This is a genomic window from Photobacterium obscurum (genome assembly GCF_026191635.1).
Classification (GTDB): domain Bacteria; phylum Pseudomonadota; class Gammaproteobacteria; order Enterobacterales; family Vibrionaceae; genus Photobacterium; species Photobacterium obscurum.
In genome coordinates, this window is the sequence record NZ_JAKRRW010000004.1 from 1 (window position 1) to 230,686 (window position 230,686).

At 45.9% G+C, this 230,686-nt stretch carries 214 protein-coding genes, 2 tRNA genes and 4 pseudogenes (1 of these 220 cut by a window edge); 128 read left to right on the forward strand and 92 right to left on the reverse strand.

Annotation, left to right across the window (positions count from 1 at the left end; translation table 11 throughout):
* The 5 genes from MD588_RS06095 to MD588_RS06115 form a co-directional block, all read left to right on the forward strand.
* Positions 1–6,097 (forward strand): tandem-95 repeat protein (locus MD588_RS06095; RefSeq protein WP_265696117.1); only part of this gene is annotated, 6,097 nt, incomplete at its 5' end.
* Positions 6,098–6,220: 123 nt separating this feature from the next.
* Positions 6,221–6,311: transfer RNA gene (locus MD588_RS06100), tRNA-Ser, on the forward strand.
* A 42-nt stretch (positions 6,312–6,353) separates the two neighbouring features.
* Positions 6,354–6,430: transfer RNA gene (locus tag MD588_RS06105), tRNA-Asp, on the forward strand.
* Positions 6,431–7,225: 795 nt separating this feature from the next.
* Entirely contained in the window at positions 7,226–7,942 is a 717-nt protein-coding gene (locus MD588_RS06110) for a response regulator transcription factor (protein WP_265696118.1), read from the forward strand.
* Positions 7,943–7,968: 26 nt separating this feature from the next.
* Complete coding sequence (locus MD588_RS06115) at positions 7,969–10,800, forward strand: hypothetical protein (RefSeq protein ID WP_265696119.1); 2,832 nt, start codon at positions 7,969–7,971, stop codon at positions 10,798–10,800.
* 266 nt (positions 10,801–11,066) lie between these two features.
* Here MD588_RS06115 and MD588_RS06120 read toward each other — a convergent pair whose 3' ends face one another.
* On the reverse strand, positions 11,067–11,963 hold the full coding sequence (locus tag MD588_RS06120) for a LysR family transcriptional regulator (protein ID WP_265696121.1): 897 nt from the start codon (positions 11,961–11,963) through the stop codon (positions 11,067–11,069).
* A 190-nt stretch (positions 11,964–12,153) separates the two neighbouring features.
* Here MD588_RS06120 and MD588_RS06125 point away from each other — a divergent pair, with 190 nt between their 5' ends.
* From MD588_RS06125 to MD588_RS06165, 9 genes are all read left to right on the forward strand, one after another.
* Complete coding sequence (locus tag MD588_RS06125) at positions 12,154–13,098, forward strand: porin (RefSeq protein WP_265696122.1); 945 nt, start codon at positions 12,154–12,156, stop codon at positions 13,096–13,098.
* A gap of 10 nt (positions 13,099–13,108) precedes the next feature.
* Positions 13,109–13,573, forward strand: coding sequence for a copper chaperone PCu(A)C (locus tag MD588_RS06130; RefSeq protein WP_265696123.1), 465 nt, complete (start codon positions 13,109–13,111; stop codon positions 13,571–13,573).
* 12 nt (positions 13,574–13,585) lie between these two features.
* On the forward strand, positions 13,586–14,206 hold the full coding sequence (locus MD588_RS06135; protein ID WP_265696124.1) for a cytochrome c3 family protein: 621 nt from the start codon (positions 13,586–13,588) through the stop codon (positions 14,204–14,206).
* A complete protein-coding gene (locus MD588_RS06140) occupies positions 14,203–15,861 on the forward strand; it encodes an Lcl domain-containing protein (protein ID WP_265696125.1) in 1,659 nt (552 codons plus the stop codon). The genes MD588_RS06135 and MD588_RS06140 overlap by 4 nt, the downstream gene beginning before the upstream one ends.
* A gap of 41 nt (positions 15,862–15,902) precedes the next feature.
* Complete coding sequence (locus MD588_RS06145) at positions 15,903–16,988, forward strand: YncE family protein (protein ID WP_265696127.1); 1,086 nt, start codon at positions 15,903–15,905, stop codon at positions 16,986–16,988.
* Positions 16,989–16,999: 11 nt separating this feature from the next.
* Positions 17,000–17,560, forward strand: a complete 561-nt coding sequence (locus MD588_RS06150) for an SCO family protein (protein WP_265696128.1) — start codon at positions 17,000–17,002, stop codon at positions 17,558–17,560.
* Positions 17,557–18,084, forward strand: coding sequence for a TlpA family protein disulfide reductase (locus MD588_RS06155; RefSeq protein ID WP_265696129.1), 528 nt, complete (start codon positions 17,557–17,559; stop codon positions 18,082–18,084). Before MD588_RS06150 ends, MD588_RS06155 begins: the two co-directional genes overlap by 4 nt.
* Positions 18,071–18,409, forward strand: coding sequence for a c-type cytochrome (locus MD588_RS06160; protein WP_265696130.1), 339 nt, complete (start codon positions 18,071–18,073; stop codon positions 18,407–18,409). Before MD588_RS06155 ends, MD588_RS06160 begins: the two co-directional genes overlap by 14 nt.
* 205 nt (positions 18,410–18,614) lie before the next feature.
* Positions 18,615–19,898 (forward strand): glycosyltransferase, encoded by a 1,284-nt coding sequence (locus MD588_RS06165; RefSeq protein WP_265696131.1) that lies wholly within the window; start codon positions 18,615–18,617, stop codon positions 19,896–19,898.
* A gap of 39 nt (positions 19,899–19,937) precedes the next feature.
* Here the strand turns inward: MD588_RS06165 and MD588_RS06170 are convergent, their stop codons facing one another.
* The 7 genes from MD588_RS06170 to MD588_RS06200 all read right to left on the reverse strand — a co-directional run bounded on the left by MD588_RS06170 (position 19,938) and on the right by MD588_RS06200 (position 29,053).
* The gene (locus MD588_RS06170; protein WP_265696132.1) at positions 19,938–20,210 is read right to left on the reverse strand and encodes a hypothetical protein; all 273 of its coding nucleotides are present in this window, start codon (positions 20,208–20,210) and stop codon (positions 19,938–19,940) included.
* 299 nt (positions 20,211–20,509) lie between these two features.
* Positions 20,510–21,955 (reverse strand): efflux transporter outer membrane subunit, encoded by a 1,446-nt coding sequence (locus MD588_RS06175; protein ID WP_265696133.1) that lies wholly within the window; start codon positions 21,953–21,955, stop codon positions 20,510–20,512.
* A complete protein-coding gene (locus MD588_RS06180) occupies positions 21,942–25,001 on the reverse strand; it encodes an efflux RND transporter permease subunit (protein ID WP_265696134.1) in 3,060 nt (1,019 codons plus the stop codon). The genes MD588_RS06175 and MD588_RS06180 overlap by 14 nt, the downstream gene beginning before the upstream one ends.
* A gap of 9 nt (positions 25,002–25,010) precedes the next feature.
* The gene (locus MD588_RS06185; protein ID WP_265696135.1) at positions 25,011–26,096 is read right to left on the reverse strand and encodes an efflux RND transporter periplasmic adaptor subunit; all 1,086 of its coding nucleotides are present in this window, start codon (positions 26,094–26,096) and stop codon (positions 25,011–25,013) included.
* A 172-nt stretch (positions 26,097–26,268) separates the two neighbouring features.
* Entirely contained in the window at positions 26,269–27,150 is an 882-nt protein-coding gene (locus tag MD588_RS06190) for a LysR family transcriptional regulator (RefSeq protein ID WP_265696136.1), read from the reverse strand.
* 88 nt (positions 27,151–27,238) lie between these two features.
* Positions 27,239–27,823 carry a GNAT family N-acetyltransferase gene (locus MD588_RS06195; protein WP_265696137.1) on the reverse strand — a complete coding sequence of 195 codons (585 nt, stop codon included), beginning with the start codon at positions 27,821–27,823 and terminating at the stop codon, positions 27,239–27,241.
* Positions 27,824–28,210: 387 nt separating this feature from the next.
* Positions 28,211–29,053 (reverse strand): helix-turn-helix domain-containing protein, encoded by an 843-nt coding sequence (locus tag MD588_RS06200; protein ID WP_265696138.1) that lies wholly within the window; start codon positions 29,051–29,053, stop codon positions 28,211–28,213.
* Positions 29,054–29,329: 276 nt separating this feature from the next.
* On the opposite strand from MD588_RS06200, the gene MD588_RS06205 reads away from it, so the two are divergent.
* Positions 29,330–29,557: a nitrite reductase gene (locus tag MD588_RS06205; RefSeq protein WP_265696139.1), complete on the forward strand. Its 228-nt coding sequence runs from the start codon at positions 29,330–29,332 to the stop codon at positions 29,555–29,557.
* 15 nt (positions 29,558–29,572) lie between these two features.
* Here the strand turns inward: MD588_RS06205 and MD588_RS06210 are convergent, their stop codons facing one another.
* The 6 genes from MD588_RS06210 to MD588_RS06235 form a co-directional block, all read right to left on the reverse strand.
* Positions 29,573–30,511 (reverse strand): sensor domain-containing diguanylate cyclase, encoded by a 939-nt coding sequence (locus tag MD588_RS06210; protein WP_265696140.1) that lies wholly within the window; start codon positions 30,509–30,511, stop codon positions 29,573–29,575.
* A gap of 330 nt (positions 30,512–30,841) precedes the next feature.
* Positions 30,842–31,336: a copper chaperone PCu(A)C gene (locus MD588_RS06215; protein ID WP_265696141.1), complete on the reverse strand. Its 495-nt coding sequence runs from the start codon at positions 31,334–31,336 to the stop codon at positions 30,842–30,844.
* Between the two features lie 138 nt (positions 31,337–31,474).
* On the reverse strand, positions 31,475–31,912 hold the full coding sequence (locus tag MD588_RS06220; RefSeq protein ID WP_265696142.1) for a hypothetical protein: 438 nt from the start codon (positions 31,910–31,912) through the stop codon (positions 31,475–31,477).
* Positions 31,913–32,310: 398 nt separating this feature from the next.
* Complete coding sequence (locus tag MD588_RS06225; protein WP_265696143.1) at positions 32,311–33,093, reverse strand: hypothetical protein; 783 nt, start codon at positions 33,091–33,093, stop codon at positions 32,311–32,313.
* Positions 33,094–33,375: 282 nt separating this feature from the next.
* Positions 33,376–33,597: a hypothetical protein gene (locus tag MD588_RS06230; RefSeq protein WP_265696145.1), complete on the reverse strand. Its 222-nt coding sequence runs from the start codon at positions 33,595–33,597 to the stop codon at positions 33,376–33,378.
* Between the two features lie 129 nt (positions 33,598–33,726).
* On the reverse strand, positions 33,727–34,056 hold the full coding sequence (locus MD588_RS06235) for a DMT family transporter (protein ID WP_265696146.1): 330 nt from the start codon (positions 34,054–34,056) through the stop codon (positions 33,727–33,729).
* Positions 34,057–34,345: 289 nt separating this feature from the next.
* Between MD588_RS06235 and MD588_RS06240 the strand changes: the two genes are divergently transcribed.
* Positions 34,346–34,513, forward strand: coding sequence for a hypothetical protein (locus MD588_RS06240; protein WP_265696148.1), 168 nt, complete (start codon positions 34,346–34,348; stop codon positions 34,511–34,513).
* Between the two features lie 33 nt (positions 34,514–34,546).
* On the opposite strand, the gene MD588_RS06245 is transcribed toward MD588_RS06240, so the two are convergent.
* Positions 34,547–35,755 (reverse strand): OmpP1/FadL family transporter, encoded by a 1,209-nt coding sequence (locus tag MD588_RS06245; protein ID WP_265696150.1) that lies wholly within the window; start codon positions 35,753–35,755, stop codon positions 34,547–34,549.
* Between the two features lie 57 nt (positions 35,756–35,812).
* Positions 35,813–36,973 carry a DUF3179 domain-containing (seleno)protein gene (locus MD588_RS06250; protein ID WP_265696151.1) on the reverse strand — a complete coding sequence of 387 codons (1,161 nt, stop codon included), beginning with the start codon at positions 36,971–36,973 and terminating at the stop codon, positions 35,813–35,815.
* 204 nt (positions 36,974–37,177) lie between these two features.
* On the opposite strand from MD588_RS06250, the gene MD588_RS06255 reads away from it, so the two are divergent.
* Positions 37,178–38,188 carry a DUF2860 domain-containing protein gene (locus MD588_RS06255; protein WP_265696152.1) on the forward strand — a complete coding sequence of 337 codons (1,011 nt, stop codon included), beginning with the start codon at positions 37,178–37,180 and terminating at the stop codon, positions 38,186–38,188.
* Positions 38,189–38,217: 29 nt separating this feature from the next.
* On the opposite strand, the gene MD588_RS06260 is transcribed toward MD588_RS06255, so the two are convergent.
* Positions 38,218–38,895: a DUF3047 domain-containing protein gene (locus MD588_RS06260; RefSeq protein ID WP_265696153.1), complete on the reverse strand. Its 678-nt coding sequence runs from the start codon at positions 38,893–38,895 to the stop codon at positions 38,218–38,220.
* 244 nt (positions 38,896–39,139) lie between these two features.
* On the opposite strand from MD588_RS06260, the gene MD588_RS06265 reads away from it, so the two are divergent.
* The 3 genes from MD588_RS06265 to MD588_RS06275 all read left to right on the forward strand — a co-directional run bounded on the left by MD588_RS06265 (position 39,140) and on the right by MD588_RS06275 (position 42,132).
* Positions 39,140–40,078, forward strand: coding sequence for a LysR family transcriptional regulator (locus MD588_RS06265; RefSeq protein WP_265696155.1), 939 nt, complete (start codon positions 39,140–39,142; stop codon positions 40,076–40,078).
* 392 nt (positions 40,079–40,470) lie between these two features.
* The gene (locus tag MD588_RS06270; protein ID WP_265696157.1) at positions 40,471–40,695 is read left to right on the forward strand and encodes a hypothetical protein; all 225 of its coding nucleotides are present in this window, start codon (positions 40,471–40,473) and stop codon (positions 40,693–40,695) included.
* A gap of 9 nt (positions 40,696–40,704) precedes the next feature.
* Positions 40,705–42,132, forward strand: coding sequence for a discoidin/SUN/FTP domain-containing protein (locus MD588_RS06275; protein WP_265696159.1), 1,428 nt, complete (start codon positions 40,705–40,707; stop codon positions 42,130–42,132).
* 52 nt (positions 42,133–42,184) lie between these two features.
* On the opposite strand, the gene MD588_RS06280 is transcribed toward MD588_RS06275, so the two are convergent.
* A complete protein-coding gene (locus MD588_RS06280) occupies positions 42,185–43,546 on the reverse strand; it encodes an MATE family efflux transporter (RefSeq protein WP_265696161.1) in 1,362 nt (453 codons plus the stop codon).
* A 133-nt stretch (positions 43,547–43,679) separates the two neighbouring features.
* Here MD588_RS06280 and MD588_RS06285 point away from each other — a divergent pair, with 133 nt between their 5' ends.
* Together MD588_RS06285 and MD588_RS06290 are read left to right on the forward strand one after the other, a co-directional pair.
* Positions 43,680–44,564, forward strand: a complete 885-nt coding sequence (locus MD588_RS06285) for a LysR family transcriptional regulator (protein WP_265696163.1) — start codon at positions 43,680–43,682, stop codon at positions 44,562–44,564.
* Positions 44,565–44,704: 140 nt separating this feature from the next.
* The gene (locus tag MD588_RS06290) at positions 44,705–46,636 is read left to right on the forward strand and encodes an alkaline phosphatase D family protein (RefSeq protein ID WP_265696165.1); all 1,932 of its coding nucleotides are present in this window, start codon (positions 44,705–44,707) and stop codon (positions 46,634–46,636) included.
* Positions 46,637–46,754: 118 nt separating this feature from the next.
* On the opposite strand, the gene MD588_RS06295 is transcribed toward MD588_RS06290, so the two are convergent.
* Positions 46,755–48,140 carry an endonuclease/exonuclease/phosphatase family protein gene (locus tag MD588_RS06295; protein ID WP_265696166.1) on the reverse strand — a complete coding sequence of 462 codons (1,386 nt, stop codon included), beginning with the start codon at positions 48,138–48,140 and terminating at the stop codon, positions 46,755–46,757.
* A gap of 479 nt (positions 48,141–48,619) precedes the next feature.
* The gene (locus MD588_RS06300; protein WP_265696167.1) at positions 48,620–49,069 is read right to left on the reverse strand and encodes a CBS domain-containing protein; all 450 of its coding nucleotides are present in this window, start codon (positions 49,067–49,069) and stop codon (positions 48,620–48,622) included.
* Positions 49,070–49,487: 418 nt separating this feature from the next.
* Between MD588_RS06300 and MD588_RS06305 the strand changes: the two genes are divergently transcribed.
* Complete coding sequence (locus tag MD588_RS06305) at positions 49,488–49,898, forward strand: RidA family protein (RefSeq protein WP_265696168.1); 411 nt, start codon at positions 49,488–49,490, stop codon at positions 49,896–49,898.
* A gap of 1 nt (position 49,899) precedes the next feature.
* Here the strand turns inward: MD588_RS06305 and MD588_RS06310 are convergent, their stop codons facing one another.
* On the reverse strand, positions 49,900–50,679 hold the full coding sequence (locus MD588_RS06310) for an AraC family transcriptional regulator (protein WP_265696169.1): 780 nt from the start codon (positions 50,677–50,679) through the stop codon (positions 49,900–49,902).
* 224 nt (positions 50,680–50,903) lie between these two features.
* Between MD588_RS06310 and MD588_RS06315 the strand changes: the two genes are divergently transcribed.
* From MD588_RS06315 to MD588_RS06325, 3 genes are all read left to right on the forward strand, one after another.
* Complete coding sequence (locus MD588_RS06315) at positions 50,904–51,281, forward strand: SpoIIAA family protein (RefSeq protein ID WP_265696171.1); 378 nt, start codon at positions 50,904–50,906, stop codon at positions 51,279–51,281.
* Between the two features lie 157 nt (positions 51,282–51,438).
* A complete protein-coding gene (locus MD588_RS06320) occupies positions 51,439–52,107 on the forward strand; it encodes an outer membrane protein (RefSeq protein ID WP_265696172.1) in 669 nt (222 codons plus the stop codon).
* 128 nt (positions 52,108–52,235) lie between these two features.
* Positions 52,236–53,111, forward strand: a complete 876-nt coding sequence (locus MD588_RS06325) for a 6-carboxytetrahydropterin synthase (protein WP_265696173.1) — start codon at positions 52,236–52,238, stop codon at positions 53,109–53,111.
* Between the two features lie 84 nt (positions 53,112–53,195).
* Here the strand turns inward: MD588_RS06325 and MD588_RS06330 are convergent, their stop codons facing one another.
* A complete protein-coding gene (locus tag MD588_RS06330) occupies positions 53,196–53,699 on the reverse strand; it encodes a DUF3016 domain-containing protein (protein ID WP_265696175.1) in 504 nt (167 codons plus the stop codon).
* A 313-nt stretch (positions 53,700–54,012) separates the two neighbouring features.
* Between MD588_RS06330 and MD588_RS06335 the strand changes: the two genes are divergently transcribed.
* Positions 54,013–55,356, forward strand: a complete 1,344-nt coding sequence (locus MD588_RS06335) for a DUF3943 domain-containing protein (RefSeq protein ID WP_265696176.1) — start codon at positions 54,013–54,015, stop codon at positions 55,354–55,356.
* 278 nt (positions 55,357–55,634) lie between these two features.
* Positions 55,635–56,807: an MFS transporter gene (locus MD588_RS06340; RefSeq protein ID WP_265696177.1), complete on the forward strand. Its 1,173-nt coding sequence runs from the start codon at positions 55,635–55,637 to the stop codon at positions 56,805–56,807.
* Positions 56,808–56,885: 78 nt separating this feature from the next.
* Here the strand turns inward: MD588_RS06340 and MD588_RS06345 are convergent, their stop codons facing one another.
* On the reverse strand, positions 56,886–58,802 hold the full coding sequence (locus MD588_RS06345; protein WP_265696178.1) for an ATP-dependent zinc protease family protein: 1,917 nt from the start codon (positions 58,800–58,802) through the stop codon (positions 56,886–56,888).
* A gap of 268 nt (positions 58,803–59,070) precedes the next feature.
* Entirely contained in the window at positions 59,071–60,330 is a 1,260-nt protein-coding gene (lhgO, locus tag MD588_RS06350) for an L-2-hydroxyglutarate oxidase (protein WP_265696180.1), read from the reverse strand.
* A 442-nt stretch (positions 60,331–60,772) separates the two neighbouring features.
* On the opposite strand from lhgO, the gene MD588_RS06355 reads away from it, so the two are divergent.
* The 11 genes from MD588_RS06355 to moeB all read left to right on the forward strand — a co-directional run bounded on the left by MD588_RS06355 (position 60,773) and on the right by moeB (position 70,881).
* Positions 60,773–61,150 (forward strand): RidA family protein, encoded by a 378-nt coding sequence (locus MD588_RS06355; RefSeq protein WP_265696181.1) that lies wholly within the window; start codon positions 60,773–60,775, stop codon positions 61,148–61,150.
* A gap of 630 nt (positions 61,151–61,780) precedes the next feature.
* Positions 61,781–63,073, forward strand: a complete 1,293-nt coding sequence (locus tag MD588_RS06360) for an SLC5/6 family protein (protein WP_407676556.1) — start codon at positions 61,781–61,783, stop codon at positions 63,071–63,073.
* Between the two features lie 749 nt (positions 63,074–63,822).
* On the forward strand, positions 63,823–65,421 hold the full coding sequence (locus tag MD588_RS06365) for an ABC-F family ATP-binding cassette domain-containing protein (protein ID WP_265696182.1): 1,599 nt from the start codon (positions 63,823–63,825) through the stop codon (positions 65,419–65,421).
* Positions 65,422–65,522: 101 nt separating this feature from the next.
* Positions 65,523–65,723, forward strand: a complete 201-nt coding sequence (locus MD588_RS06370; RefSeq protein WP_265696184.1) for a hypothetical protein — start codon at positions 65,523–65,525, stop codon at positions 65,721–65,723.
* 131 nt (positions 65,724–65,854) lie between these two features.
* On the forward strand, positions 65,855–66,145 hold the full coding sequence (locus tag MD588_RS06375; RefSeq protein WP_265696186.1) for a DUF3303 domain-containing protein: 291 nt from the start codon (positions 65,855–65,857) through the stop codon (positions 66,143–66,145).
* Positions 66,146–66,299: 154 nt separating this feature from the next.
* On the forward strand, positions 66,300–66,719 hold the full coding sequence (locus MD588_RS06380) for a GFA family protein (RefSeq protein WP_265696187.1): 420 nt from the start codon (positions 66,300–66,302) through the stop codon (positions 66,717–66,719).
* Between the two features lie 214 nt (positions 66,720–66,933).
* Complete coding sequence (locus tag MD588_RS06385; protein WP_265696188.1) at positions 66,934–67,098, forward strand: hypothetical protein; 165 nt, start codon at positions 66,934–66,936, stop codon at positions 67,096–67,098.
* A gap of 127 nt (positions 67,099–67,225) precedes the next feature.
* Positions 67,226–67,948, forward strand: a complete 723-nt coding sequence (locus MD588_RS06390; RefSeq protein WP_265696189.1) for a hypothetical protein — start codon at positions 67,226–67,228, stop codon at positions 67,946–67,948.
* Positions 67,949–68,112: 164 nt separating this feature from the next.
* Positions 68,113–69,018, forward strand: a complete 906-nt coding sequence (locus MD588_RS06395) for a PLP-dependent cysteine synthase family protein (protein ID WP_265696190.1) — start codon at positions 68,113–68,115, stop codon at positions 69,016–69,018.
* Positions 69,002–69,451 (forward strand): M67 family metallopeptidase, encoded by a 450-nt coding sequence (locus tag MD588_RS06400; protein ID WP_265696191.1) that lies wholly within the window; start codon positions 69,002–69,004, stop codon positions 69,449–69,451. The genes MD588_RS06395 and MD588_RS06400 overlap by 17 nt, the downstream gene beginning before the upstream one ends.
* Before the next feature lie 8 nt (positions 69,452–69,459).
* Positions 69,460–70,881, forward strand: coding sequence for a molybdopterin-synthase adenylyltransferase MoeB (gene moeB / locus MD588_RS06405; RefSeq protein ID WP_265696193.1), 1,422 nt, complete (start codon positions 69,460–69,462; stop codon positions 70,879–70,881).
* Between the two features lie 175 nt (positions 70,882–71,056).
* On the opposite strand, the gene MD588_RS06410 is transcribed toward moeB, so the two are convergent.
* Complete coding sequence (locus MD588_RS06410; RefSeq protein WP_265696194.1) at positions 71,057–72,370, reverse strand: anaerobic C4-dicarboxylate transporter family protein; 1,314 nt, start codon at positions 72,368–72,370, stop codon at positions 71,057–71,059.
* A gap of 570 nt (positions 72,371–72,940) precedes the next feature.
* Here MD588_RS06410 and MD588_RS06415 point away from each other — a divergent pair.
* A complete protein-coding gene (locus MD588_RS06415; protein ID WP_265696195.1) occupies positions 72,941–73,126 on the forward strand; it encodes a hypothetical protein in 186 nt (61 codons plus the stop codon).
* Between the two features lie 96 nt (positions 73,127–73,222).
* On the opposite strand, the gene MD588_RS06420 is transcribed toward MD588_RS06415, so the two are convergent.
* Positions 73,223–73,750, reverse strand: coding sequence for an RNA methyltransferase (locus MD588_RS06420; RefSeq protein ID WP_265696196.1), 528 nt, complete (start codon positions 73,748–73,750; stop codon positions 73,223–73,225).
* Positions 73,751–73,983: 233 nt separating this feature from the next.
* On the opposite strand from MD588_RS06420, the gene MD588_RS06425 reads away from it, so the two are divergent.
* Positions 73,984–76,353: a Lon protease family protein gene (locus MD588_RS06425; RefSeq protein WP_265696197.1), complete on the forward strand. Its 2,370-nt coding sequence runs from the start codon at positions 73,984–73,986 to the stop codon at positions 76,351–76,353.
* Positions 76,354–76,431: 78 nt separating this feature from the next.
* Here MD588_RS06425 and MD588_RS06430 read toward each other — a convergent pair whose 3' ends face one another.
* Positions 76,432–77,691 carry a hydroxymethylglutaryl-CoA reductase gene (locus tag MD588_RS06430; protein ID WP_265696198.1) on the reverse strand — a complete coding sequence of 420 codons (1,260 nt, stop codon included), beginning with the start codon at positions 77,689–77,691 and terminating at the stop codon, positions 76,432–76,434.
* Positions 77,692–77,789: 98 nt separating this feature from the next.
* The gene (locus MD588_RS06435; RefSeq protein WP_265696199.1) at positions 77,790–78,194 is read right to left on the reverse strand and encodes an XRE family transcriptional regulator; all 405 of its coding nucleotides are present in this window, start codon (positions 78,192–78,194) and stop codon (positions 77,790–77,792) included.
* A 111-nt stretch (positions 78,195–78,305) separates the two neighbouring features.
* Between MD588_RS06435 and MD588_RS06440 the strand changes: the two genes are divergently transcribed.
* Positions 78,306–79,214: an aldo/keto reductase gene (locus MD588_RS06440; protein ID WP_265696200.1), complete on the forward strand. Its 909-nt coding sequence runs from the start codon at positions 78,306–78,308 to the stop codon at positions 79,212–79,214.
* Positions 79,215–79,349: 135 nt separating this feature from the next.
* Here MD588_RS06440 and MD588_RS06445 read toward each other — a convergent pair whose 3' ends face one another.
* Both MD588_RS06445 and MD588_RS06450 read right to left on the reverse strand, forming a co-directional pair.
* Positions 79,350–80,297, reverse strand: coding sequence for a universal stress protein (locus tag MD588_RS06445; RefSeq protein WP_265696201.1), 948 nt, complete (start codon positions 80,295–80,297; stop codon positions 79,350–79,352).
* 217 nt (positions 80,298–80,514) lie between these two features.
* Positions 80,515–80,880 carry a DUF3316 domain-containing protein gene (locus MD588_RS06450; RefSeq protein ID WP_265696202.1) on the reverse strand — a complete coding sequence of 122 codons (366 nt, stop codon included), beginning with the start codon at positions 80,878–80,880 and terminating at the stop codon, positions 80,515–80,517.
* 605 nt (positions 80,881–81,485) lie between these two features.
* On the opposite strand from MD588_RS06450, the gene MD588_RS06455 reads away from it, so the two are divergent.
* Both MD588_RS06455 and MD588_RS06460 read left to right on the forward strand, forming a co-directional pair.
* Complete coding sequence (locus MD588_RS06455) at positions 81,486–82,958, forward strand: multiheme c-type cytochrome (protein ID WP_265696203.1); 1,473 nt, start codon at positions 81,486–81,488, stop codon at positions 82,956–82,958.
* A 48-nt stretch (positions 82,959–83,006) separates the two neighbouring features.
* The gene (locus MD588_RS06460) at positions 83,007–83,567 is read left to right on the forward strand and encodes a NapC/NirT family cytochrome c (RefSeq protein ID WP_265696204.1); all 561 of its coding nucleotides are present in this window, start codon (positions 83,007–83,009) and stop codon (positions 83,565–83,567) included.
* Between the two features lie 106 nt (positions 83,568–83,673).
* On the opposite strand, the gene MD588_RS06465 is transcribed toward MD588_RS06460, so the two are convergent.
* The gene (locus MD588_RS06465) at positions 83,674–85,005 is read right to left on the reverse strand and encodes a D-serine ammonia-lyase (protein ID WP_265696205.1); all 1,332 of its coding nucleotides are present in this window, start codon (positions 85,003–85,005) and stop codon (positions 83,674–83,676) included.
* A 20-nt stretch (positions 85,006–85,025) separates the two neighbouring features.
* Positions 85,026–86,363 carry a D-serine transporter DsdX gene (gene dsdX / locus MD588_RS06470; RefSeq protein WP_265696206.1) on the reverse strand — a complete coding sequence of 446 codons (1,338 nt, stop codon included), beginning with the start codon at positions 86,361–86,363 and terminating at the stop codon, positions 85,026–85,028.
* Between the two features lie 240 nt (positions 86,364–86,603).
* On the opposite strand from dsdX, the gene dsdC reads away from it, so the two are divergent.
* A complete protein-coding gene (dsdC, locus tag MD588_RS06475) occupies positions 86,604–87,533 on the forward strand; it encodes a DNA-binding transcriptional regulator DsdC (RefSeq protein ID WP_265696207.1) in 930 nt (309 codons plus the stop codon).
* Between the two features lie 101 nt (positions 87,534–87,634).
* Here the strand turns inward: dsdC and MD588_RS06480 are convergent, their stop codons facing one another.
* Positions 87,635–88,648 carry a S66 family peptidase gene (locus tag MD588_RS06480; protein ID WP_265696208.1) on the reverse strand — a complete coding sequence of 338 codons (1,014 nt, stop codon included), beginning with the start codon at positions 88,646–88,648 and terminating at the stop codon, positions 87,635–87,637.
* Positions 88,649–88,976: 328 nt separating this feature from the next.
* On the opposite strand from MD588_RS06480, the gene MD588_RS06485 reads away from it, so the two are divergent.
* From MD588_RS06485 to MD588_RS06540, 12 genes are all read left to right on the forward strand, one after another.
* A complete protein-coding gene (locus tag MD588_RS06485; protein WP_265696209.1) occupies positions 88,977–90,239 on the forward strand; it encodes a sarcosine oxidase subunit beta family protein in 1,263 nt (420 codons plus the stop codon).
* Between the two features lie 67 nt (positions 90,240–90,306).
* Complete coding sequence (locus tag MD588_RS06490; RefSeq protein ID WP_265696210.1) at positions 90,307–90,603, forward strand: sarcosine oxidase subunit delta; 297 nt, start codon at positions 90,307–90,309, stop codon at positions 90,601–90,603.
* Positions 90,600–94,253, forward strand: a complete 3,654-nt coding sequence (locus MD588_RS06495; RefSeq protein ID WP_265696211.1) for a sarcosine oxidase subunit alpha family protein — start codon at positions 90,600–90,602, stop codon at positions 94,251–94,253. Before MD588_RS06490 ends, MD588_RS06495 begins: the two co-directional genes overlap by 4 nt.
* Positions 94,254–94,359: 106 nt before the next feature.
* Positions 94,360–95,697 carry a glycine cleavage T C-terminal barrel domain-containing protein gene (locus MD588_RS06500; protein ID WP_265696212.1) on the forward strand — a complete coding sequence of 446 codons (1,338 nt, stop codon included), beginning with the start codon at positions 94,360–94,362 and terminating at the stop codon, positions 95,695–95,697.
* Positions 95,698–95,722: 25 nt separating this feature from the next.
* On the forward strand, positions 95,723–96,610 hold the full coding sequence (locus MD588_RS06505) for a methylenetetrahydrofolate reductase (protein WP_265696213.1): 888 nt from the start codon (positions 95,723–95,725) through the stop codon (positions 96,608–96,610).
* A gap of 2 nt (positions 96,611–96,612) precedes the next feature.
* Entirely contained in the window at positions 96,613–98,334 is a 1,722-nt protein-coding gene (locus tag MD588_RS06510; RefSeq protein ID WP_265696215.1) for a formate--tetrahydrofolate ligase, read from the forward strand.
* 116 nt (positions 98,335–98,450) lie between these two features.
* A complete protein-coding gene (locus MD588_RS06515; RefSeq protein ID WP_265696216.1) occupies positions 98,451–99,431 on the forward strand; it encodes a dipeptidase in 981 nt (326 codons plus the stop codon).
* Positions 99,432–99,986 (forward strand): 4-vinyl reductase, encoded by a 555-nt coding sequence (locus tag MD588_RS06520; RefSeq protein WP_265696217.1) that lies wholly within the window; start codon positions 99,432–99,434, stop codon positions 99,984–99,986.
* A gap of 12 nt (positions 99,987–99,998) precedes the next feature.
* On the forward strand, positions 99,999–102,068 hold the full coding sequence (locus MD588_RS06525; protein WP_265696218.1) for an NADH:flavin oxidoreductase: 2,070 nt from the start codon (positions 99,999–100,001) through the stop codon (positions 102,066–102,068).
* Between the two features lie 44 nt (positions 102,069–102,112).
* Positions 102,113–104,056, forward strand: coding sequence for a (Fe-S)-binding protein (locus MD588_RS06530; RefSeq protein WP_265696219.1), 1,944 nt, complete (start codon positions 102,113–102,115; stop codon positions 104,054–104,056).
* Positions 104,053–105,348, forward strand: a complete 1,296-nt coding sequence (locus tag MD588_RS06535; RefSeq protein ID WP_265696220.1) for an electron transfer flavoprotein subunit alpha/FixB family protein — start codon at positions 104,053–104,055, stop codon at positions 105,346–105,348. The genes MD588_RS06530 and MD588_RS06535 overlap by 4 nt, the downstream gene beginning before the upstream one ends.
* Positions 105,335–106,144 (forward strand): electron transfer flavoprotein subunit beta, encoded by an 810-nt coding sequence (locus MD588_RS06540; RefSeq protein ID WP_265696221.1) that lies wholly within the window; start codon positions 105,335–105,337, stop codon positions 106,142–106,144. The genes MD588_RS06535 and MD588_RS06540 overlap by 14 nt, the downstream gene beginning before the upstream one ends.
* Before the next feature lie 54 nt (positions 106,145–106,198).
* Here MD588_RS06540 and gbdR read toward each other — a convergent pair whose 3' ends face one another.
* Positions 106,199–107,281, reverse strand: a complete 1,083-nt coding sequence (gbdR, locus tag MD588_RS06545) for a choline metabolism transcriptional regulator GbdR (protein ID WP_265696222.1) — start codon at positions 107,279–107,281, stop codon at positions 106,199–106,201.
* A 585-nt stretch (positions 107,282–107,866) separates the two neighbouring features.
* Between gbdR and betI the strand changes: the two genes are divergently transcribed.
* The 6 genes from betI (at position 107,867) to choV (ending at position 114,993) form a co-directional block, all read left to right on the forward strand.
* Positions 107,867–108,460 (forward strand): transcriptional regulator BetI, encoded by a 594-nt coding sequence (gene betI / locus MD588_RS06550; protein ID WP_265696223.1) that lies wholly within the window; start codon positions 107,867–107,869, stop codon positions 108,458–108,460.
* Between the two features lie 37 nt (positions 108,461–108,497).
* A complete protein-coding gene (gene betB, locus MD588_RS06555) occupies positions 108,498–109,958 on the forward strand; it encodes a betaine-aldehyde dehydrogenase (protein ID WP_265696225.1) in 1,461 nt (486 codons plus the stop codon).
* 78 nt (positions 109,959–110,036) lie between these two features.
* A complete protein-coding gene (betA, locus tag MD588_RS06560; protein WP_265696227.1) occupies positions 110,037–111,731 on the forward strand; it encodes a choline dehydrogenase in 1,695 nt (564 codons plus the stop codon).
* 169 nt (positions 111,732–111,900) lie between these two features.
* Positions 111,901–112,818, forward strand: a complete 918-nt coding sequence (locus MD588_RS06565) for a choline ABC transporter substrate-binding protein (protein WP_265696544.1) — start codon at positions 111,901–111,903, stop codon at positions 112,816–112,818.
* A gap of 130 nt (positions 112,819–112,948) precedes the next feature.
* On the forward strand, positions 112,949–113,797 hold the full coding sequence (choW, locus tag MD588_RS06570; protein WP_265696228.1) for a choline ABC transporter permease subunit: 849 nt from the start codon (positions 112,949–112,951) through the stop codon (positions 113,795–113,797).
* 2 nt (positions 113,798–113,799) lie between these two features.
* On the forward strand, positions 113,800–114,993 hold the full coding sequence (gene choV / locus MD588_RS06575) for a choline ABC transporter ATP-binding protein (RefSeq protein WP_265696230.1): 1,194 nt from the start codon (positions 113,800–113,802) through the stop codon (positions 114,991–114,993).
* A gap of 112 nt (positions 114,994–115,105) precedes the next feature.
* Here the strand turns inward: choV and MD588_RS06580 are convergent, their stop codons facing one another.
* The 5 genes from MD588_RS06580 to MD588_RS06600 all read right to left on the reverse strand — a co-directional run bounded on the left by MD588_RS06580 (position 115,106) and on the right by MD588_RS06600 (position 118,946).
* Entirely contained in the window at positions 115,106–115,342 is a 237-nt protein-coding gene (locus MD588_RS06580) for a thioredoxin family protein (protein ID WP_265696231.1), read from the reverse strand.
* A 10-nt stretch (positions 115,343–115,352) separates the two neighbouring features.
* Positions 115,353–116,357 carry a permease gene (locus tag MD588_RS06585; protein WP_265696232.1) on the reverse strand — a complete coding sequence of 335 codons (1,005 nt, stop codon included), beginning with the start codon at positions 116,355–116,357 and terminating at the stop codon, positions 115,353–115,355.
* 187 nt (positions 116,358–116,544) lie between these two features.
* Positions 116,545–117,519, reverse strand: a complete 975-nt coding sequence (locus MD588_RS06590; protein WP_265696233.1) for a nucleoside hydrolase — start codon at positions 117,517–117,519, stop codon at positions 116,545–116,547.
* A gap of 112 nt (positions 117,520–117,631) precedes the next feature.
* Positions 117,632–118,183, reverse strand: a complete 552-nt coding sequence (locus MD588_RS06595) for a sigma-70 family RNA polymerase sigma factor (protein WP_265696234.1) — start codon at positions 118,181–118,183, stop codon at positions 117,632–117,634.
* A gap of 139 nt (positions 118,184–118,322) precedes the next feature.
* Positions 118,323–118,946 carry a DUF502 domain-containing protein gene (locus tag MD588_RS06600; protein ID WP_265696236.1) on the reverse strand — a complete coding sequence of 208 codons (624 nt, stop codon included), beginning with the start codon at positions 118,944–118,946 and terminating at the stop codon, positions 118,323–118,325.
* Positions 118,947–119,366: 420 nt separating this feature from the next.
* On the opposite strand from MD588_RS06600, the gene MD588_RS06605 reads away from it, so the two are divergent.
* Positions 119,367–119,663 (forward strand): DUF503 domain-containing protein, encoded by a 297-nt coding sequence (locus tag MD588_RS06605; protein ID WP_265696237.1) that lies wholly within the window; start codon positions 119,367–119,369, stop codon positions 119,661–119,663.
* A gap of 101 nt (positions 119,664–119,764) precedes the next feature.
* Positions 119,765–119,965 (forward strand): hypothetical protein, encoded by a 201-nt coding sequence (locus tag MD588_RS06610; RefSeq protein ID WP_265696238.1) that lies wholly within the window; start codon positions 119,765–119,767, stop codon positions 119,963–119,965.
* 125 nt (positions 119,966–120,090) lie between these two features.
* Here MD588_RS06610 and MD588_RS06615 read toward each other — a convergent pair whose 3' ends face one another.
* Positions 120,091–121,470, reverse strand: coding sequence for an alanine/glycine:cation symporter family protein (locus tag MD588_RS06615; protein WP_265696239.1), 1,380 nt, complete (start codon positions 121,468–121,470; stop codon positions 120,091–120,093).
* A gap of 733 nt (positions 121,471–122,203) precedes the next feature.
* On the opposite strand from MD588_RS06615, the gene MD588_RS06620 reads away from it, so the two are divergent.
* Positions 122,204–122,752 (forward strand): hypothetical protein, encoded by a 549-nt coding sequence (locus tag MD588_RS06620; protein WP_265696240.1) that lies wholly within the window; start codon positions 122,204–122,206, stop codon positions 122,750–122,752.
* A gap of 96 nt (positions 122,753–122,848) precedes the next feature.
* Here the strand turns inward: MD588_RS06620 and MD588_RS06625 are convergent, their stop codons facing one another.
* Entirely contained in the window at positions 122,849–123,574 is a 726-nt protein-coding gene (locus MD588_RS06625; RefSeq protein ID WP_265696241.1) for a siderophore-interacting protein, read from the reverse strand.
* A gap of 158 nt (positions 123,575–123,732) precedes the next feature.
* On the reverse strand, positions 123,733–124,503 hold the full coding sequence (locus tag MD588_RS06630) for a glutathione S-transferase family protein (protein ID WP_265696242.1): 771 nt from the start codon (positions 124,501–124,503) through the stop codon (positions 123,733–123,735).
* Positions 124,504–124,684: 181 nt separating this feature from the next.
* On the opposite strand from MD588_RS06630, the gene MD588_RS06635 reads away from it, so the two are divergent.
* Positions 124,685–125,104: a MarR family winged helix-turn-helix transcriptional regulator gene (locus tag MD588_RS06635; protein ID WP_265696243.1), complete on the forward strand. Its 420-nt coding sequence runs from the start codon at positions 124,685–124,687 to the stop codon at positions 125,102–125,104.
* Positions 125,105–125,294: 190 nt separating this feature from the next.
* Here the strand turns inward: MD588_RS06635 and MD588_RS06640 are convergent, their stop codons facing one another.
* A complete protein-coding gene (locus MD588_RS06640; protein WP_265696244.1) occupies positions 125,295–125,927 on the reverse strand; it encodes a CatB-related O-acetyltransferase in 633 nt (210 codons plus the stop codon).
* A gap of 802 nt (positions 125,928–126,729) precedes the next feature.
* Positions 126,730–127,740 carry an alpha/beta hydrolase gene (locus tag MD588_RS06645; RefSeq protein ID WP_265696245.1) on the reverse strand — a complete coding sequence of 337 codons (1,011 nt, stop codon included), beginning with the start codon at positions 127,738–127,740 and terminating at the stop codon, positions 126,730–126,732.
* A 342-nt stretch (positions 127,741–128,082) separates the two neighbouring features.
* Here MD588_RS06645 and MD588_RS06650 point away from each other — a divergent pair, with 342 nt between their 5' ends.
* Positions 128,083–128,283, forward strand: a complete 201-nt coding sequence (locus MD588_RS06650; RefSeq protein ID WP_265696246.1) for a hypothetical protein — start codon at positions 128,083–128,085, stop codon at positions 128,281–128,283.
* 19 nt (positions 128,284–128,302) lie between these two features.
* Here the strand turns inward: MD588_RS06650 and MD588_RS06655 are convergent, their stop codons facing one another.
* The 8 genes and pseudogenes from MD588_RS06655 to nadS all read right to left on the reverse strand — a co-directional run bounded on the left by MD588_RS06655 (position 128,303) and on the right by nadS (position 135,826).
* On the reverse strand, positions 128,303–130,108 hold the full coding sequence (locus tag MD588_RS06655) for a sulfatase-like hydrolase/transferase (protein WP_265696247.1): 1,806 nt from the start codon (positions 130,106–130,108) through the stop codon (positions 128,303–128,305).
* A gap of 284 nt (positions 130,109–130,392) precedes the next feature.
* On the reverse strand, positions 130,393–130,830 hold the full coding sequence (locus MD588_RS06660) for a PaaI family thioesterase (protein ID WP_265696248.1): 438 nt from the start codon (positions 130,828–130,830) through the stop codon (positions 130,393–130,395).
* Between the two features lie 141 nt (positions 130,831–130,971).
* A complete protein-coding gene (locus MD588_RS06665) occupies positions 130,972–131,967 on the reverse strand; it encodes an SLAC1 anion channel family protein (RefSeq protein ID WP_265696250.1) in 996 nt (331 codons plus the stop codon).
* A gap of 140 nt (positions 131,968–132,107) precedes the next feature.
* Positions 132,108–132,677: a NifB/NifX family molybdenum-iron cluster-binding protein gene (locus MD588_RS06670; RefSeq protein WP_265696252.1), complete on the reverse strand. Its 570-nt coding sequence runs from the start codon at positions 132,675–132,677 to the stop codon at positions 132,108–132,110.
* Positions 132,652–132,975: a DUF134 domain-containing protein gene (locus MD588_RS06675; RefSeq protein ID WP_265696253.1), complete on the reverse strand. Its 324-nt coding sequence runs from the start codon at positions 132,973–132,975 to the stop codon at positions 132,652–132,654. The genes MD588_RS06670 and MD588_RS06675 overlap by 26 nt, the downstream gene beginning before the upstream one ends.
* Positions 132,976–133,133: 158 nt before the next feature.
* Positions 133,134–133,410, reverse strand: a pseudogene (locus MD588_RS06680) (cryptochrome/photolyase family protein); the annotation flags it as partial.
* 362 nt (positions 133,411–133,772) lie between these two features.
* Positions 133,773–135,263 carry a SulP family inorganic anion transporter gene (locus MD588_RS06685; RefSeq protein WP_265696254.1) on the reverse strand — a complete coding sequence of 497 codons (1,491 nt, stop codon included), beginning with the start codon at positions 135,261–135,263 and terminating at the stop codon, positions 133,773–133,775.
* Positions 135,264–135,610: 347 nt separating this feature from the next.
* The gene (gene nadS / locus MD588_RS06690; RefSeq protein ID WP_265696255.1) at positions 135,611–135,826 is read right to left on the reverse strand and encodes a NadS family protein; all 216 of its coding nucleotides are present in this window, start codon (positions 135,824–135,826) and stop codon (positions 135,611–135,613) included.
* A 193-nt stretch (positions 135,827–136,019) separates the two neighbouring features.
* Between nadS and MD588_RS06695 the strand changes: the two genes are divergently transcribed.
* The 3 genes from MD588_RS06695 to MD588_RS26105 all read left to right on the forward strand — a co-directional run bounded on the left by MD588_RS06695 (position 136,020) and on the right by MD588_RS26105 (position 137,104).
* Entirely contained in the window at positions 136,020–136,373 is a 354-nt protein-coding gene (locus MD588_RS06695; RefSeq protein WP_265696256.1) for a hypothetical protein, read from the forward strand.
* Positions 136,374–136,378: 5 nt separating this feature from the next.
* On the forward strand, positions 136,379–136,648 hold the full coding sequence (locus MD588_RS26100) for a helix-turn-helix domain-containing protein (protein WP_407676549.1): 270 nt from the start codon (positions 136,379–136,381) through the stop codon (positions 136,646–136,648).
* A 171-nt stretch (positions 136,649–136,819) separates the two neighbouring features.
* The gene (locus MD588_RS26105) at positions 136,820–137,104 is read left to right on the forward strand and encodes a helix-turn-helix domain-containing protein (RefSeq protein WP_407676550.1); all 285 of its coding nucleotides are present in this window, start codon (positions 136,820–136,822) and stop codon (positions 137,102–137,104) included.
* Between the two features lie 569 nt (positions 137,105–137,673).
* On the opposite strand, the pseudogene MD588_RS06700 reads toward MD588_RS26105, so the two are convergent.
* Both MD588_RS06700 and MD588_RS06705 read right to left on the reverse strand, forming a co-directional pair.
* Positions 137,674–137,870 (reverse strand): annotated as a pseudogene (locus MD588_RS06700) (transposase family protein); the annotation flags it as partial.
* Between the two features lie 95 nt (positions 137,871–137,965).
* Positions 137,966–141,064, reverse strand: a complete 3,099-nt coding sequence (locus tag MD588_RS06705; protein ID WP_265696257.1) for a cadherin repeat domain-containing protein — start codon at positions 141,062–141,064, stop codon at positions 137,966–137,968.
* A gap of 775 nt (positions 141,065–141,839) precedes the next feature.
* Here MD588_RS06705 and MD588_RS06710 point away from each other — a divergent pair.
* The 3 genes and pseudogenes from MD588_RS06710 (at position 141,840) to groL (ending at position 144,341) form a co-directional block, all read left to right on the forward strand.
* Complete coding sequence (locus tag MD588_RS06710; protein ID WP_265696258.1) at positions 141,840–142,016, forward strand: hypothetical protein; 177 nt, start codon at positions 141,840–141,842, stop codon at positions 142,014–142,016.
* 431 nt (positions 142,017–142,447) lie between these two features.
* A pseudogene (gene groES / locus MD588_RS06715) lies at positions 142,448–142,755 on the forward strand (co-chaperone GroES).
* On the forward strand, positions 142,752–144,341 hold the full coding sequence (gene groL / locus MD588_RS06720; protein ID WP_265696259.1) for a chaperonin GroEL: 1,590 nt from the start codon (positions 142,752–142,754) through the stop codon (positions 144,339–144,341). The pseudogene groES and the gene groL overlap by 4 nt, the downstream one beginning before the upstream one ends.
* A 52-nt stretch (positions 144,342–144,393) precedes the next feature.
* Here groL and MD588_RS06725 read toward each other — a convergent pair.
* Positions 144,394–144,593, reverse strand: a pseudogene (locus MD588_RS06725) (IS630 family transposase); the annotation flags it as partial.
* Positions 144,594–144,728: 135 nt separating this feature from the next.
* Positions 144,729–145,772, reverse strand: coding sequence for a GMP reductase (locus MD588_RS06730; protein WP_265696261.1), 1,044 nt, complete (start codon positions 145,770–145,772; stop codon positions 144,729–144,731).
* A gap of 313 nt (positions 145,773–146,085) precedes the next feature.
* Here MD588_RS06730 and MD588_RS06735 point away from each other — a divergent pair, with 313 nt between their 5' ends.
* Positions 146,086–146,430: a hypothetical protein gene (locus tag MD588_RS06735; RefSeq protein WP_265696263.1), complete on the forward strand. Its 345-nt coding sequence runs from the start codon at positions 146,086–146,088 to the stop codon at positions 146,428–146,430.
* 186 nt (positions 146,431–146,616) lie between these two features.
* Positions 146,617–147,099, forward strand: coding sequence for a hypothetical protein (locus MD588_RS06740; RefSeq protein ID WP_265696264.1), 483 nt, complete (start codon positions 146,617–146,619; stop codon positions 147,097–147,099).
* 7 nt (positions 147,100–147,106) lie between these two features.
* On the opposite strand, the gene MD588_RS06745 is transcribed toward MD588_RS06740, so the two are convergent.
* Positions 147,107–148,126, reverse strand: a complete 1,020-nt coding sequence (locus MD588_RS06745) for an AraC family transcriptional regulator (RefSeq protein ID WP_265696265.1) — start codon at positions 148,124–148,126, stop codon at positions 147,107–147,109.
* A gap of 175 nt (positions 148,127–148,301) precedes the next feature.
* Here MD588_RS06745 and MD588_RS06750 point away from each other — a divergent pair, with 175 nt between their 5' ends.
* The 3 genes from MD588_RS06750 (at position 148,302) to MD588_RS06760 (ending at position 150,752) form a co-directional block, all read left to right on the forward strand.
* A complete protein-coding gene (locus tag MD588_RS06750; protein ID WP_265696266.1) occupies positions 148,302–148,694 on the forward strand; it encodes an MFS transporter in 393 nt (130 codons plus the stop codon).
* A complete protein-coding gene (locus tag MD588_RS06755) occupies positions 148,687–149,910 on the forward strand; it encodes an HlyD family secretion protein (RefSeq protein WP_265696267.1) in 1,224 nt (407 codons plus the stop codon). The genes MD588_RS06750 and MD588_RS06755 overlap by 8 nt, the downstream gene beginning before the upstream one ends.
* 173 nt (positions 149,911–150,083) lie before the next feature.
* Positions 150,084–150,752 carry a hypothetical protein gene (locus tag MD588_RS06760; RefSeq protein WP_265696268.1) on the forward strand — a complete coding sequence of 223 codons (669 nt, stop codon included), beginning with the start codon at positions 150,084–150,086 and terminating at the stop codon, positions 150,750–150,752.
* A 7-nt stretch (positions 150,753–150,759) separates the two neighbouring features.
* Here the strand turns inward: MD588_RS06760 and MD588_RS06765 are convergent, their stop codons facing one another.
* Both MD588_RS06765 and MD588_RS06770 read right to left on the reverse strand, forming a co-directional pair.
* Complete coding sequence (locus MD588_RS06765; RefSeq protein WP_265696269.1) at positions 150,760–151,932, reverse strand: cation:proton antiporter domain-containing protein; 1,173 nt, start codon at positions 151,930–151,932, stop codon at positions 150,760–150,762.
* Positions 151,933–152,077: 145 nt separating this feature from the next.
* Positions 152,078–152,677 (reverse strand): DUF6942 family protein, encoded by a 600-nt coding sequence (locus MD588_RS06770; RefSeq protein WP_265696270.1) that lies wholly within the window; start codon positions 152,675–152,677, stop codon positions 152,078–152,080.
* Positions 152,678–152,814: 137 nt separating this feature from the next.
* On the opposite strand from MD588_RS06770, the gene MD588_RS06775 reads away from it, so the two are divergent.
* From MD588_RS06775 to MD588_RS06810, 8 genes are all read left to right on the forward strand, one after another.
* Positions 152,815–153,126, forward strand: a complete 312-nt coding sequence (locus MD588_RS06775; protein ID WP_265696271.1) for a hypothetical protein — start codon at positions 152,815–152,817, stop codon at positions 153,124–153,126.
* 435 nt (positions 153,127–153,561) lie between these two features.
* Positions 153,562–154,218: a 2OG-Fe dioxygenase family protein gene (locus tag MD588_RS06780; RefSeq protein ID WP_265696272.1), complete on the forward strand. Its 657-nt coding sequence runs from the start codon at positions 153,562–153,564 to the stop codon at positions 154,216–154,218.
* Positions 154,202–155,440 carry a cysteine desulfurase-like protein gene (locus MD588_RS06785; protein ID WP_265696273.1) on the forward strand — a complete coding sequence of 413 codons (1,239 nt, stop codon included), beginning with the start codon at positions 154,202–154,204 and terminating at the stop codon, positions 155,438–155,440. The genes MD588_RS06780 and MD588_RS06785 overlap by 17 nt, the downstream gene beginning before the upstream one ends.
* 447 nt (positions 155,441–155,887) lie before the next feature.
* Positions 155,888–157,366, forward strand: a complete 1,479-nt coding sequence (locus MD588_RS06790) for a TolC family protein (protein ID WP_265696275.1) — start codon at positions 155,888–155,890, stop codon at positions 157,364–157,366.
* Complete coding sequence (locus tag MD588_RS06795; RefSeq protein WP_265696276.1) at positions 157,363–158,337, forward strand: HlyD family secretion protein; 975 nt, start codon at positions 157,363–157,365, stop codon at positions 158,335–158,337. Before MD588_RS06790 ends, MD588_RS06795 begins: the two co-directional genes overlap by 4 nt.
* 5 nt (positions 158,338–158,342) lie before the next feature.
* A complete protein-coding gene (locus MD588_RS06800) occupies positions 158,343–159,503 on the forward strand; it encodes an ABC transporter permease (protein ID WP_265696277.1) in 1,161 nt (386 codons plus the stop codon).
* Complete coding sequence (locus MD588_RS06805; protein ID WP_265696278.1) at positions 159,500–160,681, forward strand: ABC transporter permease; 1,182 nt, start codon at positions 159,500–159,502, stop codon at positions 160,679–160,681. Before MD588_RS06800 ends, MD588_RS06805 begins: the two co-directional genes overlap by 4 nt.
* 206 nt (positions 160,682–160,887) lie before the next feature.
* Entirely contained in the window at positions 160,888–162,924 is a 2,037-nt protein-coding gene (locus MD588_RS06810) for a hypothetical protein (protein ID WP_265696280.1), read from the forward strand.
* A 120-nt stretch (positions 162,925–163,044) separates the two neighbouring features.
* Here MD588_RS06810 and MD588_RS06815 read toward each other — a convergent pair whose 3' ends face one another.
* The 6 genes from MD588_RS06815 to ovoA all read right to left on the reverse strand — a co-directional run bounded on the left by MD588_RS06815 (position 163,045) and on the right by ovoA (position 168,548).
* Positions 163,045–163,539: a CreA family protein gene (locus MD588_RS06815; protein WP_265696281.1), complete on the reverse strand. Its 495-nt coding sequence runs from the start codon at positions 163,537–163,539 to the stop codon at positions 163,045–163,047.
* A 187-nt stretch (positions 163,540–163,726) separates the two neighbouring features.
* The gene (locus tag MD588_RS06820; protein ID WP_265696283.1) at positions 163,727–164,773 is read right to left on the reverse strand and encodes a hypothetical protein; all 1,047 of its coding nucleotides are present in this window, start codon (positions 164,771–164,773) and stop codon (positions 163,727–163,729) included.
* A gap of 105 nt (positions 164,774–164,878) precedes the next feature.
* The gene (locus MD588_RS06825) at positions 164,879–165,328 is read right to left on the reverse strand and encodes an META domain-containing protein (protein WP_265696284.1); all 450 of its coding nucleotides are present in this window, start codon (positions 165,326–165,328) and stop codon (positions 164,879–164,881) included.
* 131 nt (positions 165,329–165,459) lie between these two features.
* Complete coding sequence (locus tag MD588_RS06830) at positions 165,460–165,798, reverse strand: hypothetical protein (protein ID WP_265696285.1); 339 nt, start codon at positions 165,796–165,798, stop codon at positions 165,460–165,462.
* A gap of 139 nt (positions 165,799–165,937) precedes the next feature.
* Positions 165,938–166,246, reverse strand: a complete 309-nt coding sequence (locus tag MD588_RS06835; protein ID WP_265696286.1) for a DUF1289 domain-containing protein — start codon at positions 166,244–166,246, stop codon at positions 165,938–165,940.
* A 190-nt stretch (positions 166,247–166,436) separates the two neighbouring features.
* The gene (ovoA, locus tag MD588_RS06840; protein ID WP_265696287.1) at positions 166,437–168,548 is read right to left on the reverse strand and encodes a 5-histidylcysteine sulfoxide synthase; all 2,112 of its coding nucleotides are present in this window, start codon (positions 168,546–168,548) and stop codon (positions 166,437–166,439) included.
* A 251-nt stretch (positions 168,549–168,799) separates the two neighbouring features.
* On the opposite strand from ovoA, the gene MD588_RS06845 reads away from it, so the two are divergent.
* Complete coding sequence (locus tag MD588_RS06845; protein WP_265696288.1) at positions 168,800–169,348, forward strand: hypothetical protein; 549 nt, start codon at positions 168,800–168,802, stop codon at positions 169,346–169,348.
* Positions 169,349–169,379: 31 nt separating this feature from the next.
* On the opposite strand, the gene MD588_RS06850 is transcribed toward MD588_RS06845, so the two are convergent.
* Positions 169,380–169,688, reverse strand: a complete 309-nt coding sequence (locus tag MD588_RS06850; RefSeq protein WP_265696289.1) for a hypothetical protein — start codon at positions 169,686–169,688, stop codon at positions 169,380–169,382.
* Between the two features lie 809 nt (positions 169,689–170,497).
* Between MD588_RS06850 and MD588_RS06855 the strand changes: the two genes are divergently transcribed.
* Positions 170,498–170,989, forward strand: coding sequence for a GNAT family N-acetyltransferase (locus MD588_RS06855; protein WP_265696290.1), 492 nt, complete (start codon positions 170,498–170,500; stop codon positions 170,987–170,989).
* A gap of 28 nt (positions 170,990–171,017) precedes the next feature.
* On the opposite strand, the gene MD588_RS06860 is transcribed toward MD588_RS06855, so the two are convergent.
* The 3 genes from MD588_RS06860 to MD588_RS06870 form a co-directional block, all read right to left on the reverse strand.
* Entirely contained in the window at positions 171,018–171,557 is a 540-nt protein-coding gene (locus MD588_RS06860) for a GNAT family N-acetyltransferase (RefSeq protein WP_265696291.1), read from the reverse strand.
* A 232-nt stretch (positions 171,558–171,789) separates the two neighbouring features.
* Positions 171,790–172,236, reverse strand: coding sequence for an SRPBCC family protein (locus tag MD588_RS06865; protein WP_265696292.1), 447 nt, complete (start codon positions 172,234–172,236; stop codon positions 171,790–171,792).
* Between the two features lie 1,054 nt (positions 172,237–173,290).
* Positions 173,291–173,884, reverse strand: a complete 594-nt coding sequence (locus tag MD588_RS06870) for a hypothetical protein (RefSeq protein ID WP_265696293.1) — start codon at positions 173,882–173,884, stop codon at positions 173,291–173,293.
* Between the two features lie 383 nt (positions 173,885–174,267).
* On the opposite strand from MD588_RS06870, the gene MD588_RS06875 reads away from it, so the two are divergent.
* The 4 genes from MD588_RS06875 (at position 174,268) to MD588_RS06890 (ending at position 178,585) form a co-directional block, all read left to right on the forward strand.
* Entirely contained in the window at positions 174,268–174,771 is a 504-nt protein-coding gene (locus MD588_RS06875) for an outer membrane beta-barrel protein (protein ID WP_265696294.1), read from the forward strand.
* 557 nt (positions 174,772–175,328) lie between these two features.
* A complete protein-coding gene (locus MD588_RS06880) occupies positions 175,329–176,537 on the forward strand; it encodes a NupC/NupG family nucleoside CNT transporter (protein WP_265696295.1) in 1,209 nt (402 codons plus the stop codon).
* A gap of 123 nt (positions 176,538–176,660) precedes the next feature.
* Positions 176,661–176,972, forward strand: coding sequence for a hypothetical protein (locus MD588_RS06885; protein WP_265696297.1), 312 nt, complete (start codon positions 176,661–176,663; stop codon positions 176,970–176,972).
* Positions 176,973–177,199: 227 nt separating this feature from the next.
* Positions 177,200–178,585 carry a S8 family serine peptidase gene (locus MD588_RS06890; RefSeq protein ID WP_265696298.1) on the forward strand — a complete coding sequence of 462 codons (1,386 nt, stop codon included), beginning with the start codon at positions 177,200–177,202 and terminating at the stop codon, positions 178,583–178,585.
* A gap of 55 nt (positions 178,586–178,640) precedes the next feature.
* On the opposite strand, the gene MD588_RS06895 is transcribed toward MD588_RS06890, so the two are convergent.
* A complete protein-coding gene (locus tag MD588_RS06895) occupies positions 178,641–179,516 on the reverse strand; it encodes an NAD(P)-dependent oxidoreductase (protein WP_265696299.1) in 876 nt (291 codons plus the stop codon).
* A gap of 251 nt (positions 179,517–179,767) precedes the next feature.
* Between MD588_RS06895 and MD588_RS06900 the strand changes: the two genes are divergently transcribed.
* The 5 genes from MD588_RS06900 (at position 179,768) to MD588_RS06920 (ending at position 185,607) form a co-directional block, all read left to right on the forward strand.
* On the forward strand, positions 179,768–180,304 hold the full coding sequence (locus MD588_RS06900; protein ID WP_265696300.1) for a hypothetical protein: 537 nt from the start codon (positions 179,768–179,770) through the stop codon (positions 180,302–180,304).
* A gap of 238 nt (positions 180,305–180,542) precedes the next feature.
* Positions 180,543–182,369 carry a protein translocase subunit SecD gene (secD, locus tag MD588_RS06905; protein ID WP_265696302.1) on the forward strand — a complete coding sequence of 609 codons (1,827 nt, stop codon included), beginning with the start codon at positions 180,543–180,545 and terminating at the stop codon, positions 182,367–182,369.
* A gap of 4 nt (positions 182,370–182,373) precedes the next feature.
* Entirely contained in the window at positions 182,374–183,273 is a 900-nt protein-coding gene (gene secF, locus MD588_RS06910) for a protein translocase subunit SecF (protein WP_265696303.1), read from the forward strand.
* Between the two features lie 309 nt (positions 183,274–183,582).
* Positions 183,583–184,308: a hypothetical protein gene (locus MD588_RS06915; RefSeq protein WP_265696304.1), complete on the forward strand. Its 726-nt coding sequence runs from the start codon at positions 183,583–183,585 to the stop codon at positions 184,306–184,308.
* 111 nt (positions 184,309–184,419) lie between these two features.
* The gene (locus MD588_RS06920) at positions 184,420–185,607 is read left to right on the forward strand and encodes a cystathionine beta-lyase (RefSeq protein WP_265696305.1); all 1,188 of its coding nucleotides are present in this window, start codon (positions 184,420–184,422) and stop codon (positions 185,605–185,607) included.
* A gap of 75 nt (positions 185,608–185,682) precedes the next feature.
* On the opposite strand, the gene MD588_RS06925 is transcribed toward MD588_RS06920, so the two are convergent.
* Complete coding sequence (locus tag MD588_RS06925) at positions 185,683–186,330, reverse strand: HD domain-containing protein (RefSeq protein ID WP_407676551.1); 648 nt, start codon at positions 186,328–186,330, stop codon at positions 185,683–185,685.
* A 212-nt stretch (positions 186,331–186,542) separates the two neighbouring features.
* Here MD588_RS06925 and MD588_RS06930 point away from each other — a divergent pair, with 212 nt between their 5' ends.
* Positions 186,543–186,884, forward strand: a complete 342-nt coding sequence (locus tag MD588_RS06930; protein ID WP_265696306.1) for a hypothetical protein — start codon at positions 186,543–186,545, stop codon at positions 186,882–186,884.
* Between the two features lie 214 nt (positions 186,885–187,098).
* Here the strand turns inward: MD588_RS06930 and MD588_RS06935 are convergent, their stop codons facing one another.
* On the reverse strand, positions 187,099–187,386 hold the full coding sequence (locus MD588_RS06935) for a hypothetical protein (RefSeq protein WP_265696307.1): 288 nt from the start codon (positions 187,384–187,386) through the stop codon (positions 187,099–187,101).
* 457 nt (positions 187,387–187,843) lie between these two features.
* Between MD588_RS06935 and MD588_RS06940 the strand changes: the two genes are divergently transcribed.
* Together MD588_RS06940 and MD588_RS06945 are read left to right on the forward strand one after the other, a co-directional pair.
* On the forward strand, positions 187,844–188,767 hold the full coding sequence (locus MD588_RS06940; protein WP_265696308.1) for a cation diffusion facilitator family transporter: 924 nt from the start codon (positions 187,844–187,846) through the stop codon (positions 188,765–188,767).
* A gap of 209 nt (positions 188,768–188,976) precedes the next feature.
* A complete protein-coding gene (locus MD588_RS06945) occupies positions 188,977–189,363 on the forward strand; it encodes a hypothetical protein (RefSeq protein ID WP_265696309.1) in 387 nt (128 codons plus the stop codon).
* Positions 189,364–189,438: 75 nt separating this feature from the next.
* Here the strand turns inward: MD588_RS06945 and MD588_RS06950 are convergent, their stop codons facing one another.
* Entirely contained in the window at positions 189,439–190,455 is a 1,017-nt protein-coding gene (locus tag MD588_RS06950) for a lipoate--protein ligase (protein ID WP_265696310.1), read from the reverse strand.
* Positions 190,456–190,643: 188 nt separating this feature from the next.
* Between MD588_RS06950 and MD588_RS06955 the strand changes: the two genes are divergently transcribed.
* From MD588_RS06955 to MD588_RS06980, 6 genes are all read left to right on the forward strand, one after another.
* Complete coding sequence (locus tag MD588_RS06955) at positions 190,644–190,988, forward strand: DMT family transporter (RefSeq protein WP_265696546.1); 345 nt, start codon at positions 190,644–190,646, stop codon at positions 190,986–190,988.
* 273 nt (positions 190,989–191,261) lie between these two features.
* Entirely contained in the window at positions 191,262–192,596 is a 1,335-nt protein-coding gene (astB, locus tag MD588_RS06960) for an N-succinylarginine dihydrolase (RefSeq protein ID WP_265696311.1), read from the forward strand.
* A gap of 269 nt (positions 192,597–192,865) precedes the next feature.
* Positions 192,866–193,249, forward strand: coding sequence for a hypothetical protein (locus MD588_RS06965; protein WP_265696312.1), 384 nt, complete (start codon positions 192,866–192,868; stop codon positions 193,247–193,249).
* Entirely contained in the window at positions 193,246–194,736 is a 1,491-nt protein-coding gene (locus MD588_RS06970; protein ID WP_265696313.1) for an LruC domain-containing protein, read from the forward strand. The genes MD588_RS06965 and MD588_RS06970 overlap by 4 nt, the downstream gene beginning before the upstream one ends.
* Before the next feature lie 181 nt (positions 194,737–194,917).
* A complete protein-coding gene (locus MD588_RS06975) occupies positions 194,918–195,439 on the forward strand; it encodes a DUF2058 domain-containing protein (RefSeq protein WP_265696314.1) in 522 nt (173 codons plus the stop codon).
* A gap of 387 nt (positions 195,440–195,826) precedes the next feature.
* Positions 195,827–197,536 carry a phospho-sugar mutase gene (locus tag MD588_RS06980; RefSeq protein WP_265696315.1) on the forward strand — a complete coding sequence of 570 codons (1,710 nt, stop codon included), beginning with the start codon at positions 195,827–195,829 and terminating at the stop codon, positions 197,534–197,536.
* A 233-nt stretch (positions 197,537–197,769) separates the two neighbouring features.
* Here the strand turns inward: MD588_RS06980 and MD588_RS06985 are convergent, their stop codons facing one another.
* Entirely contained in the window at positions 197,770–198,222 is a 453-nt protein-coding gene (locus MD588_RS06985) for an exoribonuclease R (RefSeq protein ID WP_265696316.1), read from the reverse strand.
* A gap of 415 nt (positions 198,223–198,637) precedes the next feature.
* Between MD588_RS06985 and mrcB the strand changes: the two genes are divergently transcribed.
* The 8 genes from mrcB to MD588_RS07025 all read left to right on the forward strand — a co-directional run bounded on the left by mrcB (position 198,638) and on the right by MD588_RS07025 (position 206,513).
* A complete protein-coding gene (gene mrcB / locus MD588_RS06990) occupies positions 198,638–200,821 on the forward strand; it encodes a penicillin-binding protein 1B (protein ID WP_322784237.1) in 2,184 nt (727 codons plus the stop codon).
* Between the two features lie 97 nt (positions 200,822–200,918).
* Entirely contained in the window at positions 200,919–201,467 is a 549-nt protein-coding gene (locus tag MD588_RS06995) for an NUDIX hydrolase (protein WP_265696317.1), read from the forward strand.
* 315 nt (positions 201,468–201,782) lie between these two features.
* Positions 201,783–202,940, forward strand: coding sequence for a hypothetical protein (locus tag MD588_RS07000; RefSeq protein WP_407676552.1), 1,158 nt, complete (start codon positions 201,783–201,785; stop codon positions 202,938–202,940).
* A complete protein-coding gene (locus tag MD588_RS07005) occupies positions 202,930–203,844 on the forward strand; it encodes a metal ABC transporter solute-binding protein, Zn/Mn family (RefSeq protein ID WP_265696318.1) in 915 nt (304 codons plus the stop codon). Before MD588_RS07000 ends, MD588_RS07005 begins: the two co-directional genes overlap by 11 nt.
* A gap of 10 nt (positions 203,845–203,854) precedes the next feature.
* A complete protein-coding gene (locus MD588_RS07010; protein ID WP_265696319.1) occupies positions 203,855–204,631 on the forward strand; it encodes a metal ABC transporter permease in 777 nt (258 codons plus the stop codon).
* Positions 204,632–204,833: 202 nt separating this feature from the next.
* On the forward strand, positions 204,834–205,418 hold the full coding sequence (locus tag MD588_RS07015; RefSeq protein ID WP_265696320.1) for a YceI family protein: 585 nt from the start codon (positions 204,834–204,836) through the stop codon (positions 205,416–205,418).
* 200 nt (positions 205,419–205,618) lie between these two features.
* Positions 205,619–206,233 (forward strand): fumarylacetoacetate hydrolase family protein, encoded by a 615-nt coding sequence (locus MD588_RS07020; protein ID WP_265696321.1) that lies wholly within the window; start codon positions 205,619–205,621, stop codon positions 206,231–206,233.
* Between the two features lie 64 nt (positions 206,234–206,297).
* Positions 206,298–206,513: a DUF3820 family protein gene (locus tag MD588_RS07025; protein ID WP_265696322.1), complete on the forward strand. Its 216-nt coding sequence runs from the start codon at positions 206,298–206,300 to the stop codon at positions 206,511–206,513.
* A 151-nt stretch (positions 206,514–206,664) separates the two neighbouring features.
* Here the strand turns inward: MD588_RS07025 and MD588_RS07030 are convergent, their stop codons facing one another.
* The 6 genes from MD588_RS07030 to MD588_RS07055 all read right to left on the reverse strand — a co-directional run bounded on the left by MD588_RS07030 (position 206,665) and on the right by MD588_RS07055 (position 210,920).
* Positions 206,665–206,976, reverse strand: a complete 312-nt coding sequence (locus MD588_RS07030; protein ID WP_265696323.1) for a hypothetical protein — start codon at positions 206,974–206,976, stop codon at positions 206,665–206,667.
* A 2-nt stretch (positions 206,977–206,978) separates the two neighbouring features.
* Positions 206,979–207,284, reverse strand: a complete 306-nt coding sequence (locus tag MD588_RS07035; RefSeq protein WP_265696324.1) for a hypothetical protein — start codon at positions 207,282–207,284, stop codon at positions 206,979–206,981.
* A gap of 16 nt (positions 207,285–207,300) precedes the next feature.
* Positions 207,301–207,726, reverse strand: a complete 426-nt coding sequence (locus MD588_RS07040; protein ID WP_265696325.1) for a hypothetical protein — start codon at positions 207,724–207,726, stop codon at positions 207,301–207,303.
* A gap of 554 nt (positions 207,727–208,280) precedes the next feature.
* On the reverse strand, positions 208,281–208,703 hold the full coding sequence (locus MD588_RS07045; RefSeq protein ID WP_265696326.1) for a DUF3010 family protein: 423 nt from the start codon (positions 208,701–208,703) through the stop codon (positions 208,281–208,283).
* An 80-nt stretch (positions 208,704–208,783) separates the two neighbouring features.
* On the reverse strand, positions 208,784–210,127 hold the full coding sequence (locus MD588_RS07050) for a putative bifunctional diguanylate cyclase/phosphodiesterase (RefSeq protein ID WP_265696327.1): 1,344 nt from the start codon (positions 210,125–210,127) through the stop codon (positions 208,784–208,786).
* Between the two features lie 283 nt (positions 210,128–210,410).
* Positions 210,411–210,920, reverse strand: coding sequence for a M48 family metallopeptidase (locus MD588_RS07055; protein ID WP_265696328.1), 510 nt, complete (start codon positions 210,918–210,920; stop codon positions 210,411–210,413).
* 235 nt (positions 210,921–211,155) lie between these two features.
* Here MD588_RS07055 and MD588_RS07060 point away from each other — a divergent pair, with 235 nt between their 5' ends.
* On the forward strand, positions 211,156–211,608 hold the full coding sequence (locus MD588_RS07060; RefSeq protein ID WP_265696329.1) for a methyltransferase family protein: 453 nt from the start codon (positions 211,156–211,158) through the stop codon (positions 211,606–211,608).
* Between the two features lie 318 nt (positions 211,609–211,926).
* Positions 211,927–213,216, forward strand: coding sequence for an L-cysteine desulfidase family protein (locus MD588_RS07065; RefSeq protein ID WP_265696331.1), 1,290 nt, complete (start codon positions 211,927–211,929; stop codon positions 213,214–213,216).
* A gap of 64 nt (positions 213,217–213,280) precedes the next feature.
* On the opposite strand, the gene MD588_RS26110 is transcribed toward MD588_RS07065, so the two are convergent.
* The 3 genes from MD588_RS26110 to MD588_RS07075 form a co-directional block, all read right to left on the reverse strand.
* The gene (locus MD588_RS26110; protein ID WP_407676553.1) at positions 213,281–213,541 is read right to left on the reverse strand and encodes a Rho-binding antiterminator; all 261 of its coding nucleotides are present in this window, start codon (positions 213,539–213,541) and stop codon (positions 213,281–213,283) included.
* A gap of 142 nt (positions 213,542–213,683) precedes the next feature.
* Complete coding sequence (locus MD588_RS07070) at positions 213,684–214,463, reverse strand: nucleotidyltransferase family protein (protein WP_265696549.1); 780 nt, start codon at positions 214,461–214,463, stop codon at positions 213,684–213,686.
* Positions 214,464–214,705: 242 nt separating this feature from the next.
* On the reverse strand, positions 214,706–215,488 hold the full coding sequence (locus MD588_RS07075; RefSeq protein ID WP_265696333.1) for a nucleotidyltransferase family protein: 783 nt from the start codon (positions 215,486–215,488) through the stop codon (positions 214,706–214,708).
* A 273-nt stretch (positions 215,489–215,761) separates the two neighbouring features.
* On the opposite strand from MD588_RS07075, the gene MD588_RS07080 reads away from it, so the two are divergent.
* Positions 215,762–216,100: a hypothetical protein gene (locus MD588_RS07080; protein ID WP_265696334.1), complete on the forward strand. Its 339-nt coding sequence runs from the start codon at positions 215,762–215,764 to the stop codon at positions 216,098–216,100.
* A 52-nt stretch (positions 216,101–216,152) separates the two neighbouring features.
* On the opposite strand, the gene MD588_RS07085 is transcribed toward MD588_RS07080, so the two are convergent.
* The 3 genes from MD588_RS07085 to MD588_RS07095 all read right to left on the reverse strand — a co-directional run bounded on the left by MD588_RS07085 (position 216,153) and on the right by MD588_RS07095 (position 218,253).
* On the reverse strand, positions 216,153–216,503 hold the full coding sequence (locus MD588_RS07085) for a HopJ type III effector protein (RefSeq protein WP_265696335.1): 351 nt from the start codon (positions 216,501–216,503) through the stop codon (positions 216,153–216,155).
* Positions 216,504–216,657: 154 nt separating this feature from the next.
* The gene (locus MD588_RS07090) at positions 216,658–217,056 is read right to left on the reverse strand and encodes a DUF2750 domain-containing protein (RefSeq protein ID WP_265696336.1); all 399 of its coding nucleotides are present in this window, start codon (positions 217,054–217,056) and stop codon (positions 216,658–216,660) included.
* 120 nt (positions 217,057–217,176) lie between these two features.
* Positions 217,177–218,253 carry a transporter gene (locus MD588_RS07095; protein ID WP_265696337.1) on the reverse strand — a complete coding sequence of 359 codons (1,077 nt, stop codon included), beginning with the start codon at positions 218,251–218,253 and terminating at the stop codon, positions 217,177–217,179.
* Positions 218,254–218,631: 378 nt separating this feature from the next.
* On the opposite strand from MD588_RS07095, the gene MD588_RS07100 reads away from it, so the two are divergent.
* From MD588_RS07100 to MD588_RS07125, 6 genes are all read left to right on the forward strand, one after another.
* The gene (locus MD588_RS07100) at positions 218,632–219,189 is read left to right on the forward strand and encodes a hypothetical protein (RefSeq protein ID WP_265696338.1); all 558 of its coding nucleotides are present in this window, start codon (positions 218,632–218,634) and stop codon (positions 219,187–219,189) included.
* Positions 219,190–219,230: 41 nt separating this feature from the next.
* Positions 219,231–219,563, forward strand: a complete 333-nt coding sequence (locus tag MD588_RS07105; protein WP_265696339.1) for a carbon storage regulator — start codon at positions 219,231–219,233, stop codon at positions 219,561–219,563.
* Between the two features lie 222 nt (positions 219,564–219,785).
* A complete protein-coding gene (locus tag MD588_RS07110) occupies positions 219,786–220,373 on the forward strand; it encodes a hypothetical protein (RefSeq protein ID WP_265696340.1) in 588 nt (195 codons plus the stop codon).
* 139 nt (positions 220,374–220,512) lie between these two features.
* Complete coding sequence (locus tag MD588_RS07115; RefSeq protein WP_265696341.1) at positions 220,513–221,187, forward strand: C39 family peptidase; 675 nt, start codon at positions 220,513–220,515, stop codon at positions 221,185–221,187.
* Between the two features lie 8 nt (positions 221,188–221,195).
* Positions 221,196–221,705: a hypothetical protein gene (locus tag MD588_RS07120; RefSeq protein ID WP_265696343.1), complete on the forward strand. Its 510-nt coding sequence runs from the start codon at positions 221,196–221,198 to the stop codon at positions 221,703–221,705.
* A gap of 298 nt (positions 221,706–222,003) precedes the next feature.
* Positions 222,004–223,347 carry a sigma-54-dependent transcriptional regulator gene (locus MD588_RS07125; protein ID WP_265696344.1) on the forward strand — a complete coding sequence of 448 codons (1,344 nt, stop codon included), beginning with the start codon at positions 222,004–222,006 and terminating at the stop codon, positions 223,345–223,347.
* A gap of 68 nt (positions 223,348–223,415) precedes the next feature.
* On the opposite strand, the gene MD588_RS07130 is transcribed toward MD588_RS07125, so the two are convergent.
* Complete coding sequence (locus tag MD588_RS07130; RefSeq protein WP_265696346.1) at positions 223,416–223,547, reverse strand: hypothetical protein; 132 nt, start codon at positions 223,545–223,547, stop codon at positions 223,416–223,418.
* A 163-nt stretch (positions 223,548–223,710) separates the two neighbouring features.
* The gene (locus MD588_RS07135; RefSeq protein WP_265696347.1) at positions 223,711–224,622 is read right to left on the reverse strand and encodes an endonuclease/exonuclease/phosphatase family protein; all 912 of its coding nucleotides are present in this window, start codon (positions 224,620–224,622) and stop codon (positions 223,711–223,713) included.
* A gap of 356 nt (positions 224,623–224,978) precedes the next feature.
* Between MD588_RS07135 and MD588_RS07140 the strand changes: the two genes are divergently transcribed.
* The 4 genes from MD588_RS07140 to MD588_RS07155 all read left to right on the forward strand — a co-directional run bounded on the left by MD588_RS07140 (position 224,979) and on the right by MD588_RS07155 (position 228,525).
* Positions 224,979–225,224 carry a hypothetical protein gene (locus tag MD588_RS07140; protein WP_265696349.1) on the forward strand — a complete coding sequence of 82 codons (246 nt, stop codon included), beginning with the start codon at positions 224,979–224,981 and terminating at the stop codon, positions 225,222–225,224.
* 82 nt (positions 225,225–225,306) lie between these two features.
* Positions 225,307–227,433: an anaerobic ribonucleoside-triphosphate reductase gene (gene nrdD, locus MD588_RS07145; RefSeq protein WP_265696350.1), complete on the forward strand. Its 2,127-nt coding sequence runs from the start codon at positions 225,307–225,309 to the stop codon at positions 227,431–227,433.
* A gap of 91 nt (positions 227,434–227,524) precedes the next feature.
* A complete protein-coding gene (nrdG, locus tag MD588_RS07150) occupies positions 227,525–228,007 on the forward strand; it encodes an anaerobic ribonucleoside-triphosphate reductase-activating protein (RefSeq protein ID WP_265696352.1) in 483 nt (160 codons plus the stop codon).
* A gap of 254 nt (positions 228,008–228,261) precedes the next feature.
* A complete protein-coding gene (locus tag MD588_RS07155) occupies positions 228,262–228,525 on the forward strand; it encodes a DUF2960 family protein (RefSeq protein WP_265696354.1) in 264 nt (87 codons plus the stop codon).
* Between the two features lie 48 nt (positions 228,526–228,573).
* Here MD588_RS07155 and MD588_RS07160 read toward each other — a convergent pair whose 3' ends face one another.
* From MD588_RS07160 to rarD, 4 genes are all read right to left on the reverse strand, one after another.
* Complete coding sequence (locus tag MD588_RS07160) at positions 228,574–229,359, reverse strand: hypothetical protein (protein ID WP_265696355.1); 786 nt, start codon at positions 229,357–229,359, stop codon at positions 228,574–228,576.
* A gap of 137 nt (positions 229,360–229,496) precedes the next feature.
* On the reverse strand, positions 229,497–229,778 hold the full coding sequence (locus MD588_RS07165) for a globin (protein ID WP_322784238.1): 282 nt from the start codon (positions 229,776–229,778) through the stop codon (positions 229,497–229,499).
* Between the two features lie 320 nt (positions 229,779–230,098).
* Positions 230,099–230,449 carry a nucleotide pyrophosphohydrolase gene (locus MD588_RS07170; protein ID WP_265696358.1) on the reverse strand — a complete coding sequence of 117 codons (351 nt, stop codon included), beginning with the start codon at positions 230,447–230,449 and terminating at the stop codon, positions 230,099–230,101.
* A gap of 78 nt (positions 230,450–230,527) precedes the next feature.
* Positions 230,528–230,686: the 3' portion of an EamA family transporter RarD gene (gene rarD / locus MD588_RS07175; protein WP_265696360.1), read on the reverse strand. The gene runs 753 nt beyond the window's last position; only the last 159 of its 912 coding nucleotides appear in the window; its start codon lies beyond the right edge, outside the window — the gene reads right to left on this strand; its stop codon occupies positions 230,528–230,530.

A 230,686-nucleotide genomic window follows, 5' to 3' on the forward strand; every position in this document is an offset into this window, starting at 1 on the left:
CTTCACCCTGAGTGAGGTAAGCAATGACTTTGTTGCTGACGATATAACTATTGAAAATGGTGTATTAAGTGATTTTACCGGTTCGGAGGCTAGTTACAGTGCGACATTAACGCCATCCGATGACGGAACGGTAACAGTGGATGTGGCAAGAGGTGCCTTTACCGATATGGTTGGTAATGAAAGCATGGCCGCAAGCCAGGTTACGGTTAGTTATGATGGTAAATCGCCTCAGCCGGTTATTTCAAGTAATGCGAACGCAATAACTAATGCTGACTTTGTTGCCGAGATTAACTTTGGTGAGCCTGTTACGGGCTTTAGCCTAGATAAGATAACCGTCGTTAATGCTAGTTTGAGTGTTCTGGTGGACAAAATTGATGGGCAATATCAGGTTACCGTAACGCCGAATAGTGATGGAATTGTGTCACTTGATGTGGCTGCCGGAAGTGTTACTGATAGCGTTGGAAATAGTAACCTGGCTGCCGAACGTTATAGTTTGGAATTTGATGGTTCCCGTCCTTATATTCAGCAGATGACTCCGGATGATGATGCCGGAAATGTTCAGCATAATGCTTCGCTGGCGTTGGTCTTTAATGAAAGCCTCAGTGCCAGAGCAGGTAGTATCAGTATCTATGATGCTGCTGATGATAGCTTACTTGAAGCGATAGATCTGAGTAGCGAGCAGGTTGTTATTGATGGTGCGAAGTTGTCTATCGTGCCTCTTGCTACATTTACCCCAACTCATAGCTATTACGTCCATATCTCTTCTGATGCCTTGTCTGACAAAGGTGGCAATACCTTCGTCGGTATTGATGATTCAACCAGCTATAACTTTACTATCGGTAATAATGCACCTCAGGTTACAGGGGATACGGCAACGGTAGCAGAAGATAATAGTGTTGCAATTGTTGTGCTGGATAATGACAGCGATAGCGACAGTGAAATAAACCTTGCCAGTGTTACCGTCACGACTCAGCCAGCTTTTGGCAGCACCAGTGTAAATACGGGAACAGGTGTGGTGACCTATTCTCCAAACGAGAACTTTGCAGGCACTGACAGTTTCTACTATCAGGTGGACGATGTGTATGGTGGTCAGTCAGAAGTGGCTAAGGTTACGGTTACTGTAACAGCTGTTGATGACTCTCCTGTTTCTGTTGCTGATGTGGCGTCAACAGACGAAGAGCGGTCTGTGCTTATCGATATTCTCGCCAATGATACGGATCCTGATGAGGGTGATAGTGCAGACAGTAATACCTTGGCTATAGTGGGTCAGCCTAGTCACGGTAGTGTAACCATTGAAGAGGGGCAGATACGCTACAAACCGGATGAGAACTACATGGGTAGCGATGTCTTTACTTATACCGTACGAGATAGCAGCGGGCTGCTATCCAATGTCGCTGAAGTAAGGGTCAATATCGCGGGAGTTAATGATGCACCAATGACAGTTTCTGATGAAGCTGTTACCGATGAAGATACTGCAGTTGAGATTTCAGTGTTAGTTAATGACAGTGATATTGACGGTACTGTGGATGTTGCAACCGTTGCGGTAATCCGTCAGCCGAACAGTGGTGCTGTAGGTGTATCTGAGCTCGGTGTGGTGAACTATACGCCAAGGGCCAATTTCTATGGGCCGGATAGCTTTACTTATGTGGTGAAAGATAACGAGGGAGCGGTTTCAGAAGCAGCTACTGTGAGTTTGACCGTTAATAGCGTCAATGATGCACCTGTGGCGAATGATGACATTGCAACATTACTCGAAGACAGCACCCATTCAATCAATGTCTTGGGTAATGATGACGATGTTGATGGCCAGCTGAATAGCGGTAGTGTCACTGTTACCAGTCAACCGGATCAAGGTGACGTCAATGTTACCGAAAGCGGGGCGATTTTGTTTACGCCGGTTGGAAACTTTTATGGTGAGGATAGCTTTACCTATCAGGTTAGCGATGAGCTGGGTCAGGTATCGAATACGGCGACTGTTACGATCACTGTGCAATCGGTGAATGATGTGCCGCTAGCTAACAATGATAGTGCTAGTACGTCTGAAGATAGCGCGATTACCATTGATGTTATTGTTAACGATAGCGATGTAGATGGCAGCTTGGATACCACGACATTGACTATCGGTAGCGCTCCGGCTAGCGGTACGTTGCGTGACAATGGTGACGGCACACTTACTTATACGCCGGATGAAAATAGCCATGGCACTGACAGTTTCACTTACACTATCAGTGATAATGAAGGAGGCGTATCCAACATCGCGTCAGTGACTATTGAAGTTGAGGCGGTTAATGATGCGCCGATGCTGTCAGGAACTCCGGCAACGGAAGTAGCTCAGGGGGATAGCTACAGCTTTATCCCTCAAGCTAGTGATATCGATGGTGACAATTTTACATTCAGCATTAACAACCTTCCGGATTGGGCTGAGTTCGATTCCTTCGCGGGTACCTTGAGTGGCAGTCCCGGTAACGATGATGTGGGCACTTATTCTAACATTGTGATTAGTGTGAGCGACGGAGACGAGACTGTGTCCCTTCCCGCTTTTGCAATAACCGTCACCAATGTGAATGATGCTCCGACGATCGATGGTACGCCGTCGACACAAGTCGATGAAGATAGCCGCTATTCATTTACGCCAATAGCGGCAGATGTTGATGATGACACTTTGACCTTTAATATTGCCAATAAGCCTGATTGGGCAAGTTTTGATACTAAGACCGGTATGCTTACTGGTACTCCGACTAACAGTGATGTTGGTTTGTCGAGTGGCATTGTTATCACTGTTACTGATGGTGAAGAAAGTGTCTCTCTGTCAGCATTTAGCATTACAGTTACTAACGTAAATGATACTCCTGTTGGTGAATCATTGACCGTCAGTGTTGCTGAAGATAATAGTGTCATGCTTGCACCAAATCTGCTGGATATTGATGGTGATACGCTTGGACTTCTTGTGACGGCTTCTCCGATGCACGGTTCTCTGGAAAGTAATGGGTTGGGCTGGCGTTATACACCGCAAACGAACTATTTTGGGGATGATGAATTTAGCTATCAGGTAACGGATGATCAGTCAGTATCGACCACCTACTCGGTGGCGATTACCGTTACTTCGGTCAATGATATTCCGGTCGCTGTGGACGACAGTTTTGTGGTGACGGCAAATAGCAGCGGCAGTTACTTGCTGGATGTACTGAGCAATGATACTGATGTCGACAATGATGGTTTGCAGCTTGAGTGGGTCAGCGCCGAGTGGGGAGCTGCCGCTATTCAAAACGGTACAGTGCTGTTTACCGCCCAGGAAAGCGGAACGTTAACACTGGGTTATAGCATCACAGATGGCAACGGTGGGAGTGATACCGGTCAGGTTCGGTTGACGATAGAAAGTGATGCTTTGCAGCCACCTAAGATCACGCCTCCGGAAGATGTGGAGCTTAATGCTACGGCGCTGTTTACCAAGGTTGATCTTGGTGTTGCAACAGCTCGTGACAGCAACGGCAATGCTTTACCGGTTTCATTGGTTGATAACCAGACTTTCTTTAAACCGGGTAATAACATCGCGTACTGGCGCGCCGAAGACTCTCAGGGGAATATAGCAGAAGCAAGCCAGAAAGTGACAGTTCACCCACTGGTGACAATTGCTAAAGACAGCGAAACGACGGAGGGGACTTCGCATAATGTGAAGGTATTCCTCAATGGTAAGCCGCCTAATTACCCTGTCGTTATTCCCTATACCGTATCTGGTACCAGTGACCAAAGCGACCATGACTTACTGAGTGGTAATGTGGTGATCAATAGCGGTATGGCCGGCAAGATCCAGTTCAGCATATTTGAAGACCTGGATGTGGAGGGGAAGGAAACTCTGATTATTACCTTAGGCCAGGACGTCAATCTGGGAAGTAAAACAGAGTATACACTGACAATCAATGAACAAAATGTCGCACCGAAGGTGGCGATATCTGTCGTCCAGCAATCAGAGCAGCGACAGCTTATTGAGAGTAGTGACGAGCTTGTTACTGTCATAGCTCAGGTGACCGATGCTAATACAGGCGATAGCCATGATTACCAATGGACGAATGAGGGCTCTCTGCTGGTGGACACGAGTTCGGATCCTGAGCAGTTTGTATTCTCGCCAGCTCAGCTTAGTCCTGGTATCTACCTTCTCAAGTTGGTGGTAACAGATAATGCAAGTGAGCCGCTGTCGGTATCGACGGATATCTACATTGAGGTGATTGAGCAGCTCGCTGTATTGGGCAGTGAAGATACCGATGGTGACTTGATCCCTGATAATCAGGAAGGATTCTCGGACGCCGACAATGATGGTATTCCAGATTATCAGGATGCCATCAGTGAGTGTAATGTCATACAGGAGCAAGCCATTGAATCAGGACGTTACCTTGTTGAAGGAGACCCTGGGGTTTGCTTGCGCAAAGGGGTAACCCTGGCGGGCAATGCAACTGGCGGCGCCCAGCTGCTTGAAAGTGAGATTTCGGCCAAGCTTGGGGATGATTCTGAGGCGAATAATATCGGCGGCATCTTTGATTTTGTTGCTTATGGTTTGCCTCAGATAGGGCAGAGTTATCAGGTTGTTTTCCCTCAACGCCTCCCTATCCCAGCGAATGCTGTATATCGAAAATTCAGACAAGAAATGGGTTGGGTTGATTTTGTGGTTGATGCACATAACTCACTCTCTTCAACTCAAGGTGAGGCGGGGTATTGTCCTCCCCCTGGCGATAGTAGCTGGAACATTGGTCTGACAGAAGGCCATTGGTGTGTGCAAGTGACGATACAGGATGGTGGCCCGAACGATGATGACGGAATTGCTAACGGTAGCGTTATTGATCCTAGCGGTGTTGCTGCGAGAGCCAGTGAGAACACCTTGCCAGTTGCCCAGAATGATACTGTCACATTAAGCCGAAATAGCAGTGCAATGATCGATGTTCTTGCCAATGACAGCGATGCTGATGGTGATGTAATCGACATCGCTAACGCAACTGCGGATTTCGGTGCCGTTGTCATAGAAAACAATCAGCTGAATTATACTGCGGAGGATACATTTTATGGTGTTGCAACTGTCAGTTACAGCATTACGGATAATAGTGGTGGTACCGGTTTTGCGAAGGTCACTATAAATGTAGTGAATAGCTTGTCACCGGTAGCCGTGGATGATCAGGCTGCCACAGATGATCAAACCGTCCTGGTTATTAATGTGCTGGGCAACGACAGTGATCCGGACGGTGACAGCCTGACAGTTGTTGCTGCAGAGGCTCAGAGCGGCCAGGTGAGCATCAATACAGATCAAACGCTAACCTATGTGCCTAAAGAGGGCTTTGAAGGCATTGATACAATAAGCTATCGCATTCGTGACCTGAACGGGTTGGAAGCAACGGCCGTGATCAAAGTACAGATCAGCTTGAAGCGCTCTGTTGTGATTGAAAACGAGGCCGGTGGAGGCTTAGGAGGAGGTATCGTCATGTTACTGGCACTGTTGGGCTTTGTCCGTCGTTACAACCGAAAACGCTGGCTGGGGGTGTTGTTTTTTCTGAGTTTTCATAGCCAGGCCGACTGGTTTATTGAGTCAGATTTAGGTATTAGTAATGCCCATGAAAGTTCAGAAGTGAAGGCTGATGCTGTAACGGATTTTGATGATTCCGACTTCTACTGGACGCTAGGTCTCGGTTATGAGTTTAGTCCGGATTGGAAGCTGACGGTACGCTATATTGATCAGGGGAAAGGTAGTGCTACGCTTCGTAATAGTACGGCTTCTGCGGAGGAGTATCATCAGAGTGTTACCCGAGTTACTCCTGTTCTGGTCAGTGGTGTGGGGCTTGATATTGGCTATTCGATCTGGCAGATAGATGCCTTCAATGTGGCCGTAAATATAGGTGGGATGAACTGGGAGGCGGATTTTGAGAGTACCTATCAAGGAAATACAATCAAATCCGATGATGATGGCATTGACCCTTACCTAGGGGTTGAGCTCGGCTATGACATTAATAGAAATTGGGTGATAGGACTGGGGGCGACTCGGTATTTTATCGATGCTAATAATGTCGATAGTTTTGCCCTGAAGTTGAAATACCGCTTTTACGAAGGGGAAAACTAGTCTTATAGAGGCTAACTTCAGCGCAGAGAAGTTGTTTTTGTTCAACCTTTAACCGGTTGTTTGAAAGAGCGAAAAAACAGCTTTACAAGTTTCGGATAGCCCCGTATTATTCGCCGCACTTACGGAGAGATGGCTGAGTGGTTGAAAGCACCGGTCTTGAAAACCGGCATACGTTTGTAGCGTATCTAGGGTTCAAATCCCTATCTCTCCGCCATATTCTAGAAGTTTGATTTAGTATTGAGCTTCACAAAGAATTGGAGCGGTAGTTCAGTTGGTTAGAATACCGGCCTGTCACGCCGGGGGTCGCGGGTTCGAGTCCCGTCCGCTCCGCCAATGATTTAAGCCTGATGCGAAAGCATCAGGCTTTTTCATTTTTAACGCTCCCGAAAGTGCTGCGCACTTTTTCGCGGAACTAGGCGTCCCCGCCGGAATGCCGGACCATCAAGTCCGTCCGCTCCGCCACTACAACGAAGGCTCAGTCGAAAGACTGGGCCTTTTTTGTCTTTGAATCGCGACCAGAGCCCTTCGCTCTCTAGGTCTCGGCACTGGCCGTGCGCGTTGAGTCCCAGCCGCTCCGCCACTACAAACTAAGCCTTAGCAGAAATGCTGGCTGGGGCTTTTTTATTCGTTGAATTCAGGGGAGGGGCCTTGCGATCGAATAAGTTATCATCGATAAGCCGACCTCAACAGCGTGCAAATGCAGTTATGGTTCTGAAGCTAAACTGACAGATCAATAGCCTCAGGTTGTGGGTGTTATAAGATGTGGTAGTAGGTTGGCTGAGCTAAAAAGGAGCTATGTCACTCATCGTGTTTTTTTCGTTATGCCTTTAAGTTTGATTCGGCTGTTTTTTATACAAATCAGAAGGGCTTAGTTAAACTTTTTTATATGTAAATTACGGAACACATCACACAGTAGGCGTCATAATTTTGACGATCTTGAGGGCTATTTCCTGCTTTTTCCCGAAATAACGACGCATTATTCTATTTTTCATCCATTTCTTTCAATAATTTCTGCAAGAACCATATCGTTTTTTTAATCAATCTTGATTTACAAGCAAAAAAAATCAAGTAACATACGCGCGGTAATGTACGTTGTTCGATTGATATTCTATGTAAGATCAGTGAATTATGAAAATAGTATTAGTGGAAGATGACCTAAGCCTTCGAGCTCAGCATGAAAGTTACCTGACACAGCATGGATACGAGGTACTGATTACGGAACAATCATCGGCTGCAGAATTGATAACTGCAACCGACCCTGAGTTAGTTATTATTGGGCTGAACAAGCTTGGAAGTGATGGATTGGGCTTATGTCGACAGATTAGGCCATTTGTTTCTAGTAAAATCTTGTTTTTAACCGCGTGTGACGATGATATCGAGCATGTTGCGGCTTTAGAGCTCGGTGCCGACGATTTTATTCAAAAGCCGATTTCGCTTAGGGTTTTGTTGGCGCGGATCAGAATGCTCACCCGCCGCCAACCCGTTGAGAGTGATGACAATCAGTCGAGCAACCAAAAGAACATGCAACTCCATTGCGAACAATTAACTTGTGGCAATTTGAAGCTCGATAAGAAACGTAAAAGTTGTGTGTTGGCTGAACAGTCCGTTTTGTTGACTGCCAGCGAGTTCGATTTACTGTGGCTACTGGCGTCTAAAGCGGACGAAGTGCTGTCTCGTGAGTTTTTGGTCAAAGCGATTCGAGGCATTGAGTATGATGGCATCGATCGCACCATCGACAATAAGATTGTCACATTGCGTAAGAAACTTGGTGATACTCCGTCTTTGCCAAGGAAAATTATTACTGTCAGAAGTAAGGGATACTTGTTTTCGGCAGATAGATGGTAGTGATCGCGTTAATTTAGGACAAAAGCATGGCAGGGAAGACATTTAAACAGACGTTAACAGGTATGCTTGTTGGCATTGGCCTGTTATCGGCAACGACGGTGAGCGCAACGCCTGTTGCCTGGGACGCCGAAGGCAAAGTGTGGTTAAGCCAGCAATCAGAACATTTTTCTGTTCATTTTGTCGATGGGCACCAACAAAGTGCTGCTAAAGCTCTGGATATTGCGGAGCGAGTACATCGTGAGATGAAGCCTTATTTTCAGTCGGCACCAGAAGAGCGGACTGAAATGGTGCTGGTTGATGATTTCGACTTTTCAAATGGTTGGGCGACACCACTGCCATTTGCCCAGATACGTTTGTTTATGAGCCCACCTGAAGATGGCGGTGACCTTGCTACCAGCGATGACTGGCTGCACATGCTGATCCGCCATGAATATGCTCATATCATGCATATGGAGCTTTCAACGGGAGTTCCAAAGGCTCTTCAACATATCTTTGGCCGCCAAGGTTTTTTTTTCCCGCATGCTTTAACTCCTTCTTTATTGCTTGAGGGGTTGGCAGTATATCTCGAGACCAACAAAGAATTGGGATATGGCCGGCTTCAAAGCAGTCAATATGCAATGAAAATGCGCATGGAGGTCGCAACTGGCGAGTTAAAAGATCTTGATCAGGTTGCGGTGGCCGATCGTGAGTGGCCTCTGGGCTATAAGTACCTTTACGGTGCGTATTTTATTGAGTACCTGACATTAACTTATGGCGAAGAAAAGGTTCAGCAGTTTTTGCAGAGCTATAGTCGCCGGATCATTCCTTACTTCTTGATTCACCGTACTGCCCGCCAAACCTTTGGTAAAGATTTCGATACCTTGTGGCAGGACTTCCAATCTTATCTCGAGACGGAGTTTTCACCACAACTTGCTCAGTTGCAACAACAGTCGGTGACAGGCAAGGACTTACAACTCACTCCATTTTTGCAGGTGGTGAGTGCTAGTGAGCAAGGCTTGCTGGTTAATCGCAACAATGGCGACGACCGTCCTGAAATATTAATACTAAGCCCAGAACAAGCTGAATGGCAGAGCGTAACAGCGAGCAAGAACATAACTGCGATGGCCTCTCATCCGCAGTCTGGCCTGGCCGTATCACGCATAGTTCACTATGCCGATGGCAGAAGCTATAACGATCTGTTTGTGTTCCGCGATGGGGGCTGGCAGCAGCTGACCGAGCGCCAGCGTTTTCGTACCGTCCGTTGGATGCCTGATGGCAACCAGTTGATTGCGAGCCGAAAGGTGGCAGGTGTGAGCGAGTTGTGGCTGCTTGATGCAGAGCCTTCGGGAGAATCTGTAAGGATTTGGCGTGGTGATCTCGAGACGGTACTTGGGAATTTTGATATTTCGCCTACCGGAAAAGATCTAGTCGCGGCAGTGAAGCGCCCTCGGCAGGGGTGGAATCTGGAAAAGCTGGATCTGATCACTCACTCGTGGACTGCACTAACCGATACCAAAGCCTCAGAAAGCAGCCCTACATATTTGCCTGATGGTCGAATTACCTATAGTGCCGACTATGACGGGGTGTTTAATATCTACGTGTTTGATGAGCACCGTAATCAGGTAGAGCAATGGACGCGGGAAACGGGCGGGGCATTTCAACCTGTTTGGCAACCCGATGCGGGGCTGGTCTATCAGGCATATGAAAGTCAAGGTTACCAACTACGCTATCTGGCGGAGCCTGAAGTTTTATCAACTCAGTCTATTGAAGATCTGCAAGGTCGTTATAATTACCCGCCTGCTGTTGATTTGACGGCCGAAAAAAATGAACCTGAGCCGTATAGCCCTTGGTCAACGTTGCGGCCTCATAACTGGCTGCCGTTAATTTTTGCTGATGATGTGAGAACCCAGCTCGGTGCATTGACCTTCGGTTCAGATGCATTGGGGCGCCATAGTTATCAATTGACGGCTACATGGGACGTCGACAACGAGTTGGCCGACTTTAACGCCGTATATAGCTATGATAATCGCTGGCTTTTTACTCTGAACAGTAGCCATAGCTTCGACAAGCTGACGTTCGACAATGACAGCGGTTACCGCATCACCCGTGATGACTATATGCTGGTACAGCGCAGTCATATTTTAACGGCGTTCGAGGATCAGCTTAGTCTTCATGCCGGCGGTATTCTGGATAAGGAAAGCCTGGTTTCACAGCCTGATTTTGCTCGCATGATCGCCTATAAGGAAAGTAACGAAACCCTAGCTGGTTTGGCATTAACGTACGATAACCGTGAAGCCTACCTGAACGTGCCTGGCATTGGCTGGGGCCACTATCTTGATGTTGTGGCTGAGACTAACGAGTTGTTCAATAGTGACTTTGAAGGGCAGAAGTATCAGGCTCAGTGGAAGGGGACTTGGGATTTACCGGGCAGAATGACGCTGACAGCAAGACTTGGCGGCGGTTATGCGGATGATGAAGCGAAAAGTTTCCGTCTGGGGGGCAATGACTTAATTGAAGAGTCCCGTTTATTTGGCCGCGACATCCAAGCACTGCGTGGTTACGACGAGTCGGCGCAGCGTGGTCATCGTTATGCGACACAGCGACTGGAGCTTAAAACCTGGCTGACTCGTTTTGAGCGTAACTGGTCACTCTATCCTGTTGGTCTGGGCGATCTGTCTGGTTCTGTGTTTGTCGACTCGGGAGCCGCTTGGGATTCTGGTGATGACATCAAGCAGCTGACAGGTGCCGGTGTGCAAATGACGCTTGAAGCGAAGCTCGGTTATAATCTTACCCTGCCGGTTACCCTTGGTTATGCCTATGGTTTCGACGACGAAGAGGGTAAGGATCAGGTCTACCTTTCGGTCTCTGGGAGTTTTTAATTAGCATAGATACCAGATATTGTTGTTAGCTTTTTCAATATCTGGTACCTCTTTTCATTGCAATATCTCGTTAACGTCCGCGACTTATTGACACAAAGCCCTGTTATTACCCAATCTATCTAACTCTTTAAGAGAATTATAGCCAGTCAGTTAATACGAGTTTAAATTACTTTGGTTAAACAATTCGTCAAGTTTCTGGGTTTATTATTACCAAGACTTATTCTTAGAATAGCGCTGTGGTTTACCTTCGGTTACCGATGATGTAGTTAACCTTCATTTGTGGTTACAAAGCTCTTATATTCATCAATGAAAGTTCTGAATCGTTTTGTCATATGCTCCCGTGAACGATAAACAATATACATATCCAGCTGTTTATAAATATCATCGCCGAAGACATTAATAAGCTTTCCCATTGCCATTAAATGCGTGACCTGGCTTTGTGGCAGCAGAGCAATGCCAATACCTTGTTCTGCCAGGTTAATGGCAACATCCACCGAGTCGGTGGTGACGGAGCCTGAAACCTGAATGTTTGTTATTTCTCCCGAGCTGTTCTGTAGCTCCCACTTTTTTTCCTTGCCTGGGCAATTTACGTTAACAATGCAATTATGGAAGGAAAGATCTTGTATCGATGTTGGGCTGCCGTGCTTTTCAATATAAGCTGGTGATGCATAACAGCGCATAATAAATGGATACACTTTGACTGCGATTAGTGACTGATCTTCTGGCAGAAAAGGCGATATCATCAGATCGCAATCTGCCATTTCTGTCAGCATTTTGGGTGTTAATGTCATCAGCTCCAGTTGGATATTGGGGTAGTCATTAATAAAGTCTGCGATGAATGACTGGCTTAGCCACCTGGCCATTGGGTGAAGGAGACCGAGCTTAATGCTGCCTTGGATTTTATTGACACTGCCATCAAGGCTTTCTAGTGTCTCATTCAGTTCTAATATTATGTTTTTACTTGTTTTTAATATCTTTTTTCCATGAGGGGTCAGGCTCAGCGAACGTCCTCCCCGGTGGAAAAGTTTGACTTTGAGTTCATCTTCTAGCGCCCTGATCTTCCGGCTTAGTGTCGGTTGTGCAACTCCTAGGCTCTGTGATGCAGAAATAAAGCTTAGGTGCTCTGCGACGACAGTAAACATTCGTAATGATTCAATATCCATAATCCCACCTGAAACACCATAAAAACAATTCGCACACACTGCGCTAACAAAACTATTGATGTAGATCTCATTATGCAAGTAATGAATCGCTGCTATTCAAAACCGTACATTCCTGACCTCATAGCTAATTGAATAAAATATTACCAATAACTCGAAGAAGACAATAGCGTTATACAATAGAAGAGCAGAAATGAAAAAAAATAATTCAAAATATTTATTGGCAGCATTATTAGTACCTGCAGTTAGTTGGGCGGGAGATATTTCCCCGACCCTGTATGGAACTGTACAGGGACAAATTCGTTTAGAAGAAAGCAAAGATTATGCGAATGAAATTGATTATGCATCAGTTGGGGTATTCGGTTTTCATCAAATTGGATTTGTAAATACCCGGTATAAAGTTGAGGCAGAATATTCTCAAACCAACCCTGATCCAGAAGAGTCTGATGAAATTATTTTAAGTGAAGCTAACCTGCTATTACTGACCAAGGATTACGGCATTATCTATTTTGGAAATGGTGTGGTTGGCACTTGGAATGATTTGTACAAAAAGGTCGATATATTCGCATCTAATAATATGAAGCGGGCTGGTGGCAACTCGACATTGTTCCGTCAAAAATATTACGGGACGAACCAACTTGCTTATACCACACCGACATTCGGCAACCTTTCTTTCAAAATTGCGGCGATCACCCCTGATGAAGAAAATGGTGCTGACGTTGATGTATTTGGTCTTCGAGCCCTCTATAACACCGAAAATTTCAGCCTGGTGCTGAACCGTGCCGAGATGGACGAGAAATTCATTCCGACAGGTTATACCCGCTGGGCTCTGGCTTCCAGCTATCGCTTGGACAATGTCTATCTTGGGGGGATGGTCGAATATAACGATGATGATCCTGCCGGTGATAGCTCGGTGTATGCAGTATCGGGCAGCTATGCACTGAATAAGCTGGCCTTCAGGCTGGGCTACCAGACCAAAATCTGGGATAGCAGTGTTGATAACGAAGACGAAAGCCTGATTCTGGCTAGCGTCACCTACCAATATGATCCCAACCTTTCTGTTTATCTCGAAGCGGCGGACTACGCCGAAAACACCCAAAACGACAACCTAAACCTTGGTTTAACAGTGAGCTTTTAAGGATTTTTATATGCGTAAGACAATGCTACTTTTTGCCTCCTTGTGCGCGTTCAGTGCCCAGGCAGAAATTACCGTATCTGACTGTGTTATTCGTGAGCCGGCCCCGGGTATGAATATGACAGCGGCCTATCTGACCATTGATTACTCCGATAGTGAGTCGATAAAGAAACTTCGTCTGCCGTCACCGGAATCCGTTGTCGGCGCTTCGATCGATAATATTTCCGCAAATGTCGAGATCCATAAAACCCAGATGGTTGATGGCACGATGAAAATGGTTCGGATCCCCGCTCTGAAATTGAAAGAGGGCAAGACCCAGCTAAAACCCGGAGGCCTGCACCTGATGCTGAAGGGCCTCAAAGTCCGTCCTAAGGCAGGTGAAACGTATCCCGTAAAACTCTGGATGACCTATACCGAAGATCTGACCTGTCAGGCCGTTGTAAAAACCAGTGCTGAAATCAATGCCGGCCAAGGATAGAGAGGGCTCACTATGAAATCGTTTTTAGCGCAGTTAGGCTCGGTTCGCCGGCGCGTTGCTCTCTTCTTGCTGGCTGTGGGGCTTGGGGTGGGGTTACTCAGTGCCCTGCCGGCGACTGAGGTGATGCATGCTTTGAGCAGTAATGAATTTTGTGCCTCCTGTCATACCATGAAACCCATGGCTGAAACCTTCAAGCTCAGTGTCCACGGCGGTAATAATTCGCAGGGGTTCGTCGCTGAATGTGTCGATTGTCATCTTCCCGAATCGAACATTGTCGAGGAACTCTATGTAAAAGGCACCTCGGGCATGCGTCATATGTGGGGGGAATATGTACTTGGGATGGAGGAGCTTGACTATCAGGCCCTGCATGACACCCGTACTGACTATGTTTTTGATTCCGGCTGTGAAAGTTGCCACAAGGCGCTTGAACAGCGCGCCATGGTCGCGACCGAGCTTTCGCCTGTTTCCGATCAGACTCATAGCTTTGTTTTTGCCAGAAAGGACACCGATCCTGACTTTCAGTGTTCTTCCTGTCACTACGATATTGCCCATCCAGATCTTAAGCGCAATATGCGTTTGAAGCGGGAAACTAAGCTGCAGGACATCGCCCAGCTTTCCGGAGGTACAAAATGATAATTAAACGCCTAGATATCCTCGTCGCGACGCTGGTTTCTGCCGCTTTTTCGCAACACCTGATGGCTGCCGAAGATATCAACAATGGTTATGAAGATTATACGATTAATCGCAAGATCGAAGATCTGACTGCCAAGGACAAAGCCTCTGCCAACCGGATTATCTACGGTTGTTACTTGGGCTGCCACCGTCCTGCTAAGGAAGAGGTTCCCGAAACATTAAGCCCGAAACTGGAAGGCTTTGATGCGCAATATTTCCTCAATCAGTGGGTTGATATGGACAATGAGCGCCATGCTGGTATTTCCTCGCAAATGAAGGAAATTGTCTATGCCAACCCAGTTCGGGATATGGCGTCAACTGCTATTGTACTGGGTGAACGTACGATGAGCTGGAACCCTGATCCTGAGGTGATGAAAAGTGAAGCGTATGCCCGTGGCAAGACCAAATATGACGGTGCCTGCAAATTCTGTCATGGCGAACAGGGGGCCAGTACCAATCCCAAATATCCGCCGCTGAAAGGCCAGATGCCGGCCTACCTTTTTGAGCAGCTGACCTCGTACCGGGATGGCAAGCGGGCTAATCGCAATGCTCCGATCATGATGCCTTTTGCCAAGATGCTCAGTGAGGAAGATTACAAAGATATTATCGCCTATGTCTCTGGTAAGGCATATACACCAGTAGAGCGCCGGGAGTTTATCACTGGAATCGGGATGCCGCCCGTTGAAGGCTTTGTTTTGCCGGACACCGGCCAGAACCAGAACTTTACCGACACCTTCGGTGAAGATAGCGATTACCCCCGTAACCCGCCAAGCTACACCATCAGTGAATCCGGCAAGGTGGTTGTTGATAACAATACCAAGCTGATGTGGGAGCGTGAAAGTTCACGGATTTGGATGACTGCCGTCGAGGGCCAGCAATATTGTGACAGCCTGGAGCTGGATGGCTATAAGGACTGGCGTTTCCCCTTGATGAAGGAGCTACAGAGTATTGCCGATATGGGAGAATTCCGTCCGGCCCTGAATACAGATATCTTCTCGAACATGCCTCGTCTAGCCTCGGGGATCTGGACTTTCCCGATCAGCGATCACCCTGATCATGTTTGGCATATCGGTTTTCCGGACGCCCACATTATGGGCCAGCATACAGCCTCGACCAAGCTAGTGCGCTGTGTGCGTGCTGATAACGGCGCGGCGTACCACAACATGCGATATGTCGATAATGGCAATGGCACTGTCACCGAAAAAATCACCAACCGGATGTGGCAGCAGAATATCGATTACCAGCGTCGTAACTGGGAGGAGTCGATTAAGTATTGCGAAAACCTTGATTATGCCGGTTACGATGACTGGCGCCTGCCGAACATCAAGGAGATGGTTTCTATTGTGAATTACAACAAGACCTCTCCAGCAATTGATGAGGAGTTCTTCCCCAATACACCGGTGAAATATTTCTTCTGGACTAGTACCTCTGATGTCGCAGGACCAACGTTGTTTATTCGCCCGCTATCGAAGCGAAAGAAAGATCAGACACCGGAAATGCTGGATCTGCGCCATACCGGCGATAACGAAGGCTGGGCAATGGGCTATCAGATTGGCTCGGGCTACGGGATGCAAAAAGACAACCAGTTCTATAACCGCTGCATTCGTACCCCATAATAGAGGTGGCCTCCGAGCTAACAACTCGGAGGCAGTTGACTATGAGAAAATACTTATTCTTGTTCTGCCTGCTAGTTTCAGTCCAATGCATGGCTTCCGACAGGTATGTGGATGGCGCCCGTTGGGCTTTTGTGTCTGACACGGCTTCCACCACGGTTGCAGTGATTGATACCTTCAATAATCAGAAGGTGGATATGCTTAAGCTGCAAGCGATACCTACTGAAATGGCGGTATCCGATATTCAGGATCTGCTGGTATATATCGATGGCAAAACAGCCAAGCTATTTATCTATGATTTGGCAGAAAAGACCCACGGCGAAATGGCACTGGAGTTTGTGCCAGATCAGATCGTCTTTCACTCCGATGGGGCGCAGCTGGCCATTGGCGGAAAAGACAAGCTTGTGTTCGTTAAGCCGCTGCAGAAGCAACTTTTCGATGAGATCACGGATATCCAAAGCCCGTTCAGCCTTAACTATGATAACGGTGGCTATAACCTCTATATCACCGAGCAGCAAAGTGGCAAGACGCTGATATATCGCCTTCATGACAAACAGCGTACGCTGGTTCAGCTTGGCCGTGGTAAGGTTTCCGAGATCACGCTCTCACCTGATTCTCGTTTAGGAATGGTGGCCCAGTATGATAGCAATTCCGTCTATATACGTGATCTGTTCATCAATCAGGATTTTGCCGTTATCGATTTGCCATCAACGCCGTATCGCCCTTATGTCAGCTCAGACAGTGAGCACATCATTCTGGCTTCGGAAAACGGTCAGGGGGCGGTAGTCAATGCCTGGAGCGGTGAGGTTGAACGATCGATAACGGTCGGTAAAAAGCCGCAGTCGCTGCGTTCGGGATGGCTTGAAACCATAGGTATCGTTGCATCCAATCAGGCTCTGACTGTATTTGATATCAAGGAAAACACTCCGGAGGCCACCATTTCGTTGTCTACGCCACTCAATGAAGTCGTCGTGGTTTCCGATTCCAAGACCCTGTTTGCCACTCAGGACAAATCAACGTCTCTGTTTGTTTACGATATCCGTAAGGCCGAGCGCCTGACGCGGATAGAAACCGGTTTGTCCCAGCCTAACCATATGGTTATGGGGATCACCAATACTATTTGCCATTAAAAGGAGAAGAGATGCGTATCGTAAAATTTGTGTTCGGCGTGCTCTTACTGTTATTGATAAATCTCCCCGTGATGGCAGCGCCGCTGACTTTTTCTCTAAACGAGGCCAATTTAGGTACAGTAACCGAGAAAAACTGGCCTGGTCACCACCTGCTGATTGGGATTGGTTATACGTCGTGCCCGGATGTCTGCCCAACGACCGTGATGGATATGGCATCAACGATAAGAAAGTTAGGGAACAAGGCCGACCAAATTACGCCAATTTTTATCTCGGTAGACCCCAATCGCGATACCCCAGAAAGTCTTGATAGCTATGTAAAATACTTTGGCCCGAAAATGATCGGTCTGGTCGGCAGTGACGAGCAGACTTCCCAGGTCGTCAGGGCTCTGAAGGGAACATATGGTTATTCGCTTGACGGGAAGCCGGTTTATCCGCCGCTTCCCAAGCAGTATGAGGTATACCATTCGGCTTATGTTTATTTTTACGGACCGGATCGCGAGTTGGTGGATGTATTTGGCTACGGCACGGGCAGCGAGCAGATGGCTAAAATCATTGCGGAGCAATTGCAATGAGAAAAATACAGTCGTTCTGGTGGCTTAAATTCGGCTTGGTGGTCGCGGTGTTACTGCCGCAGTTGGCTTTCGGCCGTCAAGATGGCTGCCCGGTACCGGCTGAATTTCTGCCTGTCGCCCCGTTTGAACTCCCTGTCGAAGTAAAGGATCGGATCGGGACCTCAGCTCCGGTTGAGCTAGTGAATTTCTGGGCGATCTGGTGCCGCCCTTGTCTCAAGGAATTGCCGCTGCTGGACCAGCTTTCTGGTCATCCTCGTTTTGATATTTCCGCAATCCATGTCGGAGATAACAAGCGGGAAATCAAAGCGATATTTAAGCGCCTGAAGATCAGCAATTTATCCACCACGCATATCAGTGATTTCGAGCCAGTCAGGGCTCTGGGCTTTGCCGGTATACCTTCTACTCTGGTGGCTGTTAACCAGCAAGTTCGATATCAGGCGATGGGGTATATCGCGACACCGAAAACAGATTTGGAGCAATGGCTGATTTGCTTAAGTGAGGAGTTTGGCAATGAAGTTTACTAGTTTAATACTGTCTGTGGTCATAGTGGCTGCCAGCCCGCTGGTCACTGCAGGCACTGAGCTTAATGGCAAGGTGTTATATGACAATCCCGGTAGAGGGGGATGTATTCAATGCCACGGCGAGGGGGGGAATGCTCCGGTGATGCCGATGTATCCAAAATTGGGCGGCCAAAATGAGATTTATTTATATAATCAGATGCTGGACTATAAAAACGGCAGGCGCAAGAATGGCCTGTATATCCCCATGGAAGTGGCCATGCAGCCGTTTACCGATCCGGAGATCAAATCAATGGCCTCCTATCTGGCCGATGTAGGGAGGGAGAGGTGAAATTATCTGATAGTTTCTGATGTTATCTAACGCGGACCTAAGATATGAGAATGTAGCGTCATAAGGGAAGTGCATTAATTTAGCATTACTATACTGATAGAAGTTTCCATGCACTGAGTGGTTGAATGAAAACGGGCTATCGGTTGCGAGATACGATTGCCTTTGGTGGCAGTCTAATTCGATATTCGGGGATAGGGGGAGGACAATGATGCACGTCCTCTATCTGAGTTATTTTTCCCCATTTCATCTTCATGCGGCGAGTAATCGTAGCCAGCGTTTTGCCCAGTACTTATCGCAAGCCGGGTGCCATGTTGACTTGCTCTGCGAGCCGCGGAATTCACAATGGCCCCAGCAACCCTATTTCTCTTCTTGGCAGCCTGACACGGCAATCACCCATCAGATGGTAGCATCTTGGGATATCGATTGGCTCTGGCGCTGGCCGGCTCTGTGCCAAACGACTCTGCGTCATATGAATCTGGGGCAAAATATGGGAGCGCGCCTGTTTCCCAGCCAGATATCGAGCGAAGAGAGTGATATCGCCAAGATGTTTTTGCTGGTGGATAAGCATTGGGGGTGGGTGATCCCGAGCTTATGGCAATGTTGTCAACATATTATGGCGAACCGGCCTGATGTTATTCTGGTGAGCTGCCCGCCGTTCAGTAGTTCGCTGATCGGATATTTTCTGTCGCGCTGGTTTGGTCTGCCGTTGGTACTGGATTTCCGGGATGCATGGTCTAGGGCAAGCTACTTTTCCGAGGGGAGAATATCACCTTGGGAAAAGCGAGTGTTGAGGCAGGCCGCAAAGTTAATTGTGACGTCCCAGTCTGATTGGCTTGCCTACCAGCGTCTGATTGGACAAGGAAAGGTTGCCTGGATACCGAATAGTTATGACTATATTCCCGAACCGGTTTTCAGGCATAGCGAGGTGTTCACTCTAGGCTATAGCGGATCGTGGAGTGGTTTTCGATGTTCAGCCGAAGGCATTTTCAGCCAACTGACCAATGTGCCGTTTACATTCCGTTTTATTAATATTGGTGAGCACGTACCTGTCTTTGATGGCTGGGTTAAGCAGTACGGCCTTAAGCATGTAGTCAAGACGATCGGCCAACTGGAAAAAAAGCAGGCGCAGTCGCTACTTTGTCAGTGTGATGCGTTGTTTATCCAGAAAGGCTCACCTGATCGGGGTAAAACCGATACCCACCTTGCCACCAAAGCGATTGATTATGTTGCTTGTGGTAGGCCAATCTTGGCGGAGTTGCCCGAAGGCGAAACGTTGGAATTTCTCCGCCAGTACGCCGGGCGGCTCTATGAGGTTGGTACTGATAGCCCTGGAGAATATTATCAGCAGCTCACTACCATGCACTGGGACTGGCAACAACAGCCAGAGCGTCAATACCGACCTTCAACTGAATTCTTCGAAGCGTTTGATGCTACAGCGTTGGGAGAACGGCTATATCAGGAACTGACTGAGATAGCCGGTTTTAAGTAATTTATTGGTTATCCGCTGCATACCGCAGTTATTGAAAAGTTATGACGACTTTGATTCGTCTTTCATATCCATACCAGAGACTAATGCTTTGGATTTGGTTCGGTTAGCATCGAGGACCGCGTCGTAGATATCGCCTTTTTCACCTTGGCCAGACAGGTATAGCCATCCATGAATCAATGTCATGAAGAACGAAAGCACCATGAATAAGGCAGGGAGCATACCTAATACATCCAACTTGAATAAGGCTAGGGATATCACAAAGCCGATGATATAGCCGATGGTAGCTTTTTTGTGGTTACTTCTAGATTTCATGTCTATCTCTTTGATACTGAGCTTTATTGTATTGACTTCATATCAGGGACACTACACCAGTCTAATTGCACATAGTTTGATATGGTTATCAACTCTGTCATTTATGGCTGTTATATGCTGCCGGTGATGAGTGGCCATGAGAAAGGTAGTAAGCGTTATCTTTTCGCTCGGATATATTGCTCAGTTGTTTTACGGATAGGCGTTAGTGATAAAAGTGACCTTCCTGCCATCAGAGAGAGTGGGAGTCTGTCTGTTAGCTATGGCGGGAAGGTCGTATTGCGTATTGAAGTTGGTCGTGTCTACAGAGCCCAGTCGCCGCCAAGAGCCTTGTTTAGGCCGACGGCAACATTGGCGGTCTGCAGCCGTGCCGCCAGAACCCGATCTGCCATAATATGTTGCTGGCGTTGGGCATCGAGTACCGCAAGGTAGTCAGCTAGGCCTGCCGCATACAGGGATTTCGCCTTTCGTACTGCGATATCAGTTTCGTCTTTTGATTCCACCACCAAAGCCAGATACTGCTGGCTGTTGCCATAGCCATGGAGCAGGGTTTCAACCTCGCCTATCGCACTGTTGACCGCATGCTGGTAGGACAGGGCGCTGCTTTTGAACCGTGCTTCCTGAATATCAACAAGGGCGTCATTTCGGCCGCCATCAAAGACGTTCCAACTTACGCCGATATTGGCAATCCAGGCGGTGGAGTCAGCGCTGAACAGATCATCAAAGTCTTTAGCCAATACACCAGGCGCACCGGTAAGGTAGAATTTGGGGTATTTATTGGCGACCGCAGCCCCTAACTCGGCGTTGATTGCCGCCATTTCACGTTCGGCAATCCGAATATCCGGCCTGCGTTGCAGGAGATCAGACGGCAAGCCGGTAGGAATGATCCCATTGAAGACTGGCAATGGTCTGGTATGACTTAACCGCGCCTGCATTTGGCTCGGGCTTTCCCCTAGCAAGATCGCTAGGCGTTGACGGTGGGCTGTTTCAGCGGTTTCTAGTTGCGGCACTATTGATTTAGTGGCTGCCAGCATGGCTTTGGCCCGAGCGAGGTCAAGCTCAGAGCCATAGCCACTTTTCAGCATCCTCTTGACCAGATCCAAGGTTGCGGTCTGATCGGCGACCATTGACTGCGCGATAGCCTTGCGTTCTTGGGCTCCTCGCATCTGCAGGTAGTTGTGAATCACCTCGGAAGTGATCATGGTAGTCAGGCCTTCACGGAAGATATCTGCCTGTTCTTTGCGTATTGCGGCGGCTTGCACCTGATTGTCTATTCGGTTGAATAAATCCAGCTCCCAGGCGATTGTCGCCCCGGCATGGAAAGCACTCTGATTCGAGTCGATCAATGCCATTCCTAACGGGTTGGTCGATGAGACAACCGGCCCAAGTAATGGATCATTCTCGCTCAGCCCCAGTGATGAGTAGCCAGCCCCCAAGCTGACTGTTGGTAACTTGAATGACTCAATGACATTTTGGTACGCCTGCGCGGCCTTGATTCGTTCAGCTGCAATTTTTAATGGTATGTTTTGCTGCTGAGCATCGACAACCAGCTGGTTCAGGGTTTGATCGTTAAACTGATACCACCATGTATCGGTATTGACAGTGCCTGTACTTGGACTTGTACCTGGTACTGCCTGATTTAAATACTCAGTTTCCATTATCGGATTCGGTATCTCGTAATCTGGCCCTACTGCACATCCTGACAGGACGAGGGCAGCAACAAGCGGTGACAGTTTAAGCAGTTTCATTGTTAAGCTCCTCGATGTGTGCAGTTGACTCGGTACGATAGAACAAGCGGTAGAGCGCCGGCATGACAAACAGCGACAGAACGGTGGCAGCCGCGAGACCGCCGATGATGGTTGCGGCCATCTGGTCAAACAGACGGTCTGACAACAATGGGACCATCCCGAGAGCCGTGGTTAACGCACCCATTGAAATCGCCATGGTACGGTTTAGGGTTGCTTCTTTGATGGCCTCTTCGAGTGGGCGGCCATTGGCTCGCTCAAGCTCGATTTGATCCATCAGTACAATACCGTTCTTGATGATCATCCCTGACAGGGCGATGGCACCGATTAAGGCCATGAAGCCGAATGGTTTGTCCATCAGGAGTAGGAACCAACTGGCTCCGGTTGCGGCCAGTGGTACCGTGATCAGAATGATCACCGGTTGCTTGAAGCCGTTGAATAGAGCGACCAGGATTATCACCATGATCAGAATCGCTTTAGGCAGCTGCTTGATGGTATCCGTTACCGCACGATCCTCATCGTAGTATTCGCCGCCCCACTCAAATTGGTAGCCTGCTGGCAGGGCAATAGCCTCGATGTTCTTGGCGACTTGTTTACGTACTTCAGAGGCCGTCTGGCCATGAACATCAGCCTGTACGGTGATGGCTGGCAGGCGGTTGCGGCGCCAGATCATGCTTTCTTCGGTTTTTAGCTCGAATTTGTCGACAACTTGGCCAAGCGGCACACTGTGAAGACCTGCGAGGGATTTCACTGGCAGCGTTTCGAGTGAATCAAGATCGGCATCGGCACTTCTCAGTTTAATTGGGATTAGTTCATCCCCTTGGCGAAGTTGGCTCAGTATGATCCCCTCACTGGCTCGCTTCATGGCAATAGCGACATCAGCACGGTTGATCCCGGCTCGGCGTGCCTGCTCTTGGTTAAGAGCAGGAACGATAACCTTGCTCTTCTGGCGCCAGTCGTCACGAACATATTTGGTGTGCGGATTCGCTGACAGGATCTGCTGTGCCTGTTCGGAAAGCTGATGCAATACGGCAGGATCCTGGCCGATAAAGCGCGCCTCGATACTGTATTTGTCCTTGGTGGCGAGCTTCAGTGGTCGGAACCGCGGTTCCGCATGCGGAAACGCAACTTTCAGCCAGGTATCACCACGTTCGACAAGGTTGGTAATCGAGTCATAGTCGTGGGTGTTGATTAATATTTGGCCGTAGCTTGCGTCATAAGGCTCAGGCTCGACGGTAACGGAGAAGCGTGGTGCACTTGCGCCAACAAATGTCGAAATATTTTTTACTTCGGGTTGCTCAAGCAGCCATTGCTCAATCTTTTTCATGTCTTTTGAAGTTTGCTCAACCTGTGCTCCGTTTGGAAGCCAGTAGTCAAGAAAGACCATTGGGCGGTCGGAGCTTGGCATGAAGTTAACCGAAATCTTCGGTACTACCAAGGCTGTGATAGCAATGAGTGGGACGAGCAGTGTTAGGCTTTTCAGCGGGTTATACACTGTCCAGTTAACTGCTTTGTTAAATAGCGATGGCTGGGTGGCTTTGCCGTTCTCGCTGGCTTTGTTTGGTCTGACCCATAGCCAGCATGACAGCGGGGTGACCGTCATGGCGACTAACCATGAGAACAGCAGCGACGAGCACATTACCCAAAATACCGAGATAGCAAACTCGGCGGAATCCGTCTGCGAGAACAGGACTGGTGTCGCACCCATAATCGCAATCACGGTTGCTCCCAGAAGCGGAAGAGCCGTTTCCTGAATGGTATCGATGGCCGCCTTGGTTCGTTCAATCCCCTTGTTCATTTTGGCTATGATCATATCGGTGATCACGATGGCGTTATCGACTAGCATACCCAGGGCGAGGATGAACGTCCCGAGGGATACTCGCTGTAGGTCAATGGCGGCGATTTTCATATAGATGAGGGTCAGTAGAATCGTTAACAGCAAACTACCGCCTACGATTACCGCGCTCTTGAATCCCATGAACAGCCATAGGATCACGACTACAATCGCCACACTTTCGATAAGGTTCGAGACGAAGTTACTGATTGACTTGTTGACCTCTTCAGGCTGAAACGCAATGGTATTTATCTCGACACCGACAGGAAGAGTCTGCTGGTACTCTGCAATAATCTGGTTGAGGGAATCACCCAGAGAGACCACGTTGATCCCGTTGACAGGGCTGACTGCAAGCGTAATGGCATCGTACCCGTTGAACCGGCTCTCAGAGAGAGCGGGTGTCTGATAGCCCATTGAAATATCGGCAATATCACCAAGGCGGATAAGCCCGGAACCTATGTTGCCAATGCCGCCTTTGATGGTTAGGTTGCGAATATCATCGATTGATTTGAAAGCGCTGCTTTGATCAATACGGATGCGTTCGACACCAGCTTTGAAGCTGCCCGCGTCAAAGATCATGTTCTGGCTAGTCAGCTGATTCAGTACCTGAATGGAGGAAAGCCCGTAATCCGCGAGGCGCTCATCTGGGAGGTCGACATTGACCACCTGATTGCGGATACCGTGCAGCTCAATTTTCTTGATACCATCAACGGTTTTAAGGCGACGCTGAAGTTCTTTGGCATACAGGCGGAGCTCGCTAGGCTCGACGCCATCACCTGAGACAGCAAAGAGCATACCGTACACTTCGGAGAATTCATCCTGAACAATGCTGATCTGGGCTGTAGCCGGCAGTGACAGCTTGGCGTCGTCAACTTTGCGGCGCAGGAGATCCCATTGTTGCGGCAGTTCTTTTGAGCTGGTGTACTCATGCAAGTCGATAAAAATCATCGAACTACCGGGGCGTGACAGCGAGCGGAGCTTCCACATCGCCCCCATTTCCTGCAATTTGGTTTCGAGTTTATCGGTAACCTGCGCTTCCACCTCGGCAGCAGACGCGCCGGGGTAGAGGGTAACGACGACTGCACTTTTTACTGTGAATGAAGGATCTTCGAGTTTGCCGAGCTTAAAATAGGACATCACACCGGCAATCACACACAGGACACAGAAAAAAGAGACGAAGGTGCGTTGCTTAATCGCAAATTCTGCTAAGTTCATGTTCTTTCCTTACTGTACGGCTACGCTGGTTTGGGTGGTACCCACGAGCTGCCCCGGTTTGAGGTAATGAGTACCGGCAGTGATGATTTGAGTACCCTGCCGCAGTTCGCCTGTGATGCATGCCTTGTTGGCGTGCACGGAGGTGACTTCGACGCTGGTAGGCATGGCTTTACCGCTTTTGACAACAAATACCGCAGGCCCTGAACTGTTCTCGACAAGTGCGGAGTAAGGGATACAGTAACCTTTTTGTTTCGGTACAAAAGGAAGCTCAAGTTGGATTGCTTTACCGGGAAGTAAATCAGTACTGGTGCCATTCAATAGGTAGGTCAGGGTGTAGGTCTGCTTGATCGGATCTGGAAGGGTGCTGACTTCTTTCAGCTGGGCAGAAACTGGCTGCTGGGCACCGTACCAGCTGATAGTGGCATAGGGATTGTCATTAAATCCCGCCACTAAGTTTTCAGGAACGTCAATGACAGCCTGCAACTTGTCGGGCTGATGCAGAGTGAACACCGGTAGGCCAGGGGCAGCCTGCTCAAACTGTTCACTAAATCGCTGGCCAATAACGCCGCCAAACGGTGCTTTTAGTTCGGTATAGGACAGGGCGTCCTTGGCTTTCTGTAAATTCTGTTCAACCACTTTAACCATCGCGTTGCTGCGCTTATAGCCGCTCATAGCACGGTCCAGGTTAACCGCTGCAATTGCGTTGTCTCCTGTTGCTTGCTTGACTCGTGAGAGCTCGATAGTCGCCAGTGCCTGCGCAGCTTTGGCTTCTTCCAGGCGTGCTTCTAGCTCGATGACGGTGACTTGGTAATCATGGGGATCTAGCCGGGCAATAATTTCCCCTTTGGTGACGCGATCCCCGGTTTTGACCAGTACTTGTTCTATGGTCCCCGGCACTTTAAAGGCTAGGTTTGCGGTATCTGCAGCCTCAAGGGTGCCAGAGAAGCGCTTCATATAATGTTGTGTTGGCGGGCCGAGTTTTATTATCTGGACCGGGCGAGGTGATTTATCTGCCTGTGGAGCAGGTACTTCGGAGCAGCCGGATAAAGCCAGTGCTGCTAATGGCGCAAGGATGAATAAAGGTGAATGGTTCATGATTGACTCCCACTGTCATTTGGGAGTCATTGTAGAGAGAATAGCTTTATCGATATGCTCGTTAGGATGTGAAATACTGTCATGAAAATCATGACAATATGCCGGTATACTTGAAGGCTGTCGTTATTTGAACGTTTGTTGCTCAATTATTAGGCCGAAATTTGAGACAAAGTTAGATGGCTTTCGGAATTTCTTCCAGCAGGTGATCAATCAGCAGTCTTGTTGCGTGGCTGATACCATGGCGGTTTGGATACAGTAGCCAAAAGTCCTCTGTTTTCGACTGGTATTCTGGTAATACGCGAACCAGTTCGCCGTTTTCCATGGCGCTGGCTGCCAATAGCAACGGCAGAAAGCTGATCCCCTGGCCTGCAATCATTGAACGGCGAACAAAATTGGTGCTGTTGCTGCTTAACTTAGGAAAAACTCTGATTTCGCTATCTGTAAAATGCCAGACATCCTCTAGGTTGCCGTCAGGCCAGCGGTAGCAAATACAGCGATGATCGGCAATATCTTCCACTGTTTCCGGTTGACCATACTGGGCAATATATGTCGGGCTGGCGAGCAGGATACGACTAATTTTCGTAATGTGGCGGGCAATAAAGCTGGAGTCCTGTAATTGACCGACATGGAAGGCTAAATCCAGACCCTGCTCATAGATATCCTGATAGCTGTTGCTGCTAAAGCGAACATCCAGCTCTATTTCTGGGTACATTTGCTGAAATGTGGCAAGAATGGGTTGAATTGCTTCATCCGTGTCTGGCAATACTCCTATCTTCACCTTGCCGACGGGCTTGTCGTCCAGTTGGTACATCGCTTCTTGCGCTCGTTCAATCCCGGCGACGATTTTCTGAAGTTCCCGATAATAAATTTCGCCGTGCTGGGTCAGGCGTAACTTTCGGGTTGTGCGGAAAAAAAGCTGGGCATTGAGGTGCTTTTCAAGCTCACCAATCCTGCGGCTTACATTGGCACGAGGAAGATCTAATGCATTGGCGGCAGCAGTAAAGCTGCCGAGTTGAACTACGGTGGTAAACAGTTTTAGATCGTCAAGACGCATACAGGTGTAGCCAGCAAAGAGGATAAGTTTGCTTAGTGTCGCTTAGTTGCTGGCTGCAATCAATCTGCAGCACGATGAGATCTTGCTTTTATCGGTGGGCTTTATATTGGCTGGCAGTTAGACCAAACAGTAGCCGATCATCGAAATGGTCGTCGATTTTGTAGTAATCCTGTTGGCGACCCTCAAGCTCATAGCCTGATTTTTCAAGTACGCGGGCAGATCCGATATTACCGGCATAGCAATCGGCACAGATCTTGTGTGCCTTGAGCTGTTCAAATGCCAGTTGGGTGGCAAATTGGCAACCTAAAGTACCGATTCCTTGTCCCCATGCGTGTTCGGCAAGCTGGTGGCCGACCTCGAAGTTGCCCTTCAGCATCATCACCTGGCTGATACCAATCATGCCCATATAGCGTTCGTCATTGTTCCTGATAATGAAAGTCGGGTTTTCCGGCCACTCTTCGGCTTCAATGGCTTGTTGGGTATTTTTGATGATGGGGTTGAAGAAAGCCTCATAAACTTCAACTGGTGCTGGGGCAAAGAAGAGATACTTGCTGACGTTGGGGGTGCCTAACATCTCGACGATGTCGTCAAAGTCATTCTGCCGGATAAGCCGAATAGTCAGTGAGTCATTAAGCTGGCAGGGTAAGCCTTTTTTGAGTTGTTGATATTCCATTCTTTTTCATCGTTGTAAGTTAATTCACCGCTATTGTAGTTATTGCTTGGTTGGCTGAATTGAACAAATACGACAAATTTCAGTATTGATACGATATACCCAAACTACCTCAAGATGCTCGTTTCAGCGAGAATAACTGGGATGGTATGCAAGGCGCTGATTTGAAGACATAGTGGCTCTACGTTAAAAAGCAGCAACACAGCATACCAACCCAGTCAGCTCGCCCTTCGGGAGTGATTCAGCAAGCCCATTTCTGTGTCAAATGACGTTGAAAGGGGGCCCATTCCTGCAGTCATTTTCCGTGAACTGGACAGGCTGATATCACTCTGAATCCGGCATATTGAAGTAGCTTGGGTATATAGCCAAGTAACTGTAGCCTGACTCTGCTTATGATTCAAAATCACCATAAATATCAATAATTAAATTTCTAGCGCTGAGATAGCTTCCCGGTGTTGCACCAATGGATTTTTTGAGTTGACGGATCAGATGTGGCTGATCGCTAAAGCCAAATTGAGAGGCAATGTCAGCCCATTCAAGTTGATCATTGGGTTGCTGATAGATATAGAGAAGAAGCTTATCTAACCGAGTCAACATTTCATATTGCTTGAGGGTTAGGCCGGTTACCTTCACAAAGGATCTTTCTAGCGTTCTGCGAGAGCAGTCCAGAGTTTTTTCAAGGGCCATTGACGGTTTTTGTTCAAGTTCATTGAGTGCTTTGTTTACCAAGACGGAATGGCGATCTTTCATAGTTTGACGGGCAATTTTAGCAATACACTTATCAAGCTCTTTAATCACCAGCTCGGAGTCAGCTCTGATGAGAAGCATCGATTCAAGTTCACTAATTAGTAGCAATGGGTGTATCGATGGTAAATTCGTGAAAGTTTGGTTGAGTGTTAGCTTTCCATCAAGTCCAAAAAGCCGGTATGGTGCGCCGGGTTGAAATTTCACTCCCAGCCGTAATACCTGCTTATCATCAAGCAGAGTGAGTGCCCGTGTTGAAGGCATGATAAGGTGAGTACCGCAAACCGAAATGATTTTATTGTCGCCGTTATCACTATATTGATAGTGATGCTCGGAATCAGGTGGCGTGATAACCAGGTGACAGTTTGGGTTGGGGATCAGTACTGGCTCGGGTCTTTCGCTATCACCATAATTGATTTCAAGTAACCAGTAGCAATCAATAAACTGGGCAACAAAAGGATCTACTGGGGCGTGTTTCCAAGTTTTCATATAAAGACTAACAACAGATGTAATTACTGACTCTATCAATTATAAAGAAATGACCATTATATGTACTTACTAAGTCGAAATTATAAAGTAGCATTTTTCAAATGATAAGCTTCAGTTAACGATGGTAAGATTTACTAATTGATTTGGTCTTTTTCGCCAATTTATCAGGACGATAATTTGGGTTCTTATCTAACTCTTTGATTTTAAAACCATGCATCTTGGTGTAAAGTTTGCTAGTCATTGAAGTAATAAGAAAAACGGCCAGAGGATAAGAAAATGGAACTTACCGGTGTAGCGATTGTGGCGATTGTTTTTACCTTTATAGGGCTGCAGCGTTATCTTAGTTACAGGGCTGAGATGAAAAAACTCGATTGTGCAGGTAATAGTGGCGAGGTTCAAGAATTACGAGAAGAGTTGAAAAAACTACAACAACGTGTGGTCGTGCTAGAAAAAATCGTCACGGATACGGGTTATCAACTCAAAGAAGAAATTAAACAGCTTTAACAATATAGCCATTGATTAAGTCGTTTGTATGGTATTCGAAGTGTAGCAAGCGACTTTATTCCTGCCTGTTTCCTTTGCTAGGTATAGGGCTTCATCTGCATTTCGATATAGAGACTGATAATTAGTGTCGTGCGCACTTAATTCTGCGATACCGAGGCTGATCGTCACTGTAATTTTTTCATTGGAATGTGATTTTACGAAACTCCCTGCGATGGATTTCCGGATACGTTCAGCTAGGCTTAAGGCTGAGGTCATATTTGTGTTCGGCAATAGCAAGGCAAACTCTTCTCCGCCAATACGGCCAACGATATCTTCTTTCCTCACCTCCTTTACAAAATTGTCGCTGATTGCCACTAATAGCTCGTCTCCGATATCATGACCAAAGTTATCGTTGATTGCCTTAAAGTGGTCGATATCTGCAATAATCAATGCTAACGGTAACTGATGGCGCTTAGCGCGGGATATTTCTTTTTCAGCTTCTTTCATGAAATACCTTCGGTTGGCTAAGTGTGTCAGATAATCAGTATTGGCTTGTGCTTGTAGATGCTTTTGCAGGTTGTAGAGTTTAGTTATATCGGTTGACACACCACATAGACCAATGACTTCATTATTGTCATTAATAATCGGTAATTTTACCGATTTATAGATAAGTGCTTCACCCGAATGAATTAGCAGGTTTTCTTCTATAAATTCAATGCGTTGTTTAGATTGAAGCACAAGTTTGTCATTGGCTTTTATATCACCAAGTAGCGGTGGGCTAAAAAAATGACTATCGTCTGCTCCTTGTATTTCTGTTGGTGTGCAGTTGAAAAGCTCACAGGTTAAATTATTTGCGTAGATGTATTCTCCCTGAGCATTCTTAATATAAATGTAAGCACCCACTTCGTCCACAATCCTTTTCAAGATGTGCTCAATGTTGTCTGGGTTTATTTCCTTGGCATCGCTTACGATCATCCTGAACGCTCATGTTCTATCAATATACATTCACAAGAGTAATAAAGTTGATGCTATAAAGCTAGTTTAATATTGACAATGAAATAACAAATTATTCAAGGGTAAACCAAGGCTGTAGATTGTTGCTTTACACCTGTAATAATAAAAAGTTGGAATAATTAAAGAGGCATAAGTGTAGCTTATATTTACTATAAGTTTTTTGGTTAATAAGTGTTTTCGTGATGATGGCAACGTGCTTAATATTGTAAATGACTTATCTATAAGAAAGCCGCTTGATATATCAAGCGGCTCATTATCATTGGCGGGTTAAAGTACTATTGGCTGAATAGGTTAGTGGCCAGCATGCTCTTCTTTTTCTATTTTTTCTTGATCTTCTGGTTTATACGTTGCCTTTTCGACGGCGACTTCAATTTCAACTCGACCCGCTTTTTCAAAATGAAGGGTTAGCGGGAAACGATCGCCAAGGGCTGGCACTTGCTTCAAATCAAAAAACATAATGTGGTAACTGCCAGGTTTCAGCGTACGCGTGCTGTTGGCTGGAATATCAATCTTTTCAACCTCGCGCATTTTCATCATGCCATCTTCATGAATATGTGCATGAAGCTCTGTTTTACCGGCGATTGGTGACTTGGCACTAAGTAGCGTATCTACTTCATCCCCATGGTTCATTATATTAAAGAAGGCGGCAGCTACGGCCGACGTCGGCGGCACCTGCTTCGACCAAGGGTGATCAATGTGCAGATTGCCATTTTTGTAGTCGTGGGCATTTACCAAGCCGCTAAATAGTAAAACGCTGCCCATAATGATATTAATGATCTTTTTCATGACTTTCTCCTAATCCTTGGCATTGTTCTGAGTAAGTTGTTGCCATAGGTATTTAATTAATATGCCTACATTGACCAGATTCGTTAAAAAGCGCTCTGGTTTTACTGTTTATCGATTGTGATTTAGTAATGACGCTTATTAAATCGGCGGTGAGTGTTTGGGCGCATAGGAGAAATAGATGCGCTCAGATACAGCCTCTCGACTGTTCAGGCGTATATTTTGGATCAGGCTGAGTACAACCAACAAAAAGAAGATAGCCGTACTAGGAAAACTGCTGAGGGGTTGGTGGTGTTTTAGGATCGGGCAATGGAATTTCATCTCATGATGAGTACTTGCCGTTTCATGCTTACCTGAGTGGTTACGGTGTAGCTGGTTTAATGTACTGATATCAATCCATTTTAATCCTTGGTTGGTGCAAATTAGCACCTTTTCTCCGGTTAGCCAGTTCTTACCACCGTGATAGGCTGACGGATTGAGGATTACAACGGAGTTGAGAAAATTTGTTAGCAGGATAGCTAAGATGGTTAAAACTACCACCCATTGCTTGATGTGATTTTCCCTGCTATTGGAGTCCATTTAATACTTATCTACTGCCTAAGAGAGGAGCGCATAGTATCAAAGTTAGTACAATCCTGTAACCATTTATGTGAGCAATATGTTTGTGATTTGAGGGGTTGATATGAAAATGGTGCGTTTGCACACTCTTTTCTAATTTGTTGAGTCTTCAAGCTATTATTGTCTGACGGTTAGTTTGCTTATCGTTTTGGGGATTGATGGTATGACTTTGAGATGTTGGTTTATTGTTCTGTCGTCTGTGGGTTTTGGCTGTTTTTGTTACAAGAGATGATTTTCCCATTCGCTTGCTTATGATGCCTGCAACAATAAAAGCGTTATACCGCCTTGAGCGTATACCCATGCCTTTTAGGCAATTTGGATATAAACAGTATAACGCTTGTTAAACAGTGGCGAATTAGTTATGACTTAGTGAAACGGTAAGTCTGGATTTTTTCTTCTTTTCCATTTACAAGGGCATAGGTATCAATCATCCACACGTTCTGTCCTGCAAATGCTAGCTCAAGACGAATACTGGAAGAGTCGATACCTTTGAGTACATTGGCTTCGGAAGACGTCGGGTAGAAGTTGTAGCGATTCAAGCCCGACTGGTACTCGCCGGCAAAAGTAACCGGCACATTATTGAGCGTGTCGTTTACTGTCAGTGTATAGCCAGTCTGGGGTGTATAGGAAAAATCAGCGGATAGCTCTAGGGGCTGTTTGTCTTGGTTGATGGCCAGATCTGAAACTGTAACCCTGGCTTCGGTGGTCTTCAGTAACGATCCTGTCGCTTTCGCGGTTGCGGTAACTGGTTGTTCTGTTGCGCTGCTCCAGATACTGACCGTCCAATTTCCGGTAAAGTTATCTAGTTGCTCCCAGTTCTGAGGTTGGGTAGCGGACGCGTTGCTTCCATTGCCAATTTGCGCGAGTGAGTCATTGCGGCTATCGTGGCGGATATTCTCTCGGTTATTCTGAATATCATTGGTTGCTCCGGCTACGCCTCCTGCGACACCACCGGCTACGGCACCTTTCATCGCAAGCTCAGCATCGCCCGTTAGGGCGCCAAGAGTCAGGCCAAGTAGGGCACCGCCAGCGGCACCTTGCTTAGTGGATGCATTAGGATCATCCTCGCCCGGGTTAACGCACCCAGTTAATAGAGTCATGCCCAAGACGGAAACGATAGAGGTTTTAACGAAAGTGTTCATTGCCATGCCCTTTTATCAAACTGAATATGAATTGTTCTTTTATGGGGTTAAGGTTAGCAATCGTTTTCTGAATCTACCCTGTACAAATTGAACGGTGTTTTATTTGTAAGGAAGTGTTTCAAGTTGGACGTATTTTGCCGCGAAGTCAGGCTGGTTTTTTGTAATGCTTATTAAATAGGTTGGATGAGTTGGGGGCCTTATTGGCCTCTGGCGTAATTTTAAGCTTTTAACAGGTGTTTGTACTTAGTCTTTTAAATGCTCTTGCACAGCTTACTTCATCGCTTATTGCGCGAGTTGCCGCGTTTGGTTTAGGGTACGTGAACCACCGGCACCATAGCTGTTGATATCAAACCGATTGGGGAAACGCTTTCTACGTTTGTCCAAATACGATATATCGATATGATGTTGTTGCTGCAGAAGTTTCAGTACCGCGTTGATGTCTTTCTGAGGTGCTTGATTTTGGGTCAGATAATAATAGAGGTTGATCGCTCTTTCTTTATTCATTGCGTAATTAGCTCCGAGTAAAAATGATGGTTAGATTGATCATGTCAGCCTGCAATAGCATCACTACTTCTACAAGCTGATCGACGGTGAGACTCTTGCTGGTCTGGCTGTAGGCTTCTGCCATTAGTTTTAATGACTGTGTGATGCACCGGATAAATTAATGATGGCAATACCGAGAGCAACAACGGCCATACCAAGCCAGACTTTAGTGTCTAGGTGTTGTTTGTAGATCAAGCTGGACATAGCCGTGACAACGACAATGGCAAGCCCGGCCCAAGAGGCATGAACAACGCCAACAGGAAGATCTTTCATTGCCTGGCCAAGAAACAGGAAGGCTATTAAATGACCAAGGATAACAATGACGCTCGGGAGTAGGTTGGTAAAGCCATTGGTAGCTTTTAGTGCAACATGTGAAGTGGCTTCGGCCATTACGCCAAGCAATAAGAATATCCAGCCCACGTTTTAATCCTCAATGAGTAGTATTTATCGGTTTTATTTGTCGTCGGTAAATTTTACCGGTGTTCGTTGGAATGAGGATATTCTATTTGTTTATTGATTAATGATAATCCACCACTTTAGCAAATTACTTTTACCACCAGGTAATAATAAAGTTCGCCGACTGGCCTTAGGGAATGGCATAACGCCAACTCAGTATTGGGCTAGGTCTTTTGCTTCAATAACATTACGCTCGAAACCATGCATGGCTATCTGAATCATGGCATTATCTTGATGGCCGAGGTGTATTACGGTGCGATCTTCGGCGGCTCAACGTCTTCGACGGCTATCCGCTGACGCTGAGCATCATGATTTTCGCAGTGCAGGTACTTCTGATGTCTCTGGCTCGATGCTTAATGAAAAGCCTCAGCAGGCAAAAAAGCATATGCAGCAGGTGATAGTCAAGATGAGTTCGAAGTGAGTAAGTGATTTCGTTCACCTTGAGTTCTGCACTTTATTTCCAGTGATAAGTGAACTCTAACCCTAACGCATAGTGATCTTTATATTCACCGGCGATGCGACCGCGAACGGGGTTGTCGCCGGTATCGATAGGCGCGTTGCCGCTATCAAACAGGTTGAGATTCACATCAACTCTATCGCCATTGCTGCGTTGGTGCTGAACACCGGCCCCGATACCGTAAATGCGGTCAAGGGCAAAAGAAAAGCTTCGGTTTTCGTCCGATATTGCTTGTTGGACGTACAACGCGCCGACCCTGCCGGTCAGTGTTGGTGAGATAGGAAAAGCCAGGCCGGCAGAGAAGGCCCAGAAGTCTTCGTAAAGATCATCAGGCGCATCAATGTCATTGCCAACAATGCTGATTTCTGTCACGCCAAACTCGGAGAAGTCGATCCACACGGCATCAAAGGTAAGCTCCCACTGGTTGTCCAGTTGGTGATAAATGCCGAACTGGAACTGTTGCGGGACCTTGCTGGCGATTTCAAGGCTACTGATGGCTGCTTTTAGTTTTTCTAGCTCTTCCGGTGCGATACCTGTGCCGTTAATGTCGATATCGGGATCGGTACTGGCTTCAGACTCACTGCGATAGTTAATACCTATTCGGGTGCTTGGTGAGAGTTCTATGAGGCTACTGACAACGACAGCGATGCCAAGGCCATCGGATTCGACGTCTAACGTACCGTCAGGTAAGCTGGGATCGCTATTCGCAACAGCCGTTGAGATTTCTGAAGTCGTGTAATTGAAGCCTAATCCGGCACCAAGTGACAACCTGTCATTTACCCTATAGGCCAGGCTGGGGGTTGCGCTAACGAGTATGAGGCTGGATTCTGTACTGTAGTAGCGACCGGCCCAGTCACCTCCGCTGCTGGAGCCAAAGCCGGTAGGGATCGTCAGGGAAAAGCCTGCCCGCCAGTCATTGTTAATAACATGGACATAATACATCGCCGGAATAAGGATAGGATCGCCGCTGTCAGGTGTACCGCCGCTGACGGTCGTGACACTCTGATCAATCTCGAACTCCCCTAAATATTTGATCAAGTGACCCGAAAGCGATAATTCGTTGTTATGTAGCCGGGTCATCCCTGCCGGATTATTATAGGCGGTTTCGGCACTGTCAGCCGCTGCAAACAAGCGGCTGAAAACCGGTGCTGTGGCGCGACAATTAACAGATGCGGCCAATAATAAGAACAAGAGAGCTTTTTGCATATTACGCCTGTTGTTCAATGCTTGGTGTATATAGTTTAGTGTTCACTGTTTGGTGTTTTAATTGAAAACCTGAGTACTTGGATACCAGTGCGACCATACCATCCAGAACACCCCGTTATGCAGAGGTAGCTGGTTTAGTTTCCCGTTTTCAGTCTCTCCTCTGAAATCAATTGATTCGAATTCAGCCGGAGCATCGTTGAGAACACCATCAAAAAGATTGACGATGTCGTGTTTTTCATCGTAAACCAGTACCAGTGGATGCCCGTTAAGCTCAAATTGGTAGATTGGATTGTTTTGGGCGAAGGTGCGGGTAAAGGCAGCTTGCACATCACCAAAATCAAACCCCCATACCAGCTCTTTGGTTGGTAAGCGGTCGTCATTCATGTCTAGTGTCGGAAAGATTGCCCCATGTTCATTGCTAAATTGTTTTTCCATTGGGCCTTCAAACAAGGCAAGCAATAGGGTATCGAGGGCTCGGTTAAACTCGTAAATAAACACTGTGGCTTGTGGGTATATCTCTTTAAAGCTTTTCCACGTGGTCATTGTATTGGGGTGAGATATAACCTCGGCCTCGGAAAATTCCGGTGCTCGTGTTATTTGCTGAATTAGCTCTCCGGAGTTGCGATCAACCATAACCAGATTGTTGTGAGTCTGGATCAGGATCCCTAAGTCGGATTGACCAAAGCCAATGTCTTGCTCAATAACAACAGGTAGATTACTAAGGGCGCAGAATGTCATGACGACATCTTTTCCACCAATGTTATCGCCAGCAATATGTGGCACTTCAAGGTGTGCTCGCGGGTAGCCCCGTACATCTCCATTGATTTCAACAGCGTAGATAACATCGTTGTCATTAAGGATCTGATCTGCCTCCGTAATTGAGACGTAGTTGGCGTCGTACTGATATGAAGGAAAGAATGCGGTGAGCAGAAAGTTGGCGGCAATAATACAGATAATCACGCCTACACTGGCCAAGTTCATCCAGAACCGAGACCACACCTTAAGGCTGATGTGTAAATACCAAAGGTAGGCGAGTAAGAAAACATTTAGCCCGATGAAAAACCATCGATATTGAAAGTAGGTCACTACCCAGCTGCGTGGCAGGTTCAGGCTTTGCCCAGGCTCAGTCATCAAGACGGCCGAAAAGATAGAAAATGCGGCGGTGATTACGGCAACCACCAAGAATAACAGCTTCTGTGTTGATGTTGCTTGGCTCATATTACTCTACTCGTTAATCAGGTTAGCATAATGGGTCGCAAAGCCGCTTAAGCTTAGCTGCTATCTCTTGATTGATGATTCGCAGTTTTGAGCGTCATTAACAGGAGGCGGTTAATTATTTTCGCAAAAGTAATATTCGAATGGTTTTACAGAAGGGGAACGCTCGCCTAAATTTTGAACAAATGTTCGTTTAGGAATTTGTCAATGCGATACGTTAGCCTGCTTGCTCTCGGCACTGTGGTAATCCCTTCTGCCTTTGCCATAGAGCCTATTCCCAAAGAAAGCGGAGTCAGTGGCTTTTTTAATCTTGGCGCAGGTATAACCAGTGTTGAGTCTAATTTGTTGGCAAAGTTTGGTAGTGTCGATATTGGTAATAAAGCCATAGATTCTCTTACTCAGACTCCAGATACGCGAACTGTTGGTATACCGGTAATAGGCTTGGAGCTTGCCTATACCTTTGCTAGCACCCGTACCCAAGTTTTCCTTGGTAACCAGTTGGAAGACTATGTCCGTTTTGATTTCTCCACCCGTGCCGGTATCCGCCAGGAAATAGGCAATGCCGGGATTATCGGCGCTAGCTTCTTGCAAACCCCGTTGCCAACTGAAGTGTGGGAGGACCCGTTTCTTACCGGCGCTGAGCGTTCAAAAACCGATCGTACCAGTGATGGCTACCGACTCATCTGGGATAACATCTATGGTACCGATCTAGAGCTACGTTATTCTGCTCGGGAAATAGATATCGACAGGGAACGCAGTGGTGAAGCCCTGGGGCTTTCAGATTCCGATCGTGCCTTGTTGAATCGTAACGGCGATAGTACTCGTTTTGCTGCTCTATACACCTTTAAACGAGATGGAATGAAGCATCTCATTACTCCCGCCATCGCCTATTTCGAACAAGATAGTGATGGTAATGCAATGGCCTATGACGGCCTGGCCTTTAGTGTGAACTATATCTATTCGATGGATAATCGCTGGCGGTTTGTTACTAATGCCTCCTATGCCAATATCGAGTTTAACGAGGACAACCCCGTCTTTGGCACCAAGGCTGATGGTGAACGGTATGGGTTGAGCTTTACTACATTCTACGCCCAGCCTTTTGGGTGGAAGGGTTGGTTGGCCAATGCCGGGGTGGTATGGTTTGAAGAAAATAGCGATATTAACTTTTATGATTCTTCGGTTGGTCTGATTAATGCCGGGATGCTCTATCGATTTTAACTCGGTAGGCTGCAAGTATCATGAATCTTCTATTTTTCTGAAAAGTAGATATTTCCGTAATAGGCTGTGGCTTCGAGCTGGCTGTTATCGGTGTCTGTCATAATTGCGACTGCATCAATGTAGCGATAGGCTGCCTCATTGGCGCTGCGACTGCCTTTATCTCCAAACGCATTGATGAAGTCCTGATAGACATTGCGTTTTTCTTGTTGCCATTGCTTTGGTAAGTCTTTCTTGCCTCTGACTGCCAGCATTTTGGCATTGCTGCCGGCAAAAGCGTTATTCCAACGACTATAAATAGCCTGATTACTCGACCAGACATAGTTGAGTGCTTTGGTTTTCCACCTCTGCCACCCGCCACTTTTTACAATGTAAATTCTGGCTACGTAATCATCGCCATTCTTAGTTTTTTCGTTTAGGTGAGGTAAGGTATTCTCAACTCGCCATGACCAGTTTAGGTAAGGGGTTTTCTTCAAATCGACTCTGAAAGTTTTAACGAGGCCTGATGCGGTACCAAGGCTATGGGCTCTCAGTACTCGCCTGTCCTGAAAATCAACAATGTCATATTGGGTCATACCGATAAACGACTTAGCTTGCCAGCGGCTTAGCGATTCTGTTGCGAAATTGGCGATGTGGATATCATACTGCGTATGGGTATTAGCGCTGTAAAAGTATAGTAACCCCAGAGCAAGGCAAAGATATGGTTTCATAAATTGTCTATACCTTTAGATGGCGTAGTAACTGTTAAGTTGATGGTCTTTTCATGTTTCGCTCCCTATTGTTTATAAAGCACATAATTAACAGGTTTGCCATTAGCGCTTGTTATGTCAGTAGCAGGAATAGGTGACTTTCTGTTTGTATCCATTACACTTAGCGCCCTTTTTCCGGAAGTCATGGTGAAACGACCATACTGAAAGAAGTGATAACCACCGTTCAATTTGGGGCGTAAATACAGTGATTCAGGAACGAGCTGGCCAGATGGTCATATTTCACACCTTGGTTAAGGCGGGTAGTTTTACCACGGCCGCCCGACAACTTGGGGTGTCGACTTCCCACGTCAGTAAGCAGCTCGGGGCTTTGGAAGCAAAGCTGAATTTGAAATTGGTACAACGAACCACGCGTAGCTTTACGCTTACCGAAGCGGGTCAGCGTTTTGCGGGGTATTGTGAGCAGGTGGTGAGTGCGGTACAGGACGCCGATGCTATTATGGACGATGTACGTGATGAGGTGACGGGCGTGCTGCGGCTTGGTTTGTCCCAGTCATTCGGGATGATGCATATTATCCCTTCTATCGAGCAGTTGCGACGCCAGTATCCCGAGTTGCAGGTCGAGGTGAGTCTCTTTGATCACAAGGCCGATATGCTGGAGGACGGGTTTGACCTGTGGATCACCAACTATGAAAATATCCCCGAAGGCTATGTTGCCCAGAGGCTGGCTGATACCCGGTTTTTGGTTGTTGCTTCTCCGGATTATTTGATTAACCATCCCGTACCGCATCATCCGAGTGATTTGGTTAATCATAACTGTCTGACTTATCAAAGCCGGCAGCGTAACTACAGTACCTGGTCGTTTAAAAAGCAGCAAGAAGGGTTGTGCGTGACGGTGACGGGTAACTACCGGGTTGATTTGGCCGAAGCTGTGCGGGATGCGGCGATCTCTGGCTGGGGAGTCGCCTATCTGGCAAGTTACCTGTTAACTGATGAGTTCAGAGAAGGAAAACTAATCCAGCTACTCCCTGACTGGCAAGCCAACCAGAGTATGCCATTTTATGCTGTGTACCCAAGCCGCAAGCACTTACCCAGAAAAATATCGGCTGTTATTGAATATTTCAAAGATTATATTGGTGAGCCGCCTTATTGGGACAAAGCCTTAGCACCACTGGTGAAATTTTAGAGTGTTTTAAAAAACGGTATTCTAAATACAATATTAGATAGTTGCTATTTATTGGTGTTAAATATGACAGCTCACCTATAAATTCAGTTTTTTCTAACGTTATTATTCTTGCTTTCAAATTTGAAATTTATGATCTACGCTTTTTTCTTGATAGAAAGTGAAAGAATATGAATGGATGTCTTTTTTTTAAGCTTTTGTTTTTAAAGTGGTTTGCTTTTCGGTTGTATGCGGGTTGTGCAAGTTGTTCAAAATAAATATATAACTTATGTATGGGACAGATTGAAGTTGAATATAAGCTGAACATATAATCGACTTTATAATAATAGATTGCTCATTCAATTCATATTACCACCTAAGTAGTAGGTGGTCTTATTTGCCTAGGCTGCACAACTATGAAAAACACACTCTCTCTATTGCTGGTTTTATCCAGTATGGTTATTTCCGGCTGTGGTGGGGAAGACTCTTCATCCGGTTCATCTGTAAGTAATAATAGCCAACGCCAGCCCTACAAAACACAACTCAGTATCGATGCTTCAGATCTGCAAGAACTCAAGAGCGTTAAATATGCATCAAATGATGGCGCTGGGTTTAGCACGCCAGAAAACTTTCAGAAGTAGGGAATAACAATGAAAAAAACGCTTCTATGTACCGCGTTGGTGGTTGCTGCTCAGGCTTCTGCAACCCCTAATCTTCAAGGCTATTATCAGTCGAAAGAGCTGGTCAACTATACCGTCAATAAAATTCAGCAGAATAAAGCTGAGTATTTTATGCTCGACTATGCTCTTCAATTACCTGCGCAAGCTCAGGCTCAGCTAGCTTCCTATAACTCTGCCTTAGGTCATTTTCAGGCTAATAATAGCGGGGTGAATGAGGATGAGTTCAAGCGTATCGTGCAAAAAGTCAATCCTGAAGGACTAAGTGACCAGTATGTTTGCCGGGTTGATGTATCTGGAGTGAAACTGGCTTATGTTGCTCGAAAGGGCGAAGATTGTAGTAGCAATTACGACAATAAACCGATGGCAATGAGCAAGAAGGGGACTAAAGTCACTTTCTTCCGTCGTTGGGACTTTGATCCTACCCAGCCTCACTTTGACATTCAAAGCTACGACAACAACGTCACAGCGAATACAGAGACTTTAACTCTGGATTATGTATTGAAATTTGAGGGGCGATGGATTGGTAGTTCGGTTCGTGTGATTAAAGGCCAGACAACATTGAACTCAGGTTCTACTCAAGCGACCTATGATGTAGCTAGCTACAATTACTCTGGTCCGCGGTCGGGGATCATTACCGGCGGTGAGAGCTTACTGTATAGCGATATTCCTTACTTTATTACTGATAATACAGAGGATACCGCGACAGATCATTCAGCTAACCATGTCGCAAAAACAGTATTCAATACTTTTGGTTTGATGGACGGCAATTACCGTGGCCGTAACGTAAATACGAATAGCCCGGTGTATTGGGTTAACCGCGATTATGTCAGCCAATATACGTTGGAAAATGGCGATAAAGCGTATTTTGTGTCTGATCCACAAAATTTTGTGATTGAGACCTCTATGACTGGCCCATCCGATAGCTGGGTATGGGTTGACGAAACAGTTTGGGATCCTGAAAAAGATACCGATCAGGCTAGTAGCGGTGATTGGGTTAGCCATGCCTTCAATAATACTCATAATCTTACCGGCGAGAGTCCAACTTTCTGCATGATTGAAGATATTGCCAAGGACCGCCCTGTTACAGGCTACTTCACTGAGGACGGTAAGGGGGAGTGGTTACCTTCGATGCATAATTGCAAGGCGGTTGATCCTGGATACATACCAAAGATCTACACCCACTTTACCAATGGTAATGGTGAGAAAGTTGCGGTGAGCTCCTTACGTCAAAGTGCAAAGGACATCATGTATGTTCGTACGCAACACCCTCAAGGTGAAAAAGAGCTACTTACCCTGGATGATGTGAAAGCCATGAAGTCATCATCACGCTACAAGCAAATTAAAGCCGATCTTAGCCAGCGCTTGGGTTGGGCGAAGCCATACGATATTTTGAAGTAATCAAAATACAAGCTAATGATAAACAGCCACTTTATGTGGCTGTTTTTTTTATTTATCCATGAACAAGAAGTATTTTTCCATTGGTTTGACTCTTCTTATTTATATCACTCCATACCAGTGGAACCACGATGACTGCCAGTACAATATTCGACAGCGGAACTGATAGCCAAATACCGTTGACGCCTAGCCATTGCGGTAAAAAATAAAGGAAAGGTAGCTGAACTAACATATTCCCCGCCGAAATTGCCAGAGCTTTGCCCCCTTGGTTGACTGCCATAAAGTACACCGACGCCAAGGCGATAAACCCATCCAGGAACATAGCAAAAAGATGTAAACGCAAGCCGTTCACCGTTTCACCTGCCAGCACCGGATCATTATTACTAAAGAGTTCAATCAGGGTGTTGGGATACAGGTTGAGAAAGATCACCGCTCCGATACCGGTTAGCAATACGACTTTGATCGCCAGCATGAGAGTAGCTTTAATTTTCTCGACTTGGTCGGCACCAAAATAATAACTGACTGGCGGCTGCATACCACTAGCCACGCCTTCTGCGAGTAGGTAGTACATTGTCATTAGATAGCCGACAATGGCAAAAGCACCGACATGAACCGCTGTACCATATTCCATAAACAACCTGTTATGCAGGGCGATCACAAAGCTGAAGTAGGCATACATAAACAGGCTCGAAGTGCCTAGACCTATTAATTTCACTGCTAGGGTTGGGCTGAATGTTAGTGTTCGCCAACAGAGCCTGAGCTGTGAGTTCGACGAAAAAAAGTAACCAATTGCCAATACGAAAATTGTTATTTGGGAAATAACGGTGGCGAGTGCAGCCCCTTTTAGTCCCCAGCCAAATTTGGCTATGAACAAGTAATCGAGGACAATATTCATCAGTGCACCGATGGCCATCAACAATGTAGAAAGGTTCGGGCTGTCATCGTTGCGAATCAGCATTGGCATTGCGCCTGCCGCGATGGTGAATACTGCGCCCCAGGCGAAAACATCTATATACTCGATACCTAAACTGAGAGCTGTTCCTACTGCACCTTGGGCAATTAGCATGGTGGGGCCCAGGGTGGAAACCAGCATCATTGTTAAAAGTCCACAGAGGAAAATGATCCCCAGCCCGGTAGAAAGCGTTTGTTGAGCCTTCGTGTTATTGCCTTCTCCGCGGTAAATCGAGATGAGGCTGCCGGTTCCCATTCCGACCAATAAGCCGAGCCCCGCAATGATCCCAATGACTGGCCAGGCCATATTGATACCGGCCAAGCCTTCATAACCAATGTAATGACCAACAAAAATACCGTCGATAACCTGATAGAGGCCGTTTACTAGCATAGCGGCAACCGATGGGATGGCGTAGCGCCAGAACGTACGACGAACTGATTCTTTCGGGATGATTGTTTCTTGCATTGAGGCTATCACTTTTACGGATTGTTATGGGGTAATTATCCGTGTTAGGCGGATTGATAAAAGTTAGTATCCATCCGTTTTTCGGATGGATAGAATGGTCTGATTATGTAAAAGATGAGCTTAAGGAGCAGAGATGAACTGGACATTGGATCAGCTTGAAGCTTTCGTGATGGCGGTACACCAAGGCTCATTTTCAGCGGCGGCCCGAAAACTAGGCAAAGCTCAGTCTAGGGTAAGCACGGCGATAACAAATCTAGAAGCTGATCTGGGGTTTGAGTTATTTGATCGTAGTGCGCGTTTACCGATCCTGACCCCGAAGGGCAAGGACATGTTTGTAGAGGCCAAGTCGGTATTGGCTCAGTGCCAGCGATTGCAGTCGAGAGCGATGACGGTATCGATGGGTGAAGAAATATCATTGACAGTGGCGATGGATGAGGCCGTACCAATTCCGTCATTTGAACGTTTTTTCCAGACAATCGCAGATCGTTTTCCGCTATTGAAGTTAACCATAATCAATGGTTCGCAGGACGATATTGCTCAGTGGGTCAGTGAAAAGAAAGCCGATATAGGTATTTTGTTTCACCTCAGGGAGTTACCCGACGCCCTTGATTTCATGCCGATAGGGCAGTTTCATCAGTCTTTGGTAGTCTCTGCTAATCATCCACTAGCCGCTATTCCGGCGCCAACCATTGGTGAGTTAAACCGCTATCGACAGTTAGTGATCCGGGATCGGATGGGGAAAGCCCAGGCTAAGCCACTCTCATCCAATCATTGGCACATAGACAGTTATTATTACATTACGGCCTTGGTGATCCGTGGCGTTGGCTGGGCCTTGGTGCCTGAACATGTGGCTAAAGAAGAGTGGTATGCCGGGCAATTAAAGGAGCTATCAACCGAGCATATCCATGATTCATTATTGGTTGAAATGGGCGTAGTAAAACGCAGAGATAAAGGTAATGGCGCGGTGATGGCCTGGATGTACTCCGAGCTCAGTAGCATGTTCAGAGAGACCGTTTAGATAAAGGGTATCCCCAAGTATCTTAAGGTAGCTTGGGTATATATCTATGCATAACTTTACGTTTTGCTGGCAATGTTAAGTTCAAAATCAGGGTATGATAAGCACTATGATTTCAAAGCGATGGGTGTTCAGTGCAAACGATGTCTTCCAGTGTTTCTTTTTCCGATAGCCTGCCTTTGTTGTTGGCAGGGCCAATTTTGCGAAAATGCACCGCGTCAGAGCTTACTCTCTGGCTGGTGACCTCAGAGCCTCTAGATGCTTGTTTTTCGCTCTATCATCCCGGTGAAGAGCTGGCGTTCTATTCGCAGGAGATTAAGGCTAAGGCGCAAATCCAGATTGGTCATTCAGCTTGGGTTACCTTGGCTTGCTTGAAAGGGGATTTTCCGGTCGATACGATACTGGAATACCAACTCGTCACGCAGGGTGGTGATATTACGGCGTTAGTGCCTGATTTACTGTATCCCGGAGAGGAACGTCTTACTTTCAGTATTAAGACCCAAGCCGATTATGTGCTTCATGGCTCATGCCGCAACCCCCATCACCCGAGCAAAGACAGCTTGGTTGCCGCTGACAGCAAAGTGGCAGATCAGCTCATTTCTGAGCGACCATCACTGTTGATGATGAGCGGTGATCAAATCTATGCTGATCATGTTGCAGGTCCGATGCTCGATGCTATACAGCAGGTAATTGCGTTATTGGGGCTGCCAGAAGAGACGTTTGCCCAAGGGCCTGTTGCCAATACCCAATCCTTATATCAGCATGGTTATAATTTCTATGGTCGCGATAAACTCCTGCCTCACTATGTGGATAATGGCAATTGGCTGTCAGACAGCGGATTGCGAAAGTGGCTGCCTCATCGCGGCCGGCCAATCTTCAGTTCTCGGGAATGTGAAAATCACCTGATGAGCTTCAGCGAGTTTTTTGCGATGTATCTGCTGGTGTGGTCGCCGCAGTTATGGCAGCTTATCGACAGTGAAAAGCTGAAGAAGCAAGGCTTTCAGTGCGGGGATCGGACACTGGAACTAAGATGGCAGTTGCTCTGGCATGAAGAAAAACTGCACATTGATGAGTTTGTCGCAGGTTTGTCGCAAGTTCAGCGCCTGATGGCGCATATCCCTACCTATATGATTTTCGATGACCATGATGTTACCGATGACTGGAACCTCACAGTCGGTTGGGAAAAGGCGGCATACGAGAATCTTTTGTCTCGTCGCATTATTGGCAATGGGTTGATCAGCTATTGGCTCTGTCAGGGCTGGGGCAATGCGCCCGAGCACTTTGACGAGAGTTTTCTGGCACAGGCAAAAGAGTATTTTTCACAGCCAAGTTGTGAGAGTCAGGATCAGTTTATCAACTATCTATATCGTTTCGAACAGTGGCATTACACCATAGAAACGACGCCGAAGATGCTGGTATTGGATACTCGCACGCGCCGCTGGCGCTCTGAATCTAAAATGAACAAGCCATCAGGGTTGATGGACTGGGAAGCATTGACCGAGTTGCAGCAGTCGTTGCTCAACGAGCCAGCGGTGATTATTGTCTCTGCGGCCCCGATGTTTGGTGTGAAGTTTATCGAAACCTTGCAGCGCGGCATGACCTGGCTCGGGCAACCATTGCTAATTGATGCCGAAAACTGGATGGCGCAACCGGGCGCAGCTAATACCTTGTTGAGTATTTTTACTCATACCAAAACTCCGACCAATTTCGTGATCCTCTCTGGCGATGTTCATTACTCGTTTGCCTATGACGTGAAGCTACGATTTCGGCGCAGCACCCCGAATATTTACCAGATCACTTCCAGTGGGATCAAAAATGAGTTCCCCAATGCCCTACTGCGTTTTTGCGATGTGATGGACAGAGCGCTTTATAGCCCACACTCGCCGCTGAACTGGTTTACTAAGCGTAAGCGTTTAAAAATTAGCAAGCGTGACCCGGATACCACGGGCAATCACAGGTTGGTGAACCGTAGTGCGATTGGTGAGTTACGGCTGGATAAAAACGGGAAACCAAATGATATTGCCATATTGACCGCAGAAGGAGAGCGTGTGAGTTTTCCGCCGATTGAGCGGTAATACTGTCAGTCAATAACAGGGAGCTGTTGCTCGTTCCCACGCTTAGTTTCAAAATGCCCCGGAATCCGAGGCATTTTTGTTTTGATTGTTTCTATACCCAAGTATCTGAGTTTGGGTATTAGAACTTAGCTTTGATCCAAACCATGCGATGGTCTGAAGAAACTGATTTACCGTCACCGTACTGACCGATACGCGCATCGTTGAACAGCTTGCGACCTTCCTCGTAAGACGCGGCCCAGTATACGCCAGCATCAACAATATTCAGGTTTGCAGATGGCATTGCGTAGTCGACGCCAAGGCCAAATGTTGACGTAATGCGGTTTGGTTGTGGGTGATCCAGTGCTTTGTCTACCGCATGTTCCGCAGCGCCGTAGCTGGTTGGATACAACTCACCGTTCATTACTTTTTGGTTTACCAGTGGGTTATCATGAAGTGCTTTCATCACATCACTCTCTCCATCACCAGCCAGTGGCTCTAGGTTTTGGTCGCCCATGATCACGAACTTAGCACCATCGGCTAAGCCACCATTTTGACCTGCGTCGTCGTAGAAGAATTCTTTACCTTGAATATATTGATTCCAGAATTCAACTTCTGCTGCGTTTTGAGCTTTGTTTTTACCCGTATCGAACACTGGCGGTGTAGGGTGAGACATCAGAAGGTGAATGATCTCTTTGCCATTTTTCGTTGGAATAATGATTGGTGCATCTACGTGGTTCTTTGAAGAAAGACGAACTTTTTCCCACTCTTCAGTAGAATACCACTCATCACCACAGTTCATGCCGTCAGGAATCTTCTGCGGATCGTCGCAGAGAGTGATGGTAGGGATTTGTTCACCTTCGAGATCTTTCCACTTGAACGTTTGGAAAGTACGCGTGTTTTCTGTATCAATCTCATATTGTGACATCAACGCAAACGCGTATTGACCGTGATACCAACCAAAGCCCCAAGAGTCACCTGGACCTTCTTCAATCTTGCCGTTGTTATCTAGATCGAGCCCACTAAATAGACCCGTGTTCGTTGAGTAAGACTCAAAGTGAGGGTATTCAATTGGTTCAAGGTTTGCTTCACCGCCAGCACCATCAATGCTTTGAGCGACAGACAAGTAGTTTGCCTGGAAACCAGTTAGTGCAGCTTTGTCTTTACCAGTACCATCGTTGTTGTACTCAGCCATCATAAGAACGTTTGGACGGTTTTTCTGAATAATGGCAGCGACGTTACGGATCTGGATAACTTTTTCTGCTGTGGTTTTGTCGGTTTCAGCAATCGTACCGTCTAGGTAAGCTGTTACGAGTTCTTTTTGTTTCGCTGGCGCGATTTGCATTTCAGCAACAAGATCTTCGAATGTATTGCGATCAAATGAAAGGTTGTACGTCGCTACTTTCACTTCTGTTGTTTGTACAGGAACATACTTTGTATCTGTTTCATATTTTGTTTCTGTATCGTCACAACCAGTCAGAAGTGCAGCACTGATAACTAAAGCTACGGGAGAGATAAGAGTTTTCATAAGCATTGCTTACCTTTTATTAATTTGCGCAAATAATATAGGTGTCAATACAAAATCGCAGTGATTACAATCACATGGGTGGTGACTGATTTTCATTGCTTCTCTATGTTTATGTGATTTTCATAGCAGTAACAGCATTTTCAACAGCAATCGTGCACATACGAAATGATTTTTAATTTGATTTGAAATGTTGGGATTTAGATGATATTTATTTTGGCAATATTATGATGCTAGACGCTAAGCGTTAATAAACTTTGCCCCTCATCGAATTAGCTTTTTCCAGATAAATTGTCACTGCTTCATCGCTTGTGACATATAGACCAATGTCCTGAGATGGGCTCTGATTGTTGACCTAAAGACATCTCGTTTACTTGAGCCCATCTCGTGGATATATTTGCGGTATTCTTGCGTGGTTTAGGGGAAATAAATTATGGCGGCAATTTTTCAGCCCGTTGCCAACTTCGGTGTTGTTCCCTAATTCAGGAATGAACCTCCTGCTCGTGTTTTATCTCTTTCTCGGTGAGCTTCATCAGATCATTCGTCGCTTCAGCGAGTAAACTAACCACATCATCGGCAGTGATAATACCTGCAAGACCTCCCCGCTCGTTAACAACAGGCAACCGGCGCATACCATGTTTGTGCATGACATCCAGCGTGTCAAATAAGCTTGTCTCTTCTATAACCGTTACAAGGGGACTACTCATGACATCTTTAACGCTAATAGAGTCAATCGGGATTTCTGGCGCAATTACCAGAATGACCAAATCCCGATCGGTGACGATACCAAGGGGGACATTTTCATCCCCCTGCTTCTCTGTAACAATCAAATTACCGACATGGTATTCACGCATAAGTTTGGCAACCTCGGTAATTGTTGTATCGGGCTCTGTTATAACCACCTGACGATTACAATATACGCCTGCCGTCATGATATTTCTCCAAAAAGGGGAACGCTAGAAAATGTACCAATAACACTAGTCTATCCCTTTGAAAGTGCCACTCTTGGAGATGATTTTGGTTGTTATATTCATAAAGTATGGAGATTTGTTATCAACGACCAATGAGCAGTAATTGCTGGGATGTTGAAGAAGGATATTAAGGTTGAAATAAGGGAGGTTTGTTGGAGGAAGAAGCTATTCTATTTTTTCTCATTATTGAGCCACTCATTTATTGATTAAAGTAATAGTATGGATAAGGTTATATTTTAGCTGTTTTCAGCGGAGTTTATAAAATTGGCTTAATATTGATTTATAAGGATTTAGTAGATGCCTTTTCTTAGTTCATGCTTGTCTGGCTAGTAACTGGAAGTCGAATATAAGGTATCAGTCAAATCAAGGAGGAGAGTTTATGGGGTTCAAAAGTCCATTTAACACAGATGTTCTTCCAATGCTGAGGTTTCCCTGGGCATGTATGTTTTCTGAAAAAGATGAGGTGGTATTTGTCGATAGCCACCTTGATTGGGAACGTCGAGAATGTGCCTCCCACCTTATTGGTGATTTATATGGTCAGACGAAGTTGGCGATTGAGAGGTTGAATCAGGAAGTTGCCGCAGTGGGTTTGACTCTTCATGATGTTGCTCGTACCGAAGTCACCTTGTCAGCCGACGTCAAAGATGATCAGCTGCCAGAACTCTTTGAGATGCTGAGAGTTTTCCCTGGCGAGGTCGAGGTTAATTACGCAGAAAGCTCTTTCTTTTGGGGGCGCCAGCAAAAAACGCCCGAGAAGCTTATTACCATTGAAGTGATGCTAGTTCGTTAGGTCACTTGGGTATAGATCGCAAATACTGATGAGGCGTTTCTCCTGTATGTTGGCGGAAAAAGCTGATAAATGCACTGTCGCTGGAAAACTCAAGTTGGAAGGCGACATCGGTTATGCTTGTGTTCTCAGCCAACAGTTCAATAGCCTTCATTAATCGCCATTGCTGGCGCCAAGATTGATAGGGCATCCCTGTTTCACGAGAAAAAATACGGCTGATAGTTTTGTCGCTAGCACCAACCATGCTTGCGGTTTGGTTTAGTGACGGTGGGATACCATTATGCTGTTCAATAGCTTTTAGCCATTCTTGCAGGCGATGATCTTGTGGTTTAGGCAAGGTGAGAGTTTCTTCCGGTGCGACCTTTAGTTCTTGCCAAAACAAAGCCAATAACGCCTGCTGCTCTTGGCTTGGCATATCCCATGGCCAGAAAGCCATCCTTTCGATTAGCTCCCGAAGCAATCCATTGACGCTGAGTACTTTCAGTTCATTAGGAAGGTGCTGAAAACAATCAGTGTCGAAATAGATTGAGCGGTAGGCCACCACATTTCGCATTACCGCGCAGTGTTCGATCCCGGCAGGGATCCAGGCTGCCCGAGTGGGGGGAAGGACGCACTGCATATTGCTGAGAGTAATGCTCATACATCCTGCTGGCGCGTACAGAAGCTGAGCTTTTTGATGGTGGTGCATACCGGAGTCGTGTCGGCCGATATCTGCAGCAATTCCGACTACGGTATTGTCTATTTGATCCGGATTGAACCTGTCTTGCTCTGTGATTTGCGCCATTTGTCTTTATTCTGTTGTTTACCTGAAAAGTATTATATTTAGACTTTCCAAATTTGGCTATGTACGAAAAGCGGCATGCAGCAGTCGCTAGTTGTTAAAACCATCGGTATTGAGTGACCTTATCAGGTTATAACCAACTAAACTTTAATCATAAATAGAGAGTTTGTCTGGATTCTGGTTGAACTCGGAAGTCGTTGAATGGCGACCAGATCTGAGGAGGTATTATGAGCTACGTACATGGAATCTCGGTGGATGTGGATCGTGTCGATGGCAATATTTTCATGGAGTGTACTGCGATGGGGACACTTACCCATGCTGATTACGAAAAAATAATGCCACTGCTTGACGAGGCATTGGAAGGAGTAGAAGAGCCTGTTGTTAATGTGTATGTCGATGGGGCTGAGTTTAAGGGGTGGGAATTGCAGGCGGCTTGGGATGAGATAAATTTAGGATGGAAACACGGAAAGAAATTGAACAAAGTCGCTTTCTATGGAAATAGCCATTGGCAGGAAGTGATGTCTCGGGTGGGTAATTGGTTTGTCTCTGGAGAGTTCAGGTATTTTGACGAGCCGCTGGATGCACTTACCTGGTTGAGAGATTAGAGCAGAGCTTTTGTCCGAATTTGTATTATGGTATTGAAATGGCTAATGAATTAGAATCAAATAACTGCTTTTGTTTAATCTGACGCATATGTCACTTCGTCATATTATATTTAATCAAATGCCAACACACCTTAATAACAATTCGAACAGGTTGAAAATGGACAAAACTAACAAGGTAGTTGCTTTACTGGCCGCACTATTGCCTTTAACCAGTATGGCCGAGGCTAAAAGTATCAGTGAGAATACGAAGCCAACTGAAGCCCCAATGAGGTATTTTGTGGGGATCAAGGGAGGCTTCAGTCAGGTTAGTAACTCGGATCGTGTTCAGTTGAGCAATGGCGATAAGCTTGAGGCTTCGACAACGGATCACGAAGGTTTCGCAGGGCTGGATATTGGTATCTATACACCAGGTGGGCACAGTCGTGTGTACTACAGTTACGAACGACATACGTCGGAAAGTATGTTTAGTGGGACACCTGCGTATGAGACAACAGCAAATATGAATTTGCTAAGTGCTGACTACCTTTTCCGCCATCAGGATTCCGTCACGCCATTTGTTGGCTTGCACATTGGTTACGCCAGTGTTGAACCTGAATCCAGTTTTCCTGATGGATTTGAAGTCAGCGGTGTTGTGTTTGGGTTACAAGCCGGAATTGGTTGGACGGTGACGGAGCAGTTTGGATTCGATCTTGGTATGCGTCATTCGATATTGCCTTCTGATATCAAAACCTGGGACGGTGTCGATAATGATGGCAATAGCGTGACGTTTGAGTCTCAGCAAAACGGTGTAACCTCTTTTTATGCCAGTGTTAACTATCGCTTCTAAACTCCTCTGAATGGTTGTGATGACGGTGTCGGTGTACGGGAGGGTCACTGCATCGGTTTACTCAGCGTTTCAGCTGCGTATAATGCCCTGCTAGTTTAACGACAACCATTATCAGTAAGGACTTCAGTTTGAAGCTATTTGTCAGAGATCTTACCGTCATCGATGCCTCTTTCCTTTGCGAAAAGCGAGGTATGGTGGGAGAAAGTTGGATTCTCGATGTGGTGATGTCGGGTGAGCTGAATGAAATGAGCATGGTGCTAGATTTCAGCCGAGTCAAAAAGCAAATCAAACAGCTGGTGGATGAGTACGTCGATCATCGCCTGATTGTGCCGACTCAGAGCTCCCGTATTCATGTTGCCGAAAGCAAGCCGGGTTACGCGACTGTCGACTTAATGCGTAACGATAAAAGTATCCACTTAAATTGCCCGGATCAGGCTTATTGTTTTATTGAAGATGATACGGTAACAATCGAATCTGTTACTCAGCATCTGTATCAGGTTCTCGATGGTAAGCTACCGGAAAACGTGCAGGGGTTGGAGCTAAAATTGCGCCACGAGACAATTGACGGTGCTTTTTATCATTACACTCATGGCCTTAAAAAGCATGATGGCAACTGTCAGCGGATTGCCCATGGCCACCGTTCGCCGGTTGAGCTGTTTGTTGATGGCGAGCGAGATGCTGAGCTAGAGCAACAGTGGGCAGAGCGCTGGCAAGATATCTATTTGGGCAGCCGTGAAGATGAAGTGGCATTGTCTGAACTGAATCTGAGTGAGCATGCTGCGAGCATCTCTGATTTAAGCCACTATGGTTTCCGTTACACGGCTCCTCAGGGGGAGTTTGAATTGGCTATCGCGCGCTCTGAAACTGAAGTGCTGAATACTGACACAACGGTTGAATTGTTGGCACATTATATTGCTGATCAAGTCAGTCCGCAGGTGACAGGTAAATCGCTCGAAGTGGTGGCGTATGAAGGTGTCGGCAAAGGTGCCATGGCCTCTAAATAACCTTTCAGTAATTAAGATAAAGCCCTTTATTTTCAAGGGCTTTATAATACCAATTTACCTAAGTTTCTGACCATTCTCTTTTCTTCACTGTTTAAGTGTTTTTTGTGCCCAGTCACGAATAAGTTGTTTTTCGTAAATAAGCACTTTGTCTTTGTGCATGCCAAAGACACTTGCCTGATAATTCAAGTCGGTCAACCTTACCAAATCTGATTTGATAACTTCCTCATTTAGCATGATCTGATATTTGAAAGTGATGGCCGGAGGGGTTACGGATGTCAGGATCCTAAATGGCTGCCCTGTTGTTGAGCTGAAGCGGGTATCTCCGGCCAAATCAAGGTCAATAACCTTAACTGTCAGTTTCTGCTTCGGTTTGAGGTATACGCTGGCCATGTCACTAAATTGCTCGCTAAGAATTTCGAATACCCGCTTCTGATACCGTGCTTGACTACCACTTGTTGTTCTGACATCCCGGTAGGTTTCTGGGCTAACCCAAGTTACCGACACCAGCGATATATCAATGGTTTCATCAGCTACCGAGGCAACACTGCACGAGAGAAGGATAGCTGTGAGCCAGATAGGAAGTTTCATGGGTGAGAGTCTCCGTAGGTACAGATATCTAAACTGGCTTGATATATGCCAAGAAATTGGCTTAACCCGCGCTTATCTTGGCAAATAATAGTCTTTATTCTTATCACTAAGTTTATCAAACGCTACAGTATCCGTGTGTTGCAATGCATTGGTTGCCTGAGGACTGTTTTATTTATGCTGTAAGTAAAAATATAAATATTTTCATGAACTATACTTATTCGGATGAATTTAAGAAATAACCATTTTAATAATAATGACTTATCGACATTGGTAATTCTCAGGCTTTGCCCAAAAGAAGGGAGACGAACCATTAATGCGCTGCCACTATGACAAATCTTTGTTGTTTGCTGCCATGCTGGCTGTAGGCCCGGGTTTAGCTGAAGAAAGTGAGCAAGGCTTCTCATCGGAACACTACAGTAACTCAAGTTGGGAAGATCTGGTTAAGCCAGACGATGTCTACGACTCCCCTTTTACAGTGTCGCTTTTTTCGGCTCCAAACGGAGAAGACAAGGATCGCCTGTGGTCTCAAACTAAATCGGTCGCATGGTATGGCGTCGGGGTTGCCGGATTTATTGCCTTGCTTCCCGAGGATATATCGAACTGGGATAAAAGTGACGATCGCCTGTTGGAGAAGTGGTGGGACAATGTCAGCGATGGGCCGGTTTGGGACAGAGATGCTTGGTATATTAACTATATCGGACATCCCTATTTCGGCGGTGTCTACTATCAGGTTGCTCGAAAGTCTGGCTATCGCCAGTGGGATGCTTTTGTTTATTCCTTTCTGATGTCTACCTTTTATTGGGAGTATGGCCTTGAGGCATTTGCCGAAGTTCCTGCTATTCAGGATTTAGTGGTTACGCCTGCATTGGGTTGGGTGTATGGTGAGTGGGCATTCAACAAGGAGCGGGAAATAATCCAGCGGGGCGGGAAAGTATGGGGGTCTTCGGCAGTAGGAGATGTTGCCTTATTTGCTCTGGATCCGGTAGACAGCATTGGTCGTGGTATCAACAACCTTATGGGGCGTGATGTTATCAAGGCAGGGACAGGGTATGTTGGTCTCCAGGATGTAAAGTTACCCAACGGAGAGGTGGACACCCAGTTCAAGGTTAATCTGAACTATACCATTGGTGAAGGTGAAACCAGCCCGGCAGTAAAGCGTCGCAGGGACTATTCGGCAACCTCAGTATCTAATGATCCTGTCGATTTTGGTATTGTCGGTATCTCGATAGGAGGCCGCTATTTAGATCTTGATGATGCATGGAATCTTGAAAATAGCTGGGCACCAACGATGAGCCTCGGTGTTTATTTTACGCCTCAGTTTTCGTCACGTCTGAATTATACCCGTGTAGATACCGAAGAGGTCGATTCCGACAATGACGTGAAGTATGAAAACTATAGTTTTGATATTCAATACTATTTTAACAGTGAGGATGTGTTGAGGCCTTACGTTAATCTTGGGATTGGAGAAACCCAGCTAGATCAAAAGCGTTCAAGCAAGGTTTTCCAGGTCAATGGTGGTCTGGGGCTACATTACCAATTTGATGAGAATTGGGCTGTTCTCGTCGATTGGTACCATTATTACAGTACGAGCCGCTCAACAAATGACGATCAATTTTCCGGTCAGTTGGTGTATCGCTTTGGTTTGGGTGAGCGGTAACAGACGTTACTGTAATCCAATACCGCCACTCTATTTGCGCCATATGAGGAGTGGCCTACTATTGATTTTAAATCCCGGTTCATACTCGCCACAGAAGTCTCTCCGTTTATTACAGCACATTGATAAATAATCTTATTTTTGAATCGACAATTCGGTTCTGGCTGTGTAGTGTCAATTTTCAAATTAGCTATATGATGATCTGATATATACCTTGTCTGCTAGCTAGGCCTTGATTTGAAGGGCTTAAGCTCTTCGCATTACATTATTATCGGAGTTTTATGAAACCTTTGCCATGGAACGCTTGGTTGCTGGCTTTTGTACAGCCTTTTGTTTTATCCGTCGGGGCACTGAACGTATTTCTCGGCGGGATTGTTGGAGCTCAGTTACATCCGAACCCTGAACTGGCGACACTACCGGTGACGGCCCTGATCATTGGCGTTTCGTTAAACATTTTCCCTGCCGCTAAGATCCAGGATAAGTTCGGCCGGAAGAATGCCTTTATAACGGCTGCTATTATCAGTAGCGGAGTCGCTTTTGCTGCCGGTTTGGCGATTGAACAAGAGTCATTCTGGGGCTTCTCGTTGTGCTGCTTCCTGTTGGGAACCCAGCTAGCCTACGTCGGGCAGTATCGATTTGCTGCGATCGAAAGCTGTACTAATGCCAGCCAGCATCCGAGTGTGATTAGCATGGTACTTGTCGGGGGAATTGCCGCTGCGGTGGTCGGCCCGGAGCTGCTCAATGTCGGTCAGTTTATTCCGTTTTTTACTTCTGAATACGCCAACGCATATAGTGCATTGGGATTAATTGAACTAGTGGGTGCGTCGATATTGCTGGTAGGAATGAAACCTATCCACATCAGGGAAGACAGTACAGCAGACGAGAGCAATCGTCCTTTCTCTGAGGTGCTAAAACAGCCTCTGCTTTGGCTGGCTATTGGCTCCGGCCTTACGGCTTATGCCGTGATGGCTTTTCTGATGACGGCCACGCCGCTGGCGATGCAGCATCATGGCCATGATATCCAAAGTGCGAAGTGGGTGATCCAGAGCCACGTTATGGCGATGTACCTGCCTTCACTTATTACCCCGCTGCTTATCCGATGGTTTGGGACGTACCGTCTGATTTATGTGGGTTGTATGGTGATGATTAGCTGCATCGTTATCGGTCTCCTCGGACAGAGTGTATACAGCTATTGGTGGGCACTCGTTATGTTAGGGATCGGTTGGAATTTCTTGTTTATCAGTGGCACAACCTTGTTACCGAGTACTTACCGGGCCAATGAACGCTTCAAAGTTCAGGCGATCAATGACTTTTCGATTACCGGTTTTCAGGCGACGGGCTCTCTTGGGGCCGGTATGGTGTTGTTTACGCAGGGGTGGAGTTGGATGTTAGTCGCATCAATTTTCCCGGTGGTAACCTTGCTGCTGCTCAGTTTGGTGGTGACAAAACGCTAAGTGCTTTTGGTCTTGAGGGGTATCAGGTCTTAGATTATCAGGTATAGAAAAGGAGTGCTTTTGCACTCCTTCATTTTTCTAGTTACCCGTCAGAATAAACGTTTGGTCACTGCTAACGACAATATCGTTTTTAAGGAAGTTTTGACCCAGGATCATGCTGTAATGAAAGCGACTTCGGTCGCGCAGGTTTACCGCTACCAGTTTGTCGATATCGCCTAGCTTAACCTCCATCTCCACGACGGGACGAACGTTAGAAGGCTCTCCCGGTCTCGCTTTGATCTTCATTTCATCAATAACCTGGCGGCTGAAAGCCTGTTCAACACCGTCAGAGTTGGTATATACGAAGTTCACCCATTTCTGTCCGTTCTTGCTGAAGTACTCGATGTCATGGGCATTGATCGAGCTTACGTCGGCACCGGTATCAAGCTTTACCGGGAAAGACATCCCCTCGACGTTAGCCTGTTCGATATAGCCGGCTTTTACTGGGAGGCTTTTATTACTCAAGTTGCTTGTCCGGGTGTTTACCAGCAGCGAACCGTAAACGAAGTTGGGACCGACGACAAAAATAGCCTGCTCGCCGTCTTTCTCTTTAAGTTCTTCTAATGCTACCTCTTTGATTAATTTCGAAGAGGGCAGAGTAATGTTTGACTCCACAATTGGTCGAACGACATCTCCCACTCTGATCTTGCGCTTTATACGTTTATTGAATACATGGGCATTACCCTCAATATCGTTCACGGTATATTGTACAAACCGACCATCATCCGTTTTTGTTTCGCTGATGCTGGTTACTTTTAACAGTGGAGTTTTGATATTCGTCGAAGGTGTAGTTGCTATAGCTGCACCATCAAGAATGAACTGCTCGTCGCTACTCATCATAATGGATGTCTCATCGTTTGGTCGGTCGCTGAGCACTTGCAGTGGTTTGTTGCTTAGCTCGCTTTGGCTAAGATCGACAGTAAAATGCTGGTTTAATGCCTCTGTGCCTAAGCGCAGTTGGGTACTATTTTTCGAGCGGTCACGTAAGTAGACCAAAACATGTTCATCGAACATTTGCTTGTCATGTTCGTTGTCGGTTTTCTCTTCATCAGACTGGTTGGTTACACCAAGCTGGATAGGAATGTAAACTAAAGGGCGTTGGCTATCCTTAAATTTCAGCATTCGAACAAGTGGTAATGTCATCTTTTGACGCTGGCCATTACTACCTTCGAGGGTGAAATTAACTTGTTTCCCCTGCTCGTCGACCAAAATGTCGAGGGCATGCAAGCTACTGTAGCGATTGGTAAAAGAAAGGCTAACATCGACTGGAACCTGAGCAACCAGTGCTTGTTCCCTGCGGCCAATAATTTGGGCATCAGACTGTTGCTGGAGGAAATCATAGCCAGCATCTACCCACGCTGTATTCCGTAGGAAGGTTTTGCCAACCAAAATCGGATAGGAGAACCGACTGCGATCTGTCAGGTTGACCTCGGTGCGAACAGTTTGATTGGCAATTTGGAGATCCAGTTCTACGACAGGGCGGTGCAAGTGGCCTTCACCACGGCTTTTGATCAGTGCCAAGCGAAACAAGGGGAGCGTCATAGCCACTGTTTCACCGCTATATGGATGGATGAGATCAAAGCTCACCATAATATCGGTTTTGTCTTCACGATCCCTAAGCTTCGTTGAGGTAAGGGCATCAAACTCATCGGCAATAGCCTTTAGTAACTCATCACCAGAAAGATCGGCAAAGATAGGATCTGTTGCCGTGATCTTGATATTTTCTGCATGAATAGAGGTCGAATCTGCCCCCGTATCAATCTTGGCTGGAATGCCAATTCCCGCTATCTCTTCTATTCCTGGAAAGTACACATTTTCTGTCCGACCTAGTACTACCTTGTCATCAATTATGGTTCGCTCTGTAAGCGCCCCTCCTTGAGAGAGGGGGGAGGCAAGGCAAGAAAATGATGTCGTGATACATAAACACAGAACTGTGAATATTCGGGAAAAAAACATGAGTCTCCTTTAAGGCGAAATGCTGAAAGTGAATGGGTGATATAGCGACTTGGGTATAGTACTTGTTGTCACATTTCAGCGCGGGAGTTTGTTACAAAAATTCAGTTCAGGTTCAGCCTTTTTTACAGCAAAAGCTGGCTTGGGCTGGTGGTATTAACACCAGTAATAATGCCTATTACGGGATTTTTAGCGCGTATAAGCCCAGAGTAAAAACGCGCGATATATCGCGCGTGTCCATTTCGAGTTTAGGGGGAGTGTAAACGGCCAGCTATGCTGGTTCGGAGGCTGGTTTTGAGTGATTGATGATTTTGACCAAAGCATGCTTTTGAGCCACTTTATTACAGATATATTCACCGATTGGAATAGCTGATGTTGCAGCTGGTGAAGGCGCATTACAGACATGCAGGCTACGCGGGCTTTCTGCAAACAAGAAGTCATGAACCAGGCTACCGTCTTTCATAACGGCTTGTGCCCGGATCCCGGCAGGGTAAGGCTCAAGGTCACGGGCTTTGATTTGCGGACAGTATTTATTGACCAGCTTGAGATATCCGGGCTTCCACCAAGAGTTTTTGGTCTCGATCAGACCGGTTTTAAGGTGCTTGGCGGTCACTTTCCAGAACCCGCTGAACTGCACCATATCTTTGATGTCTTTCAGGCTGATATTGATCCACCCGTAACCTTCTCGCTTCCAGCCCTGCACCGCGTTGGGGCCGACAGTGACAGAGCCGTCGATCATCCGTGTCAGGTGAACACCAAGGAAAGGAAGATCAGGATCCGGTATCGGGTAGATCAGGTGGTTAACGATTTGGTTGTATTTTGGGGCAAGGCGATAGTATTCACCGCGGTAGGGAATGATCTGAAAATCGGTCTGAATATCAAGCATTTTAGTCAGTCGATCGGCCATCAAGCCGGCACAAGAGATCAAGAAGCGACAGTTTAGCTGAAAAGCTTGGTTATCGCTCTTGCAGCTAACTGAGATTTGATCGTCGGTTTCAGAAAGTGCGACGACTTCGGATCTGCGTGCGATTTCGCCGCCCATCCGGATAAGCTCTTCGGCCATTTTTTCGGTAACCTGACGGTAGTCAACAATACTGGTCGATTTAACGAGGATCGCTCCGAGTCCGGTAATATTAGGTTCTTTTTCGGCTAATGCGGTTTGATCAAGCAGCTCCACGTCGATTTCGTTTTGTTGGCAGCGGTCATACAATGCCTGCATACGCTCAAGCTCTTGCTCGTCGGTTGCAACCAGCAGTTTGCCACAGTTCTCGACTGGAATATGGTGTTTTTGGCAGAATTCGAGGGTGCGCTTAACCCCGGCCTTGCAGAAGTTAGCCTTTAGGCTGCCAGGGGTATAATAGACACCAGCGTGTATTACACCGCTATTATGGCCGGTTTGATGACGGGAAAGGCTATCTTCTTTTTCTATCACCAAAATGGATTTGTCAGGATAGCGTTGTTGCAGTTGCCAAGCGGTTGAAATACCGACAATACCGCCGCCGACAACAATGTAATCGTAGATTTTACTCACTGACTGAATACTCCCTATTGGCTCTATACCCAAGTAACCTTGTCCCAAGCCCGTTGATGCTGCTCAGAATTCTGTATCTTGAGGCCACTTGGGTATAGAGTGTAGTGACTCCATATATAACCAAGATTAAACCTAATGTGGCAACTAAGCCATGAAGGAACAAATTAATTTTTCATTTGGAATAACCATCAATGGGCTCAATCAGTGCAAGCATATAATGGTGGCCTGCACCTGATTCGTTAATTGAACAGAATTACCCTTCAAAAACGTGATATCGATAACAAACTTACAGCTGATGGTTAATAAAGAGAATTATTTTCTAATAATGAGTAATTTGCTGGTAATTATAGTGAAGGATTTCCCCTGCTTAAGTCGTATATTGTGCTCACAATATTAATAGCGGGAAAACTGCTGTTATCTCAATTCGTAAAAGTAGGACATCATGGTAGAAACAGTTAACACAGATAAAGCACCGGCTGCGGTTGGCCCGTATGTACAAGCTAAGAAATTTGGCAATATGCTATACACTTCTGGCCAGTTACCTATAAACCCAGAAACAGGGAAAATGCCGGAAGAGGTTGCGGAACAGGCGAAGCAATCACTAGCAAATGTCGAAGCAATTGTTAATGCCGCAGGTTTGGCAAAATCAGATATCGTTAAAGCGACAGTCTTTGTTAAAGATCTAAATGATTTTGGCACTGTTAATGAGGTTTATGCGACCTTCTTTGGTGATAACTGTCCGGCAAGAAGCTGTGTTGAAGTTGCGCGCCTTCCTCTGGATGCCAAAGTAGAAATTGAAGTTATTGCTGTTACCCAATAAGATTATCAATCTAATCATTTGTAAGCCCGCATTTTGCGGGATTTTTTTTGCCTTTATTTCATAAAAACAAAAATTAAGTTTTTAAATGTGTCTATTATTTAACCTTGTATTTAATGCGTTTTTAATCATTCCCTTCAAAAGATGCTTATAGCTGATTAATAAAAATTAATATCTTTATTAACTGTTGTTAATGCTAACTAATGTATTAATAAATTTGTGACAGTTATCTTATTTTTAAGATGGTTTGGTGATGTTCATTATTATGTGGTTTTTTTGTTTTTTTGAATTAGATCATAGGTTTTTCATGATAAAGTAAACACAAAACTAATCCAAATCAAACGGGAGAAAATTATTTTGTGCGTGAATGTTTTGAGAGGGAAAATATTCTATTTGATGTGCTTTGCAGTAGAATTTTGCAATTTTTTTCTCTTCTTCAGAGCGTATGCTTCCAATCAATGTCAAGCCAAGATGTAGAAAAGATAAAAACGCCTTTGGTGAAATGCTGTGGCGGTGTTAATTGTTTTGGTTTGATGTAAATAATAATGAAAAATCTTACCAATTAATTCCTACAAAATATTGGAGCACAATAATATGAGTGAGCAACTCAATGCAGGTACGACTGTTATAGATATGGGGAGACCCGAGTTACATAAAAAAGCCAATATGACAGAGGTCGAATGGAAGGAAGCGATTAAGTTTGACAGTGTTGATATTGGCTGGGTTGTTATGAGTATCGGCATGGCAATTGGAGCCGGAATCGTATTTCTTCCAGTTCAAGTGGGTGTCATGGGACTGTGGGTATTCCTGCTTTCTTCTGTTATTGGCTATCCGGCGATGTACCTTTTTCAAAAACTGTTTATTAATACGCTAGCGGAGTCTAAAGAGTGTACGGATTATCCTGGGGTGATTACGGGGTATTTAGGAAAAAACTGGGGTATGGCTTTAGGCGCTTTATACTTTGTAATGCTGGTAATATGGGTATTAGTCTATTCCCTCGCCGTAACTAATGATAGTGCTTCTTATCTTCACTCTTTTGGCGTAACTGAAGGCCATTTGAATGACAACGTATTTTATGGCCTTGCTCTTATTTGTGTATTGTCATTTATTGGCTCTAAAGGTGAAAAGCTGTTATTCAAACTCTCAGGATTTATGGCTGTTACTGTTTTATCCCTGGTTGCTGTTATGGGGGTATTGTTGATTGCTCGTTGGGATATGACGAATATTCCTCAGATGGGTGAATGGGGCTCAATGCTCAAAGATGCAATTATCACTCTGCCGTTTACTTTGACTTCTATTCTTTTTATCCAGTCACTAAGCCCAATGGTTATCTCATACCGTTCTCATGAAAAATCCATTGAGGTAGCTCGCTATAAAGCATCGCGAGCGATGAGAATAGCTTTTGCAATTTTGTTTGTCATTGTATTCTTCTTCGCAGTGTCTTTTACCTTTGCCATTAGCCAGGAGCAGGCAACGGAAGCGATGAACAAGAACATCTCTGCTCTGGCTATTATTGCACATTACTTCCCTGGCAGTTGGGCGACAATTGCGGGTATCGTGATTAATATTTTTGCTGTTGTGACTTCGTTCTTTGGTGTATTCCTAGCCTTTAAAGAAGCCTGTACGGGTCTGTGTATGAATATGCTTCTTCGCAAATACAAAGAGTCGCAGATTGACAAAGCGCTTGTAAACAAGCTGGTGACCGTATTTATCATCTTACTGGCATGGGGCGCGATAGCGATTAATGCGCCAATTCTATCTTTCACTTCTATCTGTAGTCCTGTCTTTGGCTTAGTTGGTTGTTTGATCCCTGCATATTTAGTGTACAAGGTTCCTCATTTGGCTAAGTATAAAGGTATGGCAACTAACATGATCATTGTTACTGGTATCCTGCTTTGTATTTCACCAGTACTAGCATTTATCTAATTGCCCCAAAAATATAAAGCAGCTTTTAGAAAGCGACCGGAAGGTCGCTTTTTTACTTTTTATCGACTTAGCTGGCTCAGGGCTACTCTCCACCTGTGTCGCTGCTTCTGTACAGGCCATATGGATACCTCTTTGGTTGTTGTGGCTATGATTAGGGACACACCCTAATCTCCCGATTCCCACTTGCTAGAATTTGATACTTGAATAATGCACCACACTCGAAATACCCAATGTGTGGAGGCTGTATTATGAATAAATGGCTGCGCTATTTCATTATGGCGATGATGGGCTTGTTGGTGTCGAGAGTGGTTATTACTATGGTGCTTAATCTTGGTGGCTAAGCAACGGAGAACTTTGTCTTAATTGCAAGTGAGCGATATACCTGGAGAAGTACGAACAAGTATGGGTGCATCTCATATTTACTTCGCTGCTAAACGTGATTTGGCTATTGTTTTTAGTCTATCAGCAGTTGAAGTCGGGATCTTTTAGCGTATAAAATATCCCCACCATTTCATGAGGAGTTTACGCCACGATGAACAACTAACACCTGACATCCATTCAATTATCTTTTTTTGGACTCTCAGGGTTAGTGGGCGTAACTTCGTCTTCTTTATTTTCTGTATTGCTCTTGGCCTACTTTTGGGCAAGCGGCGTACACGAATAAACGTCATTTCAATATCATTCAGGCTACGAGCCTGATGTACCGAAGATATTTGCCTGTTGCCCCTGATATTATTTCAGGAGGTTTAATGACCTTACATTATTCGCCAATATTGGCGCAGTCACTTTCAGTATTTCATGATAATGGCGAAACGCTGTTTACTGATGTTAGTTTCTCATTGGAGCACCAGATTACGGGGCTAGTAGGGCGAAATGGATCCGGTAAGTCAGTACTTGCTAATGTACTGCTCCGGCAGAAAACACCCGATGCCGGTAACGTAGTCTGTCAGGCTCGTGTCGGTTTTTTGCCACAGCTGACTCGTAACCGAGCACTGCAGGAGCAAGGTTCGATTGCGTCATTTCTTTCTGTTGAAGAAAAGCTCCGAGCACTCCGACGGATTGAAAATGGCAGCATCGATCAACAGGATTTTGATCTAGTTGCCGACGACTGGGGCGCTTGGGATGCGCTGTGCCTTCAGTTAGACGAAATGAACATTCCTGCAGATCCCCTCATGCCATGTTATCGCTTAAGTGGCGGGGAGCTAACGAGACTGATGCTTTGGCAACTGTTTAATGGTGACTATGATTTCTTGATCCTTGATGAACCCTCTAATCACCTGGATAGAGCTGGCCGGAAATGGCTACTAGAACAGATGCGACGCTTTGATGGCGGGATCTTGCTGATCAGCCACGATCGGTTATTGCTTGAGTGTGTCGCTTGCATTATGGAGCTGACGGCCAAGGGCATTCGGCATTATGGTGGTAATTACTCTCTCTACAGCCAACAGAAAGAGCTGCAACAAGTGGCGCTTGATAGGTCTGTGGCCGATGCAGAGAGGCAGGTACGCCAGATAAAAAAACAGCAGCAGCGAAGCATCGAGAAAGCCCAGAAACGTGCAACCCACGGGAACAAAGCCCGTCGAGATGGCAGTCAGCCTAAAATACTGCTTGATGCGATGAAGGATTCTGCGCAGCGAACAGCTTCAGCTCGAAAGGTACAGTTTGAGCAGCAGTTGTCTAAGGCTGAGAAAAAAGCTGCTGATCTGAAAGATCAACAATATCGTTTTAAATCACAGCAACTCATGATTAATGAGTCGGACAAGCGGCACTCTAGTGTGCTTGCTTTGCTCGCCGTTCAATTACGCTATGGCTTCAGCAAAGAGATTAACTTTAGCATGCAATACGGAGACCGAGTGCATTTAACCGGTAATAACGGTTGCGGCAAATCAACCTTATTGAAAGCAATAATGGGAAACCAGCAGCCTAATTCTGGACAAGTTCTTTGTAAAGTGGAGCTATGTTATCTGGATCAGCATTTTAGTCTGCTGGATGATCAACAAACGGTACTGGAAAATTTGCAACAGTTATGCCCGGATTATTCTCAGTCTGAGTTGCGTACCATGGCGGCTGGAGTGGGATTTCGACGTGAACGGGTGAATTTGTCTGTAGCTTTGCTGAGTGGTGGTGAAAAAATGAAAATAGCTCTGCTGGTGGTGAGCCACCAATATGGAGAGACGTTATTGTTGCTTGATGAGCCTGATAACCATCTTGATATTGAGTCAAAGCAGATGTTGGCACAGGCGCTAAGTGGTCATATGGGGGGAATGGTGCTGATCAGTCATGATGATGCTTTTGTTGCCGAGGTAGGTATTAACCGTACCTTGATGTTAGGAGTTGAGCCAGGGTAAGCAGTCAACGCATACAGTTTCGTGAGACAGCAATATTTTGTGAGATGTATGCGCTTATACTGAACAGATGAAAGCATAGCGCGATGATAGCGAGGTCTTGGATGTTAAAGAAAATACGTGAGTTAGACTTCTTTAAGCTCTTTGGTTTGATTGCGGTATATTTCACCCTTTCCTTATTAACCTATCGTTTGCTGAAGCGGTTTGGGCACAGTGACGATGTGTTACTGTTGCTGGGTATCGCTTCGGTGATAATCACTGCGCTATTGTTTGTGGCGGTATTTGCCATGAGGAAAAAGAAATAGGAACAATAAAGGGCCAATATTGGCCCTTTGTCATTGAGTACTACTTTAGCTTGGATACGTTGATCTAGTTGCCTGTCGTTACATGCTTATTTATCTATACTTAACCTCAGTGTTTAAACGAGGTAATGACAATGACTTTTTTAATCACGTGGCAGTTACACCAAGGTAAGCTGCATCCGACGTTGGCACACTTTTCCCAACTCTCCGAAGAGCAGGATAAAGCCATGATGGGAGAAAACGTCAAAATGATCGGGCGCTGGCATGATTTGGTCAGTGGTACCGGTGTGGCGATTTGCGAGTCAGACAGTATCGAGGCCGTTTCAGCCTATGCACTTAAATGGAATAATGATATGGACATTTCCTTACAGGTTGTGGTCGATGATGCTGAAGCCCGCAAGCTAGGAAGCCGACTATTAGTTTGATTTAGGTACACACCTCAGGCAGTGTCGAGATATGTCGGCATTGCTTATATCTGCTTCCTGTCACGGTTTTCCACTCTAAGTGTTGGAATAATATGGCTGTGTATTTATACAGTTATTGGTTAAAGAACATTCATAACATCACAAGGAGAGAACGATGGCAGAACAACACCCGGTGAGCGGTAGTTGCCTTTGCAGCAAAGTAACAATTCAGGCTAAAGCGGCTGATCTTCATGTCGGTGCATGCCACTGCGGGATGTGTCGAAAATGGGGAAGCGGACCTTTTTTGGCTGTCGATGGTGGTACAGAAGTGGCTATCGAAGGTGAAGAGTATGTGAGCCGCTATGCTTCCTCAGAGTGGGCTGAGCGCGCGTTTTGTAAAGCGTGCGGTAGCCATTTGTTTTATCTGCTTAAGGACAGCGGCCAGCACATTATTTCGGCAGGCCTTCTGGATCAGCAGGAAAAGATGGTAATGGATCACCAAATCTTTATCGACAAGAAGCCTGAGTATTATGACTTTAGCAACAAGACTGAGAATTTGACGGAAGCAGAAGTGTTCGCAAAATATGCGCCTTAGCTGTCTGGGTTCTGTTATGAGCGCTGGGATCCAGCGCTATTTTTGACTGACTATCAGTTTGTTACTCTGTCATCTTGTTGGTTCAATACGTTGGCGAACTTGTTTCAACCCAATATTATTTTCCTCTTCACTCCTTATGTTTCTTTACAGTAAAAAACACTGTTTTTCATGGTGCCGTGTAATCTTTCTGCATTTGATAGGCCGTGAGAACGTAATGAGCCAATCTGAAAGTATCACAAAATCGAGTAAAGGCATGTTTACCAAGAGCTTGGTAGCCACTTTTGCCGTGATAGCCGGAGCTAGTTATGCCATTGTTGATAATTACTACTACAAGAAAAAAGGTGATAAGTACACGTATGTCGAATCGCCTCGCTGGTAATGGTGAAAAAAGCTAACTCATTAAAATGTAACAATTAAGCGTCTATACTATATGTATTCCACATCCCAATTTAGTTTTACTCTCCGAATGGTTTAGGCATCGTTGTATTGATAAGAGGGATTGAATCATGCTCGATTTTGCAAATAGCCAAGCATTGAAAAGTAAACAGGCCAAGGCTACTGCGGCATCCAATATCATCAAGAATGTGATTCTGGCTGATCTTAATGAGCTGTACTCACCGGCCGAAATTGAAATATTGCAACAGGCTCAGCAGCTGATCGAAGATGGGAAAGGCCGGATACAGCACTTGAAGGAAAAGCGACGGGGAGAAGAAAAGCTTCGTGAAGCTGCCGAAGCCAAGGTGCATGACAAAGCCTTTCAAATTGCTTTGTCAGCTCTCGACGGAATGAGCCTGGCTGAGCTCTATCAGCTCAACGTGTGTTTCTCATTCCAGCACTCCGCCATTAATGAGCTAATTGCAGATTACGATCACCAGCATTATCTGGCGACGGTGCAGAGCTGGCTTGATGCAGACGTGGCAACCGATGTGTATGTCGATCAGTCTCCAGAAGAAGCCAGAGAGGAGTGGATGTCTGGCATTGCGGAAGCAGCGGTTGAGATAATTAGCTGGCCTTGTTTGAAGTATCACCGGGACTATCAAGAATCGCCTGGGCAATATATAGCCCCGGTCGGCATCCCCGATGACTTCCCTCAGGCCATTTATAGTGAGACCAGAGAAAATAACCTGCATCGTTTGACAGCGCCTTGCTTAGAGGTGATTCGCGCAATTAAGGTCTATGAGGAAAACGAAGAAAAGGTTCGGTTGATTTTAAGCAAGCTGGGGCAATAACTTCCATAAACTCGCGTAAATTCGCTCTGAATCCTGCATTTTGAGGTCGCTTGGGTATAGATTACTAATCGTTACACTATCGGCTGTAGTTTGGGGTATGGCTATGTATCAACTATCTTAAATGAGTACCAGTATCATTTAGTCACCCGTCAAGGAGTGAGGCCATGAACCTGTTGGATCTGGTCGGCAATACCCCACTGATCGATCTGAGTTTTTTGTATCCTAATCACCCTGGTCTTCAACTTTTTGCTAAAGCGGAGTGGATGAATCCCGGTGGCTCTTTGAAAGATCGGCCAGTTAAACAGATGTTGTGCTCGGCTGTTGAGCAAGAGCGCCTAATACCTGGCAAGATTATTTTGGATTCGAGCAGCGGCAATGCGGGGATTTCCTATTCAATGATAGGTGCTGCGATGGGGTATGACGTTACCATCGTTATTCCGGGCAATGCGAGTCAGGAACGGAAGTTACGCTTGATTGCACACGGAGCTACACTGGTTGAAACAGATGCGCTGGAAGGATACGACGAAGCGTTACGTCATGTTCATTTCATGTATGAAGCAGCGCCTGAGAAGTATTTCTTTTGTGATCAGTATACAAACACTGAAAACATCAATGCGCATTACTTTGGTACTGCCGCAGAGCTTATTGAACAGGTTCCTTGCCCAATTACACATTTTGTTGGCGGTGTAGGAACGGGGGGCTCGCTGACTGGCATCGCTCGCCGTTTAAAAGAAAACTATCCAGATGTGAAAATTATTGCGGTCCGGCCAGAGCGTTGGCCGGGAATCGAGGGCTTGAAGCCACTGGGTGAGCCTGAAGACATTGTGCCAAAAATTTTTGAGGCCGAATATGTTGATCAATGGGTTGATGTGTCGGCCGATGAAGCCAAAGGCTGTTGCCTGAAGTTAGCTCATTACGGCTACTTTGTCGGTCAATCTTCAGGCGCCTATCTTGCTGCTTGTAACAAAGTGGCGACACGACTGACAGAGGGAACGATCACCACACTGCTTTGTGATCTTGGTGAACGTTATTTTAGTGCGGGGCTTTGGGCACATGGCAATTCATGTTAGCGATAAAATTATCGCACAAATTATTGAGCAGGCCGAACACAGCTACCCGCATGAATGTTGTGGCTTCATTATTGGCACTGTTTTAAATGAATTGGAAGTAAAAGCTCAGAGCAAAGCAAGTTACTACCAGCCATGTTTGAATCAAAAATCAGATAACCGCGAGCGACGTTTTCTGATTGATCCTGTTTCGTATCAGGATGCTGAAGACAAAGCTGATAACGAAGGCTTATCTATTGTCAGCATTGTGCATTCGCATCCCGATCACCCAGATATTCCTTCAGAATTTGACCGTATTCATGCCTGGCCAGGACTCAGTTATATCATTGTATCCGTGCAAAATCGCAAAGCCACAGGTTATCGCTCATGGCGACTAACAGATGATCGTCAGTGTTTTGAACAGGAGCGGCTTTGTATCGAAAGGACGGAGACTTAGGCATTGTTATGAAAACCTTAATCAAGATCCCGTCACCTTTACGGCGTTTTACTCATCAGGCTAGCCAAGTTGAAGTTGAGGCTGAAACCGTCTCTGAAGCCATGACTCGACTTTGTGAACTACACCCTGATCTCCAGCTTCAGCTGTTTGATGAGCAAGGACAGTTAAGAAATTTTGTCAATATCTTTCACGACCGGGTAGATATCAAACAGCAACAAGGCTTGGCAACAGCACTGAACGATGGCTGTGAGCTTCGCATCGTTCCTGCCATTGCCGGAGGTATCGACCTGTTACCCCAACTCTCTCCCCAAGAAATCAGTCGCTATAGCCGTCATATCATGCTGCCGGAGCTGGGAATGGAAGGGCAACAAAAACTAAAAGCGGCCAAAGTCCTTATTGTCGGGGCGGGGGGGCTCGGATCACCGCTCTGCTTTTACCTTGTGGCTGCTGGGGTCGGCACGATTGGCTTGATAGACCACGACACCGTTGATGAAACCAATCTACAAAGGCAAATCCTGTTTACTCTCGATGATGTTGGCAAATCTAAAGTGAAGTGTGCCAAGGAACGTTTGCTGGCACTGAATACAGATTTGAATATTACATGTTATCCGGAGTTGCTATCCTCGGCGAATGCATTGGACATTATCAAAGACTATGACTTGGTGATTGACGGGACGGATAATTTCCCAACCCGTTATCTCGTGAATGATGCATGTGTGCTGCTTAACAAGCCCAACATTTATGGCAGCATTTTCCGCTTTGACGGACAGGCGACGGTATTTAATTATCAAGGCGGGCCTTGTTATCGCTGCCTTTATCCTGAGCCCCCGCCCCCGGGACTGGTGCCATCCTGTGCCGAGGGTGGGGTGCTGGGGGTACTGCCGGCTCTTGTTGCCAGTATCCAGGCCACTGAAGCGATAAAAATGATCACCGGCGCGGGGACAACGTTAAGCGGACGATTATTGACATATGATGCATTAGGACTCAGTTTTGAAGAGCTTAGCATCCAAAGAGACCCCCAATGTTGCCTGTGCGGAAGCTCACCAACTATTACTCAGTTGATTGATTATCAACAGTTTTGTGGTATTCCCGCCACCCCAGCCGAGGTTCCCTTCAAAGAGATTACAGCCAGGGAGTTACAGCAACAGCTGACAAGTAAAGAGCCGCTTATTCTGATTGATGTCAGAGAGCCTTATGAGCGTGAAATTTGCAGTATTGCCGGAAGTCGCCATATGCCAATGAACTCAATCGCTGAGCATCTCGACGAATTTAGCCAGGAACAAACCTTGGTTTTTCACTGTAAGGTTGGCGGACGATCAGCGAAAGTATGCCAGTTATTTATTGATAACGGATTTACCAATGTTATTAATTTAAGAGGTGGGATACTAGCGTGGATAGAGGATGTTGATGCTACGCTGATGAAATACTAGCAAAGTGGAAATAATCATTTGTGCAATTTACAAACAAGGCGCGGTATATGCTGTTATGTTGAATAAGCCACGAACGATTGGCATTTATGGTTCTGATTAAAAAGCCCTACGGGTGTAGGGCTTTGACAATACACTTATTATCTACTTCGATGCTAAATCGATTTGATAATATGATTTACAGCACGATACCGGCAAATAGGAAACCAAACATAATACTGAAGACCATGCTCAGTAGGCCCGGGATCATGAAGCTGTGGTTAAAGATGAACTTACCAATATTCGTGGTACCTGTGCGGTCAAAGTCGATTGACGCGATAATTGGGCCATAGTTAGGAATAAAGAAGTAACCGTTAACCGCAACAAAGGTGGCAATAATTACTGTTGGCGGTAGGCCAAGCGCAATCGCAACAGGGATAAGAACCGCTGTAGTCGCGCCTTGGCTGTTTACCATGACTGATAGGGCAAATAGTGCAAAGGCAAATGTCCATGGTGCCACTTCTACCAAGCCGGCAACCGCTTCTTTAACCATTGGGCCATGACCACCGATGAAGGTGTCGCCAAGCCATGCAATACCGAAGATAGCAACGATAGCACGCATACCAGCATGGAATACTGAACCTTGAGTAATAGCGTAGCCATCTGGCTTACAGATTAGGATAATCAGAGCGGCAACAGAAAGCATCACGATTTCAATAGTGTGTGCCATACCCATGGCTACACCGTCAAAGCTAGGACGCAGTGATGGGAATGCACCCATAACCACAACCATCAAAGAACCAAACAAGAACAGTGAAACTGCTTTTTTGGCTTCTGGTTTGACAATCAGTTCTTCTACCTTCACTTCCTCTTCCATTTCCTTACGGAAAGCAGGATCTTTCATGCGGCGCTGGTATTCAGGATCGTCTTTTAGCTCTTTACCCAGCTTGTTCACGATGACACAAGCAGCGGTTAAGCCCAGGCTGGTACCAGGAATGGTAACCAGCAGCACATCGGCAAGAGTGATGCCTTGAGGTTCAAGGAAAGCAACCAAAGCAACAACGGCAGCGGCAATCGGGCTTGCCACAATAGCGAACTGAGAGGCAATAACAGCCATACTCATTGGACGTTCAGGACGGATACCGCTGCGGCGGCTTACTTCTGCAATAACAGGCAGAACGGAATAAGCAACGTGTCCTGTACCTGCCATCATGGTAAATACATAGGTCACTACCGGCGCGATAAAGGTAATATACTTAGGATTTTTGCGCAGGATATTTGTTGCAATCTTGATAAGAAAATCAAGACCACCAGCCGCTTGCATTGATGCTGCCGCTGCCACAACTGCCATGATCATTAACATAACGTTAATCGGTGGGCTAGTTGGCTGCATACCGAAGATAAAGCTTAAGACAGCTAGACCAACCCCCCCCATGACACCAAGACCAATACCCCCGATTCGGGCACCGATCAAAATACACACAAGCACAATCATAAATTCAATAAAAAACACATCAATCTCCCTGATGACAACGTTTAAAAGCATTATTTCTACTGGTTGCACATGGTAGTGATTTCACAATTTAAAAACCAAACATTCATCACACAAAAGGCAAATAACCACTTAATTACAGAGGTTATTTTGAGTGTAAAAAGAAAGTTGTTAATGCTGGGTGGGTGGTTGTTTTGTTTTAATTAAATCATTGTTTGTTATTGTTTTTAATTCATTTTTGCTGATTAACATATGTGAGATAAATAATGGCGTGTTTTTACGAATTGTTGACGACAAGTATTAGTTAGTTCCTCGGCCATTATGAGCCGGAATTAACCGCTGTATTTATTTCTGAGCATCCTGAAAACCGACATGGTTGTGCAAAGATTTCCCCCTGTTTATTTTGCTGAAGCTTAGCAACACAAAAGGTGAACTTTTTTTACACTTGGTTACATTTGATCTTGATCAATGTCTCGATAAATCTGCTGAGGTTATAAAGATGTAAACAAAAGGAACGATAAAAGTGCTGATCAAAGGGATCAGTAGAGGTGAAGCGCTGCATGAGTGGCGCAATAAAAGAGAGGTAAGTATATGGAATTATTACCGAACTGCTATACGGATCTTTGCGTGAATGGGAAGTGGTTTCACTATGACCATGGCGATACTTCTGTGTATATGCTCAACGGCGGTAGCCCTGTCACCTTTGAATTAGGTGGACAACCTACAACGGAATCTGAACTAGAAGAGTATCTGCGTACAATTTCCTCTTCGCTTTAATGAAACAGGCCAGGTTTAAATGGATGAATATCCCTCAAAAGCTTGGCCCGCATATTTTTATATCTTGATTAACCTTAACTAAATAAGAGAGCAAAGTTATTCTGCAGGTGTAACCTGAGTCTTTACGACCAGTTTATTGCGATTATCTCGGCTTTGGCGGATTAGCTCGTCGCCGAGGACGACATCACTCGACTTGGCCAGGCGGTCATACAGCAGTACATTGACTGTCGCGGCTAGGTTCATACAACCGACGGTTGGCACATAAACCACAGCATGGGCTCGATCGACAACATCTTGAGAAATCGTACCGTCTTCAGGACCAAACACATACATTGCAACATCCGGGTGCTCGAAGGCCGGCAGCGGTATTGCGCCCTCAGCCAGTTCAACGCAGACAATTTTGGTTTCTGCAGGCAGATCATCGAGCAATGACTCTACCCCTGTCAGCGGGATCTTGCGCGACATGCTTTTGGTATCTGTGTGAAATTTGGCTGCACGGTCATAACGCTCACCAGTATAGGAGACCGAGTCGACGCGATAACACCCTGCGGCACGCATAACGGCACCGACATTCGTAGGGCTTTTCGGGTTACTTAATCCAATACTGACTCGGCTGTTTTTCATCGATGTTATCCATTGACCTGATAATTGAGCGCGGCATTTTATCAGAGTGTCATACCAAGCGACAGCAAAGAGGAGCGGTTTAACTGGCCCTGCCGTTACAAAGTTATTGCTCATAAAACCAGCAAAAAACTGCCAACTTGCGTCGTTCCCCCCTAAACTGAAGCTAAGTCACTAAAATATAATAATTTACTGTCTACACTGATGGTATTACGTGTCATATAAGAGGGAACTATATGCCAATTAAACCTCTAAGCAGTGACAAGCTGTATCGAGCATCAGAATTAAATGGGCTGGCGGCTGACTGTAAGTCGACCAAGCACCTGACTCCGCTGGACGAGATCGTTGGGCAGGAAAGGGCACAGCAAGCTGTTGAGTTTGCAATGTCGATCAAAGAGAAGGGTTATAACATCTATGCTATCGGTCGTAACGGACTTGGTAAGCGTACGATGGTACTGCGTTATTTAAACCGTCATGATCCTAATGGAAACGGTGAGCCGTTGTACGACTGGTGCTATGTTGCGAATTTTGAAGAAACGCGAAGCCCGAAAGTTCTGAAGCTGCCAGCGGGAACGGGGCATCAGTTCAAGAAAGAGATCGAAAAGCTGATGCTACGGCTGGTGAAGGCGTTGCCGTTGGCCTTTGATAACGAAATGTATTTCAGTCGCTCTGAAACGTTAAAAAACCAGCTGTCGCAAAAACAGGAAAGCGCGTTGCTGACGTTGACCAATGAAGCAAAAGAGAAGAGCGTAAGCCTGTCGCTGACCACGCAGGGTGACTACCAGTTGGTCGCCCTAAATGGTGAGGAGCCTCATACTGAAGAGACATTTGCCAAGCTGACTGAGGAAGAGCAGCAGCAGTTTGAAGATACGATCAACGAGCTGGAGAAAAAGCTTCGTGGCATCGTTCGTCAGCTAACCGAGCTGGAAGAAGAGTTTTCCGACAAAATTCAGAAGCTGAACGAAGAAGTGGCGCTGGATGTCGTGGTGCACTTTATTAAGCCGATTAAAGAGGCTTACCGTAGTCAGTCCGAGGTGAAGGCCTATCTGACTGCAATGCAGAAAGATATTCTCGATAACCTGGATATTTTCCTCGAAGAGAGCGAAGAGCAGGTCGCACTGGCTTATGCCGCGCTGGACAAGAAAATGCCCCGTCGCTACCAGGTGAATGTCTTGGTTAATCAGCCCGATCAGAAGTTTCCGATCGTGGTTGAGGACAGCCCGAATTACCATTCCATTTTCGGCTATGTCGAGAACGCGACCTACAAGGGAACGGTGTTTACTGACTTCTCCCTGATCCGTCCGGGTAGCCTGCACCGTGCCAATGGCGGTGTCTTGCTGATGGATGCGGTGAAAGTGTTGGAGCGTCCTTTTGTCTGGGATGGACTGAAGCGCGCGCTTCGAGCCCGCAAGTTGAATGTCAGCTCGCTGGAACGGGAAGTGACGCTTTCCGGGACGATTTCATTGGAACCGGAAGATATCCCGCTGAATGTGAAGATCATTTTGTTTGGTGATTATCAGACCTACCAGCTGCTGCAGCATTATGATCCGGATTTCAGCGAGTTGTTCCGGGTAACTGCTGATTTTGAAGATGAGATGCCGCGTACCGACGAATCAGAAGTCCAGTATGCCCGTTTCATATCCAGCATCGTCAACGATAGTGGTATGCTGCACTGCGATCGGAAGGCGATTGCCAGGATCATTGAGTACAGCTCGAGACAAGCGGACGATCAGAACAAATTGTCACTGCACTCCGCAGATATTGCCAATCTGCTCCGCGAATCCAATTATGTGGCAAAGGCATCGAAAGCGACGATGATCCGTGCCAATCATGTAGAACAGGCGTTGCTGAGCCAGGAAAAAAGGGTCAGCCGATTAAGAGATCATGTGATGCATACTTTCACCAATGGCACGACACTGATTGATACCCAGGGTGAAGCGGTTGGTCAGATCAATGGACTGTCGGTGATTTCTACCTCCGATTACCAGTTTGGCTCACCGAACCGTATCACCGCGACAACGGCCTTTGGTGACGGGGAGGTGTTTGATATCGAACGCAAGGTCAAGCTGGGTGGCAGCATCCACTCGAAAGGGGTAATGATCCTGTCGGCCTATCTGGCTTCGATATTTGGTAAGACCAAGACCATCCCGTTGACCACGCATCTGACATTCGAACAGTCATACGGTGGGGTTGATGGCGACAGTGCATCAATGGCAGAGCTATGTGCGATTGTCTCGGCGTTCTCAAACAATCCGCTACGTCAGGATGTCGCGATCACCGGTTCAATGAACCAATTCGGTGAAGCGCAGCCTATCGGTGGGGTAAACGAGAAGATTGAAGGCTTCTTTGATGTCTGTGCCATTAAGGGGCGCCAGCCGACACAGGGGGTGATTATTCCTAAGTCCAATGCGCATAACCTGATGTTACGCAAAGATGTGGTAGAAGCCATTGAAAAGGGCGAGTTCCATATTTGGGTGATTGATCACGTGACGGAAGCGATTGAAATTTTAACCGGTAAGCCCGCCGGTTTATGGTCAGATGAAAGCGGATACCCGCTTGACTCTATCTTTGGCCAGGCCCAGGCGAAGCTGAACGGACTTCGTTAATCGTTCGTCATAGGGATGGGTGATGAGAAAGGAAAGCCAGCGGTTACGCTGGCTTTTTGTTTACTAGAGAGCCGATTATCAACGCGCCAGTTTGTGGTGGGCCCGTGAGAAATGGCCTGCGCAGAAAGCGCCGACTATCGATAGTTCTCCGGCAAGGCAAAGGGCGGCACAGACTTCGGCCAACGCCTGTGACTTGCCACTACCTGCCAATCCCATGATATCCAGGCTGGCCCTTTGGCTTGGTAGCGAAGTACCACCACCGACCGTACCGACCATTAGGTTGGGCAGGGTAACCGAGGCATACAGCCCTCCCGCCTTATTGACCTCGATACGGGTAATGCCGACGGATGATTCCGCGACGCAGGCAGCATCTTGACCGCAGGCAATATAGAACGCCGCCAGTGCATTGGCATAATGCGCGTTGATACCGATACTGCCGCTTAACGTACCACCAACCGTGGTCATACGGGTAAAATCAGCCATGCGTTGCGGGGTGGTATGCAGGTATTTCTCGACTAATTCTTTGGTGATATGAACCTCAGCCGTGACTTTTTTGCCCCGTACACTACGCAGGGTTTGCGCCGTGGCTTTTTTATCGCCTGATAGGTTGCCGTCGAGAAATGCGGATTCCGGTTCAATCGGGGTGTGGTGAAGAATATATTCAAATACCGCATTGGTTGAAATTGTTACCATGTTCTGGCCTGAGGCATCACCGGTCAGGTACTCAAACACCAAGTACACATGGTTGCCTTCGATATTGACACTGATGTCGGTTAACTTGCCATAGCGGGTTGTGGATTCGGCGATACGCCTGAATTCATCGTATTGCGTCACGACCCAGGCAACAAATTGTCCGGCTTGGGCTAAATCGAAAAAGGCAAAGCAGGGGGTACGGGTCACCCCTTCGTTGAGTAGCATGACACTGGTACCACCCGCTTGGGTGATCAGTTGTGAGCCGCGGTTATAAGAAGCCACCAGTGCCGCTTCAGTTGTAGCCAGCGGGACATGATAATCACCTTTGGCAAACAGTCCGTTGACCCGTAATGGTCCGGCAACTCCCACCGGAAGCTTGACGGTACCGATGAAGTTTTCGATGTTTTTTTGATAGTGCTCCATCTGCTCGTAGGTGACGGAGTCGAGAAGCTGGGCCTGAGCATCTGCGTTATTGAGTACCTGCCAGCGTTTTTCTACTGCTTTGGGTGTCAGGTATGGAGTTCTGGGCTGTTTGTGTTGTGGTGCGGAATGATCCGAACCGAGGCGCTGTTTAAGTTCTTCGGTAGACAGGTTTCCAACCAGCGACGTCATATAGTCACGGCGGTGCAGATTAAGCTTAGGCATAGCGGTACTTATTAGCTGATGTTAGGTGTGATTCTAACCTCAGTTAGTGAAATAACTACTCCTGCCAGATGCTTCGTCGTCTCAGTAGTCAGAAACTGTTAAGGTTCCTCTTTTTGAGCCACCGCGAGAAATGTTGCCATCCCACTGATATCTAAGTAACCATCATCCTTTTTATGGGTTCTGAGATACTGGTAGCCCGTCACAATTTTTAACAGATTTTCTGCCGCCGTTTCGTCGATTTTTTTGTTACTGACGTGTTCATAGGCGGCATTGAGTGCAGGTTTGTCGACAATCTCTGCCTGCCGGTACAGGTATCCGCATCCGGTTGCCAGCCATTCCAGCGAGCAGTTGGCCTTCATCGCGATTTGGTTGGCCTTGTTCAGGCTCGGCTCGCTGCCCTTGAGGTATTTGCGGAGCAGGGCTTCATTGATATCGACCCGACGGGCAAATCCGCTCACACTTTCTTCGCCGATTAATGATTTTAGCCGTAGTGCAAAAGACATTGTTCGTACTCCAGTTCGAGGCTTATTGGTTTTAGCATTGTACCTGCAGTGAAACAAGCCTAGGATGATTGCCAGTTTAAATTTGTAATTGATAAATGGAGTTTGACCCGAATGGTGGCAAAAGTTGAATTAATCCCACAAGGGCCGCAGTTCTCAGAGTTAGTCCAAGGATATTGGCGTCTGGCCGACTGGCAGATGAGCGCGGTGGAGCGCCTGAATTTTCTCAAGCAGCACATTGAGTTGGGTATCACTACCGTAGATCATGCCGATATTTATGGTGGTTATAGTTGCGAAGCATTGTTTGGTGAAGCGCTGGCGCTGGAGCCAAGCATTCGCGAACAAATTGAGATTGTCACCAAGTGCGATATCAAGCTGTGTTCTGAGCAGTTTCCAGAGCGTAAGATTAACCATTACGATACCAGTAAGTCGCACATCATCGAGTCGGTGAACAACTCATTGTTGCGTTTGCAAGTCGAAAATATTGATGTGTTGCTGATCCACCGCCCTGATGTACTAATGGATGCGGACGAAGTGGCCGAAGCCTTTGCCGAGCTAAAACAGCAGGGCAAGGTGAAACATTTTGGAGTATCGAATTTCTCGCCGACACAGTTTGATTTACTGCAGTCACGTTTGGATGCGCCGTTGGTCACTAATCAGGTCGAAATAAACCCGCTGAATTTTGAAGTGGCAGATGATGGCACGTTGGATCAGATGCAGATGAAGCGTACGAAGCCAATGGCGTGGTCATGCCTTGCGGGAGGGGAGATCTTCTCGGGTCAGATGGAACAGCAAGTACGAGTGCGCAACGAACTTGAACTGATCCGCGATGAAGTGGGAGCGAAAAGTATCGATCAGGTGATTTATGCTTGGGTTCGTCGTTTGCCATCAAATCCATTACCGATTATTGGCTCGGGTAAAATCGAGCGTGTTCAGACTGCGATTGATGCGTTGGATATCGAGCTAAGTCGCGAGCAGTGGTTCCGCGTGTGGGCCGCTTCTAAAGGCCATGGCGTGCCATAAACTTATTCTCCCTATGGTGTTATTTTCCGAGCGTGTGAAATACGTTTGGCTTAGGAAACCGAAACGCAAAGGCCTCATAAAGAGGCCTTTGCATTTTAGGAGAAAAAACGGTAGTTCCTGAGCTGGTGGTATTGTTTATTCCTCCAGTACAGGTGATTTGAATTCATCAGGTTTAAGTGTGATCACTGAGCATTGGATTCGGTCAAGCATAGATTCGGCGGTATTACCCATCAGAAAGCCGGCAATTCCCGTTCTGGATACCGTCCCCATTATCACCAGATCGATGTCATGGCTATTGACGTAGTCAGGTAATATTTTTTTGGGGATGCCCTCTAGCATCGTGATATGAATGGGGGTATCAGAGGACTCATAGGGTTTGGCGATAGCTTCTAGCCGAGCAGATCGATCATCTCGCATTTGCTTTGCTACTACGGCAATCTCTAAATCGGTACTTCGGTTCCATTCACGGAGATAGCCTTCGCTTTCTAATCGCCAGACATGGCTAGGGTAGAGGCTGGCCTGGTTTATTGACGCGAATTCATAGCTGTGCTGAAGAAGCTTTTCATTAAGCAGTGTCGAATCCTGATCTGTAACATCAATTGCCACTACAATTTTATTGATCTTCGGTTTCTTGTCCTCCGGTAAACGTATCGCCCATATCGGTGTGCTTGATTTTCGCATCAGGTGTCGTGTTGTTGTCCCAAATTGACAAGCCGTATCTTTATCGTCTCGGTGGGCATCAATGACTATTAGATCGGTAGAACTTGCGGCCGCCTCCTTGATGATTTCAATAAAAGGAATGCCGACACCGACTTTAAGCTCAAACGTAATATTGGGGTATTGATTTTTTAGTTCGGATAGATAGCCGCCCAGCTGAAGTTCACTTTGTTTCGTTGCTTCGTCCAGCAGGGTCAGGGTAGAGACTGAATACTTACTCAGCTCCTTCATTTCCGCCAGCTCGGCGATCACCGTGAAAAGGGTTACATGTGCCTTCACTTTATCGGCGAATTGAAATGCTTGATGGAAGGCGGCTCCCAGTTCTTGATTGGGAGCGATCGGTAATAGTAAACGTTGAAAAGTCATAGCGGCCCCTATTTGTCTGATGGTATTCCTTTTATTAAGTGTCGCTGAAAATGGCGCACTCTCAACATAGAATGGCGGTATTATCGAAAAAAATCTGTTTTTGCGGTAAATTGTGTGAAAGGAGTTGTTGTTATTTGGATGGAGAAGGGACAAAAAATCGCCTCAGCGATAGAATAAAGGAAAATATTCCCAAGCCCCCTGAAGTCACTTAGGTATATCAATTATCCGATTTATGTATTCGGTAATGGTAACTAACAACAACTAACCCTTGATATTCAATTTCCCCTGGGACTCTAGATAATTCCCGAACAGTAACGTAACTGGTGTCAATTTTAACGGATCTGACATCAAGCCGTGATGGTGGTACGCGCAATGTTCGGCTTAAATCATATGCCTCCTGGTTAGTGATTGTGGACATAATGCTATGTCCTTTTTGATAAGCGCTCTCCTTACTGTCTACAAACTCAGTTCTCAAGGTTGAAGTACCATTTTGAAATCTATAGTTTCCTACTGTTACAAAATGCTCGGCGACAGATAGAGAGCTAAAAAGCATTAAGGTAGAGATGGCTAGTATTTTCTTCATTACATTGTTCCTCTACGCTAAGTGTTTGGACAATATAACTTTAATATTTATGACAACTAAATATTGCCGTAAACATGATAAGAATGATGTTTTGTCAACGATAAATTATGTTTATTGTTAATTTTAATCCTGAAGTTAGGCTGGTGCAAATATCTGAGAAAGGCCGGATTTATAGTAGTAGATATTAATAATAGCTGTCTCTTAAGTTTTTGAAGTGGATGATGACTTTTTAATAATATATTAATTGTTGAATAGTAAATGATAGTTTAGTTTTAATTGCTTTTTTAGACATAACTGCCCTTTTTTAAGTGTTGTTGTCTAAAAAAATCCTTGTCAGTTGTATTCGTACATGTAGTTTTGGTAATTCATATCGTTCTAATTCTATAAAGTGCTAATGCTGTTTGGATATATACAACTTGGAGTCCTACCTCTTAAGTGTTTACCTCTATGATTCTTGATGAGAGAGCGCTCAAATTTCTCACACTCAAGCCCATAAAAATCATGTGGAAACTCAGCCTTAATCTAAGCTTTGATATGAAAATATCAAGTTACATACCGATACACTATGTAACATAACAAAGCAGTGTAAGCAGAAGAGGTTGGTTATGGACAATGAAAAATTGGCTGTACGATACTTGTATTGGATCTTTTCGGCGATGATTTTTTCAGTATTATTATCATGGTCGGTTACGGTAAAAGCTGAACCCAAGGCATTGATAATGAAGCCTTTTGCTCAGTTAAGTGACCAAAGCAAGGAATGTGCTGCCTGTCATAAAGAGAAAAACCCGTCTATTTATGCCCAATGGGGCCGATCAAAGCATTATGGTGCCAATGTAGGGTGCTATGAATGTCACCAGGCAGATCCTTCGGATAAAGATGCAATTAAACATGAGGGGTTTAATATTGCGGTGATTGTTTCGCCGAAAGACTGTGGCCAGTGCCACAATCAGGAGGTCGACCAGTTTGCAAAAAGCCATCACGCCAAAGCCGGGCAGATTATCGGCTCATTGGATAATTTCCTCGCAGAAGTGGTGGAAGGCGCATTAACTCTTAATGGTCAGTCTCCGGCGGCAGTCAACGGTTGCTGGCAGTGTCATGGTTCCGAGGTTAAGGTGCTGGAAAATGGCGATCTGGATCCGACGACCTGGCCGAATACCGGGATTGGACGGATCAATCCGGATGGTTCAATTGGTGCGTGTAGCGCCTGTCATCAACGTCATGAGTTCGATATGGTTCAGGCCCGTCGTCCTGAAGCCTGTGGTAAATGTCATTTAGGCCCGGATCATCCTCAAAAAGAGGTTTATGAAGAGTCGAAGCATGGGATTAATTTTTATGCTCATGTTGATCGGATGAATCTGGATTCGGCCAAATGGATTGTTGGTGAGGATTATGACGCAGCCCCTACCTGTGCCACCTGCCATATGTCCGCTACCCGTGAACTACCTGTTACCCATGATGTTGGCGACCGAATTTCCTGGACGTTGCGCCCTGCAATTTCTGAGAAAATCGATGCCAAAGATATTGCGCTGGGTAAAGATACCAAAACTTGGCAAGCGCGCCGTGCTGACATGCAAAATGTCTGTCAGGCCTGCCATACCAAATCGATGATCGATAATTTCTATATCCAGTTTGATTCTCTGGTCGAACTTTATAATGAGAAATTTGCCCGTCCGGGTAAAGCCCTGATGACGACACTCAGCAAAGAGGGCATGTTGACCGATATAGGTTTTGATGAAGAGATTGAATGGACATGGTTCTATCTCTGGCATCACGAAGGTCGACGAGCCCGTCACGGTGCAGCAATGCAGGCACCTGATTACGTTCAGTGGCATGGTATGTATGAAGTTGCTGAGCGTTTCTACATTGAAATGGTGCCTCAATATCTTGAGGTGGTTGAAAAAGCCGAGCATGACGGTAACAAGGAGGGGGCAGTACGAGCTCGCAAGGTACTGCAGGAAATTCTGGATAGGCCTGAACATGCCTGGTTTAGCGGTAAAGAGCCGGATTCGGTGAAAGAAGCCCGTAAGAAAGCACAGGCAGAATTCAAGGCCCGCTATTTAAGCGAAAGCAAGGAATAACTATCCGGGGAGGCCGGTTACGCCGGCCTGACTCCTAAGTGAGGAACGATGGGAGAAGAACTATCTCGGACGCAACGCTTGTGGCGCTGGCTGAAAAAACCGCTGCTATGGGGTATACCAATTGGTATTTTTTTAGCTGTCTTGGCAGTTGGAGCATTTCAAGGTGTTATGGTTGCGTCCAATCAAAATTCATTTTGTTTTAGCTGCCATCTCAGCATGGATACTATCGTCCAGGAATATAAAGCATCGTCACACTACAGAAGTGAGGATGAGGTGCTGGCGACGTGTGCCGATTGTCATGTGCCGCATGGTTTTATTGACAAGATGAAAGTGAAAATTGCGGCTACGGCCGATATTTATCATATGTTCAAGGGCACGATAACCAAAGAGAACTTTGAAGAGCACAGACCCAGGCTCGCGAAGATGGTATGGGAAGATATGCTGGCCAATGACTCGGAAGCCTGCCGTACCTGCCATGTTGGTGATAACTTTGACCTGAGCAAGCAACCGCAGCGAGCCAGACTGAACCATGAGATGATGGAAAGTCGTGGCGAGACCTGCATTAACTGCCATACCGGGATTGCCCACAAGCGGATAACGCTAGAATAGGAAGGGGATAATTGCTGGTGGTTATAAAGACTAAAGGCTGCGCATCATGCGCAGCCTTTTTACTTGGTAGGCCAAGAGTGTAGGGGGCTTACTTCAGGCGATGATTTTATATCTGAGCAGTCGCTAGGTACTTTTCCATTTCTGCCGCCGGTACCATCCCTCCGCCAGTCGCCCAGATCAGGTGGGTCGCATTCGCCCGTTTCTCCGGTGTTAATGCCATCCTATTTAGATAGTCGACATTTTGCTCGACATGGATCGGGCCGACCATTCCTGCTAGCGCTGACGGCTCCAGCTGAATGTCTTCGGCTTTGCTGAGCAGGCCAAGCAGGTTATACATTTCCTGATCTTCGATAGTGTAGTAGCCATCGAGCAGGCGCTCCATTGCCCGTCCGACGAAACCGGACGCGCGGCCAACGGCAAGGCCGTCAGCAGCAGTAATATTGTCGATGCCTAGATCCTGGACCGCAATGTTGTCGTGCAGGCCGGTATGTACACCTAGCAGCATGCAAGGGGAGTGGGTCGGTTCGGCAAACAGGCAGTGAACATTATCGCCAAACGCCAGTTTCAGCCCGAAAGCGACGCCACCAGGACCGCCACCGACACCGCACGGCAGATACACAAACAATGGGTGGTCGCTGTCTACGGTGATGTTCATATCGGCAAACTGCTGCTTGACCCGCTCGCCAGCAACCGAGTAGCCAAGAAATAGGTTCTTGGAGTTCTCGTCATCAATGAAAAAGCATTTAGGGTCATCGGCAGCCTCTTCGCGGCCCTTTTCGACAGCAACTCCGTAGTCCGACTGATACTCGACAACATTGACACCGTGAGAGCGAAGCTTGTTCTTTTTCCATTCACGCGCATCGGCTGACATATGAACGCTGACATTGAAGCCAAGCTTGGCACTCATGATACCAATCGACATCCCCAGATTTCCGGTTGAACCTACGGCAATGCTGTACTGGCTAAAGAACTGGGTAAACTCATCTGAGTAGAGCTTTTCGTAATTATCATCAACAGAGAGCAGACCAGCTTCAATTGCGAGTCCTTCGGCGTGTTTCAGCACCTCATAGATCCCGCCTCGAGCCTTGATCGAACCAGAAATCGGCAGGTGACTGTCTTTTTTCAGTAGCATCTTCCCTGTGATGTCGGTGTGATAGCGTGCGCTGAGTGCTTTTTGCATCGTAGGCACTGCCAGAACCTCTGATTCAATGATCCCGTTGGTTATCGCCGTCTCCGGAAAAGCTTTGCACAGGTAAGGGGCAAAACGCTTTAGGCGGTCACTGGCATCTTTGACATCATCCTGGTTCAGGCTGACATACGGCAGCCCCTCTTCTAATGAAGTGATATTAGGGTTAAACCATGCCAGTTCTTTAAGGTCGATGAGCTGTTGAACCAGCGGGAAATCAGAAACTAATTGGTTGACTTGTTGTTTATTCACGGTATTTCTCTTTCTTGTAATTAGATGATGTACGACAGCAGGAAGGTGCCGCCAAGCGCAACGACAGAGGCGATAGCGGTTGCTGTTGTATAGTATTTGAAGGTGTCATTAAGGCTTGCTCCCGAGTACTGCTTTACTAGCCAGAACAGTGAGTCAGTGACGATGGTACAGCCGATGGCGCCGGATCCGATGGCAAGGGTGATGATCTCCGGTGATACATCAGGGTATAGCGCCAACATCGGTGAAACAATCGCTGTAGAGCCCATCATGGCGACGGTGGCCGAGCCGACAGCTGCGTGCATGACCAGGGCAACTAACCATGCCAATAGAATAGGATGCATGTGCCAGCCTGCAAGAATGGTTGCCAGACCATCGCCCAGACCGCTGGCATTCAATACTCCGTTGAATGCGCCGCCCGCCCCGATGATCAGCAGGATATTGGCAATAGATGAAAAGCAGTTTTCTGTTTTATCCAGTAGCTGTGACATTCCCATATTTTGCTTTAGGCCAAGTAAATAGTAGGCATTTAAAGCGGCAATAAACATGGCGGTGATAGGGTTACCGATAAACTCAATAACAGTATAAAGTGTGGTCCCTTCTTCGAGGTTTAGCTCGGCTCCCGTTTTTAGCAGCATCAAAGCGATAGGTAGCAAAATGGTGAACAGGGTTGCACCTAGTGAGGGAAGATCTTTTTCATCTTTCTCTTCACTTGAAGCCAGTTCGCTGGGTACTTCTGTGAACGGCAGGCGATTGCCTACAACTTTAAGAAATAGCGGGCCACCAATTAACGCTGTCGGCAAGCCTAGAATAAAGCCATAAAGAATAACTGTACCGACATCGGCACCAAGTGCGTTGGTGACATATAACGCCGCAGGGTGAGGAGGCATGATACAGTGAACCGTCATGAGCGCGGTGCCCAGCGGAATAGCTAATTTAAGCAGTGAGGTGTTGGTTTTCTTGGCGATGGAGAAAGCCAGCGGGATCAATAGTACCACCCCGACTTCAACGAACAGGGTAATACCGCAAACCAGGCCAATCAGAACCATAACAACGTCGGCAGAAACATACGGCAAGCGTTGTAGTGCTAGCCCGATACGCTCTGCGGCACCGGAAATCTCCATCATTTTACCCAAGATGGTGCCAAGGCCGATAACGATGGCCAGAAATCCGAGTGTGCCGCCAACCCCGTTTTCGATCGCGCTGATCATCTCAACGGGATTCATCCCCATTACGCTTCCGACGAAGAAACTCGAAAAGAGTAATGCCAGAAACGGGTGAATCTTTAGTTTTATTATTGTGAACACAATTAATGCGATTGAGCATATTAATGTGCTGAATATCCACATGTCAGAATACATATCCTTGTCCTTGTCTTTATAAGATCTCTTGTTTCGGCGCACATTAAAGCTTTCACCGATTAGGCTGACAAACGATCAATATTCAGCATTAGGATGAGCTAGATTAAACCAAAATGGTGATTTCAATCAAAATGTGTGGTTTTGGGCTGGCTGTGTTCACATAAAGCAATATGAAACAACGACTAAATTTCCAGATCGTCGTATTGTAATCCTCCACGAGTCTTGAGTATTGTTAACACTATGTACGCGAAAAACCTGCCGTTAACAGGAAATATGCTGTTAAATGGCTACCAGTTATCTAAATTACATACCTTTGAGGTGGCAGCTCGGCATCTGTCTTTCTCGATGGCGGCGGAAGAACTTTCGCTCAGCCCCAGTGCGATCAGTCACCGGATGAACGGCCTGGAAGATGAACTCGGGTTTAAGCTGTTTGAGCGGTTTCATCGTAAGATAAAACTGACTAGCGAAGGTGAGCGGATATATACGGCACTTCAGTCGTCACTGGCGTTGATCAACCAAGAGGTTGCCGAGATCAGAAATAACGAGATTTCGGGCTCGCTGACGGTCTACTCCCGACCTTCTATTGCGCAGTGCTGGCTGGTGCCCAAGCTGGCTGATTTCCATCAACGATACCCTTCGATTAGCCTGGATATTCTTACCGGCAACGAATATATCAACTTCAATAACTACAATATCGACTTGGCTATCTATTACGATAATAAGCCGCCGGAAGGCTTGAACTGTGAGCACCTGATGAGTGAGTCGATAGTACCGGTCTGTACCCGAGAGTATGCGGAAAAGCATGACCTGTTTGATAATCCGTCTGGGCTGGAGCAGTGTACCCTGCTGCATGACAAGCAGGCATGGGATTATAAATCCGGTTCAGGAGAGTGGCACTTTTGGGCCAAGTCGTTTGGTCTGAAGGGCTTGGATTCCTGTCAGGCTATTGGGTTTGATCGCTCTGATCTGTCTATCGTCGCGGCAATGAACCATGCCGGTGTGGCGATGGGAAGGAATACGCTAGTCAACAAGCGTGTCCAAAGCGGCGAATTGGTAAAACCGTTTCCCGAGTTAGAGGTTGACTGCCTACACAATTACTACGTGGTGACACCAAACAGCGAGCATAATCCAAGGGTTAAGGTGTTTGTTGACTGGTTGATGTCGGAATAGCGGGCAAGACCATAACGGAGCCTTCGTGAATCCGTTATGGTTGGCTCTATTGCCTCAATACAAGGTCTCGCCAGAGACTGCTATTTTTTTAGTTATCCTGCCTATTTCGCCGCCAGCCAAGGCTCTGTCAGGCATACGGTTTCTTGGTCAAAATCAATGGTGATCTTGGTGCCGATCGGCATCGTCAGCATCGGATGGGTATGGCAGCTGTCAAAGCCATTGACGATTGGTACCTTGGTCTCGTTGAGTACCTCCTGCAACACATCAATCGGTTTGCGAAGCGTACCGCTATCTTTGAACAACTCATGTTTGCCGAGGATTATTGCGGCGACACGGTCGAATACTCCGGCTAACTTCAGTTGGGCTGTCGTGCGTTCGACGGTGGCGATATCGTGAAGGCTGTCTTCCAGTAGCAGAATATCTCCCTGCTTTATCTCTGGCTGGTATGGCGTTCCCCAGATTGCCATCATGGTATTTTGGTTTCCACCGATCAGCCGCCCTGAAACGGTGCCCGAACCGAGGAACTCGCAATTATTAGGATAGACCGGCTTGGCACTGTTCTGTTGGTTCCAGTCGATGAAAAAATCGGTCCAAAATTCGGGTTGGGTGTATTGATAGCGACTTTGTCCGGAGGCTCCGGTTATCGCAAGAAATGACTCGAATGTTTGGTCAACCAGCGGAGGAAACTCGCCAAACGAGGCCACCAGTGCCGGGCCATAAAAAGTCACTAGTCCAGTTTGTTGGTAGATGCCTAGCAGAAGTGCGGTTACATCAGAGTAGCCAATAATGAGCTTGGGATCTCTTTTCAATGCCTCGTAATCAATATATGGCAATAGGGAGTTGCTGTTCATCCCGCCAATCGTCGACATAATGCAGCGTACTTTCGGATCGCGAATTAGCGTATTGAGCTCTTCGACTCGTTCAGCAATGGAACCGGAACGATAGTGGTCACTTTTTCCGGTTAATGAGCCAGTGGCTAGCTTGAAACCTTTAGCTTGCAGGTAGGCTTTGGCTCTTTCGAAGCGCTGCGGGGCAAATACAGTTGCTGGGGCTGAAGGGGAGAAGAAACCTATTGTGTCTCCGGGCTTGAGTGCCGGAGGGAGAAGTGTTTGCATGGGATCCCTTTAAACTAGCGATATAGATATATGTTGAAGTTTAGCCTTGCATTCCGTGGCTATAGGTGAATTTTTTAACTTATTCTAATAGTCAAACATATCAGTTATTTAAATGATTTTATGTGAGTTTTATATCTATTCAATAGCTTTTTTTGTGTGACTTGCATGTTTGCTGCTTTCAAAAGTGCAAACCCGATAGGCTGTCGCAAATCAGCCTCTGTTCGCCGCAACCGGGCATTCTTTTCCCGTATTGGGCATTAGGCTTCATTAAAAGGGAGCGAGTCTGCGCTCTGGCATCCTAATGTTTTTGTCTGGGAAGGCGCTATCAATGAGTGAAAAGAAGAATCACTATTCGGGCTTTGGTCTGTTCAAGCATGCATTGAGTTTTCATGAGCATTGGCAGCGGGTGTGGCGAAATCCACAACCTAAGCCATTTTATGACGTTGTGATTATCGGCGGGGGCGGACATGGATTGGCCACGGCGTATTATCTGGCCAAAGTTCACGGTATCACCAATGTTGCTGTCGTGGAAAAGGGATATCTGGGCGGGGGTAATACCGCTCGTAATACCACGATTGTTCGATCCAACTATTTGTGGGATGAAGCTGCCCATCTCTACGAGCATTCACTGAAGCTGTGGGAGGGACTGTCACAGGATCTCAACTACAACCTGATGTTCAGTCAGCGGGGCGTTTTGAATCTTGGCCATACCTTGCAGGATATGCGGGATATTGCACGCCGGGTAAATGCCAACCGGCTAAATGGCATCGACGGGGAAGTGCTAGATACTGCTTCTGTTCAGGCTTTGGTGCCCATGCTGGATTGCTCTCCCAGTGCCCGTTATCCGGTGTTGGGCGCGAGTTGGCAGCCACGGGCAGGTACTGCACGGCATGATGCTGTTGCATGGGGATTTGCCCGCGCGGCTGACAAGCTGGGTGTGGATCTTATTCAGCAAAATGAAGTCACTGGGATTCGGGTGCGTGATGGCCGAGTGCAGGGTGTCGAGACCAAGAACGGCTTTATCGGTGCAGCCAAGGTGGGGTGCGTAGCCGCAGGCAATTCCGGCGAGATTGCCAAGATGGTCAACATGACCTTGCCAATCGAGTCACACCCGCTGCAGGCTATGGTATCTGAGTCTCTCAAGCCTTGTTTGGATACGGTGGTGATGTCCAACCATGTTCACGGCTATATCAGCCAGTCGGACAAAGGCGATATGGTGATTGGAGCCGGTATTGACAGCTATCTTGGATATGGTCAGCGAGGCTCCTTTCCGGTTATCGAGCATACCATTGCCGCCATTATTGAAATGTTTCCCTTCCTCAGCCGGGTTCGGCTCAATCGCCACTGGGGCGGTATTGTCGATATTTGCCCGGATGCCTGCCCGATCATCAGCCCGACAGCCATTGACGGATTGTATTTTAATTGCGGTTGGGGAACGGGCGGTTTCAAGGCAACCCCGGGCTCCGGCCATGTTTTTGCCGATACCATCGCCAACGACAGGCCGCATCCGTTGGCGCAGCCTTTTAGTCTCGACCGTTTTGTCAGCGGCTACCTGATCGATGAACACGGCGCAGCAGGTGTAGCGCATTAAGAGATATATCCAGCACCTTGATCCTTGAACCAGGGAGTCGTTTGGGTATATGCCCGAGGAGAGCCTTATGTTGAATATCTACTGTCCTTATTGCGAAGAGTACCGTGAGGAAGAAGAGTTTACCTATGCCGGAGAAGCTCATATTGTGCGTCCCCCTGATCCGGATAGTGTCAGTGACGAAGAGTGGGGGCGATACCTGTTTCATCGCAACAACATCAAGGGTAATCACAGAGAGATGTGGTTTCATGCCACTGGCTGCCGGCTATTTTTCAACGTGATCCGCAATACGGTGAGCTATGACATTGAGCAGGTATACAAACTGACAGATACGCCACCCGAGATCAGGGAGGACGAGCGCAAATGACCCAGCCCAATCGCTTGTTTGCCGGAGGGCGGATTGATCGTAGCAAATCGCTGACGCTCTCGTTTAATGGCAAAACTTATTCAGGCTATCAGGGAGACACCTTGGCCTCAGCGCTGATAGCCAACGGCATTGATGTGATAGGACGAAGCTATAAGTACAGTCGTCCGCGCGGCATACTTGGTGCAGGTGCCGAAGAGCCTAATGCAATCCTTCAGGTCGGTAATTCGCCTGCCACGACGATTCCTAATTTGCGCGCGACACAAGTTGAGTTATATGACGGACTGGTCGCCACCAGTGTCAATGGCTGGCCGGATATCGAGCGGGATATGAAATCAGCCTTAGGTAAAGTCGGCGGTGGCTTGATGCCGGTCGGGTTTTATTACAAAACCTTTATGTATCCCGAGTCGATGTGGATGACGTATGAAAAATATATCCGCAAGGCTGCCGGGCTGGGCAAGGTACCGCAGGCGCGGGATCCGGATCGTTACGACAAGATGCATCATCACTGCGATGTCATGATTGTCGGGGGCGGACCCGCTGGGCTGATGGCGGCAAGAAAGCTTGTCGGCAGTGGGCTCAGGGTATTGGTCGCCGATGAGCAACAGGAAATGGGCGGATGCCTGTTAGGCAGCAAGCAGTATATTGATGGGGCACCTGCTGAGATCTGGCTGTCGGAAACTCTGGGGCTGCTTGAGGGAGAGCCGGATATCACCTTGCTGCCACGCAGTACGGTATTTGGCTACTACGATCAGAACTTTCTTGGCATTGTCGAACGCCGAACTGACCATCTTGGCGAGTATCAGCCGGGGGCTCGTCAGCGTCTGCACCGGGTGCGAGCACGTGAAGTGCTGCTGGCAACCGGGGCTATCGAACGCCCGCTGGTGTTTGGCAACAATGATGTGCCAGGCTGTATGCTAGCATCTGCAGTATCGACGTATATCAATCGTTATGGAGTGATCCCGGGGCAAAAACTGGTTGTGATGACAGCCAATGACTCAGGCTATCAGGCCGCGCTGGACTGGCACGCCGCCGGTCGTGAGGTGGTTGCGATTGTTGATACGCGCTCAAATAGCTCAGGAAAATACTCTGAACGGGCTAAAGCCGCCGGGATAGATATATTCCACGGGCATGCCGTTATCAATGTGCGTGGTCATAAGCGGGTAAGTGCGGTTGAAATTGCGAAGCTTAAACACAATCGCAACCAAGTCAGTCGAATTGATACCTGTCTGCTGAGTTGCGATACGGTAGCCAGTTCGGGCGGATGGAGCCCGAGTCTGCACCTGTCCTGCCATACTGGCAGTCGTCCGGTGTGGCGAGATGACATTGCCGGTTTTGTTCCGGGCAATCCCGATTTGCTCTATGCAGGCGGGATCCAGGGACGTTATCAGTTATCGGAAGTGCTCGACGATGGATGCAAAGCCGCGCAAGCCGTCGCCGACCGTCTGCAGGTTTCGCTCATGTCGACGCCAGACCAGCCAGAGCTGCCGGAAGTCTCAGATCCCGACGAAACCGCGCCTATGGCTATTTACCATATTCCTCACCATTTTCCGACAAGTCGGGCACCCAAGCAGTTCGTCGATTTTCAAAATGATGTCACAGCCGCCGGTATTGAGTTGGCTGTTCGGGAAGGCTTCGAGTCTATCGAACATGTTAAGCGCTATACCGCGCTGGGCTTTGGTACCGATCAGGGTAAAACGGGGAATATCAACGGAATGGCAATTGCCGCCAAGGCTTTGGGCCAGTCGATACCCGAAACTGGCACGACGATATTTCGCCCTATGTATACGCCGGTAACCTTCGGGACGCTGGCCGGACGGGATGCCGGGCACTTGTTCGATCCGGTGCGTTTTACTGCTATGCATCGCTGGCACCTGGAACATGGTGCCGAGTTTGAGAATGTCGGGCAGTGGAAACGCCCTTGGTTCTACCGTCAGGGTAACGAGACACAGCAGGAGGCGCTGAACCGGGAGTGTCTGGCGACCCGTAACAGTGTCGGGATCCTCGATGCGTCGACGTTGGGCAAAATTGATATTCAGGGGCCGGATGCCCGCGAATTTCTTAATCGGATCTATACCAATAGCTGGAGTCAACTAGCACCGGGTTGCTGCCGCTATGGGGTGATGTGCAAAGAAGATGGGATGATTTTTGATGATGGTGTGACGTCCTGTATCGATGATAACCATTTTCTGATGACCACCACGACAGGCGGGGCTGCTGGTGTATTGCGCTGGCTGGAACTCTGGCACCAGACTGAATGGCCGGAGCTGGACCTGTATATGACCAGCGTGACAGATCACTGGGCCACCATAACGATAGGTGGGCCGAACAGTCGCTCTGTATTGCAGAAGCTGATGCCCGAAGCCGATCTCTCGGATGCTGCCTTTCCTTATATGACCTGGCAGTCGCATCAGATTGTTGGTATCGACGCGCGTATTTTCCGGATCAGTTTTACCGGTGAGCTGTCGTTTGAAGTCAATGTAAATGCCAATTATGGCCTGTATCTGTGGGAGCAGGTCATGGCTGCGGGGGAAGAGTTTGATATTACCCCCTATGGTACGGAAACCATGCATATCCTCCGTGCAGAAAAGGGCTTCATTATTGCCGGTCAGGATACTGATGGCTCGGCCACGCCACAGGATATGAATATGGCGTGGATCTGCGGCAAGAAAAAAACATTCAGCTTTATTGGTCGTCGTTCATGGCAACGTGAAGATACCCGCCGCTCTGATCGTAAACAGTTGGTCGGGCTGAAATGCACGGATCCTGATGTTGTGATCCCCGAAGGTGCACAGGCAGTGAATGATCCCAGTGAGCCTTTGCCGATGACAATGGTTGGTCATGTTAGCTCAAGCTATTACAGCGCCGCGTTGGGGCATTCTATTGCGCTGGGCTTGATCAAGGGCGGATTGAGCCGAATGGGCGAATCGGTTTTCTTTCCTCTGGCTGACGGCCGGGTACTGCAAGCCGAAATTACCGATGGGGTGTTTTACGACCCTGGCGGTAAGCGTCAGTCGGTTATCTCTACGTCAGCAACACAACCTTATCACCTGCCCGAAAAGCCACGTTATGAGTCTGCTCTGCATCATGTAGAGAGGTATTACACAAACACTGTTTCGCAGCCAAACGTAGTGTTGCATGAACGAAAAGGTCTGGCGCAGCATATTTTGCGGGGGGGAGGTTGCGAATTCGAAGAAGAGAGCAAGGCGTTCTATGACAACGTCGAAGCTGCTATCGGACTGCCTCTGCCGCGAAAGCCCTGCAGATCGATGGTTGGTGAAAACATGCAGATCTGGTGGTTATCGCCAAACGAGTGGCTGATAGTATCCCCGGAAGGTTTGCCTGTGGAGGCAAAACTAAGGCGTCAGTTATCTGGCCATTTCTCCGTTGTCGATGTCAGTGGCGGGCAGTGTGTCATTGAGCTTTCAGGGCAGCAGGCACAATCGGTACTGAGAAAGTCGACCTCTTATGATGTCGATGTTCGCTCACTGCCAGTTGGCAAATGTGTCGGTACCTTGCTTGCCAAAGCGCAGGTGGTGCTAAGACGCAGTGGTGACAATGAATTTGACGTAATTGTTCGGCGCAGCTTTGCCGATTATCTCTGGCTGTGGTTGCAGGATGCCAGCGAAGAGTATGGCCTGATTATCGAATAGCCCGCGACGTTTTTGGTTTCATCCATGTCGTAGATTGGAAATTCAAATTTTCAATAACAGTCACATTTAAGGGGTATACCACCGCTAAGGGGACGAGGGCAAAGCCATGACCAAGTATGATAATCGATTACTGCAAGCACGCGCCGGAGTAGCGCGTCATGAAACCAGCGTTGAACAGTCACATCGTCGCGTGCCGATCAATCTGCGTCAGTCGGGGCCGACGCCCGTAGAAATGCTGATATCGACCCGGGTAAGGAAGTCACCGTACTGGCACCTCTCGGTAGAAGCCGGATGCTGGCGGGCAACGGTTTATAACCGTATCTATCACCCTCGTGGTTATGTCCGCCCGGAAGACGGCGGTGCGATGGTGGAGTACGACTCACTGGTCAACGATGTCACGATGTGGAATGTCGCAGTAGAGCGCCAGATCCAAGTGAAGGGGCCGGATGCCGAAGCCTTTGTCAATTATGTGATCACCCGTGACGCCTCCAAGATCAAACCAATGCATGGCAAATACGTGATCTTGTGTAATGACGAGGGAGGAATTCTTAATGATCCAGTGTTGCTCCGCCTCGCCGAGGACGAGTTCTGGTTTTCCATTTCCGATAGCGATCTCGAGTTGTGGTTGCGGGGGATCAATATCGCCAAGCAATATGATGTTTCCATTGCCGAGATCGACGTGGCGCCGGTTCAGATCCAGGGACCGAAGTCAGAAGCGTTGATGGTGGATTTGTTTGGCGACGATATTAAAAATATTCCCTACTACGGTCTGATGGAAGCCGAAATTGCAGGGTGTGATGTGGTCATTTCGCAAACCGGTTTTACCGGCGAGAGGGGCTATGAGATCTACTGCCGCAATGTGACCGAGGATGCAGAGAAGCTGTGGTATACCGTACTGGAAGCCGGAAAAACTCATAAACTGCGGGTGATTGCGCCTGCCCACCATCGCCGTATTGCGGCCGGGATCCTCTCCTGGGGGCAGGATATAGATCAGGAAACCCTGCCGTTCCAGTGCAACCTTGCCTATCAGGTGCCACGAAACAAAGGCGCTGACTATGTCGGCAAAGTAGCCTTGGAAAGGGCGCGAGAGTTAATCGATGCCGGTAATCCGCCGTTTGATCTCGTTATGGTTGGGATCGTACTGGGCGGGGAGCCGATTACGGATTATGCCAATGACTTCTGGCTGGTACACGGGCCGGATGGTGGCGATGCTGTCGGGTACGTCTCTTCTCCCTGGTACTCGCCCGAGCTGCAGACCAATATTGCTTTGGCTCATGTTCCCTGGGCGCTGCGGGATATCGGCACCAAGCTGAGTGTGTCGCTGCCTTCCGAATATGGTGGCAATGTGGTTGATGCCGAGGTGGTAGAAGTGCCATTTCGTCCGTCGGTCAATCCCAACTCACGAGAAGTTGCTAAATCTCGCGGTAGCGATTTTGTTGATTAGCGGCTGGAATATGTTGGAGCACGGTATGAAGTGTAATGCCTACAATAGCTTGGGAGAGGAAGGGTTCCGCGAACCTGATATTGAACCACGGTTACATCAGTTGCTGATGGAGGCGTCGTTGGAGGCGACGCCCAAGCAGGTGTTGAAGCTTCATACAGTGCCTGATTGGCTGCCAGCGGGTAGTTGGGTTTATGTCCCGTTTTTGCCAAAAGGCCGATTTGAAGAAACATTTGAAGCATGTGAGCGATTGCTGGTCTGGGGAATGTTGCCGGTTCCCCATATTCCGGCTCGCTCGGTACCGAGCGAGGCTTGCCTGCATCAGTGGCTTTCGTCCCTGACCCATATTGGCGTCTACAACATCTTGCTGATTGCTGGAGAGAAAACTCCACCGGCGGGGCCTTTTGCCAATACCCTGGCATTGTTGGCGTCAGGAGTGTTGTCAAAGCATCCATTACACGGTATTGGTGTCGCAGGTCACCCCGAGGGACACCCGTTCGCAGCAAACCATGAACTTACTCGTGCGCTTGCCTTTAAGCGTGAATATGCCGAAAGGAATCAAATTAGAATGTGGGTGGTGACCCAGTTCTCTTTTGATGCTGAGATCTTTATTCAGTGGCTGGAGTGCTATCAGGAGTTGCTTGGCTCCTTGCCAGTATATCTTGGTATGCCGGGCCCCACCCAGCTTAAGAACTTACTCTTCTATGCCGCGCAATGCGGTGTGGTGGAGTCGGTTGCGGCGTTACGGCGTAACCTGAAAACCACCCAGTTGCTAAAACCTTGGACACCTGATTTGTTGGTACAGGAAGTGGCCCGTTATCAGACAATCAATCCCGACACACCTTTTCAAGGTATCCATTTGTATCCCTTCGGTGGATTGAAGCAGTCTGCCAAATGGTTGAGGGGGGCTCACTGACGATGAAAAATGAACTCAATGTTGCCTTAATTCCACCGGACAGCTTGCCGCCTCCGGGCTCCCCCGATATTGATATAGCCCGTGCAGTGACGCCGAGGCCGGTGATTGAAATCGCTGCCGAGCGATTGGGGCTGCTACCCCATGCCCTGATCCCCTATGGCCACTACAAGGCCAAAATAGATATGGCGCAACTCGATGTCAGCCATCAGCGTGGTCAGCTGGTACTGGTAACAGCAATGACACCGACAACGGCCGGTGAAGGCAAAACTACCACCAGCATTGGCTTGTCAGACGGGCTGAATGCCCTCGGTGTGCAGAGCACTGTTTGTCTGCGTGAGCCATCACTGGGTCCGTGTTTTGGTATGAAGGGGGGAGCGGCAGGGGGGGGACGATCGCAGGCGATCCCTATGGAGGATCTCAACCTGCATTTTAATGGTGATTTTCATGCGATCACGGTTGCCCATAACCTGCTTGTCTCTCTGATCGATAACCATATTCATTGGGGAAACGAACTGGGGCTGGATCCTCGCCGGATCTGTTGGCGGCGGGTAATGGATCTCAATGAGCGGGCTCTGCGCAATATTGTCTGCGGGCTGGGTGGTGTTGCCCATGGTGTTCCGCGTGAGTCAGGGTTTGATATTACTGTTGCCTCGGAGATCATGGCGGTACTGTGCCTGGCCGAAGGCCCGAAAGATCTGCAGTATCGCCTTGGCAAGATGATCATTGGACGGCGTCGTGATGGCAGTGTAGTGACGGTACGCAATTTAGGTGCAGACGGTGCGATGACGGTGCTGCTAAAAGAAGCCATGATGCCGAATCTTATCCAAAGTCTTGAGCATAATCCGGTACTGGTCCACGGTGGTCCCTTCGCCAATATCGCCCATGGCTGTAGTTCCCTGATGGCAACGCGAGCGGCATTGGCTCTTAGCGATGTTGTGGTGACAGAAGCGGGCTTTGGAGCTGATTTGGGCGCCGAAAAGTTTATCAACATTAAGTGTCGTTTGGCTGATTTGTCTCCGGATGCGGTGGTGCTCGTTTGTACCGTCAGGGCGTTAAAAATGCAGGGGGGAGTCGAAAAGTACGCTCTGGAACAGCCTGATGTAGCAGCAGTCGAAGCCGGTTCTGCTAATTTGCTTCGACACATTCAGAACATCCGGCAGTTCGGTCTGATACCGCTGGTGGCAATTAATCGCTTTCCCACTGATAGCGACGAAGAGCTGGCCGTGATCCAGCGCTGCTGCCTGGCATCGGGGGCCCGGGTAGTGTCTGCCGAACATTGGGCACGTGGCAGCGAAGGCGCTCTGGATATGGCTGCGGCTGTGATCGATCTGCTCCAGCAACCGCCGCCAAGTGTTACGTCGCTGTATTCGGATGATATGCCGTTGGATGAGAAAATTAATACGGTGGCAACCCGGATCTATGGTGCCAGTGAAGTACATTTTACGGCCACTGCCTTGTCGCAACTTAATGATATACACCAGCTTGGATTTGGTCATTTGCCTGTCTGTATTGCCAAAACACCTTACAGCTTTTCATCGGAGCCCGATGTATTGGGGGCGCCGGTCAATCATGCTCTGCCGGTCAGAGAGGTTCGCCTGATGGCCGGAGCGGGATTTGTCGTTGTGGTGTGCGGCGACATCATGACCATGCCCGGTCTGCCGCGCCATCCGGCGGCGCTGGATATCCGACTGGATGAGCACGGAGAAATTACCGGGTTGTTTTGACGGAAATACTTCATCGGATGTCGCTATTACACAGTCAGTCAGATGGTAATGACATATCGTTAATTGAAGTTACCACAATAAACGATTTGCCGAAGCTGCATGCAGGAGGGAAGACTATGTCGGATGCCGCGCAACTACACCAACAGTCAATCATTATTGATGGCCTGATCATCGCCAGATGGGATCGTGCCCTGTTCGAGGATATGGCAAAAGGGGGGCTCACGACCGCCAACTGCACGGTATCGGTGTGGGAGGGCTTTCAGGCAACCATGGACAATATTGTCGAGTTCAATGGGTTCTTCCATGATCACAGCGATCTGATCCGCCCGGTGCGATGTACCGAAGATATTTATCATGCCAAGGAAGAAGGCAAAACCGGGATCATACTGGGTTTTCAAAATGTACATGCGTTCGAAGATCAGATTGGTTATGTCGAGATCTTCAAAAAACTTGGGGTTGGTATAGCCCAGATGGCCTATAACACTCAGAACCTGGTTGGAACAGGGTGTTATGAACGGGACGGCGGGTTATCCGGTTTCGGCCATGAGGTAGTTGCCGAGATGAACCGGGTCGGCATGATGTGCGATCTTTCCCATGTCGGTGCGACAACCTCTCAGGAGGTGATCTTGGCATCAAAAAAACCAGTCTGTTACTCCCACTGCCTCCCGTTGGGGCTTAAGGAACATCCCCGCAATAAATCAGATGATGAGCTGAGGTTTATCGCCGATCATGGCGGCTTTATTGGGGTCACCATGTTCGCCCCTTTCCTGAAAAACGGTATCAATTCCACCATCGAAGACTATGTCGAAGCGATTGACTATATCGTCAATATTGTGGGTGAGGACTGTGTCGGGATCGGCACCGATTTTACCCAGGGCCATGATCAGGCTTTTTTTGAGTGGCTGACTCATGACAAGGGCTATGCCCGACGGCTGACCCGGTTTGGTGAGATCATCAATCCCAAGGGGATCCGGACTATTGGCGAGTTTCCAAATCTGACTCAGGCCCTGCTGGATCATGGCTGGCCGGAGAGCCGGGTGAAGAAAATCATGGGAGAGAACTGGGTAAGGACTCTCAAAGCAGTGTGGGACGAGTAAATGCCACTATCACCAGATTCAAAAATACACGCCCCGGAAGTGCCTATCGAGGTGGATAGCAATACTGGTGTCTGGAGTACCAATGGGCTCCCGATGCTGTATGTCCCAAGACATTTTTTTATCAATAACCACACGGCAGTGGAATCAGCGCTCGGGGCCGAAAAGTATGCTGAGATCCTCTATGACGCCGGTTACCAGTCGGCTTATTACTGGTGCGAAAAAGAATCAGAAACCCACGGCCTGCAAGGTTCGCAGGTGTTCGAGCATTATATGAAGCGCCTGTCGCAAAGGGGCTGGGGCCAATTTGTCATTGAGAATCTGGATATTTCTAAGGGACGGGCCAAAGTGCGGTTATACCATTCGGCTTTTGTTTATCACTACGGCAAGGTTGATCGCAAAGTGGATTACATGTTCACGGGCTGGTTTGCCGGTGCGATGGATCAGATCACCCGGGGGATAGGCCAGCCGATAGAGACGGTTGCCATCCAGCAACAGAGCGAGGCACAGACAGGTTGTGATTACGGCCTGTTTGAAGTGATGCCCAGGGACAATTGATAAGGAGTGGGGATGTCGCAGTTTGATGCTATTTTCCAGCCGCTGGCGATTAATCAGCTGATGATCCGTAACCGGATAGTCAGTACCGCCCATGCCGAAGTCTATGCCACCTTAAATGGAATGCCGACCGAGCGCTATATTCGTTATTACGAGGAAAAAGCCAAAGGCGGGATCGGGTTGTGTATTTGCGGCGGGTCGAGTCCAGTCTCTATAGACAGTCCGCAAGGATGGTGGAAGTCGGTGAACCTCTGTACCGATGACGTTATTCCTCACCTGCAGCAATTGGCTGAGGCGGTTCACCAGCATGGTGCCCATATCATGATTCAGATCACCCATATGGGACGCCGGTCGCGCTGGGACGGTGGGGACTGGCCGCATCTTCTCAGCCCAAGTGGTATTCGTGAACCGGTTCACCGGGCAACCTGCAAAATTATCGAGCCTGAAGAGATTGAGCGGATCATTGATGATTATGCTGCCGCCGCTCGGCGGGTAAAGGCGGGAGGGTTGGATGGTGTTGAGCTGTCGGCGGTTCACCAGCATCTGATTGACCAGTTTTGGAGCCCGAGAGTCAACAAGCGGGATGATGAGTGGGGAGGCAGCTTCGAAAACAGGATGCGCTTTGGCCTTAAGGTGCTGGAAGCGGTTCGCCGTGAAGTCGGTCCTGATTTTGCCGTCGGCATGCGAATTTGCGGTGATGAGTTCCATCCCGATGGTTTGACCCATGATGACATGAAGCAGATTGCGGCGTATTACGATGCGACTGGTCTGGTGGACTATTTTGGCGTCGTCGGCTCTGGGTGCGACACCCACAATACCCTTGCCAATGTGATCCCTAACATGAGCTATCCGCCCGAGCCGTTTTTGCATCTGGCGGCCGGTATCAAGCAGGTGGTTAATGTGCCGGTGATCCATGCCCAGAATATTAAGGATCCCACTCAGGCCGAACGCGTGCTGGAAGGGGGCTACGTAGATTTTGTCGGCATGACCCGGGCCCATATTGCCGATCCGCACCTGATTGCCAAGATCCGGTTGGGTAAGGTTGATCAGATCCGCCAGTGCGTCGGGGCCAACTATTGTATCGATCGTCAGTATCAGGGGCTGGATGTACTCTGCCTGCAAAATGCGGCGACCTCCCGGGAAGAGACGATGCCGCATGTTATCAAAAAAACTGACGGTCCTATTCGTAAGGTGGTGGTGGTGGGAGGTGGGCCTGCTGGTATGGAGGCGGCACGGGTGTGTGCCGAACGAGGCCATGATGTCACTTTGATCGAGAAATCCTCCCGGCTTGGCGGACAGATCACGCTGGCAGCCAAAGCCCCGCAGCGGGAGCAAATTACAGGGATCACCCGTTGGTTCGAGCTTGAGCTGGCGCGACTGGGCGTTAGTCTGGAAATGGACACCGAAGCGGACGCCGAGCGTGTGATGGCGTTGGCCCCTGATGTGGTGATTCTGGCAGTCGGTGGCCAGCCGTTTATTGATCAGTTTCCGGGCTGGGGAGCGCAGGACGGTCTGGTTGTCAGTAGCTGGGATATTCTGAGTGGCAGGGTAGCGCCGGGCAGCAATGTGCTGGTTTACGACACTATCTGTGAGTTTTCGGGGATGTCGGTTGCCGATTATTTGGCGGCGAAAGGTGCGTTGGTTGAATTGGTGACGGATGACTTGAAACCCGGAGTAGCTGTCGGTGGCACCACCTTCCCGACCTATTACCGCAGCCTTTACCAGCGAGAGGTGATCATGACGCCGGACTTTCGTCTGGAACAGGTATACCGGGAAGGCGAAAAAGTCATCGCCGTGCTGGAGAACGAGTATACCCAGCAACGAGAGGAGCGGGTGGTGGATCAGGTGGTTATAGAAAATGGTATCCGGCCTTGTGAAGCCCTTTATTACCAACTGAAGCTGGGATCGCTCAATAAAGGCCAGGTTGATCTGGCCGCATTGTACACGGCCAAACCGCAGCCTGAACTGGCTCATCATGCGGGCAATGGCCAGGATTACCTGTTATACCGGATTGGTGACTGTGCTTCACAGCGAAATATTCATGCTGCAATCTATGACGCCTTGCGTCTTTGCAAAGACTTTTGACGTAACACTTATCGCCTCACAACTCGCGCAGAAAGGGGATAACGATGTTGACACCTTTAGTTTCCGTGCTGTTATTGCTGGGATTGCTAATCACGTTGTTCGGTGCCGTTCGCCGAGTGAGGCTCTGGCGTCGGGGCAGACCTTTTGCGGTTAATGTCTGGGCCGGGTTATCGAGCATCCGGAGACGGTATCTGGTTGACCTTCACCATGTTGTCGCACGTGACAAAGCGACTGCTCATATGCATGTGGCAACCGCCGGGGGCTTTGCTGCCGCTATGGTGATGCTGTGCATTATTTACCTTCTTGGCATCAACAGCAAGGCAATGCATTTGCTGGCGCTTATTGCCTGTGCGGTGATGTTACTGGGGGCGCAGCTGGTGGCAAGACGACGTTGGCAGGCACTACCCCATTTATCGACAGGTCCCTGGATGAGATTGCCGAAAAGTCTCAATGTGTTTGCGGGCACATTTTTGCTGGTCAGTGCATTAGGCCTGTTCGGGATAGACTCCTTACCTTCGATACTACTTGTATTGCTGGGGATCGCAATGGCAGCGGGTATGGCGGAAATGCTGCTCGGGCTTACCTGGGGCGGCCCGATGAAACATGCCTTTGCCGGTGCGCTGCATTTGGCCTTTCACTCTCGCTCTGAGCGTTTTGGCGGCGGGCAATCAACAGGACTCAAACCGCTTGACTTAACCGAGCCGCATTTGGGGGTAGCAAAGCCGACAGACTTTCACTGGAATCAGCTGCTGGGCTTTGATGCCTGTGTGCAATGTGGCCGCTGTGAAAAGGTGTGTCCGGCTTTTGCTGCCGGTCAGCCGCTAAATCCCAAAAAGCTGATCCAAGATATGGTGGTTGGAATGACCGGCGGATCGACGGCAACTTATCATGGCAGCGCGCATCCGGGTCAGGAGCAACAACCTGGACAGCAAGCTAGAGAAAAAGGCGGTTGCGTCGGTCCTGAGCAGTCTTTGTTCGAGAGCCTGCTGAATCCGGAAACAATCTGGTCATGCACGACATGCAGGGCCTGCGTCGAGGAATGTCCGATGATGATCGAGCATGTGGATGCGATCGTCGATCTACGCCGTTATCTGACGCTAGAGCAGGGTGCAACACCGGGCAAAGGACCGGACATTCTCGAAAACCTTATAGCTACAGATAACCCCAATGGTAACCCTCCTCTGCAACGTCATAATTGGGCCGTAGATCTACACATTCCCTTGCTGTCCGAAGTGAAGCAGACAGATGTGCTGCTTTGGGCTGGTGACGGGGCGTTTGACATGCGTAATCAGCGTACGCTTCGGGCTCTGGTCGCCCTGCTTCGGCGGGCAAATGTTGATTTTGCCATGCTGGGCAATGAAGAGCTCGATTGCGGTGATCTGGCACGCCGTCTCGGTGACGAGGCAACCTTTCAGGGTCTTGCCAAAGCCAATGTGAAAACATTGAACCAGTATACGTTCAGGCGGATCGTGACGGCGGATCCGCATGCGTTCCACCTCCTGAAAAATGAGTACCCCGACTTTGCCGGCAATTATGATGTTTGGCACCATACTCAGTTGTTGGCAGAGCTGGTAGATCAAGGAAGCTTAAAGCTTGAACCCGTTCACGGGCAGTCGGTGACCTATCATGACCCTTGTTATCTGGGGCGCTATAACGGCGGTTATGAAGCATCTCGGTCTCTGTTACGAGCGATTGGGATTGAGATTAAGGAAATGGAGCGTTCGGGCTATCGTTCCCGTTGCTGCGGCGGCGGAGGCGGTGCCCCTGTTACCGATGTTGCAGGCCAGCGTCGTATACCGGATATGCGAATGGATGATGTGAGAGAAACGGGGGCTGAAATTGTTGTCGTTGCCTGTCCGCAGTGCAGCTTAATGCTAGAAGGGGTTATTGCGCCTCGCCCCGAAGTACAGGATATTGCCGAGTTGTTGCTGGAAGCACTTCCAAAGCAGGTTAAGCATTTTCAAGTCGGTGAAGTGGAGGCATCATGAGTAAAGTATCCCGCCGCGATCCTCGTCATGAGCGTATTCAGCGCAATCGCCTTCATCCTCAGCATCATATCCTGGCAGCTCAAGACCTTGTGAATCAGTCTCAGGCTAGTGTTGTCAGTTCTGGAGCTAATTCTGAAACTTCTCTTGAAACAAGCTCTGGCACAATGCCTGCAATCGAGCCTCAAGGTTGGAATGCTTCCCGGTTGCCCTTGCATCGAGTCGAACATCCCGAATTCTATATTGCTGTTGTACCTGAGATGAGTGGTGGCAGGCTAACCAGTGCCGACAGAGATATGTTGGGGCTGGCACAGCAGTTGGCGAACGGCGGTTTTACTCATGATTGTATGAACGGTCAGAAGATTAATGGATGCGGAGCCGTGCTGGCGGTGGTTTTTTGCTCTATCAAAGATGATCGTTTCGCCGATGCGGGGGTAGATCGGCTACTGGATCTCTCTTTGTTAGGTGAAGAAGGTTACCAACCTGAGTTCCAGCTCGCTTTGTTATTACAGGCTGACAAGCAGTTTTCTCCCCGTTATTGGTTGATTGGCGATCAGGCCATGAACAGTGCCGATCTCGGTCGCCGCTTGGCCGCCAGGCTGGACGAGCGAGCAGCTACCGGGGTGGTAGAAATTGATGACAGCTGGATATGGTGCCGTGCCGGGCAAAGTGCGAAAGAGTATCGCCGTCCACATGAGCGTATCTTGCTGGTGGCAGAGCAGATTGCCGAACCGGTTAGCAAATACCGCTATCAGGCGATTCCGGTTGAGCTGGATCCGGTTGCACTGGAAATGACGTCATTGGTAGCGTCTAAAATTGATGATTTGGGTTTGGTCGCTGTTGATCCCGGCTCTGTCTCTCTAGTGGAAGCTGAGTTTGTCTTTGCGGGTGGAAATGGTGTGACTGATTGGCCGTTGTTTCATCAAGCGGCTGCAGCGCTTGGGGCAACTGAGGGTGCAAGTCGTGTGGCAGTGGATGACGGTAATATGCCGCGTTCAACCCAGGTTGGCGCATCCGGCACCTTGGTTTCCGCCCGGGTTTACTTGGCGGTGGGGATCTCCGGGGCGATCCAGCACCTGCAGGGAATGGCCCATTGCAATACGGTGATCGCCATCAATCTTGATCCGGGATGCGCCATGGTTAGCCGGGCAGATCTTAGCGTGATCGGTGACAGCAGCGAGATCTTGCAGGCTCTGGTTAACAGTATTAAACGGGGTGAGAGTGAAAGTAGGGTTGGGGAACTGACGGGATTTGATCGTGAGCAGGCAAAGGAGAAGTGGGATGATGCTGTGTGAGCCGCTGCAAATCATGGTGCTGGTATCGACCGGTATGCATTCATTAACTGGGCGGCCATGCCGTGCTTCATTGGACGCTCAGGCAATTGAGCTGGCATTGCAACAGTCTGGCGCGGTGAATGAGGTTGTCCATGCCGGCCATGCAGATGAGTCGGAACAGTCGGCATTACGAGATTATCTGGGAATGGGTATCGGGCAGATAACTGTTCTTAAGCTGCCAGAGCTCTTCGATCCGGTATCGGCTCTGGCTCAGTATGTGAATGAAGCGGAGCCCGATTTGGTACTGTGCGGCGAACAGGCTGAATGGGGGGAGGCGTCAGGCTTGCTACCTTACCTGTTGGCAGATCAACTAGGCTGGGCGATTGTGCCGCATATTGCTGGTTTGGCGGGTGTTGCAGATGGACATATTGAATTGTTGCAGGCGCTACCTCGCGGTCAGCGCCGTAAAATACAGGTCAAGCAACCTGCGGTGGTGACAATTAATGGCGCGGCACCGCAGGCAAGACAAAGTGCATTCTCAAAAGCGCGTGATGGTATCATTAAGGTACTTGAATCAGAGCTTAAATCTGAGTTTGAACCTGCGGCAGATAGCGAACTGTCTCAGTGGCAGTTACAACCAGCAAAACCGCGACCCAAGCGTCTGAAGAGCATCACTGCGAACACTGCCGCTGAACGAATGAAAGCAGCAATAACAGTGACGCAGAGCCAAGCGGGAAAGGTGTTGCAAGATAGTTCCCCCCAACAGGCTGCCGAGGCTATTCTAGCCCTGCTTCGAGAAGAAGGAATTCTGAAGTAATGATATTTCAACTCCCTGAGCTCAAAGCTCTTAAGCTCCAGTACGGTGAAGAGACTAGCATGCCTCATTGGGCACAGTATTCGGATCGTCAAAACCTGCATCGAATAGGCTGTCATCATGCAGTCCAGTCACCTCGGTAAGTTCCGGTAATTCAGTCGCTGCAGGTTGTGATGGTGAAATCCCCAACCGCTCATGACGAGGTGGCATGCCAAAACAGTCGCGGTAGCATTTACTGAAGTGGGGGGTTGAAACAAACCCACAGGCCACGGAAACTTCGATAATCGACAGGTTAGTCTGTTTTAGTAGTTGCCTAGCCCGGCTTAGCCGTAATTGAAGGTAATAGCGCGAAGGCGAGCACTGGAGGTGTTTCTGGAACAGCCTTTCTAGCTGGCGCCGTGACAGGTCGACAAACCCTGCCAGTTCATCCATCCCAATAGGCTCTTCTAGGTTGGCTTCCATCAAAGAGACAATTTCGAGTAGTTTCGGCTGAGAGGTACCTACCAAGCTGCGTAGCGGCACTTTTTGTACATCTGTGCCATTGCGAATCCGTTCGCACATGAACATTTCCGATATAGCAGCACTAAGTTTGTTGCCATGTTGCTTTGCCACTAAAGTGAGCATCATGTCCATCGGCGCTGTACCGCCAGAACTGGTCATTCGCTTGTCGCTGAGCGTGAATAGCTTGTTGGTGATTTTAATTGAGGGGAACAATTCCTGAAGTCCTGCCAGATGCTCCCAGTGGATGGCGCAGTATTGGTTTACCATTACCCCCGCTTTTGCCAAAGCATAGCTGCCGGTGCAGATCCCGCCGAGTATTTTTTGTTGGCGATCGAGCTGGCAAAGCCAACTTGTCAGTTGTGATGTGCAGCTACGTTCAACCTGAACCCCCCCGCAGACAATAAGTAAATCAAGCGGTAGCTGAGACGGAATTCGATCATCGACCCTTACTTCAAGCGCATCACTGGCGGTAACAGGTTCGCCATTTTCACTGAGGGTAAACCATTGGTACAGCACTTCTCCCGAGAGCTGATTGGCCATGCGCAATACTTCGACGGCAGATGCCATCGCGATCATAGTGAAATTGTGAGTGAGATAAAAACCGATGCGCATGGGTTGTTGTGTTGTTATTGAGGTCATCGCCAGCTCCCCTAATTTGCCACATGATCGTGATGGTTCGATAGGTGTCAATTCACGCGAAATCCTTACAGTACACAGCGTTTTAAATACTAAGAAAAATCACCTTCTCTTTCTGTGTAATTCAGGGTTCATAAAAAGTAAATTTTTTTATCGAGAGTTAGCTCAATAAGGGAGATTAAAGGGGAGGAATTACCGTTCCAAGCATCACTAAATGGCCAAACAGGGGGAATCGCCTGAGTTTGCAATTTCTGTAAAGATTAGAACTCTAAACAAATCACAGACCCTATCTGGCATTACAAGTTGAGATCATGCATAGCTTCACGAGTAATGGCTTAAGTAATGGACTAGTTGTTGATGATATGAAGTCAGATGGCAGAGACTTGTTTTCGACACAAAACAATTAAATCAATCTGTATTTTTTGAATTTAATTTAGTTTATTTAAAATCAATCTCTTACGTTTGCTTTGCGCGGTGGGTAAGCCTTGGTATTCATTACGGCACGAAACATTTTTTTGACTTGTTGCTAATATTATGTAAATTTATTTTTAATTAAACGTTCAATTAAGAAACATTTGAGTAGCAACTATGCCGAAAGTAGGAATGCCTGAAATTCGCAGACCACAGCTTGTCGAGGCGACAATGGCCGTTATTGACGAGGTTGGACTCTCGGGAGCTAGTGTGGTCTTGATAAGCCGCAAGGCTGGCGTATCTCCAGGGATCATTAACCATTATTTCGGCGGTAAGCATGGATTGCTAGAGGAGACGATGCGTTCGGTACTCCGTCAATTGTCGGCGACATCCATTGAGTATCTCTGTGCTGTAGATAGAGATGATGTGACAGCTAGGATCAAGGCGATCGTTGCTGCGAATTTTGATGGTTACCAGGTTGAAAGCAAAGTGGTGAAAACATGGTTGGCATTCTGGGCGCAGTCGATGCACGATACCACCTTGCATCGACTCCAGCGTGTCAATGAACGCCGTTTGTTGTCTCACCTTCGCTATGAACTCAAGAAAGTCTTACCTTCTGAACAAGCCCTTTTCGTCGCACAGGGCGTTGCTGCGCTTATCGATGGGATCTGGCTGAGAGGAGCCCTGAACCCTGATGGGATTTGTCCGGAAAAAGCGCAACAGATCATCTCCGATTATTTGCAAAAACAACTCGCCCCGCATTTGAACTGACGAACTCATAATAAACATTAATTACCAAGGCATTTTGATGAAAATGAAGTCCCTTTATATCCATGGTCAGGCCATAGAAGCCTCATCAGGAGAAACGTTTGTAACTTACAATCCGGCAACGGGTGAGAAGCTGGCCGAGATCGGGCAGGCGTCAACCCTGGATGTTGACCGTGCCATTGCTTCGGCACAGGAAGGTTTCAAAGTGTGGTCAGCGATGAGTGGTATGGAAAGAGGTCGTATTTTGATGCGGGCGGTGGCGATTCTCCGTGAGCGCAACGATGAACTGGCGGAGCTGGAAGTCAAAGATACCGGAAAGCCGATCCAGGAGGCTATCGAGGTAGATATTGCCACTGGTGCGGATGTTATCGAGTACTACGCGGGGCTTGCTGCGGCCATTCAGGGTCAGCAACAAGATTTAGGTCATGGCCAGTTTTTCTATACCCGCCGTGAGCCACTCGGTGTTTGTGCTGGGATCGGAGCATGGAACTATCCAATACAGATCGCAATGTGGAAATCGGCACCGGCATTGGCTGCCGGTAATGCCATGGTATTCAAGCCGTCTGAAGAAACGCCACTTTCGGTATTGAAGCTGGCGGAGATCTTCACCGAGGCAGGTGTGCCAGACGGCGTGTTTAATGTTGTTCAGGGTGACTACCGTGTTGGCCAGATGCTTTCCCGCCACCCGGATATTGCCAAGGTTTCTTTTACCGGCGAATCCGGTACCGGTAAGAAAGTGATGGCTGATGCTGCCGGTACGCTTAAAGACATCACGATGGAGCTTGGTGGTAAATCCCCGCTGATCGTTTTTGATGATGCCAAATTAGACAATGCGGTTTCAGCTGCCATGCTGGCCAATTTTTACACCCAGGGCGAAGTCTGCACCAACGGCACCCGGGTTTTTGTCCATGATGCGATTTACGATGAGTTTATTGAGCAGCTTGCTTATCGTACCAACAAGCTAGTTGTCGGTGATCCTGCTGATATGTCGACCCAGATTGGTGCGCTGATTTCAGGCGAACATCTTGAAAAAGTGCTCGGGTTTATCCAGGCCGGAAAAGAGTCTGGTGCTCGCCTTATCTGCGGCGGCGAGCGTGTAACATGCAACGGTCTCGACAAGGGATATTTTGTCCAGCCTACCATCTTTGCCGACTGCACCGATGATATGCCCCAGGTTCAGGATGAAATTTTTGGTCCGGTGATGTCTATTTTGCGGTTTACCGATGAGGATGAGGTGATTCAGCGGGCGAACGCCACCCAGTATGGTCTTGCTGCTGGTTTATTTACCCAAAACCTTTCTCGTGCCCACCGGGTAATCGCCCAGATTGAAGCCGGTATTTGCTGGGTGAATACATGGGGCGGTTCGCCGGCAGAAATGCCGGTAGGGGGTTATAAACAATCAGGGATCGGACGGGAAAATGGAATCGAAACACTTAACCATTACACCCAGAACAAGAGTGTGATGATTGAGCTTGGTGATCTTGAGTGCCCTTATGATTAAGCCATCGATATCAGCGCTGGCGAGAGCTGCTGATAACAGCAGACTTTAATCTTCACAACAGAATGAAAGGGAAATCAAATGAGCAAAACCTACGATTACATTATTGTCGGAGCGGGATCTGCCGGCTGTGTACTGGCTGATCGTCTAACAGCATCGGGTGAGCATAGTGTGTTGCTGCTAGAGGCTGGTGGGAGTGACAGAAGTATCTTTATTCAAATGCCGACAGCCCTGTCTTACCCAATGAACAGCGATAAGTACGCATGGCAGTTTGAATCACAGTCTGAGGCCGGTATTGATAACCGCCGTCTGCATTGTCCGCGAGGGCGTGTACTGGGTGGTAGCTCGTCAATCAATGGCATGGTGTATGTGCGAGGCCATGCCTGCGACTTTGATGAGTGGGTTGAGCATGGCGCAGCAGGATGGAGCTATCAGGAGTGCCTGCCGTATTTCCGCCGTGCTGAATCATGGATTTGCGGTGAAGATGCCTACCGCGGTAGCGACGGTCCGTTGGCAACCTGTAATGGCAACAATATGACGCTGAATCCTTTGTATCAGGCGTTTATCGATGCCGGGCAGCAAGCCGGTTATCCGAAAACCGATGATTATAATGGCTATCAGCAGGAAGGCTTTGGCCCTATGCATATGACGGTTGATAAAGGTGTACGTGCCTCGACCTCGAATGCCTACTTGCGTCGAGCGATGAAGCGCAACAATCTGACTGTCAAAACGGGTGTCGTAAGCCGCAAGGTACTGCTTGAGAGTAAACAGGCCATCGGGGTTGAAATTGAAGTTGGCGGCCAGGTCGAATCTGTCTTTGCCACCAAGGAAGTGCTGTTGTCGGCGGGCTCTGTCGGCTCTGTACAGCTTCTTCAGCTGTCGGGGGTTGGTCCAAAAGCGGTACTGGAGCAAGCCGGAATTGCTGTAGAGCATGATTTACCGGGTGTCGGGGAGAACCTGCAAGACCATCTGGAAGTCTATTTCCAATATGAATGCCATCAGCCAATAACGCTAAACAGTAAGCTGGGGCTGATCAGCAAAGGGCTGATCGGAACGCGTTGGATATTACGCAGAGATGGCCTGGGGGCTACCAATCACTTTGAGTCGTGTGCTTTTATCCGTTCTCGAGCCGGTCTGAAATGGCCCAATATTCAGTATCATTTCTTGCCTGCGGCCATGCGCTATGACGGTCAGGCAGCCTTTGAAGGCCATGGATTTCAGGTGCACGTCGGTCCGAACAAACCGCAAAGCCGTGGCCGTATTTGGGTGGAATCTAGCGATCCGTACCAAAAGCCTAACATTGAATTTAACTACATCAGTACAGAGCAAGATAGACAGGATTGGCGTGACTGTATCCGCCTGACCCGTGAAATTTTGGCTCAGCCGGCCATGGATGAATATCGCGGCAAGGAAATCCAACCGGGCGCTGACGTTACCAGCGATGAAGCGATTGATGCCTGGGTTCGCCAAAATGTCGAGAGTGCCTATCATCCGTCATGTTCCTGCAAGATGGGAGCAGATAACGATCCCATGGCCGTGTTGAATGAGAATTGTCAGGTTAGGGGAATCGATTCTCTGCGAGTGGTCGACTCTTCGGTGTTCCCGACCATTCCAAACGGCAACCTCAATGCCCCGACAATCATGGTGGCAGAGAAAGTTGCTGATGCCATTTTGGGGCGAGCTCCCCTTGCGCCTTCAGATGCACAGACCTGGATCGCCCCAAACTGGGAAACCGAACAGCGCGTTGGCTCTGCCAAGCGTCCGGTGAGCGCCTGATAGACCCACACATTATTACTGAAAACGTAAGCAGCTTAATTACCAAAACAAGCAAACTGACTATTGAGAACAAGTCAGCCTTCTCGCCAGCTACGAGAAGAACCATTGCTTAACAAACATGGACAAAGGAAGAGTCATGAAGACAAAGAAAACAATTAAAAATGCAATCATGGGTAGCTCAGCACTATTACTCAGTTTTTCAGCGATCACTGCATTAGCTGCACAGTGCGATACCGTGCGTTTCTCTGACGTGGGCTGGACAGATATTACCGCAACAACGGCCATTACTAGCGAAGTGCTCAAAGGATTGGGCTATAAGACCTCAACCCAGCTGCTTTCGGTCCCCGTAACATATTCTTCTATGGCTAATCAGGACATTGATGTGTTCCTGGGTAACTGGATGCCAACCATGGAAGCGGATATTGCCAAATATCACCAGGACGGTTCGGTCGAGACCGTGCGAGCCAACCTGGAGGGGGCTAAGTATACCCTTGCTGTACCGAAATACGTGTATGACGCCGGTGTCCGCAGCTTTGCCGACTTAGCAAAATACAAAGATGAGTTTCGTGGCCGCATCTATGGCATCGAGCCGGGTAACGACGGCAATCGTTTAATCCAGGACATGATTGATAAAAACGCCTTCGACCTGAAAAGCTTCCGCCTGGTGGAGTCCAGTGAAGCTGGCATGATGTCGCAGGTCAAACGTGCGGTGAACCGCGAGCAGTGGATTGCTTTCCTTGGCTGGGCGCCGCATCCGATGAACAGCAATTTTGACATGGCCTACCTTGACGGTGGTGATGATTTCTTTGGCCCCAACTACGGCGGTGCAAGTGTTTATACCAATGTTCGCCAGGGCTACTTGAAAACGTGTCCGAATGTCGGCCAGCTATTGCAGAACTTGAGTTTCAGCCTCGAGATGGAAAATCAGTTGATGGGCGAGATCCTAAACAACAATGCCAAGCCTGATGCGGCGGCAAAAGCCTGGCTAAAAGCCAATCCGCAGGTATTGGATCAGTGGCTGAAAAAGGTAACGGCACAAGACGGTAGCAATGCAACCAACGCCGTGAAGTCATATCTGAAAATCTAATTGTCTATTGCGCGCCAAGTGCTGGCTGATTGTCGGTGCTGCTGCCACGGTAACAAGTGGCAGCAGGCCGGCGCAATAGACAAACACGGAACGACCCAATTTAAAAAATATGGACCATTAAGGAGTAACAGTGGACTTTATTACAGAGCATAAAATCCCGTTAGGTGATTGGATGGCAACCTTCGTGGATTGGCTGACCTACAATGCTGCAGGGTTTTTTGACTCGCTTTCCTATACCCTGGAATCACTGATCATGCTGTTGGTTGATCTGTTTAAGTGGTTTCCGCCTGCTGTACCGATTGTAATGACAGCTTTGCTGGCCTGGTTTCTTCACCGGAGCTTCTCGCTGGTCATTTTCGTTGTTGCGGCACTTCTGCTGATCATGAACCTGGGTTACTGGGAAGAAATGCTGGAAACCTTTGTTCTGGTATTAACAGCTACGATGATCTCGGTATTGGTCGGGGTGCCTGTTGGAATAGTGGCAGCACATAAGCCTTGGTTGTATACCATCATGCGCCCGATCCTTGATTTGATGCAGACTATACCGACATTTGTCTACCTGATCCCAACCTTGGTACTGTTCGGCCTGGGGGTGGTTCCCGGTCTTATTTCTACCATTATTTTTGCCATTGCCGCTCCAATCCGCCTGACCTATCTGGGTATTAGCCGAGTCCCTGAAGAGCTGGTCGAGGCGGGTAGAGCCTTCGGGGCCAATCGAATGAAGCTGTTGTTCAAAGTTGAACTTCCGGCGGCAATGCCAAACATTATGGCAGGGATAACACAGTGCATTATGTTGTCATTATCGATGGTGGTGATTTCCGCACTTGTGGGGGCTGACGGTTTGGGGAAACCGGTGATCCGTGCCCTCAATACGGTGAATATTTCTCAGGGGTTTGAAGCAGGTTTGGCCATTGTATTGGTCGCCATTATCTTGGATCGTCTATGTAAGACTCCGGCAAGCCAGAGCAAGGAGGGATAAGCATGAGTGCAATCAGTATTAAAAGCCTAGATGTGATTTTTGGTGAGCAGACAGCCAAATCCCTTGCATTGCTCGATGAGGGCAAAAACCGTCAGGAAATTATTGATGCCACCGGTGATGTAGTGGGTGTTCATGACGTCAGCCTCGACATTGAAGAGGGTGAAATTTGTGTCTTGATGGGGCTATCCGGCTCCGGTAAATCGAGTTTGCTACGTGCGATTAATGGTTTGAATACCATCAGTCGTGGTTCGCTTGAGGTGCAGGATGGCGAGCAGTCTATTGACCTTGCCAGCTGCGATAAAACGGCTCTGCGTCATTTGCGGACCAACCGAATATCCATGGTGTTCCAGAAGTTTGCTTTGATGCCTTGGCTGACCGTACTCGACAATGCCGCTTTTGGTCTGGAGATGCAGGGTATCGGCAAGGCAGAGCGTCGCCGTCGTGCAGAAGAAAAGCTCGAGATGGTAGGGCTTTCCGAGTGGAAGCACAAATTTCCTCATGAGCTATCGGGCGGCATGCAGCAGCGCGTCGGCTTGGCGCGGGCATTTACCATGGATAGCGATATCTTGCTGATGGATGAGCCATTCTCGGCTCTGGATCCGCTTATTCGCAGTCAGCTTCAAGATGAGCTGCTGGAGCTTCAGCGCCAGCTGAACAAGACGATTGTGTTTGTGAGCCATGATTTGGATGAGGCCCTCAAGATTGGTAATAACATTGCAATTATGGAGTCTGGTAGGCTGATCCAGCACGGTAAGCCAGAAGAGATTGTACTGAAGCCGAATTCACAATATGTGAAAGACTTTGTCGCGCATACGAATCCGCTTAATGTGCTGCGTGGACGTTCCCTGATGACAGAGGCCAGTGAGCTAGAGTCGTTGGGAGAAATGTTGATACTTAACCAACATGACAAGACTTGCGTCAGTACCACCGCGGAAGGTGAGATTATGACCGTGACCCGGCAGGATGAGTCTCTGGCATTGCAACAGTGGCAGGAAGGGGACAACCTTGAGACCCTTGAGCAGGATAAGGTCGTTTTGGCAACACCAGATATCTCGATGCGCGAAGCACTGGAAATCCGCTATCGCACCGGTCAGCCTGTTTTACTGGGAACAGAAAGGCGCCTGGAAGGGGTATTGTCAGATAATGACTTTTATCACGCCTTGTTAGGTAAGCATTTTTCTGCCAAGCTGGCTTAGGAAAGCGCTTAACTTTGAATGTGTATTCGCCACCCCTCACTGATGGCGAATACTACCAGTGAGATACATCAAAAGTAGCCCTTGTATGTTGTAGAAGGGCTACCTCTCACTCTTATTTTTCGAACCACCCCTCGATAGAGTCGCGTTTAGGCACACTGCCTTTGTGTACAACCTGTTCGTCAATGACCACGGCGGGGGTTGCCATGACACCGTATGCCATAATTTGAGCAAAATCTTCAACTTTCTCTATATCTATTTTGACCTTCAGTGCATCGGCGACTTCTTTGATTAATGCCGCGGTGGTTTTGCAATTCTTACAACCAGAGCCTAGAACTTTTACTTTTTTCATCGATATATCCTCATAACAAAGGAGAAGTGAGATTGAAGGTCCAACCTACAAGGGTAAAGGCCGTCAACAGAACAACAAATAAGGTGGCGAGCAGCCGCCATTGCATGACTTGCTTGAGTAAAATGAATTCGGGCAGACTGGCTGCTACCGTACTCATACAAAATGCCAGCGTAGTACCGATAGGAAGGCCATTGGTAATGAGGCTTTCCATGATGGGAATAACCCCTGTCGCATTGGAATAAAGAGGAATGCCAAGCAGCACCGCAGCAGGTACAGACCACCATTGCCGGTCACCCAGATAGGTCTCTATCCAACCGTCAGGGACGAAGCCATGGAGGGCAGCCCCTAGCCCTACACCAATAACGACCCATTTCCATACCCGGCCGAATATCTCGGTGGTTTCTCGCTTGGCAAACTGGTGGCGTTCAGCCAACGTTATTTTTTCGGTGGCTGTTTGATTAGCAGGCTGTTTGTTTACTTGCAGGTTTTGTTGGCCATGTTTCAAGGCATCGGCGGCAAAAGATTGTAGCCAGCGCTCAGCCCGGATGGTATCAAGAAATAGCCCGCCAACCATGCCGATCAACATGCCTACCGCAATATAGAGCAGGGTGAACTTCCAGCCGAGTAGGCTCATTAGCAATAATACTGCGACTTCGTTGATCAGTGGCGAGGTGATTAAAAAAGCCATCGTTATCCCCAGCGGGATCCCTGCTGAGGTAAATCCGAGAAACACCGGAATGCTGGAACAGGAGCAGAAAGGGGTAATCGCACCGAAAGTTGAACCCAAAAAATAACCGACGAATCGATTTTTGCCTGCCAGGTAATCACGGACACGTTCGACGTTCAAAGATGCTCGAATAATGGCAATGACATAAATCATGACCAGCAGCAGGGCAAAAATTTTAGTGGTGTCTTCAATGAAGAAGTGCAGGGCATCAGCCTGTTTGGTCGCTGGCGTTAAGCCCAATACCTCAAATACCAACCAGCTGGCAAAGTCGGTGAACACTTGAAACATTTCTCATCCTTATTAAGTTACTTGGGGATATACCTATAAAGACGGAGCTGCGGCTAAATGGATGCAGAAAAAATTACATTATTTTTATGTGCGGTATGTGTGGTGCGTGAGGGAGGTGGGGGAAAGTAGCTCAGACACTTTTATGCCATGCCTGAGCTATGAACTAGGGAGTTAGAGTCAGCAAGTCCTAATCGAACTGTTTACCGTAATTGATGATGCTTTCACGATACAGGGCTAGCAAGGCCTGATCATCGACAGCAATACCAACTTGTTGGGCTGGCATGTTTTTCCACTCATCAGTTTGATAGCCACGATCATCAAATTTCTGAAGTGTCAGGCCTTCTGCCGGACCGTCGGTAACAACACGGACTGGGCCTTCACGGAGTGTAAACAGCTCGGGGTTGATGACATAGGCGATAGCCGAAGGGTCATGGACATGACAGCCATGAAGCCCAAGCTTGTTGGCATAGAAGCGTAGGTAATAGCGGCTCACATCCCAAATGAATTCGCCAACTTTTCCTCCGGCTGATTTCAGTTCATCAATATAGTCTGACGAGAAGAAGCTTTCTTCCGTGACGTCTAACCCGATGATGACGACTGGCCAGTTTGCCGTAAAGACCTTATCGGCTGCATGCGGGTCATCGTGGATATTGGCCTCGGCAAAAGGAGTAACATTGCCACGGTGGTTATTCATACCAAAAGCACCGCCCATGATCACAACTTCTTTTACCAACGAGGTAATGGCCGGATCTGCCTCAAGTGCCAAGGCGAGGTTTGTGAGTGGGCCGACGGCAACCAGAGTGATTTCTCCGGGATTTGCTTTGATTGTATCAATAATGTATTGATACGCCGGACGGGGATCTGCACTGGCATGTGTTGGCTCACTGGAGTGTAAATCGCCAAATCCGGTTTCGCCATGAACGACAACTGTTGCTCCTACCGGTGGGCGTTGGAGAGGTTTTTCTGTTCCTTTGGCAATGTCACAGCGAAAGTTGAATTCCTCCTTCAGATAAAGCGCATTACGTGTGCCATTCTCGATAGTGGCATTACCATATACTGTTGTGATCCCGACGAGTTCGATATCTGGGTGGGCTTCAGCAAACAAAATGGCCATTGCATCATCGATGCCCGGATCGGTATCAAGAATAATTTTCTTACGCATAGAGAACTTGTCCAGATAAATTGAGAGACAACATCTTAGCGTCAATCTGCCCCATTCCCCGTGATAGCTCTCACACTGATTTGAAAGACCGATGTAAATTTGATTTCTACGATTAGTCTCTGGGGGTAAAACAGCAAACCTTTTGATTTTCATCGAGTATCACTTTGCAGGAGCTGGTTAGCTGTTGCCGTAGTTTGGTGCGGGCACGTTGCAAGCGAGATTTTACGGCCGGTAGTGAAAGCTCATGCTGGTTCGCATACTGTTGTTGGGTCATGCCATGAATATCGCATGCTTTCAGTATGTCACTGTCTTTCGGTTCAAGTTCATTAAGTACACGGGGCAGGCAGTTGGTGAGGTTGTCTACAGTTGTATCGCCAAGCTGTTTCTGTTCGATATCATCCATAGCGGGTAAAGCGAGCGTGGTGCGTTTACGTGCCTGATCGATGACCAGGTTTCCTGCCACCCGGAATAACCACGCTTTGGTATTGGTAATGTTACAGAAGCGTTCATCTTGATGCATTGCCCGGATAAAGACTTCGTGCAGTAGATCTTGGGCTAGGGGCTCGTCGTGAGTTTGGGCGCGGAGCCAATGCGCGAGTTGGTTCTCATGATGCTCCCACGCCTGCATCAGGCAAGGTCTGGCGTTATGTTCTCGCATTGTCATTTTTGTACCGTTGGAACTAGGATAATAGAGTTGATGAGTCATTTTCTCATGAGAGCCTGAGGCGCAATGTGACTTCAGCCAATATTTCGATACGCAGGCGAATGATAGTGTCTGCCTCCCCCGAAAGAGGTGAAAATAGTCAGTGGTCTTTATGGCTCGCTGAGGAGACACCCGAACCGGCCCCGGTCATTCCGGCAGTCAGTGTAAAGCGCATTGCTTCTTCAATTGTCATATCAAGAGGACGTATCGCGCTGCGGGGGATCAGGACAGCATAACCTCCGATCATATAGCTAAGGGGAAAGTAGACCAGAACACTGTCTTCATCTCGAAATGACTCGGGTAACCGCTCAGAGATTGGCTGTGTAACAAAGCCAATTACCTGCATGTCGGTCTCCCCCAGTGTTACTGCGACAACTTGTTCAAACTCTTTGCGAGTGGCAGGAGAGAAGTAGTCAAAAAAGTCGCGAATAGTCGGGTATACCGTTCTGAATAACGGCATGTGATAGAAAACTTGTTCACTCTTGGCAAACATCCGTTGTACGACATAGGCGTTCATCATAAGTCCGGCGATAAAAAAGACTAGCAGCCCGGCAGCTAGACCCATTCCCGGCCAATACCATTCATTGGGAAGAATCGTCTGAATGAGTTCACCGAGTATGGACTCTAATGAAACGGCAAACCAGTAGAGGAGGTAAAGTGTCAATACTATTGGCAATATAGTTACCAGCCCGGTAATGATATTTTTGCTGATAAAACCAAACATTGTGACGTTCTCCAAACTGGGTGCTGATATAAAGCATAGGCATCCTTCGACAGGTATACCCAAGTTACTTCAAGATGCAGGATTCAGAGTAACACCAGCCAGTTCAATTCAAGGAAAATGTGCGAAGGAATGACATGTCCTTTTGAGTACATTGGACACAGAAGTGGATTGGTTGGAGCACTCCCGAAAGGCGAGTTTTCCAGGCGCAAATGCTGCGTTGCTGATTCTTGATGTAGAGCGACTGTATCTTCAAATCAGCGCCTTGTTTTCGCTCCTGGAAATTCTCGCTGAAGCGAGCATCTTGAAGTAACTTGGGTATATACACTTTTTATATTGCTTATGATTGATATGAGTGCTGGATGGACACTCACTGAAGTAACGATCACTCAATAGGGAGGCTTTGCATTATGAGGGGGGAGTATGAGTGAACAAAGCTTTTATATTGCCCTTCTTACTGTGGAGCTGGTGATCCCTCATGCGCAATCGCTGAAGGAAAAACGCCGCGAGATCCACGGGTTGAAAGATCGAATTAGGCAGCGCTTCAACGTTTCAGTAGCCGAAGTTGGCTATCAGGATAAATGGCAGCGTAGTGTATTGGCCACTTGTCTTGTGGGCAGTGATAAACGCCTGTTGGAGTTAGAGCAGACCTGGATCCGCACTGTTTTTGAAGAGGCTGCCAATATTGAAATTACCGCAATAGCTCAGGAGTGGCTGTAGTTGTTAGATTGCGACGATAATTAACTGGGCCTGCGACATTTTCTACTCGAATATTTGTAAAGTCGGTATAATCCGCCCCAACAACAAATGTAGGTAATATCATGAAAGTAATGAAGATCGGTTGGGCAGATGTGTGTGGTTATGGCGACTGGCTTACTCCGGAGGCTGCGCTTAAATTTGCACAAGGTGGCTATACGCACGTTGAGTTTTCAGGCGAGTTGATGAAAAGTGAACTGAGCTATGCGGACGATGGCACGCCTTTGGTGGGGCTTGGTAAAGCGGATGAATTGGGCAATGAATAGGGAGAGTGAGTCAAACTTTAACCGTGTAAAGTTTGTCCCGCAAAAGTAAGACATGCCGTTTGGTTGGGGGGATATGCCCCAGCGATTGCTATTTCGTGAGTCGCTGAGGCGGTTATTGCTGTTGGTTACATTTTTCCCGTCCCGGTTTTGGCTTGTTTTTGAAGCTTGAAATATTCCTGAGTCAGTTTGAATACTACGGGACTTAGCAGAACCAAGGCGATCAGGTTAGGAACGGCCATCATTGCGTTTAGCGTATCGGCCAGCAGCCAAATAAACTCCAGTGAACTGGTTGCCCCAATAGGTACGGCAATTACCCACAGAACCCGAAACGGGACAATTGCCTTTACTCCAAATAGATACTGGATACATTTTTCGCTGTAAAAGCTCCATCCCAAGACAGTGGTAAATGCAAATATAGATAGGGCAATTGCCACAATATAGTTACCCAGGCCGGGAAGGGCCGTGGCAAAAGCGACAGATGTTAATGCTGCTCCAGTTTCTCCGCTTTGCCAAGCTCCGGATACCACAATCGCGAGGCCGGTGATGCTACAAACTACAATCGTATCGATAAAGGTACCTAACATCGCGACTAAGCCTTGTGCTACCGGATTTTTAGTCTGGGCTGCTGCGTGGGCGATGGGGGCACTGCCTAACCCCGCTTCATTAGAAAAGATCCCCCGTGCGACACCAAACCGAATTGCTGCCCAGACGGCGGCACCGGCAAAGCCTCCTTGCGCTGCGACTGGCGTAAAGGCACTGCTGATAATCAGACTGAAAGCGGTGGGAATTTCGGTGGCATTCATCCCCAGTACCAACAGACCCGAAGCAATATAGAACGCGGCCATAAGCGGAACCAATTTACCTGCCACATCGGCGATACGCTTAATCCCACCCATCAATACGAGACCAACCAGAATCATCATCACCAGACCGGATGCTATTGGTGGTATACCGAAATTGGCATCTACTGCTGCTGCAACAGAATTTGACTGCACGGTATTACCAATGCCAAAGCCTGCAACGGACCCAAAAATAGCAAAGGCCGTGCCCAGCCATGCCCATTTATGACTCAGGCCATTTTTGATGTAGTACATCGGTCCGCCGACATGGTTACCATTTTCATCGGTCTCACGATACTGAACCGCACACACTGCTTCGGCAAATTTTGTTGCCATGCCCACGAGAGCCGTACACCACATCCAAAACAGGGCTCCCGGTCCCCCTAGAAAGATTGCGGTTGCGACCCCTGCAATGTTACCGGTGCCAATAGTGGCTGAAAGGGAAGTCATTAGCGCGTTAAATGGACTGATTTCCCCCTGTATTTTTTTGTCTTTCTCCGGAATTCGGCCGGACCACAGTAATTTGAAGCCGGCACCGAGTTTGACAATAGGCATGAGCTTTAAGCCGACAGTGAGGAATATCCCAACCCCAAGGATCATTACCAGCATTGGGACGCCCCAAACCAAGCTGTTTATTGCCGCTATAAAGCTTGCTATTGACTCCATAAGGAACCCTCACTGTGTTTTTTCTAATATATGCAAAAACATAGGTCGCCTTGGGGATAAATACAAACGGCATAGAGGAAATGTGCGGAGAATGTTGTTATTGAGCGACATCAAATTGCCATGTAAAAGTATGGTGAGATGCAGTACAGGGAGTACACTTAAAGTGGCGTCAAGCTTTGCCTTTCGATTGCGCTCCGGGGAATTGAGTATTAGTGATCGTAGTCGAAGAAAGCTAACACTTTTGATATTGGATGGAGTAGTACCAGAAAACTGAAGAGTAAGGATCAAGTCATGCGTCACTGGAGCAGGAGAAATAAGCAACGGCTTTCTCAACAATTCAGAGTTGAGCATATGGCAGAAAAGGTTATCAATGACTTTTTGGCGAGAAGAGGCATAGGTAAAGAGGATACCTTGCATTAGGTAATTCTTGTGTCGCTTTTGGGTCAACCTGTTTAAATATTATCTTTGACGATCGCATCTTAGCGGTCGTTTTTATTTCCCCCACCCGCAGGACGTATGAGGTGGGGCGATTACGCCTTTCTTTCCTTTATTAATTATTGAGTTAAGAAATGCTGTGTGACTAGCCTTTGCACATGGTTCGCATTGTGCGATATTCTATGCTGCGAAATGTATCAACAGCTGATACATGGAACTAACTTTTCAAATATGCATGGAATTTGGTATTGAATTTTAAGCATGCCCGTTTACGACGTAACAAAGAAGAGATATTGATTTGCTAGAGCTACTTAAAGAAGTATTAGGATGGACCTCTGTCGCGTTCTACATCTCCATCACTGTATTTAACAGTATGAAGTTCACACGTTTTGCGGCCTTTGGCTCTGCGGCGAACGATATTGTCTGGTCTATCTTGATGGGCTGGTGGCCGAAACTGATCCTTAATCTGTCTGTTGCTGCGATAAACACCTATCGATATGTTAAGGATTTCACCAAATCAGCTAAGGCCATCGTCAATTTGTTGGCAGCAATAATGGCTGCAGGTATTCTTTATATTGTATACGTAGCCGTGAGTGCCTTTATCGCCGAACCGACACTTCCGGTTGCTCTGCAGTTTATGGATTTGGGGGTTATTGTTACCGCGCTATATATGACCTCACTGAAGAAGTATCGAGTCTTAATGCTAGTTTCAGGCTTTGTCGGTATGGCTGCCTACTATGGCAACCCCCAGATGATGGTTATCAAAGCAATCGTGATCGGGATTATGACCTATAAACTGGTCTCGCCAAGCCAGCAGGAAAAAGAAGTGTTGGCAACAGAGAGTTAAGTATTACTCTGAGTTCCTTTGTTCTGATATAAAGCCGCACATTGTTGCGGCTTTATTGTATTACAGCACGTACGGTTGTTTAGCTGTACTTTCAATTTATGTGATTCTTTGACGGGCACTGAGCCCTTTTGCCCAGTAGTTACTTGCGTAGATATTTTCCCGTTCAAAACTTAGTTCATTTTGTAGATGCTGCTGGATCTGTTTAACCTGAGTTGCTTCAACGCCGATAAATACCTGGGTATCTTTCGGTAAGTTATGGCTAACTTGGTTAACATATTGGGCAAGTTCGCCTTGCTGTTCATCCTCAATAAACCAATCGACATGTGGGATATCTAACTTGACGATATCAGCTCGAGTTGGCACAGCAATAACGGCTGTAAGCGTTGACTCTTTGGGAACCTTGTTAGCAAATGCATTCACGGCGTTCAGCGAGGTAATATCACCCACCATTAAGTAGTGTTGCCATGAGAAGTCGCTCAACTTGGGCTTACCAGGACCAGCTACACCAACAAAGCTGCCAACTTTAGCTTGTTTAGCCCAGTCAGTCGCCGGTCCGCGGTGGCGGTTAACAACAAAATCGAGCGTTAGCTGGTTGCTGTCGGGATCGAAGCTTTTTATCGTGTATGAACGCATTGCGAGCTTGTTCGACAGACTAAGCATCGATTTATGTTGCTCCGGTTTGGGCACCACTACTTTTACGTGCGCGCCTTCCATGCCTGTCGGGAAATCAGCTAATGAGTCCCCGTGCAGGGTTAAGCGACGAAGATGAGGGGTTAGATCTTGTACCTTATGTACATGAACGAGGTGAAACTTTTTACTCATGGGGTTTCTCCGCACAGAGGTCTTGAGATTAACAGCCCGTGCGTCTTCTATAATGACAACACTGCTGTCTGCGCATGTTAGTTATCCCGCTTGATTTCGAGGCAATGTATCGAAAGCTCTTGACGGTTGAGAGTTACATAAGTGACGGGATTGAAGTATTAGTTTGCCATCTCAGGCAACCAGGCTAGGACACCTTGCTTAAAGCTAGGTCGTTGGATAATGGCATTTTTCCACTTTTCCAGATTTGGATAGTTCTCAAATGGATACTTGGCTACTTTCAGTATCACCAGTTGCGGTATCCAGGCGATATCAGCGAGGGAAAAGCCGTCTCCGGCAAGCCAGTCATTGTCTTTGAGGCGCTCATCCATGTGTTTGAAGCAGTTGTCGATCACTGCCGTAGCCTTATCCAACTCAGTTTTTGTAAAACCCTCGTTGGAATTAAAGCGCTCATGGAATTCGAGAAGGGCAGAATCAAAGGATTGATTCTTGCGATACTCATCCATCTCCTCAGATGTCTTCTTCATGTTTTGCAGAAAATCTACGTTGCCATACATGTAGGTTTTGATCGAAAGGTGGTTATTTCTGGCCAGATACATCCAGTCGTACATCACTTGCTCGTCTTCAGCGGAGACTGGGCGAAGCGAGCCGGGTGAAAACTGTTTATCCAAGTAATCGATGATGTCGGCAGAGTCGATAACAACCACACCGTCATTTACCAAGGTGGGTACGACAGCATTGGGGTTTATTCCCATATACACTTTGGTTAAGTTCTCACCTTTCAGAATATCAACAAGATGGCTGCTCCACTCCAGCTCCTTCTCTTCCAGCGCGATTCTTACCCGCATTGCGCAATTGGAAAAGCCTGTATGATACAGGTGAAGGCCCTTGAAGCTTTCCACTGATTTATTGGTTGGTTTGATAATCCCCATCTTCTTACCTCATAATATGAACATATGGTAGTAACTGAAATCGTTGAAGACATTCAGGTATTTATGCTTTCTTTGCGGCCTGCTGAATACCCGGCTTCATGTCATAACATTTGGTTGATAATATAAACTATATCGATATCGTTGATATTGTCAACTAATTGAGGTTTGAAAAAGATCGTCAATGGATAAATTAGCCAGTAAGTATTTGTTTACCCTGATACAGAAATATCGCTCGGAAATGCGTAGTGCGATTGATGCAAAGTCATTAAATATCAATGCAATGCATGTTCAGTGCTTGAGGTATGTTGCGGAGACACCTAGCTGCACAGCCAATAGTATCGTGCAGGGATTAGCTCGTGATAAATCACAAATATCAATCCTTATCAAAGATATGGTTAGCAAGGGATGGATTGAAAGAAAACCGAACCAGGTCGACAAACGCAGTAAACTACTGGTTTTGACAGACACTGGCCGTGAGTTGATTGACAAGGTGCGCCAGGAAGAAGCGGTGATCAGTGCTCGTATGCAGCAGGGATTGTCTGAGGAGGAGCTGGCTGCTTTTCAAACAATCATCCAGGCTATGATCAAAAACCTTAATTAAAGGTATTTTGAATCCTTAATAACGGCACTGCTCATCCTTGATTAGTGCCGCCAATCAAAAAAGATACTTGCCCCACAAGGGAGGCAATAACCTTATTATTTCGTTTCTTTTTTTTTGCGCGAGATTAACTACGAGTTACGCGAAATGGGTAAACAGTCATTTCGGATAGTGTTCCGGAAAAGTAAAATCATTAATTCTCATATTCTAAATGTGCTTTTTCCAAACCATCTATGTCACCACTACAGATCAAATCTTTAAGCGCTGTAAATTTTTCTTCGGCCCAGTTATAAATGTCCAGTGCCAACAGGCGATTTATCGTCTCCTGCGGAAAACGTAAGCGAATTGGTTTCGCTGGTGTTCCCCCTACAATGGTGTAAGGCGGCACATCTTTTGACACCACGCTATTTGCAGCAACAATTGCACCTTCCCCGACTGTTACCCCCGGCATGATCATCGAGCGCATCCCGAGCCAGCAACCGTCTTCTAGGCGAGTATCGCCTTTCGACTGATAGCTTTCTTCAAGCTTGTCCATGAACGGGTACAAGGAGAACCAGTCATATCGGTGGGTATGGTTGCCACCCATCAGGATAACGACCTCGGCTCCGATGCAGACATAATCACCAATATATAGCTTATCTACTTCCCAGGGTGGTTCCCTATGACAAGTCGCTTCATCACCGTGCAGATAACGGACAACTGATTTTTCAAAACCGTCATCATAGGCATCGCTGTAATAGCTATGTGTCCCCTTGATGGTGATATTTTTGTTTTTTACCGTTTCGTGGAGCATTTCCATTCGAGTCCAGTGTTTCACTCTTTCCATGTTATACCTCTATTTATCGAATAATATTGTTGAATTAAAAAATGCTTTATATCTTTTGAATAACAATAAATTGACAACAATCAGCGCCGGACTAAATCCCAGTATGATTATTTTTCAACATACCAGTTGAAACCCATGAAATGGCAATCCGATCTTTGCTATTTCTCACTGAAATAACAGTGTTCAATATTCATGAGACTCGCCAGGAAGCAGAAAAATAGAGATATACCCAATAACAAAACAAGGGATACCCTGTGGCGATTGCACACAGCACTATCAGCTTGATGATATTATTATGTTTAAATCTCTTAAACATAGGCAGCATAAAACCTCTTATATAAGAGTTATTGTTTGCCGCATATTGTGATTTCTTAGCGGCAGTGAATAAATTTATTGCTATTCACTGCCTTCGCTAAGCGATTTGGGGTTGCTTGACGTAAGCTACTTTGACAACAGAAGTGCACTCTGTTGTGCAGATTTTACAAACTGACATGTACACTCCTGAAAAAGAATTGAATTAGATTGATGTGGATTCTACTCTGTAAATTTGCTAGGTCAATAATAGATTTAATTTATTTTTGTAATGATGTCTTTCGACTAAAGTGAAGCTTTACCTACCCCTTTATATACAAAACCGATAGCGGTTTCTTATTGGTAATCTTAATTTACTGTGATGAGCATCCATAACCCTATAATTCCCCCAAACACTTAACTGCCTCAGTATGTGAAGGAACTATAGGGTATAATGATGCTTTGCTATTTTGGGGACATAATCAACTTGAAAAGTTATGGCTCTTTTCAATTATCGATTCCCGCCGCGCAGGGTGTGCAGGCGGCTGCCGCTACCACTATGGCCTTCGTACTTACCTTCATCAAAGTCTCTTAGATAGTGGTAGTTTAACAGGTGCCCTGCGCCTCCCTTAACGTAGACTTTTCCGGCAGTTTTACCGACGCTGTTGAGCACTCCAACCTCCGCAATGTAGTCATTGTCGTTTGCAAAGTGCTCAGTAAAAGGGACCTTTTGTTCATCTTTTACTGCCCAAGGAGAGGGGTATTCATCATGCGCAGACGCAAAGGTATAAACCTCCAGATGATCAAGCAAAGAGTTGCAGCTAGGATCTTGAATAAGCATTCTGACAACGTTTGAAATGATGACTCCTCCTTGGGAATGAGCGATCACTACGACCTTGTAAGTGCTTTTCACATCCTCGTCAGCGGATTCCAATTTTACCGCCATCTTTTTCAGCTCTCTTCGGATGTGATCTCGGGTCGTCTTGGCAATAGAAGTATTCTGATCGAAAGTTCTTCCTTTCATTACCTCAATTAAGTCATGCTTAAACCCATTAGTTGGATTGTGAAGAGGAGTGATAGGGCGCTTGAATATCTTACTGAGCATTTGTGCATTAACTTTTGCCATATCCTCATTGGTACCGATCCCGTTCAGGAAAAACCATGTTTCATTTGGGGTGGGGTTGTTGTTATGAAAACTTTCTGCAGGTAAAAGAGGGGTGATTTTAGTCTCTTTTATGAAAGGAGTAGGATCGATGAAAAAACTTCTAATTGCTTGTGAATAGTTTTTCTTGCTTGTGTAGTATCGTTCACTAAGCTCGCTGTTATCTGCACCAAATGGTTCAAGAGGTTTCTCGCCAAGCACCTTTTTTAGGGAGCCGATTTTTGCTAAGTCTGTAAGGAACTCATGGACAAACTGCTCAGGTTTCAGGAGCTTGGCATGAAATGTTGATGCCACTTTTTTTAATCCAGTCCACCACACAAGTCTTACAATTTTGTCCCCAGTGATTAATCCTAATGCCATAATAAAATTCCATTTAGGTTATGAAAATAAACGATGCCGTTTCGAATGTGCAATCGACATTTGCTTATGATGTGTTATAGGCAGCCAACAAAAACATATTGTTTCCTGTTTTTTCATTGTTCTTATCTTCCTAGCATACCGCATAGAAAATAGCTGAGATAAAAAGTAAGTTTAGTTTCATTATTAAGATTTGACTAAAATAACTGACAACTACGTCCATAAAGCTAAGGGGGGCTAATTCAATAAATTGGGACCACAACTCACAGGTTAAGTTGCAACTGGTCAGACCTGGTTTATAGTGCTATATGAATGTTACACATACATATTAAGTGGGGGATAGCAATGAGTCGCTTTTGCACTGATGAAGTAGAAATATTTTGTCAAGATGGCCATAAACTTGCTGCCACTGTTTATAAGCCAAATAATAAAGTAAAAGGCGCAGTTTTGGTCTGCCCGGCAACAGGGGTTAAAAGACAATGGCACCTGAAGGTTTGGCCATCACTTGAAATTGCATTAACCGCTATCTCCCTTAATGATAAATAAACGTCAATTATGCTCTGTACTATGGGTCGAAGCGCTCAATGGCCCAATTGACTCCTTTGATATCAGGTAGATGAAAGCCATCGTCTGTACCGACTTCACTATCGATCAAGCGATTGAGTTTATCGTTCATGGCGAGTAGAAGCGCCTGGTTTTGCTTGTTCAAAGCGAGATTGTTGAGTTCATACGGATCATTTTTAAGATCGAACAGCTCAACATCGTTGGCGTTAAAAATTTGCTCAATGCTGGTCGGGCGATTGTGCTCCCGTGAGCTAAAGTAACGGCTGTATTTATACCTTCCATCAAATACCGTTCTGATATTGGAGCGTTTTTTCATGTTCGGCTTGGGGATATTATCCAACGTTATCTGCTCACCGGCGCCTTTGGCTTTGGCAATGCTACCCAGCCAATTGACATCCATAAAGGCCCACATACTGAAGCAATACAAGGCGCCCTCACGGACGGCATCATAAGAGGCTTTTTCCGGGCTTGCCAGCAGCGGGGAGATGTCATGCCCTTTTAGCCTTGCATAGACTTCTTTCTCCTGTTTCTTGTCGGCACCCGTCATCGATAAAATGGTCGGCAGGATATCGTTGTGCGCCGTGACCGCTTTACATTTTTTGCCGCCCGACATGTCCGGATGATAAATAACGAAAGGTACATTGTTCTGTTCCCGGTAGGCCGTAGCTCCTTTACCAGACATCCCATGAGCCCCGGCAAGCTCACCATGATCGGAAGTCATTATGATGATGGTGTTGTCTAGCATGTCCAGGTTTTCAAGCTCAGTGAGAATGGTATCCACAGAGCGGTCATTATCGCTGATGCAGTTCAGGTAATAATCCTGCATTTTTTTCCAACGTTCGTCCTCGTTGGGAATTTTACCGCAGAGCATGCCCATAGACTCTTGGTAGTCATAATGGGCCATAGGGCGCCCCGGTTCGGTCAGAGATTGCTTGCGGCTTGGTGAGAGCGGTATGCCCCACTTTTTCTTATAGACTTCGTTGTCCGGATCGCCGGCGATTTCGAACATGGTATGCGTTGCGCCTTGAACCTTCTCGCCTGGTTTGTCGGTGTCATAGAACATAATGTCATGAGGATTAACCAAGCCAATTGTTTTGAACCATGGTTGGCCGGCATCATTCAATGCTTTGCCTTTCTGCCTTAACCAAGCCTGAGAGGTCGCGGTGACGTACTGGTCGGTGAGGTACCCGAATTGTGCTGCACCAACGATATAATTAATGCCGGTGAAGTCGGAGAATCCGTACTTGTCCATGATGTCATGGTCAACTGTCGGGTTGGGATTACCCGCATTGGCATGCTCGTGAATGAGTTGATGAAGGTGCCATTTCCCCTGATAGGCAGTGTAATAGCCAGCATCGCGCATCATGTGGCCGATAGTCGGGATGTTGAATGACATGTTGTCGACCCAGGGAAAATCCGTATTGTCGAACATTCTTGTATGCTGAACATGTTGCCCGGTGAAAATAACAGAACGCGAGGAGGTGCAGACCATTGAGCAAGCCTGATGGTTCTCAAAGGTTGTCCCCATTTGAGCAAGGCGATCTCTGCCTGGCCAATGCCCCTTTCTCGTCAACTCAGGAAAATAACGTTCCTGGTCGGTAACGATGAATAAGACATTGTAGCGTTTGGGTTTGAGCGGCGTACCAGGCTTTGATTTACCAACGTAAGGCTGCGCAGCTTGTGCCGTTGGCGGCATTGCTATGCCCCCCATCCCTATTGCCAGCGTCGTCAGACCTGCTGTCTCTAGAAAATCTCGACGGGTTAGGCCCGTTTTACCTTTATTATTGGATTCATCAAACTGACTCATAGCGCTCTTCCCAATTTTTGAACCAATTGAAATCAACCTGCCAATCAAGAATAGGCACACAAAAAGCAAGGTTACAGGCTGCTATACTGTAATGTATGATAAATTGAACGAAGATCATACTTTTAGGCTTGCAGTTAACTTATATAAGCTAATTGCAAGCCAAAGAAGAGGCTGTCTCTAATTGTGGTTGTTTTTACAATTTATGATATTAACGGCCTGCTCCATATCTGGCTGGCCACTGTTTTTATACCCCACATATCTCAAATTACAGGAATAACCCAAACTTAAACGGGATTATTCATGTCCTTACTTTTCGGCTCAATGAATTTTGCTGTGCCGCGAGCTAATAGTTGCTGTCCTTGGCTGATCAAGGCTTCTAATTGATAGATCCCTCTTCTCTGTCCGATCAAACGTGCGGTCACCATGATTAGCTGGCCGGTTTGAATCGGGGCAATAAATCGAACTGTCAGCTCGGCAGTCAGGGCCTGAATACCTTGAGTAAACAGGCAGTGAGTCATGGCGGCATCAAGAAGAGTACTGGTTAAACCGCCGTGCAACAGACCAGTGTACCCCTGGTGGCGGGAAGTAACCTGAAACGGAGCCGTTACTTTTCCGTCGGTGTCTTGGGTAAACGCTAACTGCAAGGTATCTGGATTGTTTTCATTGTTGCCACAAACTATACAGTGGGCGTGTGCTTGCTTGGTATCGTGATAAAGTTTCATTTTATGCTCATTAAGCGTGAGAATATTGTCGTTATCCTCACATAGATAGAATAGTCAGTTAGTCTTGTTAGCTAGTTTTTGACCGCGGTAATTATATAATTTCTATTGGTAATACCGAGATCGGTTCTTAAAATGAGAACGTTACTCAGGAGTACAAATCTTTCCTTTTCGTGCGGCTTGTATGGTGCGAAGTATTAACCAGAGCACGATCATTGATAATATTATGACTAATAGCCGTGCCAGCCAGGTTAACCAAGGCTGTTGGCTCAGTTCTGCCATCTTGATAGTGGCGAGGGACAGAGCGGCAAGCGGAAATGAGAAAGCCCAGGATGAAATGAAAAACGGTACTCGCCAAAAGCGCACTATATTGCTGGCCAGCAACATCATCAGAAAAAGTGCACAGTAATAGAACAATCTGGCTCCGTTATCTAAGCCACCAATCAATCCGGTATATGAGATAAAACCGACTGATGGGGGAGCAAGTAAAATGAAATATGTTGGCGTCAGGCGAAGTGGTAGTTGCTCATTAAATAAAAGGCGGTACATGACTATGGTCAGGAGTACCAGCCAGAATAGCAGTCCAATGCTGAAGAAGAACCAGCTGAGTTCCTCATAGCCGAAATACACTCCGTTGATTGGGACCACTATGTTGCCGACCACGGGAATGAACCAACCGGGATTGGCATGTTCAATAGTGAAGTGGCTGTGATTGAGCCAGCTACTCATTACGTAAAGTGTCAATATCAACTGCAACAACGTGCCGGCACTCCAAAGGGGCATAGCCAGCGCAGGGATTGATTGCCAGAAGACAGAGAGTAGCAGCATACCAATCGGAAGCGTCGGGAAGAAATTGAGACGCACCGGGTGATGTAATTCAGCACGGACTTCGTGTGGATAACGAATGATTTTCCAACCATACGCACCCAACAAGGAGATTAAGAGTGTCGAGGCCAAAATACCTATGGCGAGAGAGATCCCATGTGCGACTTGTGATGTCTGAAAACTTTTTTCCCAGACAATAGCCAATCCGGCTAACCCCATCACAATTGAAAAGAGCGTGATAGGCAAATAGGCCACTCTTTTGAGACCGTTACGGGATTGAGCCTCTGAGGGCGCCGTAATTACAGGTGAAGACATGATGGTTCCATTTGGGGGAAATACTAATGTTGAAGAGGCTCCCGGATTTTCTCAGGAGCCAAGCTATTATTGACGCAGTTAAGCCTCAGTCGTGTGATATTGATGCATTGCAACTAAAGAACTGCGTAGACAGCAATCAATTAAGCAGGAGTATTGCGACAACAGCGGTGACCCCTTGGCTTGGCATCACCACATCTACCATGGCCTCGACCATGACTATGACCATTCTGGCGATGACATTCATGGTAATCATGTTCTTGTACAGCATGACCATTAGTACGCTGCTGGCAACGACGTCCTTGTTTTGAAGTCGCCTCTTTATTGTGTCGACAGCCGCCTTCTTTTTCCTTTGCCTCATGATTAAGAGATGGTCGGCCCTGCTCGGCGCCAGTCAGAGAAACCAACCCTATAGCTTCCGGATTGGTTAGCTCCGCGGTGTTGCGGCGACCACAATGGGTTTGAAAAACAGCAAGCTGATGAGAGAGCAGTTTGCCTAACATCTGCCTACCAATATTACGTACGACGATGCGCTCAGCACGTTGCTGGATTAGCAGATTGAGCAAATCCTTTTTACTGGCACAATTGGCGCGCAATACCGGATTGGCATGGCGGCTAACTTCTTCACCTTGTTCATTGATAAACAAAATATTCTCAGCTTTGGTGAAATGATTGGCGATACGATCTTCATTCATCGGAATTGCAGTGATCATAATTTGTAGCTCCTTTTTCTTCCTCACAGTGCATGATGAGAGCCTTGCCCTGAGTAAGACAGTCCATCACTTTGAAACGGGCTGATTTCAGAATATTGGCCAGGGTTTGCCGGGAGACACCCATCTCTATAGCCGCTTCTTGTTGCTGCATTTTCAATAGATCAACCAGTCGTAACGCTTCAAACTCATCATTGGCAAGTTGCACTCGCTCAAGCTGACTCATTGGGATCCGGTTGGGTTTAAAGCAACTATCAGCGGGGTGACCACAAACGTTTCTTGGGATTTTGGGTCTTGGCATGAGGCCTCCTGTAATTGGCATATGCTATTTATACACCTAGTTTTTGGCATATGCCAGAAACTTTTGTGTGACAAGTACTGTCAATCATGCTTTAAGAGACGGTTTCACATGTTGGATGGCTGTTGTGAATGATGTAATAAAGGAGTAACTGGCTCTCCCAGTAGACAAAAGTTACCTGTCACATCAGACGCTGGATATGATGGGCATAAGCAAAGTCAAGAGACTGGTCAATAACGGCCTTCATGCATGCCATTTACGTTTTCCTGTCCAGAAAAAGTCTGGTAAATGACGGTGGACATCAAGAGCATTGAACTCACTGTAGCTTGGCATGTTGCCCCAGTAGATACCGCGGATATACTTTCTCCAGGCAAGAACCTGCATGGAGTGAAGTATCTTGCTGTTAAGTGCAAACGAAAGGTGAGAGTGATACAGTGTGGTGAGAAAAATTTAACGCCTGCACCATTGTAGGGCCTCTGCGAAACCGATTCGCTTACGTTTCCCGACCGGCAAGAGACGATGCATAGCCTGTTGGCACTGGACATTTATATTTGGGTTTTGATAAATTTTCAGCGCTTAAAGGCTTGATTTATAGTTGAGAGATAGGTGCGTTGGAGAAGGCTAATTGGGGATATGATTATCAATAGAAACTTTTCCAGAGCTGCAATTTGAAATAATAGCTTCTCTAGTTAATGTACCTCGTTTTATGTACCGATGGTAAAAGGTCTGCCACTGACAGACCTTTTTCTATATCCCGCTCAGAAAGTGAGATTATCAATCAGTTTATGTTTTCTATTTAATTAGTGACCAAATGATTGATTTGCTAGTTTATCTGGCTTATCAAATATTGCAAATTTACTAATCATCTGTTCTGAATCTTCATTCATTCCGATAATATCCACGATAGACCCATTGTTTATGAATTTGATAATAACTTTGTCGAGCGCACCAACAGCAGTTATATCCCAAAAGTGAGCATCAGATAAATCAATCGTGATGTATTTAGTTGGATTATTGAAGTTAAACATATCAATGAAGTTGTAAGCGGACGCAAAGAAAATCTGGCCATGAACTTTATGGATCGTGTGTTCATTGTGAATAACAACATCATCAGTTACTTTCATAATTTTACGACTATGGTTTGCATAGAAAAATGTTGAAATAACAACACCGACAACAACACCAATGGCAAGGTTATGAGTGAATACAACGGATAGAACCGTAGCGATCATAATGACATTAGAGTTAAAAGGATGATGTTTAATATCAATGATTGATTTCCAAGAGAATGTACTAATAGAAACCATAATCATTACAGCCACTAGAGCAGCCATAGGGATTTGTTTCAGGTAATCCCCAAGAAACACAACCATTATCATAAGGAACACGCCTGATGCTAATGTTGATAGTCGTGTTCGCCCCCCTGAACTCATATTAATCATTGATTGTCCAATCATTGCGCAACCAGCCATGCCACCGAATAGCGCAGATACCATGTTCGCGATACCCTGACCTTTACACTCATCATTGTTGTCACTCGGTGTATCGGTAATATCATCAATGATTTTTGCAGTCATCATTGATTCAAGAACCCCAACAACAGCCAATGCCAATGAATAAGGGAAGATAATCTGTATCGTTTCTATAGAAAACGGCACATTTGGAATCAGGAATACGGGTAATGAATCAGGTAATGACCCCATATCACCTACGGTACGTACATCAATTTTAAAGAGAACGCTAAATAAAGTTATTGCGATGATACATACGAGTGGGGAAGGTAATAACTTTCCGACTTTAGGTATGTAAGGGAACAGATAAATGATGCCAAGGCCACAAGCTGTTAAAGCATAAACATGCCATGTAACGTCCGTTAGTTCAGGAAGTTGAGCCATAAATATTAATATAGCTAAGGCATTAACAAAGCCTGTAACGATTGAACGCGATACAAATCGCATAAAATCACCAAGCTTAAGTAATCCAATAATGTATTGAAGTATGCCAGCGAAAAACGAAGCCGCTAAAAGGTATTCAAGACCATGATCTTTAACTAATGTTGTCATTAGTAATGCCATAGCACCTGTTGAGGCTGAAATCATGCCTGAGCGAGAGCCTGTGAAAGCAATAACGACACAGATTGAGAAAGAAGCGTAAAGACCAACTTTAGGGTCTAAGCCAGCGATGATTGAAAATGCAATAGCCTCTGGTATTAAGGCTAGGGCAACAACAATCCCAGATAATAAATCTCCCTTAATGTTGTTGAACCAGTTTTCTTTATAAAAATTAAGCATAATATCTCTTTCTAATAATTTTGTTTGATTTAGATGTAAAGAGATTCTGGGTTTAAGGCGGCGTAATAATTATTATATCCTCCGTACTAGAGTGTAATAAATAACAGGACTATAAAAGCGATGATAAGTAACACTAAATTGAAGTGACCAAAGTTAAGAAAATCATCGCTGATAACAAAATCAATATTGTCAATTGATTTATTTATTTGTTCATTATTATCGAAGTAATAATCGAGTTCATATTCATCATTTTTCAATTATTGATCCTTTTGTTAGATTACAAAATTATCTCAGGAAATGACCAATAGCACCTACAAGTAGATGGCTAGTTACTATCGGTGATTTCGTCAGTTAAATTTGAACCTGTAATATAGCTCTAGATCCTTATCAATTAATTTGAGCACTTTTTGAGCTAAGCCGGTAGGGTTTCGTCTACCTTGTTCCCAGCTTTTTATAGTTTCCAAGCTTAAACCAAGAGCTTCAGCAAATTCATGTTGATTAACTTTTAGTCTTAATCGGATAGCTTTGATATCTGGGCTTTCAGTATGATGTTCAATGTTCATAACTAACCTTTCTGATTGCGTGAGAGGGTACATTGTACTTCGTTGTAATTTTATTACAAGAAATAGTTTTAGAAAAAAATCAGTATGTGAGATTCCAAAAATTAACTGTTGAAATAAATTAATTTTGAATGGATTATATATTTAACCAGTTAAGGCGCTTAATAAAACAATATATTTAAAAGGTTTAAATAATATGGATTTTACGCATGTTACTGAAATTAAAGAACTAAGTGAAGAAGCTAAAGCATTTCTTGTGTATTTCGTGTCTCAAGATTTAACTAATATTGCTGACAATCTTTGCTTTTTACCGTGTAATATACCGTTTGGTAGCAAAACTATCAAATACAAAACGGCATTTAATAATGACCTGGATGGGCGATTAGAATACTGGATTGTGTTCGATAAAGATAAAGTTACTGGTGTCGCACAGAGGTTAACATACGAGGATAAGTTTGAAACATCTTTTATACATTTCAAGCTTAATCATGAAAGCGATACTTACTTGAAAGCGACAATATCTAAAATGCCAATGGTTATAATGGGTTAGTGTACATGATTAATGAAGTATTGATTGATTTGCGTACTTTCTTTCGTCTCAACCAAAGTGAATTGGCGAAGAATTTAGGTTGCAGCAAATCACATATTAGTGAAATAGAAACAGGTAAGAAGAAGGTCACAATAGACTTACTAAATAATTATTGTGAGTTTTTCAACCTTCCTTTGTCATCAATTGTTTCACTCTGTGAGAGACAACCGTTATCAATTAAACAAACTGATTTACTTAGAGCGTTTAAGTGTTGGCGGAGAATCAATGAAAAGTGAATTGCTTTGCTAATAACATTGCAACTAAAAAAAGTTAAACCATTTAGTCCGAAAGTTATTAGGCAACGACAAAGTAATTATTGTTGATAAAACAGGCTTTGATATTGGTTTGATTTATTATAGTTGTTGTGAATGTGTGGTGGTAAAAATACATGCTGGTGAATAGTTTAGATGAATATTAGCGGATACAAGATCAGGGCATTACGCCTACAACGAAAGATGCGAAGTGGTGAGTGCGCTATGCACCTGGACATTACAACCACGTACCTATCACTAATCGAAAATGGCAAAAACAAACCATCGAAGAAGGTTATTGATAAAGCTGTAAGCTTATTTGATGTTCCGCCTTCCTACTTCCTGGAAATTTCAAAAGAATTCGATGAAGTCATGGAAATGTCATTCAAGCTGAACGAAATAGAGAAGATAGTATTAAGTTCGATAATTAGTAAGCACTGAAAATGAAGTTAGTCCAATTTGAAAAGTTATATTTAAATCTGAGTTACAAGCCCAGAGTGAGATAGCAAACGATGTACGTTTTTTGACTAAATTCGGTGATTTTGACTTGTAATCGATTTATAATTTTATACTTCTATATTTGATAATTATAAGGTGATTTTCGAGCTTTTTCTTAGCATCTTGATGTTCTACCCGCGTCAGTCTGCGAAAATAAGTTCCCCTTTATTTGAAATTCTGTTTCCTGCTGTCTGTACGATGAACATTGGAGCTGTGAAGAGATTGAAAAAATCGGCTCTGTTGTAAATAATTTGATGAGAAATGTCTAGCCAGTGGTAGGGTTACTGGTAAACAACCTCAACAATGAAGTAGGGCGGGAGCATACTTTGTTAATTAATTCCTCAAAGAATACTTCCGCTCGATAATTATCATTCAAACTCATTTTTTCAATTTGTTCCGCTGACTCGCTGCCCCACAGTAATCTTCATTAAGCATTTTCATTACGAACCGCCGGAATAGACCATATTTTTAATTGTGCCTTCCATTTTGATGCGCGATGTATCTTGCTTTACTTCAGCAACAACACTATGCAGGATACGAGCGATGATGTGACGATGAGGAACTCCACTGTTAAAAGGCCGATGTTGCTTCAACCAATCAGTTTTGAATTACCGTAATTCTCAATATCTCGCCAGCCTTCAGCACCCGCCATGATTGCGCTGAATTTTGTAAGGACATAAAAAAAGGAAACCAATAAATGATTTCCGATTTTCTCTCATTAGAAGGGGCAGTCAACCGATCTTTAACTGATCAGCATTGCGGTTAAATACCGGGACTATGATTGATTTACGCAATAAACATAAATTACTTACTTAGCTTCAGGTTAATTCGGTTCCACTCAATCATTTTAACGGATCCATCTCCGTTAGAATGTTCAGATTCAGAGGTATAGTAACCCCCCTCATCATTTGGCAAGAATGGACGATCACTACTAAGGTAAGCAACAAACGGCACAGCCGCTTCCCAGTCGCCTTTGCCAAGTCGAGTATCATCAATGATGGTGTATTTCATAAACCTGTTGTTAGTTGTAACTACACAAAAGTTCAGAGAATCCATTGCAACAGGTGCAACTTTGTCAAGGGTTAAATCGTTAACGTCATCTTGACAGCCTACGTATCGCTGCGCATAGACTCTAATAATATTATGATTAAATACTTGCTCCGTGCCTACCTGCTTCATAAGCAAGAACAAATTCATACCTTCACCATACTTAGCCCGCTCTTCATCAGTGGGTGCTTTTACACCAGCAACCCCTGCAAAGTTCATTCGGGTACTATAGAGCCCCGTATAACGGGCATTACCATTCAAGCTACTATCGACAATCGTAAAGGTCGGATCCAACTCAATATCCTTGGTCGATTTACCAGCCTTAGGCGGGACTATCTTAATTTGTTTGGTTGGGGTGAATGAAGAATCCAGTGCCAGATGATTACGGCTTTCTTCTTCGGTAATGAAGATATTCAGCAAAGCCTCATCGCCATAACGGTCATAATTAAGCAGCGTTGTTTCACCATTGTTCGGATTCATCGATACATATTTGCGCTTGTCAACTCCAGCATGAGTATTCCTAACCGTAAAACTACGTTTTCCCAATGCTGAAGGAAGATCTAAAGTCACCTGCTTCATCGGAACGTACTCAAACGCCTCCAACTCAGTCACAATCCCAGGATGCTTGGCCTTATTAACTTTGCCTTCAGCAATTAACACTTTCGACTTGTAATTACGGCTGCTTTTAGCAACAACTTTGACCTTATACTCACCCGCAGAATGAATTTCTAACTGACCCGTATTCGCCGAAACCATTCCTACAACATCGTACGGTGAATACCCCAGGTAATAGTTAATCTCACCTTCACCATTTTCTACTGACGGCATAATAGCTTGGTCTCGCTGATACGAAGCTTCTGGGTATGTAACAGAAAGCGGGTTGTCTGCTTGGGTGATCCTTACTGAGAATGTAGTTATAGCTGGTTTATAACCATCACCACCGGAGTCACTTACTTCCACCGTTGTTGTACCTACATTAAGTATGGTCATCTCACCAGTATGACTATCCACCTCAACAACATCCGGATGGCGGGTTTCCGGAGAAAGACGATAGCTTAACTCACCTTTCTTTCCGTGCACGGTTGGTGGACTAATGGTTGGTTGTCCGCCAGAAAAAACAGCATTAACCCCTTTGTCCACAAAAAGCGTTGAATCCGCAGCTGCAATCACAAGAGACATCTCATGAGGTGCAGATTTCAAGAAATCATGACTTTCAAGGCTTATCACATCAAATTTTGCCGTGCCGTGTTTGTGTACCTTAAAACATTCTCGGTCAGTGTTGTATGTAGCAATAGCCTTATCACTATCGGCTTGAGGAGAGAGTGATAACGTTCCTTTGTTACCACTAATATTAGCATCAGCGACCGGAATACACAGATTCGGTGAGTATTCCGCTGCAATATCCTTCACTTCAAATTCTGGATGCTCACCTTTTGCAACATTGATTTTTAATGTTGCAGAGCTTGGCAGGTAATACAGCCCCCCATCATCGGTTGCTGTCAGTGTCGCCAGCCCTGCGTGCTCAATCGTCAACTGCTCTCCATGTACAGAAACAACATCAGAAGAACCTCTAAATGTCAGCTGACCTTTCTGTCCTTTCATAACAGGAGTCACAGTCTGTAGTTGTTCTTTTCCTGAAAAGGTACGGTTAATGGTTAGCTCAACGAGCTTAGGGCGACTAGCTTTCTGTACATCATATGTAAACCTTGCTGAAGACGGCTTATAGTTACCATTGCCATCATCGTTGGCAATCAAGGTCGCTGCACCTACGCCAATTATTTTTGGCAGGTGGGTATTTGAATCAATGGCAATAACATTATCACCTGACTCAACTCGATAGGTCACCTGACCCTTCATGTTATTGATCGCGGGTTGGATAATATGATTCGGTTGATAGACAAAGTTACTAGAGCTAACGGTCAGGTTAGGGCGATCAGCCTTTAGGATTTCCACCTTAAAATATGCCTTGCGCTCATCATCGGTATAACCTGAACCGAGCTCATTGGTCACTTCAATCACGACGCAGCCTGTTTTATGAATCGTCATATAACCAGTATGAGCATCCACGGCGAGCACATCACTATCTTTAGAACTTTCAGCAAGCTTGAAAGAAAATGTTCCCATGTCGTCGCCACTGATTTGCTTAGGTGACAAAGTCATATGCTCAGAATAGTCGCGTGAAAGATCATCGTATCCCAAAATATCAGGATTAACGGCTTTAATTACCACTTCAAACTCAACGGACTTCGGTTGATAGCGACGGTTACCGTTGTCGGTCACGATAACTCGAGCGGTACCAGGGATCCCATAATGAATGAACTCACCAGTCTGGCTGTTAATAGCTAGGAGGTTACTGCTTTCTGGCGCAAGCTCGAAAGTCAGGGAGCCTTGATTCCCCCGAACATAATAAGAAAGATTTTTTGCATCGGTATCAAGCGCTGAGATTGTCGTTCTCGATGCAGACAAATTATAGTTTGTGCCTTTCCCGACATGAACCGTAAAAGTTGCAGAAGAAGATTGATAAGTCGGGCTCGTATCTTCGACAATGATACGTACATCTCCCGGATTTAAAATAGTAAGCAACCCAGTATATTGTTCGACAGAAACAATATCCTTCGCTTCACCATCAGCTAGGCGATACGATAATGTTCCATAAACATTTAACACTGATGAATGGGATTTTGCTAAATTTGAGTATTCAATATCAATATCATTGGCCTTTAAAGGTTCACGATATACTTTTTCATTCTTAAACGGTTGAAGAGTTGTATCTGAAGGCGATGAATCGCCTCCTCCCCCACAACCAGATATACTTAGCATAATGCCAATTAACAATGTTGCGAATAAATATTTCATAGTTAGGCAGCCTTATAGCAAAAATTATCACATCATTTGAATAATGGATGTATAAAAGTTGCACCGTTATTGAGCGTTGTTTTATTTGGGGGTGATTATAAGACTCCAATAGGTTTTATATCAATTATATTTCTAACAAATCAAAATAGACTTATTTGAAAATATGGGAAAGCACTATCGTAACAAAATACAGTTGAAAACTAATTGTATGATATTTAAGGGGAATAAAATGCAACATAAGCTAATCCTCCCCTTTGGTAATCGTTTCGTAAATGATAGTTTCCATTATTGAGATTAAACATTGGTAATGGTAACTGCGAACAGATACTGAGATTATTTAAAACAATTAAAATTAAAATTAAAACTTAAACTGTTAATGTATATTTGCAATGCACATTAAATTCACCACTAAAATACTACGCTGTTCCAATTGTATTATATATGCGTGCACTTAATGGTATCTCGCGAGACATTTCTGGCGGTTATAGCTCGAAGTATAAATTTGACAGTGGAGCCAATGTAGTAACTGCGGATTCTTTCGGGTATCGCTCGATGAGCAGGACACTTCCAGAACAAAAAATGAACTAATTGTGTTTGCGAACGGAGTGGGATTCCAGATCGCCTGCTGATTCGAAGAAAATAAATCTAGTGTCCAGCTTCATTGGCCAGAATTTTTTGCAATACTCCCTAAAAGCGAATTTTATGAATTGGTTCACACTTCTTTGCATGTATGTGTGCAAGCATTGGCGCACGCATGTAATTGCAAGGTGGTAACATGGATCAAGCTAACGAATTACGAGAATATTTTATTGAAGAGAAGAGAGTGCAGGTTTTAGATATCCTGAAAAAACTTCGCAATTCAATTCTCAGAGGAGAAAGACATGAAGTTTCTGTACTTCTAATAGAGTTAAATCAAGCATATATGGCGTTTGAGGCGATTTACTTACCATAACACTCGAGTTTTGAATTATATTTTCATACGCACATCGTGTCTTCTTGTTATCAGCGAATTTTTATTTAGACTGAAAAGTTTAAAAGTTTAAAAGTTTAAAAGTTTAAAAGTTTAAAGGTTTAAAGGTTTAAAGGTTTAAAGGTTGGAAACCAATAGGGCTGATTTTTTTGGGGGGGGAGGCCGTGAAATATAGGTGGGTTATTCATCTCGCATGAGTTAAGGGTACGAAAATATGAGTGAATAATGAATGAATTAGCAATCGCTCCCAGCGATGGTTGTTTGTTCAGTTTCGGATAATTTTGAGCCTCTCTTTGAACTTGTTTTTATTGACCCTATTTTTTCATCGAAAGCGTCAGACGTTGCTTTCAGTATCATTTATATGTCTTTTATTTATTGTAACGATAGGAGGCTAAACCTATGAATATTAGCCTTTGAATGACGGGCTTGTTGTCGATAGAACAGAAGTAGAAAATAAATCTGAAGGAAGAATTGTACTCACACCCAATTAGTCAAGAAATCCAATCGCAGGAAAGCTATTGCCGTAGGCTTAGAGCTGCACAAGAGGGCACGAACGAGTCTCTATGGATGTAATAGTGGATGATATCGTAATTTTTAATGATGGCTATGGTGTTAAAACCAAAAAAGAGATGGTTTGGAGTATTTAATCCTTTCTGAATCCGATGTGTTAGCAATCGTTGAGTCATTGACTTTTAGTTGTTTTTTGAGGAGACAATCATGACAGAAAAAGAAGTTTTATTTGCTGATGAATCACGTCTAAGGATGCTTAAAGGTGTGAATTTACTGGCAGATGCGGTTAAAGTCACTTTGGGCCCTAAAGGGCGTAATGTGGTATTAGATAAGTCTTTTGGAGCCCCCACAATTACCAAAGATGGTGTATCCGTTGCGAAAGAAATCGAGCTGGAAGATGAATTCGAAAACATGGGGGCGCAAATGGTAAAACAGGTTGCATCAAAAGCTAACGCTGAAGCTGGTGACGGTACAACGACTGCAACCGTATTGGCGCAATCATTAATAAGTGAAGGGTTGAAAGCGGTCGCCATGGGGATGGACCCAATGAACCTTAAACATGGTATTGATAAAGCCACAGAAGCGGCTGTAGAAAAACTTCGAAAGATATCTCAGCCGTGTAGCGATAAAGAGTCCATCACTCAAGTCGGTAGTATTTCTGCTAACAGTGACAGAGGCATTGGGGAAATTATTGCGGAAGCAATGGAAAAAGTCGGTCGAAATGGTGTTATCACTGTAGAGGAAGGTCAAGGCCTTAATAACGAACTTGTTGTTGTCGAGGGTATGCAATTCGATAGAGGCTTCCTCTCTCCCTATTTTATCACTAACCAGGAAGCGGGAACTGTAGAGTTAGATAACCCATATATTCTACTGGCAGATAAGAAAATATCTAATATCAGAGAGTTGCTTCCTGTACTTGAAAGTGTTGTACAGCAATCTCGTTCGCTACTTATTGTTGCTGAAGATATCGAAGATGAAGCGCTTGCTACTTTGGTGGTGAATAATATACGTGGTATTGTCCGCGCATCGGCGGTAAAAGCGCCTGGCTTTGGTGACAACCGAAAAGCGCTGATGGAAGACATTGCAGTACTCACCGGTGGGTCACTCATTTCCGAAGAACTTGGTCATGAACTTGAAAAAGTAACATTGGAACAACTTGGTAGTGCGAAGAAAGTCACAATTACTAAGGGAGTGACCACCATCGTGGGCGGTATTGCAGAAGAAGATGTTATTAGGGAGCGTGCTACATCAATAGAGAAAAAGATCGAAGCTACGACCTCTCAATACGACAAAGATAAGCTGCAACAGCGCATCATCAAGCTTGCTGGTGGCGTTGCCGTGATAAAAATCGGTGCGGCGACGGAAGTTGAGATGAAAGAGAAAAAAGGTCGTGTTGATGATGCGTTACATGCTACACGTGCAGCGGTAGAAGAAGGTATCGTCGCAGGCGGTGGCGTCGCATTGGCAAAGATAGGCTATGAATTAGCAGATCTTAAAGATGACAATGACGATCGAAATGTGGGAATCCGTGTTGCGTTGCGTGCCATGGAAGAGCCACTTCGTCAAATTGTAACGAATGCCGGTTATGAGGCTTCTGTTGTGGCAAATGCCGTGAGATCCGGTGACGCCTACTTTGGCTTCAACGCGGCAACAGGCCAATATGGCAACATGATTGAGATGGGTATTCTTGATCCGACGAAGGTCACCAGCTCTGCACTTCAGCTTGCAGCCTCCTTCGCAGGCTTAATGATTACGACTGAAGCAATGATAGCAGATCTCGTGATAGAGGTGAGTTGAACGGCTAAGTCGTAGATATAATATAAGTGGGTAATCAATAACCCGCTTATATCTCACTGTTAATGCTTTCATAATCACTAGCAACAGTGGCTCCGATGTTCGACAGGTTCAGTGTACCGATAATATTAAGTCGGCTACGACTACCTATTGTTTCATGCATTTTATCTTGCCCTGTGCGTATCCAATCATGTGTTATTTTTGTCGCCTGCGTTGTGGATGAACAGTATTAATGAATAAAATCGACACATCCTCGCATTACTATTCAACTTGAGTTTATTGCTAGGAAAAAGGGCGCAGACATAATATTGCCTCTTTCACCATATGTCGTAAGCTTACAAAAGTATGGTATAGAAAAAGGCAATATCAAGTTATGGTTGTAGCCAGTGCTTACTCTTTACCGAACACGTTGTTTTCTTGTTCTTGAACGCGGATGAAAGTAGTGCGTTTAGTCAGCTCTTTAAGCTGCGCCGCACCAACGTAAGTGCAGGTTGAGCGTACGCCGCCCATGATATCCTGAATAGTGTTATCAACCGGGCCTCGGTAAGGCAATAGTACGGTTTTTCCTTCGGCTGCACGGTACTTGGCAACCCCACCAGAGTGCTTGTCCATCGCGCTCTGTGAAGACATTCCATAGAACTTCATGAACATTTTACCATCTTGCTCGATGATTTCGCCGTTGCTTTCTTCATGGCCTGCCAGCATACCGCCAAGCATGACAAAGTCTGCGCCGCCGCCGAATGCTTTAGAAACGTCTCCGGCACATGCACAGCCGCCGTCACCGATGATGCGACCACCCAGGCCGTGTGCAGCGTCAGCACATTCAATAATTGCAGAAAGCTGAGGGTAGCCAACACCGGTCTTAACACGGGTCGTACATACAGAACCCGGACCAATGCCTACTTTGACAATGTCAGCACCGGCAAGGATAAGCTCTTCAACCATATCGCCAGTAACCACGTTACCTGCACTGATCACTTTATCCGGGAATTCAGCACGTACTTTTTGTACATAATCAACAAGGTGCTCAGAGTAACCGTTTGCGATATCGATACAAATAAAGATCAGGTTATCGGTCAGGGCCATGATGTCTTTGGTCTTCTGGAAGTCAGCTTCAGATGTGCCGGTCGATACCATCGCATTTTTCAGAACGCTGGCGTCGTTATTCTTAATGAACTCAGCCCAGTCGGCAACGGTGTAGTGCTTGTGTACCGCAGTCATCACACCATGCTTGGCAAGTGACGCAGTCATCTCAAAGCTACCTACTGAATCCATATTAGCAGCAATAATAGGTACACCAGACCATTGACGACCGCTATGCTTGAATGTAAACTCGCGGGTTAATTCAACTTGAGAACGGCTTTTTAGGGTTGAACGTTTTGGACGAAACAGTACATCTTTAAAACCTAACTTCAAGTCTTGTTCGATACGCATGGGTATTTCCTTAATCTTATCGAATTTTGCTCACCGACTTTCGTGCTATTGGCAGATAGCCGATAGATCACCGGAGAGCAGGCACAAAAAAACCGGAGCGTTGGCAGACGCTCCGGTTTTCAGCATTATAGGCTCAGAAACTTAATTAACAAGTCTAATAATGCAAATTTTTTTATGGTATCCTCACAAAGATAGTAAGCTGAAAACCCCGCCTTTTTTGTCAAAATTTCCCTATTTCTTCGCTTATCTCTTCCATTCTTTCGTAATCATTGCATAATCCCTTTGTCTTGCTGGCTAAGTGGATAGGTTAACCTTGTTAAGCAAAAGAAAAATAAGAAATATATTCCCGCTCGACTTTTATGGCGAGGCGGGAAGTTGGCGTTTTATCATCAGGGCGGAACACCCCGGTGAAGTGCTAGATGCGATGTATTGGCGTGCATATATTTCATGCCATCGAAAAGAGTTCGATTTGCTTCATATGGCGACAGGTAAGTTTAACTACAAGTATAACTATTCGACAGCCGAAGCATCTGACATCCATTATGGTACCGGCGGCTCACCGCTAAGGATCAGTATGATGGGGCCTATTGTGCCAATTTCAGTAATATTGGCGAAAATGTCAGTTAATGGTTCTGATAAAGATACCAAGCCAGCGTAAAGCCTACTTTATGTTCGGAGAAAGGAGCTGAAGACAGCTCCTTTTTTTCGTCTTTTTTTGGGGGGAGCTTATACCAAACGGAACAATTATCTGATAGGCCCGATAATTATTTAGTTTGGAATTATTGGCAGCTGGAACTTGTTAAGTTATTGTTGTTTTAACTATGGTGATTAACCGGAGAGGCAGATGAATCGCTTGGTGAACGGATTTCTATTGGTGGCAGGTGCATTGCTGCCATGTGTCGCAGTATCATCGTCGTTGCCGGCAGTCAGTGGTAAGTGGCAATGTGTGCCGGAAAGCAGGCCTGCTCAGGAACAAACGTGGGTGACTTATGATTTTAAACCCGACGGGACGATGAGTTCACAAGAATGGGTTCGATACCAGGGAGAACAGCAGACTCAGTTGGAATTTAACCTGTTTATTGATTATCGCTATATTGCCAACGACGAAGATTACATGCTCAAACCTGTCAAGTTAAGCCGGGAGATCATCGTTGATCCCAACAATAGCAACCCCTTTGATTATGCCGCCCGCCGTGACCTGACAGGGTATCGTATTTTCTTTAAGCCCACATTGCAGGGGGATGATAAAGCCCAGTTTGATATGTGGTATCACATCACCCCGAACCAACATTTTACGATGCAGTGTAAGCGCCAGACTGTTGCCTAGAAATAGCCTAGCTTTGTCCCCGCTCTAACAGCTTGTCTTTATACTGCGACGGGGTGAGCCCACGCTGACGTTGAAAAGCCTTATTGAAGCTTTGAATATTGTTATAGCCAAGTACTTTGGCTATTTCGCTAATCGGTTTGTCTGCAAGCATGTAGGTAATGGCTTGATTACATAGTACATAGCTGGTGATGTTAGTGAAGGTCCAGCCAAAAGCATGGAGTCGGCGCTGCAGTTGTTGCCGAGAGAGAGCGAAACGTTCGGCAACAAAATCGAGGTTTGGATAGCCGTAATAGCGTGCGTAGTTGACCATCTCGTACATGATCTTGGCGGTGTCATGAGGCTGCGGCATGTTAACAAACTCATCGAGCTGTAAATTGGACACCAGCATAGGGCGTGATGAAGCAAAAGGCTTGTCGCTCCCGTGCTCTAGGATTGAAATGTCGAGCCAGACTTTGGTGCGTGGTGCGTTCCATTGCACTTCGCAGCCAAAAAAATTCTCCACTCGCCCGTCACCGCACCGTGGGCCGCTGATTTCGACATGCTTTGGCCGGTAATCATCTCCCATAAAATGCTTCAGTGTATTAGTAAACATCACGGCCATACGTAGGCTGTCATGTAACCGTCCCCGGCCCTTTGCAAAGTGATTGTCATAACACCATTTGATCAGCTTACCTGATTGCTCCCCATGAAATGATGCCCCCGATTGCAGGCAGGAAGTCCCATAGTTAATCCGCCGAAAGGCAAGTGCCAAATCCGGGCTTGATAAGAACCAGTCACCTAAATATCCCATATTATTGAATCTCAGATACGGTGCTATTTCTACTATGAAAGCGGGGTCGTTAACTCGAGCTTCAATGGATTCCAGCCAGAGATGGGCATCGATATAGGGAAGTAGCGACATGGGCTCTGCCAGAATGCGCTCAGGGATTTCGAATTCCGCAGGCGTAAGTTGATAGCGTTTTTCCAATCCCAATATCACGGGTTGCAAAAATATGGTTCGGATAAAAGAGATGTCTAGTAGGGCCATTGGGTGACTCATCGAATCTTGAAGCCATTGGTTGTAAGTGGGTGGCAGAATAAATCAAATATTGACCTATTTTAAGATCATCTATCCACAATGATTACCAAGATCACATTTTTCAGCACAATGCTTACAACAAAAAATCATATAACAAATTTTCGTTAGAGCGGAGTTGATTACGATGAGTCTCATCAGCATGCCTTTTGTCGATAGCGGTGTCGACACAGCCTTACATATAGTGGCTGCCGTCGTTTTGATAGGAACTGTGGCGGCAGCTATTTACGGTTTTTGGAGAATTCATGAGCTACCCATTCAAAAAGCCCATACCAAAGAACATCATCAGATAGGGCTGATCACTGCCCTCACCTGGATTGGATTTGTCTGGCACTGGGTATGGGTTGTTGCCGTCGCTATTGCATTTGTTGATGGCGAGCAGGCATTACGACGTATTCGTGATATTTGGAAAGGGGCTGACGAGGAGGCTCCTGTTTTATCAGCAGGACAGCAAAGTACTTCGGAGAACAAACTGTCAGGTACTGCAGTAAACCTAAATAAGGAGACTGAGCATGCTTGAGGGTCTAGCCGTATGGTCACTGTTCATCTACTTATTGCGCATGGTTGGTATGCCATGGAATAAGTTTACTAAGGGGTTTGCTTATTTAGGTGGTGCCGGATGGCTGTTGTTTGTCTGGGTTGGTTTGATTACCTTTGCACCGATGGATATGTCCGGAGGCTCATTGGTACAGTCACCGCATATCCAGTTGCGACCGGCTTCGAGCAGAATCAAAGGCCATGTTGAAGACATTTATGTGAAGCCCAATGAGCGTGTTACAGAAGGTCAACTGGTTTATACCCTAGACGACGAGCAGTACCAGATCGCACTCAACAAAGCAGAGACGAAATTAAACTCGGCCAAGGTCTCACTCTCGATAGCAGAAGAGGATGTCCATATTGCCGAACAATCCTATAACGCAGCACTGCAAGATATTGAGATCTCGAAAAACCAATTGGTTGCCGGTAAAGAAGATCTGAAGTGGAAACAGACAACGCTTAAGCGCTATACCGAGCAGAATAAAGTTGTTAAGCACACTATTACAGAAACGCAAATGGATGAGCAGAGTACTGCGGTTGAAGTCGCGAAAGCGAAGACTGTGACTCTTCAATCAGAGCTGGATAAGGCAAAACTGTCAGCCAGCAAAGCGAAACTGGCTTTTGAAAAATCTAAGTTGACTGTGAGCAGCCGCCAGGTTGATGTTGATAGCGAACAAGAAAATGTGGCCCAAGCACAATGGAATGTAGATCAGACCAAGGTATATGCACCAGCAGATGGCTACCTGACCAACTTCATTATGCGTGAAGGGCAGTATGTCGGGATAATGCCACGTATCCAGATGTACACCGATGAAAAGTATGTGCTGATGCGCGTCAATCACCAGGCGATCCGCAATGTAAAAGTTGGTCAGCGTGCAGAATTCACGTCGGCAGTGTACCCGGGCAAGATTTTCAATGCCGAGGTTGAAGGCATTATTGAAGCGACAGGTGAAGCGCAGGGTAGTCTGTTGGCACGTGACGATAACATTCGCCAGACCACAGGCCAGAATGCGATGAACAAGCACCACTTTGTCCGACTGAAGCTTGATGAGCACACAGGTTACGATATTCCTGTCGGCTCGGTTGGCCTGGCTTGGATCAGCGCCGAGAAACCAATTGCCTTCTTGGGCTTCCTCGATGTGATCCGCGGCATTATCATCCGAATGAAGTCTCAGATCTTCTTTATCTGGTCAATGTAACGATACCGCTCTCGGGTGGTCGCAATATCACCCGAACTTTTACTACGTAAATGCTGACCGTAGTTTGGCTGTAATCCCTTGAGGCTTGGGGTTACAGCTTTTTTTTGCCCGATTATTGATGTATTCGCCAACAAAAGGTACAACTGTGCAGAATTTGTGGTGTGGAGCTAGATGTGGCTTTTTCTCTCTTCGGTTCTAAGAATTGGTTGGCGGCAACAGCATTGCTGTTGACGGCCTGTATGTCATCTTCGTCAGCGAACGCCTCTGAACTGAGGTTGTTTGGTGATATCAGCCTGAACGATACGGCTGAATATGTAAGCTCGCTACCTGGCAGTTTTGAATGCTCAGCCCTGTATGACGATAAGCCCGCATTTTGCTTTGACCAGCTGCAGGTGCTTAATGTTGATGAAGGTATGCTATCGGTTTTTCTTGTTGATCAGAAAGTGCGTTATGTTGAATACAGCACCTCGCTGACCGCGGCCAATTACAGTGCGGTATTGGCGGGATTAAGGCGAAAGGGCTTAGTCTTTGCGCATCTTAGCGTCCATGGCGAGACCTTAGATGTGTTGGCGGGTATTCAGAATTTGGACCGAAAAACATTGGACGACCAGATGTTCGCGCTGGCCAACCGTTATGATTTCACGGCGCCGAGGCAATATCTGTTTCTCGATAAAGGGGCTTTTAATCATGCCTACCGCCGGGGTTATAAAAATGTCGATCACTGGCTGACGAGTGGTGCAACTGACGATATGGCAAAAGAGCAACATATGATGGTGAAGATGTCGGTCTCAGGCGAACAGATCATTTTATCTGTTGCTTATCCTTTTGCTAAAAACGATTAATGAAAAGTTAGTCTTGTCGCAGATTGTTGGCCATCGAGATTGGGGTCGGGTAGCGCCTGACGACCCAGTAGGTTGAAATAATAAACGTTGTCATGGTTGCCGTCTGAATAAATATGCTTGCTTCTTGGGAGAGCAGGTTGGCATTCATGGCGGCATAGCCGACTAAAAACGAAAATTCGCTGGCCTGGCTGAGCCTGGCACTTAACTCCCCGTCCATGGCCGTTTTTTCACTGGCCCAATGTAAAGCCTTAGAAAAACCCCAGGCTTTGATTACTACAAGCAGTGCGCCAAACAAGATACCAAGTAGGCTATAGAGATTACTGGCCGCCAGATCCATTCTTGCGCCAATAGCGAAGAAGAACAAGATCAAGAAGAACTCTCGTAGCGGTTTCAGGTGAACGGAAATGGCTTGGGAAACGCGGCTCACGGCGATAGAAATCCCAGCTATGAAGGCACCGCTTTCATAAGAGAGCCCCACCTGATGGCTAAGTTCGGCCCAAAAAAAGCACCAAGCCAGAGTTGTGACAAAGCTATACTCCTGAATCACATCAAAGCGCTGGAAAAGCGATAAAATCAGGTAGCGCACACCGAGGAATGCGAGGGTGCCAAACGCCGCGAATTTAAACAGCATCATCATAAATGCCACCAACATGGCATTACCACCGCCGATGTTGAGGAAAATAATTACACTGATTGCCAAGATATCCTGAACCAACAGGATACTGGTCATGATCTCCCCCATATGCTTATGGTGTAGGGTTGTGGTCGGAATTAGCTTCAAACCAATTACGGTGCTCGAAAACATCAGAGCTGCGCCGATGATCAGGGCATCTTGCAAAGAAAACTGAATAGCCAGGGCGAAGAGCAGAGCACTGAAAAAGAAGAAGCAGCAGGTGCCGATCGTGATTATTGAGCTTTCCTTAAATAACTGGATCAGCTTTTTGGGTTGAAGGTTTAGTCCGATGAGAAAGAGCAAAAGGATAACGCCGAGGTTGCCTATCTGGGTGATATGCTCTGAATTCGGTATCCATTGTAGACCGTTGGGGCCAATGAGCATACCGGCAGCTATATAGGCGAGGATAATTGGTTGGCGGGCATACAGGAAAAATGTGCCGAGGACGGCAGCACTGATCACTATGGCACATAGCTCAAAAATCAGGGGAGCTAAGTTGATCTGCATACACTTACTTCCTGTATATCAGATATATATCCAATGGAAAACTTTCTGGTGTAGCAGATAATTGTTCCGTCGGCTGATTTAAGGATAATACATCTCGATTGCCATACATTAGCAACCAGTAGCTATGCACCTTAGGTTATTAAGTTTATTTCTTGGTTGGAAGCGCATCTGGTGTGGCTAGGCTGTGCATTATGTCAGCCAGACGACAGATTTTCACATTGGAAAGCTGACGGTAGTCGAAGTATGGACACACTATTACTCGGTGCGTTTCGTCAACCGCAAATTCATTATCTAGCCAGTGCATTGGTGATGGGAGATAACCTTCTGCAATCAGCCGCTTAGCATAGGTTCGCCCCATAACGATATGAATGGTCGGGTGAGGGGGATGTAGCGATAGTGATTCTGTTTCGACCTCTGAGTCAACCTCTGCACCAAGGACTGGTGGAGTAAATATCAATGAGGTGTTACTCCCAGCTTGTAGCAGGAAGTGATCGCGGTAGTTTTGCCAGCTAGGTGCGCATTTCGAGTAGGGGAAAATGTCGGAATCCAGCTCGTAAAGGAGCTTTGCAAAAACATTGAATACTTTTCTCCAGCCATTGCCGCAGGCCTGCCCAATTTCATGGATCTCACCTTGTACGAGTGGTGTTATGTAGTTCAGTGATGCGTAGCTCATCATACCTGGACGGTTTTCAATATAGGCAGCAATAGAAAATTGTGGGCAGCCAAGGCCAACTGAGTCTGGCATTGTGAATGTTATCTCTTGTAGCAGAAGGCGTTTAGGCAATGTCAGGGAGTTTTGACACAAGCTTTACTCAGTACTGACATGCCAGTCAATGACAAATTTATCATAGCGGGAAATTAAATATATTAATAAAAGATAATATGAAACCTCTAATTTCTTGTTTTGTAGCACTTTCGTTAGCAGTCTTTCCACCTGCGGTATTGGCAAAAAAAGGTCATCACCACAAGCACCACCATAAGCATCATCATAAACACCACCACCATGATCACCACAGCCATCATCGTGATGTTGTCATCGTGAAAGAAGAGCACCACTCATACCATAAGTCTAGGCTGCCTGAGATCGCGACCTTTGCGGTGATCGCTGGCGTATCGTATGCAATTATTAACAATACATTCTACAAGAAGTCTGGCGATGAATATCGCTCTGTCGAAACACCTTCCTATCGATAAATCTATAGCCAGCAGTAAAAAATAATGCTGCTGGCTCTAGTCCTTATAACCGAGAAATACCCACCTGGTAATTTCAAAATTTGCGAATTTAATCACAAACAGAGTTTTATTCTGTGAATGTGGCTATTGCATCTCATCTTAAATGCTATAAAAAACACTTCAATATCAATGAATTATTCATGCCTTTGGCATGGCTGACTGCTTTGGGGTGATTAGGGGACAATAAATTGGTGTTTATGCCTGCTGTACGTCAACCATCTAGATTTATTGGTTGTTTTTCTTCTGCTTTGTGAAATTTTAATTGCCAGCGGTTGGCTTCTACAGTTTTTTGTTTAATTCTAAATGTAAATCAAATGTTGCGACTGTTGGTTGTGGTTGTAGCGGTAACCAGCAGAGTGAAATAGGAATTCAAAGCAAGGAACTAGGAGCAAATTGATGAATACTTTGTTAGAGCGCACACTGCAGCTGATTCAGCTGAGCGGACAAGCCATTAGTGATCTTTCGCCTTCTTTTGACCATTTGCCAACCACAGCTCATGCCGATGGCCAGTATCGCCTACGTCGCTACTCGGTCGTAAAGCTAAACCAGGGTAAGGTTGAGCACTTGCCTTCGCGTCAGTTTGTGCAGTCTGATGATATCAATACGTTCCAGGGGAATGTGAGCCGGAGCTTTGAAACGTTGGAAGCGTCTATCTTGCAAAGTGAAGGCTTACGTGAGATGTGCGAAGTATTTCAAAAAGCGAATGGCTTGGATGACGGGCATGAAATAGAAATTCATCAAATTCGTATCTCAGCTATTGAAGAGGAAACATTGGTTGCTCCTGAAGGCGTTCACCAAGACGGTTTTGATCACCTTGCAGTGATCGGTATCGGTCGCCATAACATTGAAGGTGGCGAGTTTCTGGTTTACCGGGAAAAGAAAGATCTTCCTTTTTTGAGTATGGCGCTGCAGCAGGGTGAAGTTGCTATTTTGGCTGACCGTCAGCTCTGGCATAATGCTCGTCCGATCCGAGCGGTGAAAAAAGATGAGCAAGGCTATTTGGATCTGTTTGTTCTGACTGCGAAGGAGCCTAGCTATGCCGTTCACGCCTGAAGCTGTACGCCAGAGTTTTCCTGCTCTTAACCAAACTGTTAATAATGAGCCCGTGTACTTTTTCGATGGACCGGGCGGCTCTCAGGTACCTTCAGCAGTACTTGAGAAGATGACGGCTTACTTAGGTCATTTTAACTCAAACTTAGGTGGTGCCTTTTTCTCGAGTGCCGAAACGGTCTCTGTTGTTGAGCAGGCAAGGGCATCCGCACAGGCATTACTTGGGGCACCGTCAGCCGATAACATTGTATTTGGCGCCAACATGACCTCGCTAACATTTCAGCTTAGCCGTGCAATTAGCAGAGACTGGCAAGCCGGCGATGAAATTATTGTTACGGCACTGGATCATTACTCGAATGTTTCAAGCTGGCAGCAAGCCGCTGAAGATAAAGGGGTGATTGTTCATCAAGTACGGGTTAACGAAGCAGACTGTACCTTGGACTATGAGCATTTATTCTCTCTACTGAGCAACAAAACTCGACTGGTAGCGGTGACATATGCGTCGAATACGACGGGGTCACTGGTTGGTGTTAAACGTATCATTGATGCGGCTCACCTGATGGGGGCCCAGGTGTATGTCGATGCAGTCCACTATGCTCCGCATGCATTGGTCGATGTTCAAGCGTTAGGTTGCGATTTTCTGGCGTGTTCTGCCTATAAGTTTTTTGGTCCCCATGTCGGCATCGCCTACGTTGCACCACAATGGCTACAGACGCTTCGGCCATACAAAGTTGAACCCGCCACCGAGCAGGGACCCGGACGCTTCGAAACCGGTACCCAGAGTTTTGAGGCCTTGGCAGGTTTGGTGGCAGCTGTTGAGTATTTGGCGCAATGGGGTGATAAGGGCGCTAGTTTGCGCCAGCGTTTGATACAAAGCTATGCACAATATCAGCAGCATGAAGCGGTACTTAGCCAGCACTTTTTGTATTGCCTGTCCCAGTACAGCAATATCAAATTATACGGTATTGATGAGCCATCCCGCATAAGTGAGCGCACGCCGACATTCGCAATTCGTATCGACGGCGTAACGCCCGGTGATGTGGCTAGCCATCTGGGACGGCTTAATATGTGTGTTTGGAATGGCCACTTTTATGCGCTGGGTTTATGCAAGCAACTTGGGGTGCTTGAAGAAGGTGGCGTGATTCGCATTGGACTGATGCATTACAACACGGTCGAAGAGATTGATCAGCTATTTGAAGCGTTAGGCCCTTTTTTGCAACGTTAGTGTATGCTGCCGGTTCAATCGCTCCTAACTGTCACAGGCTTGAACGGATGCACTATAAAAACGTGATGTGATCAATGTCACAGATGTCTTTACGGGGTGTTGTTCTGTATTTAAACGGAATGATATTCTCTATCTGGTAATGGTTCTCAGCAATATGGATGTTGCTTGATTAGGCTTTATTTTTGCAGCGGGCTGATGCTCGCTTTTTTTTTGCAATATTATTCTTCCTTAATATCTTCTGTTCGTCTTTTAATTTCTATCCATTATTTTCATTGAAAACAGATATATAAACCAATTTTGCTAGTAACGTTCCTTCTTTCTATTTTTGCTACTGCATCTGGTTAATCTGATGTGGGAAAGATACGTGATACAGACTGGTTGAAATTTAGAGCTATTACTCTAAAATCAGCACTTCCGGCCAACGACAATGGCTCAAAGGAAAGAATAATGAGAATAAAGCCTATTGCGGTAATGACGTGTTGCGCCGCTATGCTGACGATGCCTTTTGATGGTGTCATTTCTGGTGCTTATGCATCAGCCCCCCTTGATAACAGTGCCCTTTCTGCAACTGCAGAACGGCAACAAGCCGTTAGTTTTGCCGATGCCTGGCAGGCGGTAGTATTAGGTAATGATGACTTAGCGGCAGAGCGTGCCAATGTTGATCGTGCCAAGCACCTGCAGGATGCGGCTAGTGATCTGTATTTTCCGCAAATTTCAGCAACGGCGAACTACACCCGTTTGGATAAGCCGGTTGAAATTAAGCCTTCAGATCTGGTTGCCAGTATGCCAGCAGGAGACTCTATTGCCGGCTTGGCGCAAATGCTGGGTATAAACCCTGCCAGTCTAGACAAGATGTTTACCTCCCAACTGACTGAGCGCGATATTTTCACCAGTTCTATTCGTGCCGTATGGCCGATTTTTACCGGTGGCCGGATTATGGCGGCACAAGATATTGCTAAGGGCCAGAGTGAAGAGGCTCGCTATTTGTTGGCGATGAAACAGCAGGCAAAATTCGAAGATTTGGCCAAGTTCTATTTCGGCGTTGCAATGACCCAGCATGTACTGCAAACCCGTATCGATGTTGAGCAGGGGTTGAAGAAACACTTCGAGCATGCACAAAAGCTTGAAAAACAGGGACAAATCGCCAAGGTGGAGCGCCTGCAGGCTGAAGCCTCCTATGACAAGGCACGGGTAGAGCGACGGAAAGCCGAGCGAGATATGGAAATTGCCCAGGTGGCATTGACCAAGCTGCTCAAACTTGATCTGCCGGCGGTTCCATCTACGCCTTTGTTTACCAATACTTCTCTGCCTCCGATGAGTGCCTTCATCGAGAAAACGCTTGTTGATTACCCAGGGCTGAAGATCTTGGATGCTAAGAGGAAACAGGCGAGCGGCTTGATTGATGCCGAGAAGGGCAAGTATTACCCAGAGGTGTACCTGTACGGTAATTACAGCCTGCATGAAGACGATACGTTAGCGGCCAAAACGGCGCCGGATTGGGCTGTAGGCGTTGGGGTGAACATTCCGCTTCTGGATAATTCCGGCCGCTCTGGCAAGGTCAAGGCTGCGCACAGTGCTGTTACACAAGTGAATTACCTGCGCGCTCAGGCCGAGCAGGATCTGTCGGTATTGGTTGAGAAAACCTATCGTGAAGCAATGCAGGCCCTGGAGGAATATAACGGCCTGGCTTCTAGCTTGCAGTTGGCGCAAGAAAATGTGCGCTTGCGAGAGAAAGCTTTCAGCCAAGGGCTATCGACGTCATTGGATGTGGTTGATGCTGAGCTGTATCAGGCCAGTGTCAAAACCCAGCGCTCAGCCGCTGCATTTCAGTATGTGATCTCTTTGTCTCGCCTGTTGGCTGTTAGTGGTGAGATGAACAGTTTTAATCAATATCAGCAATATCAAGGTTTAGAGGTTAAGTCATGAGTAAGGTTAAGTCTTTAGTAGCAATCGTACCGGCTGCGGCGCTGGTTGGCTGGCTTGGCTACACTTTCTGGCAGGCTTATCAGCCTCAGCCTGAACGTATGCAGGGCCAGATCGAGGCGCAGCAATACAACGTTTCATCAAAAGTACCGGGTCGGATTGAGCAGGTCTTGGTCCGGAAAGGTGACAGGGTCGAACGCGGTGACTTGATTTTCACGCTGCTGAGCCCAGAGCTAGATGCCAAGCTTGAACAAGCTAAAGCGGGTCAGGAAGCCGCGGGGGCGATGGCTGAGCAGGCAAAAAAAGGTGCCCGTAGCCAGGAAATCGCAGCGGCAAAAGATCAGTGGCAGAAAGCCAAGGCGGCTGCAGAACTGATGGGCAAGACTTACCAACGTGTTGATAACCTTTATAAAGACGGTGTTGTGGCTGAGCAGAAACGCGATGAGGCCTATACCCAGTGGCAGGCAGCACGGTATACAGAGCGCGCGGCTTACCAGATGTTTGAAATGGCTAAAGAAGGTGCTCGTGACGAAACCAAGCGTGCGGCGGCAGAAAAGGCTCGAATGGCCGCGGGTGCCGTAGCCGAAGTGGAAGCCTATGCGGCAGATACGCAGGTTGAAAGCTGGCATGATGGTGAAGTTACCCAAATTTTGCTGCATGAAGGCGAGCTGGCACCACAGGGCTTTCCGGTCGTGAGTGTGGTTGATATTCGTGATGCATGGGCTGTTTTCCATGTGCGCGAAGACAAGCTGAAAGACTATAACCAAGGGGCTGAAATCGAAGCTTCGATCCCGGCACTTGGCAACGAGAAGTACAGCTTCAAAGTCAGCCATGTTGCTGTTATGGGGGATTTTGCAACCTGGCGTACCACGGATCCTGCTCAGGGCTTCGATATGCGCACTTTTGAGGTAGAGGCTCGTCCTACCCAGCCGATCGAAGGGCTGCGAGTAGGTATGAGTGTGATTGTTGAGTGATCAGCATGAGTTTTATTTCGCAGTTACGTCGTGAGTGGCAGTTACTGAGAGCCGATGGTTGGCTCAGGGCCTTGGTCTCGTGGCTTCCCCTCACGCTCTTTGTAACGATGTGGGCGATTTTTTCCTCGGGCATTGCACGTGATCTGCCCATTGGTGTGGTCGATTTCGATCACAGCCGGTTATCGCGGCAGGTCGTGCGCCAGTATGATGCCAGCCCTGCAATTGCAGTGACCGGGGCGTTCCAGTCGGTTGAGCAGGGTAGCAGGGCGTTGAGGGCCGGTGAGGTGTATGCCTTGGTGGTGATCCCGCATGATCTGGAGAAGAAGACGTTGCTGGGTCAGGCTCCTGATATCAAAGCGTTCTATAATAGCCAGTTTATTCTTATTGCCAAGCTGGTTAACTCGGCCATTGTTCAGGCCCAGGGGACGCTGAATGCCTCGGTAGATACCTTGCAAAATATGGCTGGGGGAACGGCCGTGCCTGCTCAGGCACTTGGTCAAGCTGTACCGCTTCGTTCGCAAATCACACCGCTCTATAACAGCAACAGCCATTATGGCCAGTTTCTTGTATCTGCGACTATTCCGGCAACGTGGCAGATCCTGATTGTGATCACCACCATTTTGGCGCTGGCAGCCGAGATACGGCAACAGGGGGTTAGGGCTTGGCTGCATGCTGCGCCGGCTCGTAACCTGCTGGCTAAACTCGTTCCTTACACTTTGCTGTTTTGGTTGCAGGGCATACTGTTTCTCTGGGGGCTATATGTACTCCTTGGCTGGCCAATGCACGGTAACTGGCTGATATTGATGCTGGCGCAGTTGCTTACCGTCATTGCCTGTCAGGGCATTGCGGCACTCTTCTTCTTGTTGCCGCTTGAACCGACCAAAGCCATGAGTTTTGCCGCCGGGTTTACGGCGCCTGCGTTTGCCTTCGTCGGCGTGACATTTCCGGCAACTGACATGCCAGCCTTCGCCCAGTTTTGGCGGGCAATGTTGCCGGTAACACATTACCTCGAGGTGCAAGTTCACCAGGTTAACCATGGTCAATCGTTCATTGATGCCTTACCGCAGCTGGCCATCTTGACGGCATTCATGCTGCCTTTACTGGTAGCCGTACTAAGAGCAAAGGGCTTGGTCGCAGGGAATCAAACCGCAGAGGTGAAGCTATGAGTTGGCGTTCGTTGTTTAAGTTTGAATTGAATGCAATTTTTACCAATCAATCCATACTTTTCACTGTTTTTGGTGGTGTGCTGATCTATTCATTTTTATATCCGCAGCCATACTCTCAGCAGCTGCCACGTAATCAGCAGGTTGTGGTGGTTAACCTTGATAACAGTCAGGTGAGCCGAGAGCTTGAACGCATGGTAGAGGCCACCCCCCAGGTTAAGTTAGCTGCGCGGGCATCAAGTGTCGATGAAGCCAAATCGATGATGAATAAGGGAAAGGTACAGGGGTTATTGGTTATCCCTGAACATTTCTCTCGTGACCTCCTACTGGGGAAAAGTCCGACTTTGGTTTATGCCGGCGATGCAGCTTACTTTTTGGTTTATGGTTCTGTGGTTGAAGGTTTAGCGACGGCTGGGGGAACCTTGGGAGCCAAGGCGAAAGTGTCGAGGATGGTGATGTCGGGAGACAACATTGCGTTGGCTGCCAAGCAATACTCGGCCATGAACCTGCAGATGCAGCCAGTGTTCAACCCAACAATGGGCTATATCAGCTACGTTGTTCCTGCTGTGTTTGTATTGATTCTGCACCAGACACTTTTGATTGCCGTTGCATTACTGGGAGGCGGTCAGAATGAGTATCATAAACAGGGAAAAGCGGGCTACTGGCTTCAGTACCCAGCCTGGAAAGTCATGCTGGTGCGGGGCTGCCTGTTTATGTTGCTCTATTTGCCTCTGGTGATGTATTACTTTGGTTTTAGTTTTGCCTATTATCAGATCAGTCGGCTGGCTTCTATTTCGGACTTGATGGCGGTTACATTGCCGTTTCTTCTTGCTGTGATCTTTATGGGCATGATTATCGGCCAATTGATCCCAAGACGTGAGCTGGCAACCGTTATGGTATTACTGAGTTCGATTCCGCTGATTTTCTCAGCCGGTTTTATATGGCCGACTTCAGCTATTCCTGCTCCAATTACGGCGCTGGTTCAGTTGGTTCCAGCTGTGCCTGCAATTCATGCCTTCTTAAGGCTGAATCAGATGGGGGCGGACTTTAGCCAGGTTGTGCTCCTGTGGGGGCAGTTATGGCTACAGGTATTTGCCTATGGCGGAATTGCGATGCTCTTAATCCTAAGAACGAAAAGACGGCAAAAGCCCTCAGTGACAAGCAGGAATGAGCAAGCATAAGGGACTGCCTATAAGAAAAAGCGCCAGGAATTGGCGCTTTTTTGTGGCTGGTATCTGCTCTGCCTTGATAGAAAAACAACGTAAAAAACCAACCCATATCTCATTCGGTAATTGGTTGTCGCTTTATACTCTGCAAAGAATGAATACAGTAATAGCCATTTATCAATGCACTCGCACGTATCTGGCAAATGAATTGGCTCCATATCATGATCAATAAGCAAAAAATCAAGTTCCGACACCCGGTTCCTTTTTCGGATCTGAGTGAGCGTTATCAATGTGAGCGTGATTCCTGGCGACCTAGAATCATAGACACCAATTATTTTTACGATGGCGAGATTGGTGAGAATGAATTGGGGAGCACTTCTGACTGGATCGAAATAATATTTCATACTCTGACAAGCAGTGTGCTGGGCTTACATAAAAATCACAGGCGAAAGCATACTTTGCAGGAGTGGTTTGAGCGGATACGAATAGGTTCGCTCGATCCGACATATGGCAATGTACTGAAGGCGGCAAGTGGAACGCGGGAAAATGCCGACGATGCGCCACACGTGGGCTATGATTTCCCACCAGTACCAGTCGGCCCTGCTTTACCGGTGATGCATGCCGAAGGTTTGAGGGTTGAAGCTTGGCCGGAATATGACGGTTATGGGAATTTACGATCAAAACGTTTAGACCGTATGCTTGAAATTAGCGGGCAGCAGAGAGTATCAGGATACAGATATCAATTAAGTCCGTATCGAAATTTTCATGGCACAACGACCCGTATTTATCATTTACGTTACCAAGGTAAGCTGCCGTTAGATAACGTGGAGCAAGTTTACCAGCATATCAACAAGCTGGCTGATAGCTGCCTGGATGAGGTTTTGAATACCTATGTTGAGCCTGTGCGTGAGCAGAATATAAGAGGAGGCTATCAAATCAATCGTTCATCCTTGTTACCACTCTGCCAATGTATGCCGTCTATGCGGATCTGCAATCTGTATGTATTGGCTGAGGAGCGAGGACAGAAGGCGACGAGTCATTTTAACCAGGTGCTCGACCACAGGTTAAAAATCAACAACTGGGAATACTCTATAGAACAAGATTACAAGATGGATCATCAGGTTGTAGATAGTGACGGTAATCCTGAACAGCGTATAACCTGGCTCTACCGGATTAAATCCATTCAAAAAAAAGCTGACGATCCTGTCAATGAGGTGTATCTGTTTGTTCATTACCTGAAATTGCGCCAGTCACTCGACATTCTGGAGGCCGTGTTAGCCGAACACTTTCGAGACTTTCTGCCTGAAGCTCCAGACCAAGATGTCAAACTCCATAGAGACTACCGATATTTAAGACCTAAATTAGCTGGCGCTATTCAGGAAGTCAGAAAGCACCGCAGGGAGGCTGAGACCAGTGGGCTGACAGATTGGGGGAATGTGCTTTATCTCTTGGATAAAACTGAGCAAGAACTGCTCGCAGAAACAGAGAAGAACAACATTGCCCGACGAGGTGGCAAAGACTTCATATTAACCACGTGGAAACGCTTGCGTATACTTATCGAGAACGTGATACGGGCTGAGCAGTGCACGCCTCCACCTAGTGACTACGCCAGAGCCGATGCTGCGTTGACGGAGTTAGGTCGCGCGCTGGGCCGTGGGTATAGCTACTCCCTATTTAGGCCAGATGATAATGAGCCCCGGTTGGTGGCATCGACAGCGGCTTTGCTGCCTTTGGCTCTTGATGAGGCGGCAGTGTCAACCAAGATAGATCAAATTCTGGAGTGTTCTGAAGGGCGTGGATTTATCGATCTGGAAATAAGGCTTCGTCAGGGTGATAGTGAGATCAACTTGGTGGTCGAAGCTAAACGGGTACAAGGATCTCCGGATGATCCGGTATCCAAATGGTGTGACGTACTGAGTGCCAGTGCCCAGGCGGCCGAAGCTCAAAATCACTGCTACCTGTATCAGAGAGACGGAGTGCCTGTTGTACTCCTTTATGCCCAGGGATTGCCGATCAGTCAGGTTAAAACGGTGCTGCATGGTGTGGCCGAAAACGTATGCAGTCAGAGAGACGAGTTTGAGACTTCACGGATACGGCTACTTTATGAGATAGGCGAACGTTGGCACTGTGATGTGGCAGAAATTGATACGCCAAAAGGGATTCTCTATCTGATTGTGGTTCCGATTCCTTTACTTTCCCCCAGTCAGGAAGGGCAGAAGGTGAAGAAGGGAGGTAGACAGACACTAGTCTATCGATAAGGTAAGAAGTTGGATGTGATGACTCTTTTTTGATCAAGCTAAAGCATCGCCGAACTTTCAACGACGCTTTTTTGTGGTTGTTGGTTTGGATGAGGAGAGTGCACGATAGAGGAGCGGGCCTTACTGTTGTTTTGCTGCCTGCTCTTCTGCTATCAGTGCTGTCCAAGCCTCAGAACCATAAAGCGGTACTGTGGTGAGTGAGTGCTTGTAGCTGCCCTGGGTTTCTTTGGTTGAGTAAGACAGATACATCAGGGTTTTACTCTTGTCGTCGTAGATACGACGAATCTTTAGCGTTTTGAATAAGATACTTTTCGACGCTTTAAAGACCACCTCACCATTTTTCGAACGGTCAACATTGGCCATCATTTCTTTTGTTATTGGTCCAGTCTGGCGACAAGAAATTCCCATATCTGAAGGATCGGCAAAATCGAAATCGGCTTTGACATGGCTGATATGACAGGTTACCCCCGAAATCTCAGGATCGCTGAATGTCTGGATTTTAATGTCTTTGGTGGTGAATAACCCCAAGCTGACATCGCCTACTTCATCATCGGAACAGCCAACCAACAAGGCGGTGGCTGCGAGTAAGCCTGCAATTAACGGCATTTTTTTCATTGTTCTTCTCCATGTTGAAGGGCCTAGGCGGGGTAAATTGATTCTAGGTAGCCAAATACCCACACCATGATACCAACTTCGTTCAAGATACCAATGAAAAACAGTTATACAAAATCTACTAATTATCTGAATGCTTGGATAATTAATGGAATTGGTATTAATTGTCTGGACGCTATTGGTTTTATCTCTATTCCGCCGTTTGGCTTTTCCCCCCGATCTGCCAGAGTTTCTCTGCCTGTGAGCCAATTAACCAGAAACTCACCGCTAAGATGGCAAAGAATATTGTTTTATGGAATGACTCCCAGAAGTACTCAAAGAACCGGGTATAGAGGTTTATGAGTAGGAATGTGATACCAAAACTGCGGGTTAAGGCATCATCGGTTTTAATGCCTATGTAGATCGCAGCGATGCAAGCAATTCCTGCGGCAACTGACCAAGGGAGCAATTCCACCTGGCGGATTACAGACCATGCAGCCAAGTCTTCGTAGTTGCCAAAAATAGAGAGTAGCCACAAGGCTAGAAACAGATACAGCAAGCCAATAAATCGGGTTGGCTCCTTGAATCGTCCCAATTGCGGCTTTTTATCTACCACGATGCTTAGGCCAAGAATCGCTAAGCCGACAAATACAAAGCGAAGCGGGATATTCAAACCAAGGAAGTAACCACTCGAACCCGCTAGGTAAGTGGTTTGCGACAGTATCCAGGCCCCAAAACTGAATAAGGCAAACAGCCAAATCAACACGGATGAAAGATGTAAACCTAACACCGCATAGATTAAGGTGAGCAACAGTAGCAAAACTGCATCATGCGTGGCGCTGAACAGGGTGGTTTCACTGACAAAACCAAGTGAGACAGCCGTCATTAGTACCCCAAAAAAGAAGGTCGCTTCATTGCTGACATTTTTGGCTGGGTATTTGTTTCGTCGACGTACACCTGCGACCAAAAAGAGTGACGCAATGATGGCACTCGCTGTAGCGAGAAGGCTTGCCGGCGCGTCGATAATTTGTGCAAGAAGGTCGAGCAAATAGTCATCTGCCAGTAGAACCCCGACAGAAATAATGAAGCAAGTAATAGCTATCCAGAACGAATAAACTGCCAACAACTTCCAGTCAAAACCAACAATTTGATAGCTGCAACGGAGCTTATTGGCTTGCTCGTCAGAGATGAGCTGTTCATTTTCCCAATTATTGATGGCTGCATTCAGTACTTTTGCTTTTTGTTTGCTTAGTTTCATATTACCCATTGAGTTGGCGCTCAGGTGAATTCAAAAGGCGCCGATATACCCAAGTATGTTGAAATAAGCTGGGGATAAGCACCTTAAAATGTTAACCAATTCGACTTACTGAGGCGATTCTGGCTCTACAGTCCCTTGTGGCATAAACGTGAGAATATGCTGCTCGGATGTCAGTGTCAGTATATTGTTTTCGAGAGCTACATTGTTCCATTTCTGTAAAGATTTACTCATTAGGGATTCGAGCTCGGCCAAATCATCCTGAATACATGCCATTTTGGTTGAACCCATGGCTGTTACTCGAAACCTGTTGCCTTCGGAGACTTCAACCTGGCCGAAAAACTGATTGCAGCCGCTGAAACCAGACACCTTAAGATCGGCATCGATCGCCATGCCAGGAATGGTTATCGGCTCTTCAATATTGATATCTTTGCCATCAATTTTTGTCAGAACCCAGCTTTGCTGAAGTTGTTGGGCAGAAAAACCGGCCTTCACTTCAGGCTCACAACCAATCAGAAAGATAGGAGTAAGTAGACCGAACAGTAGCCATTTCTTCATCGTCATTATCTCCTGCTACTTTTGGTTTAATAGTAGCAGGTTAATATACCCAAGTGATTTCAAGCGGCTTGGGCATCTGTATTTAGTCAAAGAGGCTCTGTGGGGAGGGAATAGGAGCTTGGTCGGGGCCGTTAGCCAGTACCGCGACCAAAAAAGTTCACTTCGCCTTTGCGATAGCGAAAGCTTTTATCTTTTTCTGGTTTATAGGCCTGAAGAGCCTCCTGTGCCTCGCAGTAGCTTCCGTGTGCGCGGAAGGCTTCACGGCTAGTATCAATCGCTCGTTCTGCTGCTCGGCGTACATCAGGGGCAGCCTGATTATCACTAAAAATGACTTGCTGTTGCGCCAGCAGCTTTCCCATTGCCTGTTTGCACAGTATTTCATTGTCAGGGAGAACATTATAGGCAGGTTGGGAATAGGCAATGCCTGATGCAGTAACGAGAATAGAAATTAGGGGGAGACTTTTTAGCATCGGGCTCTTCGTGGCAATCTAGATAAACGACGATTATAAGTATTAGGTATTTGAATTCAACCAGATATGCAAAATTATTATATTTCTGGAAGCAAGCTATGATGGAAGGTCAACGGGCGCGGTTGATCCTCGCTTTTTCTCAGTTCAATAGCGGGAGTTTTGCCAAGCACTCTCGACATAGGCATTCTGGTGATTTTACCCCTGAAGTATCTCGCTTGGTTAGCTCAAAACACCAGCAGGTAGACTTTCCTGCACTGATATCACAATAAGCGGGCTTACCGCATTGGCTGCAAATATGTGTTGAACGCTCACCTTGGATTTCATCGATGGTATCGCTTTGTTTTACATCATTCATATGGCGCCACTCAGTGATCTCACTCATTGTTCGAAAACAACCGCCGCAGATCCCTTCGTTGTTTTTACATTTTGCTACGCAAGGTGTTTTCATTAGGGGATGTCTCTCAATGATGTTGTGCCCATCGCCATTTCGATTGCTCCCACGAATTTTGGACCAATAACGATGGTGCAAATAATTAAGGGATACACCCTAGGTTATGCTCAGTACTGCTCATTCGGGAGCAGTACAGTAGCATTAACTTAGCGGATAACCAAGTGAGTGACAAACCCCCCGTTGACTCTCAGCGCTTTCGCCAAATGGTCATCTCCGACAGGCTGTGCTGGAATTTGCGCTTGGTTTCCCGAATTACGAAGGGGAGCTCTTTAACTGCAATCAACTCAAAATGCGGGAATAACGTTTCGGTAAGGCCATCGAGGGTGGTGAAATTCTCTCCGTGTACTTTGATCCCCCCAAGCCAGTTGGCTTTGTCGGTATATTCTTCAAGCCAGGTATAGGGGGAAGTGATAACGAGGTACCCACCTTCATTGATCCGCTGGTGGATAGTGGAAAGGAATAATTTTGGATCGCCCAGCCTATCAATAAGGTTTGATGCATAAACCAGATCATAATCGCTATATTGAGTTTTAAGGTTACAGGCATCACCCTGTACAAAATTGACCTTGGCGATGACATCATCATAGTTTAACTGCGTTAGTGTAACGCTCTTAAATTCGACCAGATCACCTTCGGTACGAATCGTGTACCGCTTTTCTCCCTGCTCGATCAGGGAGTAGGCCTGCTGGATAAAACGCGCGGAAAAATCAATAGCATCCACATGATCAAACGTTTTTGCGAGTTCAAATGATGCCCGTCCGACCGAGCAACCAATATCCAATGCTTTGCATGAATGACTGAGTTGGATTTCGCGAAGACATAGATTAACACCGCTCACGCAGAAGTTGGGAACAGAGAAGTACTCTCCACCATAGTGAAACTCAAGATACTGGGAAATAAGCTCATCGGTTTCATAGATGTTCAATGAGGTCATACTATCTGGAGCCTGGTTTGATTCAACATAGCGAAATCCGGCATGCTGGTAAAAGTGACGACGAAAGGCATATCGCGATGCCAGTATCGACTCATTGCCGGTCGAAATCCAGGAGCCGCCTTTGATGAGGTTATGCTTGCCGTCAAAAGTCGGGGTAGAGAAGTCGTCGTATAAGGGGTGGACCTTGAAACCCTGAAAGCCATCAATACAAGTTTCTGTCCATTGCCAGACATTACCTACGATATCGCAAAACTCTTCATGCTCGAAACGGTCTACCGGACAGGGAGAGGCATAGTATTCCAGTTCGATATTGCCCGGAGCCTCATGCCAACCAGGGGAGTCTTCGGCAATGTAGCCACGCAATATGTACCATTCAGCTTCTGTTAGTAGGCGGATATTGGCTTGCTGTTGCTCGGATTTCCAGTTACAAAACGCTTTGGCTTCAAGTTGATTGACCTCGACAGGCCAGTTAAGTGGTAAAGGGATCTCATTAGTAAGGTTACGTTGTAACCAGTTACCATCCCTATATCGCCAAAAGCGGGGCATGGTAGCTTGGGTAAAGCTGAGCCATGCTTTGCCTTCATCATTCCAAAAGCGCGGCTTCTGGTAGCCGTCTTCTTGGACAAACGCCAAAAACTCTTGATTGGAAACTAGGTATTTGGAGGCTTTGAAGTCTTCAGCTGTAAAGGATTGTTGGCCGAACTCATTGTCCCAACCATAGGTGTCATCTTCAGGTTGTCTTCCTAGCGTTATGGTATCGCCGCATACCGACAGCAAACGGTTACATAACGGGGTACCTGTATCGGTGCAGGGCTGCCAGTTGGGGTGTGGACTGACATCCGTTAGTGGCAGTTGACGAATGATGACCGAAGAGGTTTCAAGATGAATTCGCTCATGTTCGATCCCCATTAAGATGACCCAGCCAGGATCTGAAGATGAAATTGGCAGTGATACAGACATGGAATCAATAACAGTGTTGACCAGCTGGCGGACTTTGTTTCGGTATATTTTGACATCTTCTACAGTAGGCCAGTCATAGTGTTGGTCGTCCATATCATCCCAGGACATTTCATCAACCCCGATGGCAAACATAGACTCAAATTTTTCATTAATTCGCTGGGAAATGTATTTGCCAAGTTTGAGTTTATTGATATAGAAGGTGGCAGTATGACCAAAGTAGAAAATCAGTGGGTGGCGTAGCGGCTCGGCTTTAGAATAAAAAGCGGAATCTTTATTGATAACCTCAAAGAGAGACTCGTACAGTTCCCATGTATCGTTGAAGGCATTCTTTAACTCTCGACGCTTGGCTTCTTCACAAGACCCAGAGAGTAAGATCGTACGTGTTGCTGTCTGTTTGCATGCCATACTGAGATATCCTTCTTAAAACCGTATGTCTATACCCAAGCATCTGAGGTAGTTTGGGTATAAATGTAGTCAGTAAAAAAAGGGATCACAAAGGGATCTTTTTCTATTCTCAGTAATAAGTCTTTTTTAGTCATGTAGTTGAAAATGGATGGCTAAATGATCGGTTGCGACCAATTTTTGCCATACTGATGAAGAGGTTGTTTTGGTAAACCGTGTATGGATGCAGTGTCTAAACCAGGATATATGTGCTTATGAGGACTTGGACAGTACCAACTTGGACATTAGTAGCAACAGGGCTGCTTCTCAATATTATCTCAGCCCTGATGACGAATTTTTTTATTGATGATGCGACACGCCAAGCCAATGATTTGATTAAGATGCAGCAAGATAATGACAAACTGATTAATCTTATTTGGCAGCAGGTTGAAACCGTGGAAAGGAAACGAGAACAGGTTTTAGACTTAGTTTCGGCGAGTGAAATGGCTAAAAGGCCAATTGCTAAAGAAGTGAGTGAACAGGTAATTGCCGACATTAATTATTGGCTGGATAATAAAATAGATAACCTAGCACTTAATAGCATCCCATTATTGATGAGTAATTTGAATAAAGTTCAGGTTGAACAGAGAGATAAAATAAACCAGCTTTATCTCGATAACTTGGATTTAATTGAAATACATTTGGCGAAGATGAAGTCAATTTCACAGCTGAGAAATTTAGCGCTATTTTTACAAATCATAGGGCTTGCTTTGGTATTAGCAAGAGACTTAAAGAAATATGAGTATCGAGATGAGAAAAATTAAAGGCCCTGCTAGAGGGCCTTTAAGGTATTCGTTACTTGTTAGTAGAGTGGAAAGCAAAGCGAGAGGATTCTCGACCTGACTCTGTTTTTGCTTTGTATTTAATAGAGCGTGAATTTTCCAGTGTTAGAGGAATGAACACACGTCCTTTCTCATCAGTTTTGTAAGATTGTTTTTGTTGCGGAACGTTAGCAACAGAAACAGATGCGTTTGCCGCAGGCTGACCGTTTTCTGTAACAGTAATCCATGCGCCGTTGTGTGTATCAGCAACACGGATATCAGCCAGTGCTGAAGATGACATTAGGATCACAGCAGTAGCAGTTATTACTTTCAAGCTAGACATAATCTTCACCTCATTAGTCTGTGGCATCAGCCATTTTGTTATATGTTCATAGTGTCCACATTCAAAATATAAGACCTGCCATCAATATGTTTCTTTCAATTAATTTCAGTGTTTTTTTATTTTTATTGATATAACAACAGGTTAGAATCTAACTATTGGTTGTGATTATGAACATTGTGTAAAATAAGTCACAATCATTAGGCCAATATAAGAGACATCCCTCTTTGTTACTCATCAATTTCAGTATAGTCCCAACAAAAAAAGATAGATTGGGTTTTTACAGAGGGCTTGTTTTAACATTTTGTTTATTCAGCTATTACCTTGTAAAATAACATTTTAAGAACCTTCTGTTAGAAGCCATCTGCTTTTAATGATAAAAAAGTCAGGTGATTCTTAGCCGTTATTAAGTGTTATAAAACAATTTGTAGCAGCTGTTTTTTTATAAAATAAATTTAGTCTGGAATGGAAAATAAGGCTTCTATGTATAACTTTACATTCAATAATAATATTCTGTTAATATACCAGTCATATTTATTTGCCTAAGTTATTCAGAATGCTTGTTTAAGCGAAGCAGACCACCCATGCTGATACATTTTTTTGCAGTCATGTTGATATCCTTCAGTGCTATGTATTTTGGTGCAATTTGAATATCGAATCGATAAGTATGCCCTCACGATTAGGATTGTAATTAGACGAATAAAAAACATAGATGTTATAACAAAAACCTATATATTAACTATTTGTTTTATCTTGAGTTTGTTGCTTTTACATGTGATGTTTATTGCTTGGAGTGTTAGCGGAGAGTGATAATGGAAGTTATTGTTAGGCATGTAGAAGACAAAGATATTGAAGCGATAAAAAATTTGTATGCAGGGAAAAATGCCTACAGTGGAACACTCCAACTTCCTTTCCCTTCCCTAAGGATGTGGGAAAAGCGGTTGTCTGATCTTCCAGATAATGTGTATAGCTTACTTGCTGAAAAGGGTGGCGAGGTTGTCGGGCAAGTAGGTATGGAAGTCTTAACAAGGCCACGGCGCAAGCATGTTGCCCAGTTTGGAATGGCGGTGAATGATAATTACCTCGGGCTGGGGGTTGGAAGTAAGCTGCTATCTACTATTATTGATCTCGCAGAAAATTGGCTAAATGTCAGTCGGATTGAATTGACGGTCTATACCGATAACGCGCCGGCAATTGCTTTGTATGAAAAGCACGGCTTTGTTATTGAGGGAGAAGCCAGAGACTATGCTTTTCGTAATGGTGAACATGTGAATGTATACCATATGGCGCGGGTGAAGAGCTAGAATCAGCTTTGCCATGTACTGACAGGGATCAGACCTCTGTCAGTGCCTTGAGCTCGTAATATTCAAGATCCTCTGTGATCATGTTTACCCGGGTTGCATCATTTTTGGTCATTACATGCTCCATACCGATCTTTTTCAGGATTTTACCCGGTGAAGGATCACGGCTGAGGTGTTGGCCATAGATCATGTCAAGCTCTAACCGTTTGAAGCCAAATTCCGTCAAACGCTTTGCCGCTTCTGTACAATACCCTTGGCCCCAAAATGGCACCCCGATCCAGTAACCCAACTGGGCTGTGCTATTGGTAATATTGTGTAGACCCACACAACCAACAAGCCGAAAATTAGACTTAAGAGTAATGGCGTAGATAGCTGACTGTTGACTCTGCCACCCTGCGAGATGCTTACCGATCCACTGTCCGGCAACACCATCCGTGTAAGGGTGGGGAATATTAATTGTTCCGTTGGCAATCAATTCATCGCCAGCAAGCCTCTGTACTTTCGTTGCATCTGATAGTTGGAAAGGTCTCAAAATCAGCCGCTCGGTTGTTAATAATGGTTGGTGTCCCATAGCCCTCTCCTTCTTTTATGAATAAGTTATCAAACATAATTTATTAAATAGTTTTCATAAAACATGTGCTATCGACTGGATCAAAAATGCGGCCAAATTTTGTACATCAGTATATAGGGAGGATTTGACACTAAACAGCACAGCTAACTAGTAGAGGAAGCTGACACCATTTATGCCGAATGTATGCTGTAGGTGCAGTTTATGAAGGGCTGGAAGCGTGCGCGATAGCAGCTTAATCGCGCTTCCATTCAGTTTCACCATATTGGGCAATACTGGACAGGGCTTTTTTTATGTCCTTTTCAAGAAGCAATTTAATCAGCCACCCTGTACCTCGTATCCGTGGTGAAAATTTAATTCGGTAATGGATCAGGCTTTGGTTGGCATTCAAACTCTTAAAGCGGATCCAGCCCCCGTGCTCGTCCACCGGACCACCTTGGATGACTTTATAATGGAGATGCTCATTTTCTTTGTAGTCAATTATTTGTTCCTGAAAGGTGAAGGGGCCAGCGATGACTTTTCTGACCGCGCCAATCCCATTGACATCGGGCTTTCCTTGCTTAACTAATGAATACTTGGCATCAAAGAACCGTCCAAGATTTTCATGGTCAGAAAGTAACTCAAATAGTACTTTCTTGGGTACAGCAGCGGTCTGTTCAAGAGTGATGGTGTGTATGCCCATATTCCTGACCCTTTGTCAAGTTGTAATTCGGATGTTAACAACATGTGTGTCAATGTCAATGGGTTGATGGGTATTATTCGCTTTGCTTATAGTAGGCGTTGGTTAGATTGCGGCAGGGGAGCGAAACTTTGTTTTCTGCATCCCACCTTGCTCTGTTGGTTTGTGTTGATGAGAAAGGGTCGTTGTGGGGTATAGGTTCTTTCTGTTGTTAGAAATCTTTCTTTATTAATTAGTTAGCAGCTAAGTGATGATAAGGCGAAGATAAGAAATCGCACAATAATGACTTTTGTCACAAAAATAATGCAAGATAGTGGTTGCAAAAGGAATCATTGGCTCTTATATTGAGTTTGTTGAGATAAATCGGACGGTGAAAAGTATTAAAGAAAGTGGATAGCCTTAATCCGTTAAATAAGGTCGCTTCTAGTATCACTTCTACGAAATATCACACAGTTCTTTAATCCCTGAGCCTTATGTTGTACTAAGCACTATTGAGTTGTTTTGTTTCAAGGCTAATTTTCAGGGCAAGGTGAAGCTTTATTTTTATCTAACTGTCATAAGGACGTAACGAACGGTTAGTTATAGTAAAGCGGATTAGATGAGTAAGAACGGTATTAATAATAGAGATATCAACCTTACTCGTTTTTGGAAAAAATGAGAGGTGTATTATGGCTAATAGAAACCGCAGACAATGGTTCTATCATCAGTCACAAACAACAAACGTAAAAGAAAAATCAAAGTAACAGCATAGGCGTTAAGAAACGCAATGTATTGATTTTAATGAAGTTGTTGTAAACAAAATGCCAGGAACACATTAATAATGAAAGTGTTTCTGGCTAATATTTTTTATTCATTATCCCCCCTTATAACGCAATCCCCGATTAATTTGAAATCTCACTCTAATCTATTTAAATATCAAGCAAACGATTGGTGTCTCTTTTTTGAGAGCTTAACTAGTACGACAATTCTAATTTCCTTTGTTAAGGAATTGCCCTCTGATAGTTGAGAGGTAATGAAAGGTTTTATGAAAAATGGTCTGCTTAAGGCTGAAGAGTTGTTATTGAAAAATTGAACCTCCAATTGTAACTTGTTCGGGTATTACGGTAATCGGAGTACCACCTAGGTAAATATTTCCCTGTACCACTAAAAATTTTGGTAGCTCTGTTATGCCTGTGTTTGCAAGGTATAGGTTTCCGCCGACATAGAGGTAAGGGGGAAGCTGCATGATTTTCGTACCCATAAGGCTCAGGTCGCCTTTTACTTGCAGCCCATTATTCAGATATGTGATCTGAGAATGCGCGAGGTTGATATAACCATGAACCACCAACTGTAGCGGTAAACGCGTAACAGAGCTGTAGGCGAGGTTAAGGTTACCTTCGACAGTGAGCTTACGAGGCAGCCGCTCAATTTTACTATGTTCTAGATTAAGGTTGCCTTTTACGGTCATAGGATCGGGTAATTCGAGGTTTTGAGCATTGCGCAACGATACATTACCGTATGAGTCGGTGTAGTTTAGCAGTTTCAGTTCAGATAGGTACTGGTTGGCAAAGCTGAGCGGTGAAGCAAGCGCAAAGGAAATCATTATGGCGAGGCGAACTCTCCGCTGCCGGGAATGGGAAAACATAAACCTCTGCTCTCGAGTATCTGCCATTATAACCAGCCTTAATCTGACTTTTTGGGGCATTATGCCTTGCTGCTGCCATTAGTCAATTTGACTTGCCGGTTAATGTGCACAGTTGCCGGCTCTATAACGAAAAACTGATTTTTCTTGTATTGGTAGAGGGTTATGGCATCGGCATTATGGTTGTTTGTACCTTCATTGTACTCAGCCAACCTTTCTGAATGAAGTTTTAACCAGCATCAATTCATTATGAAGTCTTATGAGTATTCAGCTTAAGTTCAGGAATAAAACATTGTTTTATATTTTAAGGTGAGGTTCAGTTAAACCCTGTAAATTAGTCAGCAACAGAACGAAGAACAGTAATTAACAATAAGAACTGGTTCTTCCTATAAAGACAATTAGGAGCTTTACTGATGAAAAAACTAACAATTATCTCAACTCTTGCTTTGGCCTCTGCTGCTGCTTCTCCAGTTTTTGCTGCTGATACTGAATGGTTTGTAGGTGCTGGTGCTGGTTATCAGGAAGACAGCATTAAGGGTGCTTCCGGCGGTGAAGATATGACTTATCAATTACGCGGTGGTGCAATTTTGAATGACCACCATCGTGTTATGGGTACTTATAGCTACATGGACAAGTCATCACAAAACATGTTCCTGGCTTCGTATGATTACCTACTACCTGTCGCACAAAACGTTAATCTATTTGCTGGTGTATCTGCTGGTGCTGCAGACAGTAAGATTGATGGCAAGAGCTCGACAGATTTTGTTTGGGGTGGCCAAGTCGGTGCGATGTATGAAATCAACGACAACTGGTCAACTGATCTGACATATCGCTACCTAGATCAAGACTATAGCGAAAATAACACCAAGATTGACTATTCTCAGCAAGTCGTACTATCTGTCGACTACAAGTTCTAGTCAGGTTTGCTGTACAAGACATAGAAAGAGGGCATTTAATGCCCTCTTTTTTTCGTATGAGGTTTCCGTTCAACCCCATCTGTTTTGATGTAAAGCATTGAGTAATGCCATGCTCGACAGCTCTTAAGTGATCTTATGCAACAATATGTCATCAAGCATCTGTTGGTATATTTAAATACACAATTGATTGCAATTGTTCGCTTTATGCTCGATTGAAGCTGGATCACAAAAAAAATCGGTCTAGGGGTTGTTAATGTGATCTATATCTCTATATACTCCGCATCCGGCCAGAACCATCGAGTTCAGCCACCTTAGTTACAAGCTGTCACCAGGGAAATGTGAACGACCCACGGAGTTGGACCGGCGTTACTTTAGCTTGTTATCAAGGTGACTTGTATGTTGTACATTTGGGCGGACAAAAACACATTTACTGAACTTACCGGTTCAGGACCCTCCTATTTCGCTTTCTCCCCGAAAGCAATTGTTCCCCTATTGCAGCAGGCAGTAACACCTTCATATTTCGACAATCCATTTATTAAAAGCAGCAGGACGAAATAATGCAGTTGTTAATTAGTTTGGCCGGTATTTTGGTGCTGGTAGTATGCGCTTGGGCGTTATCTGAAAACCGTAAAAAGATTAACTGGCGCACAGTCGGTGGCGCATTATTCTTACAGGCAAGTTTTGCCGCTTTGGTACTGTATGTACCGGTTGGGCAAATGATGCTGGGGGCCATGAGTAGTGGTGTTGCCAGCGTGTTGGGTTTTGCTGATGAAGGCATTAAGTTCCTATTCGGTGACCTAGCAACTTCCGGTTTTATTTTTGCCATCCGCGTTCTTCCCCTCGTTATTTTCATTAGTGCTCTGATTTCTCTTCTATATTACCTTGGCGTTATGCAGTGGGTTATTAAAGTGATCGGTGGCGGTATCCAGAAAGCATTGGGTACAAGTCGTGCGGAATCACTGGTAGCAACTGGTAATATCTTCCTTTCTCAGGGTGAGTCGCCACTGTTGGTCAAACCATTCTTGCCACAAATGACGCGTTCAGAGCTGTTCGCAGTCATGACCGGTGGTATGGCTTCGGTAGCCGGTAGTGTACTTGGCGGTTATGCTGGCCTGGGTGTTGATCTTAAATACCTTATCGCGGCAAGTTTTATGGCGGCACCTGGTAGTCTTATGATGGCTAAAATTCTGGTACCAGAACAAAGCATCGCGGTTGAGCAAACTGATATCGAGATGGCCAAGAGCGATCACAGCAATGCGATTGATGCCTTGGCTGCGGGTGCAATGAACGGTATGAAAGTCGCTGTTGCTATCGGTACTATGCTGATTGCGTTTGTAAGTGTTATCGCAATGGCAAATGCTGGTCTAGAAATGGTCGGTGAGTGGTTTGGTATGCAGAGCCTGACAATGCAGGGCATTCTAGGTTACATCTTTTCGCCACTTGCATTCATTATTGGTGTTCCTGCAAGCGAAATGCTTCAGGCGGGTGCATTCATTGGCCAGAAGCTGATTCTTAATGAGTTTGTTGCCTTCCTAGATTTTGTTGATGTAAAAGAAACGCTTTCTTCACAAAGCCAGGTGATCATTACCTTTGCACTGTGTGGCTTTGCTAACATTGGCTCTATCGCAATTCAGATTGGCTCGATTGGGGTGATGGCTCCGGAGCGCCGCGGTGACGTTGCAAGCCTAGGTATTAAAGCGGTACTGGCTGCAACGCTTGCTAACCTGATGAGTGCTGCGCTAGCGGGTATCTTTGTAAGCCTGTAAGCTAAGTCCTTGAAAACGAAAAGCCGCCATTGGAATGGCGGCTTTTTTTCATCTTTAGAAGGTATAAAACAATGTTTTATTGTGTTAAAGTCTTCCAAGTCGATGAATATGGGTAAATCAGGCATGCAAAACTTACTTAAAACCTTGGCCCTATGTCTGTTTGTGCTTCCAGTATCGCTACATGCCGAGACATTTTTGAATGATTCGGTTTTGATGGAACCGGTTCTATCGGATAGCTTGGCTGAATTAGGAGGAACAAAGGCTGTAGAAGTGATGCCTAATGAAGAGTACAAGATCAAAATTGAAGTGAATCCATTACCCAAACCACAGTATACTGATCCGGGCTTTACCCCTAGCCATGAAGTGATGCGCGAGACCGAGTCAAAGCGTGAAGCGGAGGAACGGTTATGGGAGGCAATTTTTTCTCAGTTCTAAATGCGCTAAGGTCAAAAAAGTTCATATATTCTTAATATTGAGACGAGCTAATAAGAATGTAGGCTAAGTGATTTAATTTAAAACTAAAGTTATTAGTATAAACTTTGCGATGCTCTCTATTTTCACCCTGCAAAGTGCTGATTTTTTAAGCTGTTAACCCCTTCGGCATTTCACCGATTTAACCTCGACTACACTTAGGAAAAATATAACTGTAGCAGAGGTAAAACGTGTCTAGATTTTTATTACAACAGCCGATAAATTTGCGATCTGTATTGTGCTTTTTTGCTCTCATTACTCCTTTTACTCTTAATGCTGAACCTAACTTTCATGCCGGGCAGGTAGTGGTACAAGCGACTCCGGACGAACTTGGCGACGCAAAAGTTCTGCGTTTCTACCCCAACTCGGGGATATCAGTTATACAAGTTGAGCTTGGTAAGGAAGCCAGCAAGTTAAATGCCTACCGGGCTAAAGGGAAGCGTGCCAGTAAAAATTTCATCGCCAGCCATTTTGCCAATGACCCATACTACAGTACCTATCAATGGCATTTTTCAAAGATTGAAGTCGAGAATGCCTGGGAAGTTAGTGATGGTTACGGGGTTACTGTTGCTGTACTAGATACCGGTCTTCGAATGGGAGGAAATGATGGCATTGGTTGCGTAGAAGGTGGGACGGATATTGCCTATGATGACAACGACCCAACTGATGGCGATGGTCACGGTACCCATGTATCAGGCACGATAGCTCAGGCTACAAATAACAGTACCGGTGTTGCAGGGTTAGCTTACAGTAGCTGTGTCATGCCGGTAAAAGTCTTGGATGATGGCGGGTCAGGCAGTTTTGCTGATATTGCCGATGGCATTTATTATGCCGTTAGCAATGGTGCGGGCGTGATAAACATGAGCTTGGGTGTGAGTGCCCGCTCTGGCTTAACCAATGACCCGATAATGGATGCGGCCCTTGATCATGCGGCAGCAAATGGCGTGGTCGTGGTTGCAGCCGCTGGCAATGATAGTTTTCGCAAGAATGTCAGTTACCCTGCTATCTATCCAAGTGTGATTGCTGTCGGGGCAACAGACTATAACAATGCGCTAGCCCCATATTCAAACCGGGGGAAAGGGCTAGATATTGTCGCGCCGGGAGGAAATACTGCTGCTGATGAAAATGGCGATGGCTTTGCTGATGGAGTACTCCAAGAAACGTTTGCTAGTGATGGTACGTGGGGATATTACTTCTTTCAGGGCACATCAATGGCTACACCTCATGTCAGCGCATTGGCGGCGATGTTACTTGCTAATGGAATTGAACCTGAGGACGTGAAGGAAGCTATGACGTCCACTGCGCAGGATTTGGGTAATCCAGGGTATGATAATAGTTTTGGTCATGGTCTGATCCAGCCTTCTCAAGCGCTAAACTGGTCTGCCGGTGGCTCATTACCTGAAGAGGGGGGTGGTGAAAATGAAGTGGTTTGCACCGATAACGATGGGGATGGTTATTGTGCAGAGGTTGATGACTGTGATGATACCAATGCCAATGTGAATCCGGGCAAGAATGAGAAAGGGCAGCGCAGAAAAGATGGTTTAGACAATAACTGTAATGGAGTTATTGATGCCTAGCTAACGAGGCTCACTGCGCGGTAAAGGCCAGCCTTACCGCATAGTGAGCCTTCACTTACTCTTTATCAAACTGCTTAATCAATACCGAGGTATCGGCACGGTTATAGCCGCGTTGTTGTAGCTCGGCGTATTTGTCATCCACCTGTTTTGCAAGCGGTAGCTCAACGCCCAGTTTATCAGCCGCGTCAAAACAGATCCCCAAGTCCTTGCGCATCCAATCGATGGCAAAGCCGAAATCAAACTTGTCCGCTGCCATCGTCATGGCGCGATTTTCCAGCTGCCATGATCCTGCGGCACCGTGTTTTAATACTTCGGTCATTTTTTCAATGTCGAGGCCGGCAGACTGTGCAAGGGTAATGGCTTCAGACAAACCTTGCAGGATCCCCGCGATGCAAATTTGATTGGCCATTTTGGTAACCTGGCCATAGCCAACATCGCCCATCAAGGTTGCGGCTTTGGCAAAGCTATCAATAACCGGCTTGGCTTTTTCGAATACATCGCTTTGCCCGCCAACCATGACCGTCAGGCAGCCATTCACGGCACCGGCTTCACCGCCAGATACTGGCGCATCGAGGAAATCAGCACTTTTTTCAGCGGCCGCTTTGGCTATTTCACGCGCAATTTCTGCCGATGCGGTAGTGTTATCGATAAGAATTGTTCCCGGCTTTACGCTGGACAGGATGCCAGCTTCACCGGTATACACCTGGCGGACATCTTCATCGTTTCCCACGCAGGTAAATACGAAGTCTGCGCCTTTAGCTGCAGCAGCTGGTGTCAGCGCGATTTCTCCCTGATATTCTTTGGCCCACTTTTCAGCTGTGGCAGTAGTACGGTTATACACAGTGACATGGTGGCCTGCATTTGCTAGGTGGCCAGCCATTGGGAAGCCCATAGTGCCGAGCCCGATAAACGCGATATTTTTAGTAGACATTGATTAGCTTCCCTGTAGAGCGATATGTGAATGAAATATAACGATCAAAATATTTACATTCAATGAAAATTCATCATATTTTCTATCAGGTTTTTGCGAAAAGGGGAGGAGTGAATAGTTAAGCTTTCAGTGATGATTGCTGTGGTGAAGGACGTTCAAACATAAAAGTGTGATCTAGTACAAATAATCACTTGTTAATTTACCCTTGTCGCCCTATGATGCCTTTGATTCGTATTGGTGATTTTGATTATATGCTGACAACTTTAGTTCGAGCTTTGATGTTTATTATCTGTTTAGGGGCAGCCTCGTTTGCTCACGCAGATACATATCAGCTTGATTCTGGTTTGACGCTGCCAGCCAACGTTACACAGCATATTGGTGAATCCGCTAAGTTTGACTCTCTTTTTGCTCAGACTCATACCGAATTAGCGAAAGTCCCCTCTGAAACTGCAGATGGATCACTGATCTGGGATTTTTCCAAATCACCCGATCCTCAACCTCTAGAAAAGCACTCTACACAGAGCCGTAGCTATGATCCGGCTTTGACAAGCTCTTCCCGTATGGCCAACCTGCTGCGTCATGATCCGGAAGAGGTGCAGCCGCTTTACCAACTGGCGATTGAATTGCCTATAGAGCCTGTTCCTTGTTTGACCAAAGGCTATAGTGTCGATTTATGTGAAAGCCTAAATTGGATGCTCAACACCAATCCGCCATCTAGCCGAGTCTCCGGCTGGAAAGAGAGCAACCTCACCTTTACTACTTACCAGCACCGCCTAATCCGCGCCTGAGAGAGCTATGGGCTTAACTGCTTGTAAGAGCAGCCAGAGCGCAGATGCTTTTGATTTCACTATCCAGATACGATAGCTGCCGTGATGGCCTGCAGACGTTATCTGGTTTCGACTGAGTTATGACAACAGCCAATCTACGGCATTGTAACGCTTGTATAAGCGCGATGTTGCGTGCTCAGAGAATGATTCCATCAACATCAGATATCCATGATCTGATGAGGAAAATGGCGCATTAACAATGAGAAAACCCAATAAGCAACGATTAATCAACCACTACCCGACTTGGAAATATGTGGTTTTGGTGATGTCTGTACTTATCATGCTGATGAGTGCAATACCAACTTGGTACGGAGAGGATGCAGCCGTCCAGATTGCTGCCAAAGGCGAGCCTGTTCCGACAGCGATAGCTCTCCAGCAGCACCTCACCGATAAAGGCATTGACGTAAAACGAATTGACCAGCAAGGCGATAAAACCGTTGTTGTGCTTCAGGATGACAGTCAGCAAACGGCGGCCAAAGCCGTGTTGGCCGATTTAATTAATGATAAAGCCAATAGCAAATCACAGCTGACATTGGCATTGGAACCGGCGGCGCCGCAGTGGCTGCAGACGATGGGATTTGCTCCAATCAAACTGGGATTGGATTTACGTGGTGGTGTGCAGTTCCTGCTTGATGTCGATGTTGATCAGGTGTTTAAGGCTCAGGGCGAACAGCTAGGCGATGAGCTAAGACAGCAATTTCGTGAGGATGGGATTCGAGGGGCACGGGTAGAAGCTTCTGGCGTCGATATGCTGAGCGTTCGTTTACCTGACTCTGAGGCCAACAGTGCAGTTCGTAAGTTTATTCGTAAAGAGTACCCACAGTGGCAGGTGACAAACGGTGCCGGATCCGGTGTGAAACTAACACTGAAAGAAGACGAAAAAAACGCATTGCGTAACCTGACTGTCCAGCAGAACCTGCAGACAATGCGTAGTCGAATCGAAGAGCTGGGCATTACTGAAGCGCTGGTTCAGCGTCAGGGAGAAAACCGTATTCGCATTGAACTGCCGGGGGTTCAGGATCCTGCCGCGGCGAAGAACGTAATTGGTGCAACTGCCAGCCTGGCTTTCTATGCAGTGAAAGAACCGGGAACGGGCAGCACAATGGAAATGAAAGACCAGAATGGTCGTTCGGTTCGGGTCTCTCATAAGCCTATCCTTGGTGGTGATCATATTGTCGATGCCCGTGCCAGTTTTGGTGAGATGGGGACGGCTGAAGTAAATATTACGCTGGATAATGCCGGCGGAAAGATTATGTCTGACTTCTCTCGTCAGAATATCGGCAAAGCGATGGCAACGTCATTCAGTGAATACAGCCGAGATAGTGAAGGCAATGCGAAGCAGAGTAGCGAGATCATCAGTGTCGCAACGATTCAGAGCCAGTTAGGTAATCGTTTTAGGATCACAGGGGCGGGTTCGATTCAGGATGCTCAGGAACTCGCTCTGCTACTACGTGCCGGTTCATTGACCGCGCCAGTAACCATTGTCGAAGAACGTACCATTGGCCCGACACTGGGGGCAGAGAATATCGAGAATGGTTTTGCCGCGCTGGGTTTGGGACTGGGTATGACCCTGCTATTTATGGCACTTTGGTATCGCCGTCTGGGTTGGGTCGCTAATGTTGCGCTGATCGCGAACATGATCATGCTATTTGGTTTGATGGCGCTGATCCCGGGGGCGGTACTGACCTTGCCGGGTATTGCCGGATTGGTTCTGACGGTCGGTATGGCGGTAGATACCAATGTGCTTATTTTCGAGCGGATCAAAGATAAACTGAAAGAAGGCCGTAGCTTTGCCCAGGCGATTGACCGAGGTTTCAGCAGTGCCTTTAGCACCATTTTCGATGCTAACTTCACCACAATGATCACCGCCGTGATTTTGTATGCCATCGGTAATGGCCCGATCCAGGGCTTTGCAATGACACTTGGGCTGGGGCTGTTAACCAGTATGTTTACCGGTATTTTTGCTTCTCGCGCCATCATTAACTTGGTGTGGGGACGTGATGCAAGTCGTGACGTGAGGATTTAAGGCCATGTTAATCAATATGAAAAATGCAACTAAATGGCGTCACTTTACCAGTGCTGTCTCTGTTCTGCTGATGGTTTTCTCCATCTTTATGATTGCCTCACGAGGCTTGAACTGGGGGTTAGATTTTACCGGTGGTGTGGTCAGCGAAGTACAGCTTGACCCGAAGATCACCAGTAGTGAAGTTGAGCCACTCTTAAATGCCGGACTTCATCAGGAAGTGAGCGTAGTCTCTGCCGGAGAGCCGGGACGTTGGGTATTACGTTACGCTGTGCCGGAAAGCACGGAGCAAGTTCAGTCGATTGATCAGCTACTAGCCCCGTTGGCAACCGAAGTTAATGTGCTTAATACCAGTATTGTCGGCCCGCAAGTCGGTCAGGAACTGGCGGAACAGGGCGGATTGGCATTGTTGGTCGCGGTGCTATGTATTATGGGCTATCTCAGCTATCGCTTTGAGTGGCGACTGGCCTCGGGCTCTTTGTTTGCGCTGGCTCATGACATTATTTTTGCCTTGGGCTTTTTTGCGGCCACTCAAATGGAGTTTAATTTGACAGTTCTGGCTGCTGTAATGGCGATTCTGGGCTATTCGCTCAATGACTCGATAATTATCGCAGATCGTATTCGCGAGATACTGATCGCCAAGCCCAATAAGCCGATTCACGAAATTAATAACGAAGCTATCGCAGCAACGATTTCTCGCACCCTGGTGACATCGGGTACCACGCTGTTGACTGTCAGTGCCCTGTGGTTATTGGGCGGAGGCCCTTTGGAAGGTTTCGCTATTGCCTTATTTATAGGCATTATTACCGGTACTTGGTCATCGATCTCTGTCGGTACTTCATTGCCGGAGCTGTTTGGATTGCGTGCCGAACACTACATGCCAAAACCTGTGACCGACGAGCCTTAATTAAACGCGCGTTGTCGTTATCAATCGAGGCCGCTTCATGCGGCCTTTTTCTTGGGACAGAGTTTTTTTTTGCAGTCTTAGTAAACTAATATGGTAGATATTTATGTTTGTCTCACTTTTTCAACAAGCAAAATGCGAATACTTTGTCGATAATTATTTGCATATTTATTCCCAAATTGAGAATTATGTCGCAAATATGCCTAGTATTACAGTAATGAGAGTGAGTATTGATAGGCATTAATGTTGCATTTATCAATAACTATAAACGAAGAGTGAACGTAACACACTGATAAACAAAAGGGCGACATTATGTATGATGCAGAAATGAAGCTAAACCATCAGATTGTTCAATTTGTAGAAACTCAATTACAAGCGCTATCACCGTTTCAAACCACGCAAAAAAATACGCAAGCATTACCCCCTCCACCCAATAATACTCAGCAAAATATGCCTGCCGCCATGCTGTCAATACTGGTGCAGTACCTTTCCGGTCTGAAAGCCATTAACTGCTTGCTGAATAAAGGCTTTGTTGCCCAAACTCGGGGGATTTTCCAGACCCTAGGCGACGATTACGAAGATATTATTTTTCTCAGCCTGCCAAGCCAGGATGGGCAGTTAACACCGCTTCACCAAGAGTATCTAAAGAGTGTTGCTGGCGATCAGTGCCATGGCTGCTATAGCCCGGTGTCTCGCTGTGAAATACGCAATATGATCAAGCGTGCCAAGAACATTAACCATAATGTGTTTCAGTTGTATCCAAAGAAGCAGGCGCTTCAGGTACTGCGGCCCCAAGGTGGGAAACCATGTTCGGTTGATGTGGCGATTGACCTCCATCGCCATTTTGCCTACAAGGCTATCTTACTTACGGTGCTGACTGCAAAAGTAGCGAAGAATGTCGATATTATGCGTGCATGCCTAAACTATCGAGCCCACTTAGAAATGATCGATCCTCGAACCGTTGAGTTTACCGTTCCGGTTTACCGTGAACATCATGACAAGGTGAGCGCCATTTCACGTTACGCTGCCGTGAGGTGATAAAATTGTGCGGCTACCCAAGACTGAATTAATTGTGTTAACTTCATAGACTCAAGCATTTTAAGGTCGTTTGGGTATAGCACGCAGTTGAAAAGGAAACTTGGGTAGATCATGGGAAAGAAAGAATTAGATACAAAGATTGTCACTGCCGGACGATCGAAAAAATGGACTCAACATCTGGTTAACCCGCCGGTAAGCCGGGCATCAACAATTGTTTTTGACTCTGTTGCAGAGATGAAGCATGCAACTGCCAATAGAGCCAACAAGGAATTGTTCTACGGGCGCCGAGGAACCAATACTCACTTTGCGTTTCAGGATGCAATGGTTGAACTGGAGGGTGGGGTAGGTTGTGCGCTCTATCCATGTGGCACTGCCGCGATTTCCAATGCGATTTTATCGTTTGTGAAAACCGGTGATCATATTTTGATGGTCGATGGTGCGTATGAGCCGACCCGAGATTTCTGCGACAAAATGCTGGATAAAATGGGGATTGAGACAACGTATTACGATCCGATGATTGGTGAAGGGATCCGGGATTTAATTCGTCCGAATACAACGGTACTTTTCCTTGAGTCGCCATGTTCTATCACCATGGAAGTCCAAGATGTTCCTACTCTGGCACGTATCGCCCATGAGCATGATTTAGTTGTCATGCTGGATAATACCTGGGCTTCGCCAATTAACTTTCAGCCGTTTGAGCATGGTGTAGATATCTCGATTCAGGCAGCGACGAAATATATTGTTGGCCACTCCGATGTGATGCTCGGTACTGCAACGGCGAACGAACGTTGCTGGGATCGGCTGCGTGAAAGTAGTTACTTGATGGGACAGTGCACATCCCCTGATGATGTTTATCTTGCGATGCGAGGTTTGCGAACTTTGGGGGTGCGGCTGAAACAGCATGAGCAAAATAGCCTGAAAGTGGCCAAATGGCTGGCTGAACGAGAAGAGGTAGACCATGTTCGTCACCCTGCACTCGAGAGCTGCGAAGGGCATGAGTTTTATAAGCGTGATTTCAATGGTTGTAATGGCCTGTTCTCATTAGTACTTAATCGAGGTAATACCGAAGCCTTAACAGCATTGCTTGATGGGATGGAACACTTCAGTATGGGTTACTCCTGGGGCGGCTTTGAAAGCTTGATTTTGGCCAATGAAAATATCAACTCACTGCGTACGGCCAAGAAGAAAGACTTTGCTGGGCCAATGCTGCGCTTACATATTGGCCTTGAAGACAGTGATGACCTTATTCGCGATTTGGAAAAGGGCTTTGAGCGTTTCAATGCGGTATTGAATAAGTAGAGCCGTTTTTAGTATTGTACTTAAAATGAAAAGGCCGTCATAACGGCCTTTTTCTGTTATATGCCCAGGCAGGCTTTAACTTTTTCCGATTTCATGACGCAGCTGTTCTAGAAAACCTTTCATGTAAGCTGTCCGTTGACGGGCCTCCCGCTTTGCGGCTGCCGTGTTCATTGTCTGTTCTAACTTGAAGAGCTTGCTATAGAAATGGTCAATACAGAACGCCTTGTCGTCATATTCACGAGCTTCGCCAAAAGGGTCAGTATCTGAATAGAGGCGGGCATTGAAGGAGCTGCTCACCTGAATACAACGGGCGATACCAATTGCCCCAAGGGCATCGATACGATCAGCATCTTGTACAATGGCGGCCTCAAGTGTTCTGACGGGGATCCCTGCGCTGTAGCTGTGGGCTTCAATCGCATGGCTTATATCGTCTAAATACTCCTCTGGGTAGCCAATTTCACGTAGAAAGCGAAGCGCTTCAGTTGCTGCCAGTCTAGAGCCTTCATGGCGTTTAGGATGGTTTTTGGCTAGTGATATACAATCGTGAAGCCAAGCGGCAGGAATAACGACTGCCAGTTTCCCATTTTCTTGGTGGGCAAATTGCTTTGCCGCCGCTACAACACGTTCAATATGACTGAGGTCATGGGCTGGATCGGTGATCTCCAGGCGAGTGACATAGGTTCGAAGCTGGTGTTCTAGCTGTTCTATCTGTAGTTCGGTCACGGTAATTATCTTAAATTAGTTAATGCGGATCCAAGTCTTTGTCTAGACTAATATTACATTTATTCCAAGTGCCCTGGTAATACATATACCCAAGCTATCTCAAATCAGCGTCTTGCCTACCACCTCAGTCATTCTCGCTGAAACGAGTATCTTGAAGTAGCTTGGGTAAAAGCATGAAGTTATTTCTATCTAGGCAGAGTGAAGGAGTCAGAATGAGCATGTTATTTCGACTGACAGCAGTTGCACTACTAACATCCGGCGCGATAGGTTGCAGTAGCTCTGATTATGAAAATTATCAGCTGTTTCCAGATGAATATGTTTACGAGGTAAAGTATGACAGTATTTATTATTATGGTTATAACCAAGGGTGTGAAAGTGCTTTGAATGCAAAAGGCCAGCCTGATATGGACTATCTGAAGGATGAAACGTTAGATAATAGCGACACGCGTTTTAATGAAGGATGGGACGCTGGTAATACGGCTTGTAAAGAAGGAGTACGAAAAATTATGCCTTCATTAATAATTACAGTGAACTCTTCTGCAACAACCTATTAAATATGCTTGTGGATAGTAACAACAATAGATCGTTCATATCACTGTATAGTCTTATATATCTAATTGAATTTAAGCAATAAAAAAACAGACCCACAGGGTCTGTTTTTAATTTTGCATTGCTCTATATTGTTATCGGCAATGGAAGAAATAAACCTAGCCGGATTCTTTTCTTAATCATTGTTTGTACCGATACCTATATTAAGCAATCTGATGCTTACGCAGCATTTGGTCTTGTCAGTGAGTGAACTTGACCTTCATGGAAGGCTACTGGTACAACCGCATGCACTTCAGGAAGCAGTAAAAACGCATCTTCATTTGCATCGTTATTCATTTCAACGACGATTTGAAGGTGCTGTTCTAGTGCCTTATAAAGGTTGGGAGCACGTAGCTTATTACCTTGATTGCCAAACTGACTGTAATGACCTTTACTGGAATATACCCAGATATTGAAAGGGTCTTTTCCCCTTTCAAGTTGCTCGATAAAATCGGCGATATGTCTCATAAAAGTCCTTTTTGTTATTATCAATATCTAAGTATTGATGTCCCTATTATGGAATGAAGACAGGGATTTTCAATTTAAATTCAGTAGCTTTCTTTAATTAATGTGATCTTTGTAGTGTTTTTTTGAGAATTTTATAAAACTCAATTATCGTATTTCATTTTTACAGTGATGAAGAGCAAATCAGATTTTCAGTTAATGTTACAAATAATAATAAAATAAAAGTTTAATTTAATATAAATATAAGATATTGAATGAATTGCATATTAATATTGGTGAATATTAGTTATGGCATTTACAGCTGCTTTATTTGATTGGGTATGCATTTATAACGATTTTTATATATGTGTGATTAATGTTTGACTAGATGAATGGCGCGCTAATGAATAGACATGATGCTTGCTGTTTGTTTGATATTATTCAGGTATCATAATTGCAAGTTTCGTAATGAGTTAGATAGATGTCACATTCACCGGTAAAAGTTATTCAGAAAGCGACATGGGTTGGCTCTATAGCAAACGTCGGCTTAGCCATATTAAAAATCACGGTAGGCAAACTAACAGGAAGCCAGGCTCTGGTGGCTGATGGGGTACACAGTTTTTCTGATTTGGTAACTGATACTGCGATTCTGATTGGCTCTCGGTATTGGACCGCACCTGCCGACAAAGGGCACCCGTACGGTCACGGCCGTTTTGAAACCCTAACCAACATCTTCATTGGGGTGCTCCTCGCCTTTGTCGGTATTGGTATTGGCTGGGATTCTGTTAACTCGATAGGCCACGACTCGACAGCCACACCGGGTATGCTGGCGTTTGTTGCAGCAATTGCTTCAATTTTGGTGAAGGAGTTTTTGTATCGCTGGACGGTAGTGAAAGCGAAAGAGATCAACAGCAGGGCATTGTATGCCAATGCGTGGCACCATCGTTCCGATGCTTTGAGTTCTCTGCCCGTTGCGGTGGCAGTTGTTGCCAATTACTTCCTGCCAGAGCTTCACTATTTGGATCAGGTCGCGGCACTAATTGTTACCGCGATGATTTTGAAAGCAGCGTTTGAAATTTTGTGGCCAGCTTTGCATGAACTGACCGAAGCAGAAGCTGATAGTGAGATAGAAGAGAAGATCCAAAGGTATGCGCATGATGATCCTGATATTCAAGAAGTACATGCCATACGCAGTCGCCGTACAGGCAGTACAATTTTATTGGACTTCCATTTGCTGGTTGAGCCGACAATGAGTGTTGAGCGGGCGCATACGATCAGTGAAAATTTTAAGTCTCATGTTCTTGAGCAAATTGATGAGGTTGTCGATGTGATCATTCACATCGAGCCTTATACGTGCGCTGAGAGAGTGGTTAATCCCTGCTGTGAAGACAAAAGCTGCGATTAATATCTGTATCTACCTGAACACAAAACACCTGCCGAAATGCAGGTGTTTTTTTATTTAAATAAGCTGGTACTTTTTTGCCTTTTTCTCAAAAGTGAGATAATTGTGCAGTGGCTATTTTCACTAGGCTAATAATTTAGCGACCTATCAATTACTCACCGAGTTAATTGTATAATTGTTTGCGTGAGTGGTGGTTTCGATGAGGAGGAGTTATGCCGTTAGTTCGAATCAAATCATTACCGTTTGAGCAAGAAGTTCAGATACCACAGGTTCTCAGTGTCTTGTCACAGGCTGTGTCTGATGCTGGCAACATTGAACAACACCACATTATGGTGACCTGGGAGTACCTATCTAAATCACATTATGCGCATAACGGCCAAGTGGCTGATAGTCAGCCAATTAATACGCATCCTTTGTTAGTTGATCTCATTGCCCCCAACTTCAATACCGAAAAGCAGATAGCGGCAATGCTGGAGTTGATTGCGAATACGATTGCCGAACAGGTACCGATTGCCAAAAATAATATCTTTATCAACTTCACTCCGGCTTACAGCGACGGTGTCTACGATGAGGGGCATGTGGTTGAGTGGGATATGTAATTGGTGCTCAGAGACCGGGATATAGCCTGGTGCCGGGGATTGTGATACCGCTTCCCTATAAGGACGTCTTACTTATTAGGAGATGGCGTTAGCTAGCCAGTTTTGCATGTCGTCGAGTTCATTGCTGTTGGTTGGGTATTGCAGGGCTAATTCCGCCAGCGTTTCGGTAAGCGCATTTGCTTTGTATACCCTTCCGACCAGTCTTTCAGCTAAAGCTTCCAGTGCTGTAGGATCTAAACTGTCGGTGAAAACCTTAGCATTTTTAATATAGGCTTTTTTAACGTCCAAGTGGATCTCGACGCCTCCCCAGGAAAATCGCTCAACCAGTGTATGCATAAACTCAGGAGAGTGGCCAAAGTTCCATTCCCAACTGCTTTGTTTTTTAAAGCTCTCGGAAAATCCGGGCAAATCAGGCATTGCTTCAGGGGAGATCAATTCAGGAGCAACGGTTTCACCGAAATGGGCGAAGAAGGCTTGTTGGATTTCCTGACAAATCGAGTCATGGTCTATTGCTGCATCAATGGCACTTAGGTTGGTTACACGAGAACGAACCGATGCAATGCCTTTTGCCTGCAGCTTTTTCTTATCGGGGTTGAGGTAGTTTGCTAGACGGCTTAAATCTGCATTGAGCAGTAAAGTGCCGTGGTGAAAACCTCTGTCGAGTGTCTCGCGGTAGGCTGAGCCAGAGAATTTGCGCTCCTCTCCATTATATTCGACGACGAGATCATTGCGGCCTGTCGCCTTACCCTGAATACCTAAGTTTCTGAGTGCATCAAGAATGATTTGGGTCGAGACAGATTTATCGTACCCAGGTTTACCGGCCATAAAGGTGAAATTAGTATTACCCAAGTCGTGGTAAACTGCACCACCACCGCTCTGTCGGCGAGCGAGCGTAATGCCGTCTTGTTCCATTTTCCGGGTATTACACTCCTTCCATGGGTTCTGAGCCCGTCCTACAACAACAGTATCCGCGTTACGCCATAGGAACAGAACTTTCTGATCAGTCGGCATGGCTCTAAAAATGGTGTCTTCAACTGCGAGGTTAAACCACGGGTTCGTTGATGTTGATAGCAAAACGCGGATAGATGCCATGGAGGGTAAGTGACCAAGTTTGTATGATAATTTAATGCTAGCCTACTGAAGATTCGCCATAGGGTAAAGAGCCATAGTCAAATGATAGAAACCCTTGCTTTTTAGTGGCAAATTGTTGTGAAATTATTATTTAAAATCAGTATGCTAGCGCGTCATGATGTCGATGAAGAGGGCGATATATGTTCCAGATGATTGCTGCACCACCTCCCATGATTGCACTGGCAATTGCTATTGTATGTGAGGTGATTGCAACATCAACCCTGCCAAAAACAGAGCAGTTTAGCCAACCTTTGCCAACCATTATTACCTTGGTGGGGTATGGGATCGCTTTCTTTTTTCTATCGGTCGCTGTTAAGACGGTGTCAATAGGCGTGGCTTACGCTATCTGGTGCGGCGCCGGTATCATACTTGTCGCTTTAATTAGCTGGCTTTGGCATGGCCAGCAACTGGATACAGCTGCCGTTCTAGGAATTACTTTGATTATGGCTGGTACGATCGTCATCAATGTATTTTCAAAATCTGTAAGCCATTAGGCCTGATCAGTAACACAGAATTTAAAAAAGTCAGCCTACAAAAGGCTGGCTTTTTTCGTTTGTGGAATGAGTAAATATGTATTTGGTTATCGCTTTCGACAGGGGGGTAAGAGTGCCGAGTCTATCTTTGCTGGTGGTGATATGTGAATAGTCATGCTCTAAATTAGTGTTTATATCTATTTCCTAATATTGGGCTGGCGTTTTGTGCCACTCTTGTTGTGTTTGTAAAAGTTTTGTTATCTTTGATGGGAGGTACACAAACATGGAATGTCTATGAAAGCAGTTGAAGCAAATTTTGATGGATTGGTAGGGCCAACCCATAACTACAGTGGATTGTCATTTGGTAATGTCGCTTCGGCGAAAAACCAGTCAGTGCCATCAAACCCTAAGCAGGCTGCCAAACAAGGGCTGGCGAAAATGAAAGCCCTTTCTGATATGGGCATGGTTCAGGGGGTACTGGCACCGCAGGAGCGGCCTGATGTAAAGACGTTACGTCAGCTCGGTTTTACCGGCAGTGATAAAGCGGTAATTGAACAAGCCGCTAAACAGGCTCCGAAGGTTTTGGCAGCTTGTTGTTCCGCATCGAGTATGTGGACGGCAAATGCGGCCACTGTATCCCCTTCGGCAGATACTGCTGATGGAAAAATCCATTTTACTCCGGCAAATCTAACTAATAAGTTCCATCGTTCTATTGAACACGAAGTGACGGGGCGGATCCTTAAAGCAACGTTTGCTGATTCAAGGTACTTTGTTCATCATCCCGCGTTACCGGCAGTGGAACACTTTGGTGATGAAGGGGCAGCAAACCATACACGCTTTTGTCATCAGTATGGGGAGCAAGGGATCGAGTTCTTTGTGTATGGCCGCCATGCCTTTGATAGCCGTTACCCGGCTCCGAAAAAGTTTCCGGCTCGCCATACCTTTGAAGCTTGTGAAGCAGTGGCCCGTTTGCATCAACTCGAAAATGACAGCCTGGTGATAGCGCAACAAAATCCTGATGTCATTGATCAGGGTGTATTCCACAATGATGTTATTGCCGTTGGTAACAAAGATATTCTATTTTGCCATGAACAGGCGTTTTTGAATCAGCGCGGCGTCTATGACGAACTGAATCTGAAAATGTCTGGTGAATTTAAGGTGATTGAAGTACCTACTAGTGCCGTGTCCGTCGAGGATGCAGTAACCAGTTACTTATTCAACTCACAACTACTTGCATTGCCTTCAGGTGAGACTTTGTTAGTGTTGCCGGAAGAGTGTCGCAATAACCCGAATGTCTGGGCTTATGTTCAGCAGATGCTGGCCGAAAAGCGGGGGATCGACAAGGTTCAGATTTTTGACCTGACACAGAGTATGGCCAACGGTGGCGGGCCGGCTTGCCTGCGCTTACGGGTGGTACTGAATGAACAGGAGCAGCAAGCGGTAAATCCTGCGACCCTGATGAGTGATAGGTTGTTTACGCGGCTTAATGATTGGGTCGATAGTCATTATCGAGATAGTTTGGTGGAATCAGATCTTGCGGATCCTCTTTTATTGGAAGAATCGAGATCTGCCCTGGACGAGCTGACGAAAATTCTTGATTTAGGCAACGCTTATCCTTTCCAGCGCTGAACCAACGGTTAAGCGGTACACCTGTGCCGCTTATCTTGCTTCCCCCCTTTCTACTGATATGTAAAGTGCCTGAAATTTATTCTTATCTGTCTGAAAAAGCAGATAAATTTTCATTTCTGAATCATTCAAAATGCTATTTTCCTTGCAAAATCAATACGGAATTGCAATCGACTATATTCTTATTGACTTAAGTTGTTGATTTTATACGTATGAGTTTGCTGGCATAAGATGTGATTCTCAATCTCCAGTTCTTATATAGGGGGTTGGGAATGAAATATACGTTTTTGATTGTTTTGTGCTGCATTTTGACAGGGTGTGGAGGTGATAGCGGTTCATCATCATCTGACTTACCCCAAGGTAATTCTCCACAAAGCTCTTTACTCAGTGATAATAAAGCGCCGTCTGATGCGCAATTTCAGCAATTTCGGGTTAGCCGGTTCGACCTTCAGCCAAGTGACTTCGATCTTGTTGGGGAAAGCCTGTTCCTAAAAGTGTACCTCTCGACCGGCAGTGTGCTGTACCTAGGGAAAATCGATAAGCATTCATCTTTTTCGCTTCCAGTGTCATTGCCGAATAATGAAAAAACGGTGAGGTTTGATCTGTTCAGCGATTTTGAAGGGGATCAAAGCATTTCAAGGGAGGTAGCGCTATGAACCGGATAATAGTAAGTGCACTGCTGTTTGCAGTGTCACTATCGCCGTTGGCTAATGCTGAGGTTGTGTCAGTGCAATTGAAAGACACCATCAAGCAGGGAGTTGGCAGTATTGATTTGTTCAGTGCCAAACAGAAGAAGAATGATTTATCTGCCGCTGATCTTGAAGCAATGCGTCTTGAAAATAGTGGTGCGCTGGTTTTCGCCGTTGATGTTAATGAGGCCGCAAATGGTACGGAGAAAGCCTCAAGCCAGGGGGTGGCCATTGAGGCTGCGGTATTGACCATTGTTATTGGAGGGACCACCTCGACCTTTAGTTCCTATTCTACCCCGACAGAGTCAATGCTGGCCAAGATAGGGACGACGGAGCGAAGTCGTTATTATACGTTAATTGGTCAAACAGGCTCTTCGCTTATCACGCCAAGTAGCAGTAGCGATTTAAATGGTACATCCTATGATGCTTTGATAACGATACCGGTGAATATCGCGCTAGATAGTGCTACCTCCGCTATGCTGGATATCACTTTGCTAGAGACTAACACTTCGTTGGGCGACCCGGAGGCCTTTTATGACTTTACCGCGGGCTTTGAGGATGTTGCGTTGGTAAGTGTGGAAGATTCCACCTATCTGGCAGCGTTGGTACCGGGGCAGGATGAAGCGCCATTGGTGATCACTCAGGGGCAGGTGCAAAATGGTACCGACTCTTGGGTTTATTACCCTTCGTCGGTAGAGTATTACATTGCCGCCTACGAGGATAACTATCCGGTCAAGAGTGACTATGATTTTAATGATTTGGTTGTAGCATATCGGGTTGGATATGGGATGGAAGGTGGCCTGGTCAGTTCTTTGATTGTCTATGGCTATATAATTGCACGGGGATCGGGCTATACCCATGACTGGTACTTGCATATTGGTTTACCGGATGATGCCTCTGGTACCGGGACTTTGAATTTGTTTAAGCCTGACTCAGTTGAGCAGGTGAGTGGATACCCGAAAAGTTTCAGTCAGTCAGGCAGCTTTGATCAGCGCTTTTTGAAGGGAACAAAGTCTTTGATGCAGATTCCAGGCCTTGAGTTTGCCAATACCGAGGCAAGTGAATCTTTGATCAAAGGGCACAAGTTTAGTGCCGCGTTCGATTTTGATAGCCCGCTGGATCTGACGGATATTGCTCAGCCCCCTTACGATCCTTATCTGCACGTCACCAATACCGGGTATGAGATCCACCTTCCCGAGCATGCATCAAGGCTGGGTGTATCCGTCAACAGTTCAGAAGGTGTTGGGGGATTTAAAAATGAACAAGGTTATCCGTTTGTTGTGATCATCCCTGAGGACTGGGAGCCACCGCTAGAACGTGTTGATCTGGGTGAAGCCTACAGTACTTTCCTTGGGTATGTTTCTAGCTCTGGTGAGCAAGATACGTCATGGTATCTGGCGCCTGCGACCAACAAAATTAAAGGGATTGGCAAGGCATTTTGGAAATGGGATTAATACGGTTAATAAGCGGCCCTTGTGGCCGCTTTTCGTTCGCGTTCCAGCAACACTGGGTTGACCTGTTTCTTTTTGCATAGCGATAATATTAAAATGTAATAAATCAGTCGGCATCATGCGGTAGCGCTTATTGCCGGTTGTTAACATTGTTCAATGAAACTGTGCCCGTGACGGAGTCAAAATGGCAAAGCTAACTTTACAAGAGCAGATGCTAAAAGCTGGTCTTATCGACAAAAAGAAAATGAAAAAGGCAGGGAAATCATCCAAAAAGTCTCGTACCCAGGCTAAAGAAGCGAAAGCGGCGGTTGAAGCAAACCGTGCTGCTCAAATTGCTCAGGATCAAGAACTAAATCGCCAGAAGCAGGCTGAAGCAGACAAAAAAGCCATTGCCTCACAAGTGAAGCAGCTTATTGAAATGAATAAAATTGACTGCAAGGACGGTGAGATTGGCTATAACTTCACCGACGGTACGCTAGTTAAGAAACTGTATGTCGATAAAGCTATTCAAGATCAACTGGTAAGCGGTCGTTTGGCGATTGCTCGCTATCTTGATAGTTACGCGATTGTTCCTGGTGTAGTTGCTGACAAAATAAGCCAGCGTGATGAAGAGAGCATCATCGTCAATAATACGGCTGATGAGCAGGAAATGGATGAAGATGATCCGTATGCAGACTTCAAGATCCCTGATGATCTGATGTGGTAATACTGCTTAAATTTTCTTGGAGTACGGCTGCCAACAGTAGCCGGACTCCAAATTTAACCATCTTTCTTGCACTACTCTCTTTCCAAAGCCGTAACTATCCTTTTTCTAACTTCTATCCTTCTCACGACGCTTTTACCGCATCCAAATCAGCTGTAAACCCCTTCAAAGTTGTTTGTTGCTGTTAATGCTTTCCCATATTGATACGACCTCAAAATTGTGGAGATCGGTATTCGCTCTATACTTCATTCATTAGGCCTGTTTTGTAGCAAATCGATTGTTGTTTAAGCAATTGGTGCTAGTTAAGGTAGGATGCACAAGAAAGTTAATGCGAATGAATATCATTTGCGGTAGGTTGTAAGTGTAATCAACGCCGAAGGAACATAAATAATGAAGACAGAAATCACTCGTTGGTTGGCGCGAGACCCTGATCCGAAAACACGTGAAGAGCTACAACACCTTATAAACTCGAACTCCGAACAGGAATTGCAAGAACGTTTTTCCGGTCGGTTGGCCTTTGGTACTGCTGGTCTGCGAGGTATCGTTGGAGCCGGGCCTAACCGGATGAATCGTTTGGTGATTCAGGAAACGGCTATGGGGCTAGGCAAGTACTTGCTTGCCACAGAGCAAGATGCTGCTGAGCGCGGTGTTATTATTGGCTTCGACGGCCGCCCCGATTCAAAGCGTTTTGCGCATGAAACAGCCTCTGCTTTGGCTGCGCAGGGGATTAAAGTCTATATGACGACGCACGAAGCACCGACTCCCATGGTGGCATTTGGCGTGAAGCATTTTGAAGCGGCTGCCGGAGTTGTTGTGACGGCAAGCCATAATCCGCCCGCTTACAACGGATTTAAAGTGTACTGGGGTAACGGTGCTCAAATTATCCCACCTCATGATTCTGGTATTGCTGCCCAGATAGATATCGCAACCAAGCAGGACATTGAACTGCTTGATTTGGAAGAAGCTAAACAGCAAGGCTTGCTGTTCTGGTTAAGTGAGTCGTTTTACAACACCTATCGACAGACGATGAAAAATAATAAGCTACTGTCGAATCACACCCAGCCTGATGGTATAAGCCTTGCCTATACGGCGATGCATGGTGTCGGGGCCAATATGGCCGAAGGGATGCTGGCCGATGCCGGATTTACCAAGGTTTACAGTGTGGCCGAGCAGCGTGATCCCGATGGAAGCTTTCCAACGGTAAACTTCCCCAACCCGGAGGAGCCTGGGGCAATGGACATGGTGATTGCCGAGGCTAAAAAACACAATGCAACGCTGGCGTGTGCCAACGACCCTGATGCCGATCGCTTTGCGGTAGCCGTAAGAACTGAGCAAGGTGAATATCAGATGCTAACGGGGGATCAGGTCGGTACTCTGTTTGGACATTATCTGCTAACGCATGCTGAGCCGGGGCAGAACTTGGTAGGGGCAACGATTGTGTCTTCCAGTCTGTTAGAAAAGGTGGCGAAATCTGTCGATGCAAATTACTACCAAACACTAACTGGCTTTAAGTGGCTAACAAATGTCGCGATGCAGCAGCAGACTGATGAAAGCCGCTTCTTATTCGCTTATGAGGAAGCGTTGGGTTATACCGTTGGTAGCGAGGTCTGGGACAAGGATGGTTTATCGGCACTTGTTGCGTTTGCCCAGCTGACAGCAGAGCTGGCGGCCAACGGAAAAACGATATGGGATCAGCTCGAAGCCATTTACCGCGAGCATGGCCTTTATTTGAATGCCCAGAAAAGTATTGCTCTACAGCCGGGCTCACCGCCTATTGGCGATCTGCTAAGACAGAATCCGCCTGAAACAATCGCTGGACGTCAGGTTGTTGTGACGGATGACTTGAAAATATCACAGAAAATATATGCCGATGGTAAGGCAGAGGCGATTGATCTACCTGCTAGTGACGTACTTATCTATCATCTTGATGATGATGCAAGAGTGGTTGTTCGTCCGTCGGGTACTGAGCCTAAGCTTAAGTGCTACTATGAAGTGGTTGAGGCCATGAGCCATGAAGACACCCTTGAGCATGCGCAGCAGCGAGCGGAAACCGCGATGGAAGATCTAATTAATCGCCATCAGAGCTCGCTGGCGGGCTAATACCAATCGGGATAAGTAAGTGTTCAGATAATTGCGCAGGGAAAATCACTTAAGACAAGGAAGGGTTTGCAGTAACTAGTGGTTCTAATTACAAAAAACCTAACGCAGTAATAGGTGATTTTAACCAGCAATAATGATCAAATACTTATGCTGATTGGTATAATTCGACTTTCAGATATAAAGATGCCGGATAGCTGACTATCCGGCATTTTTGTTATTAGGGCTGACTATTTCTATTGTGCTTTCTGCTCGCTAAGCTCTGCATATTTGTGCAGCAGCTCGGTAAGGACTTTGACCCAGCCAAATGCATCATCAGGTGACTTTTGAAGGATTTGCTCTACCTGTTCGCAGTGCTGCTCCAGTGAAATCGCTTCTTCAAGGGTGAAGGACATAGCATAAAAGTGCCATAGGATCAGGCGGATCATCCGCTCAGCATTCTGTTGTGCATTGTCGGATTCAGAGAAAGCGACTTTGACCTCACCCAGTGCGATTGCCGTCATACGAAGCATGGCATCGAATTGCGCCGACTTCATGCGCTCTTCGCTATCAACTTCTTCCTGTTCGAAGGTAAAAAGCTCCTGCATGACATCCTCAGGAACCATGCGGCCAATTACTCTGACGCTGAACTCTTCTAGTTCATGGCGGGGCATTGTGAGCAGGCAGTCAAGTTTGTAATCACGTTCCATTTTCTTTCTCAGCAGTAAGCATAAACAGGGCGCGTATTCTGCGTGATTTTGAAGGTAAATTCCAGATTAAATCTGTTGTACTCATCAGGCTTTGATTATAGTGCTTTGACAGTAGCATGACATCCAGACTGAACTTTTTGGGTATGGTCTGCGCCGAACTCATATCCGGGGGACATACAATTACCCAGTAATTGGCTGTACGAAATTAATGACAACGTCAGATAAGAAACCGCGACCAGACTCAGAGCAATATAAGTCGCCAACCAAACCTCACCCAGAAAGACAATCAACCACAGACTCTTCTGCATCACCTTCATCAATAACCATGTCCGAAAATACATCGGCTTCAAAGCGGAAGTGGTTGAGAAATAGCTGCATTGCGGGCGTACTGCTTGTCAGTGTGGGCTTAGCATGGATGGGGAATTCGCTTAATCAAACTGTGACTGAGAAATTCGAAGGGCAATTATGGCAGTTGCCTTCGGTGGTCTATGCGCGTGAGTTGACGCTTCAGCCGGGTGCTCTAATCCGGTATGAGGATCTGGTTAACGAACTGGAAGTACTGAAGTACCGTAAAGTTAATACGCCCCAAAAAATTGGGGAATACGCGACCAGTCGATTAAAAGTTGAGTTTATTCGTCGCCCGTTTGAGTTCAAAGACGGAGCCCAGGAAGAACGGCATGTAGTGGTTGAGTTTGACTACTCGAAGGTAAAGCGGATCTATGAATCCGGTACCAAGCGTGAATTTGGCATTTTAAGTGTCGAGCCCAAACTGCTTGGGATGTTGGAGGCCAGGGCTGAAGAACAGCGGATATACCTGCCGAAAGACGAGATGCCCCAACCTCTCATTGCTGCACTTATAGCAACCGAAGATAAAGACTTCTATCACCATGACGGCGTTTCTCCGGTGGCCATTGCCCGTGCCTTTGTTGCCAACCTAAAAGCGGGGCGTACGGTTCAGGGCGGGAGTACCCTAACTCAGCAGTTGGCTAAAAACCTGTTTTTGACCAGTGAACGTAGCTTGTGGCGTAAGTTCAAAGAAGCCTATATGGCATTAATCATTGACTATCGTTACAGCAAAGATCAGATCCTGGATGCTTACCTAAACCAGGTTTACCTTGCGCAAAGCGGGGCCGATGCTGTTCATGGTTTTGCCTTGGGTTCGCGTTTCTATTTTGGTTTGCCGTTGTCAGAGCTTCGGGTTGATCAGCAAGCATTGCTGGTGGGACTGGTAAAAGGTCCGTCATATTATAACCCGTGGCGTTACCCGGAACGTGCCAAGCGGCGCCGTGATTTAGTACTACGTCTGATGATGGATAATGGCGAACTTGAAGAGGTAGATTACCAGTTGGCAATTAAGCGACCATTGGACTTGCAGGAAAAAGGACAAATTGCTAATCGCCAGCCGGCTTACTTCGGTCAACTGCAGCGCGAACTTAAGGCCAATGTTGACAACTATCAACCAGGTCAGGGGTTACGTCTGTTTACAACCTTGGATCCGGACTCGCAAGCTAAGGCTGAGCAGGCCGTTCGACAGGTAATTCCGACACTGGAGAAAAAAGCCGGTAATGAGCTCGAAACCGCGGTGGTGATCGCTGATCGCATGAGCGGTGAAATCCGGGCGATGGTAGGGGGAAGTCGCCCAGGCTACGATGGCTTTAACCGTGCCATTGATGCCAAACGGCAAATTGGCTCGGTAGTGAAGCCAGCAATTTACTTGGCTGCCTTAGAACAACCGGGACGTTTTTCGTTGGCGACCAACCTCCAGGACCGCCCATTGACCCTGAAGGGGCAAAAGGGTGAAAACTGGACACCTCGTAACTATGACCGCCAGTACCGTGGTGAAGTACCGTTGTATCTGGCATTGGCGAAGTCATACAATATTCCGACTGTGAACCTCGGTATGGCGGTAGGACTCGATCAGGTTATCGATACCATGGAGAAGCTGGGGGTGGACCGTAACGAGATCCCCAAGTTGCCGTCGATGTTATTGGGGGCGTTTACCTTGACGCCGGTGGAAGTGACCCAGATGTACCAGACGATAGCAAGCGGTGGCCGAAAGAGTGAGCTGACAGCGCTCAGTGCGGTAGTTGATAATGACGGTAATGTGCTTTATCAAAATTGGCCGAAATCAGCCCCTGCAGTGTCTGAGCAAGCATCTTGGCTAACCCTATACGGTATGCAGAAGGTGGTAACACTGGGAACCGGGCGCTATTTGAATTCGCTTCTGCCGTCTTCACGCTTAGCGGGTAAAACCGGAACCTCAGATAAAGGACGTGACAGTTGGTATGTCGGCGTTGATGGCCGGGAAGTCGTTACAGTCTGGATGGGGCGTGATGATAATAAAAGCGTTAAGCTGACAGGATCATCGGGGCCTTTGCGACTGTATGCTGACTATATTCAGCGACGCGATCCTGAGCCTCTGCTTTTGCGTACACCGCCACAGGTTGTTGACTTCAACTATAATCAAGACCCACGCGGTCGGTTGGCACAAAGCTGCCTGGGCCAAACGCAGCTGCCTGTCTGGGACCCGAACGGTACGCTTAAAAAGGGGTGCGTGAAGAACGTGGAAACCTTCTTTAAGCGACTTTTTAAGTGGTAGTTAATACCATAGCGGTGGAAAGGTTAAAACTGGCATTCAGTCAGATTTCAGATAGAATGCACGGCTTGTTATTGTCCCCAAGTAGATGAACTGAGTCATGCGATTACTGAAGTCAACTGTGCACCCTGATATTGAAACGCTGGAAGGCCGTGTTTTTCACCGTAAAGCGGCTCGGGGGATTATTCTTGATGGTGAGAATATCCTAATGTTATACACCGTGCGTTATCATGACTATACCTTGCCTGGAGGCGGTATTGACGAAGGGGAGGATGCTATTCAGGGGCTGATCCGTGAGCTGGAGGAAGAAACCGGTGCACGTAATATCCGTGATATCTCTGCTTTTGGTATGTATGAAGAGTATCGCCCTTGGTATAAGCCAGAGCACGACATCATGCATATGGAATCGTATTGCTATGTTTGTACCATTGATGCCGAGCTGGGTGATACGCAGTTTGAAGACTACGAAATTAACAACGGCATGAAGCCTGTCTGGATGAACATTTATGATGCCATTGCTCATAATGAAGAAACTATTGCAAACAGTGATAAGAAAGGGATGTCGATTGAGCGCGAGACCTTCTTGTTAAAGCGTATTGCTGAAGAACTATTGCCCGCATTGTCTGCCCCAAAACGTTTCGTCGCCTGAACCAACGTTTTCAACTCTCCATTGAGCTAGCTTATGACGTCTCTTGATTACAACTCGTGATCAAGAGACAGAGCATAGATAGCACCTATTGATTCTCTGTTTTGTAAGTATATTGCTGCAAAATCAGTGTGTCTGATAGATCAATTTTGGCCGCTATCAACATTCACTTCTGTCCCCCCCCACATTAAATCGACCCAAATGGTATTTGTATCTATTTGTAAATACATGCAATTTTTTGATTGCACCATTCGGATGTTATGTTATGTTATAACGTAACCTTAAGCTATGTTATAACATAACAGTTAGGGTGGTAAAGTGAAAAGCAACATATCTCTATTAATGATCGGTGGCCTGTTATCTGTACCTGCATTAGCAAGTGATTCTGGGGTGATTTCTAATCCACAGATAGGCGTGGTATTGGATGCTTATTATCAAAATTCTGAGCGTGAACTTTCAGAAAGAGCTGAAGGCTTTGGCCTCGGTCATACCGAGCTCAATATGTCCGCTAACATTGATGATAAATTCTACGGTGCACTGACAACAGTATTGGAAAGCCATGGTGGTGAAACCGAGCTGGTGATTGAGGAAGCCTACATTGAAACCTTATCGTTACCAGCGGGCTTTAATGTACGTGCGGGAAGATTCTTGTCTGATTTTGGTTATCTCAACAACCAGCATATGCATACTGATCAGTTTGTAGAGCGTCCGGCGGCATATCGTTCCCTTCTAGGCTCGCATTACTTTGACGATGGCATACGTGCCAATGTGGTTCTACCAACGGATTTATATGTTCGTTTGGGTATTGAGGCGTTGGATGGCAGTAAGCTGAATGCCAATGAGACAGAAGATTCGACGGTTGGAGTTTATGGTTCAAACTTAAAACTGGGTGGTGATGTCAATGAGTCAAACAGTTGGCAATTTGGTCTGAGCTATCTTCACAATAGAAATGGCATTGTGAATAGTTTTGGTCATCATAGCCACGACCACGACCACGACCACGACCACAATCATGGACCGCATGTGACGGGTGAACATTTATACGGTACTGATTTTGTTTGGAAATGGGCGCCTGAAGGGAATTATAAATACCAAAACTTCACGTTGGCAGCCGAGTATTTATATCTATATAAGTTAATGGCAGACAAGTACGCCGTACTGGAAGGCGCACCTGATAGCCTGAAAGCTTACTATGTTTCTGGTGTCTATCAGTTCAGTCCGAGTTGGGCCGCAGGGATGCGTTATGGCGAAGCGGAAGGCTACCATGGTCATGTCCATGATTGTCATGACCATGCGCACGGTCATTTCCACGATGAAAAACTAAAAGAGTTCGAGGTGATGCTTGCCTGGAACTCATCGCATTTTGGTACGATTCGAGGCCAGTATACCCGTCAGGATGATGGCAAGCAGAAAGACGACATTTTCACATTACAATATGTCATGACTTTTGGAGCGCACGGTGCCCATGCGTTCTAAGTGCCTTATAAGATTAGTGGCTGCTTCGGCAGCCCTACTTTCATCCCCGGCGATGGCACTCAGTGTATTCGTGTGTGAACCTGAATGGAAAGCACTGATTGCAGCGCATGCGCCAGATGCCATGATTTATTCCGCGACAACAGCAAACCAAGATCCACACTATGTGCAAGCAAGGCCTTCTTTGATCGCTAAGTTTAGGCAGGCTGATATGGCGATGTGTTCTGGCGCGGAACTTGAAGTCGGCTGGTTGCCAATGTTGCAAGCTCGAAGTGGCAACCCGCTTGTTCAGGAAAGTGGCCCAAATATGATTTATGCGAGTAACCATGTACGAATGTTAGATACGCATAATCATGTGGATCGTGCAATGGGCGACATTCATGCCCATGGCAACCCGCACGTTCAGTTTGCCGTTCAGTCTATTCCTAAACTATCAAAAGTGATTACCACGAAGTTGCAGCAAATTGATCCGGATAATGCGTTGCAGTATCAGGTTAATGGGATGCGTTTTCGGAGGCATTGGAACACAAAAGTGTCTGAATGGAAGCAAAAGTCAGCCTCTTTGAGAGGAAAGCGTGTTGTCGGCTATCATGCAACGTATCGTTATTTGTTTGAGTGGCTGGGAGTATCACAAGTTGCGGATTTAGAACCGAAACCAGGTATATCACCGACAGCCTCGCATCTGCAGAGCCTAGTGCGGCTGGATTATGACGAGATTGACGCCATCGTGTATTCCACTTATCAAGACTCACGCCCGGCAAACTGGTTGCAAAAGCAGATAAATGTACCGGTTGTGGCTTTACCACTGACAGTTCGAAACGATGAAACGCTTGATAGCCTCATTGATAATATAATCGATTCGTTGCTCGTCAATACGGTGCTAGCGGAACACAGCGTTATCAAATAGCGGAGATTGTATGAGTCATTATACTTGGCTACTGCCTCCAGTGATTTGTGGCTTACTGGCGCTACTTGGTAATGTGGTATTAGGTCAACAAGTGCTTCGGCGAAATATTATTTTCATCGATCTTGCTGTGGCTCAAGTTGCTGCATTAGGCGCGGTGATCAGCGAATACTGGATAGGCAGCAGCCACTTATTTCGAGACTCTTGGTTCGGGCAAATGCTTGGGCCATGGGTATTATCCCTGATCTTCTGTGGCTGCATCGCATTGATGGAGAAACGCTATCATAAGCATCTAGAGCCCTTAATTGGGAGCTTTTTTGTTGTGTCTGCATCGTTAGCAATAATTGCAGTGAGCCAAGACCCACATGGGGCTGACTTTATACAAACAATCCTCAACGGTCAGTTGTTATGGGTTGGATGGAATGACGTCTGGCCTTTAGCGGCGGTCACGTTCATGATGCTGGGGCTTATTGTTAAGTTTCCAGCCATGATGGCAGGTAAAGGCTTTTATTTTGTTTTTGCGATATTAATGCCGATAACCGTCAAATTGACAGGGATTTACCTGGAGTTTGCACTGCTGGTCATTCCTGCTTTGTGTGTCGCCAACTTAAATGGAAAAGCATTTTTTCTTACCAGCCTCACTCTTGGCATATTTGGCATTGTTACGGGGCTGGCCGTCTCTGCCGGTTTTGATCTGCCGAGTGGCGCCAGCATCGTGCTGACATTATTTGTAACCGGAATGTGCTTTTATCCATTCTTCTCCGCTCAGGCCAAACCGCTAAGGGCATGAAAGCCGTGCTGGTAGTTGCTTAATTCTGAACCATTAAGAATTTTTTGATTCGTTGACGATCCTGTGATGGTACACAATACCCTCTTGCCCTTATGGTAAGAGGGTATGATTGCTCCCGTTCATCAGGCTCAATATAAAAAATAGCGCAAGTAAATTCTGTCCTATAGTGTTGTATTAAGAACATTAACAATAGGATGGATAAATGCGTTTGTGTTTTAGATTATTACTTGCCGGCCTACTGTTGCTGGGTGTCAATGCGAATGTGTTAGCCGACTGGAAACTGGACAGCAATCACTCTAATGTCAATTTCCTATCGGTCAAGAATGATTCAGTTATAGAGCAGCACTATTTTAGAAACATTAGTGGCTCAATCTCTGACAAAGGGGAAGTGAAGTTGGCTATCGACCTGACCAGTATTGATACCCAAATTTCTATTCGTGATGAGCGGATGAAAAAGGAGTTATTTGAAACCGAAGGCTTCCCTGTGACCACCCTAACGGCCGAGATTGATCCGGTAATGCTTAGTGATATGACTCCGGGGAAAACTCAGTCTCTTGAAGTCGAGTTTATGCTTGATCTCCATGGCGTTAAGCAGACATTAGCTGCAAAGTTGCAGGTGACAGGGTTAGAGAAGGGCGGGCTGTTGGTATCTACAATTTGGCCCGTAGAGATTAAATCCGAAGCATTTGGGCTGGATAAAGGGATCGCGGCACTGAAGGAAATCGCCAAGTTAAATTCAATCCTATTGAGTGTCCCTGTCAACGCACAGCTGGCTTTTATCAAATAATCTAGCTTGAGACTAACCAAGCTGGCTCTTGCCAGCTTTGCTTTATGTACTTGAAGTTATACCCTACATTCATTATCGATGCTCAATACTTAAAGGATAGCGATTTCAAAAGAGAACCTCTCTTCTATCAATCGCTATGCTTGAACTTGACTCCCTGTGGTGTTCTGAATGGTTAGATAATTGATGGAATTGGTATAAGTATGAATCACGTTAGTTTGAACAAAACCGCCGTTACTCCAAGTAAGATTGTCTGCATTGGCCGCAACTATGTGGCGCATGTACACGAGTTGGGTAATGAAATACCCGATGAGATGGTGATATTCGTTAAACCGAATTCGGCGATAGGCAATACGCTTTCGTCTTTACATCATGGTGATGAATTACACTACGAGAGTGAAATCGCCTATTTGTACCAAGGCGGTCGCTTTGTTGCGGCGGCATTGGGACTGGATTTAACCAAGCGTAGTGTTCAGAGCAAGCTAAAAGCGAAGTCATTGCCTTGGGAGAGAAGCAAGGCTTTTGATGGATCGGCAGTTTTTAGTGAGTTTGTACCCTTACCTGAAAGTGACTTCCCGTTAGGTTTGACCTTGCATATTGATGGTGAGTTAATCCAGCAGGGAGATACAAGGTTGATGATGTATAAACCGGAGCAAATCCTCAAGGAAATCCAAACCTTCATACGGCTCGACGACGGAGATATTGTTATGACAGGGACTCCCGCCGGAGTGGGGAAGGTGAATGAAGGCGCCGTGTTTGTCGGTGCCCTCGTCTGCAACGATCAGCAGTTGGTCAGCCATTGCTGGATAGCAAGCTAGGGGTCATGAGTATCGCTTGAATATGGCAGGATAATCGGCGATCCTCACGGCAGAGGAGAATGTCATGTTTCAAAAAGAACACTTAATCAAGCTTGCTAATGTCAAGATGCCGTTTGGTAAATACAGCGGCAGGGTATTAATCGACTTGCCGGAAGAGTATTTGCTGTGGTTTCAGAAAAAAGGCTTCCCGGAAGGGGAGCTAGGCACGCTGATGGCACTGGCGCTAGAGTTTAAGATTGAAGGGCTGGAGAGTGTTATCAGGCCTTTAAAGCGTGAGTGACTAATAACTTAAGCATTGAACAGTCCCCAAGTTTACCCTTAAGCCCACAGAGTAGTTGCTGTGGGCTTTTATGTTTGTCCGTTCGAAGAGAAAGCCTGCACCGTTTAAGGGCAGGCTTTATATTTTGAGCTTGTCTGAATGTAATTATGAATTATGCTTTACAAGCTGCTTTGATACGGATTTTGTTCGTCCAGTTGAGAAAGCTGTGATTTGTTAAGTATTCAATATTCACCAGTGATGTGCCGCTTGGACATTGGGTTAAAAGCTCTTGATAGGCTGCATCTACGTAGTCTGTATCATATGCAAACCCCATAATCACGTGCTGAGACTTCTCAATCTGCACTAAGTTTTGGCTACTTTCTGCAATGCTTTTATTTGTAGTGCCGCTTACTTGTGACATGTGAATGCTGCTCGTACATGCTCCAAGTAATAAAACGAGAGGTAAAACGAGGAGTTTTTTCATGATTAAGCCTCGTTACAGTACGCGGTTGCAACGATTTCACGTTTAAAAATTAGTGCGTAGGCTGTAGTTTGGTGTTTAGTGTATACGCCTTCAATCTTGCCGGTTGGGCACTGAGATTTTAAGTTCTCAACGGCCTCGTCAACAAAGGCATTATCAAAGTTGATGCCAATGAAATTCCAGCTTGATGATGTTGCTGTGATTTGGTGGTCTCTTTGTGCAGGAACCGGTGTTAGTGATACGGTATTTAGACCTACGCAGCCGGATAGTAATAGTGCGAAAAAAGGTACAATGATTTTTAATTTAAACATGCTGATTTCCTAAAAACTAATTTATGCAATAGCCATCGATACGGACCACTTCACCACTCACAGGGCCGACTGTTGTTGCTTCCCGTACGGACGTTAAGCCGGTAATTTTTTTACTCGGGCAGGCTCTTGTGACGTCATCAAGAATTTTGTCTGCATATGCGTCGTTATACACTGAATTACCTGTTACTGGCCCGGTGTTGCTGATAGCGATGATGAGACTGACAAGCTCTAGGTCTTCACTGTGAGATTCATTTTTTATTACATCCGAAGCAATTCCCGCGGTTTGCGCTGCGTCAAAACCGAGTTCGTTAACTTGAATTGAGAAAGGGCTTAGTGAACCTTGAGACTGGTCTATCTCTCCGATTTGAACATGATGGAGTTGGCTGCATCCGGCTAAAAATAGACAGCCTATTCCCACTAAGTTTTTCAATTTTATCGACATACAACTTGTACCTTGTAATTTTTGTGCAGCTTCAGTAAGTCTCTAACATGTATCGGTGAGGGTCTGGGCTTACACTCAATACCTATGTGCTTAACGATTAAATGTTGTTATTCAATTAGTCCTTTTCCGAAATGACTATTTGAGCGTTTTTGACTTAGAAAGCTGTATAGGCGGGGGAAGATAACTCACAATTGAATGCTGTTCAATTGTTTTGTGTGCTACAGGTGTTTTTTGGTTGTTTTTTGGCTAATAATACCAATCAGCATAAGTATTTGGTCATTCTTGCTGGTTAAAATCGCCTACTACTGCGTCAGGATTTTTGAAATTAGAACCACGAGTTACAGCAAATTCATTCTTGTATCAGGCGATTTTTCCTGCGCAATTATCTGAACACTGACTTATCCCGATTGGTATAAGAGGTGACGGTGAAACCGGAATTAATTGTTTTGCCAAATTTTCAGGAAGAGGGGGAAGCGGATGGTACTGGTGTTGGGAGTACTACGGTTCGCTGGCGAGCGGAAAAAGGGGAGGTCATCCCCCCCTTTCCTTGGTTGTTACTTGCTTAGGTAAGCATAGCCAGTGGTGAATGCTGCTTCCTGGAACTGACGAAGGCCAGTTGCACGGAAATCAATCGCCAGTGGGCTGCGCTTAAGCTTTTGCTTGATATCGCTGTTTGACATGAAATCAACGTGGATGTCATCGATTAACTGAATCGCTGCTTCCAGCTTGAAGCCAACTGAGCTACCAGCAAACTTACCACGCGTTTCGCGGGTACGGATAACCACACGGTCAACCTTGTAGTCATCAAGAAGTTTTTTAAATGCGAACTGGAAATCTTTCATCTCAACGCTATCGAGAGAATCTTTCATGATGAACTTTTGAGTTCGGCACTGAGGGATGTCAAATAACCCATTTGTTTGTGAAAGTAGGCAAATCACGGCCTCGTTGCTTCTTAACTCAACAGCACAAATTTTCATGTAAACACCTAAATTTTAAATTAGCGGTATATTGTAGGCTAAAATTTTGGCCTATGTCAGATTTTTAGCAAAAATCTTTCTTATCTGGCGAGTTGATGCTCAACTTTCAAAAGGTAGTTTTCAAGCGTTTCCACACAGAGTGGTTCACTGAGGTAGTGCCCTTGCGCCAGTACATTATCAAGGGATTTCAGCTTATTAAGCTGAAATTCATTTTCGATGCCTTCGATGACGATGTGTGCCTTTATCCTGTTTGCGAGAAAAGCAATCGAGGAGATGATCTCGAAATTATTATTCTCGCTATCCATTTCTAACACATATTGACGATCAATTTTGATCTGGCGGATAGGCAAATCACTTAGCATGGTAAAAGAGGTAAAACCTGCACCAAAATCATCAACACAAAGGGTGACTCCAAGTTTGTGCAAAGCTTTTATTGCCGTTTTGGCAGACTGAATGTCTGTCATCATCGCGCTTTCAGTGATTTCGATAATGATAAGTTGGGGATCAATATTGAAAAGCTCCAACTGGTCACTAAGGTAGTCGATGATTTCATTGCCTTGTAGGTCATGGGCTGAGAGGTTGATTTGCAACCGTGTATACAATTCACGTTCTTGCCAGCTGGCGAGTTGTCCGAGTGCTTTATTGATGACCTGTCTTGTGATTGCAGAAATTAATCCGGCTTTTTCTGCCGCAGGAATAAATAGCGATGGAGAAATGAAGCTGCCATCAGCCTGTTGCCAGCGCAGAAGTGCTTCTACGCTGTACACTGCGCGTGACCCTAGTGAAAAGATCGGCTGATAGTGGAGCGAGAATTCATCGTTATCTAATGCATTACGTATTTGATCAATGAGTTGTAAGTGTTGCTTGGTACTTTGCTGATAGCTAGACGAATAATAGCAAAAGCTAGATCTTCGTTCTTTCGCTTCATACATAGCGAGATCGGCGCACTTGATCAGTTCGGTAATGGAGCTCGACTGAGTCGGGTAGCAGGCAATGCCGATACTCATTTGTACATGTACAACAGTCCCCCGTACGAGAAACTCTTTTTTGATGCTTGACTGTAACTGTTTGATACAGGAGTTTATTTCTCGATACTGCTGATAAGGTAGGATCACAGCAAATTCATCGCCACCAAGGCGGATCAGATCGGTTCCATTAACAGTATGTGCCTGCATACGTGTGGCAATTGCCTTTAGCAGCGCATCACCTGCTAGGTGGCCAAAAGCATCGTTGATATGCTTGAAGTTATCGAGGTCAATCAGCATTAGCGCGAAGCTCTGGTCAGCTTGAATCTTCGCTTTCATACTGTTGAGCATAAATTGACGGTTTTTTAGGCCAGTTAACGCATCATGCAGGGCGTTGTATCGCTCACTGAGAGCTGCTTGATGATACTTATTAATGCTCTTGAGACTTAAGTTGGTCATAAGAAGAACATATAAACTGCCAAACAGTAAAATGGGAGAGATTAATAACTCGAGTATATTGAATGAGTTAGCAATCAGGAGAGAGCCATAAATGATATATAAGGTTATAAAAAAAATGATTAGAGCCGCGACAATACGCCAACCGATACGTTGATCTTTTTTGCAGATTAATAAGGCCGGTTTTACCGAAAGCAGCAATATACAAGTACCGATGAATATCAATAATGGCGCAATATAATTCATTTAAGTGTCTGTTTATTATAAATAAGTGTGTTTGTATTTGTTATTTGGAATATATCTGTCCAGCAAGTTCTAATTGAGTGAGAAATAGCCGCATGTCAAATTCAAGTTGATGATAGTCAGGCTCCATGTGGCAACATAACTGATAGAAAGCCTTGTTATGTTCTTTTTCCCTCAAGTGTGCTAGTTCATGCACGGCAATCATTCGTAAGAAAGGCAGGGGAGCTTGCTTGAAAACAGAAGAAATTCGTATTTCATGCTTGGCTTTAAGTTTGTTGCCCTGTACTCGGGAAACGAAGGAATGCAGGCCGAGTGCATGGTTGATCACATGGATTTTTCCGTCGTATAGCACTTTGCTGATTGGCGGTGACTTTTTAAGGTACTGATTCTTGATATCTTGAACAAAGTCATACAGGGCTTTTTCTGTTTTTATATCGTGGCAACGGGGATATTTTTTCAGTAAGAAAGCTTCAAGTTTCTGATTATCGATTAGTGTTCTGACCTGATCCGTTAATGATACAGGATAACCTTGAAGATATTTTAATTGTTGCATGATAAGGAATCACTAATTCTGATATGCAGATGAAAAGTAGAAAGATTTTATCGGGCTTATCAATCCATATCAATCTATTACTATTAACTGAACCCCACTCTTTATATTTCAGTACGATAAGTCTAGCTCTCCTGAGTGAAAGGCATTGCTAAAAGAAGAAATGCTCATCATGTTGCAATTGTTTGATTATGGGTGTTATACAATTTAAATAGTGTTTAGCGTAAGGATATGAAATATGTACCTGAAATTGCCCCCTCCGGTTGTATTGTTGGTGACACTCGGTGGTATGTATTTATTTTCATACTATTGGCCTATATGGACTTTTTCCTTTTTTGGCCAATCAATGCTTGTTTTATTGTGTTGTTTGTTCGGCACTCTTATTGGACTCGCCGGGATAGTCGCTTTTGCTAAAGCGCGAACAACCGTTGATCCAAGAAAGCCTGATAGAACCTCAAGGCTGGTGACGTCGGGGGTTTACCGCTTTTCCCGTAACCCAATGTATTTAGGCTTGGTTTTCCTGTTAGTTGCGGCATTTTTTTATTTTTCAGCGTTATCTAGTGTGATCATGATTCCTTTGTTTGTTTTCTACATGAATAATTTTCAAATAGGGCCTGAGGAAGATGTGCTTGAGGCGCTATTTGGCGATGAGTACCGCCAGTATTGTGAGCAAGTTAGGCGCTGGTGCTAGCTCTAGATAAGCCTATGCCGAAGGCGAACGGATTGGTATTGAATGTTGGCTGGCTTGCGACCAGTTTGTCGACCCGGATATTCCCATTAATGAAGAGCATTTACGCTCGCGTTTTCAAACTGTTAATGCAGAAGATTGGCGCTGCGGAAGCTGTTAGGATAATCAACCCTGGCGAAAGAGAAAAGATTTCTCCCCATTGGCAGTAATTTAGCAAATTTAGTAAAAAAATTCCCTTCAGACAGGTGTAGATTAACCCTATAAAAGAAAGGGCATTAAACCCAATACCTACACTCCACCTGTTTTCTGAAGGTAATACGAATGAATAAACACCTCTGGACCGGTTTCATCGAAACAGTAAAGAAAGAAGTTGTTCCGGCATTAGGTTGTACTGAGCCTGTTTCTGTTGCCCTTGCAGCAGCTATTGCAACCAGAAACCTTAAAGGTAAGCCTAACCGAATTGATGCGTTTGTTTCTCCCAACCTGATGAAAAATGGTATGGGTGTCGGTGTTCCTGGTACAGGTATGGTAGGGCTGCCAATTGCTGCCGCAGTGGGTGCATTGGCCGGTGAACCTGAAGCCGAACTTGAAGTGCTAAAAAATATTACCGAGGCGGACGTAGAGCAGGCGAAGCTGATGTTGGAGCAGCATCAGGTTTGTGTGGGTGTCGCCAAGGTGACAAATATTCTATTCGCTAAGGTTACTGTTAGCGACGGTACTGACGAAGCGACAGTAATTATTGCTGACGGCCATACACAAGTGGTTTCCATCGAAGTGAATGGCAAAGCGATTTTTATCGCTGATCCACAACCAGTCGCTTCAAATTCTGATCAGCCTAAGAATATTTTTTCTGAGGCGACGGCACACGATATTTACGAATTCGCTTTAAACGTACCAATTGAAGATATTCAGTTTATTGTTGAATCGCTGGAGTTGAATGATGCCTTGTCTCGCGAAGGTTTGACGGGGAAATATGGCCTGCAAATTGGAGCGACTTTCCAGCGAAATGTTGATCGTGGTTTGCTATCTGGTGGATTGCTGACTGACGTACTGCGTCGCACGTCTGCGGCGTCAGATGCGCGCATGGATGGTGCAATGAAACCAGCAATGAGCAATTCAGGATCGGGTAATCAGGGAATTGCTGCAACCATGCCGGTTGTTGTTGTCGCTGAGCATCTTAAGGCTGATGCCGATACCACTGCTCGTGCTCTGATGATGTCCCACCTTATGGCTATCTATATTAAAAGCTATCAGAATAAGTTATCGGCACTTTGTGGGGCGACAACTGCTTCGATGGGGGCTGTTGCTGGAATGACGTGGCTGTTAGGTGGCCGTTTTGAGCAGATAAGCGCAGCAATTTGCAGTATGATCGGTGATATTACCGGGATCATCTGTGACGGTGCCAAAACAAGCTGTGCAATGAAAGTTTCTTCGTCTGCAAGTGCCGCAGTCAAGGCTGCATTAATGGCACTTGATGGTATTCGAGTCACAGGCAGCGAAGGTATTGTTGCAGATGATGTTGACACTTCTATTCGTAACATGTCGGCGCTAGCAAATGGTGCCATGACTCAGACAGACGTACAGATCTTAGATATTATGGTTCACAAGTAACAGTACCTGCTGTTGTCAATACCAAAGAGCGCCATTGGCGCTCTTTGTGTATTTACGTAGATCGTCAGCAGTTAATGACTGAAAACCTAGCTCCGGGAGTGAGCGAAGACATACGCTCAATGAAGTCCAGCCTAATTTTTGTATATTGGTACTGGGTTTTGAATATGAGCCACTCAGACTTGTCTGGGTGGGTTTCTGTGGTGATACATTTGCCTTCAACTGAGCTGTCATCACGTAAGTCGAGCTTTACCCGATAATGGTAAACACAAGCCATTTCGAAACTGTCGTGAAGGGCGCAGTCTATTGGTTTATAGCGATGACTCATCGTTTAGGCCTCCTTGCGACTTGCTCATAAAAGGATAGTCAACAATCAGATTGCTGTCTTATTAATGAGCAATGTCGCAATATTGAGTTACAAAAAAGGCCGCGAGAGCGGCCCATATATGAGTGATGGAATTGCCTTTGTGTTAGCTTGCCAGTGCCTCTGGCTGCAAGTATTGCTGCCAAGCATCTTGATAAAGGTTTTTTGACACCGCTCTTAACTGGGCAATTTTTGCGGTCTCAAACTCTGTGAGTGGGCGGTTTTGCACTAACCCTTGGCGCTCAATACCCTGAATCTGCTCATAGATTTTATGTTCCTCGCCGTTCTTAACCGCTGATATGGCATCAAGGTGAATCTGAACTTCTGCAATTACCTGACTTTTTGGTAATTGAACCAGCATTTTCAAGTCGCGATAGCCTGAATCAGTTGGCGACTTAAAGCGGTTTTTTACCGCGACAACGGTTACTTCTTTATTCAATAACTCAAAGGCTTGAACCAGGCTTGGTATATCATCGGCAACCAGTGACGCTCGGGCTAAATCAGTAATTTGCTCTGTTCTACCTTGCAGTTCTGTTTCAATTTTTGTTTTCGCTCGCTGTTCTGACTTAATCCCTGGAATGATCGCTTGGGTATCGGTGATCAGACTGACTTCTCGGATAACGGTATCGAGTTCCTGTTGTGCTAAGGACGCTGCAAGATATAGTTGGTCAAACTCTGAGTATGGCTGGCTAATGCCGGCAGTTCTCCAGCTATCAATACTATAGAGGCCACTGAGGCTGCGCTGGAAGGATTTCTTACTTGCTTCTGATTGATTAGAAGGTATCTCGTAGTCTGATTCTGAATAGCTTGTAATAGGGGCGGCAACGGCTGGTCCACGGCCTAATACAAAAAGAAGGACAAAGCAGGTACGAAGTACAGATTTGATATCCATTAAACAACTCCTGTAATGCTGATTGGTATCGCCAGTTGGCTTCAGCAATATACGTAAAACGGTAGTCTTCAAACGATAAGTTTGACAAAAGTGACGTATCAGGTTGTTGAGTGTTTCTCTTTTACGGACTGTAGAATAGCAAAGTAATCTGAACGGAAGATGAATTTACTGAATATGAATGCTGGGCTTGAGTCAGCCCGAGAATAATTCCGTCCGGGCTGAACTATTTGGTTAGATTAGCTGGCTATGCTGTCTGGTTGTAGGTATTGATGCCAAGCAGACTGGTACATAGATAGTGACTGGTGACGTAAAGATTTGATTTTTGCTAACTCGATATCATTCAAGCTTCTGTTTTCAGCTTTAGCCTCGCGTTCTATCAGTTGAATTTGTTCATAAATGTCGTGCTCCGCACCGTTTTTGATCTCAGAGATTTCATCTAAGTGCAATTGGATTTCAGCAATATGCTGGCTATTGGGCAGGCGAACTAACATTTTAAGATCGCGGTAGCCTGATGGGGCCGGAGACTTAAAACGGTTCTTTACTTCTACGATGGTGAGTTTTTTATTTAGCAGCTCAAAAGACTGCACTAGGCTGCCTATGTCTTTAGAAACGAGAGAACCACGTGCTAAGTCGGTAAGCAACTCTGTTTGGCCACCAAGTTCTGTTGAAATCTTGTATTTGGCTCTCTGCTTCGACTTGAGGCCGGGTAATACAGCTTGGGTGGCTGATAGCATGCTGACTTGGTGAATTATCTGTTCCAATTCGGTTTGAGCCGATACAGCTTGAGTGTAGAGGTCATCGAAGTCTGAATGAGGTTGAGTCAGAGTTGGTGACCGGTAGTTAGGGATGGAGTAAAGACCACTGAGAGAACGTTGAAATGTTTTTTTAGATCCTTGTGTAGGTGAAGGGTGCTCTATATCAGAATTGTTGTATTCAGGTAGTGCGGCTGAAGCAACAGGACTTCGGCCAAGAACAAACATCAGAACAAAACATGTTCTTAATAGGGATTTTGCAACCATTAACTCTCCTTAGATTACCACCAAAGTAACGTGGTAACGGAACAACTTCTTATCCGCCCAGTTAAGATATCTGTCCTGCGGTTTGGCTTTCAAGGATGATGCTCGCAAAAATCAGTTGTGGGTTTCTGAGGTTGTGATTGGCTTCCCAATCTGACTCTTTTTTCTGTATCGTGAGGGGGGAGTGTGGGGCCAATATGTAACAAATGATAACGAGATTAGCCGGCCTACGAGCAGAGATGATAAACTGCAAGCGTGTTACGGATTACTGAATGGGTGTTCATTTTGCAACAAGATATATTAATTACATTTGCGATTGTATGGCTGGCATTGTCTGCGGGTAGCATTATGCTATTCCAGCGAGGATCTGATGTAGAACGCAAACGTAAATTGTGGCCGTATTACACGATATTTAGCAACGTGGTTATTGGCGCTATGATTATTTATATGCAACCACCGCTGCTGATGATGTTGGGTTTGCTGGGCTTTATGGTTCCTTTAACTTGGCTAACGATCCGCGCCACGAAATTTTGTGGAGCATGCGGGAATGCAACCCGAGCGCCTTTTTTTATGAAGCCGCCAGAAAAATGCACGCATTGTCAGAAATCGCTATAAGATAGTATGCCAAACCTGCCGAGGGGCTTTGCCCCTCATGCCCCGCTTAGCGTCACTTTTCTAATAATGCCTTGCCGGTGAATTGAATACCTTGCCAGCCGTACTTCATGAAGTTACGGATATTTTGATGATCGTCTCCATCAGGATTTTGTAAAACGTCTTCGCGATAGTAACGACCGAAACAAGCCAATGTTTCTGCTTCTGAGAGTTGCTGGAGTTGGGCGAAGGCAAAGATCCGGCAAGATCCTTCGTTGCTACCAGCAGCGTTAGCAAGGGTTTCATTTCCTAATCCATTGCAAAATGCCGTTGGAGTATAGCAATAGTGTCGGTTGATTGTTTCTATAACAGTTTCAAAACCAACTAGTTCGGGCTGTAGTTTGAGGCTCTTCAGTAGCGCTTCCATGGCGTGTTGTCTCCATCTTTATATAAAGGCAAATGAGAAGTCACTTGGGTATACACTGCAATTGACTATACCGTGGTTTAATGTTTGTGATAAAAGAAAGGGCTTAGTAGCCCTTTCTTTGAATTCCTTTTGTGCACAGGGTAACGGTGCGCTTTTATCGTTGATTCTGCTTACGAGCTTGCTGCTTAAGCTCAAAATCTAGCTCATCAGGGAAGACAACCAATCCATCTTCGTCCTGATTTGGGAAGATAACGACTGCTAGCTCATCATCTTCAAGGCCGTGAGTCCAACGACTATGCCACTTGTTTAGAGAAATGGCTTCTGCCTTACAGGACTCCCAATCACCAGTTGCCCAAGACTCGGCAAATTCTTTATTAGGCCACACAGGAACACAGTCTTCGTCGTCGGTGTTTAGCATGACGCAGCCATGTTCATCCGTAAGAATCCAGATTTCACGGTTAGAGACAACTTCCTTTACCAAGTACTTATATCGCTTTTCGGTATCATAGCTTTGGATTGTCTCGATCTGGCTCGAATCTAATGGGTTGGACATGTATTCATTCCTGTTACTACTTATTTTAAGGGTTATAGCATAGAGGAAAATTAGACTTTAGTCATTGAAACTGAACCCCATACGAGAATCGTTCGGGATCCAGTCAACCAGATGATGGTTTTAAGGTTTTAAGGTGTACGGTATACGCACGGTTAGCTGGAAGTCTGGCGCATCTGCAGTTAAGCCAGCCGAGGCTCCCACATTAATAGTGGTATTTCTGTCAATAGCATAGTTAGCGCCAAATGATAGCGAGTCAAGCTGCAAGACTTTCGCGTCATCAGATGCTGAACCGTTAATTTTGGATTTTAAAATGGTTTTATGGCTAAGCCCAAGGCTGAATGAAAACTTTGGGTTAACCGCAAAGCCCATACCTGCACCGAATGAAATGGTATCGCCAAGGTCGATGGTATTGACCTGAATATCCCTGTCCTCGGTCTCATCATCACCCGGTATGGTGACATCAACTTTTACATCATCCTTTATGTTCCAGATATAACTCAGGTTCATAAATATTACGGCGGGATCAATGGGCATGATCATGGTGACACCGGGCTCAATACTGGGAAAGCCGGACCCGGTTGGCAGTTCTTCGAAATCATTGAGCTCATTGATTTCAACATCATAGGGCGATTTCCCGGTGGTGCTCTTAAATCGGAGGCTACCAATCCAATAGGGGGGATCTTGCATGTTTATCTGATATTTAAAAGCTGCCTCGATATCACCAATGTCATTGCCATCGACGTTTCGTAAGGTGGCTTGATTAGAACCGCTATTTAGTTCGCGCTCAGAAATGGAATCTGAACGATAAACCCAGGGGATACGTGCTTCTACCTCTAGCCTGTTAGTGATCCCGTAACGACCAGTGAGACCAAAGGTTAATGTTGTTCGATCGATATCACTGGCGCGGATTAAGCCAACGATCAAAGAAGGTAGTACTGTATAACCGACCACCGATACAGAATTAGATGAGTTTTGGGTGTAAGAAAAAGATGTGTCGAGAACAAAGGAGCCTTTAGGTGTGAGCACTCCAGGTTGTTCAAGAATATCAGCAACAGTTTGCACGCGTTTAGGTTTTTGTGCTTTTTCTTGTGATGATTTGGACTCTTCTGCTACACAGGTTCCAGTGAACAAAGCAAGAGGTAAAAGATAGCCTATATTTCTGAAAATACTCACGATTTCCTCACTTACTTTACGCATGTATGCCCCAAATATTGAAGTTGCACTTGTATAGTTATGTGAACTTGTAGAAAAATATTAGTTCAGTTGTAAGATTTTTGTTACCAGTCCTGATTAAAAAAATGTCTTATGTCTGAGATGATAATAATATTTTATTGAGAATAAGACGGGGAAATATTATCTCAAATAATATTTTCACATTTTAATGGTTGAGAATTTTATTAATGATAAGGCAATATAATAATAAGGACTTAAGGTGCTGGGTTTATATTTAAATAAGGTTGTTTTTTATTAAAATTAATACAAGGACATGTCTTGCTAAAACTATTATTAAGTTATCTCGCGAATAGATGCGAGTGATTATAAAAAAGAACAACTCAACATGTTTGGAGTAGGATCATGCGTAAAACACATATCGCACTATTAGTAGCAGTTGTTAGCTCTCCTCTTGCATTTGCAGAAGGGTATTACTATCCAAGTTATGATGACGGAAAAGATATTACTGTAACCGATTCATTTAATAAAGATATTGATAAAACTTTGACAGTAAATTATGACAAAGATGTATCGGTAAAAGATAGCTTTAATTATGATGATGATTATCTATCTTTATATGATGTAGGTAATGTTGAAAAGCATAAGTATATAGACAATAGTACCCATGATTATAGCCAAGACTGGGATATTGACTTTGAAGCGAATTACTATGTTGCCTCCTCATACCTTGACGGTGCAGTTACATATAATGATGTGACTTACGGTGGAGGCTGTTGTAGTGGTGGATATGGCCATGGGTATGGTTACCCATCAGATCCATCATCTGTAACAGTAACACATACCAACACTATGAATGGGGCATATATGAATGCTGCAGGTGTGAATATTGCGGCTCAAAATGCAGGGAACAATTCTTTGGTACAGCAGAGTGCAAGTACCAACGCTATGTTATCTAACTAACACATAACTGAGGGCTGTATTACAGCCCTCAGGAGGATGTCATGAAATATTTAACACTGATAGCAGCGTCTCTTCTATCTTGTGGGGTTGTTGCAGATGAGTTGGATATTCTAGCAAATTCTGAAACCTTGAGTGATGATATGATGATACAGTCTCGTGGCGGTAACTATGAGCTGAGCATTGATAATATTCAGGCCACTTCAGATATGTATGGCGATGTTGCAGGTAATGGGGCTTATAATAATACCACGGGTAGTAATACGATTGATGCAGGATCATTCGGTGATGCCACAGGGGTAATACATGTAGTCCAAAACACTGGTAACAATGTGTTAATTCAGAATGCGACCGTGGTAAACCTGACATTGAAGTAAATTGTTAGTCTATCTAAGTTAGCATGGTTAAATATGCTAGCAATCAATCAAAATATAATAGCAGAAGTACATTTTGGTTTCGCAGGACAAGTGACAATACTTCTTTAGTTAAATGGGTGAATTATTGCCTTGAGTCACTAGACTAAGATTTAAGGCAATAATTTTAATGCCAGAGCTATAGGGATGTAGATAATAAGAATTTACAATATTTGGAGTAATATCATGCGTAAAACAAATCTTATGCTTATTGCAGCACTTGTGGCATCACCTTTTGCTCTAGCAGAAGGCTATGGTTACGATTACGATTATGGTTACGGCTCAGACATTGATGATGTTACTATTGATGGCAGTGGTAATCTTTATTATACAGCGGATGCTGAATTCAATAAAAATAAAACTGTCTATATTAGCAACGTTGGTAATAGCGACAATGATATTCTTAAACTAGATAATGTTGGTAATACCTACAAAAAATATGTTGAGGACAATTCAGTTCACGACTGGTCTGTTGATTTTGAACTAGATAAAGAAATCAACAATTATCTTGCAGAATCTAAGCTTCACGGTTATGTGATGGATAACACCGTAACTTATGGTGGGGCTTGCTGTAAGGGGCGTGGTGGTTCTTCAGTAGTAGAAGTTCACCATAGTAATGAAATGTTGGATTCATTCTCTGGTGCTGCTGGTATTAATGTATCAGCGCAGAACGTGGGTAATAACTCAATGGTTCAGCAGGCATCAAGTACAAATGCAGCGTTGGTTGCCGATAATAGTGGCGTAGGCTCAGGTTCTATGGGTAGTTACCCATAGGCTTTAATTGACAAAGGGCCTGAAAATGGCCCTTATAATTTGCCTAGAATATGAACCTTTCTTATTTGATAATCAGTGGGTTTATGATTTCGATGGAAGGGTTGATAAATGAATAGGCCTGTAACAAACGGTATAGATTATGAAAAAATCGACATTGTTTATTGTTGGCCTGTTGGTTAGCGAAAGTGTTAGTGCTTTAGACTACTTTCCTAGTCGGGGTAGCTACAACGTTAATGTAAAAACTTATCAAGAACAGCTTTTTGGTGATGTTTATCGTCAACAATATGATTTTAGCTGTGGGTCGGCGGCTGTCGCTTCTTTGCTTTCTTTTCATTATGGTATTGACGCATCTGAAAATACTATTTTTGAATATATGTTTAAAAATGGTGATAAGAACAAAATAGAAAAACAGGGTTTTTCTATGCTAGATATGAAAAAATATCTAAACTCGATAGGGTTACAAGCTGACGGATATAAGATCCCAATTGAAAAGTTTAGGAAGATCAGAATTCCTGGTATTACGATTGTTAACTTTGATGGTTATATGCACTTTGTTGTGATAAAGGGTATTAATAGTAAGGAGGTTATCCTTGGGGATCCATCCAGGGGAACCCTCGTCATGCCAATAGAAGAATTCAAGCCATATTATAAAAATGCAGTTTTGCTTGTAAAGAGTAGAGCAAAAGAAGGCCGTGAGAATTTTATCACGGCTGAAAACTATAATATTTATACGTCATCACCGTCATCAGAAGCAATAGCTAGAGATTCACTTGCAACGTTTAGTATTACACTGCCTGGTGCGAATGATTATTAGAGGCTAGTATGAAAAAATTTACTCGTATATTCGTCGCAACGACGATAGGAGGTGCTGCTATTGCAGCAAATGCTTCCATCTCGTTTCCTACTATTGATGAGATGGAGTTAGCTCCATTGTCAGATAATGAGATGTCTTTAATGCGAGGGGGTTTTGTTACGATCAATGACAGTGTTATAAATATTGGCCTTACCATGACTACAACCATTAACGGCGAGACTGTCTTATCCACTCATATTGCAGATTTCACCATCAATAATGGTTTGCTTGTAAGCCACTCAGGAACCGAAGTAATCGATGGTTATAATCCATTACAATATATATCCATTGGTGATAATAATATTAATAACGCATCACCTAGCTCGGAAAGTTCAGGTTTCATCATTCAAAATACCGAGGATGGAACCCGGATTTATAACCAGACAACGATGAATATTGAAGCTGATGTAAGTGCTTTTACGAAGCAGTCAATATACCGAAACCGGCTAGAAAATTCCATTCTATATACTGGCTACTAAACGAGTGGCATATTAATTTTTTGTTTTTTTAGTGTTTTTTTGTCTTTAAATAAGGTACAGCATTCATGCTGTACCTTTTTTGTTGTTAGTAATTTAATCTAATTCAAGAAGTTCAAATAATTATTGTAAAATGTTACTCTTACAAGCATTTGATTTATATTGACTATTTATTGTTTTTTTTATAGTTACTGATGTTACAAGACTATTCTTACATCTGATACCCTGCAAAGGTGCGGTTTATTGCCTATATTTTTTAAGACATCAACAATAATATGCACATTGATAGAAGGTGACTTCAATGGTGGCTCAATGTCAAAATAAATCAATTAATGGTCGATTGGTTGCAATTGGATGTAACTACGAACCTTGGATTGCGCTTCTTGAACAATCTGGTTGGAAAACCCACTGCTGCTATGACCTGCGTACGGCTGACTCAATACTGGAAGAGTACAGCCCATGTATTTGCATTGTTGATTTAAGCAATAATGATTTTAGCTTAAATAGCATTTCTTTAAGGGCAAACAAAACTAAACAAGTTAAGTGGATTGCGATAATAAAAAAAGAGCAGTTAAAAACAGATGCTATCTGTCAATTTATTAATAATTTTTGTGTGGACTTTTTTTCAGTTCCGATCCCCGGAAGTCAACTACTTGATACTGTAGGTCATCAACTGGGGATGCTTGAAATTGAGGCAAGTTCATGGGTTGAGATTACTTCTCAGCATGATATGGGGCTATTTGGCGAGTCAAAGTCGATCAAACAACTTCGTGATATGGTCCGTAGAGTTGCCTTAACAGAGGTAAATGTCTTTTTAACAGGTGAAAATGGTACTGGTAAAGAATTGATTGCTAAGTCAATTCATAATCTATCAAAGCGCAAGAATGCCCCTTTTATCACTGTTAACTGTGGTTCATTAACTCGGGATGACGAGAAAATATCATTCTTGGATGGCTCTTATACGCAAGAAGATGGTTCTTCGTTCAATGGCACTGTTTTATTGGATAATATTGAAGAACTCTCTAAAGAACTTCAGGATGAGCTCCTCACATTTTTACAAGTTCCAGCCGGGGATACGCTTGATGATGATTCCTCGTCTGATGTTCGTATAATCGCCTCTTCAAGCGCAGATCTTGAGTCGGCTGTGGCGAATGGTGAATTTAGTAAAGAACTATTCTACCGCTTAAATGTTTTCCACATTAAAGTTCCAACCCTACGTGAACGTGGTTCAGACATATTTTTGCTAGCGGAGACGTTCTTAACCAAATTTGCCAGAGAATACAGTACGATGGCGGCGACATTTTCGGAAGATTCAAAGCAATTGCTGTTACGTTATAGCTGGCCTGGAAATGTTAGGGAACTGATTAATCAAGTTAAGCGAGCCGCACTATTAGCGGAAGGTAACGAGGTTCGTGCCGAACACTTTGATCTGCCGAGCAAAGCCAATCTCAAGCAGAGTCTAAGAAATATTAAAGATGAAGCAGAGAAAGATGTATTGGTTGCCGTGCTTGAAACGCACCGAGGGCAGGTGGCATCGGCGGCGAAGGATCTTGGTGTTTCGCGTGCTACGATGTATCGGCTGTTGAACAAGCATAATATTGTGCCTGATGTCAGGCATTATAATAATGGCTACATACGAGAGTAAGCATAAAAAAGCCCGGTTATCCGGGCTTTTTTATGCTTGTTTAATACAATAAATTCTTTGATTAGAAGCTAGCTTACAACGATAACGTCGTTTGCAAGTTCATCATCACAGTCAACAGAAAGATAAAGCGTATCAGGTTGCTCAACCATGAGCTCATCTTCAGTTGGCGCGACAAACGTATACTGGTTTAAAGCGTCCATATTCATCCTATTTGATCTGTATGCTGAGTATTGTCTCTACTTTACCCAAGTGACTTCAACGTCCTTGAGTACATATCTATATGGCTTACAGTGCCAATATAAAATGACAATCATATTAAAGATTGAGCAAGATCTCATGAATCGAAATGGATTGGTTAAAAAATCACCGCTTCATGGTCGGGATATGAAGTACTAATGGACAGTGATCAGACAACTGGTAGCGTTCAATGAGATGGTTGCTGAACTGGTATTGATAGACCTGACCGTATTGACGAGTCTTCAGGCTTATCTGAACAGAACTCAGCGCATGATCAATTAGCGATTTGTAATAACGTATTTCTTTGGTTCCATCACGATTGGTATGGCGCACTTTGCACAAGGCAGTTAATCCATTGGTAAGGTTTGATACGGTTTGTGGCAGTGCATCATTGAGGGACGAGAGTAGCCACTGCTGCTTACTGTTTAGTTGGTGGTTGAAATCGCCCACTATAAGGAAGTCTTCATAGTTGCTTTGACGCTGCTGAATCCAGCTTGCCAGAATCGCACCTTGCTGCCTAAGTGTCCGACAAGACTGGCTGCCTTGCTTGTATTTTCTGCTGAAACAACCTGATTTTAGGTGAACATTGAGTAAGTGTAACTTTGTATCGGGAGCCGTGTGGATAATAAGATAGCTCCCATATCTGAGTTTTCTCGTCCTTTTACCATGAGACACATTGAGTGTTTCGAGATCGGGAGCATCGGTAACGCGAAGAGATCCCTTAACAGCAAAACCCGTAAATTGGTTCTGTTGCGGAAACTGCTCATTACGGTTTTTATGGCGGTCAGAGAGGAAGACTTTATAACCGGTACGAGGGAGTATAGCCTGGATTGCTTCAATACTATCAACCTCTTGAAATGCGAGGACATCAGGAGAGAGCTCAGAGATGATGTTAGCCAGGCGCCTGTAGTCTCCTGGGGTTCTTGGGATCGTGATACTTTTATCAGGCCAGGCGAGCCACTGCATGTTCCAGCTAACAATAATTAACGGTGAGGGGCTATCTTGGGGTAAGCGCTTGGTGGTCTGATGATTTGCCATAGTTTTGGCGTTGTTGTGTGCAGGAAAAGCCAAAATTAGGGCGAATAATAGCAACAATCGATGCATTAGGATTATTTTTGTAGTGACTGGTACGACTCTATTAGATCGTGAAACCTAGTGAGTTGAATAGGGGGGAGGCTGTAATTTCGGTAGATATTGGAATCGAGCTTGAAGTTTACGGGATCACTGAAGTTGTCAGTTACATGCAAGGGGGTGTCCCTCAATTATTTTTCGCCAATAACGATGGTGCAAAGAGTTAAGGGACAACCCCTAGCAACTACATGAGAGTTACCCATTCGTCAACTTGGCCTAATTGATAATCGTTATCCCATATGCACAACCCAGGCTAGCGCGTGATGATGATTTTCACAGGTTGTGATCTGCTTGTAGATATTGCGAGGTGTTACATTGCCTTGCTTAATTTGCAAGGAGTTTTTTGTGAAAAACTGGACTTAGAAGCAATTAAAATTGTTGACAAAAAGACACAAAAAAAAGCGTACATTCAAATTTTAGCTCAGGTTCAAAATCATCGGTTGTTCCCTGTACTGTCCTTGCTAAAAAATGATTTAGATCAATGTTTGTTTTGCGGAATTCTCGCCTAATACACCACATCTTGTATTCCCTAGATCACTAAGCACTATATTTTGTGTTTATGTGACAGTGTCATTTTCGTAGGAGCCCCGTGTGAAACCTGTTGTGATTAAGCGTGATGGATGCCGATTACCGTTTAATACCAAGCGTATTAAAGAAGCGGTACTTAGCGCTGCAGAGTCAGTAGAAGCTATGGATGAAGCATACGCAGCATCAGTAGCTGACGGTGTGCTTTCTCAGTTTATGTCTGCAGAGGAAGTAGACATTCACGCTATTCAGGACGCGGTTGAAAATCACCTGATGGTAGGTCCGCATAAGAATGTCGCTCGTGCTTATATCGAATATCGTCATGACCGTGATATCGAGCGTGAAAAGAAAAGCGCATTGAGTGCGGAAATTTCAGGTTTGGTTGAACAGAGCAATGCCGATCTTCTTAATGAAAATGCGAACAAAGACTCGAAAGTGATCCCTACTCAGCGTGATCTGTTGGCAGGTATTGTTTCGAAACATTACGCGAAGAACCATATGTTGCCTCGCGATATTGTTCATGCCCACGAGACTGGTCAAATCCACTACCATGACTTGGACTATTCTCCATTCTTTCCAATGTTTAACTGCATGATCGTTGACTTGGAAAATATGCTAACCAAAGGTTTCCGAATGGGTAATGCGGAAATTGACACGCCAAAATCCATTCAAACCGCGACAGCCGTAACGGCACAGATTGTTGCTCAGGTTGCGAGCCACACCTACGGCGGTACAACGCTAAATCGTTTAGACGAGGTGCTTGCTCCGTATGTGACAGCTAGCTATAAGAAGCACTTGAAAACAGGCCAGCTTTGGGAGGTTCCTAATGCTGAAGATTACGCCAAGAAACTGACCGAGAAAGAAGTTTTTGATGCTTTCCAATCGCTTGAATACGAGATTAATACACTTTTCTCAAGCAATGGACAGACCCCATTTTTATCAATCGGTATTGGTCTAGGCACGTCGTGGGAATCTAAGCTGATTCAAAAAGCTATTTTTGAAAACCGTATCGCTGGCCTAGGAAAGAATAAAAAGACAGCGGTATTCCCTAAATTGCTGTTTGCAATTAAGGATGGTATTAACCACAAGCCAAGCGATCCTAACTACGATATCAAGCGGCTTGCTCTTGAATGCGCATCTAAGCGTATGTACCCAGATATTCTTAACTATGACAAGGTTGTTGAAGTAACGGGTTCATTTAAAGCACCAATGGGATGTCGTAGTTTCCTTGGCCAATACATTGATGAGAATGGCCAAGAGATCCATGAAGGTCGTAATAACCTTGGTGTTGTTAGTTTAAACTTACCGCGTATTGCTATCGAAGCTGATGGTGATGAAGCTAAGTTCTTTGAAATCCTTGATAAGCGAGTGCAGCTAGTTCGTAAAGCACTAGATACACGTATTGATCGCCTCCGTGGTGTAAAAGCTCGTGTAGCCCCAATCCTTTATACAGAAGGTGCACTTGGTATTCGTCTTAATCCAGATGATGAAGTACTAGACATCTTCAAAAATGGCCGTGCGTCTATTTCTATGGGTTACATTGGGATCCATGAAACCATCAATGCGCTGTATGCAGACAAAGGTGAGCACATTTACGATAGCGAAGAGCTTCGTGAAAAAGGTATCGCAATTGTTAAGCGCCTAAAAGATGCCGTTGATTCGTGGAAGCAAGAGACTGGCTGGGGCTACAGTTTATATAGTACTCCTTCAGAAAACTTATGTACTCGTTTCTGTTCATTAGATGCAAAAGCGTATGGTGTGATCGACAAAGTTACTGACAAAGGTTATTACACTAATAGCTTCCATCTCGATGTCGAAAAAACGGTAAACCCTTACGACAAGATTGACTTTGAAATGCCATATCCGGCACTCGCGAGCGGTGGTTTCATTTGTTACGGCGAGTACCCTAACATTCAGCATAACATTGAAGCGCTAGAGAACGTATGGGATTACTCATATTCACGCGTACCTTACTACGGCACGAATACTCCAATCGATGAGTGTTATGATTGTGGTTTCTCAGGTGAATTTGACTGTACGAGCAAAGGCTTTACATGTCCGAAGTGTGGTAACCATGATCCTAAGAAAGTCTCTGTGACGCGTCGTGTCTGTGGCTATCTTGGTTCTCCAGATGCTCGACCATTTAACTCAGGTAAGCAGGAAGAAGTTAAACGCCGTGTGAAACACATGTAAGCGTATTGCCACCTCTCTCGTAAAGTCGCTCTGCGGCCAATATATTTAGAAGTGCCTTAATGGCACTTCTTGCTTTTGGTGAAAGATTACTATGAATTACCATAACTATTACCCTGTTGATGTCGTAAATGGCCCCGGTACGCGATGTACATTGTTTGTGTCTGGGTGCGAGCACCAGTGCCGCGGTTGCTATAACCAAAATACCTGGCGACTAGATAGCGGACATTTGTTCTCACAGGAGATGGAAGATCAGGTTATTCAAGATCTGAACGACGAGCGGATTAAGCGACGTGGTTTATCTTTGTCGGGAGGTGATCCATTGCATCCTGCAAACCTTGAAGCTGTGCTTAAGTTACTCCGCAGGGTAAGACGTGAGTGCGTCGGTAAAGATATATGGCTATGGTCAGGGTATAAACGGGATGAACTCAGTGATGCTCAGCGCGAAGTTGTAGCAATGATCGATGTGCTCGTAGATGGGAAGTTTGTAAAAGAGCAGCACGATCCATCACTGCTGTGGCGGGGAAGTGCCAATCAAGTTATCCATTATTTCAATTCTAGCGAGCTTGATTGTTAAGCTATTGTGAACTATACGTGGTAAATTAGAAAGTTATCCACTGTTTCTGTGTATAACTTTGGGAAAAGGGTGTGTACTCAGGCGAGTCTGACTTGGCTCAGTATCAATGACTAGCTTCGTTTTACTGAGGGTTATTGAAGAGGGTAGCAAGGGAGGAAAATTGTTTTGTTTTTTACTCGAATTGCTTTGATGCTCTTCCATCCATTAGTCAGTTAAGGTAAATTCCCAACCTCTTTTTTGCTGTTGGAGGCGTTATGTCACGCACCATTATCTATACCTTTAAGAAACAAGAGAAACAACTGGCGTTCTCTTACGGTCAATACCATACTATCCACGAAGCAGTTGCGGCGGCAGAAGGCATTGATCTGACTGAGTTTCTGAAAATGGAACAGCAAGTCGCAGCAGTTGCTACGACAGCCAAGGCTGCTAAAGATTTTCGTGATAGCCATTTCCGAAAGTTGGGCTTTGGTAAAATTACCTTGGCCAAGAAAGAACACCGCGGTATTGGCGAAAAATAATATTGCAGGTGATTGCTGCAATCATATAACTGGGTGCCGGATAGGAAGTCAGCACTCAGGCCCTGTTATCTTTGAGCGCTTTTTGAAACCAAGATAAATTAAGTAGCCCCCAAACCCAGCAAGCAGATGCTTGATACTGTGGCCGCTTACCCCTCCTAATGCTGTATAAAGCGTATCGTCGTTTGATTCTGCCCATTTGGCAATAATGTATGCAAGCAGTGCGTACAGGTAATACCTCCCGTGGCTATATCGTGCCCGAAACAGGCCAATGATGATTGGTAAATGAATGATAGGGACGACCTGAACCAGTACGTAGGCGGACATATCACCACGGCTTGTAATAGTATCACTAATATACCAATAAACGACCGAGAGAGCGCCATAGAGCGTTACAGGGACGAATAGACGTTGCCCGACAGTTGGTGATATATATTCGCTGAGAACGATGCAGTATAGAGCAACGAAAGTTACACTGAGTGGAATGCGATCGAGCATTAAGGTAAAAGCATTTGGCTCAAGGTGGTAGTTGCTGGAGCCGAGAAAGGTAGCTATCAGGCCGCCAAAAAAAAATAGGTATAGTCTGTAGCAAGTTGGGTCAATGATAAAAGTAGTACGGGCCTTTAGCCGCCATATACCCAGGAGACCGACCACTAAAAAAGGGATATTAGAAGCCACATTCCAAAAGTGTGGAATACCCAGCAAAGTGCGTTGATCCGCATAATCATAGAAATTGCTGCTTTGCTTGATGGGCGCAAAGTAAAGGGCTAGGGCAGCCATAATGACGGTAATAGTAAGGAGCAGCCAGATCCGGTAATCATCTTTAATCCTTGTCATAACTACCTGCTTGATAACCCGTGATTGCCAATAACAACTGAATAGTGAAAACTCAGTAAGCGAGAGTCTATTTTGCTAAGTACAATAGTATTATGTGCAATTGAGCGTTATGCCAGATAATGGCTGTAGGTGTGAGCTTATTCGCTAGTATCCTGACATTCTTCTTTCATGATCGCGATTCCCTGTTTGAAGCACTCCCGCCATGCCTGTTCAACGTCATGGTTATAGTTTGGATCACAAAGACTAACGGTAGTTAGCAGACATTCAAGCCAGATATCATAATCTAACGGGGTAACCCCAACGCCATTAGGCCCATGGCGTTTACCAAAATACCTGATCGAATCTCTGGCTGCTTCTGAGGTCGATGCTAGCAAAATCATTACGATAGATGCTTTCAGCATCGTGATTTGCTTTGACATATCAGTGCCTGCAAACATTTGTCGAAACTTATCATCTTTATTGCAAAAAAAATCATAGAAAATGTCAAAGAAGCGCGGGTTTTGATTGCACCTGGCATAACTATCGTTAAAGACCTCATGAACATCCATTCTCAATACCTCTAACTTTAGTGGCCACTTCAACATTATATGCGCTTGATTTCTTATTTAATGAGTATGATTAAATTGCATCAATGGCAAGTATATTTTTGCCAACTGTGAAACAAGTAGTAAAAGGCGCAAGGGACACACCCTAGGCATAGGAAGGGAGCTCCCTATCTGTAAGGGTTATTAATAACCCCCTACAGTTCATTGTATTTTTTTGCGCTGCCGTAACATTTATCAGCAGGATACTTTTGCCTGTTCTTTGCTAGCTTTTGCTGGCATGCCTGCATGACATCGATATCACATTTATCGGCTAGCCTGAGCAAATACATTAATACATCCGCGACTTCCTCCTCAAGGTGTGCCTGTTTGCTAGCAGGTAATTGTTCACTTTGCTCGGGGGTTAGCCACTGGAAGATTTCAATTAATTCACCGACTTCGCCACTCAATGCCATGGCGAGGTTCTTAGGTGAATGAAACTGCTCCCAATTACGCTCTGCGGCAAACTGTGCTAGTTGATGTTGAAGTTGTTTGATTTCCGAAGTCATAAAGCTCTTACAGATGATGTGAATGGGAATCAAAAACACCGTATAAGGCACGGTGTTTTACTGAGTCATCGTATTTTGTTAAAAACCGGTATTTTCGGCTGGATATAACTTTTTCCGGTACACTCCGAGTAGTGCCTCAAGGGTACAAAGTAGCAGGCCTAGCCATATGAGGCTAAAACTTACGGCTTTGACCTCATCAAAGATCTCTCCAAATAAAAATACAGCCAGCAAGAATTG

Bases quoted from the DNA above. Each gene is read 5' to 3' on its own strand.
- MD588_RS06915 (WP_265696304.1), top strand. From the start codon at position 183,583: ATGTATGATGCAGAAATGAAGCTAAACCATCAGATTGTTCAATTTGTA.
- MD588_RS06855 (WP_265696290.1), top strand. From the start codon at position 170,498: ATGGAAGTTATTGTTAGGCATGTAGAAGACAAAGATATTGAAGCGATA.
- MD588_RS06935 (WP_265696307.1), bottom strand. From the start codon at position 187,386: ATGAGACATATCGCCGATTTTATCGAGCAACTTGAAAGGGGAAAAGAC.
- MD588_RS06995 (WP_265696317.1), top strand. From the start codon at position 200,919: ATGCGATTACTGAAGTCAACTGTGCACCCTGATATTGAAACGCTGGAA.
- MD588_RS06815 (WP_265696281.1), bottom strand. From the start codon at position 163,539: ATGAAAAAAATGCCGTTAATTGCAGGCTTACTCGCAGCCACCGCCTTG.
- MD588_RS06565 (WP_265696544.1), top strand. From the start codon at position 111,901: ATGGGTAGCTCAGCACTATTACTCAGTTTTTCAGCGATCACTGCATTA.
- MD588_RS07135 (WP_265696347.1), bottom strand. From the start codon at position 224,622: ATGGCAAATCATCAGACCACCAAGCGCTTACCCCAAGATAGCCCCTCA.
- MD588_RS07170 (WP_265696358.1), bottom strand. From the start codon at position 230,449: ATGACTTCGGAAATCAAACAACTTCAACATCAACTAGCACAGTTTGCC.
- MD588_RS06945 (WP_265696309.1), top strand. From the start codon at position 188,977: ATGCCGTTAGTTCGAATCAAATCATTACCGTTTGAGCAAGAAGTTCAG.
- MD588_RS06580 (WP_265696231.1), bottom strand. From the start codon at position 115,342: ATGAAAAAAGTAAAAGTTCTAGGCTCTGGTTGTAAGAATTGCAAAACC.
- MD588_RS06460 (WP_265696204.1), top strand. From the start codon at position 83,007: ATGGGAGAAGAACTATCTCGGACGCAACGCTTGTGGCGCTGGCTGAAA.
- moeB (WP_265696193.1), top strand. From the start codon at position 69,460: ATGAAAACCTTAATCAAGATCCCGTCACCTTTACGGCGTTTTACTCAT.
- choV (WP_265696230.1), top strand. From the start codon at position 113,800: ATGAGTGCAATCAGTATTAAAAGCCTAGATGTGATTTTTGGTGAGCAG.
- MD588_RS06775 (WP_265696271.1), top strand. From the start codon at position 152,815: ATGAAACCTCTAATTTCTTGTTTTGTAGCACTTTCGTTAGCAGTCTTT.
- MD588_RS06260 (WP_265696153.1), bottom strand. From the start codon at position 38,895: ATGAAACCATATCTTTGCCTTGCTCTGGGGTTACTATACTTTTACAGC.
- MD588_RS06770 (WP_265696270.1), bottom strand. From the start codon at position 152,677: ATGCCAGACTCAGTTGGCCTTGGCTGCCCACAATTTTCTATTGCTGCC.
- MD588_RS06205 (WP_265696139.1), top strand. From the start codon at position 29,330: ATGGAACTTACCGGTGTAGCGATTGTGGCGATTGTTTTTACCTTTATA.
- MD588_RS06780 (WP_265696272.1), top strand. From the start codon at position 153,562: ATGAATACTTTGTTAGAGCGCACACTGCAGCTGATTCAGCTGAGCGGA.
- MD588_RS06950 (WP_265696310.1), bottom strand. From the start codon at position 190,455: ATGGCATCTATCCGCGTTTTGCTATCAACATCAACGAACCCGTGGTTT.
- MD588_RS07025 (WP_265696322.1), top strand. From the start codon at position 206,298: ATGTTTCAAAAAGAACACTTAATCAAGCTTGCTAATGTCAAGATGCCG.
- MD588_RS06285 (WP_265696163.1), top strand. From the start codon at position 43,680: ATGAACTGGACATTGGATCAGCTTGAAGCTTTCGTGATGGCGGTACAC.
- MD588_RS06635 (WP_265696243.1), top strand. From the start codon at position 124,685: ATGGATAAATTAGCCAGTAAGTATTTGTTTACCCTGATACAGAAATAT.
- MD588_RS06435 (WP_265696199.1), bottom strand. From the start codon at position 78,194: ATGTCTTTTGCACTACGGCTAAAATCATTAATCGGCGAAGAAAGTGTG.
- MD588_RS06625 (WP_265696241.1), bottom strand. From the start codon at position 123,574: ATGAGTAAAAAGTTTCACCTCGTTCATGTACATAAGGTACAAGATCTA.
- MD588_RS06445 (WP_265696201.1), bottom strand. From the start codon at position 80,297: ATGACTTTTCAACGTTTACTATTACCGATCGCTCCCAATCAAGAACTG.
- MD588_RS06645 (WP_265696245.1), bottom strand. From the start codon at position 127,740: ATGGCATTAGGATTAATCACTGGGGACAAAATTGTAAGACTTGTGTGG.
- MD588_RS06295 (WP_265696166.1), bottom strand. From the start codon at position 48,140: ATGAAAACTCTTATCTCTCCCGTAGCTTTAGTTATCAGTGCTGCACTT.
- MD588_RS06830 (WP_265696285.1), bottom strand. From the start codon at position 165,798: ATGCTAAAAAGTCTCCCCCTAATTTCTATTCTCGTTACTGCATCAGGC.
- MD588_RS06615 (WP_265696239.1), bottom strand. From the start codon at position 121,470: ATGGAGTCAATAGCAAGCTTTATAGCGGCAATAAACAGCTTGGTTTGG.
- MD588_RS06970 (WP_265696313.1), top strand. From the start codon at position 193,246: ATGAACCGGATAATAGTAAGTGCACTGCTGTTTGCAGTGTCACTATCG.
- dsdC (WP_265696207.1), top strand. From the start codon at position 86,604: ATGTACGCGAAAAACCTGCCGTTAACAGGAAATATGCTGTTAAATGGC.
- MD588_RS06215 (WP_265696141.1), bottom strand. From the start codon at position 31,336: ATGAAAAAGATCATTAATATCATTATGGGCAGCGTTTTACTATTTAGC.
- MD588_RS06675 (WP_265696253.1), bottom strand. From the start codon at position 132,975: ATGCCAAGACCCAAAATCCCAAGAAACGTTTGTGGTCACCCCGCTGAT.
- MD588_RS06875 (WP_265696294.1), top strand. From the start codon at position 174,268: ATGAAAAAACTAACAATTATCTCAACTCTTGCTTTGGCCTCTGCTGCT.
- MD588_RS06305 (WP_265696168.1), top strand. From the start codon at position 49,488: ATGGGGTTCAAAAGTCCATTTAACACAGATGTTCTTCCAATGCTGAGG.
- MD588_RS06505 (WP_265696213.1), top strand. From the start codon at position 95,723: ATGAAGTGTAATGCCTACAATAGCTTGGGAGAGGAAGGGTTCCGCGAA.
- MD588_RS06630 (WP_265696242.1), bottom strand. From the start codon at position 124,503: ATGGGGATTATCAAACCAACCAATAAATCAGTGGAAAGCTTCAAGGGC.
- MD588_RS06345 (WP_265696178.1), bottom strand. From the start codon at position 58,802: ATGTTTTTTTCCCGAATATTCACAGTTCTGTGTTTATGTATCACGACA.
- MD588_RS06290 (WP_265696165.1), top strand. From the start codon at position 44,705: ATGTCTTCCAGTGTTTCTTTTTCCGATAGCCTGCCTTTGTTGTTGGCA.
- MD588_RS07030 (WP_265696323.1), bottom strand. From the start codon at position 206,976: ATGAAAAAACTCCTCGTTTTACCTCTCGTTTTATTACTTGGAGCATGT.
- MD588_RS06520 (WP_265696217.1), top strand. From the start codon at position 99,432: ATGCCACTATCACCAGATTCAAAAATACACGCCCCGGAAGTGCCTATC.
- MD588_RS06940 (WP_265696308.1), top strand. From the start codon at position 187,844: ATGTCACATTCACCGGTAAAAGTTATTCAGAAAGCGACATGGGTTGGC.
- MD588_RS06450 (WP_265696202.1), bottom strand. From the start codon at position 80,880: ATGAAGAAAATACTAGCCATCTCTACCTTAATGCTTTTTAGCTCTCTA.
- MD588_RS06535 (WP_265696220.1), top strand. From the start codon at position 104,053: ATGAGTAAAGTATCCCGCCGCGATCCTCGTCATGAGCGTATTCAGCGC.
- MD588_RS06310 (WP_265696169.1), bottom strand. From the start codon at position 50,679: ATGGCGCAAATCACAGAGCAAGACAGGTTCAATCCGGATCAAATAGAC.
- MD588_RS06190 (WP_265696136.1), bottom strand. From the start codon at position 27,150: ATGCGTCTTGACGATCTAAAACTGTTTACCACCGTAGTTCAACTCGGC.
- MD588_RS06395 (WP_265696190.1), top strand. From the start codon at position 68,113: ATGAACCTGTTGGATCTGGTCGGCAATACCCCACTGATCGATCTGAGT.
- MD588_RS06865 (WP_265696292.1), bottom strand. From the start codon at position 172,236: ATGGGCATACACACCATCACTCTTGAACAGACCGCTGCTGTACCCAAG.
- MD588_RS07110 (WP_265696340.1), top strand. From the start codon at position 219,786: ATGCGTAAAACAAATCTTATGCTTATTGCAGCACTTGTGGCATCACCT.
- MD588_RS06670 (WP_265696252.1), bottom strand. From the start codon at position 132,677: ATGATCACTGCAATTCCGATGAATGAAGATCGTATCGCCAATCATTTC.
- MD588_RS07075 (WP_265696333.1), bottom strand. From the start codon at position 215,488: ATGGTTGCAAAATCCCTATTAAGAACATGTTTTGTTCTGATGTTTGTT.
- MD588_RS07045 (WP_265696326.1), bottom strand. From the start codon at position 208,703: ATGAAAATTTGTGCTGTTGAGTTAAGAAGCAACGAGGCCGTGATTTGC.
- MD588_RS07125 (WP_265696344.1), top strand. From the start codon at position 222,004: ATGGTGGCTCAATGTCAAAATAAATCAATTAATGGTCGATTGGTTGCA.
- MD588_RS06315 (WP_265696171.1), top strand. From the start codon at position 50,904: ATGAGCTACGTACATGGAATCTCGGTGGATGTGGATCGTGTCGATGGC.
- MD588_RS06540 (WP_265696221.1), top strand. From the start codon at position 105,335: ATGATGCTGTGTGAGCCGCTGCAAATCATGGTGCTGGTATCGACCGGT.
- MD588_RS07005 (WP_265696318.1), top strand. From the start codon at position 202,930: ATGCGTTCTAAGTGCCTTATAAGATTAGTGGCTGCTTCGGCAGCCCTA.
- MD588_RS06730 (WP_265696261.1), bottom strand. From the start codon at position 145,772: ATGCGTATCGAACAAGACTTGAAGTTAGGTTTTAAAGATGTACTGTTT.
- MD588_RS07065 (WP_265696331.1), top strand. From the start codon at position 211,927: ATGAATAAACACCTCTGGACCGGTTTCATCGAAACAGTAAAGAAAGAA.
- MD588_RS07055 (WP_265696328.1), bottom strand. From the start codon at position 210,920: ATGCAACAATTAAAATATCTTCAAGGTTATCCTGTATCATTAACGGAT.
- MD588_RS06440 (WP_265696200.1), top strand. From the start codon at position 78,306: ATGGTGGCAAAAGTTGAATTAATCCCACAAGGGCCGCAGTTCTCAGAG.
- MD588_RS06705 (WP_265696257.1), bottom strand. From the start codon at position 141,064: ATGAAATATTTATTCGCAACATTGTTAATTGGCATTATGCTAAGTATA.
- MD588_RS26110 (WP_407676553.1), bottom strand. From the start codon at position 213,541: ATGAGTCATCGCTATAAACCAATAGACTGCGCCCTTCACGACAGTTTC.
- MD588_RS06300 (WP_265696167.1), bottom strand. From the start codon at position 49,069: ATGACGGCAGGCGTATATTGTAATCGTCAGGTGGTTATAACAGAGCCC.
- MD588_RS06805 (WP_265696278.1), top strand. From the start codon at position 159,500: ATGAGTTGGCGTTCGTTGTTTAAGTTTGAATTGAATGCAATTTTTACC.
- gbdR (WP_265696222.1), bottom strand. From the start codon at position 107,281: ATGACCTCAATAACAACACAACAACCCATGCGCATCGGTTTTTATCTC.
- betI (WP_265696223.1), top strand. From the start codon at position 107,867: ATGCCGAAAGTAGGAATGCCTGAAATTCGCAGACCACAGCTTGTCGAG.
- MD588_RS06280 (WP_265696161.1), bottom strand. From the start codon at position 43,546: ATGCAAGAAACAATCATCCCGAAAGAATCAGTTCGTCGTACGTTCTGG.
- MD588_RS06665 (WP_265696250.1), bottom strand. From the start codon at position 131,967: ATGTCTTCACCTGTAATTACGGCGCCCTCAGAGGCTCAATCCCGTAAC.
- MD588_RS07060 (WP_265696329.1), top strand. From the start codon at position 211,156: ATGTACCTGAAATTGCCCCCTCCGGTTGTATTGTTGGTGACACTCGGT.
- MD588_RS06115 (WP_265696119.1), top strand. From the start codon at position 7,969: ATGGCAGGGAAGACATTTAAACAGACGTTAACAGGTATGCTTGTTGGC.
- MD588_RS06245 (WP_265696150.1), bottom strand. From the start codon at position 35,755: ATGCAAAAAGCTCTCTTGTTCTTATTATTGGCCGCATCTGTTAATTGT.
- MD588_RS06375 (WP_265696186.1), top strand. From the start codon at position 65,855: ATGACTTTTTTAATCACGTGGCAGTTACACCAAGGTAAGCTGCATCCG.
- MD588_RS07090 (WP_265696336.1), bottom strand. From the start codon at position 217,056: ATGTCCAACCCATTAGATTCGAGCCAGATCGAGACAATCCAAAGCTAT.
- MD588_RS06880 (WP_265696295.1), top strand. From the start codon at position 175,329: ATGCAGTTGTTAATTAGTTTGGCCGGTATTTTGGTGCTGGTAGTATGC.
- MD588_RS06655 (WP_265696247.1), bottom strand. From the start codon at position 130,108: ATGAGTCAGTTTGATGAATCCAATAATAAAGGTAAAACGGGCCTAACC.
- MD588_RS06685 (WP_265696254.1), bottom strand. From the start codon at position 135,263: ATGCTTAATTTTTATAAAGAAAACTGGTTCAACAACATTAAGGGAGAT.
- MD588_RS06745 (WP_265696265.1), bottom strand. From the start codon at position 148,126: ATGGCCCTACTAGACATCTCTTTTATCCGAACCATATTTTTGCAACCC.
- MD588_RS06955 (WP_265696546.1), top strand. From the start codon at position 190,644: ATGATTGCTGCACCACCTCCCATGATTGCACTGGCAATTGCTATTGTA.
- ovoA (WP_265696287.1), bottom strand. From the start codon at position 168,548: ATGGCATGCAAACAGACAGCAACACGTACGATCTTACTCTCTGGGTCT.
- MD588_RS06390 (WP_265696189.1), top strand. From the start codon at position 67,226: ATGCTCGATTTTGCAAATAGCCAAGCATTGAAAAGTAAACAGGCCAAG.
- MD588_RS06255 (WP_265696152.1), top strand. From the start codon at position 37,178: ATGCGATACGTTAGCCTGCTTGCTCTCGGCACTGTGGTAATCCCTTCT.
- MD588_RS06895 (WP_265696299.1), bottom strand. From the start codon at position 179,516: ATGTCTACTAAAAATATCGCGTTTATCGGGCTCGGCACTATGGGCTTC.
- MD588_RS06220 (WP_265696142.1), bottom strand. From the start codon at position 31,912: ATGGACTCCAATAGCAGGGAAAATCACATCAAGCAATGGGTGGTAGTT.
- MD588_RS06335 (WP_265696176.1), top strand. From the start codon at position 54,013: ATGCGCTGCCACTATGACAAATCTTTGTTGTTTGCTGCCATGCTGGCT.
- MD588_RS06980 (WP_265696315.1), top strand. From the start codon at position 195,827: ATGAAGACAGAAATCACTCGTTGGTTGGCGCGAGACCCTGATCCGAAA.
- MD588_RS06180 (WP_265696134.1), bottom strand. From the start codon at position 25,001: ATGAACTTAGCAGAATTTGCGATTAAGCAACGCACCTTCGTCTCTTTT.
- MD588_RS06120 (WP_265696121.1), bottom strand. From the start codon at position 11,963: ATGGATATTGAATCATTACGAATGTTTACTGTCGTCGCAGAGCACCTA.
- MD588_RS06130 (WP_265696123.1), top strand. From the start codon at position 13,109: ATGCGTAAGACAATGCTACTTTTTGCCTCCTTGTGCGCGTTCAGTGCC.
- MD588_RS06600 (WP_265696236.1), bottom strand. From the start codon at position 118,946: ATGTTTGGTTTTATCAGCAAAAATATCATTACCGGGCTGGTAACTATA.
- MD588_RS06175 (WP_265696133.1), bottom strand. From the start codon at position 21,955: ATGAAACTGCTTAAACTGTCACCGCTTGTTGCTGCCCTCGTCCTGTCA.
- MD588_RS06650 (WP_265696246.1), top strand. From the start codon at position 128,083: ATGAGTCGCTTTTGCACTGATGAAGTAGAAATATTTTGTCAAGATGGC.
- MD588_RS06660 (WP_265696248.1), bottom strand. From the start codon at position 130,830: ATGAAACTTTATCACGATACCAAGCAAGCACACGCCCACTGTATAGTT.
- MD588_RS06420 (WP_265696196.1), bottom strand. From the start codon at position 73,750: ATGAAAAACAGCCGAGTCAGTATTGGATTAAGTAACCCGAAAAGCCCT.
- MD588_RS06360 (WP_407676556.1), top strand. From the start codon at position 61,781: ATGGGGAGACCCGAGTTACATAAAAAAGCCAATATGACAGAGGTCGAA.
- MD588_RS07115 (WP_265696341.1), top strand. From the start codon at position 220,513: ATGAAAAAATCGACATTGTTTATTGTTGGCCTGTTGGTTAGCGAAAGT.
- MD588_RS06975 (WP_265696314.1), top strand. From the start codon at position 194,918: ATGGCAAAGCTAACTTTACAAGAGCAGATGCTAAAAGCTGGTCTTATC.
- MD588_RS06140 (WP_265696125.1), top strand. From the start codon at position 14,203: ATGATAATTAAACGCCTAGATATCCTCGTCGCGACGCTGGTTTCTGCC.
- MD588_RS06250 (WP_265696151.1), bottom strand. From the start codon at position 36,973: ATGAGCCAAGCAACATCAACACAGAAGCTGTTATTCTTGGTGGTTGCC.
- dsdX (WP_265696206.1), bottom strand. From the start codon at position 86,363: ATGTATTCTGACATGTGGATATTCAGCACATTAATATGCTCAATCGCA.
- MD588_RS07100 (WP_265696338.1), top strand. From the start codon at position 218,632: ATGCGTAAAACACATATCGCACTATTAGTAGCAGTTGTTAGCTCTCCT.
- MD588_RS06340 (WP_265696177.1), top strand. From the start codon at position 55,635: ATGAAACCTTTGCCATGGAACGCTTGGTTGCTGGCTTTTGTACAGCCT.
- MD588_RS06785 (WP_265696273.1), top strand. From the start codon at position 154,202: ATGCCGTTCACGCCTGAAGCTGTACGCCAGAGTTTTCCTGCTCTTAAC.
- MD588_RS06525 (WP_265696218.1), top strand. From the start codon at position 99,999: ATGTCGCAGTTTGATGCTATTTTCCAGCCGCTGGCGATTAATCAGCTG.
- MD588_RS06920 (WP_265696305.1), top strand. From the start codon at position 184,420: ATGGGAAAGAAAGAATTAGATACAAAGATTGTCACTGCCGGACGATCG.
- MD588_RS07020 (WP_265696321.1), top strand. From the start codon at position 205,619: ATGAATCACGTTAGTTTGAACAAAACCGCCGTTACTCCAAGTAAGATT.
- secF (WP_265696303.1), top strand. From the start codon at position 182,374: ATGTTAATCAATATGAAAAATGCAACTAAATGGCGTCACTTTACCAGT.
- MD588_RS07120 (WP_265696343.1), top strand. From the start codon at position 221,196: ATGAAAAAATTTACTCGTATATTCGTCGCAACGACGATAGGAGGTGCT.
- MD588_RS06485 (WP_265696209.1), top strand. From the start codon at position 88,977: ATGAGTGAAAAGAAGAATCACTATTCGGGCTTTGGTCTGTTCAAGCAT.
- MD588_RS06135 (WP_265696124.1), top strand. From the start codon at position 13,586: ATGAAATCGTTTTTAGCGCAGTTAGGCTCGGTTCGCCGGCGCGTTGCT.
- MD588_RS06200 (WP_265696138.1), bottom strand. From the start codon at position 29,053: ATGAAAACTTGGAAACACGCCCCAGTAGATCCTTTTGTTGCCCAGTTT.
- MD588_RS06195 (WP_265696137.1), bottom strand. From the start codon at position 27,823: ATGGAATATCAACAACTCAAAAAAGGCTTACCCTGCCAGCTTAATGAC.
- MD588_RS06985 (WP_265696316.1), bottom strand. From the start codon at position 198,222: ATGGAACGTGATTACAAACTTGACTGCCTGCTCACAATGCCCCGCCAT.
- nadS (WP_265696255.1), bottom strand. From the start codon at position 135,826: ATGAACATTGAACATCATACTGAAAGCCCAGATATCAAAGCTATCCGA.
- MD588_RS26105 (WP_407676550.1), top strand. From the start codon at position 136,820: ATGAATATTAGCGGATACAAGATCAGGGCATTACGCCTACAACGAAAG.
- MD588_RS06695 (WP_265696256.1), top strand. From the start codon at position 136,020: ATGGATTTTACGCATGTTACTGAAATTAAAGAACTAAGTGAAGAAGCT.
- MD588_RS06810 (WP_265696280.1), top strand. From the start codon at position 160,888: ATGATCAATAAGCAAAAAATCAAGTTCCGACACCCGGTTCCTTTTTCG.
- MD588_RS06930 (WP_265696306.1), top strand. From the start codon at position 186,543: ATGAGCATGTTATTTCGACTGACAGCAGTTGCACTACTAACATCCGGC.
- MD588_RS07155 (WP_265696354.1), top strand. From the start codon at position 228,262: ATGTCACGCACCATTATCTATACCTTTAAGAAACAAGAGAAACAACTG.
- MD588_RS06455 (WP_265696203.1), top strand. From the start codon at position 81,486: ATGGACAATGAAAAATTGGCTGTACGATACTTGTATTGGATCTTTTCG.
- MD588_RS06355 (WP_265696181.1), top strand. From the start codon at position 60,773: ATGGTAGAAACAGTTAACACAGATAAAGCACCGGCTGCGGTTGGCCCG.
- MD588_RS06765 (WP_265696269.1), bottom strand. From the start codon at position 151,932: ATGCAGATCAACTTAGCTCCCCTGATTTTTGAGCTATGTGCCATAGTG.
- MD588_RS06750 (WP_265696266.1), top strand. From the start codon at position 148,302: ATGAGTCTCATCAGCATGCCTTTTGTCGATAGCGGTGTCGACACAGCC.
- MD588_RS07095 (WP_265696337.1), bottom strand. From the start codon at position 218,253: ATGCGTAAAGTAAGTGAGGAAATCGTGAGTATTTTCAGAAATATAGGC.
- betB (WP_265696225.1), top strand. From the start codon at position 108,498: ATGAAAATGAAGTCCCTTTATATCCATGGTCAGGCCATAGAAGCCTCA.
- MD588_RS06495 (WP_265696211.1), top strand. From the start codon at position 90,600: ATGACCCAGCCCAATCGCTTGTTTGCCGGAGGGCGGATTGATCGTAGC.
- MD588_RS07160 (WP_265696355.1), bottom strand. From the start codon at position 229,359: ATGACAAGGATTAAAGATGATTACCGGATCTGGCTGCTCCTTACTATT.
- MD588_RS06210 (WP_265696140.1), bottom strand. From the start codon at position 30,511: ATGATCGTAAGCGATGCCAAGGAAATAAACCCAGACAACATTGAGCAC.
- MD588_RS06795 (WP_265696276.1), top strand. From the start codon at position 157,363: ATGAGTAAGGTTAAGTCTTTAGTAGCAATCGTACCGGCTGCGGCGCTG.
- MD588_RS06270 (WP_265696157.1), top strand. From the start codon at position 40,471: ATGAAAAACACACTCTCTCTATTGCTGGTTTTATCCAGTATGGTTATT.
- betA (WP_265696227.1), top strand. From the start codon at position 110,037: ATGAGCAAAACCTACGATTACATTATTGTCGGAGCGGGATCTGCCGGC.
- MD588_RS06790 (WP_265696275.1), top strand. From the start codon at position 155,888: ATGAGAATAAAGCCTATTGCGGTAATGACGTGTTGCGCCGCTATGCTG.
- MD588_RS07165 (WP_322784238.1), bottom strand. From the start codon at position 229,778: ATGTCAAAGCAAATCACGATGCTGAAAGCATCTATCGTAATGATTTTG.
- MD588_RS06850 (WP_265696289.1), bottom strand. From the start codon at position 169,688: ATGTCTAGCTTGAAAGTAATAACTGCTACTGCTGTGATCCTAATGTCA.
- MD588_RS06230 (WP_265696145.1), bottom strand. From the start codon at position 33,597: ATGAATAAAGAAAGAGCGATCAACCTCTATTATTATCTGACCCAAAAT.
- MD588_RS06155 (WP_265696129.1), top strand. From the start codon at position 17,557: ATGAGAAAAATACAGTCGTTCTGGTGGCTTAAATTCGGCTTGGTGGTC.
- MD588_RS06415 (WP_265696195.1), top strand. From the start codon at position 72,941: ATGGAATTATTACCGAACTGCTATACGGATCTTTGCGTGAATGGGAAG.
- MD588_RS07010 (WP_265696319.1), top strand. From the start codon at position 203,855: ATGAGTCATTATACTTGGCTACTGCCTCCAGTGATTTGTGGCTTACTG.
- MD588_RS06110 (WP_265696118.1), top strand. From the start codon at position 7,226: ATGAAAATAGTATTAGTGGAAGATGACCTAAGCCTTCGAGCTCAGCAT.
- mrcB (WP_322784237.1), top strand. From the start codon at position 198,638: ATGGGGAATTCGCTTAATCAAACTGTGACTGAGAAATTCGAAGGGCAA.
- MD588_RS07015 (WP_265696320.1), top strand. From the start codon at position 204,834: ATGCGTTTGTGTTTTAGATTATTACTTGCCGGCCTACTGTTGCTGGGT.
- MD588_RS06510 (WP_265696215.1), top strand. From the start codon at position 96,613: ATGAAAAATGAACTCAATGTTGCCTTAATTCCACCGGACAGCTTGCCG.
- MD588_RS06605 (WP_265696237.1), top strand. From the start codon at position 119,367: ATGAGTGAACAAAGCTTTTATATTGCCCTTCTTACTGTGGAGCTGGTG.
- MD588_RS06160 (WP_265696130.1), top strand. From the start codon at position 18,071: ATGAAGTTTACTAGTTTAATACTGTCTGTGGTCATAGTGGCTGCCAGC.
- MD588_RS06370 (WP_265696184.1), top strand. From the start codon at position 65,523: ATGTTAAAGAAAATACGTGAGTTAGACTTCTTTAAGCTCTTTGGTTTG.
- MD588_RS07035 (WP_265696324.1), bottom strand. From the start codon at position 207,284: ATGTTTAAATTAAAAATCATTGTACCTTTTTTCGCACTATTACTATCC.
- MD588_RS06740 (WP_265696264.1), top strand. From the start codon at position 146,617: ATGAATCGCTTGGTGAACGGATTTCTATTGGTGGCAGGTGCATTGCTG.
- MD588_RS06885 (WP_265696297.1), top strand. From the start codon at position 176,661: ATGCAAAACTTACTTAAAACCTTGGCCCTATGTCTGTTTGTGCTTCCA.
- MD588_RS06820 (WP_265696283.1), bottom strand. From the start codon at position 164,773: ATGAAACTAAGCAAACAAAAAGCAAAAGTACTGAATGCAGCCATCAAT.
- MD588_RS06125 (WP_265696122.1), top strand. From the start codon at position 12,154: ATGAAAAAAAATAATTCAAAATATTTATTGGCAGCATTATTAGTACCT.
- MD588_RS26100 (WP_407676549.1), top strand. From the start codon at position 136,379: ATGATTAATGAAGTATTGATTGATTTGCGTACTTTCTTTCGTCTCAAC.
- MD588_RS06640 (WP_265696244.1), bottom strand. From the start codon at position 125,927: ATGGAAAGAGTGAAACACTGGACTCGAATGGAAATGCTCCACGAAACG.
- MD588_RS06825 (WP_265696284.1), bottom strand. From the start codon at position 165,328: ATGAAGAAATGGCTACTGTTCGGTCTACTTACTCCTATCTTTCTGATT.
- MD588_RS06835 (WP_265696286.1), bottom strand. From the start codon at position 166,246: ATGAAAACACCTTGCGTAGCAAAATGTAAAAACAACGAAGGGATCTGC.
- MD588_RS06710 (WP_265696258.1), top strand. From the start codon at position 141,840: ATGGATCAAGCTAACGAATTACGAGAATATTTTATTGAAGAGAAGAGA.
- MD588_RS06165 (WP_265696131.1), top strand. From the start codon at position 18,615: ATGATGCACGTCCTCTATCTGAGTTATTTTTCCCCATTTCATCTTCAT.
- MD588_RS06430 (WP_265696198.1), bottom strand. From the start codon at position 77,691: ATGCCTAAGCTTAATCTGCACCGCCGTGACTATATGACGTCGCTGGTT.
- MD588_RS07050 (WP_265696327.1), bottom strand. From the start codon at position 210,127: ATGACCAACTTAAGTCTCAAGAGCATTAATAAGTATCATCAAGCAGCT.
- MD588_RS06845 (WP_265696288.1), top strand. From the start codon at position 168,800: ATGAGGACTTGGACAGTACCAACTTGGACATTAGTAGCAACAGGGCTG.
- MD588_RS06400 (WP_265696191.1), top strand. From the start codon at position 69,002: ATGGCAATTCATGTTAGCGATAAAATTATCGCACAAATTATTGAGCAG.
- MD588_RS06145 (WP_265696127.1), top strand. From the start codon at position 15,903: ATGAGAAAATACTTATTCTTGTTCTGCCTGCTAGTTTCAGTCCAATGC.
- MD588_RS06380 (WP_265696187.1), top strand. From the start codon at position 66,300: ATGGCAGAACAACACCCGGTGAGCGGTAGTTGCCTTTGCAGCAAAGTA.
- MD588_RS06610 (WP_265696238.1), top strand. From the start codon at position 119,765: ATGAAAGTAATGAAGATCGGTTGGGCAGATGTGTGTGGTTATGGCGAC.
- secD (WP_265696302.1), top strand. From the start codon at position 180,543: ATGAGAAAACCCAATAAGCAACGATTAATCAACCACTACCCGACTTGG.
- MD588_RS06150 (WP_265696128.1), top strand. From the start codon at position 17,000: ATGCGTATCGTAAAATTTGTGTTCGGCGTGCTCTTACTGTTATTGATA.
- MD588_RS06965 (WP_265696312.1), top strand. From the start codon at position 192,866: ATGAAATATACGTTTTTGATTGTTTTGTGCTGCATTTTGACAGGGTGT.
- MD588_RS06320 (WP_265696172.1), top strand. From the start codon at position 51,439: ATGGACAAAACTAACAAGGTAGTTGCTTTACTGGCCGCACTATTGCCT.
- MD588_RS06870 (WP_265696293.1), bottom strand. From the start codon at position 173,884: ATGGCAGATACTCGAGAGCAGAGGTTTATGTTTTCCCATTCCCGGCAG.
- MD588_RS07040 (WP_265696325.1), bottom strand. From the start codon at position 207,726: ATGTCGATAAAATTGAAAAACTTAGTGGGAATAGGCTGTCTATTTTTA.
- MD588_RS06530 (WP_265696219.1), top strand. From the start codon at position 102,113: ATGTTGACACCTTTAGTTTCCGTGCTGTTATTGCTGGGATTGCTAATC.
- MD588_RS06500 (WP_265696212.1), top strand. From the start codon at position 94,360: ATGACCAAGTATGATAATCGATTACTGCAAGCACGCGCCGGAGTAGCG.
- astB (WP_265696311.1), top strand. From the start codon at position 191,262: ATGAAAGCAGTTGAAGCAAATTTTGATGGATTGGTAGGGCCAACCCAT.
- MD588_RS06595 (WP_265696234.1), bottom strand. From the start codon at position 118,183: ATGACAATGCGAGAACATAACGCCAGACCTTGCCTGATGCAGGCGTGG.
- MD588_RS06330 (WP_265696175.1), bottom strand. From the start codon at position 53,699: ATGAAACTTCCTATCTGGCTCACAGCTATCCTTCTCTCGTGCAGTGTT.
- MD588_RS07130 (WP_265696346.1), bottom strand. From the start codon at position 223,547: ATGGACGCTTTAAACCAGTATACGTTTGTCGCGCCAACTGAAGATGAG.
- MD588_RS06755 (WP_265696267.1), top strand. From the start codon at position 148,687: ATGCTTGAGGGTCTAGCCGTATGGTCACTGTTCATCTACTTATTGCGC.
- MD588_RS06185 (WP_265696135.1), bottom strand. From the start codon at position 26,096: ATGAACCATTCACCTTTATTCATCCTTGCGCCATTAGCAGCACTGGCT.
- MD588_RS06385 (WP_265696188.1), top strand. From the start codon at position 66,934: ATGAGCCAATCTGAAAGTATCACAAAATCGAGTAAAGGCATGTTTACC.
- MD588_RS06480 (WP_265696208.1), bottom strand. From the start codon at position 88,648: ATGCAAACACTTCTCCCTCCGGCACTCAAGCCCGGAGACACAATAGGT.
- MD588_RS06800 (WP_265696277.1), top strand. From the start codon at position 158,343: ATGAGTTTTATTTCGCAGTTACGTCGTGAGTGGCAGTTACTGAGAGCC.
- MD588_RS06425 (WP_265696197.1), top strand. From the start codon at position 73,984: ATGCCAATTAAACCTCTAAGCAGTGACAAGCTGTATCGAGCATCAGAA.
- MD588_RS06585 (WP_265696232.1), bottom strand. From the start codon at position 116,357: ATGTTTCAAGTGTTCACCGACTTTGCCAGCTGGTTGGTATTTGAGGTA.
- MD588_RS06860 (WP_265696291.1), bottom strand. From the start codon at position 171,557: ATGGGACACCAACCATTATTAACAACCGAGCGGCTGATTTTGAGACCT.
- nrdG (WP_265696352.1), top strand. From the start codon at position 227,525: ATGAATTACCATAACTATTACCCTGTTGATGTCGTAAATGGCCCCGGT.
- MD588_RS06490 (WP_265696210.1), top strand. From the start codon at position 90,307: ATGTTGAATATCTACTGTCCTTATTGCGAAGAGTACCGTGAGGAAGAA.
- groL (WP_265696259.1), top strand. From the start codon at position 142,752: ATGACAGAAAAAGAAGTTTTATTTGCTGATGAATCACGTCTAAGGATG.
- MD588_RS06515 (WP_265696216.1), top strand. From the start codon at position 98,451: ATGTCGGATGCCGCGCAACTACACCAACAGTCAATCATTATTGATGGC.
- MD588_RS07085 (WP_265696335.1), bottom strand. From the start codon at position 216,503: ATGGAAGCGCTACTGAAGAGCCTCAAACTACAGCCCGAACTAGTTGGT.
- MD588_RS07105 (WP_265696339.1), top strand. From the start codon at position 219,231: ATGAAATATTTAACACTGATAGCAGCGTCTCTTCTATCTTGTGGGGTT.
- MD588_RS06590 (WP_265696233.1), bottom strand. From the start codon at position 117,519: ATGCGTAAGAAAATTATTCTTGATACCGATCCGGGCATCGATGATGCA.
- MD588_RS06225 (WP_265696143.1), bottom strand. From the start codon at position 33,093: ATGAACACTTTCGTTAAAACCTCTATCGTTTCCGTCTTGGGCATGACT.
- MD588_RS06170 (WP_265696132.1), bottom strand. From the start codon at position 20,210: ATGAAATCTAGAAGTAACCACAAAAAAGCTACCATCGGCTATATCATC.
- MD588_RS07140 (WP_265696349.1), top strand. From the start codon at position 224,979: ATGATGATTTTCACAGGTTGTGATCTGCTTGTAGATATTGCGAGGTGT.
- MD588_RS06365 (WP_265696182.1), top strand. From the start codon at position 63,823: ATGACCTTACATTATTCGCCAATATTGGCGCAGTCACTTTCAGTATTT.
- MD588_RS06900 (WP_265696300.1), top strand. From the start codon at position 179,768: ATGCTGACAACTTTAGTTCGAGCTTTGATGTTTATTATCTGTTTAGGG.
- MD588_RS06275 (WP_265696159.1), top strand. From the start codon at position 40,705: ATGAAAAAAACGCTTCTATGTACCGCGTTGGTGGTTGCTGCTCAGGCT.